This window comes from Colwellia sp. SU-HH01172 (assembly GCF_057553355.1).
Genome location: NZ_BAAJMB010000002.1, coordinates 173014 through 403699, shown reverse-complemented (window position 1 = coordinate 403699; position 230686 = coordinate 173014). Strand labels below are relative to the sequence as shown.

The window sequence follows — 230686 nt, the reverse complement described above, 5'->3', positions numbered from 1 at the left end:
GATAAAGTTAGCAAGGTTTACCTCTTGCTCGTTTTCATCTTTTAATGAGAATAGTGGTGCTTGTTCACCTACAGTTATTGTTTTCATAGTATTCCTTTAAAATAAATTTGATTGCACGCTTTTAATGCAGCCTTGTACATCAAACTGTTCACATAATTCGACAAAATCACTTTCCAGCTGCTCTATGCTGGTATTTTCCCGTAAAGCAATTAATATTGCTGCACTCATATGGTTAGTTTCTTGATTAATCTCAGACTTTAATGATGAAATATCTATATTGCGGGTAGCAAAAAATGCTGTTACTGCTTTTAAAATTCCAGGTTGATCAATACCAGCATAGTTGGCTTGATAGTGATGAACGAAATCGCGTTCGCGATAACCTGAAGTTCTTTTCATCATGGTAATTAATTCAAGTTCATGAGCAACCCCAGGAAGTTTACTTTCTAACTGGTAGATGGCTTTATTAGTGCCATTAAGCAACATAATGAGGGTAAACTCTAAACCAAATATCGCCATTCTACTGTCAATGATATTACAACCACATTCACTAGCAAGTTTGGTTAAATCGCTAACACTTCCGGTGCGATCTGGCCCCATTGCAGTTAATACTAAATACTCACTCATTTATAAACCTAGGTACCATAGAAAAGCGCTATTGTAACGTATAGATTGTTATTTAAAAACTAACTAATTTTTTTTGATAAAAACACCTTGATATCTTGTGTTTGCTTTTTCAGGCAAGTACCATGGAGCGCTGATTAATTTGCTGTTAATCTGCTGATTTTAGGATTAGATTAATTTCTTGGGAACTTAGTTCTACTTAGGCAATCAAAAACGGCATTATCGTTTTATACTCGAATTTTAGTTGATAAAAAACAGCGATAATATGGCATTAATCATAAGTATTATAAAAGCAAAATTACATTTAAAGATTCAGGTTTGTATCCTCGGGAGTGTTAATGAATCGCAAGATATTTTATTTTTCATTATTGAGTGTCGCAGTAGCAAGTTGCGGTACTATTAATAATAAGCAAGCTGTAGGCGATTTTGAGTACGCAAATCAACAAGAAGCAAAAGCATTGGTGATACCCGCTGGATTAGAGCAACCATTTCAAGCTAACACCTATGCGGTAACAAACAAAATAAATAGAGAAGGACCTGTTGGCACACATGTTGATGTTCGTGCGCCTTCTTTAGTATTGCCGATAGCGGCTTCTACGCGTGTAGAAAACAATTCGGCAGAAGCGAAAGTGTGGTTTGACCAAGTACTGGATGACAGTGATCTCAAAATTTTTATTGTTGATGCCTTAAATGCACAATTGGCAGCAGACAATGTCGCTCTAAAAAGAGTTGATGATTTGGGGCGTGTCTATGAATCGGATTGGTACCATAAAGAGGTAGAAACCGGCACTTGGCCATTTAAGTCAATATCGACATCAGAAAGCATCCGTTACCGTTATACACTTGAAGATAAATCTCATGGCCGCAGTGCTGCCTTGAAGGTTGAGTTAATTGAATATTTAAAGACCGATGCCAGTGGTGGCAGTAAACGTATTAATTTAATCGATCAACAGCGTGCAGAAATGAACATGCTAAATGAGATAATTTCGCAAGTTGATTATAAATATCGTTTGAAGCAACAAGAAAACCGCTTACTACGTGCGAACCAAAAATTTGTTACTTTAGGCGAAAACAGCAAAGCTGAAGCGGCTTATATTGTTGAGATCAGCGCTGATTTGTTGTGGTCAAATTTACCGCTATTCTTTGAAGATCATGGTTTTAATATCAATGATCTCAATGAGACAGATAAAGTTTATTTTGTTGACTATGTGCAGCCAGAATCTAGTCTGTGGGATAGCATTTGGGGTGATGACCTGCCCGTTGTCGAGTTACCAAATGGTAAATATCAATTTAAACTCGAAAGTGTTGACAAACAATCATCTGTGACCATATACAATGAGCAAGGTGTTGCCTTGCCGGCAAGTAGTTTAGAGAAAATATTTGACGTTATGGAACCTGGGTTATCTTTTAAGGATGCCTTTTAAGCTGGTTATTGTGACTTTATAGAATATAAAAAAACTCCGTTAATCGGAGTTTTTTTATGGAATTATTTTAGTGTGACTTTTTTGAAAAGGTTGTTTTGTTCGCTTCAGTTTTATTTGACCTAGGTAAGGTTTCTTTTAAATCGTTTAAGCCTTTTTTACGTAACGGTGTTTTGGCACTTTTTTGAAAAGTACTAAAATTTCCAATCAAGATCACTAGTGCAATTATAATGATAACAGGCGCGACCCAACTTGCGCTCAGGATACTACTCATAAATAAATTCTCCGACTTTGCAATGACGCAAATAATTATTCGTACTTTATTTTTTGAAGCTAAGCGATCATTAGATCGACATTAGCCTATGGTGCTATTGCGGCGACATTGCAAATGTAGCGTTGATATAATTTAGGTAACCATTGTAATAATTGTGCCTTACCTTGTATATCACTATTGTTGAGCACTCGTGCTAATAACGCTTCATTATGTAATTGTTGGTATTGGCTGGCAATGGGCTGGTACGAAAGGTGCCAAGGCTCAGCCGCAACACCACCGCGAAATTTATCATAGGGGCAATAAAAGCCGAACTTTGCCGCATTTTTTGCTAACCAAAGTGTTAATGGATAAAAAGGACCGCTTTCCTGATATTCCCATGGCTCTAGTTGCAGTTCGTGCTCATCTGGCAATAAGTTAGGCGCATAAACATCAATATCACAACCCCAATGGTGACGACTGGCGCCAGGTAATGCTGAAAACAACATAATGGCATGAATTTTTTTAATATCGTCAAGTTGTGAAAGTTCTATTGGTTTATTCTGCTGATCTTTCACTAAGGCTTTGCCATTAAATTTATTCTGCCAAATGGCCAGCTGTCGAGAAAAGCTTCTAAAGCCACTGGCAATTTTAAGCTCGATATTATCTGCTTGCGCAGCCGATTGCATGCTCTTGTAAGCATCAAGCATATCACGATGAATGCCCAGTTTTTCATTCAACCAATGGATATGCTGATCGGTTTGACCGGTTAATATCAGTTCAAGTTCCGTCATCACGTCTGTGTCACTTAGCTATCAGTTAGCGCATTAACTAATGTTTGGTAATAAACATCAGTCAGGGTGATGAGATGCTCAACAGAAACACTTTCATTAACTTGGTGTATTGTGGCATTGCACGGGCCTAACTCTACAACCTGAGCACCGGTAGGCGCAATAAAGCGGCCATCAGAAGTACCACCACTGGTTGATAATTGCGCTTGAATGCCACTGCATTGTGCAATTGCTTTCGTCACTGAATCGACTAATGTACCTGGCTCTGTAATAAAAGGCTGGCCATTAAATACCCAATTTATTTCGTAATCGAGTTGGTGTTTAATGAGCAAAGCTTCAACCTTATCAACAATCATTTCGGCGGTTAGCTCAGTACTGTAGCGTAGGTTAAACCATGCAGTTAAATGGCCTGGAACAACATTGGTGGCGCCTGTACCTGATTCTATATTCGATAGTTGAAAGCTTGTTGGCGGGAAGTAGTCATTGCCATTGTCCCAATGTAACTGACTTAACTCAGCCAATACTGGCATTGCAGCGTGAATAGGGTTAATAACATGCTCTGGGTATGCTACATGTCCTTGTTTTCCATGAATATGCAGTTCACCGGAAATTGAACCTCGGCGGCCATTCTTAACGACATCGCCAAGTTGCTTAGTGCTAGAAGGCTCGCCAACAATACAATAATCAATCTTTTCCTGCCGAGCCTCTAACGTATCTATCACTCGGGTTGTGCCATTAATGAAGGGGCCTTCTTCATCACTGGTAATTAAAAAGGCAATTGAACCGTTATGATCAGGGTGATCGGTAAGAAAGCGTTCAGTGGCAACTATCATAGCCGCTAAACTTCCTTTCATATCAGCAGCGCCACGGCCATAAAGCATGCCGTCTTTAATTGTTGCTTGAAAAGGTGGTGTTTGCCATAATTCCAAATTACCAGCAGGCACAACATCAGTATGGCCGGCAAAACAAAATACTGGCCCAGTTGTACCGCGACGTGCCCATAAATTGGTGGTATCTTCAAAAACCATAGTTTCATTATTGAAACCATGAAGTGCAAGGCGCTCAGCCATCAATTCTTGGCAACCGCAATCTTCTGGTGTTACAGAAGGGCGATTAACAAGCGCTTGGGTAAGGGCGATAGTTTGGTCAGTATGGATTGTCATTATTACTATTTTATCTTCGCTGTTTTTTCTAAGTTAAATATTTATTGTTTGAACGTTGATTGATAAATATCTTCTTTAAAACCAACAGTTAATTTACCATCTTTGATCAGTACCGGACGTTTGATCAATGTCGGCTGTTCTAACATGGTTTTAAAGACACTTTCTTTTGATAAGTTATTTTTAATATTTTCGTCTAGGTTTCTAAACGTCGTACTGCGCTTGTTAAGTAAATTATTCCAATCAGTTAACTCAAAAAACTGAGTTAATAAGGTTTCAGAAAAACCGTCTTTTCTAAAGTCATGAAATGTATATTCAACGTTATTTGTGGTTAACCATTTTTGTGTTTTTTTAACTGTATCGCAATTGTTGATACCGTAGAGAGTTGTCATAAGAGGTCCGAAATTATATTACTTGGTAATTGTGCTGTATTAGAGCTGTTTTTGCTGCTTCAAACTTGTCAGATTTTACTAAAACATAGTCGGTATCAAAAGTAGAGATGGCAAAGATACTAATTTTCTCATTCGCTAATACTGTTGATATACTCGACATGATACCAGTTAAAGAAAAGTCCAAAGGGCCGACAACTTCAAACGCTTGCCAGCCGTTTTCAACTTCTTCACTGTCAATTTCAATATGCTCTGGTAGCACAAGTGATATTTCATCATAGGTTTTGGCTAAGAAAAATATTGGTGCGTTAAATACCACATCAGGAATTGCGCTTTCAGGCCTTAGGCTATGAATGGAAAATGTTTCACTTAAACGACGCAGAGTTAAATTGCTCATAATTCAAAGTAGCTTATTTAGTATGTGATGTAGTTACTATAGCGGTTAACGCTAAGGAACTCTAGCAATTATAGTGATAGTAAAGTGCAATATTGTAATGAAGGCCTAACAATTAAAAATCTGGTTAACCAGTGTTAATGTGCTTTTCGTATCAATATATTGGTTTGCGAAGTGTATTATGAGCTTTATAGCGTTTATAACAGCCATTAAAGCGTAGTTAAGTTGGCAAAGGTTTATTAAATGATATCCACATAAGCTGTGGATATCATTGTGTGCAACTGATGTTTAACTATCTAATATGTTGTTTTATATGTATTTATATTGTTGGTTAAAAAGTACCACCTAAATATCACTGTGGTTATTAGTTAATAAGTTATGGAAATAACAACTTAACAATAAAAAAACTAAAAGATCTCTTTATTTAGAAAAGAGATCTTGATTAATGTTGGTTTTTCTCTCTTTTAACTACATATATGCTTGAATTGCAGTCAATGCTATTGTGTAGACAATATCATCAACTAATGCTCCGCGAGAAAGATCATTAACGGGTTTACGCATGCCTTGTAGCATAGGGCCAATACTAACTAAATCAGCTGAACGTTGTACCGCTTTATAGGTTGTATTCCCGGTATTAAGATCAGGGAATACAAAAACATTTGCTTGGCCTGCAACTGGGCTATTAGGCGCTTTTTTACGAGCAACATTTTCCATAATCGCCGCATCATATTGTAGCGGTCCGTCAATGATCAGATCTGGTCTTTTCTCTTGTGCAATCTTAGTTGCCGCCGCGACTTTTTCAACATCAGCACCAAAGCCAGAAGTACCGGTACTGTAACTGATCATGGCAACTTTTGGCACAATACCGAACTGAATTGCCGAGTCTGCTGATTGAATTGCAATATCAGCGAGTTGTTCAGCATTTGGCTCAGGATTTATGGCACAATCGCCATAAATAAGTACCTGATCTGGTAATAACATAAAGAAGATAGACGATACTAATGAGCTGCCTTCAGCTGTTTTAATTAACTGTAGAGCAGGGCGAATGGTATTGGCTGTTGTGTTTACCGCACCAGAAACTAAACCATCAACTTGACCTAGTTGCAGCATCATAGTGCCAAGAGCAACGTTGTCTTTTAGCTCTTGCTTGGCAACCACCTCAGTTAAACCTTTTGCTTTTCTCAGTTCAACCATAGGAGCGACATAGTTATCACGAATATTTTCCGGATCTGTAATTAACAAGCCAGCCGGTAAATGAATACCTTGTTGTTCGGCGGTACGTAAAATGGTTTCTTTGTCACCGATTAGCTGACAACGAGCAATATTACGTTCAACACAAATTGCAGCTGCCTTAATGGTACGAATATCAGTACCTTCTGGTAAAACAATTAATTTATTGGCTTGTCGTGCTAACTCTGTGAGTTTATGCCTAAAGGCCGGTGGTGACATTTTGTCACTAATGGTAGCCTTGTTACTTAATTGCGTTAGCCAATCACTTGATAAGTTATCAGCAACATACTCTTTCACTTTGTCTTGACGCTGAATATCATCTTGTGGAATTTCTGGATTAAAATTCATTAAATGGCGAGAGGTTTGCCAAGTATCCCAAGGTACTGAAAGTACCGGCAAACCTGCATCAAGCGCTTGTTGACAGAGGTTTATAATGTTTTCATTGGGTACGTAACCATTAGTTAATACAAGTGCCGATACTTTGGTACCATTAAGCGCTGATAAACAGGTGGCGATAATAATATCGGTGCGATCGCCAGGGGTTACTATTAAACGACTCGGTTGCAAATGACTCATTAAATTGCCAACACTGCGAGCACAAAAGCTAATGCTACGAATGCGTCTATGTTCCATATCACCACTGTTGATAATATCGGCATTTAAATAATTGGCGATATCTAATACCCGAGGAGCGATTAAGTCCATTTCCCACGGTACTGTACCAAGTAGATCAAAATGACGATTTTTAAAAATGGCTAGATTGACCAGCGGAGCTAAGTCTAATGCTTGGTTAAATTCGTTTTCGCGAGGCAATAAGCCATATTCATCTTTATCGGGAGAGTTAATTTTATTGACGATACAGCCAATTAATTTAGGATTTTTTATACCACCGAATGTTTCTGCACTCATTTCAATGCGATCTTCAAACTCTTCAACAGAATCATTGTCTTGGGCAGCGACTAACACAATTTCTGCGGATAGGGCTTGGGCGACGTCACGGTTTATTCGACCCGCATAAGGTTGTCTTGTGGTTGGGATCAAGCCTTCTATAATGACGACATCATGTGCTTTATCAACAAGGTTAAAGTTTTCAACAATCTGCTCTAAAACAATATCGTTGCGGCCATCACCGATTTGTTGTTCAACATAGGACAGTGCCATTGAATCAGAATTTTCTGTGTTAGCCTTTTTGCCTGCTTGAGAACGAACATTACGTGCAGGTTGTGAAATAGGCTTGAAATGACCAACATTTATGCCTTTTTGCTGGCATGCGTGGATTAAGCCTAAAGCGATACTGCTTAAGCCAACACCAAAACCGGCAGGTATTAACATAATACGATGTGCCATGATTAGGACTCCTGACTTAGTAGTTGAAAGGTTTGTTCGGCAATAACCCATTCTTCATTGGTAGCAATGACCCATGCAGGACGAGAGTCGTCAGAGGTTATGCGACCAGACTTACCAAAACGATTAGCGACATTGGCATCAACATCAGTTTTAAAGTTGAGCAGCCCCAATTGAGAGAGAATTTTTTCACGAATAATATCTGAATTTTCGCCAATACCGCCAGTAAAAATAATACCATCGAGTTCAGTTAAACTGGCGGTAAATGAGGCAATTGATTTTGCGATACGGTAACAAAACACATCCAAGGCTAATGCTGCTTGTGGGTTATTGTCTTCAAGGTAGGCCGTTTCAATGGTGCGGCAATCATTACTGAGTTGTGATACCCCTAGTAGACCACTTTGCTTATTCAGCATAGTATCAACTTCTTCAACGGTATAATTAAGTTGGTTCACTAAGTGAAAGATAATGCCTGGGTCAACGTCACCACTGCGGGTGCCCATCATCACACCTTCTAATGGTGTCATGCCCAAACTGGTATCGACACTTTTGCCATCTTTAATTGCTGCGACACTGCAGCCATTACCTAAATGAGCACTAATGAAACTGCATTGCTCTAAAGGTTTATCAAGTAATTTTGCCGCTTGTTGGGCAACAAAATAATGGCTAGTGCCATGGAATCCGTAACGTCTAATGCCGTGCTCTTTATATAACTTGTATGGTATGCCATAAATAAAGGCTTTTTCTGGCATAGTTTGATGAAATGCCGTATCAAAAATGGCGACTTGCGGTAAGCTTGGGAATGACGACTGTGCTGCCGAAATACCAGTTAAATTAGCTGGATTATGCAAAGGTGCTAAACGAGCAAGTTTTTCGATTGTTGCTTTTACATCTTCATTAATTAATGTTGGTTGATAATAGGTTTCACCACCATGAACAACGCGGTGTCCTATCGCGGATATACAAGTTACCAAATTATGTTCACTTAGGTATGCCACCAAACATTGAATGGCCATTTCATGATCGAATGGCGATGGAATAGCTTGTTGCTCTTTTTTGCCGTCATGCTTAATTTTAATGATGGCTTGCTCTGACAACAAGCGTTCAGCTAAACCTGATAATAGTGTGGCACCATTTTCTGGATTAATTAACGAGAACTTTAATGATGAACTGCCACAATTTAAAACTAAAATAAAATTATTTTCCATAATTAACAAAACGCCGTCTTTACAATATCTTAATGGCGTTCATTATAGTCCAATAAATTGTTAAAAGTGTTGATGTTGTGCAATAAAATGTAATTGAGGCAGGTCTTATTGGTAAGAAGTTAACAACTTTGTGCTATCTTTTAATTAAACCTTGTTGTAGTGTGTCGCCTATGAAGTTATCTGTATTTGAAATTATCACGCTGGGTCGAAAGTATATGTCTTTGTGGCCTGCTCGCGCTGAACTTGAACAGTATTTTGCAGACTACCAAGCGGTTAAAGTTAGCCGTTTGGTTTGTCGAGTGATGCCTGGCTTAGCACTATTTTGTTTTATAATGCAGCTATATTTGGGTTCAATGGCAATTTTGCCACAAGCACTTTTGTATAGCTTATGTATTTTAAGCTTTCCATTGCAGGCTCTGATCTTTATGGGGGTTAAGGCAGATAAATTTCTGCCTCCTGCACTGTCAAGTTGGTATAAAGAAAGTGTCGCTAAAGTTAACCAGAATGGTGGCGAGGTAAAATTATCAACCCAACGTCCACGTTATCTAGATTTAGCCCATTTATTGAATTTAACCTTTAAAAACAGTTCACATTAACACGATAGCGCTATTTTATTGGTTTTTGATAAAGCCGGATCAAAAAGTCGGCCTGACAAGTAAAGTCTTTCGTATTGGCTAAGCTTGCTTTTACTTCGTCACTGGCTTTAAAAGCAAATGGCGTCATCGACAGTAAATTTAAGCTATCTTCACCGCTTTTCAAGTTCATATCATAAGAAACACTTTCTTGATGCATTAAGGTTAAATGTTCAATCGGTAATTTTTCTTCGTCATGCTCTTTGGCGTCTTGATAAATACATTGCTTTAATTGCATTAAATGTTGCTTAGCGGGCGTCACTGTTAGCAAATAACCGCCTTGGGCTAATACGCGGGTAAACTCAGTTTCTAAAATCGGTGCATATACCGAAAATATCCATGAAAATTGTTGCTCAGCAAAGGGCAATTTTGACAAAGTTGCGACGCTGAAGTGGCAATCACGATATTTTTTCCCGGCCTTTTTTATTGCTTCTTTGGCAATATCAACACCATACACTGTATTTTCTACCGTGCTATGTTGATGGGTATAATAACCTTCACCGCAACCGGCATCTAAAATAGTTGCAGGTAAGTCACTTTCAGCCATAGTTTGCTGGTATAGCGAAACAATTTTATCGACTAATGGCTGGTAATAACCTTGCTCTAAGAATGCCCGTCTGGCATTGACCATAGCTTTATTGTCGCCAGGATTTTTAGAATGCTTAAATTGTACCGATAATAAGTTGAGGTAGTTCTCTTTGGCGAGATCGAAACTATGATTGTTTTCACAGCGATAAAGCTTTTCGTGGCTAACAAGTGGTAAATTGCAAAGGGGGCAGGTGTAATGCAAAGGAGTCATATTGTTTCTTTAAGTTTTTTAAAGCGCAAGGGACTCGCCCTTACGCTATCAGTTTGAAGGTTATTTGCTAAATGTTGACCAAATTGGCGCATGATCAGAAGGTTTTTCTATTCCTCTTAGTTCATAGTCAACATCTGATTCTATACAACGTTTGGCAAAGCTTTCAGTAGCTAACACCACATCAATACGTAAGCCGCGATTATCATCAAAGCCACGCGAGCGATAATCAAACCATGAATACCTTTCTTCACGCGTTGGGTGTAATTCCCGAAAAGTATCTTTAAAGCCCCAATTCATTAACGTGGCCAACCATTCTCTTTCTTCCGGTTGAAAGCTACATTTGCCGGTTTTTAACCAACGTTTACGGTTGGGCTCGCCAATGCCAATGTCTAAATCAGTTGGAGAAATATTGATATCGCCCATTACGACAACATTTTCTTCTGGGGTGTGATTTTCATTTAAGTACTGCATTAAATCTTTATAAAACTGGCGCTTATAAGGGTACTTAGTTTCATGGGCAATATTATCGCCTTGTGGGAAGTAACCATTGAGTACGGTAACCTTTTCACCATTCTCATCGGTAGTTTCCACCATGATCATACGCTTTTGTGCTTCCTCGTCATCAGTAGGAAAGCCTTTGGTTACAACGTTTGCTGCTTTTTTACAAAGCATAGCAACACCGTAATGAGCCTTTTGACCATGAAAATATACTTGGTAACCCATTGCTTCGACATCCGCTAATGGAAAGGCCTCGTCATGTACCTTTATTTCTTGTAAGCCAATAATGTCAGGTTCGTGCTTATCAATAATTGCTTGCAGCTGGTGTAAGCGGGCACGTAGGCCGTTAATATTAAAAGAGATGATTTTCATAAGCTAACTCAATAATTATTTTGCGCTAATGCTAACAGAAGTTATATACCCAAGCCACTTGAAGATGCATCTTCAGGTGGTGATGCAGTTTCAGAGTTAAGTTAGGAAGTCAGAACAAGACGCAGTACCAAGGTAATGGTTACTCCCTTATCAACTACTGCACAGGCTTTTTGCTCCAGACAAAACCTAAGTACATGCATGCATGTATGCAACACTGAACTGCTTTTCTCGACTTGCTGAACCCTGCACTTTCAGGTGGATTGGGTATGAATAAGCGCGAAATTGAATTTACAGTTATCATTTTACGTTACAAGATACGACATACTTTGTTACGGTTTTTTAACATTAGCTAGTAGTATGTTTTTTCACCCTTGTTATAAACTGCTGGCATAGGTTATATTGGAATGAAAATATTTTTCAGATGTTAAACCTTTTTTATTCAGTAAGTTAGTTGAGTTAATGCAATATAAGTTAGCTTAACGCTTAGTGGTTACTTATCAGATAAAAATTAAAATGAATTAAAAGATAAAATAAAAATAAATTGAGGGAAGGGAAATGCAAAGACGTGATTTTATTAAGCTTACCGGCGTAGGTGCTGGTGGGTTAATGTTGCCAATGTCTGGTTTCGCGGTGTCGGCAGATCAACTATTAGATAAGCCAATGGATGTCGCTTATAAGAAGAAACTAGCTGATATTGCTTTAAATGCCGCAAAAGCAAAAGGCGCATCCTATGCTGATGCCCGCATCGGTCGTTATTTAAATCAGTTTGTTACCACACAAGAAACACGGGTTGATAATATCGTTAATACCGAATCGGCAGGCATAGGTATTCGGGTGATTGCTAATGGCACTTGGGGTTTTGCTTCAACGTCAAATATGACGCCAGATAGTGTTGCTAAAACAGCAGAAAAGGCGGTTGCGGTAGCAATGGCAAATTCTAAGTTTCAAACGGTACCTGTGCAGTTAGCGCCAGTAAAAGGTGTTGGCGATGTGACCTGGAATACTCCGATTAAAAAGAATGCTCTAGAAATCCCAATTAAAGATAAAGTCGATTTATTGCTGTCGGTAAATGATGCTGCTATGTCTAATGGCGCTAATTATATTACCTCAGTGTTATTTTTAGTGAATGAGCAGAAATTCTTTGCTTCAACTGATGGCTCATATATTGATCAAGACGTCCACAGATTATGGGCACCATTCTTTGCTACTGCGGTAGGTAAGTCTGGCTTTAAACAACGTACTGGCCTAGGTAACCCTGTTGGTATGGGCTTTGAATATCTAGATGGTAAAGAAGAAGACAAAATTCGTATTAGCGGTGCTAATGTCGGGTATAAAAACTCTTATGACATGCTTGAAGATGCCACCGCTGCCGGTAAGCAATTACAAGCTAAATTAAAAGCGAAATCGGTTGAACCGGGCAAGTATGATCTAGTATTAGATCCAGCACATTTAATGCTAACCATTCATGAATCTGTTGGTCATCCATTAGAGTTAGACCGAGTGTTAGGCTACGAGGCTAACTTTGCTGGCACTAGCTTCGCAACTTTAGATAAATGGCGTAGTGGCAAATTTAACTATGGCTCAGATATAGTTAACTTATTTGCTGATAAAACTCAGCCTTATTCATTAGGCAATGTGGGTTATGATGATGAAGGAGTGAAAACTAAGCAGTGGGATTTAGTTAAAGACGGTACTTTGGTTAACTATCAAGCAATCCGCGATCAAGTGCACATGATAGATCAAAAAGAGTCGCACGGTTGTTGTTATTCTCAAAGCTGGCGCGATGTGCAGTTTCAACGTATGCCAAATGTTTCTCTTAAACCAAATGAAAAAGATTTATCGGCAGACGATGTTATCAAAGATGTTGAAAACGGAATTTATATTGCGGGTCGCGGTTCATTCTCAATCGATCAACAACGTTATAACTTCCAATTTGGCGGGCAATTATTTTTTGAAATTAAAGATGGAAAAATTACCGAGCAAATCGAAGATGTTGCTTATCAATCAAATACCCAGCAGTTTTGGAATAGCTGTTCGCAACTGGCGGGTAAATCTGATTATCGCATCGGCGGTTCATTTTTTGATGGCAAAGGTCAACCTTCGCAAGTTAGTGCGGTGTCTCATGGTTGTCCAACGACACGTTTTAATAATATCAACGTGATCAATACCGCTCGTAAAGTGTAATTTCACTCATATTTGACGATAAAAATAAAGCATAAAAGGAAGCAAAGCGTCATGACAATTTTAACAGAACAACATGCGAAAAAGTTATTACAAAAGGTACTTTCATTTTCCAAAGCCGATGAGTGTGAGTGCAATTTAGATGGCCAAGTAGGTGGCAATATTCGTACCGCACGTAACACGGTATCTACAGCGGGTGAGCAAAGTGATCTAACATTAGCGGTACAATCAACATTTGGTAAGCAAACCGGCGTAGCGACTATTAATGAGTTTGACGATGCCTCATTAATGAAGGTCGTAAAACGCTCTGAGGAACTTGCTCGATTGGCTCCAGAAAACCCAGAGAGCATGCCGTTATTTGGTAAGCAAAAATATGTAAAACCTAAGAGTGCCTTTGATACAACGTCAAATGTAACACCAGATGATCGTGCTCAAGCGGCAGAAGATAGTATTAAACCATCGAAAGCGAATAAATTGGTGTCATCAGGCTTTTTACAAGATGTGACAACTTTTGTGGCTATCATGAATAACAAAGGTTTATTTGCCTATAACAAAGCGACAAATGTTGATTTTACTGTCACCATTCGCACCGAAGATGGTAAAGGTTCGGGTTGGGTAAGCCGTGATTATAGCGATGTAAAACACTTAAACACCAAAAAAGCTTCACAAGTTGCCATTGAAAAATCACTGGGTTCGGTTGATGCAAAAGAAATGGAACCGGGCAAATATACGGTTATTTTAGAGCCTGCGGCAAGCGTACAGTTGTTGAGTAACATGTTTGGCAGTATGAACCAACGTACTGCTGATGAGGGAAGAAGTTTTTTAAGTAAAAAACAGCAAGAAGGCAAAGAGGGCGGCCCGACCAATCGCTTAGGTGAAAAAATGTTTGACGAACGTGTACACATTTATTCAGATCCTATGAATCCTGAAGCACCGACAGCGCCATTTGCCGGCGATGGTCACCGTGTTGAAAAAACTGATTGGATAAAAGAAGGTAAAGTCGTCAATATGCCTAACTCGCCTTATTGGGCTAATAAAACTGGCGTTGAATATAAACCTAGTGCCTACACAGGTTCGGGGTTATTTGGTGGTCCGTCACAAATTATTATGGCGGGGGGCAACGACAGTATTGAAGATATGATCAAGGACACGCGACGCGGTATCTTGGTAACGCGATTGTGGTACATTCGCCCACTTGATCCTCAAACCTTGTTATATACTGGTCTAACACGCGACGGCACATTTTATATCGAGAATGGCAAAATTAAATATCCAATTAAAAATTTCAGGTTTAATGAAAGCCCGATTGTGATGCTTAATAATATTGAGGCCTTAGGTAAGCCACAGCGTATTAATGGTAGTATGATCCCGCCAATGAAAATACGTGACTTTACCTTTAGTAGCCTGTCAGATGCTGTTTAGCTAGGGATAGGAATTAATGATAATGGGGAAGGCGTTAGCAATGCTTCCCCTTAATTTTTAACTATTTATGAATAGACGTAATTTTATTCGTGCCATCTCGTTGTTGTCTGCAGGGACTTTGACCGCACCGATATTACAATTGAACGCACGGCAACAAGTAGACTTTTATTTTACTCGCTTAAGTTATGAGTCGGGTAATTGGGAAGTCGACGAAAGAATGCCCGCCAATGTCTTGAACTCGTTAATCGAATATACAAGTTTACGTGTTGATATTAAAGAGCGCATTGTACCTTTGTCTGATCCTCAAATGCTTACAGCACCGTTTTGCTATTTAGCAGGTCATCGATTAGTGCAGTTTAATGCCGAAGAAAAACAAAACTTTCAACAATATGTTGAAAATGGTGGCTTTGTTTTTGTGGATGATTGTAATCATGATATTGATGGCATGTTCGCGCGTAGCTTTGAGCGACAAATGCGAGATATTTTCGGCGAAAAAGCACTCAATAAAATTCCAAATGATCACCCTATCTACTCGGCATTTTTTAAATTTGATGGTCCACCTAGAACCTCCATTGAGTTAAATGGTTGGGGCGATGATCTTGTGCATAACTATTTAAAAGCCATCGAAATTGATGGTCGTATTGCGGTGCTGTACAGTAACAAAGATTTAGGTTGTGAGTGGGACTATGATTTTCGCAATAAACGTTGGCTCAAAGTCGATAATACCCGATTTGCCGTTAATATCGTGATGTACGCAATGACTAGTTAATGCTAGGGGCTGTTGATCTTTCGAGATTACTTTTGCAGCATTTTGTTGGCTATTTATACAAAGCAGAGGCTTTGTCATGTGGTTATTCCACATAAAAAGGTGATAACGCGGTAAAAATGGCCAACAAACCTTGTCCGAAGGATTCGGCCAAAAGCGCTTTACTCTTTGTTGCCTGCACGATGTTGGTACTTAGCGTGAGCAGGACGCGAAAGCAGTGAGTCGTATTTGCTTACGACTGCATGGACGCAGAAGGTAGCGCGACTCAGGAGATAACGCCGAGAATGACTAGGCTACACAGGACTCGCGGCGATTAAAACGCTTTTATCTCGAACAAAATTTAGTGGCGAAAGAGCAATAGCTCACTAATAACTAGTGAGCTAATTGGTAGAAATATTTTAAAAATGGAACATACATGCAAGAGCAACAAGTAGTCGCATTACTCGATAAGTTGGCACAGGTCGGCGAAGAAGTTGGTAAAGTCATTGTTGGCCAAAAAGAAATTATTGATGAGCTGCTAATCAGTATTTTGGCCGGTGGCCATTGCTTATTGGAAGGTGTACCAGGCTTAGCTAAAACCTTAATGGTCAGTTCATTGTCTAAGGCACTTGAACTTGATTTTAATCGAGTACAATTTACGCCAGACTTGATGCCTAGCGATATTGTCGGTACCGAAATTTTAGAAACCGATCATGAATCAGGTGAACGTTTTTTTAAATTTCAAAAAGGTCCTGTTTTTACCAATATTCTCTTGGCCGATGAAATTAATCGTACCCCTCCTAAAACGCAAGCAGCATTATTAGAGGCAATGCAAGAGCGCCGAATTAGTTATGCCGGCACAAGTTACGATTTGCCGCAGCCATTTTTTGTCTTAGCGACACAAAACCCGGTCGAGCAAGCTGGGACTTATCCGTTACCTGAAGCACAACTTGACCGGTTTTTAATGTTTATTAGAGTTGGCTACCCAACTGAACAAGAAGAAATTGAAATTCTAAGGCGGACAACCGGTAATAATGATGTTGAACTTTCAACCGTGCTCAGTGCTGAGGAGATTATTGCCCTACAGGGCTTGGTTCGTAGTGTTACCGTGTCAAATGAATTGCTAACCTATGCCGCTAATTTGGCTCGTGCAACACGACCAGAGCATGATGACAACGGAGAAAATACTACCGCACGAAAAGAACCTTTATGTCCGAGTGTTGTTGAGCATGTCCGCTGGGGAGCTGGACCAAGAGCAGGGCAAGCGTTAATACTCTGTGCAAAAGCACGCGCATTAATGCTCGGTCGTTATGCGCTTAGCATTGCCGATATTCAATTTGTCGCGCCGGCAGTGCTGAGACATAGAATTTTAGTAAACTTCCAAGCTGAAGCATTAAATATTACGGCAGATAAGGTTATTGAAGACTTGTTGGCATTTGTTGCCGCTCCTGCCAGTCTATTGCGATAACATAGGTCATTGCCGGTGCAACAACCATATTTCGACGCCAAAACCCTACTACGTGTTAAAGATCTTCCCTTAGTTATTAAAACGTTAGCGCAAGGGTTTTTACTTGGTCTGCATGCGAGTCAACAACGTGGCGTTGGTATTGAGTTTAGCCAATTTAGGGCGTATGAGCCGGGTGATGAATTAAGTAAAATTGATTGGAAATTATTTGCCCGCTCAGATAAATATTTTGTTAGAGAAGCTGAGCGAGAGAGTGATGTCAATGTTTGGCTGGTTATTGATTGTAGTGAGTCAATGCTGCAACAATCTATTGCTGGCCAAAATCTACCTCAGGCGTCGAATATTGGCCGCTGGAATAAGTTGCAATACGCTCGCTATTTAGCGGCGACTATAGCTTATTTAGCGCAACGACAGGGAGATGCCGTCGGTCTTTTAGCACTATCAAGCAAACATCAGCAACAAATTACTGCGTTACCCGGTGAGCGACATTGGCAAAAGTTATTGTTAGCTTTAACGCAATTGCAAGCTAGTGGCACATTTCCAGACACTAAGTCTATTTTGCAGCAACTAAATTCGGTTCGTAAAAACGGTTTGGTTGTGGTTATTAGTGATTTTCATCAGTCTAATGATGAGTTACTGACATTAACCTCAAAGTTGAGCAATCGTCATACTGATGTGGTTGCTTTTCATTTAGATAGTCATGATGAGATCCATTTTCCTTATCAAGGAATGGTGAATTTTCAAGACTTGGAAACCGGTGAGCAGCGTAATGTTTCGGGCAAGCAAGTACGCAGCAGCTATTTGGAAAATAAACAGCGCGTGATTGAACAATTAAAAGCTCGGTTATCAGTACAAAATGTACAATATTTTAACGCCAATATTGATCAAGCTCTTGATCAAATGTTGGTTGATTTTCTCCACACAAGAACTCGGGGAAGTCGCAAATGAACACCGGTTTTTTCTCCTTTCTTGTCGTACAAAATCCAGTCGCATTATTTACCTTACTCGCGTTATTGCTGCCGTTATTACTGCATTTAATTAGTAAAGCTAAGCCGATACTGATTAAATTTGCCAATATCAAACTCATTGAGCCGTTACCGCCAAAAAGCATGCGTAATTTCCGCCTAACTGAGTTTTGGCTATTGTTGTTACGCTTACTAGTACTTTTGCTTTCTATATTACTTTTAGCACAAGTTATGATTAAGCAGCCGTTAATTGCCAGTGAAGAAGTTTATGTTGTTAGTCATGATTGGCTAGATAGCAGTGATGACGTTGAACGACAACAATTATTAAGCCTCAGTTCTAATCAAGTAATTTATTTGTTAGCTGAAAATACTGAACCGATCACAGCCAGACAAGTATTGAATTGGCCAAAAATGAGCTATGTTGATGATGAAAAAGCAAAGGTATTGTCGCGAGGAACATTACTTCTGCATTTGGAATATTTTAGCCGTTCATTAGCAGATAAAACGCGTATTAAGTTATTTGTTACTGATCGAGTCAGTGAATACTACAATGGTGATAGCTTTCAAAAGCTGACGATAAGTAATGCTATTGATTGGCAAATAAAGCCTATAACTGTTAATCATCAAGCATTATTTAACGAGGCTATGAAGATCGTTATTGTTTACGATAAAGACCGTGAGTCAAATTTAAAGTATTTCCAGCAAGCATTTAAATTAATTAAAGAGCGCATAGCACCAAAATTAGAGTTAAGACATTTTTTAAATGAAGGACTAGAAAACTCATCTCGCTATCAACAAGTATTGCAAACTCAACCTGATTGGTTATTTCATTTGAGCTCTAAGGATATCGATCCAAATACCCTTGTTGCAATGGTCGAGGGAGGCAGTATTTTTGTTGACGCAAAATTTGCTGATGCGAATTTAATGTTAGCGAAATTTATCACCATTAATAACAATGTTACTGACTTACCAACAACTGAAAGCTTGTTTTATCAACGAGCGTTACCTTTAGAGGTAATGAGCAAACTTAATGATAAAAATGTCAACCAAACTATTGGTCAAAACACGGAAGTACTTTGGCAGTACCAAGGACAAAATGGTGCTGTGCTGACTATGCTGATTAAGTCGACGGTTAGTGAGCTTAATACAACAAGTAAAAATACGACTAACGAGCAAGCACAAAAGAGAGCGCAAACCCAAGCGCGACAAGAGCACCACACACGCTATATTTACCAATTTTATTCACGGTTTTCGCCATCGTGGAGTAACTTATTAGTCACTAAGCAATTCCCGGTGCTGTTACAAAATTTGTTGTTTGAGCAATGGCGCAAAGAGCAGTTTATCGCCCAGCAAACTCTCTCTCAAGATCAAATAATTCAATTGCTTGAAAGCCGGCAAGTGGCAAATGCAACGACTTCTAATAGATTCGCTAACGATAGCATTGAGCTTTTTAATAGTGCCGCGGCGGCAATTGCGCAGTTACAACATAGCAGTGACTATTGGCGAGAAGTTTTAGTTTTTTTATTGGTTTTATTATTGGCGCTAGAGCGGATAGTAAGTGAAATGTCGCGAACAAAATCGTATCCGGAAAGTAAAGCTCGAAAAGTAGCTGATGTTCTCGCTGAAAAGTCAAACGCAGCCGAGGTTATCGATTAATGTCTAGTGCCGGTGCGCAACAAGCTTTACAACATCATGACTCAAATAATGCTGTCTTAGATAAGCAGAAAATGGCTGTTATTGAACAGCTAGAATTTGTGCTAAGTCGTTGGCGACGTAAAGCTATACAACAACAAATTTTACAATTTTTACCTAAGTTTTTTGCCCTTGTTATCAGCGTTCTATTTTTGTTGGTGGTGATAGAATTTTTAACTTTGCAAAATGCTGTTGTCGCACTTTTGCCGGCATTTATTCTTGGAGCATTAACAAAATTGCTTTGGGTATTTGGCAGTGAAGCATATCAGAACATCACGCTAACTAATCTTATTGTTGAACTTAATCAGCACTTTACTGAGTTGGAAGATAGCGCTCAATTGCTATTATTAGAACATCAACAGTTATTGCCGTTAGAAAAATTACAATATCGCAAAGTATTAGCTGCAATTGATGATGTCTTAGCGCAACAAGCGCAAGTTAATTACGCTGATTTATCACCAACTTTTAACCAAGGTCAATTTATCTTTGCTAATTGCATTCTGGCTGTTGTTATTATTATCTTCACTGTGATTGAAGTTTTTCAGTTACTTGAACAACCAAAATCTTGGTTTCAAGCTAATACCGACATAGAGGTTAGTAAAGTAGAATCCAGCCAAGTACATGAGAATCATCCCCCTGTTGATATTTTATCACAGCAAGTAATTATTGAGCCGCCGAGATATAGCCTGATGAAGGGGCAGCAAGAAAAATTAGTCTCAGAATCGCTTGATATTGATACGTTGGCAGGCAGCAATGTCAGTTGGGTATTCAATTTTTCTGAGCATAAGGTAAATTATTTTATTGTGTTTTCTAATAGTGAACGTCAACAATTAATTAAGCACAAAGATGGCAGTTATCGTTATAAGGTTAAGCTAAGCACTAGCATGGTTTATCATTTAGCCGTCGACAATCAAGCGACTAAAGTGTCTGACAAATTTACCGAAATTCATCATATAAAATTAACTGCAGATAAAGCGCCTAAAATACGCTTTATTTCACCAAAAAACACTGTTACTGAGTACGGTAAAAATAGCCAGCCGACGCTAACCGCTGAAGTGCAAATTTCTGACGACTTTGCCGTTGCAGAAGTTGAAATTCTAGGTTCAATCGCTAAAGGCTCAGGTGAAGGGGTTAAATTTAGAGATCAAAGCTTTACCTTCGATAGCAATGAATTGGTTGAAGGCAAGGCTCATTATTACAAAAATTGGTCATTAGCAGATTTAGGCATGGAGCCAGGAGATGAACTGTATTTTAGTGTTTTGGCAAATGATAATCGCGAACCTTTAAGTCAGCAAACACGTTCGGCAACAAAAATTATACGCTGGTTAGAAGAAGAACAAGTTGGTATTAATGCCGACGGAATTTTAATTGATTTTATGCCGGAATATTTTAAGAGCCAACGGCAAATTATTATTGAAACTATCGAGCTTATCGAAGATAAAGAAGATTTACAGCTTGAAAAATTTACCGAAACTTCTGAGCTCTTGGGTGTCGCACAAAGCTCGTTAAAGGAAAAGTATGGCCAGTATTTAGGTGATGAGTTTGAAGGTCAGCATAGTGTTGGAGTAACTTTTGATAATAACCATAGTGATGAAGGCCAGCAACGTCCTCAAGTGCAAGTTCATGATGAACATGGTGGTACTAATGCTGTGATCACTAGTGAGCAGCATGAAAATGTTGATAGTCATGACGCTGATCACGACGAGTTACATCAAAGCAATAGTGGTGATATTTCAGGGCGTATGGCGCTTATTAATCGCTATGGCCATAACCATGAAGACAGTGATGTTGGCGTTATGACTAGCCAAGATCCGAAAGCGCTAATGAAAAAAAGCTTAGCCAACATGTGGCAGGCGGAATTACATTTAATGCTATCAGAGCCGGAGCTTGCTCTACCTTTTGAGCAAGAAGCACTTAGGTTATTAAAACTAGCAAAAAAAGCTGAACGTATTTATGTGAAACGTTTAGGCTTTGAACCGCCGCCGGTAACAGAGCAGCGTCGTTATCAAGGTGAGCAAACTGATATTTTAAATCACACAATGCAAGTTGCTAGCTTCGACACTAGCCAGCTATCAAATCAAACCCAGCTCGCTTTTCGCAATTTTTTAAAGCGGCTAAATCAATATGGCCAAGCGATAAGGCTCGAGCAAACAAATTTGGCTACTATCACACCGTTAGCCAATAACAGCGTTGAACTATCAAATAATTATGCTGAAGGTGTGTTAACTTTGGCTGAAATAGCATTAGTTGAAAAGGTGAAAGCAGGCATTGAATTACTGCTAGATAAGCGACCTGCGTTGGTGGAAGCATTGGCGGTGATTGAACGCATATTGCTGGAACGACGGTTGACGTTATCTCGTTGTGATAATTGTTTGCAACTTTTAACGGTAAAACTGGAGCAATTGATACCACAAGCTACGTCTGCACCGTTTATTACTCCTCAAAGTTATTTCGAACAACAGCCTTTAGTTGAAAGCTACGGTGAATTTTTACAGGAGCAATTGTGATTGCTTCTTTAATTGGTGATTATCGTTTGAGCATTGTAAGCTCAACACATTGGCTGCTACTGCTAATAGCAGCTATCGGTTTAGTGACAAGCTGTGTGTTAATTTATCGCCGTTTTACTCGTGAATTGCCTCGCGAGAGTCGCCAAGTCAGTAACTTGAGCTTAAATAAAAAAGTGCATTTATTTTTTCTGATGGTTGGCAATATTGCTGCCTTTGTTAGTGTATTGCTCTTTGTTTTACCATTTGAAGCAAAAATTCAAACATCATCATATGATCTATTACTCACGCCTGGCTTGCATCTTGAAAAAGATAGTGGTGAATTTAATATTCCTAATACGGATAGTGAGCAAATACAGCAGCAATTTGAATCGGCGGAACAGATCTGGTTACTGGTTGAAGAAAATGCGGCTGACAATAGTGACGCATTGAATCAATGGTTAGTTCAGCATTATCAAGACAAAGTCATGGTTATTAGGTCAATACAGGAGTTAACGACGTTTTGGCTGCAAAAAGACCGTCAGCAGAGTAAACATTTTGTGGATAACAAAGTACCACCATTAGTGAAAGTTTTCGGAGATGGTTTAACAAGTGCGCAATGGCAACACTTAAGCGCATTTAATCACTCCAATAAAGATGATGTTGCTCTAGGTAAAAATAGCGCCGATAAAACAAATGAAATAGCATTTGAATTTACGGCTGCTAAGCGCAAGTTAGGCTTAATTGATTTAACTTGGCCAAAGCAATTATCACTTGGTCAAGCACTGACCGTAACGGGGAAATTACAGCAGCCCGCTGATGATAATCGTCAATTTCAGTTAAGTTTAGTGAATAATGCTACCGAATTAGACAGTATGATTATTCAAGGAAATGAAAGGTTCTCGTTGACAGCGGCCAGTAAATTTTCGGGAATATTTAACTATCAAATATTGCTGCGTGAGTTACCAGCAAGTGCGACCAAGCAAAGCCACATTCAAGCAATCAGTGAAGATATCGCTTTTAGTGTTGATGATGGCAGTCGCTTACGTGTACTGATCAAGCAATCCTCGCCTTCATTTGAAACTAGACGTATAAAGCAATGGCTTAGTCAAGCAAATAGTCGCGTTCAGCTGATCAGCAAGATCAGCGAAAATAATTGGGCTCAACAAAAAGTAAATAGCAATGAGAAAGATGTTACTAGTACTGAGCCATTAGCTAGCAGTTCGAAAGTTGCAGAAGCCGCTATGGTGTCACATTTGTTGAGCGAAAGTTTATTAATCGATAATGATATTTTAATAATAGACAGTAGGATGTTATACGCCTTAGCAGATATGGAAATTGATGCCATATATAAAGCGGTTTTAAATGGTTTAGGCCTGCTTATTATTGCGGATAGCAGTTTGATACAAGATAAAAATTTACTAACTGAGCAATATCAAAAATTATTGAAATATTTTGAACTGGCTGCAGGCGATAACCCCAATGAGCAAGTTGTGGTGCAATGGCCGGAAAAAGCTAACATTGAAGGTAATGAAGAAATCATTGCATTGTCGTCGTCAATTAATATCAAGCCGAAATTGGGGCAGAGCATTATTGAATCGACAACCGGTAAAGCTTTAGTTGTTAAGCAGTCATTAGGATTAGGTGCTGTTGCGATATCAACATTAAGCGAAACCTATCAATGGGCTTTGGAAATGCCCCCAGCATTTTATAGCCAATATTGGCAGTATCTTTTGTCAACAATATCTCGCGGCGATACTAGCACACGTTGGCTAGTGCCTATGTCAGCAAGGTTTAATAAGATAAATCAGCAGCAAAATATTTGTTTGGTTTCGTCAAATGCTCAGGTTTATGCTAATGAAGTGAAGCTCAGCCAATATCCTTTATCTCAACATCAAAAGTGCGGGCTGTTTTTAACGCAGCAGAAGGGCTGGTATCAGTTTACTGCGCTGTCAGAGCCACAACGGATATTAGCTGAGCAGATGCGCTATTACTATGATGAGGCAGATTTTCTTGCTTGGCAGCAGGCTGAAAAAATACGCGCCAGTAAACGCAATGTCGAAAATTTACGGCCTAAACAATATGCTAGTCATGCCAATGATTATGATCAGGTGAACAAATTCTACCTTTGGTGTTTTTTGTTTTTATCGTTAGCAATATTGTGGATTGAACGTAAATGGCAAACAGGGTAACAATAAAACCTCGGTTTAATACAACACTAGGTATTAATTCAGGTGATACACATTCAAATCACAGTTCGAGATTATCTTTGACTAAAGTGCAGGTCTATTGTGGCAATAATCAGCAATATTGCCCCAAAAATTATCGCCCAGTGCGAGCCTATTAAGGCTAATAAACTACCGATAAGCGCAATAAGAACATTGGCTAGACTAAAAGTTGTTGTTATTAACCCCATCAACTGGCCTTGCTCAATATCAGCATATTGTTCTGAAATATAAACCGGGAGCAAGCCGTTAAAAATAGCGATAGCGATCCCTGTTAAAGCATAAATTGGCCAAACCGATTGCGATGATAATATTGGATGTAAGCAAAAAAGCACTGCCATCAAAGCCATGCCAACAATTGAGCCAAACTTTAACCCTAATAGATATTTTAACTGTTTGACAAAAAATACACTGGTAATGGTCATAAATAGTGTTAAGACAACCGTAAGGTAGCCGATTAAGGCACTAGAGTAATTAAACTTCTCTACCAGCCAAAGCGGGTAAAATTCATAATAGGCATTCAAACCTAGCGTTGCTAGCAAATAGATAAAGAAGATCCGTCTGATGTTTTTATTTGCTAATAACGCGAAAGAGTTTTGTTTTGAGAACAAAGATGAAAAATTATGTACTTTCGTTGACGCTGGTAAATTATCGGCGGTTAATAATGCACTAACGCAGATGATTGCCACCAGGATAGCAATGGCAGCAGAATAAAATACCGTATCAAGGCCATAAATTGCCAATAAACCGCCAGCAAGAGGACCTAATAGCCAGCCAATATAACCGGTAGCGTTAACTAAGTTGAAGGTATAGGTTTTATCTAGGGTCGGTGATAAGTCGACAGCGACTGCCTTGGCAATGCTAATGTTGCCGGAGAAAATGCCCGTGATAAACCGTGCCAGAACAAATAGCAGAAAGTTCTCTGCCAATACCGCCATTGCTGACAGTAGGTAGCTAATAACCGTTAACACTAAGGTAATAATCAAGACTTTTTTGCGACCATAAAGTCCGGAAGCTGCGCCTATCACTGAGCTGCCCAAAATCACGCCCAACGGATAGATTGCCAAAATAATGCCTAATAGTATTTTACTAGGTAAGTTGGCAAATGTTGTTAAGGCGTTAACTTCGTTGAGAAATATTGGTGCTAACACCGGATAAGGCAGAGCAATACCCGCGCTGCTAAAAAGTACCACTAGCATCACTGCGAATAATGCCTTTTTCGCTTTTAATTCTGCCAATTTTGTTGAACTTGTAGCAATTTCTTTATTTGTGACAGGGAGGCTCATAGTAATGAATACTTATAGTCGGAATATGCAGTGAATATGTCCTCTATTCTGAGTTATCTTTACATCTATGTAAAGTTTTAAGTTTATATATTGGTTAGGCAAAATAAATTATTTTGAATTCTGTGAAAAAACATAATAAAACTCAGCTTGTTAGCTAATATGTAATTAAGTGTAATTGCTAGGTAATAAGTTGTACTATTGCAGTAACACCTTGTACATGGCGTTGTTAATTAACAATAAACATTTTAAGCTAGTCACCATTAAAGCAAATCATACTTTCGATGGGCATTGTTTCTTGATGTAAGGTCATAGCAGTTATACTGCAAACATAACCATGAAATAGCTGTAAAAAACAGCATAATAAAGTAGGAGCAAGTTTATGTCAGATAGTAAATCATCAGTTAAGAAGATTTTACTCGTAGAGGATGACCGTCAGTTGTCGGATTTAGTCTCTGAGTTTCTAGAGAGCGAAGGCTATCACGTTAAACAAGAGTTTAGAGGTGATTCGGTTGAAAAGCGCGTTGAAAAATTTGCCCCCGATCTGATTATTCTCGATATTATGCTACCCGGTAAAGATGGTTTTGCGGTATGTAAAGATTTGCGCCCAGAGTTTAAAGGTCCTATTTTAATGCTGACAGCAAAAGGTACTGATTTTGATCAGGTGCTAGGTTTGGAAATAGGTGCCGATGATTACGTGATTAAACCGGTTGAACCGCGCGTTTTACTCGCGCGCGTTAACGCACTATTACGTCGAGGCCAGTTACCTAGTGATGGTAAAGAAAATGCAGAAATAGAATGTGGTCAACTGCATATTAGCCGTGGTTCACGACAAGTAACTCTGCATGGTGAAAACGTTGATTTAACTAGTCAGGAGTTTGATTTACTTTGGTTATTAGCAAGTCGTTCAGGTGAAGTACAAAACCGAGACTATATCTATAAAGCGGTTGTTGGTCGCGAATATGATGGTATGGACCGAAGTGTTGATGTCCGTATATCTCGTCTGCGTAAAAAGCTTCATGATAGTAACGAAACACCATTTCGAATTAAAACCATTTGGGGACAAGGTTATTTATTTGTTCCCGATGCTTGGAATTAAGCATTTTCCCACTATATAAACCGGTGAATAATAGCAATTATTTTCCGGTTTTAATTTCTTTTTTCTAGGTATCTTGATGAAACTTGGTCGTTCCTTTTTTAGCTTATATTTTTTGATAATATCTATCTTCATCGTGTTTTCTTGGATGCTTGATGAAGTTTGGAGTTCATATCTTGAGCAAGATATAGAGTCATATACTGGTTATAAAAGCATGCTTTTTGCGCTTTCTAATTATTTAGAAAAGCACCCAGAAGATGAATGGCAAGAAATAATTTCTGGTGCGGCTGAGCAATGGCAAATGCCATTGAAATTGATGTCCGAGCAGGAAGTAATGCAAATTAGCCACCAAGATCATGATGTTATCAGTGAAGAGAATACTCATATTTATTATGATAACGACGCGGTAGAAATACATCATCGGCTTGAAAATAAAAATTCAGTTATTGTTTTAGGGCCTGCTAAAATGCCGACGCGGCCACGAGCTGAGGCGTTAGTTCGTGTTATTTTGTTAGCTAGCTTGGCGTGTTTGCTTTTCTTTTGGTTGCGGCCATTATCACGAGATTTAGATCAACTTCGAAAAAGTGCCGTTGAGTTTGGCCAAGATAGTTTTGATGTTGAAGTACCAAAAGCAAAATCGACTATGACAGCTCCTATGTTTATTGCTTTCAATTCAATGGCTAGTCGAATAAAACGCTTAATAGATGCCCATAAAGAATTGTCTACGGCAGTGGCTCATGAGTTAAGAACACCACTAGCGCGCTCTAAGTTTGCATTGCAAATGCTGGAGTGTACCGAAGATAAAGAAAAACAAGAAAAATATCGCAATGCTATTAGCCAAGATATTTGTGAGTTAGAGCAGTTAATCAGTGAAATGCTAATTTATGCCAGTTTCGATAATGATAAACCTGAGCTTAATTTTACCCAAGAGTCAGTAACTGAAATTGTTCAACAGCAAATCAATAATTACCAACAGTTTGAACAAAACATTACCATTAACAACGGCATTGGAAATAGTAGAGTCGATGTTGATCGCCACTTTATTAGTCGAGCATTAAACAATTATATCTCTAATGCCATTAAGTACGGCAATGGCGAGATAGACATTTCTATTGTGCAGAGTGAGAATAATTGTCAAATTCGTGTGACTGATAACGGTGAAGGGGTTTGTGACGACTTTAAATGTACCATATTTGATGCTTTTTCCCGTGGTGATATTTCAAGAAATCGTGAAACGGGTGGCTTCGGCCTAGGTTTAGCTATTGTTTGTCGGATCATGGAATGGCATGGTGGTAGTGCTTCAGTTGTTGATGGTAAAAATGGTGGTGCTTGCTTCGTTTTATCTTGGCCCATGAAGCAAACCTCAGTATAGTGATGCAAAAGTAGTCAATTCATTGTAAATATTAAATAAATTTACTTTATTTTAATATTTTATCTAAAGAAAGCTAGTTTCAAGCCGATACTTATTACACGAGTGGTAACTAAGTAGAAAATTTTGGCTGTAGACGCTTTATCAAATGACATTCTGATCCATGAACTTCAATTAGGCGAGCAGCTTAATGAAAGTGTTCATAGTGAGCGTCGTTCTGATTTTTCATTAATGTTAGCCATGCTCACTAATGACGTTCGCGCCCACAGCCAATTCAAATTACCACGTTCAGAAACGCCTGAAAAAATCACCTCAACTGAACTCTTAAGAAAAGAGTTGCAACTCCCTGACGAAGCGCCTTTAGCACTAGCTGAAATGGTAGAACTTAGCTCGTTTAACCAAGCGGAACTTATTGAAAAGCAACAATTAGACCATTTAAGGTTAGCAAATACCTTGCAGCCTAAGCCGTTAGCGTTTCGTGATGATGCAAAGCATATTGAGCAGCAAGTACTGGCAAATACTAGCTTATATTGTCAGCAAAAACATGAGCAACAAAACTTAACTCAAGCGGATAAAAGGGCTGATTTTAACGCTAAAGCTTGGCTAAATGCCGTTCAGTCAACCATAGTTAAAGCACCGTTAATGCAAGCCTATGCTTAACGGTATTGTGAGTTAGGTAAACGCACAGACCTTCTATATTAAAAAGATTTCGCGCAGCATTGCTTAAATTTTTTCTTGCTACCACAAAAACACAAGTCATTACGTTTAGGTTTGTTGATTTCAGTACTGTCTGAAACTTCGCCATCTAGATAACGCCACTGTTCATTTTCCATAACGAAATTAGAATTTTCGCGCATTTGCCAAATTTGCCCTTGATGTAGATAGAAAGCAGAGAACTCTACTTGGGGATTACTATTTTCTATTAAATTATCTTGCACATTGCTGGTGTGATGAATGACCAGTTTTAGCCATTTTGTTTCACTCGCCCAGTGTGCAATATCGTCGATAGATTGAGATTTTTGGCTGCTACAGGCATAGGTGTGAAAAATATATTCAGCTTGCTTTGTTGCATAGGCTGAATAACGGGAGCGCATGAGTTGCTCTGGTGATTCGGCGATAATGCTTCGGCTAATAAGCATTTGGCAACATTGGCTAAATGCTTGCTCTGAGCCGCATGGACATAACATGTATGCATCCTGTAAAACTTTAAAAGGGCGAGTTTATCATAGCCGATAACAGGCTTTAATCTTTAATGTATTTGCTGGCAATGTGCTGCAAGGCAACATTTGTTAAAAGAGCAGGTGTTCAACATGTAATTTCACTATTCAATGGCCATATTTATAGCGTGATTAGTGTAGCTTTGTTGTCGTTTGCTGTAAGACAATACATTGTGTTTTTCCTAAGCTAGCACAGCTGGAAAGTTCACTCATTTCCACTGGACTAAATTGTGCATTCGATAAGATTATTGCCGAACAATTTCCTTTCAATAGTGTTCTTTTTATGTGCTCAAGGTTGATATTTACTTTGTTCGCATTCACTTTTAGTATTTTCTCTGGCTTAATTTTACCCATAGTTGAAAGCTGATCTAGAGATTCATTTTCAGGGTTGATCATTAAAATCCACTTGCCATCAACCTGATGACTTTGACAAATATTTTGGTATTTTTCAGATAAATCTACAGCACTAGTTACGTGAATAATATTGCACCACCGCTTGTTACTAACAATAGAGGATGGCGTTTTTATCATTGAACTTCTAACTAAGTTGTTGTTATTTAGTTTTAAATTTAACTTATTAATATTCATCATAGCTTTCACCTCGATATACTGTATGCATGTACAGTATATCGATTGTGCTGCTAATTCAAGCATTATTTGAAATATTTTTTGTTTTTAAATTTGCATGGTCTATATTTTATAGTCAGCAAATTAAAATGGAGTTTTGGTCAATGAAATCTCAAGGAGCAATTAATATCAGTGTCGCTGAGGTGAAAAGTTCGTTAGATGATATTCAGTCGATAGTGCTAAACGAAAGCTGTTCGCATGAAACATTAATGCGATTAAGATATGCACTTGCCGATATAAATGAAGAAGTGAATATGTTGAGTAATGTCATGCAAATGGAAACAACAAATAACTAATTCAATTGTTATTCGTATATCAAAGGCAATACCAGCACTCATTAAATTCGGCGGACAATATCAAGCTCTTAAGCTATATAGCGTCCAGTAACTGAATTTTCAGAGCAAAAATACTCACTGCCACGTCTTTACGTTATTAATCAACCGAAGTAATAAAGCCACTTTCTTTTATATCATGCGCCATGCGTGCCGTTATTTCTCATCTAACACCTTTATTCTTTTTGTTTAAATTAGGGTTAGTCAAAGAACAATTATTGACAATTTACTAAAATTTTTAATGCTTAAGAAAACGTTAAGATTCCCCAGTTATCTTTCTTAACAAGTCAGCGATTAATCGTGATTTGATAAGGAATAATAATGACAAAAGCAAACAATGATGGGCAAGTGTTAAGATCGCTAGATATTAGCAATAAAGGCACAGCAAGCTTTCAGATATATCAACAGCAAAGTGAGTCTCGTAAAAAGGCAGAGCTTGCCGTTAAGAAAATTTTTCGCGCTGCCTATGGTGCAGATATTACCAGTTACCTGCCTTACTTATTAACTGTTGAAATTAAGCAACGTATCACCGCGGTTGTTGGCGTGCGAAGTGCAGCAGAGCAAGCCTTGTTTTTAGAACAATATTTGTCAACAGATATTGAAACCGCCATTAAGCAAATTAATGGGCTGGTTATTCCACGTAAAAATATTGTTGAAATTGGTAATTTGGTGTCTTGCAAAACTGGCATTAGTCGACAGCTATTTATTGTTTTGGCGTTTGCCTTAGCTAAAGCGGAAATTGAGTGGGTCAGTTTTACCGCAACAGCGCAAGTTGAGCAGCTATTAGCAAAATTGTCATTATTTCCTGTGGTAATAGCCCAAGCAAATGAACAAGCAATTGCTAATGGCGATGATAGTTGGGGCAGTTATTATGTTGATTGTCCAAATGTTTGTGTCGGTAATGTTTTTAATGCTGTTCATGAGCTGAAAAAATCAATGATTATTCGTGAAATGGTCACTCAACTTGAGCCGACAATAAATTTACTTGCACAGCAAATCATAAACCCCTTAGCTAAGTCCAGAGACGATAAATCAAGCGAGGGCAGATCATGATGCAACAATTAGATACTGTATGGCAGCAACAAACAGAAAAAAGCATGCTTATCAGTGGCAATGGTAGCCTTACTTACCCTGAGTTCTTGCAACAAGTCAGCCGTTATAAAGCTTTATTAGCTGAATTGTCTGCAAGCTCGGTTGCGCTGTGTATAGATAATGGTATTGACTGGCTGTTAATCGATATTGCCTGTCAGCAACTTTACATTGTACTACTGCCGTTACCGTCTTATTTCAGCGCCGAACAAATTCAACACAGTGTAACCACGGCAGGATGTGATTTATTGATTGTTGATGTTCAACTTTCAGAGGCATTTGTTGAACAATTCTCTGCTGCCGAGCTTATAGAACAAGGAACTGACATATCCATATATAGCTTACCCAACGCAAAGCTAGCTCAAGATAAGAAGTGTCTGCCAAAGTTGACTGCCAAAATAACGTTTACTTCCGGTACGACAGGGCAGCCAAAAGGTGCATGTTTAAGTCTTCAGCACCAATGGCAAGTCGCCAGTGCCTTAGCAAAAAGTATGACAAGTCATATCACTAAACACTTATGTGTCCTGCCATTAGCAACATTATTGGAAAATATAGCGGGTGTTTATGCACCACTGTTAAGTGGCGCGACGGTTGAAGTACCATCGCTAGCCTCGTTAGGGTTCAATGGTTGTTCATCGTTAGATTTTAAGAAATTTATTAACCAAGTTAGCCAATCTCAGCCAAGTAGCATTATTACCACGCCTGAGTTATTAAAAGGTTTAGTTCACGCCTGTGAAATGGGCTGGCAAGCACCTAAAAGTTTACAATTTATTGCTGTTGGTGGCGCACATACTCCGCAGTCTTTATTAGATGCCGCTCGAGCCAAAGGTTTACCTGCGTATCAAGGCTATGGTTTATCTGAATGCTGCTCTGTGGTGAGTTTAAATACTTTCGGCAACAATAACTCGAAAAGTGCCGGACGATTATTGCCTCACCTTGAAGCGGAAATAAAACAAGGCGAAATTTTTGTGCGAGGGTCAATATTTCTTGGTTATGCCGGTGATAGCGCATCTTGGGGAAAAACAGAATATGCAACGGGTGACTTAGGCTATCTTGATGAAGATGGTTATTTATTTATTCAGGGCCGTAAGAAAAATACCTTAATTTCTAGCTTTGGACGCAACATCAACCCTGAATGGATTGAGTCTTGTTTACTTGCCCAGCCGCATATAAAACAAGCGATTGTTTTTGGTGATGCAAAACCTTTTTGTTGTGCGGCAATTTATATCGATAAACAGCTGACATCGTTCGAACAAGTATCAAAAAGCATTAAAGCGTTAAATCAAACTTTACCGGACTATGCGCAAATTAAATCTCACTTTTATTTAACCAAAGCAATTTTACCTAATAGTGAATTGATGACCGCTAATGGCCGTATTCGAAGGCAAGCCGCCTTAGCTTATTTCGGCGAGCAATTAAATGATATTTATCAACTTGGTTTTGCTAGCTAATCACAAAGTAATACAGAGCATTAGCGGTAACACATTTCCCTGACAATATTTGGAGTTATTAAAATGAAAATTGATCAATCTACTGTGGTGATAACCGGTGCTACTGGCGGAATTGGCGCCGCCATTGCAAAACAATTGGCGCAGCAAGGGGCCAAACTACTATTAGTGGCTCGTAATATTGAGAACCTTAAAGCATTACAACATCAGCTTTATATGGATACTGGCACAGAGCACAACTACCTGAGTGCCGACATTATTACCAAACAAGGGAAAATTGACATCATTACTCAAGCGACTGCACTGCAGGCTAATGTCTTAATCAACGCCGCCGGTGTGAGTGACTTTTCATGCTTTGAAGATGTTACCGAACAGGCATTACAAGGTGCAATAAATATTAACTTGCTGGCGCCGATGATGCTAACGCAATTCTTTTTAGCACAGGGTGATGACGATAACGGTACGGGAAAGTATGTCGTTAATATTGGCTCGGCATTAGGCAGTATTGGTTTCCCTTGTTACAGCAGTTATTGTGCGTCTAAATTTGGTTTACGTGGTTTTACTGAGTCGATACAACGTGAGTTAGCCGGTAGTAAAAAGCAGGTTTTTTACTTTGCACCACGTGCGACAGCAACAACAATCAATAGTGACGCGGCCAATGAAATGAACTACGCCTTAGGTAATCAAGTAGACACCCCAGAAGATGTCGCCTCAGTATTAATTCAACAGTTAATTAAAGAGAAACCTAGAGCAACCGTGGGCTGGCCGGAAAAGTTATTTGTTCGAATCAATGGTCTTATCCCTGAATTGGTCGATTACGCGTTACGGAAAAAGCTTGAGAAAATCAAACAATTTGCCAGTTTTACTGATTCGAAAGCAAACAAACATTATGAGCAGGGAGTTGATCAGTTCATCAAGCAATATTTTGACTAAGAGTAAAAAATGCACTGAAAAAAGTAAATAAAGTAACAAAGTGAATCTAATGATAGTGGAGTTAATGATGAAAAATTTAGTGACGAATAAAAGAAAAATATTTTCGATGCAAGGCAAGCTTAAAGTGCTTACAGCAATATTGTTTTTTGTCTGTAGTGGTACAACATTAGCTACAACACTTGATGAAGACATTCAGCAATTAAGTGATAGCTGGGCACATGTGAATTTTGAGTTAAATGATGATAAACAAGAAGACGCTTTTATCAATCTTATCCAACAAGCCCAAAAAGTAACCAGCGAATATCCCAACCAAGCCAAAGCGTGGGCATGGAGTGGCATTATTAAATCGAGTTTTGCCGGCGCGAGTGGTGGTTTAGGTGCCTTGTCATTTGCCAAGGATGCAAAAAAAGACTTTGAAAAAGCAATTAAACTTGATCCTAGTGCATTAGCGGGATCGGCTTATACCAGTTTAGGTGTGCTTTATCACAAGGTACCTGGCTGGCCGATTGCTTTTGGTGACGATGACGATGCAGAAATTTTATTGAAAAAAGGCTTAGAAAATAATCCTGACGGCAAAATTTCAAACTTTTTCTACGGCGAGTTTCTCTTTGACGAACGTAAATATCATCAAGCTAAAAAGCATTTGTTAGTGGCGAAGCAAGTACCATTAAGGGTAAATAGCTTATTGGCTGACAAACATCGTCAAGCTGAAATTGAAGTATTATTGGCAAAAGTTGAAAAGAAAATAGCGAAAAAGAGCCGTCGCTAATTGTTAAACTAAGCTCAGGAAATATTAAACTATATTGTTCGGTATTGCTGTTACAATATAGTTTAAAATCAAGTTGATATATTGAAGTTGTTGTTAATAGGCCATAATACAAAAATATGAGAATTTTACTGGTTGAAGATGATTTACCACTTGCGCAAGCACTACAGCAATCTCTGCGTCATGAGGGCTTTGTGGTGAATCATGTTGAAAATGGCAAAGATGCTTTAACGGCTTTAGCGATCCCTGACCACGATATGGTTATTTTAGATCTGGGCTTGCCGGATATCGATGGCTTGTCGGTTTTGAAAAAGTTAAGAGCGAATAAGAAAAATATCCCCGTTATTATTTTGACCGCTCGAGATACCATAGAACAGCGTGTGCAAGGCTTGGACTTTGGCGCCGATGATTATTTAATTAAGCCTTTTGATATTAATGAACTTTTGGCGCGCTTACGAGTTATCGAACGTCGTTTAGGTACTGCTGATACTGCTGTTATTGCTATTAACGAAGTAAAGCTAGATAGTGCTGCTCATAAAGTATTTTTAAATGAGCAAGAACTGAGCTGTTCTAAAAAGGAGTACATGGTACTTAAGGCTTTAATGGAAAATGCCGGTAGAATTCAATCGCGCGAACAAATCGAGTCGCGGTTATATGACTGGGGTGAAGAAGTGGTTAGCAATGCCGTTGAAGTACATGTCCATAATTTGCGTAAAAAACTTCCCGATAAATTTATCCAAACCGTACGTGGCGTTGGTTACACCATAAGCAAAGGTTAGGGTAGCAAAAATGTCTATTCGTCGTTATTTAGTGTTAATGCTGTTATCAATTATTACGTTGGTGATATTTGTTTCTGCCATTCAAGGTTATAAAACCAGTATGGATAAGGCAGAAAGCTTGTTTGACGACGAATTACGCTCCCTAGCGCAAGTCATTACCTCAGTTGAATTACCTGCAGGGGTTATAGCGCAAAATGCGCCAGCGCATTTTTCTTATCAATTAGTTGTAGAAAACCAGGTGGTATCTCGCAGTGATAATGCTCCGTTGCCGTTAATAAATGCATTGAATGAAGGTTACAATGAAGCAAATTTTTTGGGTAAGCGCTGGCGAACTTATACCATGCAACTTGGCAATAAACCTATGCAAGCATCATGGTTTATTATTGCACAACCGATAAAGCAAAGGTTTGATCTGGCAGAAGACATTATATTGGCGGCCGTTACGCCGATCATACTTGTTATGCCTCTTTTGGCATTAATAATATCGCTAGCGGTTCGACAGGGCTTAAAGCCATTAACTTTTTTGACAAAGTCACTGAAGCATAAAAAGGCACATGATCTTAGCCAATTAGAGGCCAGTACCACTAAAGAGCTTGTGCCAGTTACCGAGACCTTAAATGAATTGTTTATGCGTTTATCATTAGCGTTTGAGCGCGAGAAGCACTTTGCCTCTGATGCCGCTCATGAGCTAAGAACACCGTTAAGCGTATTAAAAATAAATGTTCATAACTTACAGCAAAATTTTCAGGCAAGCCAGGCGAAAAATTTATCGAAAAACAGCTCAGCTGTTAGTACATTATCTTTTCAACAACTAGAGCAAAGTGTTGAGCGTATGGCGCATGTTGTTGACCAAATACTGACGTTAAACCGAACCAACCCAGAACAAATTTTAGCTGAAAGTGAACTGCTTAATTTGCAAAGTTTACTGCAAGAAGAGATCAGCGATCTCTATCCTGACATCGCGAGTCGAGGCCATGAAATTGCATTAGAAAGTGAGCCGATAGAATTATCAGGTAATAGGTTCGCCATCGGTATACTAGTGAAAAATCTGATAGGAAATGCGGCTAAATATACGCCAAATAATGGTCAAATTAAGGTTTCATGTTATCAAGTAAGTCAACAGGTTGTATTACGAGTTGAAGATTCAGGCCCCGGCATTGCACCGACAGAGTATAGACGAGTGTTCGACCGCTTTTATCGCGTTGGCGGCGATAGCCATCAGTCTAAAGTGTTTGGCTGTGGTTTAGGTTTGTCGATCGTAAAACATATTGTCGAATTGCACCAAGCCGAAATTAGCTTAAGTGCGTCAACAGACTTATTGGGCTTATGTGTTCAAGTGACTTTTCAAATGGAGCAAAAAGCTGGACGGAAAATTAATCTAGTAACAAGTGACAACGTGAATGAAAAAGCTGGTGATGCCCATGGTTAGGTGTTACCCAACGTTCTTTAAGTCGCTTATGGCGGCAATTTTTGCACTGCTGTCTTTCTTAACGATTGCCAAGCGTCCTGAATTTCAAATTGAGTTAAAAAACCATTTGTTTTTTCCTGCAGAAATTAAAATCCCTGAAAATACCAAAGTGAAATTGATTATCTATAATCGAGATCAAACACCTGAAGAGTTTGATAGTTTCGACCTTAACCGCGAAAAAGTTATTTTTCCTGAAAAAAAATCCGTTATATTTATTGGTCCTTTGCCCTCGGGGCGCTATGAGTTTTTTGGCGAATTTAATCCTAATAGTGCTAAAGGTGCCATTATCGTGGTACCTGAAAATGGCTTAGCTGATTCCGCGAAATTAACTCATCTAGAGCCCATATTGGAAGAGGTAAAGTCAACAATCCCTAGCCATCAAAATAATCTTGTCGATGTTGAGGTTATCTATGCTGATTAATACCGTGATCCTGTTTTTAAGAGATGCACTACCAGTGTTTGTTGCTATGGCTATCTTATTGTCGCTGTTACAAAAGCAGGGCATTAAACATCATTGGAGTTATGTAGCCGCTGTTATAGGTTTGCTCTTTAGCTTTGCGCTGTTAAGCACTATTGATAGTATTTCTCATGCGTTGGACGATACAGGCAGGGAATGGCTTTATGGCTCGCTTTACCTTGTTTGTTATTGCACAACATTATTGTTGTTATGCCAAGTGTCGATGGCAAGTAAAGTTACTTCGTCTGCTGCTACCCTTGCCACTATTCGTTATTGTGCTTTGGTATTCATTATTATTGTTATGATGCTAAATGGTGCTAATTTTCTTATTTATATTACTGGTTTTTGGCATCAAAATAATGCTTCAAATGTATTATCAATAGGTGTTGTGCTCGGCATTGGCATATGCACCAGTATTGCGGTGCTCCTCTACTTTTTAATGGACGCTGTTCAGCGTTACTATCGTTTAATTAGTGAAACACTTTTAGTGTTTTTTAGTGCCGGCTTGCTGATGCAGGCAACAAATTTATTGTTGCAAATTGACGTACTCACCAATAGTAAAGCTTTATGGGATTCAAATCACCTTGTCATAGAAAATTCTGAGATAGGGTACTTATTAACGGTGTTTTTTGGTTATGACGCCACACCGACGTTGATGCAACTATCGCTGTATGTTGCCGCGATTGTAATCGCTTTTATATTAATTTTTATTCGTTCAGGCTATCAGTTGAAGAAAAATAACAGAAGAATTCAGGAGGCGGTGTCTTGAGCTACCGTAAATCTATCGTATCGGCGCCATTGGCTCTGTTGAGTACAATGCTACTCTTTATTTTCTTACTAACCAGCCAATTTGCTTTAGCTGACGGCGTGGTTGTCGATAAAGTTTATCATCCCTACGTACTGCCAAATGAACGAGAATTTGAATGGCGTTTATTATCACACCAAAATGATGCCGGTAATAGCTTAGGACAACGTTTAGCTTATGGGCAATCATTGGCTGAAAATGTCATGGTAGAAGTCTATATCGTCGGAGAGCGAGATGGCACAGGCGACTTTGGCCTGTCAGCTTACGAAGTGGAAACTCGCTGGATGATAACTGAACAAGGTGAATATTGGGCCGATTGGGGCATGTTATTTGAAGTTGAAAAAGAGCATAAGCTTGATATTTGGGAAGTCACTACAGGTGTGTTGTTTGAAAAGGAATTTGGTAAGGCGAGCTTAGCGTTAAATGCCTTTTTAATTTATGAAAGTGGCAGCGACATCAAAAATGAGTTTGAAACCGAGTTTCGTCTGCAATATCGTTATCGCTGGTTGCCACAAGTACAGCCGGCCATAGAAATTTATACCGGTGAGGATTATACCGGAATTGGCCCTGCGTTTATGGGAATTCATCGGTTTGACGGGCAAAAACAACTTAAGTGGGAAGCGGGTTTTATTACTGGCCTAAATGGCGATAGTAAAGATCATATCCTACGTGTCGCTATCGAATATGAGTTTTAATGGCTAAGATGATAAAAATTGCTTTTCTACGTCAGCTTATATGGCTAGTGTTTTCACTGTCATTGTTAATTTTTGGCTCAGGTATCAGCTGGCAAATTAGTAAGTCTGCTAATTTCTTTTATAGTACTTGGTACCAGGTTTTAGATATTAATCATGTGGTGCGTAAAAATGTACCGAAAAATAGTCAAGGGAAAGCTGATTTCCCCGTTGATGATGCTAGCCTGCATGAAAGAAAATTTGCCGAAATAGTTTTAGCGATTCATCAATCTGGTAATGGTTTGAGTGAAATAGAGTATTTAAACCAACAAGGCATAACACAAAAACTACTGACTAAAAGTGAAGTACAACATTTACAAGATGTCGCAAATTTACTTACCAGTGTTAATCAACTTTGGTGGGGGAATGCCTTTTTTTTACTGTTTTTGATGCTTTTTTATTGTCGTAAGCACCAGTCGTTTGAGCAATTCAATGGCGGTAAATTGCCCATTAACGCCATAACGGTAATTCCCCGCTTTAAGCAAAAGCTAATCTCCTTGCTGTTTTTTGTTATCTTGATCATGACAGTTTTGGGCATTTGGGGCTTTACCGACATTTTTTACTATTTGCATACCGTGGTATTTCCAGAGAATCATCAATGGTTTTTTTATTATAAAGATTCCTTGATGGCGACAATTATGAAGGCACCTGATATCTTTGCTGCTATTGCCGTGCAACTTGTGGCGGTGGCATTACTAATAGCCGTAGGGATCGATGCCACCGTGAGTCGTTATCAGCGTCAATAGTCCTATTGAGCGCTGAATAAAGAGGTTTACTTACGGATTAACTTTACTCGTTAAGGTTGGTGAGCTCTTCGATACGGTCTTGTGTCAGGGTGATATAACATTTCTTAAACGCTGCTGCGGCACCTGTACCTGGTGAAACTGCCAAATATTGCCAGCGGCAGTTGTTTTCACGATAACTAATAAAGTTACGTTGCGAGCGCTTAAACATATTAAGTGCGGCGCGTCGGCCAGTAGTTGCTGATAACTCTTCTAAGATAAATGATTGGTTATTCACCCAAGTTTGTAATTCACGATCTTTTTTTGCTTTTACACCATCTAAACACCTTGAAAACTCAGGTGTTGTCGACATTTCTTCTTCACATATTTCAATGGTGTTTTTTGCTAATGCGGTATTGGAAAGCATTAAAAACAGTGGTAAAAAATATTTTATATGGGTCGGTTTAATCATTATAAATAACGGTTCTTTTGTCTGTTGAAATTGATGTTTATGTTTAGGCCGGAAGCACTTTCTTGTATGGTTTAACCGTTACATTTTTATAAACACCTGCCGCTATGTATGGGTCTTGATCCGCCCAACTTTGCGCATCGGTTAAGCTGCTAAATTCGGCGACAATAAGTGAACCGGTAAAGCCGGCATCACCAGGATTTTCTGAATCAATTGCTGGGCATGGACCGGCAATCAGTAAACGCCCCTGTGCTTGTAAGTCTTGCAAGCGTGCTAAATGGTGTTCACGTACACTCATACGAAGCGCTAGGCTGTTTTCTACATCTTCACTATAAATAAGATAAAACATTCAATTTCCAATAGGGTTCTTGTATTAATACGATTAACTGAGCCTTAGCCCATTATTCCTTTTTCTCTTCTTCTGGATCATCAGGCATGTATTTGTATAAAGACATAACTGAGCCGATGGCAAAAACAAAGGTTAATGCGGTTAAACCGAATACTTTAAAGTTAACCCAAGTTTCCAAGCTAAAGTTAAAGGCAATATACCAATTCAGTAGACCGCAAGTGGCGAAGAATATTGCCCAAGAAAGGTTTAATTTATTCCAAATATCTTCAGGTAAGGTTAATGCTTCACCTAAAAATTGTTTAATTATGTTTTTGTTAAATATTTTTTGACTAACGATTAGTGCGATGGCAAAAAAGGCTTGAATAATAGTGACTTTCCACTTAAGAAAGGTGTCGTCGTGTAAATAGATTGTTAGACCACCAAAAACGGCAATCAGACCAAAGAATACTAAATTGCGCTTCGGTACGGGTTGTTTTGTTATTAAGTAATATGAAATTTGAATGGCTGACGCAACAATCAATGAGCCTGTTGCCCAATAAATATCGGCAAATTTATAAAAAACAAAGAAAATTATTAACGGAATATATTCTAAAATAGCGTGCATAGGCTCAATATCAAAAATTACAGTGTTGGGATTCTATCCAAAGCTGAGTCATACGCCAATCTATTTAATGATGAAAATTGTAATAGTTTTTAAAAGTCAGAGTAAAAATGCTGTTAAACCCTGACTTTTATTATTTTAAATTTAACTTAAAGCTTTTGATAACCAAAGGGATCATCAATTGAATAAGAAGGCTCCGTAAACCATTTAGCGCCAGAGTCGGTCATGTAGAAGTGATCTTCTAAACGGACACCGAATTCATTCGGCAATACCAACATAGGCTCATTTGAAAAACACATACCTTTGGCTAGCGGTGTTCTGTCGCTGCGCACTAAGTATGGCCATTCATGAATATCTAGGCCAATGCCGTGACCTGTTCGGTGCGGGCAACCGGGTGTTTGATAATCTGGGCCCATAGCTTGGCTTGCCAAATAATCTCTTGCTGCAACATCAACATCACCACAAGCTACACCAATGTTGGCGGCATCAAAAGCCGCTTTTTGAGCGAGTTTTTCCACTAACCACATCTCGCGCTGGCGTTGATTCGCTTCACCAAAGACATAGGTACGGGTTATATCAGAGTTATAGCCTTCAACCTGACAACCAGTATCAATCAAGACAATGTCATTTTCTTCTAATACTTTCGGTGATTTAACCCCGTGTGGGTATGACGAATCTTCGCCAAAAAGTACGATACAAAAATATGAACCTGCGGTAGCGCCAACTTTTCGGTGTGCTTGATCAATAAAACTTGTCACTTCTTGTGTAGAAATTCCAACACGTAAAATACGGGCGACAGCTTTATGCACAGCCATGGTCATATTTTTTGCTTGCTGTAATAGCGCAATTTCATGATCCGATTTTTCTGCACGACAGCCAGCGGTTACACTTTTTGCATCAATGAGCTCAAATTCAGCGGCAACGCTTTTTATACCATCAGCGATAAAAAAGGCGGTTGATTCATCTATGGCGATTTTGCCAGAATCAATGCCATATTCATTTAGGGTATCTTTAAATAATTGATATGGACTTTCATGCTCTTGCCAGCCCTTTACTTCACCTTTAATACTCATATATTGATTTAAGGTATTCACTTCAAAAAATGGTGCAATATACTTAATTTTACCTTGTTGAGGAATAATAGCGCCAACCATACGTTCACTTGCATACCAACGGGTACCAGTAAAGTAGTACAGGTTAGTTCCAGCATTGATATATGTGGCCGCAATATCATTTTTAACCATGATTTTTTGTGCTTTAGCAATTCGCTGCTTAAATTCGCTTTCAGTTATCGCTTGCACATCTTGAGTCATATCAACTAATTTACTTAGTTCAATTTCTGCGGTAGAGCCGCCAACACCTATGGTCATATTTGATCCTTGAGAAGTACCTAAAAATTAATATGTATATTTTATACAAAAACAAATAAAAAGTAAGTATAAAATTTATTTACCGTATCATTTGGAAATTTATCTTATCAGCTCTCGGTCACTTAGTAGACTTGATAGTTTAGTAAGGAACATTTATGCGCGAGAAAGTTGAATTTGTCAGTGGTAACAATAAGCTCAGTGGCTTACTGGAACGGCCTGAATCAGAGGTTAAGTTTTATGCCTTGTTTGCTCACTGCTTTACCTGTGGAAAAGATATTGCTGCAGCGTCGCGCATTAGTCGAGCCTTGGTAAGTAAAGGTATTGCGGTTCTAAGATTTGATTTTACTGGTTTAGGGAATAGTGATGGTGACTTTGCCAATAGTAATTTTTCCTCCAATATCCAGGATTTGGTTGCCGCCGCCGACTTTCTTCGAACAGAATATCAAGCACCACGATTGTTAATAGGCCATAGTTTAGGCGGTGCAGCGGTACTTGGCGTTGCACAACATGTTGATGAGGCAATGGCGGTAGTCACTATAGGTGCACCAGCTGACGCCGCACATGTAGCGCATAACTTTGCGCTTCATCTTGATGAAATTGAGCAATACGGTAAAGCTGAAGTGAACTTAGCAGGGCGTGTATTTACCATTGAGAAGCAGTTTTTGGAGGATTTAAAGCGCTACGATACCAGCCACATAAGTCAATTGAGAAAAGCATTGCTTGTGATGCACTCGCCGATAGATAGCACGGTAAAAATTACTGAAGCAGAAAAAATTTATCAAGCAGCCTTACACCCGAAAAGTTTTGTGAGTTTAGATGATGCCGATCACTTGCTGACTAATAAACGTGATGCGGAATATGCTGCTGATGTTATTGCAGCATGGGCAGGGCGTTATATTAACGCTCAAGCGGATGATAATATCTTAGCAAATACTAAGGATGAACAATCTAATGTCGCAAAAGGTCATGTGCTGGTAGAAGAGAAAAACCATAAATTTACCCAACATATAAGTACCAATAGTCACTATTGGCTTGCCGATGAACCGACCAATGTTGGCGGTAACAATATGGGCCCAGATCCCTATGAACATTTATTGGCCGGGTTAGGAGCCTGTACCGCAATGACCTTGCGCATGTACGCCGTACGAAAAAGCTTACCAATTAAGCACATAAAGGTGGAGCTCAGCCATAGTCGAGACTACCAACAAGATTGCCAGCAATGCGAAAACCAAAGTCATGGCATTGAGGCCATTATCCGAAAAATTAGTTTTGTTGGTGAACTAGATCAGGCTCAGCAAGCGAGGTTTTTGGCAATAGCAGATAAATGCCCAGTGCATAAAACCCTGCACAACAATGTAACAGTGATAAGTCAGTTGGTTGGTTAAGGTGTAGATGCAGGTTTAGTGAAACGATAAGGTTTAACAGCCAAAGTATTCGAAGACTACGGCTGTCATTATTTACTTAACATTAACTATCTTGATGATTACTTAGCGATGCCGCCCATGCAAAGGTATTTAATTTCTAAGTAATCATCTAAGCCATATTTTGAGCCCTCTCTGCCGCTACCTGATTGTTTTACACCACCGAAGGGCGCGGCAACATTTGAAATAATGCTTTCATTAATCCCTACCATGCCATATTCAAGTGCTTCGGCAACTCGCCAAACACGGCCAATGTCTCGTGCATAAAAATAAGCGGCTAAGCCATATTCGGTATCGTTTGCCATTTTGATGGCCTCATCTTCATTATCAAATGAGATAATAGGTGAGACAGGGCCAAATATTTCATTGCTTGCGATTGGCATGTCCGTGGTCACGTTCGTTAATATTGTGGGTTGGAAAAAGTGACTGCCAGCGTGATGGCGTTCACCACCTGCGGCTAATACCGCGCCTTGAGCTATGGATTCATTAACCAGCTTCGCGACTCCATCAACCGCGGCGCTGGAAATCATTGGGCCTATTTGGTTGTGAGCATCAATGCCATTACCAACTTGTAAATCATTAACCGCGGCGACAAATTTTTCCGTGAAACTAGCGAGCACATCCTTTTGAACGAAAATACGATTGGTACAAACACAGGTTTGGCCAGCGTTTCTATATTTAGAAATTATTGCCCCTTTAACTGCTTCATCAATATTTGCATCATTAAAAACGATAAATGGTGCATTTCCGCCTAGCTCCATTGAAACTTTTTTAACCGTTGAGGCACACTGTTTAATAAGAATTTTTCCGACTGCGGTTGAACCGGTAAAGGTAAATTTAGCAATGTCAGGATGAGTGGTAAGAACTTGACCTATGCCTGCCGCGTCTTCACCAATAATAACGTTAAAAACACCTGCGGGGATGCCGGCTCTTTCAGCTAATTCTGCTATTGCTAGTGCCGACAGTGGTGTTTGTGTAGCAGGACGCACAACAAAAGTACAACCCGCAGCTAAAGCCGCAGCTGCTTTGCGGGTGATCATGGCATTTGGAAAATTCCAAGGCGTTATCGAGGCAACAACACCAACCGCTTGTTTTACGACGATAACTTTTTGATTTGATGACAAACTCGGTATGGTATCGCCATACACGCGTTTACCTTCTTCGGCAAACCATTCAATAAAACCTGCACCATAAGCAATTTCACCTTTTGCTTCTGCTAGTGGTTTACCTTGTTCAAGGGTGAGTATGCGGGCAAGGTCATCTTGGTGCTCCATCATGAGATTAAACCAATTTCGTAACGATGTAGCGCGTTGGTGTGCAGGCATACTCGACCAAGATTTAAGCGCTTTTTTTGCCGCTTGTACCGCTAGTGTTGTATCATCGCTATTAGCGTCGTGCAGCTGCGTAATTATCTCATTCGTTGCTGGGTTGTAGACATCAAATTTTGCCTGACTACTATGCCATTTTCCGTTGATATATGAGGCGGTTTTAATTAATGCTGGATCGTTAATATTGTGCAAAATAGGCTCCTTCATTTTGCTACTGGTAAAGTCTTAAAATTATTTATCACCAGTAGCTGACATTAATCGCTTTGACGTGATTAAAGCTGTTTTATTCGTTAACGATAAATTATCATAAATAAATCAGTTGCATCATAATTTTTATTCATATGGTATACAATATAAAATCAAAGGTTTGTCAATGTCTGAAGCGCTAAAAGGTATTAAAGTTGTTGATTTAAGCCGAATTTTGGCTGGGCCTTGGGCTTCACAAATGTTGGCAGATATGGGCGCTGAAGTGATAAAGGTCGAGCGACCGAAAAAAGGTGATGATACCCGCCATTGGGGCCCGCCATTTATTAAGCCTGCAGAAAATGAACAGCCAGCACAAGCCGCTTATTTCCACAGTGCCAATCGCAATAAGCAGTCTATTGCTATTGATATAACAAAACCTGACGGCCAACAAGTGATCAAAGATATGATCGCTAATGCTGATGTTTTACTCGAAAATTATAAAGTAGGTGGCCTTGAAAAATATGGCCTAAGTTATCAGCAGGTAAAAGCAATTAACCCTAGATTGGTGTACTGCTCAATTACAGGTTTTGGTCAAAATGGTCCTTTTGCCCATAAAGCTGGCTATGATGCGATGATCCAAGGAGAGGGCGGTTTAATGAGCTTAACCGGTCATACTGACGGCGAGCCAATGAAAGTCGGCGTAGCGGTTGTAGATGTGATGACTGGGTTATATAGTGCTAATGCAATTTTGGCTGCGCTAATGGCGAGAACACATACGGAGCAGGGGCAACATATAGATATTGCCTTGCTTGATGTGCAAGTTGCCACACTGGCAAACCAAGCGATGAACTATTTGGCGACAGATGAAAATCCAACACGTTTAGGTAATGGTCATCCGAACATAGTGCCATATCAAACCTTTGCCACCAATGACGGTAGCTTAATTCTGGCGATTGGCAATGATCAGCAATTTAATAAGTTTTGTCAGGCTGCTAATTGCCCTGAACTTGCAAGTAATATTCTTTTTCAAACTAATCAAGCGCGGGTTGAAAACCGAACCCAATTAATACCGATTTTAGCGAGTATTATTGCGAATAATAATACCCATTATTGGGTGAATACATTAGAAGCAATCGCAGTACCTTGTGGGCCAGTAAATACCTTAGAACAAGTCTTTCATCATCCTCAAATTCAGCACCGTAAAATGGTAAAGCAAGTACCGGATAAAAATGGCAAGTTGATAAAAACAGTCGCTTCGCCAATTAATCTTTCTGACACACCGCTGCAATATAAACATGCTGCACCGAATATTGGCGAACATAGTCGGCAGGTGCTGTCGCAATTTTTGCAATATGATGAAAATAAAATAAAGCACTTGCTGAACAACGTTATTGTCGAATAACCGCCAATGTATCGCCAAGACATTCAACTGCAACAAAAATACCGATAGGCTTATTTATGAATATAGAAGTCATTTTAGTTAATTCGTTTACAACTCGTGGTAAAGGTGGCAACCCTGCTGGCGTTGTTTTTAACGCTGATGAACTGACCTCGGTTCAAAAATTAAAAATAGCACAAATCATAGGCTACTCAGAAACCGCATTCGTCGCTCATGATGTTGACGCCGATTTCGCCGTATCATTTTTTACCACAACCAACGAAGTGGACTTTTGTGGTCACGCGACATTAGCAACCTTCTCTGTCATGCACCATTTAGGGATACTAGATGCTGGCAGCTATGTGCAGCGAACTAAAGCCGGACTACTGCCTGTCGTGATCTATGCCGACGGAACTGTGATCATGGAGCAGAAGCTGCCAGAAAAGTTAGGTTCTTTTTGCTATCAAGAGGTTGCAGGTATTATCGGACTTGATAGCCAAGTGCTAAAAAGTACCGGATTACCCATTGAAGCGGTGTCGACTGGATTAGTGGATTTAATGGTCGCGGTACCTAGCGGTTATTTAGATATCATCGAGCCTAATGATGATGCTATAGCTGCATTTTGTCAGCAACATAAGCTTGTTGGTTTGCATGTTTTTGAACTTTGTGACGAAAGCAGTGAATACACGGCAAGTTGTCGTAATTTTGCCCCGTTGGTCGGGATTTCTGAAGAGTCAGCTACTGGCAGTGCCTGCGGTGCTTTAGCGAGTTTTTTAACTGAGCACACGGAGTTAGGCCATGAATACGTTTTTGAGCAAGGTCGGGCGATGAATTGTCCATCAAGCATCACAGCGTCAGTGGCTGTTATTGATGAAAATATCACAAGTATAAAAGTCGGTGGGTTTGCCGACATCATACGTAAAGTGAACATCACTATTTAGGAAGAATATGCAAAATAGCTGATGTATTGGTATAAGGAGATGTTATAGAAGGCGCCTTCCTTGGCAATAAAGAGATAATTAACGAGTCGGCGCTACCGTTAGCCAAATTTTCTGATCAGTTTATGAGTATGTTTGCTTGTGGATTTTTAGCGCTAAGGGTGAATTTTTGCTCTTTACCGTCAGCTTTTTTTGTTGCCGTTATTTCTAACAACTGCTCTGGCGGTGTTGTACCAAACAAATTAATTTTGTACTGCAATGCACTTTTGAGCTCGGCTAAAGTGAATCGCCCCATAACAATAATTTGTGACGCCGGCGATTTTGGTGAATGATGTGGCGTTACCGGTGACAGCATTAAGCCGTGTAGACTTAAGTTTTCATTGTTATCAATTAACAGGACATTGGTTAATACACTCTTAGCAATAGCTGGACGATGGCGACTAAATTCGGTTTGCGAAAGTTTGCCATCGTTATCGTCGTCTATGCCTGAAAATGCTGATACGGGCAGAGATAGCACCATATATACACCATCTTCTGCAATATTTAATGTGCCATGTTGAGCGACCATAATATGAGCAATGGATTGCTGAGCAAATAGCAAGTTCAATAAGACAACTAAGGTTGTGACCGTCATTTTGTATTTACAACTCATTTCTTAACTCCAGTATTTTTCATTCGTAATTACTCGTTATCTGACTTTGCTTATAATTCACCTTTTACACAACGCTGAAAAAATGGGTAACTATCGGTAGCGTAATAATGATATATGCCGTCCGGAAATTCAGGTGTGACACCAACACGTCCGTTACATTCATCTAAATCTCCAGAGCCAGCAACGTATTCCCAATCTTGAGAAAAAGTACCTAAAGGGTATATGTCAGTAGAAGGGCGGGAGCTACTAACTGTGCTAACCAATTGATAGCTGCCGGTAATTAATTTAATTTCCGAGCTAGCATCACTGGCGATGCTATATCCGTAACGAGCATAAATCGGAAAACCGTCTGCAGCCCAACCGATAATGGTCATTGTTGTAGTACTGCCACCTTGTTTGGTGATAAATCCTTCTGGCATACCATGATAATGATAAGCGCCGCCCGGTTGCACATGGGCATTGTTATCGTCAGTGCCAAAGTTAAAGCTAGTTTGTCCCAAGGCTTCGATACTCCAATTACCACTATTACCCGCTAAGCTACAGTCATTGCCTGAATCGTCACAACTTCCAGCCGTATCGGCATCAATTTTCACGCCATTTAGCACATAACCTGTTGCGCCTCTAGGACCTCCTAGCATAGTTGCGGTAGTTGATTCTTCCGGCAGTAATGTAAAGTTGTCAGCGACGGTTTGCTCTGAAATAGTATTGGGGTTGTTTGTGTTTGGGAATGTACCCACCTCGTGATCGGGAATACCATTAGCACTTAGTGCACGTGTTTCACCTGAACAACTCCATTGCACTGTGCTGGTATAAGCAACGGAAGGGGAGTCGTTGTATGCACTATAATTGTAATCACATAAAACCCCATCTGTTGAACCCGCAGCCACTGCTGACGCGATAATTTCTACGCTGTCTGCATTGCTATTTATAATGCCGTCATCAACAATCAAGCTTACGACATAGCTACCGGCAATATCGGCGATAAAAGTTGGATTAACCTCAGACTCACTAGATAATGTTGCTGTACTGCCTGTTGGCAGTGTTGATAAGCTCCAAGAATAGTTAAGAGGATCGTTGTCAGCATCGTTACTTTGCTCGCCGTTTAAGGTTACCGTGCTGCCAACAAATATTGCTTGATCTGCTCCAGCATTAGCCGTTGGTGTACTATTGCCACTGGTGGTATTACTCACTAAGATATCGACGCTATCGCTAGCAGTGGCGCCGTCGTTATCGGTAACCGTTAGGGTAAATGTTAAGGTTTCATTCGTATTTAGAGATGGTGCGGTAAAACTTGCATTTGCTGAGGTGTCGTTATTAATCGCAACGGATGTGCCACTGCTCTGCAACCATTGATAGCTTGCTATTGTACCGTCATCATCACTGGCTACACCCGACAAGTTTACGTCGGCTTCCTCATCGACTGATTGATCCGTGCCAGCGTCAACTGTCGGAGAGGTATTTGTGGTAGCGCTACTGTCGTCACTATTATCAGTGCTTGTCTCACTGCCACCACTACCGCCACAGGCTGCAAGTGAGCCAGCAAGAACTAAGCTGAGTAAGACAGAGGCGTAATTTATTCTATGGCCTAATTTTTCATTCATGGTTAAGTTTCCTTTAGAGCTATATGACAAAGTGACATACCGTTAGCTTAAAAGGTAAATGTGCAAGCAATGTGCAAATATTGAGGAATGATTAAGGATAGAAAATTGTAGGTAAAATATGGTAATAAAAAGGACTGTCTTTGTTCAATAAAAAGTCCCTTCTATGTGTGGTATTGTTCTTAAAGTATTGAGTATTAGATGTTTTATTTACTTATGTTAAGCAGTAGTGTTGATGCTCGACTTACTTTCTTCCAGCTCATATTTTTCAAATACTTTGGTTAATATTGCTTGTTTATCTTCTTCGCTTAGGCTGCTGTTATTATTAGCGACTAACTTTTCTTCTAACAATTGCGTTAAATAATCAACAATGGAAGTTATTTCTTCTGTGCTTTGTCGTGGTGGTGGGCTTTTTTTAGGTTCAGAAGTATTGGCAAGTTCGCCGATTTGTTTGGCATCAAAGCCTAAGTTCGACATCTCCTTTCCCAATGCTGCACTTGGTTTTATGCCGGCTTGGGATAAGGTATCAACGATGCTGAGTGCATCAGCTTCAGATAAATTATCAGCGTCAAAGGTTGATAAAGTATCTGAAATAAGTGATTGCTGCTCTGGCGTTAAAATTTGTTCAGCGTAGGGCATTGGTGGCATTACTATGCCAGAGTCTATGGTCTTAATCATTTTGGCTATCCTTGCGTGATTTTCTCTGTGGTGGTTTGTGATCCTTAAATTCTTGCTGGCTGATCTCACCATTATCATCACTATCAAAGTTGGCAAATACAGTTTCGTGTTTGCCTCTGGGCAGTTGGTGAGCAGAGAATTCCTCAAAATTAATGACACCGTCAGAATTAGTATCTAATGATGAAAAACACGGACGAGGTTTTAATTTTTGGCTATATTCTTGACTTTCCTTCGCTTGAACTGGATTTAGTAGAGAGAATAATAGTGCGGTGAATATTATCTTTGATTGAGTTTTCATCAATTGTTCCTGCTAGTGACATTGAATGTATAGCAAGCTTAACAATGTTATTTGCAAAAAATGGTCAAGCATTGTGCAAGAAAAAAGGAAGATGAAAATAAAACACTGGAAAATTAATGCCAGGGTCGATATCTCTAGTTAATTTGGCTGAATATTATTCGACTTCGATACTAATATCTGTGGTTGGAATACAGCAACAAGGCAAAATTTCGTCGTCACCAACAAAGGCTAATGGCTCACCTTGTGGGTAGTTTATTTCACCACTTTTCAGTGCTACGCGACAAGCACCACAAAAACCATCACGGCAGTGGTAGTGTACTTCTACGTTTGATGATTCTAAGCATTCTAATAAGTTACGATGAGAATCTAAGTAGATAATTTCTTGGTTGGCAACTGAGATTTTAATGACGGGTTTTTCTTTCTTGGCTAAATCTGGTGTTGTTTTATTAGCGCTATCCACACTTTTCGACATAATAAATTATCCGATAAATGTAGATAGGCTAATAATCATATGTTTGATAAACGATTATAAATCGAAGTCGTCAAAGTCATCACTGGATACTGAAGAATCTACCTGACCGACAAGATAGCTAGAAATTTCAGTTTCTTGCGGTGCAACTTGCACGTTATCGCTAACAAGGTATGCATTCATCCAAGGTAATGGATTACTCTTAATATCAAACGGTGCTTCAAAACCAATAGCTGTTAAACGTTGATTACTAATGTATTCAATGTATTGATTTAAAATTTGTGCGTTAAGTCCGATCATTGAGCCGTCTTTAAATAAGTATTGTGCCCATTCTTTTTCTTGGTCAACAACGTCCATAAAGATTTGCTTACCTTCTTCACGTAACTCGGTGGCGATTTCTTGCATTTCTGGATCGTCTTTACCTGACATCCAATTATTTAAAATATGTTGGGTGCCCGTTAAGTGTAGTGCTTCATCACGAGCAATTAGCTTGATGATTTTTGCATTACCTTCTAATAATTCACGTTCAGCAAAAGCAAATGAACAGGCGAAACTGACATAGAAACGAATAGCTTCTAAAGCATTAACAGAACATATAGCTAAAAATAAACGCTCTTTTAATTTACGCTCACTCACTTCAATGGTTTCACCATCGACTTCGTAGCTACCAGGGCCTTGAGATTGTAACAGTTGCGTGGTGATAATAACGGCGTCAAAATATTTTGCGATGCTTGAAGCACGTTTTAATATCGCTGGGTTCACCATGATATCGTCAAATACTTCACTTGGGTCGGTAAATAAATTACGCAAAATATGGGTGTATGAACGCGAGTGAATGGTTTCACTAAAGGCCCAAGTTTCAACCCAAGTTTCAACTTCTGGTAATGATACTAATGGCAATAATACCGCGTTAACAGAGCGGGCTGCCATTGAGTCGAGTAGGGTTTGGTATTTCAAATTAGAAATGAAAATATGCTTTTCAGATGCAGTTAAGCTCTGCCAATCGGCACGGTCTTTTGAGACATCAATTTCTTCTGGACGCCAAAAGAAAGATAACTGCTTTTCAATCAATTTTTCAAAGGCAACAAAACGTTGTTGATCGTATCGTGCAACATTAACACTGTTTCCCAAAAACATTGGCTCTAACAAAGCGTTGTTAGGTGTTTGGTTAAACGTAGTGTACGACATTTATATCTCCTAGAAATACTGCGATTGTTGGCAATATTTCATTACTTAGTGGTTATTGAGCTAATTGTTATAATTTTTTATGTTTGTAACATGATGCAAAAAAAGAGGAAAACTAGCTGTTTTCCTCTTTGCTGACGTTATATTTTACAAGCGCCGCCTGCACAGCCATCATCTTCTACTTCAACTTGGCTATCGTCTGCACCATCACGTGTGTTGTGGTAGTACATGGTTTTAACACCTAATTTGTAGGCTGTTAAAATATCTTTTAGTACTTGTTTAATCGGTACTTTGCCACCTTCAAAACGTGCTGGGTCGTAGTTGGTATTGGCAGATATAGTTTGATCAATAAATTTCTGCATTATACCCACTAATTGCAAGTAACCTTCATTACTTGGAATGTTCCAAAGTAATTCGTAATTATCTTTTAATCGTTGATATTCAGGTACTACTTGCTTCAAAACACCATCTTTACTGGCTTTAATACTGATCAAACCACGAGGTGGCTCAATACCGTTTGTTGCATTGGAAATTTGTGATGATGTTTCTGACGGCATCAATGCTGATACTGTTGAGTTTCTAACGCCGTGTTCTTTAATGCTAGCGCGTAGTGATTCCCAATCTAAATGTAGTTGTTCACCGGTAATATTATCGATTTCTTTTTTATAGGTATCGATAGGTAAAATACCTTGAGATAAACGTGTTTCATTAAATTTAGGACAAGCACCTTGTTCAATAGCTAACTGGTTTGACGCTTTTAATAAATAATATTGAATCGCTTCAAAAGTTCTATGCGTTAAGTTGTTGGCACTGCCGTTTGAATAGAACACGCCATTTTTCGCTAAGTAGTAAGCGTAGTTAATAACCCCTATACCTAGCGTACGACGTCCCATGGTGGCAGTGTATGCTGCCGGTACTGGGTAGTCTTGATAATCTAATAAGCTGTCTAAGGCACGTACCGCTAAATCAGCTAAGCCGTCTAATTCATCTAGGCTATCGATAGCCCCTAAGTTAAAGGCTGACAGTGTACATAAGGCAATTTCACCGGTCGGATCATTGACATCTTCCATCGGCTTAGTTGGTAAGGCAATTTCCAAACACAAGTTACTTTGGCGAATGGGAGCAACCGTTGGCTCAAATGGCGAGTGAGTATTACAGTGATCAACGTTTTGTAAGTAAATACGGCCAGTACTGGCACGCTCTTGTGCAAACAAAGTAAATAGTTCAATAGCCTTAATACGTTTTTTACGAATAGAATCATCGGCTTCGTATTTAACGTAAAGTTCTTCAAACTTGTCTTGATCTTCAAAGAATGCGTCGTATAAACCCGGTACGTCGCTTGGGCTAAACAAAGTGATAGATTCACCTTTGATCAGGCGTTGGTACATTAATTTGTTAAATTGTACGCCGTAATCTAAGTGACGAACACGGTTCTCTTCAACACCACGGTTATTTTTAAGTACTAATAAGCTTTCAACTTCTAAATGCCAAAGTGGGTAGAATAGAGTAGCTGCACCACCACGAACGCCACCTTGTGAACAACTTTTAACTGCGGTTTGAAAGAGTTTATAAAATGGAATACAACCGGTATGGAATGCTTCACCGTTACGAATTGTGCTGCCTAATGCGCGAATACGACCGGCATTGATACCAATACCTGCACGTTGCGAAACATATTTAACAATTGAGCTTGATGTCGCATTAATTGAATCTAAGCTGTCACCACATTCAATGAGTACACAAGAAGAGAATTGACGTGTTGGTGTACGTACACCGGCCATAATTGGTGTTGGCAGAGAAAGCTTGAAGGTTGAAATAGCGTTATAAAAACCTTTCACATAGTCTAAACGTGTTTCTTTTGGATATTTAGCGAATAAGCACGCGGCCACCAAAATATATAAGAATTGGGCGCTTTCATAAATTTCACCGGTTACACGGTTTTGTACAAGGTATTTACCTTCTAACTGTTTTACTGCCGCGTAACTAAAGTCTAAATCACGTCGGTGATCTAGAAAGCTTTCCATGGCTTCAAATTCTTCAACCGTGTAATCGCTTAACAAATGTTGATCGTATTTACCGGCTTCAACTAAATTCACTACATGTGGATAAAGCTTAGGTGGCTCAAATTGGCCATAAGCCTTTTTGCGCAGATGGAAAATAGCTAGTCGTGCAGATAAGTATTGATAATCTGGTGTTTCTTCTGAAATTAAATCTGCAGCAGATTTAATAATGGTTTCATGAATGTCAGCGGTTTTAATGCCATCATAAAACTGAATATGAGATTTCAGTTCAACTTGAGATACCGAGACATTGTCTAGGCCTTCAGCAGCCCAAGCAATTACTTGATGGATTTTTTCTAAGTCGATGGGTTCTTTTGAGCCATTGCGCTTTGTAACAAAAAGGTTGTTATTCATGAAAGACCTGTAAATCTATTTATTGTTTTAATCACCTAAAATAGGTGTTTATATTGTTAATAACCGCAAAATGTCATCCATACGAGAAAAATCGTATGTCAGCCAATAGGCGACTGAATGAAAAATGCACTATATCTTGGGGTTTTTAAAAAACTAATCACAAGATAGTGAGGTTTTCATGACAATGCAAGCGATAAAAATTGTTGAATTTTAGTTGATTTTTTTAGAGTAAAAGTTCTGTTAGTAACAACTAACTTAGTAGCGCTTTTTAATTTTGATTTTTCTAAAACGCAACGCTTATTTTTATTTTTTTTTTCACGCTAAATTATTTTAAGTTAATTTTTAGGCTTTATATGACTAAAGGGTATATAAAAAATATAATCATTATAATTCAATTGTTTATGTTTTTAGTTTAATTCTCGACCGATCGAATTGACGAGTGATTATTTTATCGTCATTTAAAGATCAACTTAGGATCGCTGCTACAGTAGAGTTACTCTATTTAGCAAGTTTTTTACCGATAGAAGTTAAATTTACGTTAACAAAATTAGCGGCTACTTAATTGGCCGCTATTATTAGCGTTTAATGGCATCATTTTATTAACCAATAACGGCTCTATTTTTTGACGGTATTTGTACTATTTTATAAAAGCCAGTAAATCGGTTGGCGTGCTAATAATATGATCTGCTTGCCATGCCTGATAATTTTCATCAGCCAGAATATAGCCCCATTTGGCAATAAAGGTTTTCATTAAGGCACTATTACCCGCTTGAATATCACGTAGAGCGTCACCGACATAAAAACACTGTTGGTTGTTAACCTTAATTTGCTGACAAGCATGCAATATAGGCTCAGGATCAGGCTTACGTTTTGCTAGGGTATCGCCACCGACCATTACTGCACAGTTGGCAAATTCAGCATAATGAGGCAGCAATTTCTCTGTTAAACCTTCAGGTTTATTAGTAATAATGCCCCAAGGGATATTATTACTTTCTAGCTGCTGCAATAACTGTGCAACACCTGGGTAAAGGCAGGTATGCGTGGCGATATTGTTCTCGTAATAATCTAAAAATTGCTGACGTAAGTGTTCATAGTCATATTGCTTAATCCCTTCACCAAAACCTAGATTCAATAATCCTAATGCACCGTCTGAGGCGATTGGTCGGTAAGCTTCAGCGGCAATTGCTGGTTTTCCATATTTTGCCAAGACATGATTTAACGCCGCGCCTAAATCATCAGCGGTATCTAATAATGTGCCATCTAAATCGAAAAGTACCGCGGCAATGGGATTTGCTGAATTATTATAAATTGGCATTATTGAGCTCTATTGAATTAGTGTTTTTTAATGGAAAAGGCGCCGATACACTTTTAGCTTATTTCGGCGCGACAGTAGTACTTAGTTAAGGTGCTTAAATACGTTTACAGCAGAGGATATAATTAACATCCAATGAAGTGGTTAATTTATGATTTTCTGTCAATGGGTTGTAGTGAATGCCAGCGGCATCAATACATTTTAAATCAACTGACTCTGCCCATGAAATAAGGGTGGAAGGGCGAATAAAACTTTTATGATCATGGGTGCCGTCTGGCACAAGTTTAAATATTTTTTCAGCAGCCACTATCGCTAATAGGTAAGCTTTTAATGATTTATTCAACGTTGAAAAGAATACGTAGCCGCCCGGTTTAACCATCTGCGCACAAGCTTGAATAATAGAGGCAGGATCTGGCACATGCTCCAACATTTCCATACAGGTAACCACATCATATTGCTGCGGATGGTGTTGTGCTTGCTCTTCAGCGGTAATTTTTTGGTAATTAACCTCAATGCCTGCTTCTAGTGCATGTAGCTTTGCTACGTTTAATGGTTCTTGTCCCATATCGATACCAGTAACCTTGGCGCCAAGTTGTGCAAGGCTCTCGGCTAAAATGCCACCGCCACAACCGACATCGATAATCTCTTTATCGAAAATATCGCCAACGTGCTGGCAAATAAATTGTCGACGTAAAGGGTTTATTTGATGCAATGGCTTGAAGTCACCGTCAAGCTCCCACCATTGGCTGGCAACTTGTTCAAATTTAGCTATTTCGTCTTGGTTAACATTTAAAGGCTTGGACATGGCATTATCATTATTTGTCGTATTTGATGTTGGCGATTCTAAACCAATAATTACAGCAAGCCTAGCGTGAAAATTGATTCAACTTAAATAAAAGCCAAATGCAAAGAGAATTTTGGTGTTCTTTTTATTGTTACCTATATATAAGCAACGCTTTGCTATGCGTAAATAGGGTTTGAAGGAAAAATTATGTTGATAAAATAAGCGCTTTAGCCTGACATGTGTTTAAAATGCGAACAATGACTTTTTGGTAAGATATTTTTTATCCGATTTCAAGACATAAAAGTCCAGAAAAACAGTAATATAGCTACCAATAATGTTAATGCAAACAGGCACTTGAAACTTTACCTTTTTAACGGCAAAATGAAGTAATATAAAGCGGTAGGGCATGACAATGTTTTATGTTAGTATGCCGTGTTAATTAAAAATAATAATTTCGAAATTTTCTGAATTAGATTTACGTTAAGGGATACCATCAATTTATGACCGATTTGGCGAATAATATTGCTCCTGTCAATATTGAGGATGAGCTAAAAAGCTCCTATTTAGATTACGCAATGAGTGTAATCGTAGGTCGTGCATTACCAGATGTGCGTGATGGCTTAAAACCAGTACATCGTCGCGTACTTTTTGCGATGAATGTTTTAGGTAACGACTTTAACAAGCCGTATAAAAAATCAGCACGTGTTGTTGGTGATGTAATAGGTAAGTATCACCCGCATGGTGATACAGCAGTTTACGATACGATTGTTCGTATGGCGCAGCCATTTTCATTACGCTATATGCTTGTTGACGGCCAAGGTAACTTTGGTTCTGTTGATGGCGATTCAGCGGCGGCAATGCGTTATACCGAAATTAGAATGGCAAAAATTGCCCATTCAATTTTAGCCGACTTAGATAAAGAAACTGTCGATTATGTTGCCAACTATGATGGCACAGAAATGATCCCAGCGGTTATGCCTACTCGCATTCCAAACTTACTTGTTAATGGTACGTCTGGTATTGCTGTTGGTATGGCAACCAATATTCCACCACATAACCTGACTGAAGTTATTAATGGCTGTTTAGCGATTATTGATAACGAAGACATTGGTTTTGAAGAATTACTAGACTATATTCCAGGCCCTGATTTCCCAACAGCGGGTATTATTAGCGGTCGTGCCGGTATTCAAGAAGCTTATAAAACTGGCCGTGGCAAAATTAAAATTCGTGCCCGAGCAGAAATTGAAGTTGATGAAAAATCTGGTAAAGAAACCATCGTGGTTCATGAACTGCCATACCAAGTTAACAAGGCCCGTTTAATTGAAAAAATGGCTGACTTGGTAAAAGAGAAACGCCTTGAAGGTATTTCTGCTTTACGTGATGAGTCCGATAAAGACGGCATGCGCATGGTTATCGAAGTTAAGCGCGGTGAAGTTGGTGAAGTTATTCTCAATAACTTATATAAGCTAACACAAATGCAAGTGTCGTTCGGTTTGAATATGGTGGCACTAACTAATGGTCAGCCGAAATTATTCAATTTACGTGAAATGCTCGATGCCTTTATATTGCACCGTCGTGAAGTGGTTACTCGTAGAACCATTTTCGAATTACGTAAAGCCCGTGAGCGTGCACATTTACTTGAAGGTTTATCAATCGCGTTAGCGAATATTGACCCTATCATAGAGTTAATTAAAAACTCGCCGACACCAAGTGAAGCAAAAGAGCAGTTACTTGCTCGCGGTTGGGATCTTGGTCATGTTGCTGAGATGCTTAGCGCCGCTGGTGATGATGCCGCTCGACCTGAATGGGTTGAAGAAGAATTTGGCATTCGTGATGGACAATACTTCTTAACAGCACAACAAGCACAAGCAATCCTTGATTTACGCTTGCACAAGTTAACCGGTTTAGAACACGAGAAAATTCTTAACGAATACAAAGCATTATTAGATGTTATTGCTGAGTTGTTGCACATTCTGGCAAGTCCAGGGCGTTTAATGGAAGTTATTCGTGAAGAGTTAGAAGTTATTCGTGAAGACTTTGGTGATGAGCGTCGTACCGAAATTACCAATGCCTCACATGACTTGGCATTAGAAGATTTAATCAACGAAGAAGATGTTGTGGTAACGCTTTCTCATGAAGGTTACGTTAAGTACCAAGTATTATCCGATTACGAAGCGCAGCGTCGTGGCGGTAAAGGTAAAGCGGCCACTAAGATGAAAGATGAAGATTTCATTGAACGTCTGTTAGTGGCGAATACCCATGATACTATTTTGTGTTTCTCTAATCGTGGTAAATTGTATTGGTTGAAAGTTTACCAATTGCCATTAGCAAGTCGTACTGCTCGTGGTCGTCCAATTGTTAATTTACTACCATTAGAAGCTGACGAACGTATTACCGCTATTTTACCTGTACGTGAATATGAAGAAGACAAGTTCATCATCATGGCAACGGCATCTGGTACCGTGAAGAAAACAGCGCTTACGGCATATAAGAACCAACGTGCAAACGGCATTATTGCCTTGAACCTTCGCGACGACGATACCTTAATTGGTGTTGATATTACTAACGGTGAAAATGACATCATGTTGTTCTCAGACGCCGGTAAAGTAGTACGTTTTAACGAGAAGAGACGCGACAGTGAAACGGGTGAGATTAAAATTGATCCTGAAACTGGCGAACAACAATGGGCGTTGAAACCTATTGGTCGTACCGGTACTGGTGTTCGTGGTATTAAGTTAGAAGGCGAGCAAAAAGTTGTTTCACTTATTGTGCCTAAAAATGATGGTCCAATTCTAACCATTACTGAAAATGGCTTTGGTAAACGTACAGCGCTTGACGAATACCCAGCGAAGAGCCGAGCAACCAAAGGTGTTGTTTCAATTAAGGTGAGTGAACGTAACGGCCCGGTTGTTGGTGCGGTGCAAGTTGAAGATCAAGATGAGATTATGCTGATCACAGATAACGGTACATTAGTTCGTACGCGTGTGAATGAAGTTAGTGTTATTGGTCGTAATACTCAAGGTGTTCGTATTATTCGTACTGTTGAAGGCGAACATGTGGTTGCCTTACAACGTATTGATGAAATTGAAGAGCCAGAAGTATTTGAAGAAGCCGAAGATGGCGAACAAGCATCAACGCCAGTTGAAGGTGAGAAAGTTGAAACACCAGATACCGACGGTGGCGATGAAGGTTCATCACTCGAAAATGACGATACTGCAGAGTAACCGTTGTTAACATAATAAAAAGGCGGTATTTACCGCCTTTTTTTATGGCTGAATTTTACGCCAAGTGTAAAATTTCAATTTAATGAAAAAAGTTATATCAAAGTTAAATTAAGAATTGATGCTAGGCGCCAAAACGGTATGCTAGCTGTAGTTTTAAAAAGCCAAGAAAGATAATAAAAATATCTTGGTAGTGTGAATTGTTAAATAGTCAGTGTTCCGTGTTAGAGAGCTCAAAGGCTGTTGCTCGCTAATATGCAGTGAAAGCCAACTTATCAAGTCAATTGAAGAAGGGTGTAGAGTTAAATGTCTAGTGTTTATAATTTTTGCGCAGGTCCGGCCATGTTACCTGTTGATGTTATGAAGAAAGCGCAAAGTGAGTTTTTAAATTTCGCTGATACCGGTAGCTCAGTGATGGAACTCAGCCATCGTAGTAAAGAATTTATTGCTGTTGCCGAAAAAGCGGAAGCAAACTTGCGTGACCTCATGGCGATCCCTGAAAATTATAAAGTGTTGTTTTGTCATGGTGGTGGTCGTGGTCAATTCTCTGCCGTGGCATTGAACTTATTGGGCGAAGCAAAGAAAGCGGATTATATCGTCACCGGTGCTTGGTCAAAATCAGCCGCAGAAGAAGCAAGCCATTATGGCGAAATCAACATTATCAATGCTATTGAAAATATTGATGGTAAGCAAAGCGTAAAGCCAAGCAGTGACTGGCCTATTAGTGATGATGCCGCCTATGTTCACTATTGTCCAAATGAGACGGTTGATGGTGTTGAAATTTTTCAAGTACCTAATACCGGCGATATTCCTCTTATTGCTGATATGTCATCAACGATTTTGTCACGAGTATTTGATGTCAGTCAGTTTGGTCTTATTTATGCTGGTGCGCAAAAAAATATTGGCCCATCAGGTTTAACCTTAGTGATTGTTCGTGATGATTTATTAGGTAAAGCGCACATTGATACACCGTCAATTATGAATTATCAGGTGTTGGCAAAAAATGGCTCTATGTATAATACGCCTCCTACTTACGCATGGTATTTAGCTGGGCTAGTTTTTGACTGGTTATTAGCGAAAGGTGGTGTTGATGCTATTGCCAAAATTAATGCGGAAAAAGCGCAGTTATTGTATGACTATATTGATGGAAGTAATTTCTATCAAAATTCGATTGTTCCGGAAAACAGAAGCCTAATGAACGTACCATTTTGGCTAATAGATGATGCCTTGTCTGCTGACTTTCTCGCACAGGCACAAGAGCGTGGCCTAACGGCACTAAAAGGCCACCGAATGGTCGGCGGCATGCGCGCAAGTATTTATAACGCTATGCCAATAGAAGGTGTGCAAGCGTTAGTTGATTTTATGAAAGAATTCGCTCAAGGAGCTAAATAATATGGAGCAATTAACCTTAAATCCCATTAATAAAATTAATGGTGAAGTGTTCTTACCTGGCTCAAAAAGTTTATCTAATCGTGCCTTGTTAATAGCCGCATTGGCAAATGGTGAAACCAAAATCACCAATTTACTGGTCAGTGATGATATCAACCATATGCTCGATGCCTTGAAAATTCTAGGCGTGCAATATGCTTTAAGTGACTGCGGCACTGAATGTACGGTTGTGGGTAATAATGGCTTTTTTAGTAGCAATGAAACCTTAGAGCTATACCTAGGCAATGCCGGTACTGCAATGCGACCTTTATGTGCGGCACTTGCTGCCAGTGAAGGGGAGTTCGTTTTAACTGGCGAGCCAAGAATGAAAGAAAGACCCATAGGCCACTTAGTTGACGCTTTAGCACAACTTAATGCTGATATCGAATATTTGGAAAATAAAGATTATCCGCCAGTAAAAATAAACGGTAAAGCTTTAACAGGCAGCACAGTCAAAATTGATGGTTCAATTTCAAGTCAATTTCTAACCGCTATTTTAATGGTGTCACCATTGTTGAAAACTGACACGCAAATCATTATTGAAGGTGAGTTAGTTTCGAAACCTTATATTGATATTACCCTTGATATTATGGCGAGGTTTGGCGTTAACGTGCAAAACAATGACTATCAATCATTTTCGGTTACAGGCAATCAAAGTTATCAGGCCGTCGAAAAGTATATGGTAGAAGGGGATGCCTCTTCTGCGTCGTACTTTTTAGCGGCAGGCGCCATTAAGGGCGGAGAGGTTACTGTCCATGGTGTTGGAAAATTGAGTGTACAAGGTGATAAACACTTTGCCGATGTGCTTGAAAAAATGGGGGCAGACGTTATTTGGCATGATGAGTCAATCACCGTTGTTGGTAAGCCATTAAATGCAGTAGATATGGACATGAACCATATACCTGATGCTGCTATGACGATTGCCACTACGGCACTTTTTGCTAAAGGCACAACGACTATCCGCAATATCTACAACTGGCGAGTAAAAGAAACTGACCGTTTGGCTGCAATGGCAACTGAGTTAAGAAAAGTTGGTGCTGAAGTTATTGAAGGTGAAGATTACATTTCAGTAACGCCTCCAACATCGTTAAAACATGCAGATATTGATACTTATAATGATCATCGAGTTGCCATGTGCTTTTCTCTTGTGGCACTAAGTGATACTGCTGTGACGATTAATGATCCTAAGTGTACCGCGAAAACATTCCCTGATTATTTTGATAAATTAGCCCAAGTCTCAAGTTAGGGACTGTTGTCCTTTCAATTTATAGTTCTGTTGTGCTTGAAAAATGTTAACCGAGGCGCTTAAAGTAATGTTTGGTTATTCCAAATGCACTTTAAGCAAAGAGTAACGCTTTTTCAAGACAACCCATGGGCTACGGCTAATTTTCAACCTAGCATCGTTGGAAAAAATTAAAGTAGAATAACTACATAGCACTAGTTCCGCCTTGTTATTTTGAAAATTAGTCTGTAGCAGAGGCTAAAATGAGAGAACAACAACCCCTAAATATGTTACAGAATAATTTTTTACGCGATTTTGTCATACAAATCTCGTATAATGCCGCCGATTTTCGACTTTAGGAGGAAGATGTATGCAGGAAAACGTTCCAGTTATTACTATTGATGGACCAAGTGGAGCAGGTAAGGGAACCGTTGCACGCATTGTGGCAGAACAGTTAGGATGGCACTTATTAGATAGTGGTGCTATTTATCGTGTTTTAGCTGTTGCTGCAGAACATCATAATATTGCTGCCGATGACGAAGAGTCATTATTGCCGGTGGCCGCACATTTAGATGTGCAGTTTCAAATCTGCAGTGAAGGTGAAGGTAAAGTTATTTTAGAAGGTGAGGATGTTTCCAACGCAATTCGTACCGAAGAAGTTGGTGCATTAGCATCTCAAGTCGCTGCTTTTCCTCGTGTACGAGAAGCGTTACTGCGCCGCCAACGCGCATTTAAAGTTGCCCCCGGTTTAGTGGCTGATGGCCGTGATATGGGAACTGTTGTCTTTATTGATGCACCGGTAAAAGTTTTTTTAACGGCAAGTGCAGAAGAAAGAGCGCAAAGACGATTTAATCAGTTGAAAGAAAAGGGCTTTGATGTTAAAATCGGGCGCCTTTTGGATGACATACGTCAAAGAGATGAGCGAGATCAAAACCGTAAGGTGGCGCCGCTTGTTCCTGCAGAAGGTGCATTAGTTATTGATTCTACTGAGCTTTCTATTGATGAAGTGGTCAGTAAAATCCTTTCATTTAGTAATGAAAAACTAATATAAACCAAGCAATAATGCTTAAAAATAACCTAAGGTAAGGATGCGTTAGGTCTTATTAACAACCCCATGAAACATGTATGTTGATTGGATTAAAACTCTGAGCTCATAGACAAATTATGACTGAAAATTTTGCACAACTTTTTGAAGAAAGTTTAAAAACAATCGAAACACGCCCTGGTTCAATCATTAAAGGGACTGTAGTTGCCGTAAACAAAGATAATGTTTTAGTTGACGCTGGCTTAAAATCTGAATCTGTTATTTCTATTGACCAATTTAAAAGTGTTACTGGTGAAGTAGAAGTAAGTGTTGGTGATGAAATTGACGTAGCGTTAGACGCGACTGATGATGGTTTCGGTGAGACTATTCTTTCTCGTGAAAAAGCAAAACGTCATGAAGCATGGCAAGTGCTTGAAAAAGCATACGAAGAAAAAGAAACTATTATCGGTGTTATCAACGGTAAAGTTAAAGGTGGTTTCACAGTTGAAGTTAGCAACATCCGTGCTTTCTTACCTGGTTCATTAGTAGATGTACGTCCTATTCGTGACACTACTCACCTTGAAGGTAAAGATTTAGAATTCAAAGTTATTAAGCTTGACCAAAAGCGTAATAACGTAGTTGTATCTCGTCGTGCTGTTATCGAATCAGAAAGCAGTGTTGAACGTGATGAGCTATTAGCTTCTCTTGCTGAAGGCATTGAAGTTAAAGGTATCGTTAAGAACCTTACTGACTACGGTGCATTCGTAGACTTAGGTGGTATTGACGGTCTACTACACATCACTGATATGGCTTGGAAACGTGTTAAGCACCCAAGTGAAATCGTAAATGTTGGTGATGAAATCCAAGTTAAAGTATTGAAATTCGACCGTGAGCGTACTCGTGTATCTCTAGGTATGAAGCAATTAGGCGAAGATCCATGGGTAGCTATCGCTAAGCGTTACCCTGAAGGTGCTAAACTTTCTGGTCGCGTAACTAACTTAACTGACTACGGTTGTTTCGTTGAAATCCAAGAAGGCGTTGAAGGTCTTGTTCACGTTTCTGAAATGGATTGGACTAACAAAAACATCCACCCATCTAAAGTTGTTAACTTGGGTGACACTGTTGAAGTTATGGTTCTTGAAATTGACGAAGAACGTCGTCGTATTTCTCTTGGTCTTAAGCAATGTATCCCGAACCCTTGGGAAGAGTTTGCTAAGAACTTCAACAAAGGTGACAAAGTATCAGGTAAGATCAAGTCAATTACTGACTTTGGTATCTTCATTGGTCTTGACGGTGGCATTGACGGTCTTGTTCACTTATCTGACATTTCATGGGCTGGCGGCGAAGAAGCTGTTCGTGAATACAAGAAAGGTGATGAAATCTCAGCTGTTGTACTTCAAGTTGACCCAGAGCGTGAGCGTATCTCTTTAGGTGTTAAACAAACTGAAGATGATCCGTTTAATCAATACCTTGCAGATAACAAAAAAGGTGCTATTGTTACAGGTAAGGTTATTGAAGTAGACGCGAAAGGGGCTAAAATTGAATTAGCTGACGGCGTTGAAGGTTACCTTCGTGTTGCTGATATTTCACGTGAGCGTATCGAAGATGCGACGACTGAATTATCTGTTGATGACAGCGTTGAAACTAAGTTTGTTGGTGTTGATCGTAAGAACCGCACTATCAGCTTATCAATCAAAGCGAAAGATCAAGCAGATGAGCGTGAAGCTATGGATAACTTGAACCAAGCTGCAGAAGATACTTCTGGCTTGAGTGCAATGGCAGAAGCGTTTAAAAACGCTAAAAGCTAAATCCTAGCAATACCAAGTGAAGAAGAACTGCAAAGTGCAGTTCTTCTTAAATGTTTAAATCCGATGGCGCGAAGCTATAGTGAACACTGGAGGTCAAATGACCAAATCAGAACTCATTGAAAGATTAGCAGAAAAATTAAATCATTTAGCTGCGAAAGATGTAGAACAAGCTATTAAAGAAATTCTTGAAATGATGGCGCAAACCTTGTCAAAAGGTGAACGTATTGAAATTAGAGGTTTTGGCAGCTTTTCGTTGCATTATCGTGCTCCTCGCGTGGGACGGAACCCAAAAACTGGCGAGTCTGTAGAGCTTGACGGTAAATATGTTCCGCATTTTAAACCTGGTAAAGAGTTACGTGAGAGAGTAAACCTTTCACTCGCGTAATTGCAGAATTTGTGAATAAACGGCATGCTATCAGCATGCCTTTTTTTTGTGTTGTTTTGGATGAACTACCATGCGCCTTTATATAACTGTTATTCTATTTCTTATCTTTCTTGCCATTGCCTTTGTATTCGGCAGTCAAAATGATCAAGTGCTGACGCTTAATTATTTAATTGCAAAAACGAACCTTTCGGTGGCCGCTGCGGTGAGCTTATTTACCTCGATAGGCTTTGTGCTTGGTTTATTGTTTGCACTATTTTGGAAGTTCTTTGCCACGATAAAGAAAGCTAAGAATTCAGCATTAGTTACAGCGAAGAAATCATAAGATGTTAGGGTTACTCTTTTTGTTGCTACCTGTTGCGATGGGCTACGGCTGGTTTATGGGGCGTAATAGTGTCAAACAAAACGACCATAGTGCTAAGCAAGAACTCTCGATTAAATACTCTACCGGCTTAAATTATTTATTATCAAACCAACAAGATAAAGCGATAGATTATTTACTGGAAGCGTTAAAAGTAGAAGATGATACGGTAGAAGCTCATTTTGCCATGGCAAACCTCTTTAGGCGTCGTGGTGAGCTCGATAGAGCGCTGAAAGTACACGAGCATTTAGTACGCCAAAAGCACTTACCTAATAGTGCAAAACAGCAGGCGGTATTTGAATTAGCTAAAGATTTTTTCAGTGCCGGTTTATATGATCGCGCTGAAACTATGTTTCATAAGTTACTCAGATCGAAGATTTATGGTTTGAAGTCGTTAAGTGCGTTAATGCAAATTTATCAATCCACCAAAGATTGGCAGCAAGGTATTACCTTAAAGAAAGCAATTGTCAAAACTCGTGATAAAAAACTTTTGCACACTTTAGCTAATTTTTATTGTGAATTGGCATCAACAGCATTAGAAAAAGATGAATTTATTGCTGTCATTGAATTGTTAGAACATGCCTTAAGCCGCGATCCAAACTCATCACGAGCCAATTGGTTAATGGCACAAATCTATGAAAACCATCAACAATACAATGAAGCATGTCAGTGTTATAAAGCGATTTATGAGCAAGACAAAGAATTTTTCCCAGACGTTATTGAAAAAATGTTCACTTGTTATCAAGCACTTGATGCTGAAGATGAGTTTTTTCAGTTTATCAAGAAAGTGTATGACGAAACCGGTAGTACTAGCGCATTAATTAAGTATTTAAGCCATGTTGAGAGCGCAAAAGGTGTTAGTCAGGCGAAAGTCTTTATTCTATCGGCGTTAAAGCGTCGACCAACGATTCGAGGCTTTAAGCATTTTGTGAAAATGCAAATGACTGACAGTGAATCTGAGAATACTTCAGAGAATTTAGAAGTGATCCGCGAGCTAGTCTCGGCTTATTTGAATGTTAAGCATCGTTATAGTTGCAGAACTTGTGGCTTTAATTCAGGTACCCATTATTGGTCTTGCCCATCTTGTCATGACTGGGAGCAACTTAAGCCAGTACGGGGTTTAGATGGCGAGTAAAACTAGGTTATAGTGTGGAGATTTTTTGTATCTTTTGATGATACTAAATATCTGAATTTATTTTATTTCGCGCAAAAATGGCGCAAAAAATTATTGTTAAAATTTTTACCTATTGAGGAAAACAGCATGAGAGATGCAAAAGTTGTCGTGGCCTTAGATTTTGATAACAAAGATGAGGCATTATCTTTTGTAGATAAAATTCAACCAAATGAATGTCGCTTAAAAGTAGGCAAAGAAATGTTCACTCACTTTGGTCCTGAGTTTGTGAAAGAGTTGGTTCAGCGTGATTTTGATGTTTTTCTTGATTTAAAATTTCATGATATCCCTAATACGGTGGCGAAAGCGGTAACTGCAGCGGCTGAACTAGGTGTTTGGATGGTGAATGTGCACGCTTCTGGTGGCCTTAAAATGATGGAAAAAGCTAAAGAAGCGTTAGTACCTTACGGTGATAAAGCACCATTACTGATTGCCGTTACCGTTTTAACCAGTATGGGAGAAGAAGATCTTGCTGGATTAGGGATCACTAAATCACCAGCAGAACAAGTAAAACATTTAGCCTCTTTAACTAAACAAGCAGGTTTAGACGGTGTGGTTTGCTCGGCAATGGAAGCCGAATCATTAAAGCAATTATTAGGTAAAGACTTTAATCTTGTTACGCCTGGTATACGTCCAGCAGGTGCTAGTGCCGATGATCAAAAACGCATCATGACACCACAAAAAGCCGTTGATGTTGGTGTTGATTATTTAGTGATTGGTCGTCCTATTACTCAAGCAGAAAATCCACATGCGGTCTTGCAGGAAATTAACCAATCTATTGGCTAGTTGATGGCAAAAATAGTTATTTTTTTGTGCTATCTAGTTGACAATTATTATCTAGACTTCTAAACCTAATGGAGCGAATTACCTAATACAGTAATTCGCCTATATGGATATTAACTATTAGAAGGAAGGTACAATGAACAAACACATCTGTTATTTTCTCGTCATTTTATTTACTCTAGTGTCGTTAACACTTCATGCAACAGACGTTAATGAAACGCCAGGCGTTATTGTGACGGAAGAAATGCAAGTGGTTGATATTAATAAAGCTGATATTGAAACCTTATCTTTATTAAAAGGTGTAGGAGAAAAAAGAGCAAAAGCTATCGTCGCTTATCGCGAGCTACATGGTGAATTTAATTCACTCGATGATTTACTCAATGTTAAAGGCATAGGTGAGCAGATGCTACAACACAATAAAGAACGAATTAAATTGTAGGTTTATAGTTATAAGTTGTAGAAGTTTAGTGATAAAAAAGCCAGTCATTCGACTGGCTTTTTTACGATGGCAGTTTGCTAACTTATAACAAGCTATCCAATGTTAATTCCATCATACCTTTGAAAGTTGTTTCGCGCTCATCGGCGGTTGTTTGCTCGCCGGTTTTAATATGGTCACTTACTGTTAATACCGTTAAGGCTTTTTTACCATACTCTGCGGCAACGCCGTATAGGCCTGCAGCTTCCATTTCAACCGCTAAAATGCCGTATTTTTCCATTAATGCAAACATTTCAGGTTGTGGCGTGTAAAATAAGTCAGCAGTAAAAATATTACCAACATGTACTTCCTTACCTGTTTTTTCTGCTGTTTTTACCACTTTATGTAGTAAATCAAAATCAGCGGTCGCGGCAAAGTCGTAGCCATTCAAACGTGAACGGTTAACATTCGAGTCAGTACTCGCTGCCATACCAATAACGATGTCACGTATTTTTATATCGTCGCGTACTGCGCCACAAGAGCCAATACGTATAATATTTTCCACACCGTAATCTTTATATAATTCTGTCGCATAGATAGAAATGGAAGGTACGCCCATTCCTGAGCCCATCACTGAAACGGGTTTACCTTTATAAGTGCCCGTGTAACCGAACATGTTACGAACGCGTGTGACACATTTTGCGTCATCAAGAAAAGTTTCTGCGATATATTTTGCACGTAATGGATCGCCCGGCATAAGAACCGTTTTTGCGAAATCACCTGTGTTTGCTTCTATATGTGCTGTTGCCATGAGTGTTAACCTTTGTTAGTGGTGTTCAATCACAGTAAGTTTCTAGCCGTTGCCGAAATAACTTCAGCCGCTATCAAGGGTGTTTTACTGATATGTCTTTTAATTTTTTACTGTGGAATTCTAACTGAAAAAGCGTTCGATGATCCAGTTATAACCAATGCCACCTAAATAAATGCCGAAAATACCAGCAATACCCGATAAAACCGGTGGTGCGGGCATGGGCAATTTCAATAATGAAAATACCAAGCCGACAAGAATTCCCGTTATTGTCGCAATAATAACCTCGATTTCATTTACTCCTAGTTGTTAGTTAATCAACTATTTTAACCTAATATTAACAAGGAGCTCTAGCGGTTATTTACCACTGTTTGCTTTAACGCTAATTTTTCACTGTCAGATAAAAAGCAAGCTTTTAACGAGTTTTCTTGTAACTGCTGAATATCCTTATCAGTAAAGCCTAGCGTATTGCGGGCAACACTGTATTCATGTTTTAGTTCTACACCTTGTACGCCAGGATCATCGGTATTGAGACAAACTAATAAACCTCGAGCAAGGAAGTTTTTGATCGGGTGTTGTGACAAATCTTTGATGGTGCCGGTTTGATAGTTAGAAGTTAAGCAAGACTCAATGGCAATATCATGCTGTTGCATGTAGTCCATTAATTTTTCATCTTTAAAGCAGGCAACACCATGCCCGATACGTTGTGCGTGTAATTGCTCAATTGCTTGCCAAATACTTTCAGGCCCTGCAGCTTCGCCGGCATGTATTGTAACGTTTAGTTCTGCTTGTTGTACTTGCTTAAAATGTTCGATGAACAACTCACCCGGGAAGTTATACTCATCACCCGCTAAATCTATGGCAATAAGGTGTTGCTTATGTGCCAGTAGGGCATCGAGTTCTGCTTGACATTTCTCAACACCAAAAGTACGGCTTAAAATGCCGATAAGATTAATTTTTACATCATAAATTTTACAAGCGGCATTGACGCCATCAATAACGGCAGCAACCACATCAGCAACCACTAAATTATTTTTCATCGCCATATAATAGGGAGAAAAACGCAACTCAGCATAATGAATACCGGCATTAAAAGCATCTTCCACGTTTTCAAAAGCGATACGTTTACAATCGTCTAAGCTTTTAAGTACCGCAACGCCCCAATCAAGTTTGCTAAGAAAAGCGAGTAAGTCACTTTCACTTTCTTGAATTTGCACATGAGGAATAAAGGCCTCGAAGTTAGTTTCAGGTAAAGCAATGTTATGCTCATGGGCTAATGCCCAAATAGTTTTAGGGCGAATATTGCCATCTAAATGACGGTGTAAATCGATTAACGGTAAAGAAGAGTGAGTCATGCGGCACCTTATATGTCTAATGAAAATACGACCAAAGCACTATAGATTTTGTTTATTTATGTTTCTTTGATGTCGAATAATTTTATTATACCGCTTTTTTCGTATTTTATGTTGCTATTAGCGTGATAACACTGATAAATTAACTGCGGGACTAATCATCTAGGTGTCTAGACGTAAATATTAAATAGAAATTACTAGCAGTATAAAGAGAAAACATTATGGTTTACCAAACCGACGACGTTCGTATTAATAAAATCAAAGAGCTTTTACCTCCTATCGCATTACTTGAGCGATTTCCTTCATCAGAACAAGCTACAAAGTCGGTTTTTGCTGGCAGACAAGCCATCAGTAAGATTTTTAATAATCAAGATGATCGCTTACTCGTCGTGATTGGCCCATGCTCTATTCATGATCCTAAAGCCGCGTTAGAGTATGGTGAGCGCTTAGTAAAAATGCGTGAAAAATATCAAGACACGCTAGAAATTGTGATGCGAGTTTATTTTGAAAAGCCAAGAACAACCGTTGGTTGGAAAGGGCTTATCAATGACCCTTATATGGATAACAGCTTTAAGCTCAATGATGGTTTACGCATTGGACGTAAATTGTTGCTTGATTTGAACAATCTTGGCCTACCTACTGCAGGTGAGTTCTTAGATATGATCACACCACAGTACATGGCTGATTTTATGTGTTGGGGCGCTATTGGTGCGCGCACCACAGAAAGCCAAGTACATCGCGAATTAGCCTCGGGCTTGTCATGTCCTGTTGGTTTTAAAAACGGTACTGATGGCACCATTAAAGTGGCAATTGACGCTATTGGCGCCGCCAGTGCATCACACCACTTTCTATCCGTAACAAAATATGGTCATTCAGCAATAGTTGAAACCGCAGGCAATGAAGATTGTCATATTATTTTACGGGGCGGCAAAACAACAAATTTTGATGCTGATAGCGTTAAAAGCGTTACCGAACAGCTAGATAAGTCAGGGTTAAATACCAACATCATGATTGACTTTAGCCATGCTAACAGTAGTAAGAAATTTGAAAATCAAATGTTAGTTTGTCGCGATGTTTGCCAGCAAATGAGTCAAGGTAACCAAAATATTTTTGGTGTTATGGTAGAAAGTCACTTAATTGAAGGTCGACAGGATTTAGTTGATGGTCAAGCTGCAACTTATGGACAAAGTATTACTGATGCTTGTATCGGTTGGCAAGATACTGAAACTCTACTGGCAGAGCTTGAGCAAGCAGTAATTCAACGCCGAGCAAAATAAGGCATAAAGCCATGTATAGATAAAAAAGCAGGCACTAGCCTGCTTTTTTATTATTTAAAACTTTATTTGTTATCAAATATCTAGCGAAATATTCATCAATAATATTAATGTACGGTCGATTTTTCTGTTTTGTTACCTTGTTAATTTATCACCATATAACTATACTGTATGAAAATACAGTATAGTTATGGTTGTGTGACTACAATGAATAAAATGCTTAAACAATTACATCATCAAGGAAAAATTTGGCCAGCAGATCAAGTTAGCAATGTTGTTGAAAATATTGATAGTGGTTACCAAGAATTAAACCAACACCTAGATGGTGGCTTGCCTCGTCAAGGCGTGATAGAAGTACAAACTATTAATGGTATTGGTGAATTACGATTATTTCTTCCCTATTTGCTTAATTTATTACAAGCAGAATTAGCACAGCATAATCAAAGTCGGCAAATTGTTTTTATTGCACCGCCAGCGCAAGTGAATGCTCTAATGCTATTGCAAGCATCCATCCCCCTAGAGAATTTACTGATTATATCTTCACAGAAGCCTGAACAATCATTATGGGCGGCAGAGCAATGCTTGAAAAGTGGTTGTTGTTTTGCGGTGTTGTTATGGCAACAGTTACTAGCTGTACATCAAGTTAAACGTTTAAAACAGGCCGCAGTCACTGGTAATGCAGTACAGATTATTTTTCGCTCACCACATAGTGTTGATTTAGCCTTACCTGTTTCATTATCAGTGGCATTAGAACCTCGGCCAACAGGAATAAAAGTAAAAGTTAAAAAACAGCTTGGTGGCTGGCCTTGTAAGCCTTTTGTTGTCAACATGCATAAACAATGGCCAAGTTTAGTAAAAAACGGCGCTATAGATAATGCCAGTGATGCCGTGATAAGCAATGTTGTAGTACCACTATCGAGTCAGCAACGAGTCAGTCATAAGCTAAAAACTTCTATTGCTCAGCACCTTAACACCAATTAACCGTTGTTGTTGTTCACTCTTAAACTTTACTGATGCTGTGGTTATATATTAATTTTCCATCTTTACAGCTTGATTGCTTGCAGGCTAACCGGCCTATATCTGCAATAAAAGAGCAAGATAATGTCAATGATCAGGCTGTTGTTATTGTTGATAGTAGAAAAAACTCTCTTGTGCAATTGAATGAAAGCGCCAAAGCAAAAGGTATTCAGTTGGGCATGGGGTTAGGTATGGCGGCATCTTTGGCTCATGATCTTTGTGTTGTGCCATACCAAGGAGTAGAAGAAGAGGCATACTTACTGACCATTGCAGAGCAACTATATAGTGTTACAGCCAATATAGCGCTATTTCCACCACATGGCTTAGCGCTTAAAGTTGGAGATATGTTGCAGCTTTATCAGCACTTGTCAGCCTACGTCGAAGCAATCAATGTGGTGCTAAAACCTTTTAATATTAATGCAAACTTTGCTTGTGGTTATAGTGTTATGTCTGCGCAGGCATTGGCTTGTTCGGGTATTAATTTGCTTGCAACAGAAACAGATATCATTGCAAAAGCAAGTGCCAGATTGGGTATTGAGCAGCTATTTATTACTGATAAAGCGAAAAACTCGCTGGCGCGTTTAGGCATTAAAACCTTAGCTCAACTGCAGGCGTTGCCAGTAAAAGAGTTTGCTAAGCGCTTAGACAGTAAAACTATCGAGTACTTAGCACAATTGACGGGCCAAATTGATAAATCTTTGACGTTTTATCAACCTAAGTGTTTTTTTGAGCACAGTACTGAATTGTTATATGAAATAACCCATGTTGAAGTTTTATTGCAGCCGATTAAGCAATTACTGCAATTGTTGGAAGCATTTTTGCTACGTCGTGATTCTATTTGTTTACAGCTTGAGTTTCGTTTATATCAGCGAACTGACGACCTTCGCCATGTGTTACAGCAATCATTAGTGATCAGTAGTGCCACAGGTGAATACTTAGCGGCACAGTGGTTAAATTTAGTTAATTTAAAACTCACTCGTATCAAATTGCTTGCTCCCATCACTAAGGTTGCTTTACTCGTGCAGCAGTTTCAGGCCAACACGGGCGAGATAGGTGACATTTTCAGTGGCAAGCAAGGGCAATTGTCATTAGCACAATTGGCGTCGTTACTCGTCAATAAATTAGGTGATGAAAAAGTGCTACGTCTGCAGCCAGGTAACGACCATAGAGTGGAGTTAGCTTGTTGTTACACTCCCTTTATTGAGCAACTAATCAATAATGCTGATGATCAAAGCAATGGTATTAAAACTAGGCAAGGAAAATTAGCCGAAACTATGCAGAAAAATGTCTGTGCTAGTAATGCATTGCATGAAAGCAGCCCTTTAAGACCAAGTTTTATTCTCGCTGAGCCAGAGCCTTTACTGTCAAATATTAGTATTTTACATGGCCCTGAACGTATAACTACAGCATGGTGGGAGCAAGCGGCAGTTCAAGAAACAACGCAAAATATTAATACAACTTCAACGATCAATAATGCGAGAACAGAGCCTCAGTATCAACGCGACTATTTTGTGGCGATAAACCTTCAAGGGCAATGCTGTTGGGTATATAGAGAAGCCAATAGTCAGTGGTACATGCATGGCTACTTCTCGTAATGCAAGAAAGAGCGCAATTAATGAGTTATGCTGAACTATATTGCCAATCTAATTTTTCTTTTCTACAGGGGGCTTCTCATCCTGAAGAGCTTGTCTTGCAAGCTACTAAACTGGGGTATAGCGCACTTGCTATCACCGATGAATGTTCGGTAGCTGGGGTTGTTCGTGCCTATCGAGAGATAAAAGAGAAACAATTAGCTATTAAGCTTATTGTTGGCGCAAAGTTTCAGCTAGAAGATGGACTAAAGCTTATATTACTATCGCCAAATCGTCAGGGCTATGCAGAACTATGTCGTGTGATCACCAACGCTCGACGACGTTGCAATAAGGGACATTATCAATTCACTTACTGGGATTTACACTCCATTAAGCACTGCTTTGTGCTTTGGCTACCTAGTGGGGAACTGGCAAAAGATCAGCATGATATCTCCGTATTATTACGTTACCACAGAGCAAGATTGTCACTCGCATATACGCGATTTTTACATGCGAACGAAATTGTTTTCAAGCAACATTGTCAAGCGTTAGCTGAGCAACATCAGCTAACTATTATCGCTTGTGGCGGGGTATTAATGCACATTGCTCAGCGGCAGAAACTACAAGATATATTAACCACAATACGCCATGGTAAAATGCTAAAAGACATGGGGACTTTACTTGAGCAAAACGCTGAAAAGTCTCTTAGACCTATCAAAAAGTTACTTAAACTTTACCCCGATGACTATATTATTGCTGGCATTGAGTTAGCAAATCAATGTCAGTTCTGTTTATCAAGTTTACAATACGAATATCCTGCAGAGCTTATTCCTAAAGACTTTTCGGCTATTGGCTATCTAAAATTGTTAGTTGAAAAAGGTATCGCGTTACGTTTTAAAGGCAGAATAACAAGCGAGATCCAAGCCGTTATTGATAAAGAACTGATACTAATTGAAGAACAAGGCTACGAATACTTTTTTTTGACCATATACGACATAGTTCAGTACGCGAAATCGCAACATATTCTTTATCAGGGCCGAGGCTCTGCCGCCAATTCTATTGTCTGCTATTGTTTAGAAATTACTTCAGTAGACCCGAGACAAATATCGGTATTATTCGAGCGCTTTATTTCAAAAGAAAGAAATGAGCCGCCTGATATTGATGTCGACTTTGAACATCAACGCCGAGAAGAAATTTTTCAGTATATTTATCAAAAGTATGGCCGTGAACATGCGGCGTTAGCAGCGACAGTTATTACTTATCGATTAAAGAGTGCTATTCGAGAAGTCGGTAAAGCCTTTGGCTTTCATGACACTCAATTGAGTTTTTTTATTAAAAACATTAATCGTCGCCATAGTAAAGTTAGTTGGCGAGAACAGGTTATTGAGTTAGGTTTAGATAAAAATAGCCATCAAGCGCAATTGTTTATCCAATTGGTAGACGAGATTATCGGCTTTCCACGGCATTTATCGCAGCATGTTGGTGGTTTTATTATTTCATCAGGGCCGTTATATGAACTTGTGCCTGTAGAAAATGCTGCTATGGCCGAGCGTACTGTTATTCAATGGGATAAAAGTGATTTAGAAACGCTAGGGTTATTAAAAGTTGATGTTTTGGCTTTGGGCATGTTAACGGCAATTCGACGTGCTTTTAGCTATATAAAGCAACACTATAAGCAACAGCTGACCATCGCTGATATCACGCGCTTACCTGAAGATCCTCAAGTGTATAAAATGCTGCAGCAGGCAGACACCGTCGGCATTTTTCAAATCGAGTCGCGTGCGCAAATGAGCATGTTACCCAGACTTAAGCCCAAATGTTATTACGATTTAGTAGTGCAAATTGCCATTGTCCGACCTGGGCCTATCCAAGGGGATATGGTGCATCCGTACTTGCGGCGAAGAGCAGGACTTGAGCCGGTAGATTATCCATCAGAAGCGATTAAAGAGGTCTTAAGCCGGACATTGGGTGTGCCAATATTTCAAGAGCAAGTGATCAAAGTTGCTATGGTGGCCGCAGGCTTTAGTGGTGGTGAAGCCGATCAATTACGTCGCGCTATGGCGAAATGGCAACGAAATGGTGAGTTAATACAGTTTCGTGAGAAATTAATCTCGGGAATGAAAGCTCGAGGCTACCAAGAAAGCTTTGCTGAACGTATTTATCAACAAATTTGTGGTTTTGGTGAGTATGGTTTTCCTGAGTCACATTCAGCAAGTTTTGCCGTATTAGCTTATGTTTCTGCTTGGTTAAAGTATTATTATCCGGCCGCTTTTTATACCGGCCTACTTAATAGTTATCCGATGGGTTTTTATTCCCGATCACAATTAATACAAGATGCTCAGCGTCATGGCATTACCATTAGTGAAATAGACATTAACCATTCCTCCTTTGAACATCAGCTAGCATACGAGCAAACATCAAATGCTTATGGTATCCAACTCGGTTTGAATATGGTGAAAGGTTTATCAGATAAAAGTGCCAAGCAATTGCTTACGCAGAGACCAAAACAAGGTTATCAAGATTTTACTACTTTAATGAAAAAAGCCTTAAGGCGTGATGACATAAATTTGCTGGCGAGTGCAAATGCCTTAAAGTCGTTAGCTGATAACCGTTACCAAGCTCGTTGGCAATTAATGGACACTGAAAACACTTTACCTTTGTGGCAAGCCGCTAATAACAATATGCCGGAGGCGCCAGAACAAAGTGAATTTTTTTTTACACCAAGCGCCATGGATAATTTAATTGAGGATTATGCTAGTACTGGAGTGAGTGTAAATCAGCACCCGATAGCATTACTGCTTGCTGATGAACAACAACGAATGTTTATTGGTCGCTGTATTTTGGCTAGAGACTTAGCCAATATTCCAGGACAAAGTGTGGTGACTATTATTGGTTTAGTTACGGGACGGCAAAGTCCTGGCACGGCATCAGGGGTGACCTTTGTCACGCTAGAAGATCACACGGGCAATAGCAATGTCGTGGTATGGCAAGCCACAGCCAACGCACAAAAAAAAGCCTTTTTAACCGCGAAAATATTAAAAGTCACAGGAATTTTGGAACGAGAGGGTGATGTTATTCATATTATCGCAGGGCGTTTATTAGACTTAACGGATCGTATTGAAGGTTTACATTGTCAATCTAGAAACTTTCATTAGTTGCTGTTCTTGTTGGTAAAGTTACCATTAATCGCGAAAATACCGCCATTCATCGTAGCAAATAAAAACTAATGTAAAACAGTGTAAATAACATTGTTTGCCCCAAAACCGAGCCATACTATAGTTAATCTAATTATAGTTTTGTCTGTGGGGAAGGTTTTGAAAGTTCGTGCAAGTAAACATAGTGGTATCAGCGAGCTAGGTAACGTAAGGAAGCTTAAACGAATATTACCAAGCGTACCGTTAAAGGCACATAATCTTGCTGTTATTACCATGGCAGTGCTCATCAGTGCTTGTAGTACGCCTAGTGGTATGTCATCTAAAAATCCTAGTTTGGATATTGAACATAATAGCCCGAAAAATTGGCAAACAAAGCAAACTCAAAATAGTTCAAAGAGCATAGTTGTTGATGACTGGTTAAGAAGCTTTAATAATCAGACGCTTGAGCAAATGGTTGCTTATGCATTAGTAAATAATTATCAATTACGCGCCGATAGCATTAATCTTGAAATTGCCAAAGAACGTTTGCAAGTCAGTGCAGCCACAGATTTTCCAGAATTGTCATTAGCCATTAGTAACGCTAGGCGTAAGCAAGTGACTAACGACACAAGCAGCTATCAAACCGACGCCGATATTAGTGTTGATTTAAGTTATGAAATCGACCTTTGGGGTAAGCTCTCTGATGAGCAAAATCAAAACCGTTTAAGTTATGCCGCCGCCCAAGCTAATTATCAGCAAAGTAAACTGACGTTAGTGGCAAATATTTCTAAAGCGTGGTTTGATTTAACGCAAGCACAACAATTACTTAATTTGTATCAAGAGCGTGCCGATAATTTACAACGCAATTTAGTGATGATCCAATCATCATATCAATTAGGTTTGAATGATGCGCTTGATGTTTATTTAACTAAAAATGATGTTAACCAAGAGCTTGCGAGGGTAGCTCAACAAGAGCAAACCTTAAAATTACAAAGTAGAGCTTTAGAACTGCTGCTGGGTGATTACCCTTATGCGAAGAAAGTAGCTGAACAAGAACTTCCCTTTATTGCCACGGATATTGATTTGGGTTTACCAGCGCAATTGTTGACGCGCCGAGCAGACATTCAAGCCAGCTGGTTAGAACTCTTGGCGTTAGACGCGGGCCTAGCTGTCGCACATAAACAGCGCTTCCCTAGTTTTAACTTAAACGCTAGCGTTAGTGATAATGCAACAGAGTTAAATAATTTACTTGATGGTGGCGCATTAGCTTGGTCACTATTGGGTAATATAACAACTCCTTTGTTTAATGCCGGACGTTTACAATCATTAGAGCAGCAAGCAAAGTTGGCCGTTGAGCAAAAAGAGCAACAATACTTACAACAGGTTTACCAAGCATTTGCTGATGTAGAAAATAGTATTAGCGAACGAGAGTCGTTAGCACAACGTTATCGTTATTACCTTAAAGCACAAGAAAATGCCTTGGCCGCGGAAAAGTTATCATTTGATCAGTATTTGCGTGGGTTAGTAACTTATACCACTGTACTCGAGTCACAACGCCGCTCTTTTGATGCACAAACTACTGTGATCCAACTAACTAATCAGCTATTACAAAATCGTATTGAAATTTATAGCGCATTAGGTGGTGATTATCTTAGTGTTGATAACCAAATGGCGATCAACTCCGCAACCAGTTTAGCAACAAATTCAATAAAACAATCACAAAGCTTAACGCCAATGTCGTTAACTCACAGCACAAGTTTGGAAAAATAATGTCAGTCAAAATAAAAAGAATTCTTCCCATTATTGTTTTATCGTTACTGGTGTTTGTTGCCTATATAGTGAGTAGTAATCCACCATCAACAAAACGAGCTCGTCCTAGTACGGCACCGCAATTGAATGTGCAAGTGCAAAAATTAACTCGTGCCGATCTTGCTGTAACGATTAGCAGTTATGGCACTATTAAACCGCGCACTCAAAGCATACTTCTCCCACAAGTTTCTGGGCAAATTATTAGCATTAGTCCGAAATTTCGAGCCGGAGGTTTTTTCGAGCAAGGTGAAGTGCTAGTACAATTAGATCAACGAGATTTGTTAGCGGAAGTAAAAATTGCCCAAGCAAGTTTATTTACGGCTAAGCAAAATTTAAGTGAAGAGCAAGCGCGGGTCGCGCAAGCAGAGCAAGACTGGCAGCGCTTAGGAAACAGTAAACAAGCGCCGGATCTTGTTTTACGTAAACCACAATTAATGGCAGCACAAGCAACGGTTTATTCAGCAGAAGCTGGTTTAGCAAAGGCAGAGCTGGCATTAGAGCGGAGCAATATCATTGCCCCATATACCGGCCGTGTTTTAAGTAAGTCGGTTGATGTGGGTCAGGTAGTCAGTGTTGGTACTGAGCTTGCAGAAATTTATGCGGTAGATTATGTCGAAATTCGCCTACCTTTGAAAAATAAAGACTTACCTTACATGGTGTTACCAGAAAACAGTCGTTTTCAGGATGAAAATATTCATCAGCAACCGGCGGTCACTATTCATTCTGACTTAGCCACACGTCAAAGTTGGTTTGGTAAAGTGGTACGTACCGAAGGGGCCTTTGATGAAGAATCACAACAGTTGTTTGTTGTCGCACAAATTGATGATCCTTATGGTAAAAATGAAGGTAATAGTTTGCCACTAAAAATTGGCCAATATGTTAGTGCGAAAATAAACGGCAAAATTATAGAGCAAGCGTTAACAATCCCCAACAAAGCTATTTATCAAGGCAGCTACGTTTATGTTGTAGAAGACAATATGCTGAAACGTAAAAATATTAGTATTGCTTGGCAAAATGATGATGTTGCAGTGATAAAAACAGGTTTAGACGCGCAAGAATTACTGGTGTTAACGCCACTAGGACAAGTAACTTCTGGCACTATCGTCAGCATTAGCAGTATTGACGGCAAAGCGGTAATGGCAAAAACTTCGGGCAAAAAAAACTTTAAGAAAGGTAACGTCAAGGCAGGTAAAGACGCTAAACAAGGTAAGCCGCGTAAGCCAATCAATGGCGACAAAGTAAAAGATTCAAACCCCGCTAATAAAAAAGGAGTTGAGTCATGATCGCTTGGTTTGCTAAAAATCATGTCGCTGCTAATTTATTAATGATCACCATTTTATTAGCCGGCATATTTTCAATAAAAAGTAGCATCCCCCTAGAGGTTTTTCCGTCGTTCGAATCGGAAATTGTCAATGTTACTGTGGCATTACGAGGTTCAACTCCAGAAGATGCCGAGCAAGGTGTCGCTATTCGAATAGAGGAAGCGGTGCAAGACTTACAAGGTATTGAAAAAATTACCAGTATCTCGGTTGAAGGGGCTGCGACTGTTCGCATTGAAGCTGACTCAGCCACCGATGTCCGTGATCTCTTGGCCGACATCAAAAGTCGAGTCGATGCCATTAATACTTTCCCGGTTGATGCTGAAAAGCCTGTTATCGCCATTGCTCAACGTATTCGCGATGTTATTTCAGTGACTATTGCCTCTGAATATGGTGAAAAAGAAATTCGTGAATTTGCTGAACAAGTACGCGATGACTTATTGCGTTTACCGCAAGTTACGCAAGTATCGTTAGATGCGGTGCGTGATTACGAAATTAGTATTGAAGTCAATCAAAGTAAGCTTGAACAGTACCAATTAACGTTAACTGAAATTTCAACGGCGATCAGCAATAGCTCGGTGGATATTTCTGCGGGTAATGTTCGCACTGAAGGTGGTGATGTTTTAGTGCGTAATATTGGTCAAGCTTATCGTCGTGATGAATTTGAAAAGGTAGTGATCAAAACCAATACCGATGGCACTTTCCTTTACTTAGAAGATGTTGCACAAGTAAACGATGGCTTTGAGGAAACGCCATTACGCGCGCGCTTTAATGGCCAACAAGGGGCACTAATTGATGTTTTTCGTATTGGCAATCAAAGTGCAATAGATGTCGCCGATGCCGTAAAAAATTATATTGACCAACGTCAAGACACTTTACCTAAAGGCTTTGTGTTAAGTTACTGGGATGATGACTCTGAAATCGTCAAGAGCCGGTTAAATACATTAACCACCAATGCCTTACAAGGTGGCTTTCTCGTTTTACTTTTGCTGACATTGTTCTTACGACCATCCATCGCATTTTGGGTTTCTATTGGCATTCCTGTTAGTTTTATGGGCGCATTTATCGTTATGCCATTTTTTGATATTTCAATTAATATCATGAGCTTATTTGGCTTCATCTTAGTGCTCGGGATAGTGGTTGATGATGCCATTGTCACTGGCGAAAATATTTACCGCCATACCCAAACCGCCTCTAGTGGTATTGAAGCGGCCATTAAGGGTACCCAAGAAGTGGCAACTCCAGTTACTTTTGGAATTTTAACCACAGTAGCGGCCTTTTTGCCATTGGCCTTTATTGAAGGGCAGCGGGGGGCATTGTTTGCGCAAATTCCGGTTATTGTTATTCCCGTGCTGCTATTTAGCTTAATCGAGTCTAAATTTGTTTTACCTTCGCATTTAAAGAACCTGCGCTTGCGCAGCGAAAGTACCAAGCAATCAAAATTTAGCGCTTGGCAACAACGTTTTGCTGACGGTTTTGAAGCCTCCATTTTACGTTATTATAATCCACTATTGTCGTTAGCTATTCGTAATCGTTTAACGACAATTGCCTTATTTGTCGGCGTGTTTATTTTGATTTTAGCTTTTATTACCAGTGGTTGGACACGATTTGTATTTTTCCCTCGTATTGCCAGTGAAACCGCACGAGGTAACGTGACTATGCCGGTGGGAAGCAGCTTTGATGTGGTTGATGCTTATGTTGAAAAAATGTCTAATGCGGCAAAAACACTGCAAGATAAATATCGTGATGATGAAGGCAATAGTATTATTTTAAATACTTTAGCGATCACCAGTGAAGAAAAAGGTCGAGTGCGCTTTGAAATTGTCCCAGCAGATAAAAATGAAAGCGGTATCGGCACGTCGCAGTTAGTTAAAGAGTGGCGTGAGCTTATTGGCCCGTTACCGGGCGCAGAAAGCCTTACTTTTAGAGCCGAAATTGGTCGAGGTGGCGACCCCATTGATATTCAGCTGTCAGCAACAGATCTGCAAACCTTGGAACAAGCGGCCGATGAAGTTAAAGCAAGAGTACGTACTTATCCGACCGCATTTGAAATTGCCGATAGTTTATCTGATGGCAAGGAGGAGCTACAAATAGAACTGACCGAGCAAGGTTATGCTATGGGTATGAGTAATTCATGGATAACACGGCAGGTTAGAGATGCCTACTTTGGCGCGCAAATTCAACGTATTCAGCGCGGTCGCGACGACGTTCGGGTAATGTTACGTTTTCCTTTGGCTGAACGTCAGTCGGTAGCTAAGCTTAATGATATGTTGATCAACACGCCTACAGGCGGCAAAGTTCCGCTATCACACGTGGCGACATTAACGCCAGGTAAGAGTCCATCAGCAATCAAGCGCATAGATAGATATCGCACGGTGAATGTTACTGCTGATGTTGATAAAGATGCGACCAATATGACCACACTCAATGCTGATCTTAATCAGTTTTTAAAGGAGTTGATGAGTAAATATCCTGGCTTGTCATATACCTTTGAAGGAGAAGCTCGTGAACAGGCAGAATCTTTCAATAGTCTTGCTTGGGGGCTATTGTTTGTTTTCTTTATTATTTATTGTTTATTAGCAATACCGTTTAAGTCCTATCTGCAACCGGTTATTGTTATGTCGGTCATTCCGTTTGGCGCAATAGGGGCAATTATTGGCCATTGGATCATGGGTATGGACCTGACCATTATGAGTTTACTCGGCTTAATGGCGTTAATTGGTGTGGTAGTTAATGACAGCTTAGTCTTAGTTGATTTTATTAATGCTAAAGTTCGCGCCGGAGATAAGGTGTTCAATGCTGTGCTAATTGCCGCGCAATCGCGCTTTCGTCCGGTGATGCTAACGTCATTAACCACCTTTATTGGCTTAATGCCATTATTGTTTGAAAAGGCGACCCAAGCCCAGTTTTTGATCCCAATGGCGGTATCGCTTGGCTTTGGTATTATCTTTGCGACTTTTATTACCTTAATACTGGTACCGGTAAATTACTTATTAATTGAAGATGTCAAAAGGTATGCCGCAAAAGGTAAGCAAAGGTTAGTTAGCCAGTTAAGTTAGTGTATTTTAGACTCAGCCCTTTGGGCAATGACTATTTTTAACGCTAGCAGCATTAGAATCTCACTTATTTGGAACAACCAAACATCGTTCATTCTGCTTTGCTAGTGTTAAAAACAACCTATTGCTGAAAATATAAACAAAGATCAACAGCCCCTAATACTTATTAGCTAAGCGAATGATATTTTACGTTGTCATTCGCTTAGCAATCGTTAAACTATTAAGCAAATACCAATTAAAGGCTAAATCATGGCTGGTAACAACACTCCTGAAGAAACCATATTTTCGAAAATTATTCGCCAAGAAATTCCAACACCATTACTTTTTCAAGATGAGCTTGTTAGCGCTTTTCGCGATATTACCCCACAAGCGAAAAGCCATATCTTGATTGTTCCCAATAAACTCATCCCCACAGTAAATGATATTGAACAAGAAGATGAACTGACCATTGGCCGTATGTTTACTGTTGCTAAAAAACTCGCTAAAGAAGAGGGCATTGCAGAAGATGGTTATCGCTTGATCATGAACTGTAATCAACATGGTGGCCAAGAGGTTTACCATATTCATATGCACTTAGTCGGCGGTCAACCATTAGGACGTATGTTAAACCCGAGGTAATACAGCTATAGGATAATAAAATATAGCGTAAAATAAGGCATTTACACTGTACTTTTAAATAAATATTGTTAGTATGCACACCGAACCAAGGGGTGCCCTTAAATTGGTAACGATTTAAAAGGCTGAGATGCGCTGTCATTACATAATATGGCATAGCGAACCCTTAGAACCTGAACCGGATAGTACCGGCGTAGGAATGGTTACGCTAATCGCATACCATTCTGTAAAATTGTATTTTGCCGTTTAGCGTATGCTTATGCAGGCAATGACAATTCTACAGTTTGCTAGTGAACAGTTATTTAACTTCTCCATGCCGGATCCCATAACGTATTCTTAATAGAATTTATGAGATCATAATGAAATTTACAAAATCACCTATTGCTTTAGCTATTTTTACTAGCCTTGTTACTTCAACAACTTTTGCTGCTGACAATTCCACCAAAACAGACCAACAAGCAATAGAGGTTATCACCATCAATGGTGATTTTCGTTCGACATCGCTGCAAAAAACAGCAAGTTCTCTATCTGTTATCGCTAGTGACGAAATTGACGCTCGCAATGCACAGAATTTAGAAGAAATCATTGCCCGTACACCAAACGTTAACTTTTCTAGTGGCACTCAGCGTGCTCGATATTATCAAATTCGTGGTATTGGTGAGCGTAGTCAATTTAAAGAGCCTATTAACCCTTCCGTTGGCTTAGTGATTGATGGCATTGATTTTTCAGGTATTGGCAGCATAGCCTCAACTTTCGATGTTGAACAAGTTGAAGTATATCGTGGCCCACAAGGTACACGCTTTGGTGCTAACGCCATGGCAGGTATGATCAATATTACTTCAGCAGCGCCTACCGATAACTTCGAAGGTAAAGTAAGACTTTCTGCAGGTAATTACGATAGCTACAGCGCTGGTTTGGTTTTATCAGGCCCAGCAACTGAAAAGGTCAACTATCGTTTAGCCGTTGAACAATACAAAAGTGATGGCTTTATCGAAAATGACTTTCTTAATCGTGATGATACTAATAATCGTGATGAGTTAACGCTACGTGGTAAATTAACCATCGCAGCAAGTAAAGACTTAATTATTGATATTACAACGTTTGTTGCTGATTTTGATAACGGCTATGATGCCTTCTCGCTTGATAATAGCCGCCATACCTTATCAGACCAACCGGGTTTTGATCGCCAAGAGACTAAAGCACTAGCGACTAAGTTTACCTATCAAGGTTTTAATAACTTTACCATTGAAAGTATCGTCAGCTATGCCGATTCTGCGTTAGATTATGGCTATGACGAAGATTGGGCGTATGTCGGTATTCGTCCTGATTGGGAATACAGCTCTACAGATCATTACTTTCGTGATAAATCTTCAGCAACATTTGAATTAAGAGCTGTTTCAGCGCCTGGTGGTGAAATTTTCAATGGTAGCACTGCTTGGGTGACAGGGCTTTATTATAAGCAAGAAGATGAAGACTTATTACGTCAATACACCTATTTATCTAGTGATTACAACTCAACATTTGATACTGACAATATTGCGGCATTTGTTCAGTTTGATAGCCAGCTAAATGAAAAGTTAAGTTTAACCACTGGTTTACGAGTTGAACGTAGAAATTCAGATTACAGCGATTCAGAGCAAATAAACTTTGATCCGAGTGATACTATGGTTGGTGGTAAGCTTGTATTGTCGTATCAAATGGATGAAAGCAATTTATTCTATGGCTCTGTTAATCGCGGTTATAAAGCCGGTGGTGCAAATACTGATGGTAGTTTACCGAGCAATTTACGTGAATTTTCACCAGAATATCTTTGGAATTATGAATTAGGTTACAAAGTTAGTTTGTTAGACAATCAAGCTTATGTCCGTAGTGCGGTATTTTATATGGACAGGGATGATATGCAGGTACGTACCTCTTATCTAGAAGAGCGAGATGATGGCAGTACTGACTTTGTTTCTTATTTAGGCAATGCTGCAACTGGCACTAATTTTGGTCTTGAACTTGAAGCCGGCTGGCAAGCAACGACTGAACTTGAAATTTATGGCTCTGTAGGTTTGTTAGATACCGAATACGATGGTTTTATTGATGCCGATGGTAATGATAAGTCTGGTGACGAGCAAGCACATGCGCCTAGCTACCAATTTAATGTTGGTTTGAACTATCAGTTGTCTGATAATTTACTCGTCAACATTTCTGTTGATGGCAAAGATGAATTTTTCTTCTCTGATAGCCACCAAGAAAAATCAGAATCAATAGAAGTGGTGAATATGTCGGTGAGCTATTCAGAAGATGACTGGCAAGTAAAACTATGGGCGCGTAACTTATTTGATGAAGAATATGCGACTCGTGGCTTCTACTTCGGCAATGATCCAAGAGACGAATATACCGCAAAAGCCTATTATCAATTAGCGGAGCCAGCTGTTTTTGGCGCAACATTTGACTATTCTTTTTAAGATGAGTGGTAAACATTTCCAAAATTAATAACTGTAGTACATTGAGCATGTTAGGGTTTATCTCTAACATGCTATCTTTAAAGAAAATGACACATAAGTTAAAAGACATGAAAATCTCAATTGAAATTAGTTTGTATCCACTAGCAGAAGAAAAATTTAAAACGGAAATTTGGGCCTTTATTAAACGTTTACGTTTAGTTGAAGGCTTGAATGTTGTGACTAACGGTATGAGTACGCAAGTTTTTGGTGATTATGACTTAGCTACAAGCCATGTGATGGCTGAAATTAAACACGTACATCAAACCCTAAATGCCGCTGTTTTTGTTTGTAAATTTATTGGTGGTGATCGCTCAGTTGTAGAAGCTGAAAGCTAATGGCGAACTCTATCAGCGCTACCGCTGAAATCGTTACTTATTTTACTACTTTGCCGGTGTTAGAACTGATCGCCGTTGTGGCGTCCTTGCTCTATGTAGTGTTAGCGGCAAAAGGTAATATTTGGTGTTGGCCAGCGGCAATCTTAAGTACTGTGTTATACACCGTTATTTTTTATGATGTTTATCTATGGATGGACAGTGTATTACAGCTTTATTACTTGTTGATGGCAGTATATGGCTGGCTTTGCTGGCGAAAACAAAATAATGAGAATACATCTCAAACGAAAACCTTGTTATATAGCCAATGGTCATTGCAACGCCACACTGTGGTGATTATTGCACTAACATTGTTATCTTTAGCTTTAGGCTGGTTAATGGCTAGTTATACACCGACTCATTTTCCTTACCTTGATAGTGCCACAACGGTATTTGCCGTATTTGCAACCTATTTAATAACGCAGAAAGTATTGGAAAATTGGCTGTACTTTATCGTGATTGATTTTGTTTCTATATATCTTTATATCGAAAAGGCTTTGATCCCAACGGCTGCTTTATTTGCTTGTTATGTGATACTAGCTAGCTATGGTTATTGGCAGTGGCGTAAACTTTATCAACAGCAAAACCAGGGCGGAGTGAACGACAGAGATATTTCGCCCGCGCTGGGCTAAAACATATAAAGTATTTAGTGAGTAATATGTGAACATTAATGATGGGGCATTTGTTGGTGCAACAAATGGCGAAGGGACGAATTTAACTGCTGGTGTTAAAGAACCATATAAACGGCTAGTCAATGAGTTATGTTTATTACCTTGTTTTGCTCAGCAAATAATTCAGAGTGTTACGGCTCTCGAAACAGGGTTAAGTCAACCCTGTTTTCGTGTACAAACTAACAAACATGATTATTTTGCCAAATATCTAGCAAATAGCGGTGTAGAACTCGTCGCAAATAAACTGGCGACTGAATTCGGTATTGCACCTAAACTTATCTACGGTGCAGGCCAATGGTTGGTCACAGACTTTATAACGGGGGAGTTGTTGGTTGATTGTCATTTAAGTGAAGATGAAAAATTAGCTACCACGCTTGCTTTACTTGCTCAATGCCATCGTCTACCTAAATCCTCAATTAACCGCCAAATCGGGCAACAGTCTTCATCTCACAATAATGCTCTAACAATTCCTTACTTGGCGATTGAAGAAACACTCGCTCAGTTATTTCAAGCGCTTTTACCTCAACAGCCATCATCAGTAAATGAGCAATTGTTGTTATCTCAACTTAACCGTGTAATGGCCATTGCTAAATCAGTGCTGCAAGAACTTGCTCAAGCAAGAACTGAAGTAGGGCATAGCAATGAGGTATTTTGTCATGGTGATGCCAATTTCACTAATGTGATTAAGCTTGCAAATGCTACAAAAGCTGATGATGAATTACAGTATCAATTAATTGATTTTGAGTGTGCCTGCATCGCACCAATTGAGTATGACATTGCCATGTTGATGGCGGTGAATGAAATTGAAAGTAATAAAATAGCACAGGTTATAGCACTTTATTCTCAGCATAATGCTCAACAAATTCTACCGCAGCAGTTAGGGCCATTAATGTCTAGAAACCATGCTGACAAAGCAGTTAAAATTGTCGACAATCTGCCGTTTATGACCAAAAACATAGGTAACATATGTAAATGCCTCGTTACGCGTTACTATTGTTTGTCTTTAATTATTAATGGTTTATGGTATCTTTCACAATATCAGCAACGGAATGAGGAAAAGTATAAAAAACTGGCCAACAAACAGTTTTTACTACTAGCAAATCGCTACCCTGAGACATATATTGTTATAGACTAAATGAGATAAGGTGCTGAAATCTTACGATTAGTGGTAGTGCGAGAATAGCTTGCATAGCGCATAATTATACTAACCTTGTTTGTTGGCCGTCTTGTGTGAATTGGAAAGAATTTATAGAAAATAGAAACCGCTTATTTTGGCTAGTGCATACCGCTGGCTGGTGTGGTTTTGCCTTAGTACATTACTTAGGTTCATTACTTCACGATTTACGTGATATCTTTTTAGTGATCATTTTACTGAATGCTTATGCCGGTTGGTTGTTCACTATCCCTCTAAGATATATCTATCGTCGCATTTGGAACTTCACGCCGTTAAAAATTGCCATTGTGGTGATATTAACGTCGTATTGTACTGGTGTACTTTGGCAAATTGTAAAAAATATTAATTACTGGGAAATATACAAACACGGCTATCGTCCTGATTTTCTTCTTTACTACACCAAAAATAGCTTGTTATCATTTTTCATTATTTTGAGTTGGAGTGGTTTGTATTTTGGTACTAAGTATTACCAAATGCTGCAAAAGGAAAAACAAAATGTATTGCGTGCCAATACGGTGGCACATCAAGCACAATTGAAAATGTTGCGCTATCAGCTAAATCCGCACTTTTTGTTTAATACCTTAAACGCGATATCAACACTTATTCTGGTCAAAGAAAACAAAACTGCCAATGGCATGGTAACCAAGCTCAGTGAATTTCTGCGCTATTCTTTGGATAAAGATCCGATGAAGCGGGTAACACTAGAAAGTGAGTTACATGCCTTAAAATTGTACTTAGATATTGAAAGAGTGCGTTTTGAAGAGCGTTTACAAGTTAGCTTTGATATTGCCGCTGATTGTAATTTAGCGCTAGTGCCCAGCATGATACTGCAACCTTTAGCCGAAAACTCTATAAAGCACGCTATCGCAGTACAAGAGCAAGGTGGAGAGATCAATGTTTCGGTACATCGATTTGGTAATGACTTACTGGTTGAATTGTCTGATAATGGCCCTGGCGCAGAAATTAAAAATGGTAACTTGTTTCGAGAAAATGGTGTTGGCTTAGCGAATACCCGAGAACGATTACAAGCACTGTATAAGAATGATTTTTCTTTAGTTGTTGCCAACAATACACCAACTGGTGTTAAAATCAGTATACGAATTCCCTATGAAGTTGGCAGTCGAGTATGAGCAAGAAGCTCTCCACAATAATTGTTGATGATGAGCCGTTAGCCCGAAAAGGTCTTGCGGTTCGTTTAGAAGATCATAAAGACATCGAAGTGATCGCCCAATGTACCAATGGTCGAGAAGCTTTAGAGGCGGTGCGTGCTTATCAACCGGATTTGATTTTTTTAGATATTCAAATGCCCGGCTTAACCGGTTTTGAGGTGGTTGAGGCTATTATTGAACAAGGATTGCATTTACCTATGGTGGTTTTTGTCACCGCTTTTGATCAATATGCCATGCAAGCGTTTGAAGTTCATGCACAAGACTATTTACTCAAACCGGCCGATGAACAACGCCTAGCCCAAACCTTAGATAAAATTCGCCAGAGTATCAGTAGCGAGGTGAATGCTATTCATAAATCTAAGCTAGTGCGTTTAGTCAGTGACGTTACCGGTAATGATTGTGAAAAAATCCTACAAGAGTTGGATAACAACGAACCGGTCAGTATTTCTAGCTATTCAGATGTGCTGGCGATTAAAGATGCCGGCGAAGTTAGCCGAGTACCGGTAAAAGATATTTTATGGATTGACGCTGCAGGCGATTACATGTGTGTACATACCGAAAGTAATACCCATATTTTGCGTAAAACCATGAAGCAGCTTGAAGAAATTTTAGATCCAAAACAATTCTTGCGCAGTCACCGCTCAACGATAGTGAATAAAAATTACATCGATAAATTCTGTAGCCAGCTTAATGGTGAATATTATTTAGTGATGTCTAATGGCAAAGAGTTGAAGGTCAGTCGTAGTTACAAAGATAAAGTTAAAAAAGCCGTTGTTGCTTAATGCTTTATAACTATTACTAACTAAATCTATAGCGGTAAAAATAAAAAGGTAAACAATATTTTGTTTACCTTTTTTCATCGTGACGTTAAATTAATGGCTATTTTACTAATTCAAGTGGCCCAACTTCAACCACAAGCTTACCAAAGTTTTCACCTTGTAATAAGCCGATAAAAGCGTTTGCTGCTTGCTCTAGCCCGAGCACCTTATCTTCGCGGTAACTAATTTTCCCTTGTGCAAGCCATTGTCCCATGGCTTGGCTAAATTCGTTATAACGATGGCCATAATCATCAAATACGATAAAACCTTGCATTTTGATGCGCTTAACCAGTAATAACCCCATCAGTTGTGACATTCTGTCTGGTCCTGACGGTAACTCAGTGGCATTGTACTGTGAAATTAAGCCACATAACGGCACACGGGCACTGGCGTTTAGTAATGGCATTACAGCGTCAAATACTGCACCACCAACGTTTTCAAAATAAACATCAATACCATTTGGGCATTGCTCAGCTAATTGTTGAGCTAAGTTTTCATCTTTATGGTTTAGGCAAGCATCAAAGCCTAAAGTGTCAGTTACGTAGCTGCATTTTTCACTGCTGCCGGCAATACCAACAACGCGACAACCTTGCAACTTAGCTATTTGGCCAACTAAACTGCCGACAGCACCACTTGCTGCGGCGACAACAACGGTTTCACCGGCTTTAGGCTGACCAATATCCAATAAGCCCATATAGGCGGTTAAACCTGGCATCCCCAATACGCCAAGCGCGTAGGATGGCAAGGCTAATTCCTTAGGTAGTTTTAATAACTCGTCGCCGTTGGAAAGTGCATAATCTTGCCAACCGGTATAAGCAACGACTAAATCGCCAACTTGAAAGTCATCATTAAGCGATTGTTCAACACGACAAACCGCACCACCAACCATCACTTCATCAATGGCTACCGGCTCTGCATAGGATTTTGCATCACTCATTCGACCACGTATGTATGGATCTAGTGATAAATATACCGTTCGCAGTAATACTTCGCCTTCACCTGGTGTCGGTATTTCTGTCGTGATTAAATTAAAGTTCTCTACCGTTGGGGCGCCAACAGGGCGAGAGGCCAAGGTAAATTGACGGTTTTGCTGTCTATTTTGTGGTAACTTTGCGTTATCAGTATTTATGTTTAATGTCATTGCTCTTTCCAAACATCCATTTAGTCGTCTTTAAAGATAGCAGAAGCCGAGTAAATATTAGCCTCTGCTCAGTAGGTTATTTTTCGCTAATTTGCTTTGGCTAAGATAGTTGCTTGATTAAGCGACTAGCGGCTTCGCTTGAACTGGCAGGGTTTTGGCCACTGATGATATTGCCGTCTTCAACAACGAATGGTGCCCAGTCTTGAGCTTTTTGATAGTCTGCACCTTGCTTAATCAGCTCGTCTTCTAGTAAAAACGGTACTATGTTAGTGAGTTGTACGGCATCTTCTTCACTGTTAGTGAATCCGGTAATTTTCTTGCCTTTTACCACTGCATTACCATTACTATCTTTGACATTAAGTAGTACGGATGTTGCATGGCAAACTACAGCGACAGGTTTGCTTTGTTTAACAAATTCTGTGATCAGGTTAATTGAGTCTTGGTTGTCGGTTAAATCCCAAAGCGGCCCATGACCACCTGGATAAAAAACCGCGCCATATTCATTGGCATTAATTGAACTTAGCTTTTTTGTTGTTGCTAATACGCCTTGACTAACTTGATCTTGTTCAAAGCGACGAGTTGCATCGGTTTGAAAGTCGGCTTTGGCGCTTTTAGGATCTAATGGTGGTTGTCCACCTAATGGTGAAGCGAGTGTTACAGAAAATCCAGCGTCAATTAATTGATAATAGGGCGCGGCAAACTCTTCCAACCAAAATCCAGTTTTCTCACCCGTATCACCTAATTTGTCGTGCGAGGTTAATACCATTAATACGTCTTTATTCTGTGTTTTATTTGTCTCGGTAACCATTTTATCTTCCTATGCTGATTTTGATTTGTGCCACTGCTTGCTGACATCAATCTATGGTTAGCAGTATATGCTCATCTGTTTTTAATACAATGCAGATTAATTTGATAACTTTGTTCTAATTATTGATACAATAAACCATGTAATGAATTCAATTGACGATATTTTGTTTATTAAGGTGATTAAGTGGACATTTCTTTCGAACAGCTAAAAAGCATGGTGGTGTTTTCACATGTGGTTGAACAAGGAAGCTTTAGCGCTGCAGCCAAACATATTGGGCTTTCTCGTGCGGTGGTGAGTTATCATATTAAAAAGCTTGAGCAGCAATTAGGTATAACTCTATTAAATCGTTCAACGCGATCTATTATGCTGACACAAGCGGGTAGTGATTATTATCAGCGCTGTCGTATCATTGCTCAGCAGGCAAGTGCGGCAAATCAGCAAATTGAAAATGTTAAAAATGAACCCGAAGGCTTATTAAAAATTACCTGTCCGGTCAGTGTTGGTTTGCACACTATAGTGCCAGCATTAGATAAGTTTCGAAAACAGTATCCAAAAATTGAACTCGACCTGATGTTAACGGATGAAGTGGTTAATATTGTTAAAGAGGGCATAGATCTCGCTATACGTGGCGCACCATTAGCAGATTCAGCTTTACAGGCTAGAAAGCTGGCGGTGTTAGAAACATGTTTATGTGGTTCGCCTGAATATTTTGAACGTTACGGCAGGCCGACTAAACCGAGTGAGTTGTTAGATCATACTTGGGTTATCTATAAACTTACCAGCAATAAAATTAGCTTAGAAAAAGCAGGCCGTTCTCATACAATTGAAGTTAATGGCAGGATAGCAACCAATAATGCCTCGGCACGAACGGCATTTGTCGAAGGAGGACAAGGTTTAGGGCGTATTCCAACCTATGATGCTTGGCCAAAAATTAAAGCAGGGCGTTTACAGTCAATTTTAGATGATTACAAATTACCGGCTATTAATGTTTATGGTGTTTTTCCGCCTGGCGCTGCCAGTTCAAAAAAGCTACGTTTATTAATCGATTTTCTGATTCAGTTCTTTCAACACCAGCAAGTTAAATTAGCCGATAAACCTTATTAGCATTGGTGTTGAGCAGTTAACGCTAAAATATTGTCTTGTGCTGCAACTAAGCTTTCATTAACCCCTTGTTGATGTTGGATGGCTATAGTTAATGGTACATAGGCAATGGTGTTATTACATTCGGCAATCATGATCTTAGATTCTTGCGCGATTAATGCCTGTATAGCTGCTACGCCCATTTTGGTTGCCAAAATACGATCTTTGGCAACCGGTGAGCCGCCACGCTGAATATGCCCAAGAATACATGCGGTGCAGTCAATCCCCGCCACTGATTGTAGCTGTTGGGCTAAACTTGCCGCGCCACCTTGCCATAAGTTTTCTGCAATCACGATAATATAACTGGCATGTCGGTCTGCTTGTGCTTGTTTAATCTCCTGAGCAAGCACTTTAAGTTTGTTTGTCTCATTATCGATGGCGCTACCTTGCGATGGAAAATTTTCAAAGGAAATAACCTGTTCAGCAGCACAAGCAATACCAACATTAAAGGTAATATGGCCACTATGTCGGCCCATCAACTCAACAATAAAAATGCGCTCGAATGCTTCTGCGGTATCACGTATTTTGTCAATGGCTTCAATAGCGGTATTAATCGCTGTTGAAAACCCTATGGTGAAATCGGTACCGTCGACATCGTTATCAATGGTGCCCGGAATACCGATCACTTGTCCTTGCCAGTGTTTATTGAGGGCAAGTAAGCCAGTAAAGGAGCCGTCACCGCCTATAGCAATAAGTGCATCTATTTTATTCTTTAATAATGTTGTTGCGGCTTGCTCCAAACCTAGCGGCGTTTTCATTGCAGCGCAGCGGGCACTTTTTAAAATAGTGCCGCCTTTATGAATGATATTTTCTACACTTTTAACCGTAAGGGGTATCGCATCATCATCAATTAAACCATTAAAGCCTGCAATAAACCCCGTAACCTCTATATTATAGTGCTGTGCGGCAATGACTATCGCTCTAATGGCTGCGTTCATGCCAGGAGCGTCACCGCCGCTGGTTAAAATAGCAATTTTTTTGATGGCTTTTTTGTCATCCATGTGCATATATGCCTCGCGCACTAATTAAAGTATTCTGGAACTATTACCTAAATTAACAGTCATTTAACAAGAGATAAACGACTTTGCTTGATAAGCCCGATAATTTTAATATAGATCAATTATGATAAGGGTTTTCCATGATTTTTATCAAAGATCGATTTACCACCACTAATAATAAAGGTGAACAATGATTAGCACAAAAAACTCACTATTGGTGATACTGCTGGCGATAATGGTTTCTGGTTGCAGTTTTCGCTTCGTTTATAATCATCTTGATTGGTGGACTAACTGGTATCTTGATGATTATGTAGAATTAACTAAGCAACAACAGCAGATTTTTGATGAAGAATTTGAAAAGTTACATTTGTGGCATCGAGAAACTCAATTACCTTTATATAGCCAACAATTAAAGGCGTTAAAACTCGCAATTAATAATGATATTAACGAAGAAATAATTACTGAAAACTTAGCGATATTTGTTGAGCATTGGCAAAACTTTTTAATAGCCGCAGAGCCAAAATTACAGCCGTTAGCGTTTAGTCTTAGCGCGGAGCAGAAAAAACAATTACTGCAGGCACTAGCAGAAAATAATCAAGAAAGATTAGATGATTATGAACAATTGTCTGAGCAAGAATGGTTTGAAGAAAGAGCCGAAGATCAGCAAGAGCAACTAAAAGAATGGTTTGGTAAATTAACCAAAGTACAGAAAGCTCAGGTAGCAAAAATGAGCCAAAACTTTCAGCGTTCATTTGAACCTTGGATCAACTATCGTCAACGTTGGACAACGCAATTTTCAGAGCTATTAAATGGTGATTTACCAGATCATCAATTTAAGTTTGAATTTTATCGTTTGTTTGTTAATGGCCGAAGTTTACGAAGTGATGAATTTAATGAAATTACTGCTAATAACAACCAAGTTTTCGCTAATATTTTTGTTTATATGGTTACCAATGCGACCGATAAACAACGTAAGCGTATTAATAAAAATCTCAATAAAGTGATTGGTGATTTAGAGTATTTAGCTAAAGATGAATAAACGATTCTAAAAATAATCAACAGATTCTGGTGGAAATAAAAAAAGGTAGCTTATAGCTACCTTTTTAAATTGAACTGTGCTTGTTTTTACGCGCTATGCAAAGTGCTTTTTAGCTAAGGTTAATACTTTCAAAGTATTAGTTGCACCAACAGTTTCCATTAAATCACCGTGGGTAAACATAACTTTATCGCCAATACTTAATTCAGAGTCTTTTGCTACCGCAACTAAAACATCTTGTGCCATGGCTTCGGCATTGTCACATCCTGTTGAGTCAAAAGATACTGGGTAGACACCACGATAGATAGCGGTTTTGGTTAGTGTTTTAGTATGGCGAGATAACGAATAAATCGGCAAACCTGAAGAAATACGCGACATGATTTTACTGGTATGCCCAGACTCTGTTAAGGCAATAATCGCTTTAACGCCATCTAAGTGATTGGCGGCGTACATGGCCGACATAGCAATGGTTTCAGACACTTCAGCAAAGGTCATTTCAACTCGGTGCTTTGAGGTCGTAACTGAGCTTTGTTGCTCGGCGCCAATACAAACACTTGCCATCGCTTTAACCGTTTCAACCGGGTATTTACCTGCCGCAGTTTCTGCGGAAAGCATCACGGCATCAGTACCATCAAGTACCGCGTTTGCAACATCCATGACTTCTGCACGTGTTGGCATAGGCTGCTCAATCATAGTTTCCATCATTTGAGTTGCGGTAATAACCACACGATTTAATTGACGACTACGTGCAATTATATGCTTTTGCTTGCCAACTAATGCGGCATCACCAATTTCAACACCTAAATCACCACGTGCCACCATAACAACATCAGATGCGAGAATAATACCATCTAAAACTTTATCGTCATTTACCGCTTCAGCGCGCTCAATTTTTGACACTAAACGAGCATCACAGCCAGCTTCTTGCGCTAATAAACGTGCTTCGCGCATATCTGCCGCATCACGTGGGAAGGATACAGCAAGAAAATCAACATTGATTTTCGCAGCCAGTTTAATATCTTCTTTGTCTTTAGCGGTAAGTGCAGGAGCTGTTAAGCCGCCGCCTTGGCGATTAATGCCCTTGTTGTTTGATAGTGGACCACCAACAGTGACTTCAGTAAAAACGGATTGTCCTTCCGTCTTAAGCACTCGCAGTTGAACACGACCATCGTCAAGTAATAAAATATCACCAGGGCTGACATCTTGTGGCAGTTTTTTATAATCTATCCCAACTTTTTCTTGGCAACCTTCGCCTTTCGCTAAATTAGCGTCGAGCTCAAACTTATCACCAATCGCTAATTTTATCGGACCATTTTTAAAGGTAGAAACACGGATTTTAGGCCCTTGTAAATCACCTAAGATACCAACATATATGCCAAGCTCTTTCGCCAATTCTCGTACGGTAGTGGCGCGGTCAATATGATCTTGAGGATTACCATGGGAGAAATTTAATCTAACAACATTGACACCCGCTGCTAATACTTGTTTTAGTTTCGCTCTATCATCAGTTGCCGGCCCTAAGGTGGCGACAATTTTCGTTCTTCTAGGCATTGTAATCCTTAAAATTTATTCAATTTTCTATTATGTGACTATCAACTACGGGTTATTGCACCGGTAATTAATTATTAATCTTTTCGCTCAAAACGTGAGCTGCGTAAGCTGTCTTTCACCTTTTTCAGGTTATCTCTAAATTTAGTGCCTCGGCGCAGGGTAAAGCCGGTTGCCAAACAATCAATTAATGTTAGCTGAGCGATACGTGAAGCCATTGGCATATATAAGTCCGTGTCTTCGGCAACATCGACTGACAGCACAATATTGCATTCTTTAGCCAGTGGCGTGCCGGCCGTGGTAATACCGATAACAGTAGCGTCATTTTCGCGCGCTAAACTAGCAACATCGACTAATGACTTTGTTCTACCAGTATGAGAGATCAAAACAACCACATCACCTTGTTGACTATTTATAGCACTCATACGTTGCATTAATATGTCATCGAAATAAACGACTGGAACATTGAAGCGGAAAAACTTGTTTTGCGCGTCATGGGCAACAACAGCTGAAGCACCTAAACCAAAAAATGAAATTTTATTGGCTTGGGTGAGTAAATCGACTGAACGATTTATCGTTGAAGTGTCTAAACTTTTACGTGCTAGCTCGAGATTCGCCATGGTCGATTCAAAAATTTTTGCGGTATATTCATCCGCAGAATCATTTTCATCAACATGTCGGTTAACATAAGGAGTACCGTTAGCTAAGCTTTGTGCAAGATGCAGTTTAAAGTCAGGGTAGCCTTTAGTGTCTAAGCGTCGACAAAAGCGGTTGACGGTAGGTTCACTAATGTTTGCTTGCTTTGCTAATGCAGCGATACTGGCATGGATCACGGTTCCAGGTGACGATAATATAACTTCTGCCACCTTACGTTCAGATTTACTGAAAGTATCTAACTCGTTGGCGATCTTTTCTAATATGTTCATTACGTTTAAGCCCTAGGACGTTGTTTAATTGGTTTTATTAGCACCAAATTAAGCATTGTTGTAATTTATTTTCTGTAAAAATACAGGATTTATGAAAATTTATTTCATATTTTACGCTAATATAAAACAAAAGGCGTTAATTTTGCAAACCTTTAATACTTTTTTAAGTTAAAGTCGCCTTGTAGAAGCTATATCTAATTAATTTGCAGAAAATGTAGTAATATTACAGAAAGTACTTTACTGATGACGCTAGAGCAGATAAATTAGCTCTAAATGTAGTTTAGTTTCATTGTGACTAATTAAAAAATAATTGAGTAGATAAGATATGAATAACATCGATTGCCAAGCTGCTAGTGAAATTGTTATTTTTGGAGCCTTGGGTGATTTATCGCGCCGTAAACTTTTGCCGTCATTATATCAATTAGATTTAGCAGGCTTGTTAGGTGATGAAGCGCGTATAGTTTGTGTTGCTCGAAATGACATAACGTTAGAACAATTTACACAACAGATAAATGAAGGTTTAAACGAGTTTATAGCAGAAGCGCTAGATGTTAACGCCGTCAGTAAATTTTTAGCACGATTAGTTTACCAACAACTCGACTTTAAAAATATCAAGGCTTATGGTGAACTTGCTGCAACATTAGCATCAAAGCAAAGCCCACGTGTTTATTATTTTTCAACGCCTCCAGCTATTTATGGCGACATCAGTGAAGGTTTAAAATCAGCCAAGCTGATTAAAGACAACGACCGTGTTGTCATGGAAAAGCCAATTGGCCATTGTTTAGAATCATCAAAAGTGATTAATGACCAAGTATCGCGCTACTTTAACGAAAATCAAATTTATCGCATTGATCATTATTTAGGTAAAGAGACGGTACTTAACTTATTGGTATTACGTTTTGCTAATTCTTTGTTTACTAATAACTGGGATCGTAATTGTATTGACCATGTCCAAATAACCGTGGCAGAAAGTGTTGGCATTGAAGGCCGATGGGGCTTTTATGATGAAGCCGGTCAAATGCGCGATATGGTACAAAACCACCTGTTACAAATATTATCTTTATTGGCCATGGAGCCACCAGCCGACTTAAGTGCAGATAGTGTTCGTGATGAAAAGTTAAAAGTCATAAAAGCGTTAAAGCCAATCACCCGTCAAAACGTAAAAGAAAAAACCGTACGTGGCCAATATGCTGATGGCTATCTTAATGGCGTTGCCGTGCCCGGTTATTTAAATGAAGAAGGGGCCAAGGCGAACAGCGGCACTGAAACCTTTGTCGCTATTAAAGCTGAAATAGATAACTGGCGTTGGGCAGGAGTACCATTTTATTTGCGCACTGGTAAACGTATGCCGAAAAAGCACAGTGAAATCGTCGTTCATTTTAAGCAACAACCACATAATATCTTTAGCGAAAGCTATGCTGATTTACCATCAAATAAGCTAACTATTCGACTGCAGCCTGATGAAGGCGTTGAATTGGAAATGATGAACAAAATTCCAGGCATTGCTTCGCAAATGCAGATTCATGAGAACAAACTGGATTTAAGTTTTTCTGAGGCCTATGACAATCAACGTGTGGTTGATGCCTATGAGCGTTTATTGCTGGAAGTGGTTAAGGGTGATCAATCATTGTTTGTTCGTCGTGATGAAGTCGAAGCGGCGTGGCAGTGGGCTGACAGTATTATTGCCGCGTGGCAATCAACGAATGAAACGCCGAAACCTTATGCTGCAGGCTCTTGGGGACCAGTTTCTTCTATCTCTTTAATTGCACGTGATGATCGTCAGTGGGTGGAATAATGTATCAAATTAACGAATTCGAACAGCGCCAAGCACTAGATCAGGCCTTGGCTGATAATGTTGCGAGCATACTTGCTAACGCCGTGAAGCAAAAGGGTAAAGCAAGTATTGCCGTTTCAGGTGGTTCAACACCGAAAGGTTTTTTTCATGCTTTATCGAAAAAGAAATTACCATGGCAATCTATAACGATAACACTTGCCGATGAGCGCTGGGTAGATATTGACTCTAACGACAGCAACACCAAACTCGTACATGAGAATTTGCTACAAAACGAAGCAGTAAAAGCTAAGTTTTTTCATTTAAAGCAAGGTGATGCATTAAGCACTGAAACCTTAGCGGACTTAAATATAGCGGCAAACCAGCAGTTGTTGCCACTAGATGTACTTATTTTAGGTATGGGTGAAGACGGTCACACTGCGTCATTGTTTCCATGTAGTACTGAAATAGAGCAATGCTTAGCGTTAGATAGTCCGTCATTATTAAAGGTTGTGCCAAAAACAGCACCACACCAACGTATTACTTTTAGCTTTGCTGCATTAGCACAAAGCAAAAATACCATTTTGCATATTAGTAGTCGCAGTAAAAAGCTGGTATTGGAAAATGCCATTGCCGGACAGAATGTTAAGGAAATGCCTATCAGGGCGTTTTTACACGCTGCGAAAATTAACACACAAGTTTATTGGGCCGAGTAAATTATGAAAAAAGAAATATTACAGATCACTGAGCGGATCATTGAAAGAAGTAAAGGTACACGTAAAGCTTACCTAGAAAAAATCTCTGCCGCGAAATCAACAACTGTGCATCGCGCAAGTTTATCATGTGGTAATTTAGCCCATGGTTTTGCTGCTTGTGGCAAAGATGACAAAGCGGCTCTACGTGGTGTTAACCATTCTGACGTTGCGATTGTTTCTGCCTACAATGATATGCTTTCCGCTCATCAACCATACCAAACCTATCCTGATATCATTAAAGCGGCGGTTAAAGAAGCTGGCGGTGTTGCACAATTTGCTGGTGGTGTGCCTGCCATGTGTGACGGTGTTACGCAGGGGCAACCTGGCATGGACTTAAGCTTGATGAGTCGTGACGTTATTGCCATGGCCAGTGCCGTTGGCTTATCGCATAACATGTTTGACGGCGCATTAATGCTGGGTATTTGCGATAAAATCGTTCCTGGATTAATGATCGCTAGCATGACCTTTGGCCATTTACCGACAGTGTTTGTTCCAGCAGGGCCAATGCCATCAGGTATTCCAAACAAAGAAAAAGCCCGTGTTCGCCAACAATTTGCTAAAGGTGAAATTGGTGAAGATGAGCTATTAGAAGCTGAGTCTGCCTCTTACCATAGTGCCGGTACTTGTACCTTCTTTGGTACGGCCAACTCGAATCAGCTGGTTGTTGAAGTGATGGGCTTACATTTACCCGGTGCATCGTTTATTGCTCCTAATACGCCATTACGCGAAGCGTTGACTAAAGCGGCAGCTCGCCAAGTAACACGCTTAACGCAACAATCCGGTAACTATACTCCGGTTGGTAAAATGGTTGACGAACGCTCAATCGTTAATGCCATTGTTGCTCTATTGGCAACAGGCGGCTCAACAAATTTAACCATGCATATTATCGCGTTTGCTAAAGCAGCGGGGATTATTGTTAACTTCCAGGACTTTAATGATCTGTCAGACGCAGTACCGTTATTAACACGCATTTATCCAAATGGTCATGCCGATATTAACCACTTTCAAGAAGCCGGTGGTATGGCGTTATTGTTCAAAGAATTAATCAATGCTGGCTTAGTTCATGAAGATGTTGAAACTATTTGTGGCCGTGGTTTAACCCGTTACACGCAAAAACCAATACTAGAAAATGGTGAGTTGAAATGGGTTGACGGTGCAACGGTTTCAGGTGATCCAGAAGTTATTACAACTGTTGAACAACCGTTTAAAGCCGATGGCGGTTTAAAAGTATTGAAAGGTAATTTAGGTATTTCAGTATTAAAAACATCATCGTTACGTGAAGGGAGCTTTGTAATTAAAGCGCCTGCTGTAGTATTTGAAGATCAACACGAGCTCGAAACGGCTTTCCATGCTGGTGAGTTAGAGAAAGATTTTGTTGCGGTTGTTCGTTTTCAAGGTCCCAAAGCACGTGGTATGCCTGAACTGCATAAATTAACGCCACCACTAGGCGTGTTACAAGATAAAGGTTTTAAAGTGGCCTTAGTGACTGATGGCCGAATGTCTGGCGCATCCGGTAAAGTGCCTGCGGCAATTCATTTGTGTCCGGAAGCGTTAGACGGAGGTTTGATCTCGAAAATACAAACCGGTGATATGATTTTACTCGATGGTGAAAGTGGCGAGCTAACCTTATTGGTTGATGAAAGCGAACTAGCACAGCGTGAAAATTCAATTTTCAACGTAAATGGTCATCATCAAGGTATGGGACGTGAGTTATTTGGCTTTATGCGACGCAACTTAAGCTCGGCAGAAACCGGCGCTTGTTCATTATTCGCAGACCAAGATGATGACGGCATTGAAGGAGAGCTTTAACAATGACGGCTAATGAAATTAACATTATTGCTGACATTGGTGGCACCAATATGCGTGTTGCGCAAGCCGATGAAGATGGTAATATTTCTAATATCGAAATTTATGCTTGTGCTGACTACGCCGGTTTGGCTGACGTATTATCAAACTTTTTAGCGCGTCATCAATTACAAGATAAAAAAATTAATGCCTGCTTAGCGATTGCTTGTCCGGTTGATAAAGACTTAATTGTTATGACGAACTTGCCTTGGCAATTCTCTCAACAAGCACTAAAAGCAGAGTTACAATTAAATGAGCTGGTTTTGATCAATGACTTTACTGCCATTGCTCATGCTATACCACAACTAACTGATAGCCAAAAAGTACAAATTGGTAGCGGCCAAACAATTGCGGGTAAACCCATTTCAATTTGTGGACCTGGCACAGGTTTAGGGGTTGCCAATTTAGTCGCGTTAAATCAGGGCTGGCTGAGCTTAAGTGGTGAAGGTGGGCATGTAGATTTTGCGCCTGTAGACCAACAAGAAATTGCGATTTTGAATTTTTTACTAACTAAATATGCTCGTGTTTCTTACGAACAGTTATTATCGGGTTTGGGCTTAGAACAAATTTACCAAGCATTGAGTTTTATCAAAAATGGTATCGCTTCAGAATTGCCGGCCAAAGAAATCACCACTCGGGCATTAGCTAATTCATGCGATTTATGTGCAGAAACCCTAGCACAATTTTGTCGTGTCTTAGGCAGCTTTGCCGGCAATTTAGCCTTAACCCTTAGCAGTTATGGCGGTGTGTATATTGCTGGCGGCATCGTCCCGCGCTTTATTAACTATTTTGAAAACAGTGACTTTAGAGCAAGGTTTGAAGCCAAAGGACGGATGTCAGGTTTTAACCAGCCGATGGCAACTTTCGTTGTTACCGAAGAGCAACCGGGTTTAATTGGCGCATCAGCGTACTTAAGACAATTAACATCAATTGAAAATATTGCAACTAGCACGACAGAGTATTAAGAGGAATTATGACGTTATCAAATAATTGGCAAGTTCAACCTAGAGATCTTTTTGCCATGGGTCCAATTGTACCAGTGTTAGTGATTAAAGATGTTAAAGATGCTTTACCGATCGCAGAAGCGCTGTTAGCAGCAGACATAAAAGTATTAGAAGTGACGTTGCGCACACCAGCAGCGCTTGAAGTGATCAGTACCATTGCAAAACATTTACCTGAAGCCGTTGTTGGTGCGGGTACTGTGACTAACCGAGAATTATTACAACGCTCTTCAGATGCGGGGGCAAAATTCGCTATTAGCCCAGGCTTAACGCAAGATTTGTTGCAAGCAGGCAAAGAGGGAAATACCGCTTTGATCCCTGGTATTTCTTCAATTTCAGAGTTAATGGACGGTATTGATTGTGGTTACGATCATTTAAAGTTTTTTCCAGCGGAAGCGTCTGGTGGTGTCAAGGCTATCCAATCTATTGGTGGACCTTTTCCTGACATTAAGTTCTGCCCAACTGGTGGTATTAACTTAAATAACGTACGTGATTACTTAGCGTTACCAAACGTTGCTTGTTGTGGCGGCTCATGGTTAGTATCGGATGACATTGTTAAAAATAGTAATTGGCAAGAAATTACTCGTTTAGCGAAGCAAGTATTAAATCATGTAAAGTAGTCAAGAAGGATTTAACTATCGACTAAAAATCAGGCGCTTGCCTGATTTTTTGTTTCTGTTATTACCCTTTAATATTAAGCATTAAACGAATGCGGATAATTAATTAAGATTGGTTGCTAAGTAACATGTAACTCAGCTTTGCTTTTCTGTAGCTTTCTTTCATAAAAACCACAAAACAATTATTTTTATATCATTTATCTGTCATTAACATTTATCGTAGCCATAAAAAAACCAGAAATTAATCTGGCTTTTTTGATGTTTACTCGCTGTTATCGCGAATAAAATAGAATATTACTGGGCTGAAACATAACTCGCTAAATCAAGTATCTTATTAGAATAGCCAATTTCATTATCATACCAAGAAACAACTTTAACAAAAGAGTCGGTTAGGGCGATACCGGCGGTTGCATCAAACACTGAAGTACAACGTTCGCCAATAAAGTCGTTAGAAACCACAGCATCTTCTGTATAACCCAAAATGCCTTTTAGCTCGCCTTCTGAAGCGCTTTTCATTGCATCACAAATTTCTTGATAACTCGCTGGTTTTTCAAGATTAACGGTTAAGTCAACCACTGAAACATTCGGTGTTGGTACGCGAAACGCCATACCGGTAAGTTTGCCATTAAGCGCCGGAATAACTTTACCTACCGCTTTAGCAGCACCAGTAGATGATGGAATAATGTTTTGTCCAGCACCACGGCCACCACGCCAATCTTTCGCAGATGGGCTATCAACCGTTTTTTGTGTCGCTGTTGTTGCATGCACTGTGGTCATTAAACCGTCTTTAATCCCCCAGTTGTCATTTAATACTTTGGCAACCGGCGCTAAACAGTTAGTGGTACAAGAGGCATTAGATACTATATCTTGTCCTGCGTATTCCGTGTGGTTTACACCCATAACAAACATTGGCGTATCGTCTTTAGACGGGGCTGAAAGTACAACTTTCTTAGCACCAGCAACAATGTGTTTACGGGCAGAATCGTCAGTTAAGAATAAACCGGTCGATTCAACTACTACGTCAACTTCAACCTCATTCCATTTTAAGTTCAATGGATCACGCTCGGCCGTTACACGAACATTTTTACCATTAACAACTAAATGGCCTTCAACAACGTCAACTGTGCCATTAAAGCGGCCATGAGTGGAGTCATACTTAAGCATATAAGCAATGTAATCTACATCAATAAGATCGTTAATTGCGACGACTTCAACATCAGCTCTGGCAAATGCCTCTCTAAATACGAATCGGCCGATACGACCAAAACCGTTAATTCCTACTCTAATTGTCATAATCAAACCTCAAATATAATTATGTAGTAAAATTACATCATTTTTCGTAAATTACAAGTAATAAATCCACGTAAGCGAATAAATATTGATTTAACCCTTGTTTTATTACGTATTGTTACTAAAATACCGGCTATTAAATTATATCGTTTAAAAATGTTGATATACTGACATTTTAATTACGCATTTATTCGCTGTCGTTAGGCTTGAATAATGTGCACTTTACCTTTTTAAATGTGGATCCTTTATGACGAAGAACAACAGTTTATGTGACATTGGCTTTATTGGTTTAGGTGTCATGGGCAAAAACTTGGTGCTGAACTTAGCCGATAATGGCTTTAGTATTGCCGCATTTGATCTCGATAATGCCAAAGTTGAAGATGCTATTACACAAGATAAAACGGAAAGTGGTGCTTCAACTGCGCGTGTTTTTGGTTGTTCTTCATATACTGAACTGTTGTCATGCTTAAAGCCGCCGCATTTAATTGTGCTATCTGTTCCTGCCGGTGCGCCAGTAGATCAAGTTTGCGAGAACTTGATCGGCGCAGGTATTCAACCGGATGATATCGTTATCGATACCGGTAACAGTTTGTGGGTTGATACCGTTGCTCGTGAGAAAAAATATAAAAACAATTTTATTCTTTTTTCGTCGGCAGTTTCTGGTGGCGAAGTCGGGGCTCGATTTGGTCCGGCATTAATGCCAAGTGGTTCGCCTTATGCGTGGACAAGAATTAAACCTATTTGGCAAGCGATTGCTGCTAAGGTTGATGGTGAAACTGGTAAGCCGATTGAACGTACTAAACCTGGTGATGTGGTCACTACCGGTGAGCCTTGTGCTGCTTATATTGGCCCGGCAGGAGCCGGACATTACGTAAAAATGGTTCATAACGGTATTGAATATGCTGATATGCAAATTATTTGTGAAGCGTATCAAATGTTGCGTGACGGTCTTGGTTTAGCAAGTACTGAAATTGCTGATATATTCGAACAGTGGAATAATGGGCCATTAGACAGCTACTTAATGGAAATATCGGTAGAAGTTTTACGTCATCAAGTTGGTGATAATAATACACCGTTAGTGGATTTAATCTTAGATAAAGCAGGGCAAAAGGGCACTGGCTTATGGACTGCCATGAGCAGTCTTGAGTTAGGCACACCAGCACCTACTATCGCACAAGCGGTTTATGCTCGCTCTATTTCTTCATTTAAAGACTTACGTGTGCAGGCTTCTTCAGTATTGTTAGGCCCAGAAGCAATAAGTTTTAGCGAGCAAGAAAAAGCAGACTTTGTTGACCAGCTACAAGACGCAATATATTGCGCAAAAATTTGTGCGTATGCTCAAGGCTTCCAATTAATGAAGTTAGCGGAAAAAGAACATCACTGGCAGTTAGATTTTGCTAGTATTGCCAAAATTTGGCGTGCCGGTTGTATCATTCGTGCGGTATTTTTACAGTCAATTACGCAAGCATTTGAGCGCAATCCTGAACTTGATAATTTAATGCTTGATGAGTTTTTTGCTAAACAGCTCTCTAAGCATCAATTAAATTGGCGTAAAGCGGTATCAAATTCTGCCTTGATGGGTATTCCAACCGGCGCCATTTCGTCAGCGTTATCGTATTATGACTCGATGCGTTGTGCGGTTTTACCAGCAAACTTACTGCAAGGGCAACGTGACTTCTTTGGCGCTCATACCTTTGAGCGAGTTGATAAACCAGCAGGGAAGAAGTTTCATGTTGCTTGGTCAAGTGAAAATAGGGATATAATCGAAGTGGGGTAAAACAAACTGAAGAAAGTAACATCAGTTAAGAAAAAGGCAACTAAGGCTGCCTTTATGCTATTTATCGCTAAATACTATTAATGAAATAGGTTGTTCAATTTAACTATGTGGAGAAACAAATTTCCCTGAGCTAATTTTATTGAGAGTGGTATCGGCTACTTTGTTAAGAAAATCTCCATTTAGGCCATAGCCATCAATATAGTTCTGCAAAGTTTTATCACTAATTTCAGTGTCTTCTGGATCGTATGTATGTAATATTCTTGACCATATATAAGCCTGTTTATATTCTTTTTTATCAGCAAAAATACTGGCAATAGATTTAAATATTTCCGTGTCTAGCTTAGCGTCACTAGGATATAACTCGAGTGCGTGATAAAGCAACTTGAGGGTTTTATTTGGATTTCGCTTGGCGTAATAACTGGCCAAATTCACTTGTCTACTAGGTTGTTCCAATAACTCATTGCCTTCTAGGGCAACAAATTTGTTCAGTGAATTTTCATTTAAGTAGCGCGACCAATGAAAAAACAAGAGATCCGGATGTTCAGAGTGTTCAGTAGCAAGTGAAATTGCTTTAATTTTATCACGTGCTTTTAAGACATTGTTTGTGCGTATAGTCTTCTTTACTTTAAGTTTGATATGCTCAATTTTTGACGCGTGTGCCATGCACTTCTCATAATCTTCATAGGCAATGAGTTGGTGGTACTTATTACTGTCGCTAGCTTCAAGCTTATGTTCTAAATTGGCAAAACCAACAGCTATACGTTCTCGTTTGCACCAAGTGTCTTCTTGGAATTCTTCACAGATTTCTGCATGTTGATTGCAAAGCTCAGCAAAATTTGGTCCTTGTTCACATGCCATTAACGCAACTATCGGCAAAAGGGCCGCTAATTTGTAGTAATTCATCTTTTTCTCAATTTTATCCTTGAAAACCTTTTGTAACTGGTGGCGAAATAATTCATGTTCGATTACAATATGCGCCGCATTTAGTTATTAGTAATTATACCCTTTAATTAATAATAGCTCATCGTTCAATTGACTGAAATAAAAGGTTTACGCAATGACTTCTCATCTTGAGGAACAATATCAAACTAGCTGGCAAGAACGTCAAACATTAGCTGAAAACATGCAGCCGATCATCGGACAGTTATTTAGAAATAACGGCATAGAAATTTCTATCTATGGTCGTCCATTAGTAAATGCGTCTGCTATCGACATTATTAAAGCACATAAATCAGTAGCTTTACACGAAGAAAATAAATTACGTTTACGTGAGAGTTATCCATTCGTTAAAGCGCTAGCTAATATGTCACTTGCGCCAGCGCGTATTGATGTAGGTAAGTTAGCATACCGTTATTTATTTAAAGGCGAAGCAAACGGCCTTTCAATTGAACAATTTTTAGAGAAAGAATTAAACACCATTGCTAAAGATAGCGATGTGCAAGCAGCAAAAGACGTTGTACTTTACGGTTTTGGTCGTATTGGTCGTTTATTAGCGCGTTTATTGATTGAACGTGCGGGTCCTAGCTCAAAATTAAACTTGCGTGCTATTGTTATTCGCCCAGGTAAAGACGGTGACTTAGCAAAACGTGCTAGCTTACTTCGTCGTGATTCAGTACACGGTGCTTTCAACGGTAGTATTACTATCGATGAAGAAAATAATGTAATTAAAGCTAACGGTGCTTTCATTCAAGTTATTTATGCAAAATCTCCATCAGAAATTGATTACACGTCTTACGGCATTAACAACGCGTTAGTTGTTGATAATACCGGTATCTGGAGCGATGAAGATGGTTTAGGTCAACATCTTCAATCTAAAGGTGTTGCGAAAGTATTACTTACGGCACCTGCTAAAGGCGACATCAAAAATATCGTTTACGGCGTAAACGAAGATATGATTTTGGCCGAAGATAAAATTGTTTCTGCCGCTAGCTGTACAACGAATGCGATTACACCAGTATTAAAAGCATTGAACGATGAATTTGGTATTCGCAACGGTCACGTAGAAACTGTTCATTCATATACTAACGATCAAAACTTAATTGATAACTACCATCCTGCGCCTCGTCGTGGTCGTAGTGCGCCATTAAACATGGTTATTAGTACAACGGGTGCTGCAAAAGCAGTAGCGAAAGCATTGCCAGAATTAAAAGGTTTGTTAACGGGTAATGCTATTCGTGTTCCAACGCCAAACGTTTCAATGGCGATCATGAACTTGAACTTGAAAAAAGAGACAGACAAAGCAGCATTAAATGATTACCTTCGTAACATTTCTTTGAACTCTAAACTACAAAACCAAGTTGATTACACGGCGTCAACTGAAATCGTGTCGACCGATTTAGTTGGGTCACGTTACGCAGGTGTTGTTGATTCACAAGCAACTATTGTTGACGGTGATCGCGCAGTACTTTACGTATGGTATGACAACGAATTTGGTTATAGCTGTCAGGTAGTACGTGTTATGTTAGAAATGGCAGGTATTCAAGTACCAACATTGCCACTGACCTAGCTAACCGCGCGATATGCTGCGCAGTTAAACTTTAGATTCTAAAAACGCTTACCATATAGGTAAGCGTTTTTTTATGCTTTATTTCGTGAAATACTCAAGTTAACTGAATGTTGGCCGATAAATGGGGATGAATAAAGTAGTCGCTGTAATTGAATTTACATCGTTTATTTACAGTGTTTAACGTAGGAAATATCTCTAATGTCAATCGAACTCAACACAAATAACGCCGTGTCAACAAACACTGAAACGGCGCATGCAATAAAAACAGCAAATTTAACTAAGTCACAAACTGAACTAGAAGGTGAAATGGCGTTAAACTTAATCGCCTCTGCCGCGGTTGATAACATGAGTTTACCTGTTGTAGGAAATAGCGGGCAAAATATCAATATTAAAGTTTAGCGGCTATTCGTTCTAGGAAAGCCTAACGTTAAAATATCACTCGAAAAATTAAATACATCTAGCCGGCTTAGGCAAGCCGGCATATTTAGTTGCTTGTTTAGCCGGACCTTCTTTAAAAAGGCGATATAAATAGCGACTGCTGGCTTTTTCTTCGCCAAATTCCGCTTTCATCGCTTTGGTTAACGCGCGAATAGCGGGGGACGTATTGTACGTTAAATAAAAAGTCCTAACAAAACGAATCACTTCCCAGTGAGCCTCAGAAAGTTCGATATCATCGGCATTGGCAAGCAAAACCGCAACATCTTCATTCCAGTCGTTAAAATCAAGTAAGTAGCCTTGCTTGTCAGTGGCTAAAATTTTATTTTTATAGTTAATTGTCATGACCAAGTAATTGAGTTGCTGTGGTTAAAAAGTAATTCGAGTACCTCATTTAAGGTACTTGAAATAAAGGAATTGTTACCACTGCTTTGAGCACGAGCACTGGCATGTAGGCCTATAAAATGCACTTTTAGCGTTGGCTGCTTTGTTAACGCTGTAAGTAGTAAAGGGTGATTCAAATTATAACAGCCGTCATCCATTAGTAATATACTGTCTTGCGGTAAACTCATGCTCAAACATTGCGTTAACGCATTGCTACTAAAGCCTGAACTTCTAATAATGTGTAACATTGCCATAGTAAAACTAAAACCTGTAAATCATGTTGTGTTGATGTAAACGCTGGCTAAACTCTTCCCTTGCTAACACTTGAACATTATCGACATGAAAAGTTTCAGCTAAACCGCGTTCGATTAAGGATTGTTGGCAAACATAAATATTCTCAATGTCATAAAATTCCAAGGCAGAAAATGTTTTCAAATAGTCTTTAATTTCAATAGCTGAGGCATTTTGGTCCCCGATCACCTGAAATACACCGTCACCTAGAAAAAATAATGAAGTGGCTTGTTCATACGAGCCAAATATCAGTGCTGCGTCTAATGCTTCTTTACCAATAGCTGTAGAAAAGGGCGCTTGGGTATTCACAATGGCGATGGATTTATCATCTTGTTTTGTTTTTGACATTATAGTTGTACCACGCGCTCGGCTTTACTGGTTAGTTCAACGAGTTCACCTAAACCGGAAACAGTAAAGGCTTTGTCTATATTTGAGTTTTCATTATTACCAAGTTCATCAGTTAACCCGCGCTTTTCTGCGGCAGTAATACATAAATATAATGGCACATTATGTTCGCTGTTAAGTTGCTGCCAATGACTCAATGTTTGATATTCGTCACTGGGTATCGATAAGTGCTTCGTGGCATTTAGTACTCCGTCTTGATAAAAGAAAACACCGACTACCGTGATATTGCGATTAATAGCTGCTTGAACAATATTAATCGCCGTCGCTGTTAAATTACTGTTGGGCGGAGTAGTAACCACCAGAGCCAGAGTGTTTTGCATTATGCCATGATGCCTTACATTATTTAAAAACAGGTAATAAAAAAGCCTCAATATTGAGGCTTTATATTTTATACGTAGAGTATAAACAATTACTAATCACATTTTAATGATTATTCATTGCTAATTAGTCATCGCCACCAAAAACACCTAAAAGATGTAATAAGTGCACGAAGATATTATAAATATTCAAGTATAGTGAAACTGTTGCGCGAATATAGTTTGTTTCACCACCGTGAATGATGCGGCTAGTATCAAATAAGATCAAGCCTGACATGATCATAATAATTGCGGCACTAATAGCTAATGAAAGCGCAGGAATTTGAAAGAAGAAGTTTGCGATCATTGCAATCACGGCAACAATTAAACCTACCATTAAAAAGCCACCCATAAATGAGAAGTCTTTTTTAGTTGTTAAGGCGTAGCCAGAAAGTGCAAAGAAAATTAATGCTGTGCCACCTAGTGCTTGTATAATTAATGACGCGCCATTAGGCATCGCCGCATAATAGTTAAGCATAGGGCCTAAAGATGCACCCATTAATCCAGTGAAGGCAAAAATCCAAAAAATACCACTCGCTTTATCGGCATTTTTATTAACAACAAATAATAAACCGAAAGAAACTAAGGTCATTACTAAGGCTGCCATATGAGACAAGCCCATCGCCATAGAAATACCAGCCGTTACGGCACTAAACGCCAAAGTCATCGAAAGTAACATATAAGTATTTTTCAATACCTTGTTAATTTCAATCGCTGAACTTCTACTAGCATTTAAACTAATATTTGATTGCATAAAATTTCCTCTAAGTATGCTAATTATATTTTTTAGATGTGGGCAAATGCTAAAAGTTCAAGGTTAAACCTAACATTCAACATTTGTTTTCCATTAATAGTGATAATTAATCATAAACCACAACGACATATTATGGCACGCTATTTTTTTAATTGCTATCATTAACCTTGTTGAAATTCATCAATAATTTGTGTGCGTTTGTAACAATCATGACTGTGATCGTTCACCATACCGCAGGCTTGCATATGAGCGTAACATATTGTTGAACCAACAAATTTAAAGCCACGCTTTTTCAAATCTTTGCTCCATGCGTCAGATTCTTTAGATGTAGCAGGGTACTCATCAAGCTTATGCCAATTATTAACAATAGTTTTATGGTTTACAAAGCCCCACATATAATCACTAAAACTGCCGAACTCTTTTTGAATAGCAATAAACAGTTTAGCATTATTAATTGCCGCGTTAATTTTACCTCTGTTGCGAATAATGCCGGTGTTTAGCATGAGCTCCTCAACTTTTTCCTCGGTAAACAAAGCTACTTTTTCAACTTCAAAATTCGCAAACGCTTTTCGGTAACCGTCACGACGCTTTAAAATGGTATACCAACTTAATCCTGCTTGGGCAGATTCAAGCGTTAAATACTCAAATAATTTTTGATCGTCATAAACAGGCACACCCCATTCTTCATCATGATAAGCAACGTAATCAGGTTTGGTTGTATCTAACCAGGGGCAACGACATGGGTTTTCTTCACTCACAAGCATTCCTTAAATATGAAAAACAACTTAATTTGCTCAAATAAATGACAAATTGTTGTTTTTTTTAGCAAACAAACTTTTTTATAGAATAAATCCTTTACAAGAGAATTTCGAGCCTTTAATATTCGCCTCGTTCTGAAGCAGCAATGCTTTTTAACTTCAGGTGAGATGGCTGAGTGGTCGAAAGCACCGGTCTTGAAAACCGGCAAGGGTTTGTAGCCCTTCTAGAGTTCAAATCTCTATCTCACCGCCATATTAAGAAAAGCCCGTTATATCGAAAGATATAACGGGCTTTTTGCTATTTGCAGTATAGAAAATTCTGGGTTTTTAGCACAAAACCTATTTGTAGAGTTCAAATATCTATTTCATCGCCATATTCTAAGAAACCGCAATTTTAACGAGTTGCGTTTTTTTCGTCTGTAGTTTGATAAAAAAAGGGGGGGGTAGCGTAATACCTTTTGTCGAGTTTCAATTTCGATTCTTCGACCACATTCATCAATGGTGTTTAACTCGCTAGCTCACCAAACACTAAATAACCCAATAACCGATAGGTTTGTGTATTTCCTTTGTAATTATTCAGTATTTAATTAAAAGGGAGAAGTGCAGCATTGCATTCGACTACTAAATTCACCTAACTATTACGTTCTGATAATTACAACGCCAATGAACTCTTTGTTATTTGCAATAGTTGATTAAGTTCAGCTTTAGTATTTACTTGTTCTGGGTAATTTTTATAAAAATAAAAATAAAAATTTTGGTACTGTTTATATATACATAAAGGTGCGAGTTTTCGCTTTTCTGTGGAAAGTGGGGATTATGCCCACTTTCTCCAAAGAAAGGGCGCATTAAAAAAGTGTAAACTATTGAGGTTAAAAAGAAAGAACTGTATATTTAAATGAATAATTATACATTTTTAGGAAGAGGCGCTTGGAGAAAGCGAGATTTTTTCCTTCTAATAAGCTGTTATATTTATCTCGAGGTTAGTGCTTAATAATGGATGATGAGTCTAATAATAAAATGAGTTATAAGCAGTCCACATCTCTATGGTGGTCTGTATTTTGGAGAAGCATTTTAATTGGAGTCTTTCCAATAATTTTCATAAATCTGTTACTTGTTAAAGGATTCGGCATTACAGATACATATGCAACTTTGTTAATTAATTTGCTCTGGATTCCAGTCACAATTGGTATTCAATGTAGGGTTATTAACAGCAATAAATTTAATACATTTAGCATTCACGTTTCTAATAAAACTGATAGCTAAAAATAAATATAACAAGCTGTTCAAGCGGGACAAATAACAGTTGGCTGGTTCCGCTTCGCTTCACATTTTAGCCAACTACAATTTGCCCCTTAACAGGGCGTTATGTTGCAAGGAAAGTATGGATATTGGTTCGCGAGATGAGTTAGCATTCTCAATTGGTGAAAAACAGTCTTCGACATTGCAAGTGGTCGATATTTGGCTGAACTCTGTATTAATCACTTACTTTGATAATTCAGCCTACTTACCAACTTTTGTACACTCTCTTGAGCGTGAACTAGAAGATATTGAAAGTGGTTTAATCCATCGTGATTATGTGTTTTTTGATCATGGGCCAACTACGGATGACGTAATAGCTCGTGCTAAATTAATTGGCAATCAAATTTACTTTAATTGCCAATTAGATAACGGTTCAAAAGTGGAAGCGTATTTGCCTATTGCTACCGTTGTCACCACTTACAAAGAGTGCATTAGTTTGTTGAGTGAAAATGCAACATAACAAGCTAATTAATAAGGACAAAAAACAGTTGGCTGTTTTCGTTCCTCAACATTTTAGCCAACAATTTTTTGCCCATTATTAGGGCGTTATTTGGCACCACGAAATCAAGATAAATTTTATTTGTAAAAGCGGTGTTTTAATATAGGTTTGGTGTGTGGTTCATGAGTTTTCGCCATTATCTTTTTGGTGTTAACTAGCGAAGTTCATCCTCATTTGTCCATTGAGGTTGGCAGCGTTCGCTTCAATGGTTTTTGTAGGGTGGCTCAAAATTTACTGTTTAGTGTGTCGTGGTGCTGGGCACTTTGGGTTTCTACGGTCGGGCTGCCAGTTTTGTAAAAGTTCTTGTTATCGTTGGTAGGTTTCCACTACCATCAAATAACAAGGGCATTCAATCGGACAAAAAACAGTTGGCTTTGTTCGTGCCTCACAAATTATAGCCAACTATTTTATGCCGTTTAATAGCGGCGTTATGTTTTTATTGAACTTTTGAGTTTATATCAAATTGTGGAAATTAATTTGTGGGGAATGTACTGGCGATATTTACTTTCAATTTCCATGTCATTGCTTTTTGTTACCGTTTTGAGTGAGCAACTGAATTTATTAAATCTAGTCAATAATTCTGGTTTATTACCTTCAGTTTTTTGGGGAATCATAGCGGTATTTTTTATTACAATTACGTTATTTCAAAATAAAGGTTTGCCTTATGTATTTTTAGGTAGAAGACTAGGTCTACCCAATAAGGTTTGGTGTTGGTTTAACATTATGAATATATCCCTTTTTGTAGCGTTAGTAATAATTGGCTACATAGTTAATCAAATAGCTGACAATGAAATATGGACGTTTTATAAACTATTCGGGCAACCGATCTGTTTAGTGTTTATCCCACTGTTTAACGCCTGGTTTATTACTAAGAGCGTAAAAACATAACAAGCTGTTCAAGCGGGACTGTTAAAGTTTGGCTCGGTTCCGCTTCGCTTCACATATTATCAGCCCCTTAAATGGGCGTTAGGTACTACAACGGATAGGTGAATGAATCCAGACTATACGAAATATACTCTTGTAGAGTTATATGATGTCCAAAATAACATTGATAGTGAGCTTTATCCTGAACGATATGATTTGCTGTTAAATGAAATACAAAAGCGAGAAATAATCCCAGAGAAGGAACCTGAACCTCAGAAACTTGTTAATGAAAAAGATAAAACTTACTTTAAACGTTTTTTAGCATTTCTTTGTATTCCTTTTTTTTCATGGCAATTAATTAATGCATATAAATATGGTGTAATTTACTCCAAAAATGATCATGTTCTGCATCTGAATTCAGAACCTATAGGTTTTTATGTGGTTGTGTTAATTCATGCTAGTTGCCTTGTGATAGCTTTGTGTACTGTATTTAAAGGTTTTGGGGGCAAGAATAGTACCTAACAAGCAAATTAATCAGGACAAATTACAGTTGGCTTTTGCTCCTGCGTCGCTGATTTTAACCAACTATTTTTTTGCCTCTTAATGAGGCGTTACATTTATAGGTGTATACGGATATGTCATTTATTAAACTATTTCTTTTATTGTTAATTATTGGGTTAAGTGGCTGTAGTTCTAAACCTGACAACAGGTTACCTGGTTGCAGTCCAAATAGCCCATTGGCTATCGTATGCCTAGCTTCAGTAGTAGCGACAGCAGTTGATACTGATTCATCTGAAAAATGTTCTGATATGACAGGAGATCAAAGAAAATCTTGTGAAGCGCAAGTAGAATCTTTAAAAAAGCATATCAGTGATGCAAGAAAAAAATAAATATAATAAGCTGCTCAAGCGGGACAAATAACAGTTGGCTGGTTCCGCTTCGCTTCACATTTTCGCCAACTACAATTCGCCTCTTATTGGGGCGTTAGCTGTATCTCAATTATGGAGTTTTTATGACGGATTATGAAATTGTAAATGTTGCACTGACAATCAGTGAGCAAATTGATTTTCTTTGGAATTTTTATGTGACTGCATGTGCTGTATTTTTGGGCTGGTTATTCTCTTCAAAAATTGAGTGGGATGCAGATAAACAGCGTTCAGTTACAATTTTATTTTTTATGTTTGCTGCAGTTAATTTATCAGCCATTTATAATGAGTACTTTTTATTCGAAGTTGCGTTAGAAAGTATCAATAGTAGTTTGACTCATAACGGTGACAGCTTTATAAAAGTGTTCTCAAGCTCACGAGGCATTGGTTCTATAGGAGCTGTGATTGTACACTTGGCAGGTGACTTTTTTATTTATAGCTTAATTAGAAAGTCGTTTATCAGAAAATACAGCTAACAAGCCAACAAGCCAATTAAGTAGGGACTGCTAACAGTTTGCTCGGTTCCGTTTCGCTACACACTTTAGCAAACTATTTTCAGCCCCTTAACAGGGTGTTATATGGCTATCGAGTTTATGAAATTAATATTACCTACAGTTGAATATCAAGATAGTTATATCTCCTATATTAAAGAATTAGGTGATGAGGAACGTTATCCTTTTCCTCTAGATTTTGAATACAAAGATTTTGCTGGTCTTTTAAAAAAATTAGATGGATTCGCTAATGGTTCAAGTGTTCCTGAAAATATGGTTTCAAGTTCAACATTTTGGCTTATTAAAAATAATGAAATTGTAGGGGTGACCAACCTTCGGCATTATTTAAATAAAGAAATAGAGTTTTGTGGTGGGCATATTGGGTTGGGTATTCGCCCATCATTTCGAGGTAAAGGTATTGGTAGTTTTTTAATGGCGGAATCCATTAAAAAACTGAACTCGATAGGTGTAAATATTGTTCATATTCATTGCTATAAAGACAATTTAGCATCTTCTGCAATGATCATTGCTAATGGTGGTAAGTTGATGTCTGAATTTTCAGAGCAAAATAACATTATTCAAAGGTATGTGGTAAGTACCATATAGCAAGCTGTTCAAGTGGGATATAAGCCGTTTCTTAGGGGGGAGCATATGAATCAGATTATAAATATTAGATCGGAAAGTAGTGATGACATTAATGAAATTGAAAATATCATAATTGAAGCTTTCAGAAACCATCCACATAGTAATCAAACTGAGCATAATATTGTCACTAAACTACGTGATAATGATGCTCTTGCGGTATCACTAGTTGCAATAATTAATCATACTATTGTTGGTCATATCGCTTTTTCTAAAGTTAAAATAAATAATGAATTTATTCAATGGTATGGATTAGCGCCTGTTTCAGTGAAGCCCGAATATCAGCATCAAGGTATAGGCTCTAAACTGATACGTTCGGGTTTGGAAGCTATTAAGGCATTAAACGCTAAGGGTTGTGTACTTCTTGGCGAACCTGAGTACTATAATAAATTCGGTTTTAAAGCATTTGACGGTTTAGTTTTCAAAGGTGTACCGCCAGAATATTTTCAAGCATTACGCTTGAGTGGTGAAATGCCACTCGGCAATATTGAGTATCATAGTGCTTTTGCATAAAACGGCAAACAAGGCACTCAAAAGGGCAAATAAAAATTGTTTTTGCTTCTTGGTCGCTTATTTTAACCAACTATATTTGCCTCTTAGAGAGGCCTTATATCACAATAAGGTTTTGTAGCATGAATAAAATTTTATCTCTCATTTTAGTCCTTTTGTTATCTTTTTCAGTAAATGCCAATGAAAGTTTATTTTCTGGAACGTGGGAGCTCATTTCAGGCGAATATATTGACAAAGAAGGTAGTTTAAAGGATTACGGAGCACTTAATCTACGTTCATTAAAAGTAATAACCCAAACACATTTTAGCTTTGTTACTATGTCTGGAGATAAATTTTGGAGCTCTGGAGCGGGAACCTTCACGTATACAAGTAGCGAATATATTGAAGCTCCTTTATTTACATCTTTCAATTCCCCAAAGGGAACAAAATACGTATTTAAATATAAATTCGATGGTGACAAATGGTTTAGTTCTAGATGGGAAGATGGCAAACGAATAGAGTATGAAGTCTGGAAGAAAGTTGCTGATTAGTGATATAACAAGCCATTCAAGCAAAATTTTTAACCGTTAGCTGGTTCCGCTTTCCACACACATTTCAACCAACTAAAATTGCCACTTAACAGAGCGTTTGGTTAGGAAAATAGAAGTAAAGCCTTTGTTAAAATACGAAGAAAAGATTAGGGTACCGATTTGTTGATGGCTTCTGATTTTAGGCTTATTTTTGTTTGTAACCTTTGCAATTAATGCTCGACCCAGAGGGAGTTATAAATTACAACGGAGTTGATAGCAGTGATTTTGACATTAAATTAAATTCCCTTCTTTTACCCTTATATTTATAGTTATTGGCTTAGTGTTGGTTATTATTTCCAAACATCGAATCAATAAATTACTCGTTTTGCAAACACGTATGAAGCCCTTTTTGACAAAGAGAAGAGTACACACATACCTATCAGAACAAAATCATCTAAAAATCATAAGGGCGTCAGGACTTTTACATCAGCTTTGTTAAGGTGACCACTTGTTCCATCACAATTTGATGTTTTAACTCGTTAATTTCAAATTAAGGATAAGTTATGAACCGTATTTCTATTTCAATTGTACTAATATTTTTTACGATAACTTTGAGTGGTAAAAGTTATAGTAAAGATAAACCTTCAACCGAAGTAAATCGCTATTTTGGCGAAAAGCCACCGGGCCTAATACCTAAACTTTTTGATCCTAAAATAGTTTCTCCAGATGGACGTTTTGAAGGCGGTACGTTTTCGCCTGATATGAAGGAGTTTTATTTCACTAGGAAAAATGGCAAATATAAAAAGCGGACATTTTTTGTTATTCGCTATGAAAATATTCGTTGGAGTCAGGAATCTGAGACTGATATAAGGTGGCCGCAATTCTCTATCGACGGCAATATAATGTATTTGGAAAAGGAATATAGGCAACGAATCGGCACAAGTTGGTCAAAACCCAAAGTACTAGGAGAGTTCCTAAAAGAACAGGCACATGGTTTGTCGGTTTCAGCAAATGGAACCTATTATTTTCCATTTTTTAAAAAAGAAGATAACGGACATGGCAATCTTGGCTATTCACGTTTGATAGACGGTAAATATGAAAAGCCAGTAAAATTGGGTACTGAGATTAATCAAGGAAAATACATTGCTCACCCCTATATCGCACCAGATGAATCTTATTTAATTTGGGATGTAGTACGAGAAGACGGTTACGGACAAACAGATATCTATATCAGTTTTAGGCGCAAAGATGGCTCTTGGTTACCCGCAATGAATATGGGCTCAAAAATAAACACTGAACTTCAGGAAAGCTCTCCACATGTGACACATGACGGCAAATACTTATTTTTTACTAGGGGAGAATGGAAGGTCAAAGAAGATGGAAGTCGCAATTACGTAGGAAAAAGATATTGGGTGGACGCTCAGGTGATTGAAAATCTCAGATCTAAACAATAAATTGTACTTAAAAAGCGGTTTCTTGTTGGACATTACCTTTATTTACGCAAACTTAACCTAAATATATCCATAAAGGTTAGACAGCAAAAAGCCCAGCTAATACTGGGCTTTTTGCAATATATGGTCGGAGTAGCAAGATTCGAATTACCCCTTGTGAGCCACTATAATTAAGGAGTCCCTTATGAAACCACTTAATATTGTTACCTCTATTGTTACCATGTGTTCAGGCTCTCTCTGGTCTTGAGTGGACCATCAAAAAAAATAAAAATATATTTTTAATATATATCAGGAAAACGCATTAATTTACCCCTTGTTTTTCTTGATGTCGTATGGAGAGTGAAACTTTGCATCCCGAATGCATAGTTCTGTGAGCTCAATGTCAGCGTATAATTCTCTAATTACAATATCTTTAGTTGGCCCTAAGCCGCTAAAACCATCACTGTTATATCGAGAATAATACATCTCAAATAATTCTTTTGGTTTGCTGTCAAATAGCTTTTCAATTTCCTCTCTAGCACTACTGTCGTTTTCCTTCATTGCATCCCAAATTAACAGTCCAACAGCTCTGCGTATATTACCTTTTACGTTGCTCCAGCTTTTGTTTATCTGTTTTCCTGAAATTTTCACTTCTTCATTCAGGCTTGTGATGCTCTTCTTTTGTGCCTTTGAAGCCTCTTTAATATCTCTTGAGTATTCGCCTTCTGGGTAAGGCAGGAGTGATACAGGTAATTTATTTTCATATTGCTTAAATGCCGCCATTTGTATTTTGATGATATTTGCAGCATATGAAATAGTACATTTTTTTCTTTCAATAAAAAATGCAACCTTATGATTCTTCATATTACCTAGTATTATTTGGGAGGGGGCATCCCATGCCTCTTTAAGTTTTTGCTTAACATGACTTATTTTATCATCTTCATTTACGTAAAAAGCAACATCCCAATCGATTTTTATATTTGAATCCAAGCCTTTAGCGGAAACCTCAATACCTTGTATTGCATCCTCTTTTTTGGGTAATAGAAATAAAGGTTCATCAAACTTAAATTCACTATTTAACAGCTCATCCAGTAACTCACTCATTATGCTTGGTGTGCGACATAGCTCTAGAATAAACACCCCGTGCTCATATGACATTTCATGAAGCTTTCTTATGGTGCGCTCCTCGCTAGGTGTGAGTAACTTTAAAATTCTCTGATAATTGCAGAGGTCTTCTTCAAAGCGAATATCAATAAAACCATCGTTTACAAAAGAGCGGTGCCAAGCATAAATTAGCAGATACATATTAACTTTAAACTCTTCTGAGCTTTCTGCTAGGACGCTTTCTCTCGCAAAGAACTTAGCATATATTCGGTCAACAGAGTCTAGCAACGAGTTTACATCAGCAATTCGAAACTTATGAACATACCTACTCGCATACTCACATTCCCAAAACAATCTGCTGTTAAGTTTACTCTTAGCCCTCATGAGCTCATCGACTTCTTTAGTATTTAGCTTTGATTTGATTGGTGTTTCTTGTTTTTTCAACTTATTTCCCATTTGCTTTTTAAGGCTTTGCTTTCGGGTTAGTGATTAACTAATAACGTCCTCAGCAAGACAGCGAAGACCGAAATAGAGTTTTAGATAAATAAGGAATAAATCATGAAAATTATAAGATTACCAGAAGTTTTACGTATGACTGGAAAGTCCAAGTCATCACAATACGCAATGCTAAATCCAGAATCTCCGACATATGACCCGACATTCCCAAAGTCAATAAGTATCGGCCTCAGGGCAAAAGGCTGGCTTGAGCAAGAAGTTATAGACTGGGTACAACTTAAAATGGATGCAAGAACATGATGTACTTTAGAGAGTTTTGTATACCTAGTTTCGGAGAGCCGCTAAGTCCTCCAGAGAATTGCCCTTTAACAAGAAAGCTTGCTCAAACAGTGAGCGAAAAGACGAAAGCACCAATTGAGCTTGGTTTAACGTCGATTTTATCAACATACTCAACATTATTACAAAGCATTATAGATGTAGAGAGGCCCGAGGTGGGAGTTGGGCCTGTATCCCTTTACATACTCGGAATTGCTCATTCAGGAGAGCGAAAGACAGCCATCAGTAATTATCTGATGCATACCATCCTAAAGTACCAAGAGGAGGAGGTACTGCGCTATGAATTAAATCTTGAAATATTTGAGCTTGAAATCACTGAGCATGAGCTAGAGGTAGTTTCGATAAAAAAAGAAATCTTAAAATCAACAAAAGCAAAAAAACCTACAGATGAACTTAAGGCTGAATTTAAAAGGTTATTAGAGTCAAAGCCTAAGCCGCCTAAAACACCTCAGTTTATATTAGAGGATACCTCTCCAGAAGCCTTTATTAAACATTTACATAAAGGCGAGGGGTACGCTTCGTTGTTATCCAGTGAGGGCGGAACAATTGTGAACGGTAGAGGTTTTCAAAATTTAGTGATGCTCAACAAGGCGTGGGACGGAGACATACTCACCGTTAACAGGGTAAAAGGGGAAAGTTTTACTATAAATCAACCTAGAGTTGCCATCTCTCTTATGGTGCAACCAAAGGCAATAAGCAAGTTCATACAAAAAAGAGGGGATGAATCAAAAGGGGTAGGCCTTTTGGCGCGATTCATAACTTGCTGCCCTGAATCTACACAAGGGAGTAGATTTATCCTTAAAGGAACAAAAATAGATGAGTCTGGCTATCAAGAATACTTGAGCAGAATTAATGAAATTTTAATGAAGTTAAAAGAGCGCAAAGAAGGCGACATAAAGAAAAGGACGGTTATGAGGTTTGATGGCGAAGCATCTGACTTGTGGATTTGGATATTCAACAATATCGAAGAGCAGTTATTGCAGGGAGGACGCTTTCATTTTGCACAGGACCATGGCTCTAAGCTAGCTGAAAACATAGCCAGAATAGCTGCATTGCTGACCTATATTGAACTAGGTGAAGGTAGCCTTATTACTGCAGGTATTTTGCGAGATGCAGCAAGGTTTGCCTTTTATTTTTCAGACGCATCCTTGAGGGTGTTTAACTTCTTGCCTGATGAGCAGTTAGCCTATAACGCTCTTTATGAATGGCTTCATACCGCAAGCGAGGGTGGTATGCGTTATGTTCGCAAAAATAAAATCCTTCAAAGTGGCCCTGTGCTCCTTAGGGATAAATCTCTTCTAAATAATTCCCTTAACAGGATGATACACGAAGGGCTGGTTAGTGTTCTAGTGTCAGACAAGGGAATGCATATCGTTGATTTAAGGCCGAAACTTGCTCCTGATGAGGAACGCTTGAATGAAGATATGATAATAAGGTCGAGTACCTATTAACCAAGTAATGGCTAAACGCAGATTTAAAGTTGGGCTATTTTAGATATTTGTATCTGAAATAGCTTACTTTCGTTGGTAGTGGTGGTTTAATTGCAAATTTTCGCCAGCACCCTAAATTCGTTTTTTATTGGATAATATATCTTTGAAATGAAATTCAACTCTTTTCGAAAAAGGAATGGTTTATATACGCAACATCGCTACTCTTTTTTCTTTATAACACCGTTTTGACTGCCTCAAGAAAAAAATAATTGAACATCCTTGTTATATAAGGTTTTGCAAGGTCCCATAATATTAAATTGAGACTCATACCTTGCTTTTGTGATTTCTGTCTTGTTGATTGTGTTGGTTAGGTGTTAATGAAAAAATAAAATAAAATAAAATAATGATAGTGGTAGATAGGTTATTTACTCAGTCTCATTAATGTAGACTTTAAGAGTCTACAGGATGATTTAATCTTTATAGGTTTTAGGGAAGGGCAATGCTGCTTCATTGCATGAAGCGCTATTAAAGGCTTTTTGCCCCCAAACCCCCATTTAAGAAATCATTGGGTAGTTCATATATATAAGTATAAATATGTAAAAAAACTTAAGGAGGCCTCTCCCTCCTTAAGTAGTGGTGATTAAATTTCAAGCTCAACAAAATCCTTGTCAATAACATCTTGGGTTATTCCGATGTATCTCAAAGTGACGCCTTCTGATGAGTGCCTGAGCATCTTCATTACGCGAGCTATATCGTTGGTTTTCTTGTATAGGTGAAATCCACGAGACTTGCGCATAGAGTGAGTGCCTAGCCTTATCCCTAACTCCTCACCGACAAGCATAAAGGCCTTAGTGACAGACCTCCTATTTAGTGGTTTTGGTTCTTGGTTGATGGATTGCTGATTCCTGTGTGATTGAAAGAGGTATACGTGGTTTTGATGCCTTAATTGTATGTCGTTAATTAGCATTTGAGCTTTGCTGTTTAGCTTTATCTCGGCTCTTTTGCCTGTCTTTCCTTCGAATATAATTAGCCGCCCCTCTTTGATGTCGGTAAATTTAATAGAGAGCAGGTCAGATATTCGCAATGCTAGGTTTAGCCCTATATTCCAAATGTCTGACATTTGCTTTGAGCACCTCACCTCTAAGAGGTGACTTATTAATCTCACTTTGTCTAGGTCTTTTATTGCCTCTACTTCGGCCATAATGAGCCTCCTTAGGTATGTTTTTGGGTTGCGTTCAGAGTAAGCCAAGCTCTGCCATCGAAGTTGTACCATCACCAACGATGATATGGTCTAGCACCTGAACATCAATTAACGCTAAAGCATCCTTTAATCTATTGGTGATTGCTATATCAGCTTGCGATGGCTTTGTTTCGCCCGAAGGGTGGTTATGAGTAAAAATAACTGCTGCGGCATTATCAGCAAGCACCGCTTTAACAACCTCTCTAGGGTAAACGCTGGCTGAATTTATCGTTCCAAAGAATAATTCTCGGTAATCAATAAGCTTATGCTGGCTATCAAGTAGCATGACTGCAAATACCTCGCGCTCATACTTACCTAATTTGAAACCAAGGAAGTCCTTTGTTGCTTGGCTGCTAGTGTACGGGTTACCTCTAACGTATTTGCATTCAAGTATTTCTGCTGCCTTATCTAATATCTGCTCTGTCGTCATTGGTTTGTGGGTTGCGTATTTTATTGTTTGAGGGGCGCTCATGGCGTGACTCCTGATAATGATTTAAGTATCTATTCCTTTAAGTAATATGGGTTTGATTTTATTTTGAATTTAAATTTTAAGGGCTTGCTCATGCAGGCTAGATGTCACAGGACCTCTGTGGACGCTTATTTACCCTTATCTTATTGAGTGAATCCAGCAAATATAAAACAGGAGAAGGTTATGCAAGAAAGGTTAATTAGGCTAAATGAAGTCATACGAATTACAGGGCTGAGTCGCAGTCGTATCTATCAATACATTTCTGAAGATAGGTTTCCTGATAATGTATCTCTTGGTGGTAGGTCTGTAGCGTGGGTGGAGAGCGAAGTCTTACGGTGGGTTGAAAATGTAATAGGGCGAAGATATGAAAGTGATTGATATAACCAAGGGCAAGGAAGGGGCTTTTGTTGAAGGTGGCTTAATTGCTAGGCTATAGGTGATTGAATACACAGTATTAAGTATGCAGTTAACTGTTTTTTAATACATACTGTATACAACACTGTTCAACTGTTCTTTTTTTGAGCGTGAAGTGGTATAATTACATTCGTGTTAGGAGGTGATATTGCAGGTTGCACTGTAATGCCAAGCACGACAAATTAACTATTTTAAAAGGTGAATATATGGCTACATCAAAAAGTATCAATGGAAATGCGGACGGTTCAAATGGTGAAAATCAATCTTACACTATCAATGGTAGGGGTGATGTATCACGAGCAAAATTAGTTCGTGAAGTTGACGCAGGGCTACATGATGGCGTTCATACGGTTAATGTTAACGGTACTAAATATGTCAGAGCTAACCCAAATCAAACTGCAGGGGATAACGTAGACAAGTAAACATACGGTTGAACATGGATGTTCTGTTTAATGCGAGGGTTGATATAGAGGGCTTCTTAATTGTGCTTTACTCTTGTGCCTATAAGTGTGGCAACCAAAATTTAAAGGTGGTCTTTAATTGTTATTTAATAAGCCTATAAGTTGCGGTATAGTATTAAAGTTAATAAAAATAAATACATAGGAAGTAAAATGCAATCATCAGAACGTCGCTGGGCTTATTTTTACGATTTTAACCTTAAGCCTTATCCGGAGGATGCTCCCTCGTTTGAGTTTGAAGAGGTTTTAACCAAAATAGAGCAGACATGGAAAAACGGAAAAGCGGTCCATAAGTATAGAAATAAAGAAGTTACCGTCAGGGTAAAGGACTTTAAGCTTATAAAAGATTATGCTGTTGTGCTTATTCATGTTTCAGATATAAAGGCGACTGACCCTGCATTTTCAAATACAGAGACAGGAAAGGTTCGGGTTGAGCAAAAGCAAGAGAATGAAGGGATTGGGGCTGCATGCCATATTATTTTTAGTCGAAATAATATAAAGCAGCGAAAGGGCTTTTACCTCTCTATAATAGAAGAGGTCGTAGGTATTCCTAAGTCGATTCTTGAGCAGTTTTTAACGTATTTATTTCGCGAGAGCTGCTCGACAAGCTATAAAAAGCAAGGTTCCAAGAATAAAAAAGGTAATATCTGTAGGCCTAAAGCGGTATTTAACGGTCATGCTAGCTCCACTCTAAAGCAGTCATTGGCTAATAGTGCATTGCAAGGGATTACATTGCTTAATCACAATGATGGTAAGTATATTGATGACGATAAAGAGTTGTTGATGACAGAGCAGGTGATGAGGTTAAAAGTTACGGGCAACCCATCAGGGAATCGTGCTATTGAAGTTATTAAAAAGGCTAAAAATATTGGTGTAAAACAGAATTTTGATGAGGTTCGGGTCCAGTATGCGGAGGTTGTGGCAGAAGAAACAACTAAAAATGATAAAGGTGAAAGCACAACAAGGCAAATTAAAAAGCAACGAACAATACCGTTTAGCACTAAAGAGGCTGATATCGCTAACCTCCTGTTTACTAAGTCGGAATTGATTGAGCTGACAAATGAGATAGGTCAATGTGAAAATAATGTTCATGTTGAATTGGCAAATAAAATGAAATCTTTACTCGATAATGCTATGAAATAATATGGATATATTAAGTAAGCTCGTCTCACCATTGAAATACTTACTTATTGACCATAAGCAAAAAAGGGTGGTTGATATATTTTTGCCGTTAGTGTTTTCTTTGTTTATTTGTATAGCTTATGTCTCGTTGCCTGTGCCTTTTGCGATATTGGGTGAGGCGGGTCTAATAAGTTCACTTAATGGTTTTGTTCAAATTATTTCTGGTTTTTTTATAGCTGCTTTGGGTGCTATTGCTACATTTCCAAATAAAAGCATGGACGAAGTGACCGATGGTATTCCCTTGCTACTTAAGGGGAGTAGCTTAACTCGCAGGCAGTTTTTATCTTATATGTTTGGTTATTTGGCTTTCGTCGGCTTTTTTTTGGTTTTGCTTGGTATTTTTGTTTTAGCTTTAACTCCTAGTATTGAGTTTTGGTCAGGAAGTATTTCACCTCAATATGTCTACCTTTTAAAGATTGCTTTTCTATTGATTTATTTCTTTATGTTTAATGTATTACTTCTAACTACGTTATATGGGCTTTATTATTTAACAGAAAAAATACACGAAAATAAATCTGAATTTACCAGTGGGATTGGAGATGCCTCCACTGAAGATGAGCCGGAAAACTTTTAGCGACAGCTTATTCCCCTTATAACCCATCTCAATCAGCTACTTTGGCAATTAATTGAGCTTGCAATAAAGGTGATTGAATCACACTATGGCACCTTAGTTTTTCGGGTCTGGCTATCAAGCTACATTTGAGTTTTTATGCTTGTGATGGATAGACTTCCTATTGATGCCTTGTCTATTTGCTCAGACCACCAGCACATTAAATCTCTTCTGCGTTCAAGGTAGTTAGAGCGGTTGTAAGCTCGTCTGGTTTCATTTTTATCTAAATGCGCAAGCGCTGTTTCGATGATTTCTGAGTCATGCCCTTGTTCGTGACAGGTTGTTGAGAAGAGAGCTCTTAGCCCGTGGCTAACTATCTGCCCTTTGAGGCCGTTTCTCTTCATTGCTGTGTTGACTGTTTCTCTGTTCGCGTGGCTGAGTGGGTTTTTAACGCTGGGGAATAGGAATTCCCTATGCGAGCTAATGGGCTGCATGATTTCAAGTATATCAATAACTTGTTTTGACAGTGGTATTATGTGCTCTCTATTTTTTTTCATCTTTTCAGCTGGGATGACCCATTGCCTCTCTTCTAGGTTGAACTCTTCCCAGCGAGCTGTTGCCGCCTCAACAGGTCTTACTGCGGTATGTAGCTGTAACTCAAACATGCAGCGTGTTATGCGTGAGATGTTAGCGTTAGCCATTACTTTTAATAGGTAAGGTAGCTGTTCTGGTTTTAGCGTCTTGAAGTGCTCTCTTTCAACTGTGGGGAATAATTTACTTAAATCGGAAAGGGGGTTGTATTCAATGGAACCATCAGCAACAGCTAGTCTCATTATTTGGTTGATGAAGGCGCAAAGTCTTTTAACTGTTTCGTGTTTTCCCTCTGCAATGATGGGATTCATTATTTCTAAAGCTTGTTTGGGCCTCACTTGGCTAATGGGAAGGTCTTTCAGGGTGGGTAATGCGTGCTTGGTTAAGGTTTGATAAGCTCGTCTGATTGTGGGCTCTTTAAGTTCAGCGGTTTTAATATCGCGCCATTTTTCAGCGTACTTACCAAAAGTATTTTCAAGATTGCTTTTTGCTTCTTGAGCTCTTTCTTCTCTTCTGGTTTTAGGGTCTATGTCTCGAGCTAATAATTCGCGAGCATTAAAACGTAATTTCCTAGCCTCAACTATTGAAAGGGCTGGGTATTGCCCAAAGCCAATGTTTGCTCTTTTTTTAGTGAAGGGGCGATAATAGTTAAAAATCCAGAGTTTAGAGCCGTTTGGCTTAATCCTTAAAGATAAGCCTTCACCGTCAGATAAGCTGTATTCTTTATCTTTGGGTTTTGCTTGCTTTACTTCGGTATTGGTAAGAGGTTTTGTCATTTTAGCCATGTAGCACTTCCTTTTAGCCTAATCACACCTTTATAGTAACACTGAAAATACTAGTGCGCTGTGGTGTTACTTGCAGTGTTACATTAGATGTTGGATTTTACAATACTCTACAGGACGTAGATAACCGTGGATTGTTGCTTTATGTGTTGTATTTACTGGCATTTAGGCATAAAAAAAGACGCCCTAGGACGTCTTGATTCTATAATATGGTCGGAGTAGCAAGATTCGAACTTGCGACCTCACGTCCCCCAGACGCACGCGCTACCAAGCTGCGCTATACCCCGAAACGTAAGCTTAATGGGGATAAAAGCTTACGTTGGCTATATTAATGATTTATTAACTGAATGCAATTAAATGCTTTTAAAAAGCCAACAAATCATTGCTAAGTGACTAATTATTGTGCGTTATTCGCTTGGTTACTAAATTGCTTAATAAAATGTACGCCATCTATCATCAATGGAAAGTCTGATTTTGCGGTAATAGGCGCTGCTAATTGAATTGAATAGCTTTGAAAGTTGCCATTTTGATCAACAAACATCGATTTATCTTTATTAAACACGACAATACCATCATCCATGGTATTGGCGATGATGCGATCTTTTTTCAAACGCTTCATATCATCACCGTTACTATAAGTTTTTGCATCAATACCACAATCTAACCAACGTTTAATCAGGGTTGGCTGTACGTCCATATGGCTGGTCAACTTGTCTATGGTTCTATTCTTACCTTCAGACAAAATTAGTAGTGCAGGTTTGATTGACAGAGAAGTGTCTTTTGTTGGGTTACCAATCGAGCTTATCCATAAAACATCTTTTTGCTGCTTTTTGTTTTGCGCAGACATTAAGGCATCTAAGAACAATTCAAACTGATAACTGTCTTTGCCACTAAAATAAAATACATGCAAGCCAGGAGCATAACTATTAAGTTTATCGGCAAATATTAAACTCGAAATATCAGCTAATTTCGTTGGTTTTGGAAACAATTTACTCGCCAAGTTTAGCGGCTCATTTGACATTAGCTCGCTATGACTTTCGCCAATAATGGTTAACGATTTAGCCAAATTTTTCTTATCAAGGATCTGAAATAATAGCGGAGTGGTTTCTTGTTTTAAAACAGCATCCTTATAAATGCTTGGTAAGCTATAAAATAGGTTGAACCAAGCATCTTTTGGTAACGCGTTATCAATGTGGTTGTTAAGGGAAACCTTGCCTTGCTTGGCTCGTTGCTTAATTTTATCTAATTGTTGGCTATTAAGAGTTTGATCCGTTAACACCATAAAAACAGACTGTTTTAATGCTTGGTCATTTGGACATTGTCCTTGATAACTTGGGTACGTTGGTACGACATCGGTAAAGGCCAATGGGCTCGTTCTACGCGCAATATAATCAACTTCATCAAACATACCATATTTTGTTAATAAGGTTTTTGCAGTAGAAGGGTATGACAATGGCAGCACGGTATCTTGGCGTAAAACATCATACTCCAAATTCGCATCTGCCCATATATGGACGATATGACTAAAGAAGAAAAAGGCAACTAAAGGAATAACGATAAAACGCGCAAAGATGGTTTTTTGTAATTCTTTTAGGTGTTTCCATGCATAATTAGAGGCGAGTAATTCAAATGATAAAATTACCAAACACAAAACTAAGCTGACAAACCAAAAAATTCGACTGTTTTGCTGAATTTCGTTACTGATCAATTCTAAAATAGGCGCACTAGAGGAAATATTTAAGTGATAGCCCAAACGTGAATAAATAAAAGCGTCGAGTAACAGCAGCAATAATTCCACCGTGAAAACAATGGAAGCGACAACCCGAATAAAGCGCGTTCGGGGAAATAATATGGTGATCGGGAATAAAATCAGTACAAAGCTCATAAAGGTTAAAAAGGCCATATGGCTTAGCCATGTGGTAACCAAATAAGTTTGTCCGAGCAAGGTTTCCGGCATTGCTTCATTAAATACATAAATCGACGATAATAAAATTGCCGCGATAATGTTGAAGAAGGTGAACCAGTGGCTCCAGCTAATTAGCTGCAATAGGCGCTTACTATAGGGTTTTGATTCAAATGAAACCATTGCGTCGTAATATTCTCTTATTATTGTTTATAATTGTCGCTTGTTAACTATAAGTGATACTTATACGTTTTATTTAGATTTTTGTATAGATTGTTTTAATGCGCTGGTAAAATTGTTTACTATTACTTCTCGTTGTTGCTCTGGCACATTATTATTAATAATTTCTGTCAGTGTATTTCCTAGGCACATCAGCGCTAGATCAGGGGTTGCAGACTCATTTACAAGAACATCATGCAAATCTTGAATAATTTTTTCTACACGTTCGTTGGAATACTTGGATACAATAGGCATCTTAAACACTTAATTGGTAATTGAATAAACTAGCGATAAGTTTATCAAATGCCTGAACAATATAATACTGACCTTTATCTATGAGCTTAATTATTTCGAACATTGCACTGCATTTTTTAACAAAAAAAGAAGAAACTGGTGAAGTTGTACTCAGGTTAGGGCCTGAAAGCATTGCCGCTAGCAGCAAAATAGAAAACTTTGTTGATGCCCTACATAAGATTTATAACAGTAAAGGTAGCAAAGCATACGGCCATTTTTCCTCAATGCCTGCTGAAGGCGACAGTGCTCGTTTTGTTGACATTATGGAAAGCTATTTAGGTGACGTACAAAGTTTTTACCAATTCAGTACTCAAGCAGCAAACTTATTAAAAAATGAAATTGAAAAATATGACCTTGCAGAAACCGGTTACTTAATTATTTGTCACTACGAGTATATGGGCGGCCGCTATTTATTAGCAGCAATAATTCCAATTTCTGAACATTACTCGGTAGATGGCGAACTAAACATTTCAGCTGATCAGCATTTAGATACCAATAAGTTGCAGTTAGCGGCTCGTATTGATTTATTTGATTATCAAGACAACGCCGAAGGTAATCGCTATATTTCCTTTATAAAGGGTAGAGCAGGACGCAAAGTATCAGATTTTTTCTTAGACTTTTTAAGTTGTGAAGAAGGCTTAAACTCGAAAGAGCAAACCCAAACCTTAGTGCAAGCCGTTGAAGACTATGTTGCGGTTAATCAATTTGACGCCAATGAAAAACAACAAACGCGTAAAGAGTTATTGAGCTATTGTAAAGAGCAGAAAGAATCAGCTCAAGACGTTTCCTTACAAGAGCTCGGTGATGTTATTAAGTCAGAAGAAAGTGGCTCTGACTTTTATAAATTCTGCCAAGAACAGTCTTACCCAATTGAAGAATCGTTTCCGCACGACCAAGCTGTGGTTAACAAAGTCACTAAGTATTCTGGGTATGGCAACGGCATAAGTTTGAGTTTTGAACGTAGCCACTTTGGCCAAGACGTGGTTTATAACCCAGCAAACGAAAGCATTACCATATTTAAAGTGCCGCCAAATTTAAAAGACCAATTATTAGCATTATTGGAAACTAACAAAGCCAATGAAAATGCGGCAATGCAAGCAAACGCCGAAAATAGTGAAAGTGAGTTTTAACCCCGCTGTTTGCGCAACAAATTATACGATATAAGTGCTATGCCGAGAGGCGTAACAAAAAGACAAAAGAATTTATTAGGAAAGAAAAATGACAACATTAACCATCACCCGCCCAGACGACTGGCATGTACATTTACGCGACGGCGCTTCATTAACCACCACAGTACCTGATATCAGCCGTTACTTTGGCCGCGCTATCGTTATGCCTAACTTAGTGCCACCGGTAACGAATGCTGCACTGGCAAGTGATTACCATCAACGCATTATGGCGGCGAACCCAAGTAAGCAATTTCAACCGTTAATGGTGTTATATTTAACCGATCAAACCACAGCAGAAGATATTAAAACAGCAAAAGCTTCAGGTATCGTTTACGCCGCTAAGCTTTACCCAGCCGGTGCGACAACCAATTCATCTTCAGGAGTCACTAGCGTTGACAACATTGCGCCAGTGTTGGCAGCAATGGAAGAAGAAAATATGCCCTTGTTGATCCATGGTGAAGTTACCGATCATGATATCGATATTTTTGACCGAGAAGCTGTGTTTATCGATACCATTTTGCGTCCGTTAGCCGCAAAGTATTCAACATTAAAAATTGTTTTAGAACATATCACCACTAAAAATGCTGTCGATTTCGTCAAAGAAGCGGGTACTAATGTTGCAGCCACTATTACTGTTCATCATTTATTATTTAATCGAAATGACATGCTAGTTGGTGGTATTCGCCCACATTACTTCTGCTTACCAATTTTAAAACGTAATATTCACCAGCAGGCATTAATTGAAGCAGCTACCAGCGGCAGTGAGAAATTCTTTTTAGGTACAGATTCTGCGCCACATCCTCAACATGCGAAAGAATCAGCTTGTGGCTGCGCAGGTTCATACACAGCACATGCCGCTATTGAACTTTATGCTGAAGCCTTTGAACAAGCCGGAGCGCTTGATAAGCTTGAAGCTTTTGCCAGCTTAAATGGTCCTAAGTTTTATAATTTACCGGTAAACAACGACAAAATTACCTTAGTAAAAGAAGAATGGTCAGTGCCAGCCACCATAGCATTTGGTGATGATGTTGTTGTGCCAATACGTGCCAACGACACCATTGCTTGGCAAGTTAAGTAGTAGGGGCGTTCAATGCAGTTATTTGTAAATGATTTAACCGTTATCGACTTTTCATACTGTTGCCCTGATCGCGGTATAGTCGGCGAGAGCTGGATAGTTGATGTGTTGCTTGATGGTAGTCTTAACGAAATGAGCATGGTGCTTGATTTCGCTGTCGTTAAAAAGCAAATTAAAGCGATTATTGATGAAGCCGTTGATCATAAATTATTGCTACCCATGCAAGACGACTCTATTGTGGTTAGTGACGCAGCACAACGACCTGGCCATGAATTTGTCGACTTTAATTCTAAGCAAGGTGGCTACTTTTTACAGTCACCAGCCTGCGCATTTGCAAAACTTGCCGCTAAAACTATTGATATAGAGTCAGTAACCCAGCATTTAACCGCGATAATTCTTGCTGAATTACCGAAAAACGTTCAAGGCTTAACGTTAAATTTACGTGCTGAAGTTATCGATGGTGCTTATTACCATTATACTCATGGCTTAAAATTACATGATGGTAATTGTCAGCGTATTGCCCATGGCCACCGTTCAAAAATTCAAATATTTAAAAACGGCCAACGTTCATCAGCATTAGAAGAAGTTTGGAGTTTACGCTGGCAAGACATTTACTTAGCCAGTGAAGCTGATCGCATCAGTTTAACTGATATAGAATTATCAGGTGACGCGAAAGCTAATTTGACACCCGATCACCAATTATTCTCTTACTTCGCGCCACAAGGGCGATTTGATATTGCTGTACCAGGTAAAATATTGGACGTGGTTGATTGTGACTCTACCGTTGAATTGTTAGCAGACTTTATTGTTCGGCAACTTAAAAAACAGTCCCCTAATGATGACTTCAAAGTGATTGCCTTTGAAGGGGTCGCAAAAGGAGCTATTGCTAATGGTTAAAAAGTTGCCGTTTTTCTTTAGAAGTGCTGTTTTTGTTGGTGTTGCAATACTTTCGCAAACTGTCTCAGCTCAGGAGCAACTAACCAAGCAGTTTTTTCAAGGTGCCCTGATTGTTGGTAAAACTGCGCCAGAAAACCAAGTCATGTTAAATGGCAAAGCGATTAAAGTTTCTAAAGCAGGTGATTATGCGCTAGGTTTTAGCCGCGACGAAAAAAATAATAGTGAATTAGTTATTATTAAACCCGATGGCTCTCAAGAAAAGCAGTTGTTAAAGCCGCTGAAACGTGAATACAACATTCAGAAAGTGACCGGTATCTCGAAAAAAATCATGAACCCAAACAAGAAAGCAATTTCTCGGGTTGGTGAAGATAATAAGAAAATCAGAGCAGCAAGAAAAATAGACAGTGATTTAACTGCGTTTGCTGAAGGTTTTATTGCGCCAATTGAAGGCACAATTACCGGAGTTTACGGTAGTCAACGCTATTACAACGGCGTGCCTAAAACACCACATTATGGTTTAGACTATGCCGGAAAAACCGGCGATCCGGTTAAAGCGCCGGCAGACGGAACCGTACTGATGTATGTGCCTGATATGTTTTATTCTGGTGGCACTATGATCATCGATCATGGTCACGGCGTTAGCTCAACATTTTTGCATTTGAGTGATTCTTATGTCAAAGTTGGTGATAATGTAAGCAAAGGACAGCTTGTTGCCGCCGTAGGAGCAAGCGGAAGAGCAACCGGACCACACTTAGATTGGCGCATAAATTGGTTTAATATGAGATTAGATCCCGCGCTAGTGTTAAAACTCAAGCCTTTGAAATAATATTTGAATAACTAAATTAGCAAAGGCGATAAAAGGCAATCAATGAAACGCATCCTTATCGTCTTATGCTTAATTGCAAACCTGCCAAGTTACGCAAAAGATTTACATATCGGCTGGGAATTGTGGTACCCCTATCAATATCGTAATAGTCAGCAAGAACTGCTCGGCTTAGACTTCGAAATTCTTAACACCATTCTTACCAAAGTTGGCTACTCATCTGAATATACAGAATTGCCGTGGAAACGGCATTTGCATTACATCAAAACTGGTGAAATGGACCTTGCTATGGGGGCATCTAAAAGTGAAGAGAGAGAACGTTACGCTTATTTTACCCAACCATACCGTCAGGAAGTTGTTAAGCTGTTTGTTAGAAAAGGTCAGGCAAAAAAAATAAAACTGCAAACCTTAGCTGACCTGAACGAAAGCAAATATATGATCGGAATAGAAAGTGGTTACTATTATGGTGATGAATATAAAGAATTGATGAAAACCACTGAATTTCGAGAGCATATTATCGAAGTGGTTGATATTGAAGAAAATGTTACTTTACTTTTAAAAGACCATATTGACGGCTTTTTGGTTGATCCCGCTACAATTAAATCTTTTGCTAATAAATATCAAATGATTGGTGAATTTGAACAACATCCACTTGAGGTTTATCAAGCAGATATTCACTTAATGTTTAGCAGAGAATCGGTTAAACCCGAGATGATAAAAACCGTGGATAATGCTATTAGCGAATTAAAAAAATCAGGTCAGCTCGATAGCATTATCGCTAAGTGGAGCGAGTTAAAGCGCAGGTAATTGTATAAAATGGTCGATTACTGCTGATAGATAATTTCACCATTAAAAACGGTCATAAACACTTTTGTTTGCTCAATTGAATTTTCACTTATCTCGAATAAGTTCCTATCCAAAACAACAAAGTCTGCAAATTTACCTACTTCAATACTGCCGACTTTGTCCTCCTGTCTCATTACATAAGCACCGTTGAGGGTATAAGCTTTAATTGCTTTTTCTAAAGTTAACTCTTGCGGCGCTCTGGTCACTGCATTTTGTAAACCAATAAAAGGATTAAATGAGCTAACGTTCCAATCACTACTTAAGGTAATACGTGCACCAGCCGCCTCTAATGACTTGATAGGAATGGCGTTATCTGATCTTACCGCGCCAATTAGTTCATCATTTTCGTGCCAATGTTCAGGCTTTGAAAAATCACCAGCAACCTGTGCGTCAGCAGTAACATTAAGTTGTGCAAAACGAGGAATATCAGCCGGTGCGACTATTTCTACATGCGTGATACGATGACGACCTTGCTCACTAGCAGAACTTTCAACCGCATTTAATGCTTCTTGAATGCCTCTATCGCCAATGGCATGCATATGAAAATCAAAGCCGATGGGTTCTAGTTCAGCGATGTATTTTTCAATTCTGGCTTGGCTAAAATAATTTAGACCTTTGTTGTTTTCAATACCGATCAAATCAATGTTATAAGCATCTAACATTGCAGATGTTGCATTAACAATGATGCCGTCAGAGTACAATTTAATTTGATTGAATTTCAATAAACTATCGGCATTATTTGTATAAAGTGTCTTTAATTCTTTTAGTTGTTTAATATCATTTGCCGCCGGATATGCCCAAAGTCCAACGGCAACTCTTGCTGTTAATTTATTGTTTGCTTCTGCTTTTAGCCAAGTTTTATGATCGTCCCGTTGCCAGAAGCTTCTGGCATCACTAATTGATGTAATACCGTGTTTTGCTAGCTCCGGCAGAGTGTAGTCGATTAAGCCAGCATAATCGTTTTGTAGACTCTTTGTCGTCGGTGCCATAGCCATATCCATAACTATGTTGCCAGCATTATCAATTAAAATGCCATTTAATTCATTGGTCACTTTATCACGCAATATTCTGCCACCTTCTGGATGCGGCGTATCTTTGCTAAAGCCAGCTAAAGCAAGCGCTGCTGAGTTAACCCACATCGAATGAGAGGTTTGTTCCATGATAATGACGGGACGGTTAGGCTCTGCTTCATCCAGTATATCTCTTGGTGAACGTACCGTGTTGAGTAAGGTAAAGATTGAATGGCCATAACCAATTAACCAACCAGATCCTGGAACACTCTTGGCAGCGGCCTGAATTTCAGTTATATAATTTTCAGCATCTGTTTCATCGACATCAATCGAAAAATGGGTGTTTTCTGAAGCTGACTCGATAGGATGCATATGAACATCATGAAATCCTGGCATTAGCATTTTACCCTCGAGATCAATAACTTTCGTAGCTGCACCGATATATTTTTCTATTGCTGAATTACTGCCAACAAAAATTATTTTATTACCACTTAACGCGACAGCATCTGCCCATGCTTGTTGTTCATTTACGGTATAAATTTTTGCATTTTTAAATACCTGAGTAGCAATTTGGGTAGTTGGATTTGTTGATACAGGTTCGATGACTTCTTTGCTGGTCTTACTGCCAGAGCTACCACAACCAGCCAGCAAAAGGCTAACTATCATTATTGACGAAATTAAGCTATTTAAACTTTTTATCATTGAGTTATTCTCCACGGTATTTATTCGACTATTCATAGGTACTAATGTTAAATGAAGTAAGGTAACCAAAAGGTAACCGAATAAATTTACTGCTGTGTTAACCTTAATGTATGCGGCCCTCATTGCAATTTTTGCACGATAAGTGCTGACACCGATTTTATGTAGAGAAGGTTATGTTGTGATAATACTACTGGTAGAAGATGAAACAGATCTTGCAGAGCTAACGATTGATTTTTTAGCCACATCAAATATTGAATGTGATTATGCGTTTGACGGTATTAATGCGATGAATTTATTGGTAAAAAATACATATGATGTCATTGTACTAGATGTAAACATGCCAAGACTAAATGGTTTTTCAGTTTGTGAAGAAATCAGAGCGTTAGGCATTGCCACACCAATAATTTTCCTATCTGCGCGTGACACTTTAGCAGACAAACTCAATGGTTTTGAATTAGGGGCAGACGACTATTTAACTAAACCGTTTGAATTGGAAGAATTAGCAGCAAGAATTCAAGTACTGGCAACGCGCGAAAATAAACGAGCTATCAATAACCGTTTCAATTTAGATACCTTAACAATTGATTATGTGCAGCGCAGTGTTAGTCGCTCTGGACAATTGCTTGCGCTTTCGCCAACACAATGGCAGCTTCTGAGTTTACTCGCGCAACATAGCCCACACATAGTTGATCGCATAACAATTGAAAACGAGGTATGGCCTGATCAAACGCCAAGCAAAGACATGTTAAAAACCTTGGTATTCAGGCTTCGCAGTTTAATTGATAGTAATGGCGAAACTCAATTACTGCATACTATTCGAGGCGCTGGTATTGCCTTGAAAGAAAGTAAAACAATAGCGAAGTGTGAATAAGGAATGTCGGGTGGCTTTAACTAATCAACGGGATCAATCACTCAATCGTTTTTTGAAACTAAGATATTTAGCGGTTTTAGTGCTGTTAATTATTACATTTATCATCACCATTGTCTTTATGCGCCATGGGGCGATGGACGACACGACTGACTACTATATGCATTATGATGCACAAGTTTTAAGTGAACACTATCAGTTAACTGATGATATTGCAGAATTTGATCTCGGTATTAAAGAATATTATTGGAGTACTGCTCGACTACCACAGTATTATAAAATTCTGTTGGGTATAACAGATAATACCCCGCAAAAAATGATGAATAAAACCCATGTTTATCAGCTTGATAACCAGTATATTTACATTTTACCTTATTACTCAACTGAAAAAGGTGAAGTGTTTTATGTTATTCATTTATTTGATGTTGAGCATGAAGCTGCTTTTTATCAATCTTGGCAAAATGTCTTCATTTTATTTGTTACGGTTTTACTAGCGCTTGTTATTTTTTATAGTGTGCACACTAATAGAGAAATTACCAAGCAAGTTGCTGGGTTTGATGCTTGGATTCATTCATTGAGCCAATTGAATTATCATCAGCTAAAAAGGCATCAACGACCCGATAGCATTACGTTTAATGAGTTAGTGAACAGTGCAAATACTTTACAATCAAGCTTATTAAAGCAATTTGAACTACAAGCAACAGAACAGGCATTATTAAGTAGAGAAAAATATTTTTTAAGCAGCTTAAGTCATGAACTAAGAACACCCATTTCAATAATTTCTGCGGCAAGCGCTTTACTAAATAAAAGTGAGCATATAACTGCTAAAGACAGTAAAACATTGTTAAAGCTATATACGGCCAATCTTACAATGAAGCAACTAACCAATACCTTGCTACGACTTTGGCAAGGACAACATCACTCTGATATTGGTCAAAAACATAGCTTATTGGTTAATAAGGTATTCCTTTTCGATGAATTAGTAGAGAGCATCGTTGCTAGCGCACAACAGCAATTTGAAAGAAAAAATATCAATTTCATTGTGAACATGACAGAAAATATAAAACTATTAGGTCAATTTGAGCTAACAGAAATACTGGTTAGCAATCTTATTCGAAATGCTTGCCAATACAGTAGCGACGCTAAGGTGAAAGTTGACTTGCATTCACATTATTTACTGATTGAAAATATGATCGATGCGTCAAACAATAACGAGAATAATGTTGCTAGCAATGAGGTATTAAACTCATCTATGAAGAAACCTGACTACGGCTATGGTTTAGGATTGTTTCTAGCAGATAAAATTTGTCAACAATTGCAGTGGCAACTACAAATTTCTTCAAACGAAAATATATTTAAAGTGAAGGTAAGTTTTAATGAGAACTGAGTATGTTCAGCGCAACTTGCGAAAACATTCGATTTCAATAAACCAGCTGACTTACTGCAAACTTGGCTAGTCGGTTTGGAAGGCCCAGGAATATATAATTGGCCATCTTGGTTTGAGCATTGAGGCGTTACAGCTTACAAAACTCATCAACGCTGGACAAGAGTTCACAGTACTGACATGGCGCTCAATGCCGTCAGCAATGGCCATGGCTTCACATTAGCGGCACGTTATTTATGCATTGAACAGCTTAATACTGGCAGACTTGTTATGCCGGTAAACATTACACACCCAGAAGTAGTGAAGCGCTATTTAGTCTTTTACGAAAACTCTGCAAAAATGGCACGACTGAAACTTTTTATAAAATGATTGAAAACAGAAATGAGTGCTGAGCATTAATTTTAAAAGCTTTGTTATGCGTTTCCTGCTAGAACTAGTCTTGCTTTGTTTTTGGTAGGTATTTATAACCGCTAACCATAGCCGATATTAAGGCGGATTTTTCTCTTCTTTCTGCAACAATTACACCTAATATATGTAAAGGAATAAGAAAGATTAAGGCATAGAAACCATAAACATGGGCGGTAATAAAAGGCTTACGCAGTGCTCGCATTTCCTGATACGCCGTTTCATCAACATTTACTTTTGAATAAGGCTTAATAACGTCAACATTGTCTTTATCTATCGCGATACTCTGAGCAAAATATTGACCAAAAGGGGGGTAATAAATATCCGTACCTGCGATCACTAAGCCAGAAACCAATTGCACTAACATTAACAACAATAACGCCATTATCATTAGTTTACCTGCCGGGTTATGTCCTTTATAGGCTGAAACCTTGTGCTGTTTAAACGCTTTTAGGTCTTTTACAACACCGTTTTCAAATGCTAGGGCCTTACTCCATCGTTCATGTGCTTTACCGATAAAGCCAACCAAAATTCTAAAAAGGAAATTCGTGGCAAAAACATAGCCTATGCTAACATGCACCGTTTTAAGCAGTATTTTACCGTCGTTGTTAACACCGAGTAATTTGCTGTTTAAAATGATTAAACCAATCATAACGAGTAAGGTTATCGTAATAACATTTATCCAATGAAATAACCGAATGTTACGACTCCAGACAAAAACTCGCTCTCGTTTGATATTCATGCAAACCTCACTTATCAGCCATTGAATATATCGCTGTCAATTTTCGAAACCGCAATCTCAGAAAAAGTCAGCTATTGGCTTAATTGTTACCGGTTTATCAGGTAAAATCATCGCGCATAGGTTGAGTCAATTAACATTTTAAGGTTATGAGACATATGTCTGTTTACATTGTATCATTGCTGAAAAATGAAGGTTTTATGAGAGATAAATTAATAGCGACAATATTATTCGTCATTATGGTTTTAAATGTTTTTGACGTCTTCACAGATATTTCATTGGGTGTGCCGGTTTGGCATATTCTATTCGAAAGCCTTATTGCTATTTTTTCAGGTATTGGCGCCTTGTTCTTAGTTAAAGATATACGCGCGAGAACGTTAAATATCGCAAGGCTCAAGCAAGAATTAGTTATTTCTGATGATAAATTTAAAAACATATCTGATGAAATGAAAAACGCTCGTCATGAATATAGTGAAGTTATTAATAATCAATTCAAACAGTGGTTATTAACGCCAAGCGAACAAGAAGTTGCGATGCTTTTACTTAAAGGCCTAAGCTTTAAAGAAATTGGCAGCGTACGAAATACCAAAGAAAAAACCGTTCGTCAGCAAGCATCAGTAATATATAGCAAAGCGAGTGTTGAAGGCCGACACGAATTTGCGGCCTGGTTCTTAGAAGATTTTATGCAACTCGAGTAAAACGTTAATTCTTCTGAGCTTTCCATTTAAAATAGCTTTCGAATAATTGGCAATTTTCCACGTATTTTTCAGCATTGGGAAAATAAACTTGTTGATAGGCCGATTGAGAGTAAATTAGATATTTTGAACATTGTGCACTCTGTCCAGGACCTAAAACGATAACGGCGCCTTTTTTTAAGTCACAGGAGTTCATCATATCTAATATCGAATATGAAGCACAGATGGCATAATTTTCGCGATAAGCGCCAGTTTTGCCATTTATCTCGCCAAATGTCCACCAATTAGAGAATTGGCCGCCAGGATTAGTCGAATCCCATGCTCGATTGATGTTCACGGGTGCATCGTCAATTTTTCGGTAAACCTGACCATTACATAAACCACCTTTACCTACCGGCAGTATTGCCTGTTCTTCATACTTTTGTGCTTCTTTACCTTGCACTAATTCGAAATGAGCTGCAATGTGTGATGGTAGTACGGTATTCCCTTGACAAGGGAAATTTATCGGTTGTGGATCAGCCTTAACGGCTTGTTTTGCAGGTGGTAGTTCCTTTGAAACAGCGGCGCATCCGCCTAGAATAATGCACAGTGGCAGCGCAACTGCCTGTAATCGTATTTTGTCTCTTGAAATCATGATAAATCCTTATCAATTTTAAAAATCTATTTGAGTTTTTAAATGTCCATAACGTATGTCTTAAATTATTAGCACAAATTAAATTTTTTGCCTGAATGTAAATAATATAAAGGCGGTTTTTTAAATTAAATCGTCGATAGAAAAAAACTTACTGTTGGTAATTAGTATCAGTCATTGAAGCGCTTTGTTTGAGGTGTTTTGAATTAATGTTTTAATTTTTAAGATGTTTAGCTGCCTTAGTCGTTATGGTGCAATCGCACTTTAATGTGATACTAACCAAATACGGCATTTTACCTGATCGTTAACAAGCTTGACTTTTCTGTCATTACTCCCATTTTAGTTGCTTCAGACTATACTTATTCTTTACCCCCGTATGTTGCTATAACCATCAACGAATATGGAAGAAAGCACGAAAGGAATAATGATGAAAGTAATGATGCAATTATCAATAGCCGTTTCTGTTCTTATTATCACCGCCTGTTCAGAGCCTCAAACGGATGATAAAGAGGTAACTCAACCTATCATTCTCAATGCGTTAAATGACGTAGATAATTATTTATTAGCACTGAAACCATGGCAAGAATTATCCCCCACAAAAGCTGATGATGATGGTACGGCAGTAGGGCAGCCAAGTGAAAGTACACATGGGAAATACCAGTGTTCAAATCAGCAATATAGCCTAACTAAAACACCTGATAAGGTGGTGATATTTGATGATAATTCAGCGGCATTATGGCCAGGCTCGGTTATTCAAGGCAAACCTTTTCTCAATGGCCGTTTCGAACAATTACCCATTGCTGACATTGCACCTTTAGCGCTAACGATAGATAAATCGATTCCTCAACCATCGGTTATGGTGGAAAAACCAAGTAAGCAAAGCATGCAAACTGCCATTGCTGAACTTGTAAACCGAGCAAAAGGCGTTGAATTACCTGCGGTGGCTTCTTACCTTTCAAAAGAAATTTACTCAGTAGAGCAATTATTATTAGATTTTAATTTATCGGCAAAATACATTACCCAAAGCGCAAAGGCATCATTACAACTTGATAGCAAAGTAGAAACAAAAACATTTTCTTATTACTTAGTACAAAATATGTTTACGGTTTCTGTTCCCACGCCACGAAAACCAAGCAGTTATTTTAGTAATATTTCAAAGGATGACATTGAAGATCAGCAAGCCATTGGCCGAATAGATCAAGATAACCCACCACTTTATGTTGAAAGTGTCACTTATGGTCGAATATTACTTTTCACCCTAACATCTACGTCATCGCAAACTGAAATCAACGCCGCGCTTGAATACGCATATAAAGGCGGCTCTGAGATAGATGCAGCTTTAAAAGCACGTTACAAAGCCATACTTACCAGTGCGGAAGTGAAAATAGTGCCGTATGGTGGGCCTTGGAAGGAGGCGGCAGAATTAATTAAAACGGCAAATATTCAAAGTTACTTTTCTAGCACTGAGCCACCATTAACAACGGCGGTGCCCATTAGCTATAAGTTAAATGTATTGGCAAATGGAAGTACCGCAAAAGTGACTGAAACGACGAGTTATACCAAAAAATCTTGTCAGATTAAAAAAGCGCCAGCCATTAAAAATAATGCTCACTTTACCTTGCAATATGCCGGTGATAGCCGTTACTTATCAATTGTTAATTGGCGGGCTGTCGGTTTAACCGGTAAATGGCCTTATCCTACACTGCAATTAAAGGCTGTTAAATTGAAATTTAAAGGCAGTGGCGAGCCATTAAAGCATGGCATGAATATTCGCTTTAAAACGACTGAAACTAAGTCACAAAAAAAAGATATCGGCAAATACAATGAGCTTGGTGCCTGGACAGCGAAGCAGAAAGTGTTTTATGCGGCGCCAGAATCAAGTAAAAAGCAGAATTGGATTTTTACCAAAGCTTGTAAAGATAAAGGCAAAAACAAATGTGATAGCCTAATTCGATATGGCGACACTGTGCATATTCGTAGCGAATATAAACCTAAGCAATACTTATGCAACGACAGTTCAGGAAAAAGTATTTATATCGTGACAAAAAAGGCTAAGTGCACATGGAAAATACAGCCTTAACCGCTTCTATTTAATAAATATAGCGAACTAGAGCATAAGCATGATTCTGCAATAAGTTAAGCAAGCTTAGGTTTGTAGCAAGCAACAAGGATGAAAAAATGGCGAGAACTATTAGTTTTGCTTCGTTTAACTTATATAACCTTCAAGCGGTTGGAAAATCGGTTTATGGCACTAAAGTTAGCCAAGCGGCTTATGATGACAAGATAATTTGGACTCGTCATATGCTTGAGAAAATAGACACCGACGTGATCGCATTTCAAGAGCTATGGTCAACATCATGTTTAAAGGATGTTTTTCGCTCAGAAACATTAAGCGATTATTCGCTTCATTATATAAAAGGCAGTTGGCGTGGAATTGCCGTTGCTCTTGCGGTTAGAAAGCCTTGGCGAGTCAAAGCTGAAGGTTTAACGGTTATCAAAAACCTGCCATTTTCACAATTGATTAAAGTTGATGAAAATGATGACGAAGACGATGAGGTGACTGTCGCAATAAATAGATTTTCTAGAAGCATAATAAAAGCCACCATCGAACATTCTCAACATACGAATATTAAAGATATTACGGTATTTGCTTGCCATTTAAAGGCCAAATTACCCAGCAAAGTTAGCAACATTTCTAATCAGTATCAAAATGCAATTGGCGCTGCCATTTCTACCATTCGAAGAACAGCGGAAGCAGCCGCTTTGCGAATGTTGCTGACCGATCATCTGAGCAATGGTGTTAAACCGACTGTAGTGTTGGGTGACTTGAATGATGATCCTAGCAGCAATACATTAGCAATTATCACTGAACAACCCAATATGTCGCTATCTGCTAGGGGAGGTAATACTAGTTTGTACAGTGCTCTGCAATTACAACAACTTAAATCTTTCAAAGATATTTTTTATACGCACGATTACAAAAATCATAAAGATGTTATCGACCACATTCTAGTATCTGAAGAATTTTTTGCAAACTCGTCAAGAGCGAAATGGAAACATAAAGAAACCAAAATATGGAATGATTTTATTGACGATGATGGCGCTTATAGCTCAGATCATGGCATTATCAAGGCAGAATTCAAACATACTTGATGTCATTCGAGATCCAGATTCCTCTTTGTTCAATGCCAACTATAATAATGCAAAAAAAACGGTAGAATGGGCAATGTAAATGCGCTAAGTGTTATTTGCTGTTTTAGTCGCAAGCTAAGTAATTTTTTTATAATTCCTTTCATTAAGGTTTTTTAATTTGATAATTATAATAAACATTCAGGTATAATTATGCGTATTGCTCGTGCGCATAAACCCTTTAACCAAAGAGAACAAAAGAAATTACTCATACATCACCTTCAGTTACTGTCGAAAATACTCAACTTAAAATAGCCACCTTCAATTTATTTAACTACCTTGAGCCACCTAATGCTTTCTATGAGTTCGAACGTATTTACAGTGCAGAACAATGGCAAAAGAAACAAAACTGGATTGTTGATTATTTACAACAGCATCAGCCCGACATTATCGGCTTTCAAGAAGTTTTTAGTGCCAAATCACTACAGTTACTGGTTGCAGAGCAAGGTTATCATTATTTTGCGGTAGTCGATCAACCTCAAGTCATTGACGACTTTATTTATAGAAAACCTGTAGTTGCTATTGCATCGCGCTATCCTATTGTTGAGGTTGCTGCCGTAAAACCCAACATTGAGCTTGCACAAACGTTAGGGTTAACAAGCGAATTTGCTTTTAGCAGAAAAGTAATACGGGCAACTATTGATGTTCCTCATATCGGCAACTGTGATTGTTATGTGGTGCACTTTAAATCTAAGCGTTCAATGATAGAACATGAAGAACAAAAAAATCAGTCTGCAGAAAAAAGCATTATTGAAAGCTTAAAAGCGCAAGTTGCTGGAGGTTGGGGTTCATCCATACAACGGGGCAGTGAAGCAGCATTACTGATGATTGAGATGATAGAGCGGCGCGAAACTAGCGGTAACCCTATGGTATTAATGGGAGACTTTAACAACACCTTAGCAGACGGCGTGTTAAGTCATTTACTGACGAATACCTTACGTTTTGTTTCATCGATTGATCGTGACGCCTATCTAGCGAAGTATTGTTTACATGATGCCTGGGATCTATTTGAAATGGCAAAAATAAATGAAGCTGAAACTGACCAGTTTGAAAAGCTTGAACGTACACCAACACATTACTTTGGCGCCGGTAGTTCAATACTCGACTACATTTTATTGTCATGTGAATTTGATGCCAGCTATCACGACAGTCTTTATCAGGTTAGCGACCATAACACTTACGATAGACACTTAATTAACCCTGTTTTTGAGCGCGATGGTGAAAGTACCGATCACGGTATTGTTTCAGTCACATTAACCTTACGATGCTGATATAAATTTTGACTCAATTCGGTAAAAGCTTTGCTATTAGATCGATTTCACTAACTAAAAATTGCATAAGTAGGCTAAAATAGTCGGCTATTAGTTTCTGCTTTGAGCCCTTTATATCAATGACCTCTGCCACCATGCCAACCAACTTCGAACAGCTTTGCCTTATTTCACCTTTACTAGCTCGATTAACTGAGCTGGAATATAACAAGCCAACACCGATTCAAGCGCAAGCTATTCCAAGTATATTAGTGGGACGAGATTTAATCGCCGGAGCAAATACCGGCTCAGGTAAAACCGCAACATTTGCACTGCCACTATTACAACAACATGCAAAGCATTCGTTAGCTACCGACAACTCAGGTAAAAACAGTAAAGGTAACTATGTCACTGGGTTAATTTTAGTGCCGACACGAGAATTAGCCAGACAAGTTGCTGACAGCATAAAATCTTATGCTGTGCACTTTAATGGCCAAATAAAAATATCAGCTGTTTATGGTGGTGTGTCTGCCAATACCCAAATGCTAGCATTACGTGGTGGCACAGATATTTTAGTCGCAACTCCGGGTCGATTACTTGATTTAATCGCCAGTAATGCAATTAAGCTCGACAAGGTAAAAACCTTAGTGCTTGATGAAGCTGATCGGATGTTAAGCCTTGGTTTTACTGAAGAATTATCTGCACTTTTGGCTTTATTGCCCAAGCAAAAACAAACCTTATTATTTTCAGCAACATTCCCTGAGCAAGTACAAACATTAACGCAAGAGTTACTTAATAACCCCATTGAAATACAAGTACAAAGTGCTGACACCAGTACCTTAGTACAGCGGGTTTTTACCGTAAATAAAGGCGAAAAAACCGCATTACTTGCTCATATGATCAAGCAACATCAATGGCGACAAGTGCTTATTTTTGTGAACGCAAAAAACAATTGTAACCATTTGGCTGAAAAGCTTTCTAAACGTGGCATTATCGCAGAAGTATTTCATGGCGATAAAGGACAAGGGGCTCGTCATCGCGTACTCGATGGCTTTAAAACCGGTGAGATAGATGTACTAATTGCCACCGACATTGCTGCCCGTGGTCTCGACATAGAAAAACTGCCGGTGGTAATAAATTTCGATTTACCAAGAAGTCCTTCAGATTACATGCATCGTATTGGGCGCAGTGGCCGTGCTGGTGAGGTCGGTTTAGCAATATCATTAATTGATCACGAAGATTATCATCATTTTAAAATCATCGAAAAGAAGAATAAAATCAGGCTAGAACGCGAGCAAGTTGCAGGATTTGAAGTTGACGAAGCCATTAATGAAGCGTTAATAGCAGTGAACAAACCTATGGCAAAACCTGAAGGCACGGGTAAGAAAAAACGTAAAAATAAACCAACAGTGAATGCCGATATTTGGTTAAGGAATTCTTAGCCCTTTGTTCACTTGGTTCTATTAAGGTGATGGACTGGCTTAAAAGTCAGAACTTAATGCGTTAAGTGAAAACTTAGATCCGAATAGCCAATGTTGTTGATTTGGGTCAAGTAGCACCAATAACTTAGTAGTAAGATAATGCCCCCAATTCAAAACCTAAGTAGTTATCATGATAGATCTAAATAGCCGTTACGGCTTAAACCCTGCGCATAGTGAAATAGTTGAAGCGTGTAAAGTTATTGAACCGTGCGATACCTTAGATATGGGCTGCTCAAATGGGCGTAATGCTGTTTACCTTGGCCAGCATGGATTTAACGTTACAGCCATAGACGCCAATCCTGGTGCAATTAATATGCTGCAAAGTATTATTAATGAACAAGGTTTTGATAATGTTAAGACAAAAATTTACGATATTAACAATGCCAACCTTGGCCAGAACTACGGTTTTATTTCTTGTACCGTCACCCTAATGTTTATTGACCCAACTCGCGTTGATGCGGTTATTGCTGATATGCAAAACTCTACTTTAGCAGGCGGTTATAACCTCATTGTTTGCGCCATGAACACTGAACAACATCCATGCCCAGCACCATTCCCATTTACCTTAAAAGTAGGGCAGTTGCGCGAAGCTTATCAAGGCTGGGAAATGGTCAAATATAATGAAGATGTTGGTACTATGCACAATGGCGCAAAACTACAGTTTGCAACTATGTTGGCGAAAAAGCCTAGTTAAACAATTTAAGTGGTTCAATACGTTTTACTTAGCGATATATCGAAATCTACATTGGATATTAGTGAGACTTCTCAGTAATTACATTCATTGAACGATAAACTTATAATAGCAATATTTAAGAGATTGAATTTCATATGATATCTGGTAACTTATTGAATATCGAAGTGGCCGTAATTAGTCAGACGTCTACATAATAAGCTGTTATGTTTCTTTGTAAGGGTGGAGTTTGAAAAAATATAATGAGTATTTAGGAGTAATACTAGCCTTGCTACTTTTAAATCTTTGGTACTTATCTTCAATTGCAATTGAGAATAAAGTTCTTCCGGCAAATTTAGAATATTTGTATAAAGCGGTAACCGTTCTAATTGGCGCATTTGTTGGTGCCTTTGCGGCTTTCAAATTGAAGTCAAAAAATGACGAAGAGATAAAGCATACAAAAGAAAAAATGGCGTTGAACAAAGCCATTTTTGTATGTGTAAGGCAGATCAATGCAATTAAAAATATACATAAGGCATTATCTAAATATAACTCTGAATTAGATAGAGGATTTGTGTTACCAGCAATGAAGCCTCCATGTTATGACTATTTGAAATATGATTTCGATGGGCTAGGTTTTTTGCTTGAGGAGCACCCTCAATTAGTCATGGATTTAGTTATAGAGCAAGAGCGGTTTGAACAAGCGTTTAAGTCTATTGAAATACGTAATGAATTTTATATTAATGAGGTAAAACCAGCTTTAAGTGCACTCAATCTAAATGGTAAGCCATTTAGGGTAACTGATTTCTCAAATGCTCTTGGAGAAAGGTTATATGAGGGGGCAATTAACGGAGCTAAAACCATATATTTTCATATAGAGGAAGCAGACAAAAGCATAGTTGAAATTTATGAAAAATTAGAAGCTGTTTCTCGAGAAATTTTCCCTGGAGAGAAGTTTGTTAGGTGGAAAGCAGAAACATAACAGTTGGCTACGTGTCGTTCCGCTACACATTTTAGCCAACAATTATTAGCCCCTTATGCGAGCGTTAGGCATATTGAAAAGTAGGGAAGCATGTTAAAAGCATCGGTGTACTGCGCATGTACAATTACAGTTTTATTCTTTGTTTTTGGTTTTCTCAGAAATCCATCGACTGTTAGCTTTTCATTTGATCTTATTGCGGGTATTTCGATCGGTTCTGTGTTCATTTGGGTTTTGAGCTTTGTATTTTGTTTTGTTTTATTAATGCCACTTTTACCAGTTTTTGAACGTACTTCTTTAATGTTTTCGTTTTTATTATTCGCAATTATTGGTTTTTACATTCCGGCTTGGATAGGTTATTGGTCTAGCACCATTGGTGCGCATGGCGAAACACCTGAACTATACAAAGAAAATAATATTAATGCTTTAGTAACCATTGTCACTTCTGGTTTACTGGGTGCGTTGGGCTCTTTAAGTGCTTGGTATAGTTTAAAGCAAGGTAAAGGAGCTTAATATGCCTAACAAGTCATTAAAGCAGGACAAAAAACAGTTGGTTTTTGGTTTTTGGTTTTAGAGGAGGCTAACAATTTTAATTCGTAAAACACTTATTTTCTTTGTCGTTCTGATTACTAGTTTTGCTAGTAAATTGTATGCTGAAACAATCTCTGTATCACACTGTAAATATATTACGGGAAAAGAAGATATACTCTCCTTGAATATCCCTATTAAAGAAGAGATAGATGCAATATTTTACTGTCCTAGCTCTGAACAGAAAAAATTAACTCTTCACGATGTGGCATTAGCCGTATCTGCTCCGAGCAAAACCCCACGTGGGAACTGTCAGATTACAAAGTATGCCTTAGGAAAAGGTGATTCAACTGATAAATATCTATGGTCATCTGCAATTGGTAATGCTTGCCCCCGAATAAATGAAAATGAATACGTATCATTGTATTACCTTCCTAGTGAATACAATAAGGATCTGTTCTTTGATAATTTAACGAACTTCATATCAAAACTAAACGCCAATGAATTTGAATTAATTAACCGAATTCCTTTTTACTCTTTATGGTTTTGTTCGGACTGTAAGGAGTTTATAAATGCTGTCCCTAATTCAAAGTTTGTTGTTATTAGCGTAGGTTCAAGTATCAATGATCCATTTAGTATTTTTGTATCATCTAAAGAAACCCCACATATCCGTTGGATATTACATCTTTCTGTTGAAAATACGGGTTTATTTATAAACAATGTTGTAAAGTATGTTGGGTATTAAATATGCCTAACAAGTTAATTATTAAGGACAAAAAAACAGTTTGCTGTTTTTGTTCCTCAACATTTTAGCAAACAATTTTTGCCTGTTAATGTGGCGTTATAATTTTAGGATCTATATGCATTTTATCAGACTAATTATTATTTTTATCATTACGGCCGCTCTTGTGGGGTGTAACCTAACTCCGCAAAAGCACGGAGGCTATATTCCTGAAGAAATAAATATTTTAGATATCAATATTAACGTCATTGATTACACGCCAAATGATTTAAGTCTTTTAGTAGGGGACCGTCCTATAGCTAATAGCTCATTTGTTATATCAAATTTTGCAAATGTACCAGACTTCGAACCTGGTATGGCTGGTGCTCTAGGTGTATTAGCTTTGGACTCAAATTATGAAATTCACTTACCTGAAAAATTAGAAGAACATCTAGCTACAAAATTTAATTTGTCGGAAGTATTGTTCACTGAACTGGTGTCACCTTCAGAATATTCATCAATAAAATTCAATGGGCCTAAAAGTGAGATTAATGAATTAATTCTAGAGTCATATGCATTAATTAACATAACTGAAAATGGAGTGGTTTTTAACCCGCAAATTATTGCTTCTTTATATGATAATCATGGGAAGTTTATTTGGCAAAATCACTATGGATTTCCTAGTAAAGTCAAAACTTGGAAAGAATGGTCAGATCGAGCCCTCAATGATTTCTTTATAGCTGCATATAAACAATTAGCTATTCAGCTAAGAACCAATTTGAATGGCGAGATTTATCATCATAAGATTATCCCAGTTCCAGTTATAAAACTGAATTTACCGGAAGTGCTATAAAATTATAACAAGCTGTTCAAACGGGACAAATAACAGTTGTTTTTTCGTCCCTCAATGTTATAGCCAACAAATTTAGACCCTTAACAGGGCGTTAGGCATATCATTACAAGGAGGTGAAAGTGGGAATAGTTAGTTATTATATTAAGAATATTGTTAGAACAAACCTATTTTGGTTTTCTCTCTTTTTATACCTGCTATCGCTGCTAAATATTTCTATTATTTCACCTCAGTCGGGTGAGGAATTTCGAGGGTATGAGCTTTTATTTCTTGGTTTAATACAAACTTACTTCGGGCTTGTCACTTTTAATATATTGTCAGCTTTACCTTGGTTGGCAAATATATCTATGCTTTTAACTTATATCTTTATGTATTCAAAGCAAAGTAATAATTTTTGTTTAGCTTTAGCTGTTTTTGGCACGTTTTGTACTCTATCTTTTTTATTCAGTCCTTATGCTATGCTGGGGCAAGATATGAGGCTGATAAAGGTCAAGGCTAGTAGTGGCGCATATTTGTGGGTTATTGCATCTCTTTTATTGTTGTTCTCAGCATTGTTCGCCCAAGAAATGCCTAACAAGTCACTCAAGCAGGACAAGTAACAGTTGGCTGTTTGCTCCATCGCCGCTTATTTTAGCCAACTATATTTTGCCCATTAACAGTGCGTTATATCGAATGTCCATGTATGGAGTACTTAAAAAGATGATTGGGATTAATTTGGATTTAATAACAGTCTGGAAATATTTCGTCTGTTTTGTATTATTAATAACCCAAGCGTATGTTGCAGCTGAAGAGTCGAATGTTCGATACCAAACAATTGAAAATAACCAACTGGTTGGGCGGTTATGGTTACCCGATACTGACAAGCTAAGTCCCTCTGTTTTACTTCTCGGTGGCTCAGGCGGGGGATACGAAAACCAAGATGCTGAGTGGCTTTCATTATCCGGTTTTGTTGTTCTTAATGTTCGCTATTTTGGTTCTAAAGATTTACCAGAAAATTTAGTGAATGTACCAATTGAATATTTTAATACCGCAGTAAGTTGGTTGGATAATCATAAACGAGTAAAGAAAGGTGCTATCGGAATATTTGGTCACTCTAAAGGAACCGAAGCAGCTATTTTAACCTCCTATTATAATCCATTAGTAAAAGCGGTAGTTGTAAGATCACCAAGCTCTGTTGTCTGGGCGGGCCCTGGCTGGGCAGGCTTTAATGAATCTTCATGGTCATGGGGTGGTGAAGCTCTTGATTATCATAGCGTTGGATTAATTGATGGAGCAGTTTGGTTATCACGTATAATACGTGATAAAAAGCTTATCAAAACTCGTCAGATGTTTGAAAATGCTTTGGACGATAAAAATTCAGTTAACTCAGCTATGCTTCCAGTAGAAAATATTAATGCTAATTTATTGTTACTTTCAGGAAAAGATGATCAACAATGGCCTAGTACAACCATGGCTGATACGTTAGTTTCAATTTTGGATGATTCAAATGTTGACTTTAACTATAAACATATTGCATTCGACAACGCAGGTCATCGTCCCGGGCGTTTATCTGAAAAAAATGATACTTTCGCAAATGGTGGCACAGTTCAGGGAAATATTGAGGCTCACAAACGAACCAAAACTGTAGTCAAAGAGTTCTTTGATAAAAATCTAAAATGACATTGGTAACTACAGTAATATTTCGGTATAACAAGACATTAAAGCGCGACTAAAAACAACGGGCTTTTCTATAATTCAGGTGAATATGGATATTATGACGAATAAAAGTACTAAGTTAGAAAAACTAGGTTTTGTATTAATCGCACTCATAGTTCTGTTACAGGGTTTCTATGGTACTTTTGCCCTCATAGACCCGACGATGTTTTCTGTTGTTAGAGGCACTGAACTTTTTGCCGATATGGATGCTGATTGGGTGAAGATATATGGTTCGCGTACAATCTTCATTACCTTTATTTTTGGATATCTTTTATATACTCGAAATTATGTTGTTTTGATGTGGGGCGCATTGTTTGCGGTTGTTATGCCAATTACAGATGGGTTACTTGCATATGAAGCCCAAGCACCATTTAAGGTTGTTGCTAAGCATATTGCCACTATTTTATACTTATTAATCATATTCTTTGTCTTAAAGAAGGTTGTTGCCAACAAAGGCTAACAAGCCGTTCTAGAAAGACTTTTAACGGTTGGTTCGGTTCCGTTTCGTATACCTTTAGCCAACCACGATTTTCCCTTAACAGGGCGTTAGGTAACAGGGAGTATTATTTAACTATGGCAATTAGCCTGAGAGAAGTTACTAAAGATAATTGGGAAGATATTATCTTACTAGAAATAACCAAAGAACAAGAAGAGTTTGTTGCTTTAAATGCGGAATCAATCGCCGGTTCTAAATTTAACGAACACTATGTTAATCGAGCAATCTATTTTAATGAAGAACCTGTTGGCTTTATCCAATACTTTCCTAATTATGAAGAGGATAAGCCAAATGAAATTTATATTGATCAATTCATGATCGATGTGCCGCATCAAGGGAAAGGCTATGGCACGCAAGCAATTAAGTTAGCTCTCGATGAAATCAAGCTACGTGAAGATTGTAAAGCTATTTCAATATGCTACGTTGAAGGACATGATGTAATGAAAGGCTTTTTTGAGCGCTTTGATTTTAGTGTTGTTGAGCAAGATGAGTTTGATGAAACTATTATGGTGCTCAATGTTGCCTAATAAGGGTTTTTAAGTCGGATAAATAACAGCGCTTGTTCTGTTTCGCTTCGCTAGACAATTTAGCAAACTATTTTCAGTCCCTTAATGGACGTTACAAATATAAAGGATGGTTCAATGAAATTATTAAGTGTATTAGTTCTATTTGTTACTTTTCAAGTATCTGCATTTAGCAATGATGGCGTTGCTGTACATATTCTACCCGATAAGTTAGTTCTATCAAGCAGCTGTGTAGCTAGGGCTGATATTCAGTCTCAAGAATTTTCACTTTTATACGCTTGTAAAGATTCACGAAATACAATGTATTTTTATAATTTTCGTTTAAATGATGTTGATTTGGTCGCTGAGTTTAAGAAAGATTCAACTGATGTTGTAGTCAATAAAAGCCAATTTAAGTCTTATACTCTTTATGAATTATCGGCTAAAAACGCAGATAATAAGCCAATAAAATTTGTTTCCTATTGTACAAAAGAGTTATGCCTTGATTTAGTGAGTGATGATGAGTATGAAAAATCAATTCAAGATTCGATAACGTCTCAATTACGAGGCTAATATTCTTAGCATTAACTTTGAAACGGGACTGCTAACAGTTGGTTAGGTTCTGCTTCGTTCACAGTTAACCAACTACATTTAACGCTCTTAACAGGGCGTTAAATGTCTTTTGGATCACGATAATATCTTAAAATATGCCCCTTGAAATTTTCCTTCAAATAATCGGTATGTTCAGGTTTTTTATGATCACTTTTAAAGCCTTGTTCCGTCATTTTTGAGCTAAGTTTATTTTTTCTACCTCTTCCTGGGTCAACAATTATAATTTCACTTTTTGGTAGGGTGTGTTTTTGTATGAATTGGGCTAATAAAGAAACATGCAAATCTTCGTACAACAAATCACTGCCAACGATCAAATCAAACAAACCTAGTTCACTTGTGTCATCAGCCCAATCAACACGATCAAACGCAATGTTTCTTCCACTGTTGAGTTGTATGTTTCGGTCTAGAAATAATTTTACTTCTGGGTGGTAATCGGTAGCTGTAATATCAGCTTTCCGTTCATTTAATAATAGGCTTGTAAGAGCCATTCCACACCCAATTTCTAAAATTCGTTTACCTTTTATATCAAAGTCCATCATGTGGTGGGCTAGGACAAGACTAGACGGCCAAATGATACCAAAAATTGGCCAAGTAGCTGACGAAATACCTAGATTAAGTGCTGTACTTTTAGGGTCTGAAAATTGTTGTTTATCACGTAGAGTGCATAAGTGTATATCGTTGTTACCAATTTCGATGGTACGATAGCGTATGCGTAATGGCACTGTCATGTATATCCTAGGTAAATTAGCAAAGCTAAGTCACCTTTATGGCTATAAATGACGAAACAAATGAGCCATTTAAACTACACTAATTCCAGAGTTATACAAGTGATTTAGTAAGTCATTTCAACGGCACTTAACAATAATTTAAAGCGGGCGGCTGCAGTTTGCTCTGTTTCGCTTTGATACACAGTGGGCTGTTAATTGGGCGTTATACGGCTGAAGCTTTATTCAATAATGCTATAGGAGAAGCTATGACTAATTACATTGATGGATTCGCCTTTCCTATTTCTCGCGATCACCTAAACGAATACCGGCTTCTTTCTGAAGCGGTTGCGAAGATTTGGAAGCAGCATGGTGCACTTGAATACCATGAATACTTCGGTGATGATATGAAACTTGAAGGCACACGCTCGTTCACTGACGCTGTAAAGGCACAGAAGAATGAAGTCGTAGTGTTTGGTTGGGTAGTTTTTGATTCTCGTGAGGCACGCGATCTGGCAAATGAGAAGGTCGCGGCTGATCCAAGAATGGTGGATTTGGTTAATGCATCGAATTCAGGGTTTAATGCTGAGCGAATGGTGTACGGTGGCTTTCAGGCGCTCTCTTCTAACGGAAACTCCGCATAACAAGAAATTCAAAAACTGATTAACTTATTTATATCAATAAGGTAAAAACACCTGTTAAGGTTAAGGGCAAGTCCGATCCGTTATTAAACTGACAACTACAGATGATGGCAAAGCAATAGGCAACAATGCTTTCGACAAAGCAGATATTATAGTTAGCAACCTCCTTAACTGTTTGTAGCAAAAAGTAAAATAAAATGATTATAAACCGACCAAGGATTATTCACATCCCATATAGAAACTCTTATAATACCGCGCGGATTGTATTTAGAGGTTTATATGTTTAAAGCTGCTTCAAAAGTGTTAGTTATAGCGGTAATGCTTGTTGCTTTTGTTGGACAAGCATTAGCCTTTAATACCGCTATGCCTTGCGAAACTTCAGTAGACGCTATTTCCCTCGATGTTAAAGAACTAGAAAAACATTTAGATTCAAACCAAATAGATACAGACAGCTTAGAAGATTGCTGTGGTATTGAATGTTGTGACCTTGGTTGCACTTGTATTGCCAATGCGTGTTCATCATTTGTCTATTTTAATACTGAAGTTTATGCCACTAAAATAGGCACTTTAAGTGAAGTTATTAATAACCACCCGGCTGCGCAACCTAAAGCTATTGCTGCATTACTCTATCGTCCTCCCATCTTTACCTCATAAGAACTTAGTACGCCTGAAATTCAATACCAATAATAATACCAAGTAATACCTGAGGTAAAAATGTTTAAAAAGTCTTTAAAAATGGCCGTAGCAATACTGCTAATACCCGCGTTTGCATACGCTAATGAAAATAACGATGAACATAAGAACGAACATGATCACCATGAAGAGAAAGAACATCATGAACATAGCGATAACAATATTGAAAAAATTCAAGTAAGGGCTTCTCGTTTAGGTCGTATTGTTACTCAATCGGCAACACGTACAGAAATAATTAACGGTGAAGAAATACAAGAAAAAGCACTGATGCGCCCTGGTAATATTTCTATGTTAGTGGCTGAAACGGGTGGTGTTAGAGTGCAAACTACATCGCCAGCTTTAGGAAGTGCTAACATCAGATTGCAAGGGCTTTATGGTCGCTATACACAGTTATTAAGTGATGGTTTACCTTTATACGGCGGGCAAACCGCTTCAATTGGTTTATTGCAAATTCCGCCGACAGATCTTGCCAATGTTGAAATAATTAAAGGCTCCGCTTCCTCTCTTTATGGTGGCTCTGCACTGGGTGGGGTAATAAACCTAATTTCACGCACGCCCTCTGATGAATATGAAGGAGAAGTGTTGGTGAATGCGACCTCTAAAAACGGTCAAGATATTACCTCCTATTTTGCATCTCCGCTAACGAGCGACTTAAGTGCGTCAATGACAGCTGGCATTCATCACCAAGCAGAGCAAGATTTAGATGACGATGGCTGGGCCGATATGGCAGGCTACGAAAGGGCTAGTGTGCGACCTCGCTTTTATTGGCAAGACGACGATGGTGCAAACCTTTACGTTACCTTGGGGGCAATGAAAGAACAAAGAAACGGCGGCACTTTAGGCGATGCGACATTACCAGATGGTAATCAGTTTCCGCAAACACAGGACACCCTTAGAAGTGATTTGGGCTTTATATACGACCAACCATTAGGCGAGGTTATGAATATAAATGTCCGTGGCTCGGCAATGAAGCAAGATCACGAACATGAATTTGGTGCTGTTAAAGAGGACGATAACCACGAAAGTTACCTGATTGAGTCGAGCTTATCAGGGTATTCTGATCAAACGGCATGGGTAATTGGCTTAGCGCATCAATCTGAAAAGTTTGAGTCTGATACTTTCCCAGCATTTAATTATTCCTATCAAACGCCGGGGCTATTTTCCCAACTTGAGTATGAAGTAAGTGATGATATTTCCACGTCGCTTAGTGCACGCACAGATTGGCATAGTGAGTACGGTACGCAGTTCAGCCCGCGTATTTCATTATTGTACAGTCCAGAAAACTGGACTGTTAGGGCAGCATATGGACAAGGTTTTTTCGCGCCAAGTCCCTTTATTGAAGGCATTGATGAGGCGGGTTTATCTCGCCTTGCTCCGCTAGAAAATCTTGTTGAAGAACAAGCATCTACGGCTTCTATAGACATCAGTTATGTGTTGGGTAGCGTAGAAACTAGCCTAACATTATTTGCGTCAGATATTGATAACGTTACTGAGTTAGAAAGCATTGACGGTGTTGATGAAGCTTCAAGTAAACAAGTGCGCATTGTTAATGCTACTGGCGAAAGTAAAATTAGCGGTGCTGAATTATTGTTACGCTATCGCTGGCAAGAGATTAAATTTACAGGTAGCTATTTATATACAGACGCCACTAAAGAGGGTGATTCAGGTTTTGGCCGAGTCCCTTTAGCACTAACGCCGCAACATTCTGCTGGCCTTGTGGTAATGTGGGAAGAGCATGGTAGTCATTTATTAGGGTTTGAAGCTTATTATACTGGGACGCAACGCCTTGAGAATAATCCGTATCGCGAACGAAGCGATCCTTATTGGCACTTAGGGTTGTTAGGTCAAATTACTATAGGAAAAATCAGTTATTTTGTTAATGCCGAAAACTTGTTAAATGTGCGACAAACTAAAGAAGATTCTTTAGTGTTGCCTGAACAAGCAGCTAGCGGTAGATGGACAACAGATATTTGGTCAAGAAATGATGGCTTTACCGTTAACGCGGGCATTCGTTTTCAATTTGGTGGCTAAAACCTATGTTAAGTTAAAACATTATTAGTTGGGCTATATTTATTAATTTTTAAGTACTAGTTTAGTTATTTTTAGCTATATCCCAACTCAAAATAAGAAGCCTGCTATTGATCTACAATAATAAGCTCAGGGTGTTCTGTTCATCAACACTCTAGGCTAAAAGTTAGCATCAATTGATACAGGTCAACAGCAGCAATGAGCGTACAAAGATATAATAAATAAAGTCACAGAAATTAAGGAACAGCTTTAAAAGTTGATAACAAGGAACCCTATGAAACTTAAATTAGCCTTAGAAAATTGCTACGGTATAAATCAGTTAAATAAAGAGTTTAATTTCACAAAGTCATCAAGTAACGATGGTGTAAATTCACTATATGCGCCAAATGGCACGCTGAAGACATCACTTGCTAAAACCTTTATCGATGTCGTCAATGAAGAGGAAACCAAAGATTTAATCTTTCCTGACCGTAAGACTAAAAGAGATATCACCATTAATAATGTTGCAGTCACTCCTGAACAAATAATGGTGATTGAATCATACAATGAAAGTTATAGTTCTAAGCAACTTTCAACACTGCTTGTAAACGATACGTTGAAGAAACAATACGATACTACGTTAAAAGAAGTTGATGAAAAACGCACAGCGCTGGTTAAAGCAATAGCAAAGCCAGCAGGTAAAAAAGGCGTTGCTATCAATGCTTTTCCTAAATTAATTTGTGAAGTTTTTGGTAAACCTGAAAAAGCCTTCTTAGAGTTACTAGCAGAGCTACATCAAGAAACAATACCAGACTACAGTAGCTATATAGCTTATAAGTTTGGTGACTTATTTAACGATAAAGTATTAGCGGTAATTGCTAAAGGTGACTTTGCAAAAGAGTTATCCGATTACGTTGATACTTACGATAAACTAATTGAGCAATCAACCGTTTTAACAAAGAGCTTCAATCATCAAAAAGCCGGTACCGTTTCTAAAAGTCTTGGCGATGCTGATTTTTTTAAAGCGAAGCACAGTGTTAATATATCAGTAGATGGTGAGCCTAAGTTAGCTAAAGATATAGACGAGCTAAATGCAATATTGCAAGCTGAACAAGAGAAAGTACTTAATAGCGATGACCTAAAGCAGCAATTTGCAAAAATTGACGATAAGTTAAAAACAAAAGATACCGCAGCATTCCGAGATTTTATTACCGAAAACCAAGCGTTACTCACAGACTATCAAGATATTTCACAATTCAAAAAGACCGTTATAAAAAGCTACTTACAAGCACAACAAAGTTTATGGGATGACTTAATAACGACATACCAACAAAGCCAAACAGTAGTTGAAGGTATTATTCAGCAAGCTAAAACAGAACGAACCACTTGGGAAACAGTAGTTACTACATTTAATGAACGCTTTGCTGTACCGTTCAAATTAAGTGTAAATAATCAAGATGAAGTAATTTTAAATAACCAAGCACCAACCATTCAATTTGAGTTTAATGATAGGCGTAGTGCTCCAAAAACAGTAAACCAAGCAAGCTTAATTGAAGCGCTTAGCCAAGGTGAAAAGCGTGCGCTTTATATATTGAACGTTCTGTTTGCGGTTGAAATAAAAAAGAAGCAAGCAGTGGCAACTATTATTGTTATTGATGATATTGCCGATTCGTTTGACTACAAAAACAAGTATGCCATTGTTGAATATTTACAAGAAATTTCAGGAATAGATAAATTCCATCTGTTTTCACTTACTCATAATTTTGATTTTCACCGAATTATAAGCAGTAGAGTGGGTGTGAGGCGTAATAACAGATTAATGGCGACTCGTTGTGTTGATACAACAGATATATCCCAAGAAAGATATCAAAATGATGTTTTTTCTGCATGGAAACAAGAACTAGCAACCAATACCGGTTACTTATTAGCAAGTATTCCATTTGCACGTAATATAGCTGATTACTGTGGCTATGAAGCACACTACACAACATTAACTTCTTTACTGCACATAAAACCTGATACCAGTGATATAAAGGTATCCCATCTTGAAAGCATCTATAAAGACATTTTTGCAGACCAACAAGACTTAGTTTTACCGAATCAAGAAAATATATTAAAAGATATGATTTATGCTAAAAGCGAAGATTTACTGCGAGGCAATAAAGATGCTATAGAGTTGGAAAATAAAGTGATATTAGCAATAGCTATTAGGCTAAAAGCTGAAGAGTATATGATAAGTCGAATTAACGATAGTACATTCGTTGTGGCTATAACCAAAGATCAAACCAGAAAACTATTTAATAAATATTCTGAGTTATTTCCAAACGAGTTAACAACTAAGGCTTTACTTGACCAGGTAAACCTGATGACGCCAGAAAACATTCATCTTAACTCATTTATGTACGAACCCATTTTAGATATGTCTGCTCACAGGCTATACGAACTGTATGCATACATAAAACAATTATAAAATGATGAATAACGTAACGTGAAATTTACGAGGAAATATAAGCAAAAATAAATTTCATGCACGTAGCGTTACGTAAAATAGGATCTAGTTGTTAACTTGCAAACAGTAAAATGTCAGTAAGTTAAAACATTAATTACTTTAACTAATTCAATAAGATGAATTACCAGTGAAAGCTGGATCCGATCCAGTTCTTAATTTGGATTAACAACATGATGACAAGGTAAGTACGCTCCCTACGAATACACCTCACTATGTCCGATACTCTTCAGTATTGGACATAGTATACGTAATGCATTAAACTAACTTCATTCCAATATTGATACTCAGAATTCAAAATAATATGTTGTTAAATAAGCCTGTTCCTTTATTCCCACCATACCTTGATTTGTGCGAATTCGATCTTGAAGATTATCCTGAGCTAAATGAAATATTCTCTGCAAATGAGGCTTGGTGGCTTGAGCAATTTAACTGGGGAAAAGTTTTCCTTACCTATATAGGTCGTAATAAATCTGAACATACTTATGACCGTTTTAGAAATGACGTTGAACGTTTTCTTTTATGGGCGTTTATCGAAAAACAAAAACCGATCGATCAATTACGTAAATCTGACTTTCTTGAATATGCTGACTTTTGTTGGCAGCCACCAGTTCATTGGATTGGCACGTCAAACCAAGAACGTTTTAAAATTGCCAATGGATATTCATCAGCTAATGAACATTGGTTTCCATTTAAAATTCAAGCGCCTAAAAGTCTAAAATCTCAATATGTTGTTGATAAGAAAAAATATCGACCATCACAGCAAACGCTTACGTCAATGTTTACCGCTATTATCGCTTTTTACAATTACTTAATGTCTGAGGATTATTGCGTTGGTAACCCCGCACAAATTGCTAAAAAAGATTGTCGTCACTTTATCATTGACTCACAAGTTAAAGAAATCAAACGCTTAACCGCTAGCCAATGGCAATATGTTTTAGATACCGCTGTGGAAATGGCTGATGAGAACCCTATTTTTGAACGTAATTTATTCGTTATTGCCGCCTTAAAAACCCTATTTTTGAGGATTTCTGAGCTATCTGAACGACCAAATTGGTCGCCAGTTATGAGCAATTTTTGGCAAGATGAGGATGAAAACTGGTGGCTTAAAGTGTTTGGTAAAAGTAGAAAACTGCGTGATATTACTGTGCCTATTGATTTTCTGCCGTTTTTAGAGCGTTATCGTACTTCTCGTGGTTTATTGGGTTTACCAGCAAGTAATGAAAACTCGATTCTTGTTGAAAAAGTTCGTGGCCAAGGCGGCATGACTTCACGCCATTTAAGGCGTTTAGTACAAGCCGTTTTTGATCAAGCCTATGAAAATATGAGAGTTTCTGCTGTTGCTAATAAAGCACTAAAACTCAAAGAAGCCTCCTCACATTGGCTACGCCATACTGGTGCTAGTATGGAAATTGAACGTGGCCGCCCTCTTAAAGATATTTCTGAAGACCTTGGCCATGCCAGTATGGCAACAACCGATACGGTTTATGTACAAAGTGAAAACAAAAAACGTGCAGAAAGTGGTAAACGTCGAAAAGTAGATTAATTTCAGTACTATACTAAGTACCTAAACTAGCTATTAAGTTTATTAATAACAACAAAACTTGGATTATTTATGTTAGAAAATGCCTTAATTTATTTGGCGGCAGCAATTGTCGCCGTGCCTATCGCAAAACGGTTAGGTCTTGGTTCAGTACTAGGTTATTTATTGGCAGGCATTTTAATTGGTCCGTTTTTATTGGGCTTAGTGGGTGATCAAACCGATGTAATGCACTTTGCTGAATTTGGCGTGGTGATGATGTTATTTTTAGTGGGCTTAGAGCTGCATCCTTCGCGTTTGTGGAAGCTTAGACACTCTATTATCGGTTTAGGTGGACTACAAGTCACCCTTTCCACATTGATTTTATTTGCCGCTTGTATTTATCTACTTGATTTACGTTGGCAAACAGCGATGGCAATCGGGTTAATGCTCGCACTTTCTTCTACCGCCATTGTTTTACAAACCTTGACTGAAAAAGGTTGGATCAAGCAAGAGGCCGGACAAAATGCCTTTTCAGTATTACTTTTTCAAGATATTGCGGTTATTCCTATCTTAGCCTTATTACCTTTACTTGCTTTTGCTGATTTATCTGCGATGGCCACAGAGCAAAACCACGGTAATTTAATAGAACATCTGCCTGTTTACTGGCAAGTATTAATTTCTATCACGGTTATTGCCGCTATTATTTTTGCCGGTAAGTATGTGTCTGCACCTGTATTTAGGTACATAGCTAATACGCGATTGCGAGAGTTATTTACTGTGTTTGCCTTATTTCTCGTGATAACGATTGCTGTATTGATGCAAAAAATAGGTTTATCCCCTGCTTTGGGAACGTTTTTAGCTGGAGTTGTTCTAGCAGAAAGTGATTTTAGGCATGAGTTAGAAGCCGATATTGAACCATTTAAAGGTTTATTACTGGGCTTATTTTTTATTACCGTTGGCGCTTCAATTGACTTTAAATTGTTCGCTGAGCAATTCAGCAATATTATTGGCTTGGTATTAGGCCTAATTGTGATTAAAGCATTCGTGCTTTATTTATTAGCAACATTATTTAAATTACCTGGCAAACAAAAATACTTGTTTGCTTTAGCATTAGCACAAGGTGGAGAATTCGCCTTTGTTTTACTGTCACTAACATCATCATTGCAAATACTTGATGACACGCAAACTAAATTTACCACCTTGGTGGTGGCAATGTCGATGTTACTCGCGCCACTATTATTAATTTTTTACGACAAAGTGATTGATAGAGACAGCAATGCTGACAGCAGCTATGATTCAGGTGAAGAAATAGAGTCAACCACGCAAGTGATTATTGCTGGTTATGGACGATTTGGCCAAATTGTCGGACGGTTATTAACCGCGCAAGGTTATCATTTGTCAATTCTAGACCATAGCCCAAGCCAAATAGAATTATTGAAACGCTTTGGAAACAAAATTTACTATGGCGATGCGTCACGACAAGATTTACTTGAAGCCGCTGGAGCACATGAAGCGCGACTTTTAGTTATTGCTATTGATGATGCAGATAAGATACTTGAATTAGCTCAGTTGGCGCAGAAACACTTTCCCAATTTAAAAATTGCTGCGCGAGCAAGAGATAGACGTCATGCGTATGAACTTATGCACATTGGTGTTGAGGTATTCAGACGAGAGTCGTTCGATTCAGCCCTAAACTTAGGCATTGATGCGTTAAAATTGTTGGGTAATGATGAAAAAGTAGCAAGCCGAGCCGGAAAAATATTTTCAGAGCATGACCATGAGTCGATGAAATTGCTTGCCGATCTTTGGGGTGACGATGACAGTTATGGTGTCGCAGTAAAACAACGTAAAGAAGACTTACAACAGGTATTGGCCAAAGATAGAGCGGAATTGGCGAAACTTAATACGTGTCATGGTGAGAATTGCCAAGAAAATAATTAAGGTTACGACTTGCTAGGTTTTTAAATTAAAAAGGTAGTCGTTATGACTACCTTTTCAATTTCATAAAAAAATGCTCATGTTCAACTTTTAAAGGCTATCCATAAATTGCTTTGAGTTGTTGGTCGAAAAATTCTAACCAGCTATCGAGTAATGCTTGAACATCTTCTTGAGTGACTTCTTTATTGTCAGACTGTTCACTAATACCCTTTCTTAACACTTCACCTTTGAGGTTATTCGTTTTACCGTCGAAGAGTTGCGCTTCTAAATAAATTGCTGCTATGGCGTCACGTCTGTCGGTAGCTGATTTAATCATGGTACGAGCAATAGCGATTGGTAAAACATATTGATGTGCTTTTAATTCTTCTGTTTCTGAGGTGATGGCGGTAATAGCGGGTTTAATGGTGAGTATATTATCACCAGGTGCAGTAGCAAGCCGCCCTATTTTTGATAACCGATCACGAAATCCTTGGTTTAAATAATCAGCAATTTTTTCTGCTTCTTTTGTACTGACCTGATCGTTAACATTAAAACCGGGTAATAAATTTACCGGTTCAATGTACATTTTTTCGTATTGTTTTAAGTCATTGTCGAGCCAACGCATGGCGGTTTCATCAGCCAGTGGTTTTAGTTTTTCATAGTGAGTTAAATAACCACTAAACTTCATTCCTTCGACATTTATTTTATTCTGACTTGTACATGCACCTAATAATATACTCGCTGCCATTGCTAACAATGCTATTTTCATATCAATACCTACATATTTATTAATGAAATCAATCTGTCTAGTGCCAGAGATATTATAAATAAGGTTGGCACATAAGGTGGCGGTGTCAAATTTAATTTAAGCTATAGACAGATTAATTTATTGAAAGTTATTGATTTTATATTAGCCAAAGTCGCACCTTGATAGGTTATGTAAACAGTAATTAAATTCACTGAGCTATTTCAGGACACGGGGATTTTTGTGATCGGGTATCGCAAACATAAATTTCATTAAAACGCTTTATCCAGGCATCCTCTGTCGTTGACTCGAAACTGCCCTGCCAAATTTTTTGAATATGATACAAACTATCGTTGCCTCGAATTAGTAAATGTAAAATTTTCGCTTTGCTTGTATCTTTACGCAAACAATCGGTTTGCCAAAACTCGCTAGGATATTCTGCCGCCAAATTTGAGGCCATCGTTGTACTGGTGAATTTTAGACAAGAATCAATACCTGGTTTATCAATGACTTTTCTAAAGTGCAAAAGATTTTTTTGCTCGCGAGGGGTGACGCTAACAACATAAGAGTCTTTAAACCCTAATTCAGGATGTTGCCACATTCTAGAGTGATAATGTGCTTTGTTTTCAACAAATACTTCCCAACCCGCAAGGAAGCCCGAATAAGGTGTAATTAGGTTTTCCCCCTGAAACAACTGAGGTTGATGTTTTACGTTGGCACAACCAAACATAATAATGCTGATTAACCCAATTAAAGGGATTTTAATAAAGCTTTTATTTTTCACTACTTCTACCGAGTAACAGGTTTAACAATGGGCTCTAATATATGCTTTATTAATTATCTTTCATATATTTATCTTCTAACTGATAGCTAGCTACTATTAAAACCACGTTATAAATACTGGCGTTTTATTTTAATTGAGCATACGGTAGAAGGGATTAATGATATTAAAAATTGGAGATGGCATGAGTGAAAATATTTCGTATATTCCACCTAAGGTATGGCAGTGGAATACAGAAAACGGCGGCAATTGGGCTAATATTAATCGCCCCATTTCTGGGCCTACTCACGACAAAACCTTAAAGAAAGGTAAACACCCTTTTCAACTTCATTCGCTTGCGACGCCTAATGGTGTCAAGGTGACGATTATGTTTGAAGAGCTACTAGCGCTTGGTATCGAAGAAGCTGAATATGATGCCTTTCTCATTGACATTAGTGAAGGCGATCAATTTAGTAGTGGCTTTGTGGAGATAAACCCGAATTCAAAAATCCCTGCGTTATTAGATCAAAGTAATGAGCAGCCAACACGGTTGTTTGAGTCTGGCTCTATTTTACTTTACCTTGCTGAAAAATTTAATGTGCTGATACCACAAGATGCAAAACGTACAGAATGTATGTCATGGTTATTTTGGCAAATGGGCAGTGCACCTTATTTAGGTGGTGGCTTTGGTCATTTTTACGCCTATGCACCTGAAAAAATTGAGTATTGTATCGATCGATTCGCCATGGAAGTTAAGCGTCAATTAGACGTATTAGACAAACAGTTAGAAAATAATGACTATATTTGTGGCGATGAGTACAGTATTGCTGATATCGCAATTTGGCCTTGGTATGGTGCACTCGTTTTAAATCGACTGTACGACGCCGGTGAGTTTTTAGACGTCGCTTCCTATAAAAACTTAATGCGTTGGGCAGAAAGAATTGATCAACGCCCTGCGGTTAAGCGTGGTGTTATGGTAAATAAAACTTGGGGAGAATTATCCACTCAATTACATGAACGACATGACGCAAGTGACTTTGATGAACGCACACAAGATAAACTCGAGAAAGAAGTTTAAACTTGTGCAAATAAAAAAGAGCATTGACTTCTTAAATAAAGAATAAATGCTCTTTCATTTACCTACTTATCAATAATTGATCGCGTTAAATACCCAGTGACTTACACCAGTTACTGGCATTAACAAATTCTTTGTGGATGAAGTTAGCATCGAGCCCATAAAATTCTGTCAATTGTTGAATATTTTCACCATCACCCGTAATGTAGTTGGTGGTAAGTTCTAAAAGTTGTCCAAGTAAACCTTCATGATTCACTAACGCATCTTCGATTGGTTTAGCTAGTGGCATAGTTTTAATGATTTCGCTCATTGGCATACTTAAAATAACTTCGATAGCGCTTAATAAGCCGGTAATAAAAGCAAAGTCACTAATTTCAACAAAGGCACTTTCTTTCGCCAGTTTAGACATCAGCTTAGCAGTAATAAGTGACTGCTTTGAAACTTCACTATTTTTATCGGACGTTAGTTTTGATAGCGCTAAAATAGTCACAAATTGTTTGAGTTTGTCTTCACCTAGGTAAGCCGCAGCCTGTTTAAGAGAGGTAATTTCAACCCGTACCCCCGTAGAGACATTGTTTACCAGTTTTAGCAAACCTACGGTTAAATTTACATCATGGCTAATGATTTCCGCAATATGATCAAAGTCTAGCGGCTTATTAAAGGTTTCGCTGATCAGGTGTAACATTTGCGATTTTATTGGCGCTAAAGTTTGCCCTTCAATAATTTCTGGCTCATGATAAAAATAACCTTGGTAATAATTAAAGCCCACTTCTGCTAACGACTGTAACTGATAATTGGTTTCAACTTTTTCAGCCACCAACTTAATATCAAAAGGTTTGAGACGCTCTAGTACTGGACGCAAGCGTTTAGCATTAGTGACTTCAATATCAACTTTTATCATAGAAATATATGGAAATAACACATCCCATTTTTCGTCTAAGTCATATTCCGTAAGTGCTATTTTGTAACCTTTGTCGTGATAATATTTAACTATTTTTAGTAAGCGCTCTGTCGCAGATTGATGACCAACTAGCTCGATAACAATGGCTGATTTATCAAACATCAATGGATATTTATTGATCAAACACTTTTCAGTAAAGTTTATAAAGGCTAGTTTCCCTAAACTAATTGACTGAATATCACCTTGAAAATGGTTTTGAATAACTAGTTTAGAGCTGGCAATATCTTGATCTATTTCAGGAAATTTATTTGCCGGACTATCTCTAAACAACAATTCATACCCAATAGTTTGATTATTGCGGTCTAATATGGCTTGACGAGCGATGTAACTTAATTCCATAGAGCAAATTTTAATTAATTATTTGACTTAAAACATACCTTATTATGCATGTTAATGGAACGTTATTTAAGTGATATTTCTAGTAACAGCTTTTTATTTGTTGAGCGACACAAACCTCGCCGAGCTATCTTGTTGTTTAGTGCTGTAAGACTATTTTATTCGTAGTTAGGTAGAGTTCATTGCCATATTTAAGATCATCGATATACGGCGCTAGTATTTCTAATTGATTATCAGCTTGGAAGTGTTCTATTTTTGTTGCGGCTTGAGGTTGGTAAATAAGTGCTTTGTAATCAGAATTATTGACGATAAGCTGGCAATAACTAAATTTGAAATCTTCTGCCGGCAGAGTATTATGCCACTTCACATTTCTAAAGTAATAATCGGCATCATTAATATAAACGGCTTTGCAAGCAAATTTTAGATTCAATGTTCCAGCGTAGAAGCCGGCTAAGTTCAATCCAAGGGCTTTAAAAAATGGCCGTTGCGCATTAATTGTGCCGTGTGGAAATCTAGCGTCCTTTGCTTGGCCCGATGCGACTTGATAACCCCGTACTAAGTGACATTTATATTTCATCGGCCGGCTCTCTATTACGGATTAACGATTTTTTCCGCTATTTCATATTTTCCGTCAATGTTTTTAACATCCTTTAAACCGAGTGCGCGTGTTAATATTGGCAGTACATGGATATTCTCGAAGGCATCAATTTGCACATTTTTTTTAAATGACGGGCCAACGGCTATAAATATGGCGTTAAGATCAGACTGGTTTTTCGGATCATAACCATGGGTTTCAGGATCGATATCTTTATCGCCCTTATCAAAAATATATGATGGTTGAGCGTCTATAATAGCATCTGGAATGGCAGCCCCAGCTTTTGAGAGTTGCCAATGTTTCGGATAATTCGGATATTGATAAATGTTGTAACTTTTTTTATTAGATTGTGGTTGGTTCTTTTCAAAGGCATGAATACTATCTTTAAGCTTTTTAGTATTTTTACTATATAGATAGAGCTGTGTGGAGCCGTTAACCACGTGAACCTCATCAGTGTGCATTGTTTGCCACTTAATAACATGCTCTGGAGCTATTTTTGTCATACCATGGTCAGAAACAATCACTAAATTAACCTTACCATTAAATTCGCGATTAATTTGTTGAACAAAATTTGCAATCAATTTATCGAGATTTGATATCGCCTGCTTAAGCTCTGGTGAGTTTTCACCAAAGTCATGACCGGCATCATCAACGCTAGCAAAATAGCCGGCAATAAAATTTGGCCGCTGACTTTCTGGCAGTCTTAACCAAGCCAATATTTTTTCTAGTCGTGTTTCATTCGGAGTAAAATGTTGATAAGGGAAATAATAACTTGGCGCTTTATTAGTTGCTTCAGATTCTGGCCAAAAATAAACCGCTGATTTATTACCTTGTTGTTCATTAATGTGCCAAAGTGGCTCGGCCGTTAACCAGCGGCTTTCATTTTTACCCGCGCCGAGTTGATACTCTTGTGCAACATCACGATGAAAAAAATCGTTATGAACTATGCCATGGTTTGCAGGGTATTGGCCGGTAATAATGCTTAAATGATTCGGAAAGGTTTTACTGGGAAAAACAGGTAAAAGCGCTTTTGCACTTGTGCCCTGCTTTACTAATGCATTAAGTGTGCTTGGTTTATATTGTGCTAAGTAGCGTTGAGCAAAGCCATCAATTGACAGCAAAACTAACGGTGTCTTAGCAAGACATGCCGTTGAAAAGAAGCCTAAAAATATAAAGCCTAAGTTTAATTTCATGCGTTACAACCATTTAGTACGCGTTAAAAAACTAACATAATGTATTAAATAAAATTATTCAAGCAATGCGCTTTAACGGGCCGTTGATCTTAGGCGTATGCCAGCCAAAAAAAACGCAGGTAAAAACCTGCGTTATTAGCGTTGAAAGTTTCAGCCTTACTCAAATAAATCTAAGATATTGACTAAATCTTTTTTGCCATTAGCTATTTCATCGGCTGTCAAACCTGATAATTCATGCGGGAATACCAACCATTCTGCAGATTCGTGTACGTAATAATCTGGCACTATATCTACTTTTGAGTTTTGTGGTTTGTACCAAGGACAAGCAATTCTTACGTCTTTGGGCATGTTATTACGGGTCAATTTTTTCAACTGAGTAATTAACGCTTCGATACTGCGACCAGAATCAAAAACATCATCGACTATCAGTAAACCGTCATCAGCGTTAGCATTCTCAATAATGTAATGTAAGCCATGAACCTTAATTTCTTTACTCTGCTGGTTAATGCCATAGTAAGAAGAAGTACGAACAGCAATATGATCGGTTTCTACCTTTTTAAAATCAAAATATTCTTGTACTGCGATACCTATTGGTGCACCGCCACGCCATATTCCAACAATAAATTGTGGTCTGAAACCGTCTTCATATACTTTCGCTGCCACACGAAATGAGTCTTCAAGCAATTCTTGCGCTGTTATAAATCGCTTTTCCATTGATGAGTTAACCTTAGTTATTAATATTTTATCGTAAACGCTATTATAACGTGTTTTTCGTCATCCTGAGTAGCGATGTGATGATTTTTATAGATTTCGATCAAGAAAGGTAATTTGTTGATAAATAGTGTCGACGGCTTTGATAAAAAATTGGTGATTAGCATTTTCATAGGTATCGGATGTTTGATGATAATTACTATGGGTACCAACGCCGAAATATATAAATGGAATATCGTGGCGATAAAATGCGCCATGATCACTCGCCACTTGCCACTTAATTTTGTTGTCTGAGTGTTGTCCCAATTGGCGAAAGCCCCTTTTTAATTTAACCGGTGCTCGCTGTTGTTGTTCTACGTAGGCTGCTAATTGTTCATGATCTAAAAGCGTACCTAAACCATAATTTATATAGCGCAAGCGCCTAGTTCCTTTATTCCCCGCTATCATATCAATATTGATATTTAGTAGAATGTTATTCAATAAATGATTATTTTGCTGAATAAAAGCGTTAGCCCCTTTTAAATTCGCTTCTTCACCGTCGGTAAATAGTAGAATAACGCTATAGCGCAAAGGTGATTGCTTAAGAAGTTTAGCATAATGTAATAGTGCTGCTGTGCCTGAAGCGTTGTCGTCAGCGCCGTTATATACCCTTTTCCCTTTGCCGCCGATATGGTCAAAATGAGCCGATAATACTATAAACTTATCTGAGTATTCCGTACCTGGAACTAAACCGACAACATTATTACCTTGGGTTGAACTAAACATTCCTTCAATTAAAAAAGGGGTTAAGTAATGTTTCCCTAGTGGCTGAATATTAGCTCGGGAAAGCTGTTCAACAAGGTATTCTTGCGCAAGTATGCCACCACGGCTGCCAACTTTACGCCCCTCTAACTTATCGGAAGATAAATATTGGAGGTGTACAAGTAAGTTAGATTCCGGCTTTATCTGAATTTGTTCTCCTACAGGGCTTTGAGAAGAACAAGAAGCAATTGCCAACAAGGCTAAAACAGAAAATAGCTTTTTGTATAACACTGATTATCTTATCCTTTCGATTGCTTTAACATGTCTAATTTTGCGATATATTGTTCATCAAATCGTTTAATACGACTTTTTGCAATGGCCTTTTTCATATAACTTTGCGCTTTTTCTACGTCGTCCAACATATAGTAAACTTTCGCTAAACCAAAATAGAACTCATGAATATTTTTATTAAGTTTTATCGCTTTGCGATAATGATGAATCGCTTGACGATAGTCGCCTATATAAAATTTTTCATCCCCTAACAGCGCGTAATAGTATGGGTTATTAGCCCTTTTTCGCATAATAAAAGTATCTAACTGCTTCGCTTGTTCATATTCTCCGTTAATATGCAAAAGCATACTCAAATTAGACATAGCGGTTAAGTTATTACGATTCATGCTAATAGCATATTGATAGGTATCGATAGCTTGTTGTTCAAAACCTTTTAAACGATATAAAATGCCTAAATTGCCCCAAGCCGCTGAAAAACTCGAATCGGTCTCTGTTGCTGCTTTTAAATAGGCATAGGCAGTTCGGTAGTCGCCATCAATCATGGCATTTGCGCCTTTGTTATTGTAAAACATCGCCACGACGGTATTTTTACTGATAATTTTTTTAGCAAATGATTTTTTTACAACATAAGGGTCGAAGTCTATTTCAGCTACACTTCGCTCCAAAAAAACTATTTTATTCGGTGATTTCTGATCCAATACCTTCAAGTTAACATGCCCTGTCAGCATATTAACACGGCCATTGCGCACCCAATATTCAGGAACTTTAACACTTTGAAAAGCAACATTTAAGTTCGCTGCCTTTGCCAACGCATATGCCATTATAGTTAACGATAAGCAGTTAGCTTCTCTATTTTTGTATGCTTGAGAAGCAATAACATTTGCCCCGGCTTTATAAGCCAAGCTCATTTGTTCGGAGTCAAAAAAGTGTTTTAGTAATTTAACTGCTTTTTGTCTGTTGTTACGTTCACCGGTTAGCTTTTCCCTAACCAAAATTTTCATTTCATTATCTAAGGCAAATATTTCTTCTTCACTTTCTATGTTAATATTCTTGTAATTTTTAAATTGCTCATCAAGATATAACGAAGAGTTTAATTTATGACCTGCCTGTTGATAACTTGAAGTAGATTGACATCCAGTTAGTATCAATAACATTGCACTAACAGTTACAATAATAACGGTAATTTTCATATAAACTCCAAGAAAGCTTAAACTTGATATAATTTAAGCATAACTAAAGTTTAAATATTGAACGGAATTTAAAGCGAATATTAATAAAAAATTACAATTTAACCAATCAAGGATATTGCGACTCGCAGTATACAAAGTACAAATTTAAACGATTAAAACAGCTTAAATATTATAGGCTAGTGTAATTGTGCTCACTAAATAAGAGATTAAGATGACTGATACACTTGGTATAAAAATGGTTCATAAATGAAGAAAAGTATCGCAGGGTTCCTGATTGGCTGTGCTATTGCGACTAGTATCATTATTGCGTTAGCTAGCTATAACTTATACAAAAACAAGTTTGTCACTATTGATGAAAGTTTAACTGAAATATCGGGTATAGAATTCGATAAGCGCATGAAGTTGTGGGCAATTAATGATGGAGGTGATGGAGCAAAACTTTATCAAGTCAATAAAAGCGGTTCCATAGAAAAAACAATTACCGTCACTAATGCTAAAAACATTGATTGGGAGGACATGACTCAAGATGATTTTGGTCACTTCTTTTTAGGTGATTTTGGCAACAATGAGAACTTACGTAAATGGTTAACAATATATAAAATAGAAAACCCAATCGATATTAAAGGTGATACAACAGAAGCCGAAATTATTAAATTTAACTATCCGGAACATAAAACATTTCCACCTAAAGCCGAAGAGAAAGAATTCGATGTCGAAGCCTTTATCTACTATAAAAAGCACCTCTATTTATTTACCAAAAATCGAACGACACCATTTAACGGCATCACCAGTTTATATAAAATTGGCGATCATGCCGCCAATTTTGATGCTGAAAAAATCAGTACTTTTAAAACATGCACCATTGCAGAAAAATTATGTTGGATAACTTCTGCCGCTTTAAGTCCAAGCCGTAAAAAACTTGTTTTACTTGATTCACAACGAATTTGGTTATTTGAAAATTGGCAAGGCGATAACTTTTTCTCCGGCGATGCCTATCGCATCGATTTAGGGATAGTGACACAAAAAGAAGCCATTACTTTTTATAATGAAGATTATATAGTTTTTACGGATGAAGAATTTCATGGTATTGGTAGAAATGCCTATGTTATCAACCTGAATGAAGCTGAAAAGCATAAGCTTTAGAAAATCACGGTAACACATAACCATTATAACATTGATTTAAATAACTAAAATGACAGAAGCCTTTTTTGGTTTTAGTCATAAAGGGTTTTTGATAATGAAAATTAGTAATTGACAAAATAGCAATTTATTTGAAAATTCGCTAAATTATTATCAAACCATGTTAATATAATGTTAAAGAGGATTGTCTTTTAAATACTACGCAATTGGTATTATCGTTAGCAATGATGGTTCTTACCTTAAGTTGCGGTGGTTCTTCTTCAGAAAGCAACAAAGCATCGGAAAACTTAGCACCTCCGGCCCAAGAATTAAGCTATGATTTTTCAAATAATACCAATCTTGCTATACCAAATAACACAGCTAGTGAAACATATAAAATTTTGCTTTTTGGCAATAGCCATATAGCCGGTATTTCTCAAATACTAAATAAGCTGGTAACTGCCGGCACTCCTGAAAAATCAATTGAATTAACGAGTGCATCGAGCCAACTTTACTTAACCGAACGACTTTACGACGGTAAATCTGCGAATATTTTAGCAAGCGATAGTTGGACGCATGTTATTTTCCAAGCACAGAAATATTCTCAAAGTGGCCAAGTGGACTACCCAATTGATGGAGCGAAAAAGTGGCTTCAGTTGACAAAAGAACAAAATGCTACGCCTATTTTATTCCCCGAGCATCCACAAAGAGGAAATTTAACTGAAGGCAGCATGGTTCACAATATACATGTACGTATAGCTCGAGAAGAATCTAGTTGTTTGGCCCCTATTGGTTTGACCTGGGACGAAGTGCTTTCGATACAATCTGAATTAAATTTGTATCAAACAGACGGTAATCACGCCTCTTATACTGGTCGAGTGCTAACTGCGTTGGTTTTTTATGAAGTGATAACCGGAAATTCTGCCGATTTATTGCCTTACATCGATAACATTGATTTAAGTATACAAACACAAGATTTTCTCGGTCAAATGGCTTCGAAAATGCTAGCAGAATATCCAGTATGTAATTATTAACTATTCATTGCCATAAAGTTAGGAATAGATGACATCCGCTTCAGCCATAAATTAATATTTGGAAAGTTTGATAAGTCAAACCCTCCTTCATTGGCAACATGCGTATAGGCATACAACGAAATATCAGCAGTGGTTAACGTCTCGCCCGTAAGAAAATGACTTTGTTGCAATTGCTGTTCCATGACAGACAATGCCTTATACCCTCCTTCTTGCTTAGATTGATACTCAGCAAACCTTTCTGCAGGCAAACCAAGATATTTAGCAATAAAACGCGCTACAGCAATATAAGGCTCATGACTATATTGTTCGAAGAATTGCCATTGCTGCACTTTGGCCAGTTCATATGGCTCTGTTGGCAACAGTGCAGAGTTATAGGCAAGGTAATTTACAATAGCATTAGATTCAACGATGAACTTACCATCATCGAGTTTTAGTAATGGAATTTTTCCATTTGGATTTTTACTTAAAAATTCAGCACTTTTAGTCTCACCATTTAGAATATTTACATTTATCCATTCATGCTTTATATCTAGCAACGCACATACTAATTGTATTTTATAACAATTCCCTGAACGCCTATCACCGTATATTTTCATTAACATACTTTCCCTAAACGTAAGGTAAATGAATTTATCATTACAGATACAAAAAAGCCAACCTAGTTCAGATTGGCTCAATACACAAAAGGTTCTGAAAATTAGAACCTATAAGAAACCGTTAATGCACTGCTAACCGCCGTTACATCGGTACCTGAGTCATCTATAAGATCTTCATAATCACCGGTAGATCGAATACCTACAGATAACTCTAAAGATATTTGTTCCCAGTTATAGCCAATACCGCCATTAATCTGCGCACCAGAAAAGTCTTCATCAAAACTACCCATTTCCAAAGTCTCGCTGTAGAACCCACCACCGATATAGGCTTTAAAACCTTGAGATAGCAAGCCTGTACCATAGAATGCGACGACGTCGATACCTGCTAGCTCTAGATCAGATTCATCGTCATGTTCTGTTGAATAATATTGTGCTCTAACCGCAACATTATCTGTAAACGCGTAGGTAGAAGATAAGTTAAAACCGGTAAAGTCATCATCTTCATAGTCATCTGCTTCTATCACTACCGCGTATGTGCCTAAACCGATTTGCCAATGTTTGTTGTCTTGCTGATCATCAGCTAACGCTACGTTTGATGTTAATACCGAAGTAGAAAGTAAAGCAGCGATAATTAGAGAGTTTTTCATGTTAATCCTTTATTCGTTTTAATTGGCTTTTAGCCTTTAATTTTTTATTGCAAAAATAGAGGGTTACTACTATTTAAGAGCACGAATAGTACTTTACTCATAGACATAACTCTGTAGGAATAAAACCTAAAGCTTGTGCGACATCAACCATTTACTTTAGTTTAGATGGTTGTTTTTTAAGCTTTTTATATACAACTCAAATAGGCTTACAATCTGCCTGCTAATTGTTAAATAAAAACACAGTAATAGGATATTAATACAAATTAACCACTATAATTAAACTATGAATTTTAGCGACTTAACTGAGGCGTAAGGTATGAGCGATGATCTTAAAGGTTTTGTGCATGGCTTTGTTTGTGCATTTACACAATGGACCGAAAATGAATTCTCAATTCGAGTTAAAGCCGACATACAACCTTATGTTGCCGGCCAATTCACTAAACTTGCATTAAAAAATACCAATGGCGAATGGGTTCGGCGAGCCTACTCATTTGTTAATTCGCCAAACCATAGTGCCGGTCATAATGAAATGGAGTTTTTAATTATTGATGTTGAAAGTGGTAATTTGAGCCCTGAACTTGCGACTTTGAATGTAGGCGACAGTATATATGTTGGTGAAAAAGCCAGCGGCTTTATGACCTTGAATGAAATACCTTCAACGACCAAGAATTTATGGTTATTGTCAACAGGCACAGCCGTAGGGCCTTTTCTTTCTATACTATCGGAGGAAGAATCTCAGAAACGCTTTGAGCATATTGTTCTGGTTCATGCTGTTCGAACCAAACAAGAGTTAGTCTATCAAGATCACATTAGTAAACTGCAAGAAAAATATGCGGGTCGGCTAATTTACATCCCGATCGTTTCCCGTGAAAAAATTGATAATATCCTGACTGGACGAATACCTGCCCTATTACAAAATAACCAATTAATAACAGCAGTAAAACTCACTCCACAACCAGAAAGTAGTTTTTTTTATCTTTGTGGTAATCCTGCCATGGTGCATGACACTCGAGATGCATTATTATCACTTGGCTTTAAAAAGCACTTAAGACGTGAGCCTGGTCATTTCAGTTCGGAAAATTACTGGTAGTTGAAATTCCAATTTAAAACTAAGTAAATTGACACTGCATTTAGCACTCAACAAAGTGGCAATTCTTAAGCGAAATATTTCAGTGAATTTTGTTTTATATATTAAAAAATTTCATTCTTTGAACTTAGCTAAAAACATTAACACACTAGAAAATTTAACTTTCGCATAACTAAAAGCTGATATTAAAGCCGTTAAAACTAAATGTTTTAGCGGCAACATTCAGCTTGAAAATCATATCAAACAACTCCAGAAACCCCATAAAATCAAAAATCTTAAAATAACTAAATGCCTTTAATAAAGTGTTCGAAAGCTAACTAAGTTAAAAACCATCATTTTTACACTTAAATAAAATTAGTGACCATTCTGATAGTAAACGATTACAAACTTAAATACGAAGAGTTACCAGGGTTAACTCAGGCGAAAATAAAGGGTTATCAGGGTTACACTTGCCGAGAGGCAAATAACCCTAAGGGTTGTTATCGATTGACAACAGAGGGTTGTCGGAGTTACTATGCTTAAAGTGATAATTTGACGAGATAAATAATGAAATATCCAGTATTGGTGACTAAAAATAATGATGAAAATAATTACACATTCTCTGTTGTCGACTTACCTGGTTGTCAGATAAAAGCATCAACGATGGACGAAGGATTATCGAAACTCGATGAAGCGATGGCATCGCATTTAAGTATCTTAGTGGAGTATGGAGAGCAAATTCCGCAAGCAAAATTAATTGAAGAGCATATGCAAACATCAAATCCAGCCAATGCAATTTGGGCGGTATTAGAGTTTGATATCATCCCTTACATGGGAAAAAGTCATAAAATTAATGTTACCTTACCTGAGCTACTGATTAAAAAAATTGATGATCGGGTAGCTAAATCTTCCCAATACAGTACTCGATCGGGTTTCATCGCTAGCGCATGTATTGCTGAGCTTGCGAAATAATTTCGCAACGTTTATTTAATTTCAGGTAAAATAACTGCTTATAGCGAAATTTACATAAGGTAAGAATGTGACCATTAAAAATGCAAACCTGCTACTACTTAGCAGCTCTCGGGTTGGTGATACAAAATATTTAGAGCATGCTTTAAATATGATAAAAGCTAAGCTTAACGGTATTACTGAATTATTATTTGTCCCTTATGCTGGTGTGACCGTTAATTATGATGAATATACTCAAATGGTACAAAATGCCTTGGATGCAATCGGTGTAAAAGTTACAGGTATACATCAGCATGCAGATCCTGTCGCTGCAGTAAATGATGCAAAAGCCATTGCTGTCGGTGGAGGCAACACTTTTCATTTATTACATCAGTTATATAAGCATAATTTAATATCGGCAATACAAAGTAAAGTGGCGACGGCTATGCCATATATAGGTTGGAGTGCAGGTTCTAACATTGCAGGATTGTCCATTAGAACAACCAATGATATGCCTATTATCGAGCCAGAAAGCTTTAACGCGTTAAATTTGGTTGATTTTCAACTGAATCCACATTACACCGATTACAATCCGCCGGGCCACAATGGTGAAACACGTGCTCAGCGTCTAGCTGAATTTATGGTGCTTAACCCAGAAATGCCAATTGTTGCGATTGTAGAAGGAACCGCATTAGATCTTAAAAACAATCAGCTACGTTTAGTTTGCGATAACGGCACAAATTCAGGCTATATTTTCAAAGCTGGAGCGAAAACAACCATGAGCACTGAAGATAACCTAAGCGATTTATTATAGTGCGATGAAAGGTATCGACTAAAAAGTTATTAAAGTGGTGTTGTAAATGGTGAAAGATCTATTTTCAGTGCTGCTTTTTTGATATCCGGTTCAAAATCCAATTGCGCTAATTTAGGCATAGGTAATAATGTCGTTAATTCAGCTATATTTTCTGCTAGATATGGCATATCTTCTTGACAATTGGCTACCCAGCCTGCGCACTGTAAACCATCTGATATAATAGACTGATACGTTAAAACCGCATGATTTAAGCAGCCTAGTTTCATATTAACCACCAAAATAACCTGTTGCTGTGTCGCTTGGACAAATTTGGAGAGAAACTTACCTTTACCTAACGGTAATCGCCAACCACCCGCTCCTTCACAGACAATAATATCAGGCTCGATCTTAGATATTTGATTATAGCCTTGTTCAATATCCGCTAAAGTTATTTCTCGCTGTTCCTTTTCTGCCGCAATGTGCGGTGCAATTGCCGGAGCAAAAGCGATGGGGTTAACTTGTTCAATCAGTTGCTGGCAATTCGATTGTTGTAATAACAACTTGGCATCTTCATTAATTAATGTGCCATTTACCATTTCACAGCCAGCAGATATAGGCTTATAAACCGCGACTTTATTTTTTTCTGCAACAAGCGCATTAACTAGTGCTTGTGCGACATAGGTTTTGCCCGCATCAGTATCTGTTGCGGTAATAAATAACTTTAACATGCTCGAAAATTCACTTTACCTAATGCTAATCACTTAACTTTACGACTAAACCAGAAAATACCTTGTAAGTGGCTGGATAGATGCCACTTGGCTCTTGAAAGTCTTGATAACTTACCGTCATTTTCTGCCATTTATCTTTGCCTGCTAAACCTTTACCTTGCTTTTTAGGAACATGACTAGCACCTAAACCTTTTAGCTCATGGGCTAAATGTAAAACATTTTCATATTCCAGAATAATATCTTGCTCTTTAGCGTTTAATAACTTGCGATCGCTGCCATTAAGTAAGGTACGTATTTCATTCTCTGGCTTAAAGTCTATTACGTGTTTATCTTCGTCAACTTGCGCCCAAGATGATTTAAGTTCGAATAATGTGCCATCAACTAAGGTACTAAAAACAAATAAACCACCAGGCTTTAATACTCGCATGACTTCATCAAGGACAATATCAAGCGGATCACACCATTGGATCATTAAGTTGGAATAAATGAAATCCACACTATTGTCATTTAGCGGTATTTTATAAGCATCAGCTTCAAGCCAATAAATGCTGGGATTACGATTTTCTTTCGCAAAGTGCAGCATTTTTGTCGAGATATCTAAGCCAATAACTTGCTGATATCGGCTTGCTAAAAGGTCGGTGAAAAATCCAGTGCCCGAGCCTAAATCTAAAACAGTTAAATCATTCCTATTGGGTAACCATGGCATTAAATGTTTACCACAATAGCGTTGTAAACGTGCCGATATATCATAAGAGCTGCTAGCCGAGCCAAAAGACCTCGCTATTTTGTACCGATTATTTAATTCGGACATTAACCTATAACCTCATTAATACAATTAGCTAGGTAATTGATATCTTTATCTTTATGGCTAGATGTTATGGTAACACGTAACCTTGAACTATTGTTAGGAACTGTTGGCGGGCGTATTGCAGTTAACCAAATTCCTTTTACCCGTAGCTTTTGACAAACATCTAGGGTTGAAGTTTCATCACCAACAACAATGGCATGTATTGATGACGCATTATCAATTAATGCTACTTTGCTGCTGAGTTTTGAAGACAACAACCAACTTAACTCTTGAATTTTTTCACGACGCCAAGCATCTTGTTGAACCAACTCAATACTCTTTTTTGTTGCCCAAGCAAGTGCTGGCGAAATTGCCGTTGAATAAATATAGTGACGAGAGAAGTTAACTAAATAGTCCGCCAGTGTTTCATTGCAAGAAACAAAAGCGCCGCTAGTTGCTAATGCTTTACCAAAAGTGCCCATAACAATATCAATATCTGCATGTGCACTACTGCCTTGGCCGGCATCACCGACAACGCCGAGACTATGTGCGTCGTCTAAATAGAGTAATGCTTGATGTTGGCGGGCAAGTGTTGCAAGTTCAGCAACCTTAGCTTGATCGCCATCCATACTAAAAACACCTTCAGAAACAATGATATTGTTGTTCTCATTTATTTGCTCTTGCGATGCCCTATTTACACGACTATTTAACAAACGTGCAAGCTGGTCAGTATCATTATGTAAAAAACGTTTAACTTTCGCGTCACTAGTCAATGCGCCATCAATTAATGAAGCATGGCTCAGTTTATCTAAATATAAGTGACTGCTTTTATCGCCTAACGCTTGCATCATCGCGGTATTGGCTGAAAAGCCACTGGCAAATAATAAACATTTAGGCTTATTAAGCCACGCACAGATATCATTCTCTAGAGCTTGATGCGCATATGAATAGCCGGTAATTAAACTTGAACCACTGGCACAGGTGCCAAATCGTTCAGCACCTTCTTGCAGTGCCTTATTTATTTCGCTGTGGTGATTTAAGCCAAGATAATCATTGGATGAAAAATTTAAATATGTTTTATCATCTATCGTGACGTTACGACCATTTTGCTCCGCTACACATTGACGTGCTCGATAGCGAGCACGTTCTTTTTGTTGCTGCACATTGGCGGTTATAAACTCAAACGCCATTGCAGTCTAATTTACCGCGTTGTAAAAAAGATCACTATTTTGCTGATCAACAACCGCAGTTTGTAGACGTTGTTCATCATCATCTGAACTAGCAATAGTTTCTGTATTAATACCAAGGCGATCAAATAACATCATGTCTTTATTGGCTTCTGGGTTGCCGGTTGTTAATAACTTACAGCCGTAGAAAATTGAGTTTGCACCTGCCAAGAAGCACATAGCTTGCATTTGTTCGTTCATGGCATCTCGTCCAGCAGATAAACGCACGTGGCTTTTTGGCATCATTATTCGTGCAACGGCAATACAACGAATAAACTCAAAATGATCTAAATCAGCAACATCAGATAGTGGTGTACCTTCTATTTTTACCAACATGTTAATTGGTACACTTTCCGGTTGCGGTGAAAGATTAGCAAGTTGCGCTAACAAAGACGCACGGTCTTTGCTTTCTTCACCTAAGCCAACGATACCGCCACTACACACTTTCATGCCAGAGCTTCTAACATTCGTTAAGGTATCTAATCGGTCTTGATAAGTTCGTGTGGTAATAATTTGGTTATAATGCTCAGGCGACGTGTCTAGGTTATGGTTATAGTAATCTAAACCTGCTTCTTGTAATTCATCGGCTTGCTCAGATGACAACATGCCCAATGTCATACAGGTTTCTAAGCCCATGGCTTTAACGCCTTTTACCATTTCAACAACATGTGGCATATCACGGGCTTTTGGGTTACGCCAGCCAGCGCCCATACAAAAGCGCGTTGAACCTTGATCTTTCGCTATTTTCGCTGCTTCAAGAACTTTTTCAACTTCCATTAAACGTTCTTTATCAATATCGGTTTTATAACGTGAGCTTTGTGAACAGTACTTACAATCTTCTGGGCAGGCACCGGTTTTAATAGAAAGTAACGTGCTGACTTGAACTTCATTGGGATTAAAATTTTCACGGTGAACAACTTGCGCTTTAAACATTAGGTCATTAAAAGGCATATCAAATAAGGCTTTAACCTCATGCGCCTGCCAATTGTGACGAATTTCGCTGTGGTTTAATGTCGTTTGTGTCATGGTATTTTGCTCGTTATGAAAATTGCATCTAATAATATTAACGGGTAGTCTATGCATCACCTCTTAGATGTCAACTAATTTACCTCACCAACCTTTACATATGAACAATATTTACACTAATTTACTTGAGTTCGATAAAAATCACGTTTGGCACCCTTACACTTCTATGTCAAATCCACTGCCATCTTATTTAGTTGAGTCTGCTGACGGTGTACACATTCAACTTGCTAGCGGCGAAAAAATTGTCGATGGCATGTCTTCTTGGTGGTCGGTTTTACATGGCTATAACCACCCTGAACTTAATGCTGCATTAGTTAAACAGGCGGAGAAGTTCTCCCATGTAATGTTTGGTGGTTTAACCCACCAGCCAGCAGTTGAATTATCCAAAACGTTAATTGATATTACGCCTGACGGACTAAATAAAGTATTTTTAAGTGACAGTGGCTCAGTTGCCGTTGAAGTTGCATTAAAAATGTCAATTCAATATTGGCACAGCAAAAACAAGCCAGAAAAACACAAGATTTTAACGGTTAAAAATGGTTACCATGGTGATACCTTTGCCGCCATGTCTGTTTGTGACCCCGTTACTGGTATGCATCAGTTATTTAAGTCAGTATTGATGAAAAATATTTTCGCGCCAGCACCACAAACAACCATTGATGAAAAGTGGGATGCATCCGAGTTAAAGGCATTAACCACTTTATTTGAACAGCATCATCAACAAATAGCAGCCTTCATTATTGAACCTATTGTTCAAGGAACTGGCGGTATGCGTTTTTATCACCCCGCTTATCTTAAAGCTTGTCGAGCATTATGCGATCAATACAATGTGTTAATGATCGCAGATGAAATTGCGACCGGTTTAGGGCGAACTGGTAAGTTATTTGCCTGTGAATGGGCTGACATTAGTCCTGATATTATTTGTTTAGGTAAAACGCTAACCGGTGGTTATTTGACACTAGCCGCGACTTTATGTACGGACGAAATCGCAAATACAATAAGTGACGGTGAAGCTGGTTGCTTTATGCATGGTCCAACCTTTATGGGCAATCCTTTAGCTTGCGCTGTTGCTAATGCCAGCCTCGCTATTTTAAAACGGGATCAATGGCAGCAACAAATTGAAGGTATTGAGCAATTATTTACACGGTATTTATTACCATTAAAACAACATCAACGCGTTGCTAGCACCAGAGTATTAGGGGGGGTTGGCGTTGTAGAAACCAAACAAAACGTTAATGTAGCAAAAATCCAAAAGCGCTTTGTTGAAATGGGCGTATGGATCCGCCCTTTTGGCAAGCTAATATACATTATGCCGCCATTTATCAGCCAAACCGAAGACTTAATGCAATTAGTCAATGCAATCGCGGTAGTGTTAGATGAAGATGATTGTTTTACCACTATTTAGCTAACATTTGCTTCCGATATTTGCACTAAGATAAAACTCACCCAAGCGATGGTAATAACCAGCAATAATATAATATTAAAGTGCGTGCCATCGCTTTTACGTCGACTGCGGTATTTGTCTAGAATCAAACAAAAATAACTACTTAATGCACTTAACCATAAAACGATATAAAGGTAACCCGTTAGTGGCGTTAACCAAAATTTTCTAATTTCGATATTGTGATAACGTAAAATGCCATAATCGCCTTCTGGCGCAGCATAATACGAAACGATAAGTGCAAAAACAAATAAGCCCCAGCCAATAATTGCCAGCGTTCTCACAACATAAGTCCATATATCAGCCGCGTTCCTTCGCTCTTTTTTCAGTATCTTCATACTTAACACAGCCTTTTTTCACTAATTTTCAATTTTTCTTTTTATATAGACCGGATTTATCAACTTTTACTTGTTAAACCTAACAAGCAAGGTAACATATCAATCCTTAAAATTTGAGCACATTTTGACAGAAAAGAGGTTTTTTAAATGTCAGTCATAGCAATTACTGATATCTTGGCAGGAAAATATCCTGTTAATGAATCAATTACTATCCATGGTTGGATCCGCACACGTCGTGATTCTAAAGCCGGTATTTCATTTTTAGCAATACATGACGGTTCATGTTTTGACGCTATTCAAGCAATTGCTCCGAATAATTTAGATAATTATCAGACTGATGTCTTAAAGCTGACTACTGGCGCTGCCGTAAAAGTAACCGGTATTTTGGTTGAATCTCCAGGTAAAGGTCAATCATTTGAACTACAAGCAGAGCACGTTGAAGTGCTAGGCTTAGTCGAAGATCCTGATACTTACCCTATGGCTGCTAAGCGTCATAGCATTGAGTTTTTACGTGAGCAGGCACATTTACGCCCGCGTACCAATATTGGCGGCGCAGTAACTCGCGTTCGTAATACCTTGGCACAAGCAGTACATCGTTTCCTTCATAGCAAAGGTTACTTTTGGATCAGCACACCATTAATTACTGGTAGTGACTGTGAAGGTGCCGGTGAAATGTTCCGGGTTAGTACCCTTGATATGGAAAATTTACCGTTAAATGATCATGGCAAAGTTGATTACGACCAAGACTTTTTCGGCAAAGAAACATTTTTAACGGTTTCAGGCCAGTTGAATGTAGAAACCTATTGTTGTGCCCTTTCAAAAGTTTATACTTTTGGCCCAACCTTCCGCGCTGAAAATTCAAATACCACTCGCCACTTAGCTGAATTTTGGATGATTGAACCGGAAATTGCTTTTGCTGACCTTGCAGATGCGGCAGACTTAGCAGAAGAAATGCTGAAATATGTTTTCAAAGCGGTACTTGAAGAACGTGCTGATGATATGGCTTTTTTCCAACAACGTGTTGATAAAACCGTTGTCGATCGTTTGAACTCAGTGATCAACAACGACTTTGTGCGTTTAGATTACACTGACGCGATCACTATATTAGAAAACTGCGATAAGAAGTTTGAAAATAAAGTAGCTTGGGGCGTAGATTTAAACTCAGAGCACGAACGTTACTTAGCTGAAGAACACTTCAACGGCCCAGTCGTTTTACAAAACTACCCGAAAGATATTAAGTCTTTCTACATGCGCTTAAATGATGATGGTAAAACTGTTGCAGCAATGGACATTTTAGCACCGGGCATCGGCGAGATCATTGGTGGTAGTCAACGTGAAGAACGGTTAGATGTATTAGACAAACGTTTAGCTGAAATGAATTTAGATCCTGCAGATTACAGCTGGTATCGTGATTTACGTCGTTACGGCACCGTACCTCATTCAGGTTTTGGTTTAGGTTTCGAACGTTTAGTCGCTTACGCTACGGGTATGCAAAACGTACGTGACGTGATCCCATTCCCAAGAACACCAAACAACGCGGCATTTTAGTGTTGTGGTGAACTAGAGTTTGAAAAAAACCCTCAATTGAGGGTTTTTATTTATCTGCTATACGGTATGTTGTGCGCACATGGCTGTGATTAAACGGCAATGCACAGCAATTAAAAATAGCTAACAAAATCTTCTAACGGCTTGCTTGGCTTGATCGGTAGCTCTTTGGCTTTATTACCGATATATAAGAAACCGACAATATCTTGATGAAGTTCAATATTCAAACGCTCTTTTACTAACGGATGATAACTCATCTCCCCAGTGCGCCACATAGCGCCAAGTCCTAAACTTGTTGCTGCCATTTGCATTGCATGTACGGCGCAACCTGCAGTGATCAGCTGTTCTTGCTTAGGAACTTTAGGGTGCTGTTGATATTTAGTACTGATAACAATAATTAACGGCGCGCGAAATGGCATTTTTGCCGCTTTTTCTATTTTTGTTTGCTCAGCACCATCACTTATTACTGCTGATTTAAATGTTTTACTTAATTTAGTTAACCCGTCATCTTTTACCACAGTAAAGTGCCAAGGTACTAGTCCACCATGATCTGGAACCCGCATACCCGCCTGGAGAATATCATTTATTGTTTTTTCATTTGGCGCTGTTCCTTGCAAGTGAGGATTCGACTGACGGGCATGTAAAAACTCTAGAACATTCATAAAAAATTTTATTCCTTTAATTAACACTGGTTGTGAGCGGTCTATTTAACATCGCTACATTAACATTTTTTAGTGATTAAAATCACATATGGCAAGATGTTTTTTGTGAATTATTTAAAACAACTGGCTAAATAAATTCATCACTATTACATTCTATAGAACGTAAACTAAACTGTTTTATTTCATCATGCGTATCTAGGGGCTGTTGATCTTTGTTTATTAATTCAGCTGAGAATTAAAATTGCCTTAATTAAGGCGAAAATGATGCAATTTAGTCATCTAAATCAGTCATTTTCAACGCAAAGTAAGGCGATTTTAAACTCAGCCCTTTGGGCAATGACTATTTTTAACGCTAGCAGCATTAGAATCTCACTTATTTGGAACAACCAAACATCGTTCATTCTGCTTTGCTAACATTAAAAATAACCTATTGCTGAAAATATAAACAAAGATCAACAGTCCCTAGTGAATGCTATAAATAGTTAAAATCAGTATCCATTTTATAAAACGACAAAAATATTTACATTTACGACTACTTAAGCAAGGGAATTTTAAGTAGCATATAGCTATCTAACTATAAAACAACTTATCGATGAATCTGTATGAAAGAAAATAGAGGTACTTTCACCCGCATAATATTTGGTTTATTCAGTTTACTGAATACATCGCGGAAAATTATTGTCAATTTAGTCTTTTTCACTGTGTTATTAGTATTTTTTATTGTGATTTCTAGCGATGAAGAAAATATAAACGTGAAGCAAGGCTCTGCATTAGTGTTGAATTTACGCGGTGATATTGTTGAACAAAAATTTGAAATAGATCCGATGGATGCTTTTGTTAATCAAGCATTAGATCAACCAGAGAAAGCACCTGAAGTTCTACTATCAGATGTTCTACGTGTTATTGAGCATGCAACAACCGATGAACGCATCGCAATGTTAGTACTAGATTTAAAAAATATGCGCGGCTCAGGTATCACTAAGCTTGGCGATATTGCTCAGGCGTTAGTAGAATTTAAAAATAGCGGTAAACAAGTTATTGCTGTTGGCGAGCAATATAGCCAAAACCAATATTACTTAGCAAGTTATGCCGATGAAGTTTGGTTAAACCCAAAAGGTTGGATGTTATTGGACGGCTATGGTCGTTATCAGTTGTACTTTAAATCTGCATTAGAAAAACTGTCTATTAGCCAACATGTCTTTCGCGTAGGCACTTATAAATCAGCGGTTGAGCCTTATATGCGTGATGACATGTCAGATGCCGCAAAAGAAGCTAATCAATTATGGCTAAATGATCTTTGGCGACAATACAAAAGTGATGTCGCCCAACAACGTCATTTCGAGATCAGCAATTTTGATGAAGATGTTGATGTTTTAGTTAGTAAATTAAAAGCAGCTAATGGCAATATTGCAGAGTACGCATTACAAAATAAATGGGTTGATGAACTAAAAACTCGTAACCAAATAAATAGTGATTTAATTGAAATTGTTGGTAGCGATAGTGATGATAGCTATAAAAGAGTTACTTTTGACGACTACTTAAACGCGATCACACCAACAATGACAGCTGATCATTTTAGCAATGAAAAAGTAGCCGTTATTGTCGCCAAAGGCACTATTTTAGATGGTAATCAAAAGCCAGGGTTAATTGGTGGAAGAAGCACAGCTGCCCTTTTACGAGAAGCTAGAGAAGATAAAAACGTTAAAGCAGTGGTATTACGAGTTGATAGCCCCGGTGGCAGCGCTTATGCTTCAGAAGTTATCCGTCAAGAAGTTGAACTGTTGAAAAAATCGGGTAAACCCGTTGTTGCCTCAATGGGTACTTATGCCGCATCAGGTGGCTATTGGATCTCAGCCCCTGCCGATAAAATCTATGCCGCTCCCACCACTATCACCGGCTCTATCGGTATCTTTGGCTTTTTCATGACCTTTGAGAATACCTTAAGCAAACTCGGTATACACACCGATGGTGTTGGCACCACTGATATTGCCGGCTTTGGTTTAACTCGTGAATTAACACCAGGTATGGCAAATATTGTGCAACTTAATATTGAGCGCGGCTACCAAGACTTCATTGAATTAGTCGCAGAACATAGAAATATGAATACTGCACAGGTTGATGCTATTGCTCAGGGTCGAGTTTGGTCTGGCAAAAAAGCACAACAACTTGGTTTAGTTGATGAGTTAGGCAATTTACAAGACGCAATCAATGCCGCAGCAGCGTTAGCGAATTTAACCGATTTTGAAACACAGTTAATAGAAAAAGAAAAAAGCAACCGAGCACAGTTCCTCCAAAACTTGATAGGTCAAGCGTCAGCATTATTGGCAAGTAATGAAACTGACGTCTACCAAGAAAACAGCCTAAGCAAAATTATCACTAAGTTGACAGCTGAATTACAACAATTTGCAGAGTTGAATGATCCTCAAGGCATTTATTCATTTTGTTTAGCTTGTGAAATTGAGTAAGAGCTAATTAGTTAGTTTATTAAGCCTCGATAATTCGGGGCTTTTTATTGCCTATAATTTTGACTCGTTTACAGATAACTTGTTTAGTTTGACCACTATTTTCGTTAGCAAGTTCTTCACAGGTTTGTGTTACAATTCAATTTTCCTCATCTAAACCTTAACTTAGCTATGGTTTAGCTATGAGTTCAAACAATTTACCATAAGATTTTAGCGATGAGAAAACGCATTTATATCGCCTATACAGGCGGCACCATTGGTATGAAACCCAGTGCAAACGGCTATATTCCACAAAAGCAACATTTGACTGATGCGATAATGAACATGCCTGACTTTCATCGTCAGGAAATGCCTGAATTTACCATTAATGAATATCATCCATTAATTGACTCGTCGAATATGTCACCGGATGATTGGCAAAGGATCGCTGATGACATCAAAAGAAATTACGATGACTACGATGGTTTTGTGGTATTACATGGTACCGATACCATGGCGTATACCAGTTCAGCGCTGTCGTTTATGTTGGAAAATTTAACTAAGCCGGTAATAGTAACAGGTTCACAAATTCCATTTAGCCAACTAAGATCAGATGGCCAAGAGAACTTATTAAATTCGCTTTATATCGCGGCGAACTACCCGATTGCAGAAGTTGGTTTATATTTTAACAACAAGCTGTTTCGAGGGAATCGCAGCATCAAGGCCTATGCTGATGGCTTTAATGCCTTTGACTCACCAAACATGGCACCACTTTTGGAAGCTGGCATTAATATAAAGTTAGTTCAAGGTAAAATATCGCAAGCTAACGCTGAGCCTTTATTACTCGCCAACATTACCCCACAACCAATTGGAGTTGTGCACTTGTACCCTGGTATTTCAGTTGAGTTAATTAACAACATCATCAAACAACCGGTGAAGGCGTTAATTATTCGCAGTTACGGCGTTGGCAATGCGCCACAAGATAAAGCCTTACTGGATTGCTTAAAACAAGCGAATGAACAAGGCATTGTTATTGTCAATTGTAGCCAATGTATTAAAGGCACGGTCAATATGGAAGGCTACGCTACCGGTAACGCATTAAGTAAAATTGGCGTGATCAGTGGTAATGACATGACATTGGAAGCGACACTAACTAAATTACATTACTTATTGAGTAAAAATTATTCTCAAGAAAAAATTTGTCAGCTATTACAGGAAAACCTGCGCGGCGAACTGACGCTAAATTAGTTAACCAGCTTTAATTATTTAATCACAGAAAGTAAAAAGCCAGCAGTAAATTATGTTTACTGCTGGCTTTTTGTTTATCCAAATAAAAATTAATCGACAAATATAGTTTTTATTCGTTGCAGTAAACTGACATCTTCTTGATTCAGTTTTCCTAGCATTAGCCACTGACTAAATTTTGCCGGTAAATCAATCCCATTACCTGAAGACATTTGGTCCTGCATCAAATTCACTTGCACCTTCATTCGTTGTTGTTGCAATTCTTCTGGCGAAGGCACGCCGGACAATATTTCTAACTCCATGGTTAACACGTCACGGCTAACTTGATTATCTTTATTGTCGAGCTCTTGTAATTTTTTCTGCCATGATTGGCTTAACTGTGAAAAACTCTCATGCGAGGCAAAGTTAACACCCTTCACTAAACTCTCTTCAATAATAGTAAATAGATCAGTCCACTGCTGTTTTTCGATAGCCAGTTTCAACTTAGCTATTTTTTCACTTGTTAGTTTTTCTTTTTGGACAATTTGCTTTTCTAAACCGGCCATCTTAGGCTTTTGTTGTTGAACATTTTGTTTTAATGACTGCAACGCTTTTTCTAACTGTTGCAAGGCCGCAACATCATCGGCATTGTTAAAATCATTTTCAAGTGCTTTAAATTCTGCTTCGAACTCAGCCAATTTTGCACTACTCGCATCTTTTTCTAGGGCATTTTGTTGTTCACGTTTTGAAAAAATTTCATCGTTAATTTTTCTAAAACTTTGCCACAACTTGTTTTCGACTTTATTGCCGGCATAACCGGTGTCACGCCATTGAGCCTGTAATAATTTAACTTGTGATACCGCCGCGTAAATATCTTCTTCAAGTAACAAACTTTCAGCTTTTTTAATCAGCGTAAGTTTTAGTTGTTTATTTTCGTGATGGAAATCTTTAATCGCAGACTTAACTGGCTGTAGAGCATTGTTAAATTGATTATTAACATCTTGATAGATATTACGATCAACCTGCCCTGAATGTTGCCATTGTTTAATAAGTTTATTCAGTTGATTGTCAAAGTTTTTAAAATCAATGACGGTATTTTCAGTTACTTGCTTTGACGTTTCTAAGCTCTCCGCAAGTGCTTTTGCTTGCGCCAATAAACCTTGACGAGCAAGTAAATGTTGTTCGCGTAGTTTTTCTTGTTCAGCAAAATATAAACGACATGGCGCAAACGCCGTTTCGCATAACTGGTTAAACTGATAGTTTAATTCTTGCTCTGCTTCATCATCCGCATGGCCTAAACTATTCCAAGTTTTGCGATATTGCTTAACTTTTTCGGCTTGCTCATTCGGATTATCCAATGGCGTTTCGACAATCGCTTTTATATCAGTTAACAACTGCTGTTTTCTCGGTGTCGCGATATAGTGTTCCCAGTCAGCCAATTCAGCAATTTTTTCATTGACGGAATCAAACTCTCTTTGCAGTCGTTGCATTTGCTGCTCTGACAATTTAGCAAACAAAGTCTTAGCTTTTTTGAAAACGCCAAAGGCAGCATTATACTTACCTGCCGCAATAAGGCGCTTAACATCATTAATTTTCTTTTGTGTTGTTGAAAACTCTTGCTTCTGTGCTTGTTGCAAAGGTTTTAATGCTTTTCGCCAACTAGCTTGAATTTCTTTCGACGCGTTTTTAATAGAGTCAGGCAAGGTTCCTGCTGATTGCTGCTCAGCATTTTTCCAGCTTGTTAACCATTCTTGATAAATTGGCAATCTTTCATTCATTTCTTCAATATTACTTGGTAGTGCCAATTGAGAAATTTTTGATATCAAATGAGTTGCATCGCTAACCGATTGTGCAATTTCAGGTAACTGTTGTAACTTCTGTTGCTGCTGACAAATTTTGGCAATGAATTCATTCTGCTCTTCATTACTTAGCGATGAGGCGATAATTTCGCTGGTTAATTTATCAAAAACGGTTTGGTATTGTTGTTCATCAATTTCTTCATTTTCAAAAATACTGGTGGTCAAGGTTTGATCGACAATGCTCAGGGTTTTATCAAAATGAAGCCTTGATTGTTGCTTTTCGGCTTCTAACTGACGAACAAGCTCGGCTTGGGCAAATTGTTCGGCTTTTTCAGCAAAAAGTTTAGTAAGATTAGCCAGGATAACTTGTTGTTTATCAATGAAACCGTCACTTATGGCCGTTTCTAAACAAGAAAAATCTTCAGAAAGCGTTAGCCATTCCGCACTAAGGTTTGCTCGCTTCTCAACATAAACGCCATAATCGCTTTGATCTTTCAATGCTTGTAATTTAGCTAACACTAAGTTGACTTTTTTAGCCAATATAATTGGTTGTTCAATAGCAAACTCAAGTGCTGAAATTTTATCGTCAATTTGCTTGCTAATATCACTATTAACCGCTTTTTTCTTAAGTTTCTCTAAGGTCTCAAGATCTTGAACCTTATCAAGAATATATTGCTGCACATCCGCATTTTGTTTTTGATTAAATAGATTAATTAATAATTGCGGTTTTAAACTTGTATTGCCTTTTTGCTCATTTGCTTGCGGTTTATTGGCAAGTTTCTCAAATAACGCAATGATCAAATTGGTTTGTTCTACTATTTTTAGCCAACTCTCAAATAAACTGTATTGCGTATGCTGAGCTATAAAAGCTAACTTATCTTGCTCGGTAATTTTTATAGTGTCTTGATCGGTTAAAATCGCTTCAACTTTTTTCTGAGCATATTGTTTTACTTTTGCCATCGAGTTTTCTTGGCTGTGCTGTAACCAAGTTTGGAAATTATCAAGCTTGATCAAGGCCGCGCGTCTAACATTTTCGTTGTCGTCACTCATTGCGAGTTGAGCGATAATGTCACGTTGCTCTGGTTCGTTAACTGATAAGCTACTATTTATCGCTTCTACTCGAACAACACTGTCTTTATGTTGCCATTTCTTTTTTAAAAACTTGGAAAAAATCATAAATCGGAGAACCTAGCAATATCATTGCTATCTTTAGCTACTGGAAAGTCTGAACGTAGTTCGCGTTTGGTTTTAATTATCATCTCGCCTTTCGGGCCGATTGATAGTGTTTGATCTGAATTTAGATGTTTAGATTGGTAGGCCATAGTGATTTGTACGGCAGATAATTGCTGTTCTTTATCTACGGGCGTACCTTCAGGCCACTTGCCGGTTTCAGCGGCACATTTTAAACGCAAATACATTTCTTCTGACATAGTGTCAACTAACTGAATGATATCCATGGGAATCTCTTTAACTACAAATTAAATATTCGAAAAATGATTAACGACTTCGCTTAACTAATATCAACCGAACACGTGTGACTATGTATAAAATAAAACCAAGTACGGCGCTGGTGATTGAAACAATATATTGCCAAGTGCCTGGCTGAGCATTTTGCCAATAAAGGAAAAGAAAACCACCACAAAATAATAACATGGCAATAAATGAATGGGTCATCAATTGTTGCGATTTCTCTACCGCGCTAACTTTTTTTAGATGGGCAATTTTTTCGGCATCAAGTGCCGTTAAGTCCAACTGACAGTGTGTGCAGTTTTTTGCTTTATCGGAAATTTTTTTCTTACAACCCGGACAATTAATTACAGCCATATATTCACCTTTATTTCGATACTTTATTTTACCTAAAAAAAACGCCCTTGCGGGCGTTTTTTTAACGTAAATAACATTTATTTTTTATTTTGTTGCGCTATTCTGTCTTCCCAGAAATTAGCGTTTTTAATTTCAAGCTTTTTTGGGTCGAAAGTGTAATGTTCTACGCCGTCTTTTTGTTGGCGTTCATAGTCTCTTAATGCCTTAACCGCAGGTTTTGCCATAAAGAAAATAATGATAATACCAATGATATTCAACCAAGCCATCATACCAACACCAACATCGCCCATACCCCAAGCAACATCTGCAGCTTTAACGGTTCCGTAGAAAGTTGCGGTCATAATAAGCACTTTCAATAAAAACGTTAACGCTGGAAAATTAAACGTTCGCTTAATATATGAAACATTATTTTCAGCGATAAAGTAATAAGCCAAAATAGTGGTAAAAGCAAAGAAGAACAATGCCACTGCGATAAATGGTTTACCAAATCCCGTTAGCATACTTTCTACTGCTATTTGCGTATAAGCTGGGCTGTTAGCGGCAATGTCACCGGCAATATTTTGCACGATAAAACTTGCATCACCTTGTAATTGCACATTATATGACTGAGTAATTAAGATCATAAATGCAGTAGCGGTACAAACAAATAAGGTATCAATGTACACTGAAAAAGCTTGCACTAAACCTTGCTGTGCCGGGTGAGCAACTTCCGCTGCGGCGGCGGCGTGTGGTCCTGTACCTTGGCCTGCTTCGTTAGAGTAAACTCCACGTTTAACCCCCCAACCAATCGCAGCACCAACACCTGCCATAGGCGAAAATGCATCAGTAACTATCAACATAAATACGTCGGGTAAACGGTCGATATGTAAGAAGATCATCACACAGGCAATAATAATATAGGCAAGTGCCATAAATGGCACAACAACTTGAGTAAAGTTAGCAATACGCTTAACACCACCAAAAATGATAAAACCTAAAATCAAAACAATAAACACCGCGGTGTATAGCTTAGTCATTGCAATTGGACCGAGTGCAGTTTCAATCATGTCACCGGTACCAAAAACCATAGTTACTGCTTCACCAATACTATTTGACTGCACTGTAGGCAATAACGCACCACACGCTAAAATAGTGGCAATAGCAAATATCCATGCATACCATTTTTGGCCCATAGCTTTTTCAATATAGTAAGCTGGACCACCACGGTATAAACCGTCTTGCTCTTCTTTATATATTTGCGCGTTGGTTGATTCGATATAGGCGGTTGCGGCACCAAAAAATGCCACAACCCACATCCAAAAAACAGCACCTGGACCACCAAAACCAATAGCGGCAGCCACACCGGCAATATTCCCGGTACCAACACGGCCTGATAATGAAACGGCTAATGCTTGAAACGACGAAATACCTTGAGCAGAACTTTTACCTGACAACAACAGTCGCCACATTTCACGAAAATGTCGAACTTGCACAAAACGTGTGATCACAGAGAAAAACAAACCTGTGCCCAAGCAAAGATAAATCAATGCTGGACTCCAAATTATGCCATTTAATGTATTTACAATTTCTTGCACTCTAGACTCCTAATAATTATTATTTTTTTAAAGTAAAATTTGCGTTGTAAAATATTGCGACGTCAAACGACAAACTAGCGTAAATCGTCAACGACATGATAAATAGCAGTTAGGAAGTCACGACCAAACAAACTACTGCGTTCATCAGACCAACCAACACTGTAATCAGGTAATAAATCATTATCTTTAAATGGCATTTCAACGGTATAGGCTAAACATTTAAATTGCTCACCAACCCAGTTTGAACAAACCGTCAAGTTTGCTTGGCCTGGCTCATCTTTATCGTAACCTTTGTCATCTTGAAATTCAGGCGTAATAGCAAGCAGAACATTTTTAAACTTCTCTTCTAGATCTTTATGACGCTCATCGTATGAAGGAATACCTTCACAACCGGCAACAAAGTTAAATGGTAACGCTTCATCACCATGAATATCTAGGTGCATATCAACACCAGTTGCCAACATTTTTTCTCTGACAAGATAAACTTCTGGGCTATTTTCCATTGAAGGGTTTTGCCACTCGCGATTCAAGTTCACACCATTAGCATTGGTGCGAAGATGTCCGCGCGCTGAACCATCTGGGTTCATATTCGGTACGAGATAAAAGACCGCGTTGTTAAGCAATGAACGAGCGACGCCATCGTCTTCATCTAATAAACGATCAATAAAACCTTCCATAAACCATTCAGCCATGGTTTCACCTGGATGTTGACGGGCGGTTAACCAAATAACTTTTTTACCTTCGCCCTCTTCTCCCACTTTTAATACCGACATATCACGACCATCAAGTGTTTGACCCAAAACTTGTAATTGGCAATCAATATCTAATTGCGCGCCGTGAATAAGGTCTTGGTGGCGTTCGTAACTGTACGGAGTAAAATATGCGAAATAGGTTGAGTCGTACTCTGGCGTGAAAGTAATGGTTAAGTTTTCACCATCAAATTCTGTTGGTACGCGGAACCAATGTTGGCGATCATAAGAAGCAACCGCTTGATAATTTTTCCAACCTTCAACATACGCTGACTTGCCTGCATTGTTTAACTGCATAACATGTTCGGTATGTTCAGTATTGTGAAGTTTAAAATGGAACCACTGGTAAAATTCTGATTGACGATCTTTTTTTATTGCTAGTTGAATATCTGTAGGGCTTTGCGCTGAAATGACTTCAATATTACCTGAGTCAAAATTTGCTGAAATTTGCATAAGGTCTTCTGCTCACTATTATTTTGATAGCCTTAGTGTACACAAACGCGCATTAGATCAGAAGTCTAAAAACTCCTTAAATACAAGCCAATCTCCGAAGAATAGCCAAGAGAACGCGCAATGATCGTATTTTCTTCATCTAAAACATAATAACTTGGGTAACCCATGACTTTATAATCACTTTTTACCGCTTCATTTCCTAATGCCACAGGAAAAGTTAATTGATGATTCATGGTAAATTTTTTCACTTGTTCCACATCAACGAAATCTAACGCAACGGCGATAACTTCTAAGTTTGGTGTTTTTTGATAAACATTTTGTAAATTATCAATACTTAAATTACACACTTGGCACCAAGGCGCAAAAAAATAAACAATGGTTTTTTTGCCATTAGCGTGCAGCTCAATATCTTTATCCATAATGGTTTTCAATTGGTGCGATACAGGAACAATATCGTCACTTGACGACAACATGCTAGTTTCGCGCAACATGGCAACGGCATTAAAAATAAATAAAAAAACAATGAGTTGTATTAAAATACTGCGCAACAAAATGAAATACTTCCTAAAAACGAAACTGATAGTTACTAAGACCTGATTAATTATTTTTTCGTTCGTTAAAATGCGGAAAATATTTGTGAAAGTGCATATTGATTTAAGTAACTAGCGACCAAATGAGATTAGCAAGCTAACGAGCAACTATACTTCGGGCCCCGCTTTATCTTGTAGTGACTCAACAAGCATCCAAAATAAGAGAGGCACGAGCAAATAGAGCCTACTGTTATTTGTCCCACTTCAACAGATTGTTGTATTTATTTTTTACTGGCTTCACTAATGTGCTTTTTTAAAGACTCTACTTGTGCATCACAAGATTGCTTTTGTTCTTCAGGTTTAGCTGAACATTTTTGAGATGAATCACTATCAACAGCTTTAGCTATAACCGAACCTAAACATAGAATAGCTAATGGGCTACTTGGATTACAACCAGGAAGTCTACTATCTGATCTAGAGCTACAGCCACCTAAACAAATAATTAACAAAAGAAATAATATTTTCAAAAATGAGATATCCATATACACCTATAAATATAACGCCTCATTAAGAGGCTAAATATAGTGGGCTAAACTGAGCGGAGCGACAGCCCGCTGTATTTAGTCCTTTTGAATGACTTGTTAGAGGTATTTACTATGTACGACATTATTATCAATTTTCGGGGTTCGATTTTATTGGTTCTTGGACTTGCGATTGGCTACTTTCTGCATTGGCTTTTCCGCGCAATAGTCCGTACTCATGAACAAGAACGCCAATAATTAACCCTGTAAGTATTGTGCCAACAATAACCTTTAAGCCTTTGTTATTGTTGGCTCGTGGCTTTTTTATAGCGGCAACCAAGGGTTTAATTTTTACTGCTGATCTTGATACAACAGAGCCGATAGATACGTCTTTGCTTTTTGTTACTTTGAGCGGTTTAACAGTTTCAGGAACTGAAATACTTCCGATAAATACATTTTCGGATTGGTCTATTTCAACACCTGCTCTATCTGTTTTATCTGAACTCATGAATACCTCTAACGCCACATTAAGAGGCTAAAAATTGTGGGCTAAACTTGAGCGAAGCGAAAAAGCCCGCTGTTTTTAGTCCTTTTGAATGGCTTGTTATATGCCAATTATTCATTGGTTTCAAATTCAAAGCCACCAACTTTTTTAGCAACCAGGTTATATGCCCAGCAGAACACCCTTTGCATGAAGTAAAACATAACACCATAAAATAAAGGAGCTAAAGCAAAAAATAGAAATGGAAAGTTAGTCACCGTTTCACCACTTTCTGTTTTTAAATCTGGAGCCATAAAAAAGAAAAACACCGAAATGAAACTGAACGGAATCATTAATATCGCAAATGTTAACGCGAAAACCTTACTTGTTTGATGACCAGATATATTTTTGATTTGGACTTTCATGCTCGAACCATACTCCTTGGCATATAACGCCCCATTAAGAGGCAAATGATAGTTGGCTAAAATAAGCGACGAAGGAGCAAATAGCCAACTGTTATTTGTCCTGTTTGAATGGCTTGTTAGCTGTCGTTTACCCATCAACTAATTGTAAAATAAAAAGGTCTTCTATTTTACTGCCACAAGCGTAGCTTTTTTTCTCTTTTGTTGAGAAGGAAAGTCCCGCTAACTCACCCATCCGAAGCCCAAGCTCCCCATCAAATTGGCAATCATAAATGATGTGGATAATATCGTCTTCAACAATTGCCATACTTATGGATAGAGTGAAAACAGTATTTTCTCTATTAATACTGAATTTCCCACCATCAACCAAATCAATTTCAGCCACTTTATTAGCAGAAGTAATTTGAAGCTTTTGTTCAGCACCTAAAGATGATCCTGAAATAAAAATCATTAATAAGAGTGACATCCATTTCATAATACTCAACCTCTTTTGAGACAGCTAACAGCTTATTAGAAGGAAAAAATCTCTCTTTCTCCAAGCGTCTCTTCCTAAAAATGTATAATTATTCATTCAAATATACAGTTCTTTCTTTTTAACCTCAATAGTTTACATTTTATTTGTGCGCCCTTTCTTTGTAAAAAGTGGGCATAATTCCCGCTTTCCACAGAAAAGCGAAAAATCACACCTTTATGTATATATAAACAGTATCGAAATTTTTATTTTTATTTTTATTTTTATAAAAAATAAAAATTTCCCATAACAAGTAAATACTAAAGCTGAACTTAATCCACCATTGCAAATAACGGAGATCATTTGCGTTGCAATTATCAGAACCACTATTAGTTAACTATTGTAGTCCAATACAATGCTGCACTTATCCCTTTTAATTGAATCTGAATAATTACATGGGAAAGACCCCCCTTTTTTTATCAAACAACAAACGAAAAAACCGCAACTCGTTAAAATTGCGGTTTCTTAGAATATGGCGATGAGATAGATATTTAAACTCTACAAATAGGCTTTGTGCTAAAAAAAAATTTTTTCTATACTGCAAATAGCAAAAAGCCCGTTATATCTTTCGATATAACGGGCTTTTCTTAATGTGGCGGTGAGATAGAGATTTGAACTCTAGAAGGGCTACAAACCCTTGCCGGTTTTCAAGACCGGTGCTTTCGACCACTCAGCCATCTCACCTGAAGTTAAAAAGCATTGCTGCTTCAGAACGAGGCGAATATTAAATACTGTGCGTTACTTTGTAAAGTGCTAATTTCGCAATTTAGGCAATTTATTTCATTTTCCTGACTAACTGCCGATTAATACATCAATCTCGCACTTATTTAGTTCTTTTTAGCTCAGCAGCTTGCACTATTAATTAGCAATATTTTGCAACAAACGTATGTAACACCAAAATAATATTGACCTGTTATACTAACGTTCAATCATTTTCTTAGGAATTTTTGTGACAAAAACCAAACCTAGCGTCGCCGACCGAAGTCTTTTCAGTTTAACGTGGCCAATTTTTATCGATCTATTTTTTATTTTTATGATCAATGTAACTGATGCTTGGTTTCTAAGTCGCATATCTGACTCTGCAGCAGCCTCTGTTGGCGCCATTTTACCAATTTTAGGGATTGCCTTTGCTCTCTACTCTACTCTTCATCAAGGCGGTAGTAGCGTTGCCTCTCAACGTATTGGTGCTGGAGACTATAGCAAGCTTGCAACAACTTATGGTGTGCTATTTGCGATTCTATTATTTACAGGTATTGCTTTAACGGCAATGATGATGCTTTTTGCGCCTATGTTTTCTCAATGGTTGGGTTTGACCGATGATATGGCTGCTATGGCACAAATATATTTAAGCACCATTGGCATGGGCACTTGGATACTTGCTATTCGCTTCGCTGCCGCTGCCGTTTTAACATCGCAAGGTAAAACTCATTGGAATATGTGGTCTACCGCAGTAATGACCATAATTAACATCGTATTCAACTATTTGCTAATTGATGGCAAATTTGGTTTCCCAGCTTTAGGGTTACAAGGCGTTGCTTATGCCTCTGTCACCGCCTGGTTAGTAAGCTTATGTTTTACATTGGTTATTATCGTCAAACATTTAAAAATTAAAATCGCATTGCCGACCAATTGGACACGATTTAAAAAAGATAGCTCACCGATATTAAAAATTGCAATGCCTTCAGTTTTAGAACCCATGTCATGGCAGTTCACGCAAATACTAATGACCGCCATGATAGTTACCATGGGAGAATTAGCGTTAGCAACCCGTATCTACAGTTTTAACTTACTGTTCACTGCCATTTTATACGGTTTTGCCATTAGCTCCGGCGTACAAATTAAAGTAGCACATTATATTGGTGCCAAGCGATTTGACGACGCACATAAACAATTGATGTCAGGCATCAAGCTTGGGGTTATCGGTGCAATGTTTTTTGTTTTCACTATGCTAGCCATTTCCGATCAACTCTTCGCCATTTTTACCGAAAACACCGATATTTGGGCGTTAGGAAGAATGATCCTATTTATTGCTATTCTTGGCGAATTTGGCCGCAGTTTTAATCTTATTGTTGGCGCCTCATTACGAGCTTCAGGTGATGCAAAATATGTCTCTACGGTCGGCTTTATTATTATGTGGTTTATTGCCCTACCATTAGCCTGGCTTTTAGGGCTTCATTTTGCCTACGGATTAGTTGGAATATGGCTAGCAACAAGTTTAGATGAATGTATTCGTGGCTTTATCGCTTTGAAGCGCTGGAAAACGGGAAAATGGCGCAGTAAAGGTGTTTATGCCGATGAGGTTCCAGTACATGATCCGAGTATAAACGAACGTATAGATTGCCAAGAAGCCAATGATTGCCAAGAATTGTTTAGCCAAAATGATGAGCAAAACGCAAAATAGAAGCTTGCGCTAGTTAATCACAAAGTCAGAAAAAATTTGCTATACCCAAATGAAAAAATAAGAAATAATCACTAAATAGTGGCCACACTCGCCCTAGTAAACAAATGCAAACTAGCTACCCAAAGAGAATATCAATGACGTCTAGCCTAAAAATTATTAGCCTGTTTGATCTTGCCATCGCCTTTATTCCAGTAGCTATTGCCCTATTCTTCATTTATGTATGGTCATTAAACGTCAAACAAGCAAGCTACGCTCTGGCTCGAATGTTAGTACAACTTTTATTGATAGGTTATGTGCTGAGCTATATTTTCTATTCTGACAATGCTTGGCTTATTAGCGCAATATTGCTTGCTATGGTAAGTATTTCAAGTTGGATTGCATTACGCACATTAGGAAATAATCGCGCCATATTATTAAAACATGGCTTTAGTGCTATTTTACTTGGTGGAGGCTTTACCTTATTTGTGATTAGCCAGGGTGCGCTAGGCGTAACTCCTTGGTATCAGGCACAAATTATTATTCCGTTAGCGGGGATGATTTTTGCCAATGCGATGAATAGCGTCAGTTTATCTGCCGAACGTATATTCGCAGAATTATCAAATGCCGTACCGTATCGTCAAGCACGCAACCATGCACTAAACGCAGCGACTATTCCGGTCATTAACTCGTTATTTGCCGTTGGCTTAGTGTCTTTACCTGGGATGATGACAGGGCAAATACTGTCAGGCGTTTCACCATTAATTGCCGCTCGTTATCAAATAATTGTTATGTGTATGATATTCGCGTCCGCAATACTTTCTACGGTGGTTTTTTTACTATTATCAGAGAAAGACATAGGCAATATCGTTAGCCCAAAAAGCACGTCATAAAATCACTTTATACCAATTAAAGCGCCTATCAAACAAAGAGTCTACAAGCCTCGCTGCCACTCTTGCCTCAGCGGTATTTGCAGAGGTTGGGTAATAGCCATATTCACTTTATCGAGTAGCTGCTGTTTGTCTTTACCTAACACCCCTTTAAGTACCAAATAATTGGAGGCATGATCCGAACGGAAGATGGTTTTATCTAATTCTAGCGCCTGCAATAGCGTCGACATTTCTTTAAATAGTTCTTGTTGATTTAATTGACGAAAACGTCCATCAAAGTTTTTGGCAAAACGCTCTTCTCCTAATGGAAACGAAACCACCAATGTAGAAAGGAAATCAGGCTGCGCCGCATTCATTAATTTCGCAGAATTTACCGCATGCTGCTTTGATAACTCAGGGCCTCCTAAGCCATTTAAAATCATGACAGATGACTTCATGCCTGCTTGCTTTATTTTACTTAGCGCTGTCAATGAACTTTGAAAATTTTCACCTTTTTCAATCAAAGCCAGTACTTCATCGTCGCCACTTTCGCAACCCACATACAACAGCGATAAACCTAAAGCACGCAGTTCGCTTAATTGTTCAACAGTTTTATTAGTCAAATTTCTTGGTAAACAATAGCTTGATACACGGGTGACTTGCGGCAAATATTGCTTTATTAATAGTAATATTTCTTTTAATCGCTTGAAGGGTAGCATCATGGCATCACCATCCGCTAGAAATACTCGCCCTACCGGTAAATTAGAATGTACGATAGCAATTAACTCTTGCTCGATTTGTTCAGGTTTTTTAGGTTTGAATTTTTTACTTTCACTGGTGTACATATCGCAAAAAGTACATTTATTCCACGAACAGCCGTTGGTTACCTGCAAGATAAGACTTTTCCACTCACTCGGTGGTCTAAAGACAGGTTCAGTATAACTTAACGGGTACATAATAAATTCCAACCATAAACAACAAATACAAAGCGTTATTATACTTAAACAATTTTGAAATGCTTGTTAACAACGCTAATACCTGTTTGCTTATTGATTAAAGTATTTAAAAGCTGTCAAAGCGATGTTCTACTTCCAACACAGCATTGCTAATTGAGTCAAAATTGCGATAAAAACCAATATACCTAGTTGAGGTTATCGGTTTACAGAGACTTTATTGAAAATATTGCTGGCAATAGTTTGTTAGACTACAACATCCTAAATATTAAAAAATACAATGTTTGGTGAAGTCTTTTGCTTCGGTTGCTGTCCAGTCACCTTTTGGCTTTTCTTTTAACTGAGTGCACCATTCTTCGCTACCAATTTCTGGAGCGCATGCACTTAGCAATACAATAGACATTACTACTAGCGATAATTTTTTCATTACTTATCCTTATTCAATAATTATTTTTATTAATTTATTTAACTAAAAAATGGGGCTTAAAATGTTACCGTTAGCATCTTCGAAACGCCCAGCCAGTATTGTAATTAAGTCAGCTAACCACCAAATACCAACACCACCTAATGTGAATAACATAAAGAAGCCACTGCGTTTGCGGCCATAAACAAATCGGTGTACGCCAAACACCCCTAACAGCAAACAATAAATAAAGGCAAAAACACCTTGTGCGTTCTTACTAGCAACACCACCAAAGGCACTCGGTAAATGCTGCTCTGATCCACAATGCTCACATTCACTTGCACTATCGCTGATATGATCGCCGCAATAACGACAAAAAACCGTTGAATTCATAGATATTCCTTGTTTAAAACATTTCTATAGCGTTTCAATACTTGCATAAAAAGTTAATACCAACAATAAAAGCGTTAAGCTAACTAGCAGCCATTTAGACACGTTACTCACTTGTGCTTTTAAGTTGGCGAAACGTACGCTAAAAATAGCATATAACAGCGCCTCCCCCAACAATTTAATAAAGACTATCTTATTAGCATGTGTAACAGCGTATTGATAATGAAAGATATACAGAAAGGTTATATGCCAAATAATTTGATAGCTAACAGCCCAGAGTAAGAAAATACCCAAGGCATGTTTAGCGCTTTTTGTTTTAAACGTCATATGATGTGGCAATGTAAAATACTAACCAAAGAGCTTACTCTTTCGTTTTTTGATGGAACCAAAACTCTATTTCATCAGTTTCTTGTTCAAAGCGAGCACTGTGCTCAACATTCGCGGGAACATGGTACCACTGTCCCATTTTAATTCTTTGAGTGCAACCTTGCATGGTTAAAATTAATTCGCCCCGGGTGATTACGCCATGATTATCAGTGTCGTGACTATGTTTTGGTATTTCAGTACCGGCCGGATAAGAAGCGAATAATACATCGCTACCATTTGCCGATAGCTTATAGGCATCGAATCGACCATCAAAGACTGGTAATTCTTTAATCTTACTTGGATATTGACCCGACATTTCCCTTCCTTTTATGTTGAGATGCAGTGACTACTAAAAAGAACGGAGCTTAACAAATCAATCTAATAGTAGAAAGCATTGAAAAAGATGAAAATATTGAAGACCAAAAAAATCCAATACCTAGGTATTGGATTTTTATATCGAATTAACGCTAAACAGATTAGTTGATGTTAGTACAACCTTTCATGTATGGTTGTAACACTGTAGGTACATTAATGCTGCCGTCGGCTTGTTGGTAGTTTTCTAATACCGCAACAAGTGTGCGCCCTACTGCTAAACCTGAGCCGTTTAAGGTATGAACAAGTTCTGGTTTGTTGGTTTCACTATTGCGAAATCTTGCTTGCATTCTACGCGCTTGGAAGTCACCCATGTTAGAACATGATGAGATTTCACGGTAAGTATTTTGTGCTGGCAACCATACTTCAATATCGAAAGTTTTTGTGGCACTAAAGCCAATATCACCAGTACAAAGTACAACGGTACGATACGGTAATTCTAATTTCTCAAGAATTTTTTCAGCATGACCGGTTAATTCTTCTAAGGCATTGAAAGAGTCTTCTGGCTTAACGATTTGCACCATTTCAACTTTATCAAATTGATGTTGGCGAATTAATCCGCGAATATCACGACCGTATGAGCCGGCTTCACTACGAAAACATGGCGTGTGTGCGCACATCTTAATCGGCAGTTCTTGCTCTTCAACAATTTCGTCACGCACTAAATTGGTTAATGGTACTTCTGCTGTTGGGATCAATGAGAATTTTTTACTGTTTAGGTCCGTATGGAATAAATCTTCACCAAACTTCGGTAGTTGGCCTGTGCCGTATAATGAATCTTGATTCACTAAGTAAGGCACGTACATTTCTTGGTAGCCGTGCTCTTCACTGTGTACGTCAAGCATAAATTGCGCAAGTGCACGATGAAGTTTAGCGATTTGGCCACGCATTACCGCAAAACGCGTACCAGCAAGCTTAGCGCCACTTTCAAAATCAAGACCTTTATCAAGTGCACCAGCAACATCAACGTGATCTTTTACTTCAAAATCAAATTCACGTGGCGTACCCCAACGTTTAATTTCAACGTTGTCGTCTTCGCTAGCACCCACTGGCACTGATTCATGAACCAAATTCGGGATAGCTGAAGCGATATTATCAATTTTTGCAAGAATTTCACTTTGCACTTCTTTCGCTGCTTCTAATTCATCACCTAATTGGCTTACTTCGGCAAGTAAAGGTTGAATGTCTTCACCACGCGCTTTAGCTTGTCCTATCGACTTAGAGCGAGTATTACGCTGATTTTGTAAATCTTGCGTTTTCATTTGAATAGCTTTACGTTGTTCTTCCAACTCAACTAATTGAGCGGTATCTAACGTGTAGCCTATTTTGGCAAGTTCAGCTGCTGTGTTTTCTATGTCTGTTCTAAGTAGTTTTGGATCAAGCATGATATGTCACGTGTTTTCTTTGTTATTTACTTATTAAAAATAGATACAATAAACATTCCTAATGCCGCTGCGAATATACATAAGCTGACATTTAGTAAAATATTTACTGACGCTTTTATTACATCGCCTTGCTGAATTAACAACAAGGTGTCTAATGAGAAAGTTGAAAAAGTGGTAAATGCGCCTAAAAAGCCAATACCAATTAGTGTACGGTAAACACCAACTTCAATAATACCTTGTTCAATTAACCCATAAAGTGCCCCCATGATCAGGGAGCCGGAAATATTAACCGCCAACGTCGCAAAAGGGAAACCTTTTCCGAGCCAATTTAAAATTAATTGTGAAAAATAAAAGCGCAAGCTAGCACCACTGGCCCCGCCTATAGCAATTAATAGATACAAGGTAAAGTTACTGATGGGATTAGTCATATCGACGTTGGCTACTTTGTTGGTCTAACTGATTCAAATAATTTAACTTCTCGCGTAATTGTTTTTCTAAACCACGGTCTGTTGGCTGATATAGCACGGTATTAGCAATATCTTCAGGAAAATAGTTTTCACCTGCGGCAAAAGCCCCTACTTCGTCATGTGCGTAGCGATACTCGCTACCATGACCAAGCTCTTTGGTAATTGCACTGGTAGAATTTTTCAAATGTATTGGTACATCTAAATCACTGGTGGCTTTAGCTAGAGCCTTTGCTTGGCTAAATGCGCTATATACGGCATTACTTTTTGGCGCAAGCGCCATATAAACTGTAGCTTGAGCTATAGCTCGCTCCCCTTCAGCAGGGCCAACGCGTTGAAAAGTATCCCAAGCATTAATGGCTAATTGCATCGCTCTTGGATCAGCATTGCCGATATCTTCACTGGCAATAGCTAATAACCGACGTGCAACGTACAAGGCATCGCCACCACCGGTTAATATTCTTGCATACCAATATAAAGCCGCATCAGCATTTGAGCCTCGTACCGATTTATGAAAAGCGCTAATTAGATCGTAAAAGGCATCACCACCTTTATCATATAACGCTATTTTGTTACCCGCGACTTGAATTAACTGCTCTTTGGTTAACGTTTGCTTGTTGTCGTTGACAGGTGAAATTTCTAAACAATTTTCCAGTAAGTTTAGTAAACGCCTAGCGTCACCATTAGCGAGTGCGATTAATTGCTTTTTAGTTTCAGCTGAAATATCAATATCAACTTGACTACTTTCTTTTTGATAATTGAGCGCCCTTGCTAAGACATTACTTAGGTTGTCTTCACTGAGTTTTTTTAAAGTGTAAACCCGCGCTCGCGACAAAATCGCTTGGTTAAGTTCAAAGGCGGGGTTTTCGGTTGTCGCGCCAATGAAAATAATGGTGCCGTCTTCAATATGCGGAAGAAAAGCATCTTGTTGGCTCTTGTTAAAACGATGTACTTCATCAACAAACAATACCGTGCGGCGTTGCTGGTGAATAGCTCTACTCTTAGCATTTTCAATGGCTTGACGAATTTCTTTAATGCCTGAGGTTACCGCTGACACGCGTTCGATATCGGCATTGGCATGATTAGCAATGATTTCAGCAATAGTTGTTTTACCGGTGCCTGGTGGGCCCCAGAAAATGATGGAATGTACTTTACCTTGCTTAATTGACGTTGGTAGTGGCATACCTTCGCTAAGAATATGCTCCTGTCCCTCGTATTCCTCTAATGATTTTGGCCGCATTTTCGCGGCCAAAGGTTTAAAGGTGTCGTTTTCGGCAAATGCTAAATCTAGCGAGCCATTAACGTTGGTCATCTAAATAAACACCTTCAGGAACGGAAAAGCTAAATAAAGCGCTGTTAGGCTTATTATTATGCGCCGACAATGAAATAACACTTAACTGCCCCGTGGCATCGAGAATATTAAAGGCAATAAGTTTCTCTGAGTTATTGTCAGTTTCGAACGCTAATTCTAAAGACTTAACACGAGAATTTTCATTACTTGCTTGTATCAAATAGCGATTATCAGCCAATTGGCTAACATTATAATCTTGCCAAAGTTTTGGGTCGTTATTGGTGATCAACAAAATAGGGGTATTGGCAATTGCGTTTTCTAGGGTATAAACGCTAACTTGTTCAACAAATGGGTCATAGAACCATAAGTTGCTGCCGTCAGAAACAATTAAAGACTCATCAGGTAACTTAGTTTCCCAGTTCACCAAATTAGGTTTACTGACTGACAATTGGCCACTACCTTGTTGTAATTCGGTGCCATTTTCATCAAATATTTTTTGGCTAAACTCCGCCGAAAAGAAGTCTATTTTTGCTAGCTTGGCCATTAAATCAACTTTACTTTGCTGCTCTACCGCTGCAATAGCATTGGTTGTAACGCTTTCAACAGGGTTGTTTGTTGCCAAGCTTGAGGTTGATAATACCGCATTAAATAGTATTGCCACGGCAACACCACTTTTTATCAAATGCATTTTAATGTTCCTTAATTGGTGGTGGTGCTAATACTTCGCGAGCACCATTATTACCCGGTCTACTTACGACACCTTGTAATTCCATTTGTTCAACAATACGCGCAGAGCGGTTGTAACCAATTCTAAACTTACGTTGAATACTAGAAATGGACACTCGGCGTGTTTCGGTAATAAAGCCTAAAGCTTCGTCATATAATGTGTCTAGCTCTTCTTCACTGCTGCCCTCAGCTTGTTCACCTGGTAATAAAATTTCTTGTTCGGTGTCACCTGATAATATTTCTTCAATATAATTAGGCTCAGCGCGAGACTTCCAATCACTGACAACCGCATGTACTTCGTGATCATCGACAAACGCGCCGTGCACACGAATAGGTACGGCTTCACCTGGCGGTAAATAGAACATGTCACCCATACCAAGTAATTGCTCTGCGCCTTGTTGGTCAAGAATAATGCGTGATTCAATACGTGATTGCACCCGCAACGCCATACGTGTTGGAATGTTTGCTTTAATTAAGCCTGTGATAACATCTGCTGAAGGTCGCTGTGTCGCTAATATTAAGTGAATACCAGCGGCACGAGCTTTTTGGGCGATTCGAGCTATAAGTTCTTCAACCTTTTTACCAACAATCATCATCATGTCGGCAAACTCATCAACAATAATGACTATCGCTGGAAGTTTCTCTAAGGTTGGAGGTGTTTGCGTAAAGGCGTCACTTGGCTGCCATAACGGGTCGATCATCGGCTCACCATCGGCAATGGCTTTTAGCACCTTTTCGTTATAACCCTTTAAATTACGCACGCCTAATTTCGACATTAATTGATAGCGACGTTCCATTTCACCGACACACCAGCGTAAGGCATTAGCCGCTTCTTTCATGTCAGTTACGACCTCAGAAAGCAAATGCGGAATACCATCATATACCGACAATTCAACTTGTTTCGGGTCAATCATGATCATGCGAACATCTTCTGGTGAAGACTTATACAAGATACTGACGATCATAGTATTAACGGCGACTGATTTACCTGAGCCTGTAGTACCAGCTACCAACAAATGTGGCATTTTGGCTAAATCGGCAATCACAGGTTCGCCTGAAATATCGCTACCAATTGCCATGGCTAAATTTGATTTTGATTGCGCAAATTTTTCATTGCAAATAACTTCTGAGAAGAAAACCGTTTCACGATGTTTGTTTGGCAACTCAATACCAATAACTGATTTACCTTCGATAACTTCAACAACACGAACACTTTTTGCTGACAATGAGCGAGCCAAATCTTTTGATAAGTTAGTAATTTTACTGACTTTAACACCAGGGGCTAAATTTAACTCAAAACGCGTGATAACCGGCCCGGGAAAAACATCAACAACTTCAGCTTTAATACCAAATTCTATTAATTTTGCTTCCACCAAACGAGACACTTTATCAAGTTGCTCTTGGTCGATTGGGTTTTTAACTTTGTCGGCACGATCAAGCAGCTCTAATGATGGCATATCAGCATAATTTGGCTCTGCAGGTTTATCATTTTCAAGTTGTTGATAAATTTTTTCGTGCAAGGTTGTAGGTTCATCAACAACAATTTTTTCAACCGGTTCAAATGCTGCGGCAATTTCGTCATCGCTAACATGCTCTTGCACATTAATAGCCAATGGCTCCCCCATCAATTCGTCGATATCAACAAAAGGCTCTTGCTCGCGGTTATTGTAGGCGCTATCGTCTTCACTTTTTGCAAATAAACTTTCGTGTTCTTCTTCGCTAAGTGCTTCTAATGCTTGCCTAACTTCTTCTGGCTCTTCGTCAAATGGAATATAATGATCAGTTGCTGTTTTATCAGAAGTCTTTTTATTAACTTTATTATCTATGGCAGCAAGGCTATTAGGTAAGTCAAGTTCACTGTCACCTTTCGCCTGCGCTTTCTCATCTGTCGATGTCTCTGCGCTCGTGCCCAAGTGATATTTAATTAGCGCAGGTAGTGCTATCAAATACTCTAAGGCAACAATCGTATATTCACCTATCCTATCGATCATTTTAAGCAGTGACACACCAGTGAGCAGCACAAAGCCTGAGCCACAAAAGGTGACAAATAATAGCGTGCTACCAACAAACGACAAATAAGGTAACAGTGAGTTACTCAGCACATCACCTAAAATACCGCCAGCAGAAAAGTAAAAAACGTCATCAAAATTCATACTAGCAATTGACGTAATACCAATATAAAACAAGATGAAGCCGATGAATTTAAGGCCCAGTGTTAAATAATCAAGTTGGATCAAGCGATGATACTTTTGAAAAAGTAACCAGCCAGTGATAGCAATCACAAATGGTAAGCTATAAGCGACTAGGCCAAATAAATTAAGTAATAAATCAGACAGGTACGCACCTATTGCCCCGCCCATGTTTCTTACTGGTGTTTGATAACCTGTTTGTGACCAACCTGGATCTGCGGGATCAAAACTAAATAACGCCAACATAATGAACATAGCAAAAACACAAGACACTAATAGTCCTGCTTCGAGAAGGCGCTGAACGCCGTTTAACTTGGGAGATGGAGAAGGCAAATGTACACTCTTATAAAAATTACCATTATAATGAAGCTAAAGTATCAAACATTAGCGATGAATTAAATGTTATTAACGTTTAATTGGTAACAGATTGGTGGATTTGACCTCTTCCATTACCACATAGGTTCTACTTTCACTTACCGCCGGTAACCTAAGTAAAGTATCACCCAGTAATTCACGATACGCCGCCATATCAGCAACACGAGTTTTTAACAGAAAGTCAAAATCACCAGATACTAAGTGACATTCTTGAATAACATCCAAGTCGTGAACGGCTTTAGAAAAGTCATCAAAAACGTCTGGGCTAGTTTTAGTTAAGGTTATTTCAACAATAACCAATAACGCAGCCTCTAGTTTGTGCGGGTTTAATCTTGCTTGATAGCCTAAAATATATTCATCATTCTCTAATCTTTTTACCCTTTCTAAACAAGGGGTTGCACTTAAGCCAACGCGTTTTGAAAGTTCTATGTTTGATAATCGACCATTTTTTTGTAATTCAACTAAAATGTTTTTATCAATTCGATCAAGTTTTTTAGTCGCTGATGACGTCATTTATATAAGTCACTATAATAATACCAATTGACAGGATTATATCCTAATTTAAAAAAAATAACGACAGGTTAATCCGTAAAAAACTCACTATACTAGTTTCATATTTTTGAGGAGAGATGAATTATGATTATTGGTGTACCTAAAGAAATAAAAAACCACGAATACCGCATTGGCTTAACCCCTGCTGGCGCAAAAGAGTTAGTGGTAAATGGCCATAGCGTTATCGTTGAAAATAATGGTGGTGCAGCAATCGGTTTTGATAATGAGCAATACATTACTGCCGGTGCGAAGATTATCGACTCTGCAGCAGAGATATTCGCAACTTCTGACATGATTATTAAAGTTAAAGAGCCACAACCAATTGAATGTAAAATGCTTCGCCCTGGCCAAGTATTATTTACTTACTTACATTTGGCACCAGATCCACAACAAACTGAATTATTAATTGCATCAGGCGCTACCTGTATCGCTTACGAAACAGTGACGCAAAATGGCGGTGGTTTACCATTGCTAGCACCTATGTCTGAAGTGGCTGGTCGTATGTCTATCCAAGCTGGTGCACATGCTTTAGAAAAAGCCCAAGGCGGCTTAGGCGCATTATTAGGCGGTGTACCGGGCGTTGCTCCTGCGAAAGTACTAATCGTTGGCGGTGGTGTTGTTGGTACGCAAGCGGCTCGCATGGCCGTTGGTATGGGCGCAGATGTCACGATACTAGACCGTTCTTTACCTCGTCTTCGTCAACTAGACACTGAATTCGATGGTCGTTTAAAAACGGTATATTCTACCGCAGATGCCATGGACCAACTTATCGTTGAAGCTGATTTAGTTGTTGGTGCGGTATTAATTCCGGGTGCAGCAGCACCTAAACTAGTTACAGCTCAACATATTAAAATGATGAAAAAAGGCGCGGTAATTGTTGATGTAGCCATTGACCAAGGTGGTTGTTTCGAAACATCAAAAGCCACAACACACCAAGAGCCTACGTATGTTGTAGATGACGTTGTACACTACTGTGTTGCTAATATGCCAGGTGGTGTGGCAAGAACATCAACAATGGCGTTAACTAATGCAACCATGCCGTTTACTGTTACTTTAGCGAATAAAGGTGCGAAACAAGCGATGCTTGATGATGCTCATTTAATGGCTGGCTTGAACGTTTTAGGTGGTAAAATCACTTACAAACCTGTTGCTGATGTCCTTGGTTACGATTATGTGCCGGCAGAAGACGCTATTGCGACCCTGTAATGCGATAAGTAGTTAAAGCACAAAAAGTCGTTATCTTTGATAACGACTTTTTTATTTCTACTGGAGAATATTTCAATAGTCTGATGAAAAACAATGTAAAACTAAATTCTGCATTTTTGGCTAGCGTTATAAATCGCCAATGTTATTAGTGCTATTTCGTAACATTAAGCTTGCAGTTTTACTAAATAAGTAATTATTTATAATTATTTCTTTGTTGCTCTCTTGAGATAATCCCTTAGAATCCCAACCATTAAAAACATCAATATATTTTCTTTTTGGAGTAGTTCATGAGCGAAGCAAGACATTGCCCGTTACTCATCTTGGGTTCTGGCCCTGCCGGTTACACGGCGGCTGTTTATGCAGCACGTGCAAATTTAAAACCTGTAATGATCACAGGTATGCAACAAGGTGGTCAACTAACCACCACCACTGAAGTAGAAAACTGGCCAGGTGATGCTGACGACTTAACTGGCCCAGCGCTTATGGACCGTATGCAAAAACACGCGGAGAAATTTGATACCGAAATTATTTTCGATCATATCAATGAAGTAGATTTTAGTGAAAAACCCTACAAGCTGAAAGGCGATTCAGGCTCATACACATGTGATGCTTTGATTATTTGTACGGGCGCATCAGCACAATACCTTGGCTTACCTTCGGAAGAAGCCTTTATGGGTAAAGGTGTTTCTGCTTGTGCAACCTGTGACGGATTCTTCTATCGTAACCAAAAAGTAGCCGTTGTTGGTGGTGGTAATACCGCTGTTGAAGAAGCACTTTATTTATCAAATATCGCATCAGAAGTGCATTTAGTTCACCGCCGTGAGACTTTCCGTTCCGAGAAAATTTTGACTAAGCGTTTAATGGACAAAGTTGCTAATGGTAATATTGTATTGCATCTTAACAGCACGTTAGATGAAGTATTAGGCGACAATATGGGTGTTACCGGTGTGAGATTAAAAAGCACTCAATCGGATGCGACTGAAGAGTTTGACGTTATGGGGGTATTTATCGCCATTGGTCATAAACCAAATACCGATATTTTTAAAGATCAACTTGATATGAAAGATGGTTATTTAACTATTCAAAGCGGTACTAACGGTAATGCTACACAAACTAGCGTTGAAGGTATTTATGCTGCTGGCGATGTTGCCGATCATATCTACCGTCAAGCAATTACTTCTGCCGGTGCTGGTTGTATGGCGGCATTAGATGCAGAGCGTTACCTTGACGCACAAGGCAGTCACTAGTAAATGAGCAGAGCTATTCCTTGGTTATCAGTGGATGGCTCTTCTTTTCCTGCCCTTTCAACAGCGCTGACTGAGCCAAATGGTTTACTGGCCTTTGGCGATGATTTAACGCCGAAAAGAATATTTCAAGCCTACCAACAAGGTATATTTCCTTGGTTTAGTGACGGTGAGCCTGTCATGTGGTGGAGCCCAGATCCTCGGGCAATAATTAATATTGATCAACTCAAAATCAATAAAACCCTAAGTAAGTTCATTAAAAAGCAACCCTATCACGTCACCCTAAACACAGATTTTCAACAAGTCATTGAAAACTGCGCTGACGCCCCTTTTCGAAAAGAGGAAACTTGGATTGTACAGCCTATGTTAACGGCATACCAAGAGTTGCATCGCCAAGGGAAAGCTCATTCAATTGAAATATGGTGTGAAAATGAACTTGTCGGTGGATTATACGGTGTGGCAGTCAACGGTTATTTCTCTGGTGAATCTATGTTTTATCGCCAAAGTAATGCCTCAAAAATCGCCCTGGTTTATTTGACAAAGTTGTTAAAATCAATAGGTGTGAATTTTATCGATTGCCAAATGCAAAACCCTTTTCTTGAAGCTATGGGCTGCATTGAAATCTCCAGAGAGCAGTTTATTCAACGACAACAACAAGCAAAAGAACTGCTAGTACCAACCCAGTTTTGGCAACCGCGAACATTAACTTAATCACCGGCTGATTCAACAAGCGTTGCTTGGGTTTCATTTGCTAAAATAACGCTACTATTTCGACCTTGCGATTTTGCTTGGTAAAGCGCCTTGTCCGCTCGGGCATAAATGGTCTTCTCATCATCGCCAGTTTTATAAATAGCCCCGCCAATACTGACTGTTAAGGTAGAGGCAATAGGCGATTCAGGGTGAATAATTGCCGCGTTTGCGATGACTCGATGAACACGCTGGCAAATACTGTCAGCGCTGCGCCAGTCAACATCGGGCACCAAAATAGCAAACTCTTCACCGCCCAAGCGTGTCACTGTATCGGTTTCTCTTTGAAATGTGTCTGTGAGCAATTGAGCAATCTTAACCAGACACCTATCCCCTTCAGGGTGACCTAAATTATCATTATATTGTTTAAAAAAATCGATATCTAAAATAAGTAATGAGAAGCCTAGCTTAAAGCGATGGGCGCTGGCTAAAGCGGAAGTCAACGCTAATCGAAAACCTTTACGGTTTTGTATTTGAGTTAAATCATCAATAATATTTAAACGTTGTAGTTGACGTTTAAGCATTTCATTTTTCACCACATAGTACTGCCCTTTTAGCAACAATTGTCGAATTGTACGCATGAAAAGAATTAACAGCACCGGAAATTTAATCACAGTAATAAACAAATCCAATGACGACATTGCCACTATTTGCATTTGCAGCGTTAAATAGACCGCGGTCAGTACAATAGATGATATAACTAATAACCGTAAATGAGAGTAATAACCCAGTATTGAACAAATAAAGCCAATAACAAGTAAGTCAGATGCCGACTCCACTTCCCCCCATTGGTAATAGATAATAAAGGCTAAGCTTACCCAAGAAATCAATAACAATATCGACGATAAAGTGAACTTACTCGCGTTGATTGATTTTTCCCAAAAGTATTGTCCGGAAAAAATAATACATACAATAGTAAGCGTATAGGCAATGGCCGATGCTTGTTTTAAAGGAGTAATATCAATAATAAGATATAAAGTGACTATTGCCAGAAAGAATGCCACTAAGATGAACATCCAAAGAATGCTAGAGCGATTTACAGTATGTTGAACTTCATTGGCATATCCCTTCCATTCAGCCGAGTTTTTCAATGAATCATTACCTTATTTAAATTGACTTTATTTCATCGATTTATAAATTAGTACAATATTTAAACTTTAGTACAGAAAATAAATCCTGACAAAGTTATATATTAAGAACAATGTCTTGAGAATTAATTTACGCAAGAATTACCAATCAATATTGCTATAATGATAACAAAATAAGACAATTTACTTGTTATAAAGTGTTAAATTTATGGTTGATAATGAAATGGAAACATAAAAAGGTAATGAATGAGTTTTAATTTTAAACTGGGCATAACCAAGTCATTTAAATGTAATTATTTACCCAACAAGCAAGAACGATTGTTGGTGGCCGTTGATTCTAGTTTACATGACAGTGAACATTATAGTTGGCTAATGCATCAAGGCTTTCGACGTAGTGGTAACGACATCTATCGCCCTCATTGTGAGTCATGTCAAGCCTGCCATTCTATACGAGTACTAGTGAATGAATTTCAAGCGTCAAAAAGCCAAAAAAGAAATATCAAACGTAACCAAGTTTTTGAAATTAAGCTGAGTCACGAAATTAAGGAAAATTATTATCCTTTGTATGAAAAGTATATCAACACGCTTCATTGTGACGGCAGTATGTTTCCAGCAACACCAGAGCAGTTTAAAAGTTTTACCTCAAATGACATTACTAAGCAGTTGTTTATCGAAACTTGGCATCAGCAGAATTTGATCAGTGTTGCAGTAACCGACGACTTACCCAATGCCCTATCTGCTGTGTATACCTTTTACCATCCAGATTATCGTTCACACGGTCTAGGGGTGTATTCAATTTTAAAGCAAATAGAGGTAAGCAAGCAGCTGCAACGTGAATTTCTTTACTTGGGTTACCAAATCGATGACTGTAAAAAAATGAATTATAAAAATCGTTATAAGCCACACCAAATTTTATTAGCAAATCAGTGGAAAACAGTAAATAAATAACACTATAGCTTTACATTAGCGTTGCAATTCGGCATTATCTGCGCAGCTTTTTATTTACGCACTAATTTAGAGGTTTGGCGCCCAATGGCGAAAGAAGAAAATATTGAAATGCAAGGTACAGTTTTAGATACTTTGCCAAATACTATGTTCCGTGTTGAATTAGAAAATGGTCATGTTGTTACCGCTCATATTTCTGGGAAAATGCGCAAAAACTACATCCGTATTTTAACTGGCGATAAAGTTACTGTTGAGTTAACTCCGTACGATTTATCAAAAGGCCGTATTATCTTCCGTGCTAGATAGAAAATAATTCATTCTTTTAAAAAACGCTTTAGTATTTCACTCAAGCGTTTTTTTATGCTCAAAATTTGTGAAAAAACTCGCAAGCAATGCAACTAAAATCGAGAATTAAAAAAACCGAGTCATACTCGGTTTTTTTTTGCGCATATTAAGTTAAAAAACTAATGCTCGACTAGCTCTTTTTTTGACTCATAGTTAATAGCAAGTTTATCTTTTTTAACAACAACTTTAGCTACGCCACCTTGGGTCAGTTCTCCAAACAAGAGTTCGTTGGCCAATGGTTTTTTCAACTCTTCTTGAATTAACCGTGCCATAGGTCTTGCCCCCATCGCTTTATCATAACCATGGCTTGCCATCCACTTCTTAGCATCTTTGGTTATTTCTAACGAAACACCTTTTTCATCTAATTGCACTTGTAGTTCAACAATGAATTTGTCAACAACTTGCTGAATAACATCATCATGCAAATGGTTAAACCAAACTATATTGTCTAAACGATTACGAAACTCAGGAGAAAACACTTTGTTAATTTCATCCATAGCATCAAGGCTATTATCCTGTTGTTTAAAACCAATAGATTGCTTAGTGGTATGAGCAACACCGGCATTAGTCGTTAGAACCAAGACGATATTTCTAAAGTCAGCCTTACGACCATTATTGTCGGTTAATGTGCCATGATCCATAACCTGCAATAAAATGTTGTAAACATCTTCATGAGCTTTTTCGATTTCATCTAATAACACCACAGCATGGGGATTTTTAATCACGGCATCAGTTAGTAAGCCACCTTGTTCATAGCCAACATAACCAGGAGGAGCCCCAATTAAACGGCTAACTGCGTGTTTTTCCATGTACTCTGACATATCATAACGCAGTAACTCTACGCCTAGCACTTTAGCAAGTTGTTGAGTAACTTCCGTTTTACCGACACCGGTAGGACCGGCAAAAATAAATGAACCAATAGGTTTTTGCTCATTACCTAATCCGGCACGCGATAAACGAATAACCGAAGAAAGCTCATCAATGGCGTGGTCTTGGCCAAAAACAACCAATTTCAAGTTTCTATCTAAGGTTTTCAGGCTATCTACTTCTGAAGAAGAAACTGATTTTTCAGGAATACGGGCCATTTTCGCAACAATATTTTCAATATCGGTATTGCTGATCACTTTCTTTCTTTTTGAGGCAGTCACCAATTGTTGCCGGGCACCAGCTTCATCAATAACATCAATAGCCTTATCCGGTAAAAAACGTTCATTAATGTATTTAGCTGATAATTGGGCCGCTGCACGCAAGGCTTTATTTGAATAGCGAATGCCGTGATGCGCTTCATACTTGTCTTTTAAGCCGTGCAATATTTTTGTGGTATCGTCTACGCTTGGCTCAATAACATCGATTTTTTGAAATCTACGGGCTAAGGCGCGATCTTTCTCAAAAATACTTTGGTATTCTTGATAAGTTGTTGAACCCAAGCAACGTAGTTTACCCGAAGAAAGTAATGGCTTAAGCAGGTTAGATGCATCCATCATGCCGCCTGACGCTGCTCCTGCGCCTATAATGGTATGAATTTCATCAATGAATAATATTGCATTACCATCCTCTTCAAGTTCTTTTAACAGCGCTTTAAAACGTTTTTCAAAGTCACCACGATATTTAGTGCCAGCAAGTAAAGCCCCCATATCTAGCGAATAAATAGTCGCATCTGCTAGAAACTCAGGTGCTTTATCAGATATCACTAAATTAGCTAAGCCTTCAGCGATAGCCGTTTTACCAACGCCCGCCTCACCAACATACAAAGGATTATTTTTTCTACGACGACTTAATACTTGTAATGTCCGCTCAAGTTCATTATCTCGGCCAATAAGAGGATCAATATTACCTTTTAGTGCTTCTTCATTCAGATTAGTGGAAAAATTTTCAATGGTACGTGGCTCTTCTTCGCCAACTTGAACTTGCTCTTCAGAATTTGCATTGTTTTGCTCAATTTTGGCAATACCATGAGAAATATAATTGACGATATCTAAACGGCTAATATCTGATTTTTTCAAAAAATATGCTGCTTGTGATTCTTGCTCACTAAAAATAGCCACTAAAACATTTGAGCCATTAACTTCACTTTTACCTGAAGATTGCACATGAAAAACCGCACGCTGCAACACCCGTTGAAAACCTAAAGTAGGCTGAGTTTCTCGTTCTTCTTCCCCCATAGGAATAACAGGCGTGGTATCAGCAATAAAAGCCAAAAGCTCTTTTCTCAGCTTAGTCATATCTGCACCACAGGCATGCAAAGCATCAATTGATGATGGGTTATCTAAAAGCGCCAACAATAAATGTTCAACCGTCATAAATTCATGGCGAGACTCTTTAGCCTGACGAAAAGCCATATTTAACGATACTTCTAAATCTTTATTTAGCATAGGTTACTCCAATTAAAATCTCGCGTAATTACGCTTTTTCCATAGTACATTTCAGCGGATGCTCATTGCTTAATGCGTAATTTAACACTTGATCAACTTTAGTTTCTGCTACCTCAGCAGTATAGGTACCACATCGCCCTTTTCCTTTGTAATGTACAGCTAACATTACGTCGGTTGCTTGCTCTGAGTTCATATTAAAAAATTTACACAGTACGTCGATAACAAAATCCATTGGCGTATAATCATCATTCAACAATACAACATTATACATTGGGGGTTTTTGATGCTTTTCAACTATCTCATCATCAAGAACCGCTTGGTCATCTATTAACTCTTTCCATTTACTCATAATTCTATATTAGTCTGTCAGTCATAATTTTGCTTTAAGATTTTAAAAAAATAATAAGGAAAAATTGCCAGCATATGGAAGTTATCACTTGACTATTTTAATTTATTATCTACGATTTACTTTGGTGGGCGTTTTTTATCCACCTCTGATATAAATTTAATGCTTTGAGGAAAGCATACCTAATTACCGATGATTTTAGAAGGATGTTGAAGTATGGCTCACGGTACAGTTAAGTGGTTTAATAATGCAAAAGGGTTTGGTTTTATTCGTCCAGAGGATGGTGGTGAAGATATATTTGCTCATTACTCTACAATTCAAATGGAAGGATACCGTACGTTGAAAGCGGGTCAAGACGTAAACTACGAGTTAAACGCAGGACCAAAAGGTCACCACGCAGCAAGCATTACCCCATCAGAAATAGAAGCAGAAGAGTAATTTTAATATTTTTTGGTGGTGTAAAATAAAAAAACACAGCATTAACGCTGTGTTTTTTTATGGCTAGCTGATAGTTAACATGCTCATTTTACACTTTTACATGTGTTCAATAATACAATCACCAAACTCAGAACAAGTCACTAAAGTTGCATCGTCCATTAAACGTTCAAAGTCATAAGTAACCGTTTTAGCATTTATTGCACCCGACATACCTTTCAATAACAAATTAGCTGCTTCAGTCCAGCCCATATGACGTAACATCATCTCTGCTGATAAAATCACCGAGCCTGGATTAACTTTATTTTGACCGGCATATTTTGGCGCGGTACCGTGAGTTGCTTCAAAAATAGCCACTTCGTCGTTTAAGTTAGCACCTGGCGCGATCCCTATGCCACCAACTTGCGCTGCTAAGGCATCAGATAAATAATCACCATTTAAGTTTAATGTTGCGATAACACTATATTCGGCCGGGCGTAACAGTATTTGTTGCAACATGGCATCGGCAATTACGTCCTTAATAATAATTTCTTTGCCAGTTTTCGGGTTTTTCATCGTGCACCAAGGGCCGCCATTTAAAAGATCGGCGCCAAATTCTTCGCGAGCTAGCTCATAACCCCAATCTTTAAAAGCACCTTCGGTAAATTTCATAATATTACCTTTGTGTACTAAAGTTATCGACTCCCGATCGTTATCAATGGCGTATTGAATGGCTTGTCGAACTAAACGTTGTGTGCCCTCTTTTGAAACGGGTTTGATACCAATACCACAATTATCTTGAAAGCGTATTTTCGTTACACCCATTTCTTGTGTTAAGAAGTTAATCATTTTTGTTGCTTGCTCAGTACCCGCTTGATATTCAATTCCTGCATAAATATCTTCTGAATTTTCGCGGAAAATAACCATATCAACTTCACTGGGTTTTTTAACCGGACTAGGTACACCCGTAAACCACTGCACTGGCCGTTGGCAGACGTACAAATCAAGAATTTGTCTCAAGGCAACATTCAGTGAACGCATACCGCCGCCAACAGGCGTGGTTAATGGCCCTTTTATACCTACTTTGTATTCTTTGAACATCTCAAGTGTTTCATCAGGTAACCAAGTTTCAGAGTCATACATTTGCGTGGCTTTTTCACCGGCATAAACTTCCATCCAATGAATTTTTTTCTCGCCACCATAAGCCTTAGTTACTGCAGCATCAACCACTTTAATCATAGGTGGCGTAACATCGACACCTATGCCATCCCCTTCAATAAAAGGAATGATCGGGTTGTTGGGTACATTTAAAATACCATCAACAGCGGTGATTTTATCGCCTGCACTAGGAATATTTACATGGTTCGGCATATGAACTCTCCTAAATTTACTAATGAAAATAGCCGTTTGCTAGTTTCTTTATCATTAAACTAAATGAAAAAGAGCAAAGACACTAATACTGAAATGGTGATAATGAACATCACTACTATGAATAATTAAAACGGTTGTTTTAATTATTTGCAAATTTTTTTGACATTATTTTTTAATAACTTGCAATTTATTACCTTAGCTTTGAATATCGAGCCAAAATTCAGACAAAAAAAAGCTAGGCAAAAGCCTAGCTTATAAAATACTTCTATTTTTGCTTATAGTAAGCTAGATAAAATGGTGTTTAAGGTTTCACTCGGACGCATAGCATTAGCTGCTAACTCGGCGTCAGCAAAATAGTAACCGTTAATATCCATGCTAGGACCTTGCGCAGCATTTAGTTCATCAACAATTTTTGCTTCTTGTTTGGTTAATGCTTGAGCAACGGCGACAAAACTTGATTTTAAGCTTTCATCCGTTGTTTGCTCGGCTAAAGCCTGTGCCCAGTACAAACCAAGGTAAAAGTGAGAGCCACGGTTGTCTAACTCACCAACACGACGTGATGGCGATTTATTCTCTTGTAAGAACTTAGCTGTAGCTTGGTCAAGTGTATCTGCTAATACTTGTGCTTTAGCATTACCGGTATTAACACTTAAATGTTCAAGTGAAGCGGCTAATGCTAAGAACTCACCTAAAGAATCCCAACGTAAGTGGTTTTCTTTTTCGAATTGCTGAACATGCTTAGGCGCAGAGCCACCAGCGCCGGTTTCAAATAAACCACCACCATTCATCAAAGGTACGATTGATAGCATTTTAGCACTGGTACCTAATTCTAGAATTGGGAATAGATCCGTTAGGTAATCGCGTAATACGTTTCCTGTGACAGAGATTGTATCTTCACCTTTAGCAACACGCGCTAAAGTATATTCACATGCTTTAACAGGAGCCATGATTTGAATATCTAAATCAGTAGTATCGTGATCTGCAAGATAAGTGTTCACCTTTTTGATCATTTCAGCATCGTGGCCACGGTTTTCGTCTAACCAAAATATTGCTGGCGTATTGCTGGCTTTAGCACGTGTAACGGCTAGTTTAACCCAGTCTTGAATTGGTGCGTCTTTAGCTTGACACATTCTCCAAATGTCACCTTCAGCTACCGCATGCTCAATAAGAGTTTCACCATTGTCGTTAACAACACGCACTTTACCTTCACCAACCATAGTGAATGTTTTGTCATGTGAACCGTACTCTTCCGCTTTTTGCGCCATTAAACCAACGTTTGGTACTGTCCCCATAGTCGTTGGGTTAAAAGCACCGTTTTCACGACAAAAATCAACAACAGCAGAAAATACCCCTGCATAGTTACGATCAGGGATCATAAACTTGGTTTCTTTTTGCTTTCCGTCTGGTCCCCACATCATACCTGAAGCACGCAATGCCGCAGGCATTGAGGCATCAATAATCACATCACTTGGCACGTGTAGGTTAGTAATACCTTTGTCAGAATCAACCATAGCTAATTCTGGACGAGTTGCGTATACCGCTTGAATATCAGCTTCAATTTCAGCTTTCTTCTCAGCGGACAAACGGCCGATTTTCGCGTAAACATCACCAATACCGTTATTAGCATCAACACCAAGTTGCTCGAATGTAGCACCGTGCTTAGCAAAAACGTCTTTGTAAAATACTTTTACTGCGTGACCGAACATAATTGGATCAGAAACTTTCATCATTGTCGCTTTAAGGTGCAATGATAACAGTACATCTTCTGATTTTGCTTTCTCAGTTTCTGTAGCAAAAAAGTCAACTAACGCACTTTTGCTCATTACTGAGGCATCAATCACTTCTTGATCTAATAATGCTAAGTGCTCTTTTAATAAAGTCACCTCACCATTTTCGGCAACAAATTCAATTTTTACATTTGTTGCGCCGTTAATAGTGACTGATTTTTCACTACCGTAAAAATCGCCTGATTGCATATGTGCAACGTGTGATTTAGTTGTTGGTGACCATGCTCCCATTGAATGTGGGTTGTTACGCGCATATTGTTTAACTGAACCTGGTGCACGACGGTCTGAGTTACCTTCACGCAAAACTGGGTTAACAGCTGAGCCTAATACTTTTGCATAAGTAAGCTTAATAGACTCTTCTGCTTCATTTTGCGGCTCTTCAGGAAAGTCTGGTAAGTTATAGCCTTTCGCTTGCAGTTCTTTAATCGCTGCTTGTAACTGTGGAATAGAAGCAGAAATATTAGGTAGCTTAATGATGTTTGCTTCTGGGGTTTTAGCTAACTCGCCTAATTCAGCTAACGCATCGTCAATTCTTTGTTCAGCGGTTAAGTATTTAGGGAAATTTGCAATAATACGACCAGCCAATGAAATATCGCGAGTTTCAACATCAATTGCAGAAGATGCAGTAAACGCTTTAACGATTGGTAAAAAAGAATGCGTCGCTAAAGCTGGCGCTTCATCGGTAATAGTATAAATAATTTTTGATGTATCTGTGGTCATTTAAAATCCTTTGCTGATTTGCCATTAATCGATAAAATGAATAACTACGCAACTCGAATAACTATTCATTTTATCGATAAAAAAATATTTTTGCGCGCGCATAGTATCGGAATTCAAAGCGCATTAAAATAGATGAATTATCGGCAGTTCATATTCAACAAGGTAAGATTTAGTGACAATTAAGCAAAATCAATCATTTGCGCGTAAAAAAAGACGAAAACCACAAAAGGTACGACCAGTTGACTTTCAACCAGAAATTGTACTTTTCAATAAACCTTTCGATGTTTTGAGCCAATTTACTGATGACCAAAATCGGAAAACCTTAAAAGATTTCATCAAGGTAAAAGATGTTTATGCCGCAGGCCGTCTTGATCGAGACAGTGAAGGACTCTTATTGCTGACTAATGATGGTAAATTGCAGCACAAATTAGCAAACCCGAGTCAAAAAACAGATAAAACCTATTGGGCGCAGGTTGAAGGCATACCGTCCGAAGTTGATATTAATGCACTTTGCCAAGGTGTTGAATTAAAAGATGGTATGACTAAGCCCGCAAAGGTACGCATAATTGCAGAGCCCAAGGTTTGGCCTCGCACCCCACCTATTCGCGAACGAGCAGCTATTCCTACTACTTGGTTAGAAATTACCATTCGTGAAGGCAGAAATAGACAAGTCAGACGTATGACCGCACATATCGGCTTTCCAACATTAAGACTCATTCGTTTTTCCATCGGTAAATGGACCATTGACGGTATTAACAACGGCGAATATAAAAGGTTAAACCATGTCTAAATCAGTGTTGTCTTCTCACTCAACAACCGATCATAGCGGCAGATATGCTTGAAAATACGTCACATGGCAGCGAGCAATTTAAACCAAATACTACCGTAGCAGCTGTTGTTACCTATCAGAACAAGTTTTTAATCGTTGAAGAATTAGAGCACGGCAATACCGTTTATAATCAACCGGCCGGCCATTTAGAAAGTAACGAGAGCTTAGTTAGCGCAATTGAACGAGAGCTAAAAGAAGAAACCGGGCTTGTGCTGGCGCCACAATACTTGTCAGGCATCTACTATTATTACCGCGCGTCACTAAATTTGTATTACCTAAGGTTTTGTTTTGTCATTGAGTTAGACGTTCAATTACCAACCACGCCAGAAGATGAAGAAATCATTGCTTGTCATTGGTTAACCTTAGCGGAAATTAAAGACAAATCAGCGCAATTACGCAGCCCTCTAGTACTGGAATGCATTGAAGATTACCTTAGTGGCAAAAAAATTCCATTAAGTCACTTAAAATCTAATCTTTAATCTATCATCGTGATAATTGACCGTGCTATAATTTCGCGCCATTTTCCATTGTAATGTAGTTGTAATGACCTCGAACAAACATTTAGATATTAACGCAACAGCACCGAACGAAAAATTGCCACAAGAGACGAAAGTTATTGTTGGCATGTCGGGCGGTGTTGACTCATCCGTTTCTGCGTATTTATTACAAGAGCAAGGCTATCAGGTTGAAGGCTTGTTCATGAAAAACTGGGAAGAAGATGATAATGATGAATATTGTGCGGCAGCAGAAGATTTAGCCGATGCACAAAATGTTTGTGAAAAGTTAGGCATAAAATTACATACCATTAACTTTGCTACTGAATATTGGGATAACGTTTTTGAATATTTTCTTGCCGAATACAAAGCCGGCAGAACACCTAATCCCGACATTATGTGTAACAAAGAAATTAAGTTTAAAGCTTTCTTAGAATTTGCCTGTGAAGACTTAGGCGCTGATTACATTGCCACCGGTCATTATGTACAACGTCGTTTTACTGACGATAAATGGCAAATGATCCGGGGTTTAGATAGCAATAAAGATCAAAGTTACTTTCTTTATACCTTAAGTCACGAACAAGTGGGCAGAACGCTATTTCCTGTTGGTCACATTGAAAAGCCAGAAGTTCGAGCAATAGCAGAGAAAGCTGATCTTATTACCCACAATAAAAAAGACAGCACAGGTATTTGTTTTATTGGCGAACGCAAATTTAAAGACTTTCTCGGTAAATATTTACCAGCGCAACCGGGCGTTATCGAAACACCTGAAGGTGAAGCCATTGGCGAACACGATGGTTTGATGTACCACACGTTAGGACAACGCAAAGGTTTGCGCATTGGCGGCTTAGCCAATGCAGGTGAAGAGCCTTGGTACGTGGTTGAAAAAGATCTAATTCGTAACGTATTAATTGTTGGTCAAGGCCATAACCACCCTCGCCTATTTTCCAAAGGTTTAATCGCCAATCAATTACATTTAGTTGATCGCGTAGAATTAACAACACCAATTACCTGTACGGTTAAAACTCGTTATCGGCAAGAAGATGTTGCCTGTAATTTGTCGCCGATGGCAAATGGCGAATATTTGGTGATGTTTACTGAGCCACAAAGCTCTGTAACGCCAGGTCAATCTGTGGTGTTTTATCAAGATGATATTTGCTTAGGTGGCGGTATTATCAATTCCCTTATTCGGTAGTCATAATATTCATGAATAGTATAGAAGAACAAACCATTACCATGGCAGCAGTCTGCCAAGTTGCCGCATTAGTACAAAAAATCGCTCGCAGCGGTGAAAATATTGATGATGATTTAAAAACCATGCTAGATAGCATAGTGGTAACATCACCAGAGAACACCTTAGAAGTTTATGGCAATGATAGCGCAAACCTAAAAACTGGTTTACATGCACTCATCGAGCAGCTAGGCAACCAAACAAAACAAAAAGACCCTGAATTAACACGTTATGTAGTCAGTTTATTGGGCTTAGAGCGACGCTTAGCAAATAAGCGTGGCCAACTCTCACTATTAGGTGAACGTATCGAACAATGTCAGCGACAGCTGGCTCATTACGAGATCACTAGCGATACCCTTATTGCCAGTTTAGCAAGCATTTATAGCGACTTACTTAGCCCGATAGGCACACCAATACAAGTTGCCGGTGAACCAGAGCGCCTAAAACAAACGAGTAACCAACACAAAATAAGAGCCTTGCTACTTGCAGGTATTCGCTCGAGTGTGTTGTGGCGTCAAGTAGGCGGTAAACGCAGAAATATTTTATTTGGTCGCGGCAAAATGGTTGCTTGCGCCCAACAATTACTTAATCAAATTTAATAATAACTTCAGGAATATACTATGGAACTTTCAGCATTAAGTGCAATATCACCGGTTGACGGTCGTTATGGCAGTAAAGTTAAAGCATTACGCCCTATTTTCAGTGAGTTTGGCTTAATTAAATATCGTGTAACCGTTGAGGTTCGTTGGTTACAAAAATTAGCCGCTACTGCAGAAATCAATGAAGTTCCAGCATTCTCAGCACAAGCAAATGCCTTATTAGATGCCATAGTTGCTGACTTTTCTGAAGTTGATGCGCAACAAATTAAAGATATTGAAGCAACAACAAACCACGACGTAAAAGCGGTTGAGTACTTTCTTAAAGAAAAAATTGCTGACAATGCTGAATTAAATGCCATTACTGAATTTATTCACTTTGCCTGTACTTCTGAAGATATTAATAACCTTTCGCACGGCTTAATGCTTGCGGATTGTCGTGATGAAGTTTTATTACCTATGATTGACGATATTCTTGCTGACATTAAAGCGATAGCCGTTGAATAT

Annotated in this window: 220 protein-coding genes, 3 tRNA genes, 3 pseudogenes and 1 riboswitch (2 of these 227 running past the window's edge); of the genes and pseudogenes, 128 read left to right on the top strand and 98 right to left on the bottom strand. The window is 38.5% G+C overall.

Annotation, left to right across the window (positions count from 1 at the left end; translation table 11 throughout):
* Both bcp and AC27JP_RS08915 read right to left on the bottom strand, forming a co-directional pair.
* A protein-coding gene (gene bcp, locus AC27JP_RS08920) for a thioredoxin-dependent thiol peroxidase (protein WP_487114149.1) crosses the window boundary here: on the bottom strand, nucleotides 1–87 show its start. It extends 387 nt beyond the left edge of the window; 87 of the gene's 474 nt are visible here — the first part of the coding sequence; it begins with the start codon at nucleotides 85–87; the stop codon falls past the left edge of the window.
* A gap of 9 nt (nucleotides 88–96) precedes the next feature.
* Nucleotides 97–624, bottom strand: coding sequence for a glycine cleavage system transcriptional repressor (locus tag AC27JP_RS08915; protein ID WP_487081157.1), 528 nt, complete (start codon nucleotides 622–624; stop codon nucleotides 97–99).
* A 335-nt stretch (nucleotides 625–959) separates the two neighbouring features.
* On the opposite strand from AC27JP_RS08915, the gene bamC reads away from it, so the two are divergent.
* Entirely contained in the window at nucleotides 960–2045 is a 1086-nt protein-coding gene (bamC, locus tag AC27JP_RS08910) for an NlpB/DapX family lipoprotein (RefSeq protein WP_487114147.1), read from the top strand.
* Between the two features lie 67 nt (nucleotides 2046–2112).
* Here bamC and AC27JP_RS08905 read toward each other — a convergent pair whose 3' ends face one another.
* From AC27JP_RS08905 to AC27JP_RS08875, 7 genes are all read right to left on the bottom strand, one after another.
* On the bottom strand, nucleotides 2113–2316 hold the full coding sequence (locus tag AC27JP_RS08905; protein ID WP_487114146.1) for a hypothetical protein: 204 nt from the start codon (nucleotides 2314–2316) through the stop codon (nucleotides 2113–2115).
* An 86-nt stretch (nucleotides 2317–2402) separates the two neighbouring features.
* The gene (locus tag AC27JP_RS08900; protein WP_487114381.1) at nucleotides 2403–3086 is read right to left on the bottom strand and encodes a M15 family metallopeptidase; all 684 of its coding nucleotides are present in this window, start codon (nucleotides 3084–3086) and stop codon (nucleotides 2403–2405) included.
* A 14-nt stretch (nucleotides 3087–3100) separates the two neighbouring features.
* Nucleotides 3101–4246 (bottom strand): succinyl-diaminopimelate desuccinylase, encoded by a 1146-nt coding sequence (gene dapE / locus AC27JP_RS08895; protein ID WP_487114144.1) that lies wholly within the window; start codon nucleotides 4244–4246, stop codon nucleotides 3101–3103.
* A 41-nt stretch (nucleotides 4247–4287) separates the two neighbouring features.
* The gene (locus AC27JP_RS08890) at nucleotides 4288–4635 is read right to left on the bottom strand and encodes an ArsC family reductase (RefSeq protein WP_487114142.1); all 348 of its coding nucleotides are present in this window, start codon (nucleotides 4633–4635) and stop codon (nucleotides 4288–4290) included.
* A gap of 13 nt (nucleotides 4636–4648) precedes the next feature.
* Nucleotides 4649–5029: an ACT domain-containing protein gene (locus tag AC27JP_RS08885; RefSeq protein WP_487114140.1), complete on the bottom strand. Its 381-nt coding sequence runs from the start codon at nucleotides 5027–5029 to the stop codon at nucleotides 4649–4651.
* Between the two features lie 465 nt (nucleotides 5030–5494).
* On the bottom strand, nucleotides 5495–7603 hold the full coding sequence (gene pta, locus AC27JP_RS08880) for a phosphate acetyltransferase (protein ID WP_487114138.1): 2109 nt from the start codon (nucleotides 7601–7603) through the stop codon (nucleotides 5495–5497).
* A 2-nt stretch (nucleotides 7604–7605) separates the two neighbouring features.
* Nucleotides 7606–8808, bottom strand: coding sequence for an acetate/propionate family kinase (locus AC27JP_RS08875; protein WP_487114136.1), 1203 nt, complete (start codon nucleotides 8806–8808; stop codon nucleotides 7606–7608).
* 170 nt (nucleotides 8809–8978) lie between these two features.
* Here AC27JP_RS08875 and yfbV point away from each other — a divergent pair, with 170 nt between their 5' ends.
* Complete coding sequence (yfbV, locus tag AC27JP_RS08870) at nucleotides 8979–9404, top strand: terminus macrodomain insulation protein YfbV (protein ID WP_487114134.1); 426 nt, start codon at nucleotides 8979–8981, stop codon at nucleotides 9402–9404.
* A 10-nt stretch (nucleotides 9405–9414) separates the two neighbouring features.
* Here yfbV and rlmA read toward each other — a convergent pair whose 3' ends face one another.
* The gene (gene rlmA / locus AC27JP_RS08865) at nucleotides 9415–10239 is read right to left on the bottom strand and encodes a 23S rRNA (guanine(745)-N(1))-methyltransferase (protein ID WP_487114132.1); all 825 of its coding nucleotides are present in this window, start codon (nucleotides 10237–10239) and stop codon (nucleotides 9415–9417) included.
* A 60-nt stretch (nucleotides 10240–10299) separates the two neighbouring features.
* Entirely contained in the window at nucleotides 10300–11109 is an 810-nt protein-coding gene (xthA, locus tag AC27JP_RS08860) for an exodeoxyribonuclease III (RefSeq protein WP_487114131.1), read from the bottom strand.
* A gap of 555 nt (nucleotides 11110–11664) precedes the next feature.
* On the opposite strand from xthA, the gene AC27JP_RS08855 reads away from it, so the two are divergent.
* The 8 genes from AC27JP_RS08855 (at nucleotide 11665) to AC27JP_RS08820 (ending at nucleotide 24254) form a co-directional block, all read left to right on the top strand.
* A complete protein-coding gene (locus AC27JP_RS08855; RefSeq protein WP_487114129.1) occupies nucleotides 11665–13293 on the top strand; it encodes a TldD/PmbA family protein in 1629 nt (542 codons plus the stop codon).
* Nucleotides 13294–13344: 51 nt separating this feature from the next.
* On the top strand, nucleotides 13345–14712 hold the full coding sequence (locus AC27JP_RS08850; protein ID WP_487114127.1) for a TldD/PmbA family protein: 1368 nt from the start codon (nucleotides 13345–13347) through the stop codon (nucleotides 14710–14712).
* A 67-nt stretch (nucleotides 14713–14779) separates the two neighbouring features.
* Nucleotides 14780–15481, top strand: a complete 702-nt coding sequence (locus tag AC27JP_RS08845; RefSeq protein WP_487114125.1) for a DUF4159 domain-containing protein — start codon at nucleotides 14780–14782, stop codon at nucleotides 15479–15481.
* Between the two features lie 412 nt (nucleotides 15482–15893).
* Nucleotides 15894–16925 (top strand): AAA family ATPase, encoded by a 1032-nt coding sequence (locus tag AC27JP_RS08840; RefSeq protein WP_487114123.1) that lies wholly within the window; start codon nucleotides 15894–15896, stop codon nucleotides 16923–16925.
* A gap of 15 nt (nucleotides 16926–16940) precedes the next feature.
* Nucleotides 16941–17870, top strand: a complete 930-nt coding sequence (locus AC27JP_RS08835; RefSeq protein WP_487114121.1) for a DUF58 domain-containing protein — start codon at nucleotides 16941–16943, stop codon at nucleotides 17868–17870.
* Nucleotides 17867–19543 (top strand): BatA domain-containing protein, encoded by a 1677-nt coding sequence (locus tag AC27JP_RS08830; RefSeq protein ID WP_487114119.1) that lies wholly within the window; start codon nucleotides 17867–17869, stop codon nucleotides 19541–19543. Before AC27JP_RS08835 ends, AC27JP_RS08830 begins: the two co-directional genes overlap by 4 nt.
* Nucleotides 19543–22086, top strand: coding sequence for a hypothetical protein (locus AC27JP_RS08825; RefSeq protein WP_487114117.1), 2544 nt, complete (start codon nucleotides 19543–19545; stop codon nucleotides 22084–22086). The genes AC27JP_RS08830 and AC27JP_RS08825 overlap by 1 nt, the downstream gene beginning before the upstream one ends.
* Complete coding sequence (locus AC27JP_RS08820; RefSeq protein WP_487114115.1) at nucleotides 22083–24254, top strand: hypothetical protein; 2172 nt, start codon at nucleotides 22083–22085, stop codon at nucleotides 24252–24254. Before AC27JP_RS08825 ends, AC27JP_RS08820 begins: the two co-directional genes overlap by 4 nt.
* A 71-nt stretch (nucleotides 24255–24325) precedes the next feature.
* Here AC27JP_RS08820 and AC27JP_RS08815 read toward each other — a convergent pair whose 3' ends face one another.
* The gene (locus AC27JP_RS08815; RefSeq protein ID WP_487114113.1) at nucleotides 24326–25573 is read right to left on the bottom strand and encodes an MFS transporter; all 1248 of its coding nucleotides are present in this window, start codon (nucleotides 25571–25573) and stop codon (nucleotides 24326–24328) included.
* A 379-nt stretch (nucleotides 25574–25952) separates the two neighbouring features.
* Here AC27JP_RS08815 and AC27JP_RS08810 point away from each other — a divergent pair, with 379 nt between their 5' ends.
* From AC27JP_RS08810 to AC27JP_RS08800, 3 genes are all read left to right on the top strand, one after another.
* A complete protein-coding gene (locus AC27JP_RS08810; protein ID WP_487114111.1) occupies nucleotides 25953–26669 on the top strand; it encodes a response regulator in 717 nt (238 codons plus the stop codon).
* 76 nt (nucleotides 26670–26745) lie between these two features.
* Complete coding sequence (locus tag AC27JP_RS08805; RefSeq protein WP_487114109.1) at nucleotides 26746–28038, top strand: ATP-binding protein; 1293 nt, start codon at nucleotides 26746–26748, stop codon at nucleotides 28036–28038.
* A gap of 123 nt (nucleotides 28039–28161) precedes the next feature.
* Complete coding sequence (locus AC27JP_RS08800; RefSeq protein ID WP_487114107.1) at nucleotides 28162–28695, top strand: VC2046/SO_2500 family protein; 534 nt, start codon at nucleotides 28162–28164, stop codon at nucleotides 28693–28695.
* 38 nt (nucleotides 28696–28733) lie between these two features.
* Here AC27JP_RS08800 and AC27JP_RS08795 read toward each other — a convergent pair whose 3' ends face one another.
* Together AC27JP_RS08795 and AC27JP_RS08790 are read right to left on the bottom strand one after the other, a co-directional pair.
* Nucleotides 28734–29222 carry a YchJ family protein gene (locus tag AC27JP_RS08795; protein ID WP_487114105.1) on the bottom strand — a complete coding sequence of 163 codons (489 nt, stop codon included), beginning with the start codon at nucleotides 29220–29222 and terminating at the stop codon, nucleotides 28734–28736.
* Between the two features lie 162 nt (nucleotides 29223–29384).
* On the bottom strand, nucleotides 29385–29843 hold the full coding sequence (locus tag AC27JP_RS08790) for a hypothetical protein (RefSeq protein WP_487114103.1): 459 nt from the start codon (nucleotides 29841–29843) through the stop codon (nucleotides 29385–29387).
* Nucleotides 29844–29983: 140 nt separating this feature from the next.
* Between AC27JP_RS08790 and AC27JP_RS08785 the strand changes: the two genes are divergently transcribed.
* From AC27JP_RS08785 to AC27JP_RS08735, 11 genes and pseudogenes are all read left to right on the top strand, one after another.
* The gene (locus AC27JP_RS08785; protein ID WP_487114101.1) at nucleotides 29984–30175 is read left to right on the top strand and encodes a hypothetical protein; all 192 of its coding nucleotides are present in this window, start codon (nucleotides 29984–29986) and stop codon (nucleotides 30173–30175) included.
* A 357-nt stretch (nucleotides 30176–30532) separates the two neighbouring features.
* The gene (locus tag AC27JP_RS08780; RefSeq protein ID WP_487114099.1) at nucleotides 30533–31264 is read left to right on the top strand and encodes a thermostable hemolysin; all 732 of its coding nucleotides are present in this window, start codon (nucleotides 30533–30535) and stop codon (nucleotides 31262–31264) included.
* A complete protein-coding gene (locus tag AC27JP_RS08775) occupies nucleotides 31261–32751 on the top strand; it encodes an AMP-binding protein (RefSeq protein WP_487114097.1) in 1491 nt (496 codons plus the stop codon). The genes AC27JP_RS08780 and AC27JP_RS08775 overlap by 4 nt, the downstream gene beginning before the upstream one ends.
* A 63-nt stretch (nucleotides 32752–32814) precedes the next feature.
* A complete protein-coding gene (locus AC27JP_RS08770; RefSeq protein WP_487114095.1) occupies nucleotides 32815–33681 on the top strand; it encodes an SDR family oxidoreductase in 867 nt (288 codons plus the stop codon).
* Between the two features lie 49 nt (nucleotides 33682–33730).
* Nucleotides 33731–34450 carry a tetratricopeptide repeat protein gene (locus AC27JP_RS08765; protein ID WP_487114093.1) on the top strand — a complete coding sequence of 240 codons (720 nt, stop codon included), beginning with the start codon at nucleotides 33731–33733 and terminating at the stop codon, nucleotides 34448–34450.
* A gap of 116 nt (nucleotides 34451–34566) precedes the next feature.
* The gene (locus AC27JP_RS08760; protein WP_487114091.1) at nucleotides 34567–35226 is read left to right on the top strand and encodes a response regulator; all 660 of its coding nucleotides are present in this window, start codon (nucleotides 34567–34569) and stop codon (nucleotides 35224–35226) included.
* A gap of 10 nt (nucleotides 35227–35236) precedes the next feature.
* Nucleotides 35237–36655, top strand: a complete 1419-nt coding sequence (locus AC27JP_RS08755) for a sensor histidine kinase (protein WP_487114089.1) — start codon at nucleotides 35237–35239, stop codon at nucleotides 36653–36655.
* A 28-nt stretch (nucleotides 36656–36683) separates the two neighbouring features.
* Nucleotides 36684–36995 (top strand): annotated as a pseudogene (locus AC27JP_RS08750) (cupredoxin domain-containing protein); the annotation flags it as partial.
* Nucleotides 36996–37104: 109 nt separating this feature from the next.
* Nucleotides 37105–37920, top strand: a complete 816-nt coding sequence (locus AC27JP_RS08745) for an FTR1 family protein (RefSeq protein WP_487114087.1) — start codon at nucleotides 37105–37107, stop codon at nucleotides 37918–37920.
* Nucleotides 37921–37967: 47 nt separating this feature from the next.
* The gene (locus tag AC27JP_RS08740; protein WP_487114379.1) at nucleotides 37968–38651 is read left to right on the top strand and encodes a hypothetical protein; all 684 of its coding nucleotides are present in this window, start codon (nucleotides 37968–37970) and stop codon (nucleotides 38649–38651) included.
* The gene (locus tag AC27JP_RS08735; protein ID WP_487114085.1) at nucleotides 38651–39433 is read left to right on the top strand and encodes a lipoprotein intramolecular transacylase Lit; all 783 of its coding nucleotides are present in this window, start codon (nucleotides 38651–38653) and stop codon (nucleotides 39431–39433) included. Before AC27JP_RS08740 ends, AC27JP_RS08735 begins: the two co-directional genes overlap by 1 nt.
* A gap of 43 nt (nucleotides 39434–39476) precedes the next feature.
* On the opposite strand, the gene AC27JP_RS08730 is transcribed toward AC27JP_RS08735, so the two are convergent.
* From AC27JP_RS08730 to AC27JP_RS08715, 4 genes are all read right to left on the bottom strand, one after another.
* Nucleotides 39477–39881, bottom strand: a complete 405-nt coding sequence (locus tag AC27JP_RS08730) for a lysozyme inhibitor LprI family protein (RefSeq protein ID WP_487114083.1) — start codon at nucleotides 39879–39881, stop codon at nucleotides 39477–39479.
* Nucleotides 39882–39924: 43 nt separating this feature from the next.
* Nucleotides 39925–40227 (bottom strand): YciI family protein, encoded by a 303-nt coding sequence (locus AC27JP_RS08725; protein ID WP_487114081.1) that lies wholly within the window; start codon nucleotides 40225–40227, stop codon nucleotides 39925–39927.
* Nucleotides 40228–40279: 52 nt separating this feature from the next.
* A complete protein-coding gene (locus AC27JP_RS08720) occupies nucleotides 40280–40831 on the bottom strand; it encodes a septation protein A (protein ID WP_487114079.1) in 552 nt (183 codons plus the stop codon).
* A 146-nt stretch (nucleotides 40832–40977) separates the two neighbouring features.
* On the bottom strand, nucleotides 40978–42198 hold the full coding sequence (locus AC27JP_RS08715; protein ID WP_487114077.1) for a M24 family metallopeptidase: 1221 nt from the start codon (nucleotides 42196–42198) through the stop codon (nucleotides 40978–40980).
* A 155-nt stretch (nucleotides 42199–42353) separates the two neighbouring features.
* Here AC27JP_RS08715 and AC27JP_RS08710 point away from each other — a divergent pair, with 155 nt between their 5' ends.
* Nucleotides 42354–43583 (top strand): bifunctional alpha/beta hydrolase/OsmC family protein, encoded by a 1230-nt coding sequence (locus tag AC27JP_RS08710; RefSeq protein ID WP_487114075.1) that lies wholly within the window; start codon nucleotides 42354–42356, stop codon nucleotides 43581–43583.
* Between the two features lie 98 nt (nucleotides 43584–43681).
* Here AC27JP_RS08710 and AC27JP_RS08705 read toward each other — a convergent pair whose 3' ends face one another.
* Entirely contained in the window at nucleotides 43682–45139 is a 1458-nt protein-coding gene (locus AC27JP_RS08705; RefSeq protein ID WP_487114073.1) for an NAD-dependent succinate-semialdehyde dehydrogenase, read from the bottom strand.
* Nucleotides 45140–45320: 181 nt separating this feature from the next.
* Here AC27JP_RS08705 and AC27JP_RS08700 point away from each other — a divergent pair, with 181 nt between their 5' ends.
* Both AC27JP_RS08700 and AC27JP_RS08695 read left to right on the top strand, forming a co-directional pair.
* Entirely contained in the window at nucleotides 45321–46535 is a 1215-nt protein-coding gene (locus tag AC27JP_RS08700) for a CaiB/BaiF CoA transferase family protein (RefSeq protein ID WP_487114071.1), read from the top strand.
* Nucleotides 46536–46591: 56 nt separating this feature from the next.
* A complete protein-coding gene (locus AC27JP_RS08695; protein ID WP_487114069.1) occupies nucleotides 46592–47452 on the top strand; it encodes a PhzF family phenazine biosynthesis protein in 861 nt (286 codons plus the stop codon).
* Between the two features lie 115 nt (nucleotides 47453–47567).
* Here AC27JP_RS08695 and AC27JP_RS08690 read toward each other — a convergent pair whose 3' ends face one another.
* The 10 genes and pseudogenes from AC27JP_RS08690 to ubiG all read right to left on the bottom strand — a co-directional run bounded on the left by AC27JP_RS08690 (nucleotide 47568) and on the right by ubiG (nucleotide 56860).
* Nucleotides 47568–48101, bottom strand: coding sequence for a hypothetical protein (locus AC27JP_RS08690; RefSeq protein WP_487114067.1), 534 nt, complete (start codon nucleotides 48099–48101; stop codon nucleotides 47568–47570).
* Nucleotides 48102–48151: 50 nt separating this feature from the next.
* Nucleotides 48152–49291, bottom strand: coding sequence for a YHYH protein (locus AC27JP_RS08685; RefSeq protein ID WP_487114377.1), 1140 nt, complete (start codon nucleotides 49289–49291; stop codon nucleotides 48152–48154).
* 9 nt (nucleotides 49292–49300) lie between these two features.
* Nucleotides 49301–49702, bottom strand: a pseudogene (locus AC27JP_RS08680) (PKD domain-containing protein); the annotation flags it as partial.
* Nucleotides 49703–49918: 216 nt separating this feature from the next.
* Complete coding sequence (locus AC27JP_RS08675; protein ID WP_487114065.1) at nucleotides 49919–50377, bottom strand: hypothetical protein; 459 nt, start codon at nucleotides 50375–50377, stop codon at nucleotides 49919–49921.
* On the bottom strand, nucleotides 50370–50675 hold the full coding sequence (locus tag AC27JP_RS08670) for an EF-hand domain-containing protein (RefSeq protein WP_487114063.1): 306 nt from the start codon (nucleotides 50673–50675) through the stop codon (nucleotides 50370–50372). Before AC27JP_RS08670 ends, AC27JP_RS08675 begins: the two co-directional genes overlap by 8 nt.
* A gap of 154 nt (nucleotides 50676–50829) precedes the next feature.
* Nucleotides 50830–51147, bottom strand: a complete 318-nt coding sequence (yfaE, locus tag AC27JP_RS08665) for a class I ribonucleotide reductase maintenance protein YfaE (protein WP_487114061.1) — start codon at nucleotides 51145–51147, stop codon at nucleotides 50830–50832.
* Nucleotides 51148–51201: 54 nt separating this feature from the next.
* On the bottom strand, nucleotides 51202–52332 hold the full coding sequence (gene nrdB, locus AC27JP_RS08660; protein WP_487114059.1) for a class Ia ribonucleoside-diphosphate reductase subunit beta: 1131 nt from the start codon (nucleotides 52330–52332) through the stop codon (nucleotides 51202–51204).
* Nucleotides 52333–52469: 137 nt separating this feature from the next.
* A complete protein-coding gene (nrdA, locus tag AC27JP_RS08655) occupies nucleotides 52470–54743 on the bottom strand; it encodes a class 1a ribonucleoside-diphosphate reductase subunit alpha (RefSeq protein WP_487114058.1) in 2274 nt (757 codons plus the stop codon).
* Nucleotides 54744–55380: 637 nt separating this feature from the next.
* The gene (locus AC27JP_RS08650) at nucleotides 55381–56058 is read right to left on the bottom strand and encodes an HAD family hydrolase (RefSeq protein WP_487114056.1); all 678 of its coding nucleotides are present in this window, start codon (nucleotides 56056–56058) and stop codon (nucleotides 55381–55383) included.
* Nucleotides 56059–56152: 94 nt separating this feature from the next.
* Entirely contained in the window at nucleotides 56153–56860 is a 708-nt protein-coding gene (gene ubiG / locus AC27JP_RS08645; RefSeq protein ID WP_487114054.1) for a bifunctional 2-polyprenyl-6-hydroxyphenol methylase/3-demethylubiquinol 3-O-methyltransferase UbiG, read from the bottom strand.
* 479 nt (nucleotides 56861–57339) lie between these two features.
* Here ubiG and gyrA point away from each other — a divergent pair, with 479 nt between their 5' ends.
* From gyrA to AC27JP_RS08595, 10 genes are all read left to right on the top strand, one after another.
* Entirely contained in the window at nucleotides 57340–60063 is a 2724-nt protein-coding gene (gyrA, locus tag AC27JP_RS08640; protein ID WP_487114053.1) for a DNA topoisomerase (ATP-hydrolyzing) subunit A, read from the top strand.
* 303 nt (nucleotides 60064–60366) lie between these two features.
* Nucleotides 60367–61452: a 3-phosphoserine/phosphohydroxythreonine transaminase gene (serC, locus tag AC27JP_RS08635; protein WP_487114051.1), complete on the top strand. Its 1086-nt coding sequence runs from the start codon at nucleotides 60367–60369 to the stop codon at nucleotides 61450–61452.
* A 1-nt stretch (nucleotide 61453) separates the two neighbouring features.
* Nucleotides 61454–62734 carry a 3-phosphoshikimate 1-carboxyvinyltransferase gene (gene aroA, locus AC27JP_RS08630; protein WP_487114049.1) on the top strand — a complete coding sequence of 427 codons (1281 nt, stop codon included), beginning with the start codon at nucleotides 61454–61456 and terminating at the stop codon, nucleotides 62732–62734.
* A 346-nt stretch (nucleotides 62735–63080) separates the two neighbouring features.
* Nucleotides 63081–63761 (top strand): (d)CMP kinase, encoded by a 681-nt coding sequence (gene cmk, locus AC27JP_RS08625; RefSeq protein WP_487114047.1) that lies wholly within the window; start codon nucleotides 63081–63083, stop codon nucleotides 63759–63761.
* 113 nt (nucleotides 63762–63874) lie between these two features.
* The gene (gene rpsA, locus AC27JP_RS08620; protein WP_487114045.1) at nucleotides 63875–65542 is read left to right on the top strand and encodes a 30S ribosomal protein S1; all 1668 of its coding nucleotides are present in this window, start codon (nucleotides 63875–63877) and stop codon (nucleotides 65540–65542) included.
* A 79-nt stretch (nucleotides 65543–65621) separates the two neighbouring features.
* Nucleotides 65622–65927 (top strand): integration host factor subunit beta, encoded by a 306-nt coding sequence (gene ihfB / locus AC27JP_RS08615; RefSeq protein WP_487082476.1) that lies wholly within the window; start codon nucleotides 65622–65624, stop codon nucleotides 65925–65927.
* Between the two features lie 70 nt (nucleotides 65928–65997).
* On the top strand, nucleotides 65998–66249 hold the full coding sequence (locus AC27JP_RS08610; protein ID WP_487114043.1) for a lipopolysaccharide assembly protein LapA domain-containing protein: 252 nt from the start codon (nucleotides 65998–66000) through the stop codon (nucleotides 66247–66249).
* A 1-nt stretch (nucleotide 66250) separates the two neighbouring features.
* Nucleotides 66251–67420 (top strand): lipopolysaccharide assembly protein LapB, encoded by a 1170-nt coding sequence (lapB, locus tag AC27JP_RS08605; RefSeq protein WP_487114041.1) that lies wholly within the window; start codon nucleotides 66251–66253, stop codon nucleotides 67418–67420.
* A 126-nt stretch (nucleotides 67421–67546) separates the two neighbouring features.
* Complete coding sequence (gene pyrF / locus AC27JP_RS08600; RefSeq protein ID WP_487114039.1) at nucleotides 67547–68242, top strand: orotidine-5'-phosphate decarboxylase; 696 nt, start codon at nucleotides 67547–67549, stop codon at nucleotides 68240–68242.
* A gap of 133 nt (nucleotides 68243–68375) precedes the next feature.
* Nucleotides 68376–68678 (top strand): ComEA family DNA-binding protein, encoded by a 303-nt coding sequence (locus tag AC27JP_RS08595; RefSeq protein WP_487114037.1) that lies wholly within the window; start codon nucleotides 68376–68378, stop codon nucleotides 68676–68678.
* 82 nt (nucleotides 68679–68760) lie between these two features.
* On the opposite strand, the gene deoD is transcribed toward AC27JP_RS08595, so the two are convergent.
* The 3 genes from deoD to add all read right to left on the bottom strand — a co-directional run bounded on the left by deoD (nucleotide 68761) and on the right by add (nucleotide 70817).
* The gene (gene deoD / locus AC27JP_RS08590) at nucleotides 68761–69465 is read right to left on the bottom strand and encodes a purine-nucleoside phosphorylase (protein ID WP_487114035.1); all 705 of its coding nucleotides are present in this window, start codon (nucleotides 69463–69465) and stop codon (nucleotides 68761–68763) included.
* A gap of 120 nt (nucleotides 69466–69585) precedes the next feature.
* Nucleotides 69586–69690, bottom strand: a complete 105-nt coding sequence (locus AC27JP_RS08585; protein ID WP_487114375.1) for a XapX domain-containing protein — start codon at nucleotides 69688–69690, stop codon at nucleotides 69586–69588.
* A 122-nt stretch (nucleotides 69691–69812) separates the two neighbouring features.
* Nucleotides 69813–70817: an adenosine deaminase gene (add, locus tag AC27JP_RS08580; protein WP_487114033.1), complete on the bottom strand. Its 1005-nt coding sequence runs from the start codon at nucleotides 70815–70817 to the stop codon at nucleotides 69813–69815.
* A 218-nt stretch (nucleotides 70818–71035) separates the two neighbouring features.
* Here add and aroG point away from each other — a divergent pair, with 218 nt between their 5' ends.
* The 14 genes from aroG to AC27JP_RS08510 all read left to right on the top strand — a co-directional run bounded on the left by aroG (nucleotide 71036) and on the right by AC27JP_RS08510 (nucleotide 91268).
* Complete coding sequence (gene aroG / locus AC27JP_RS08575) at nucleotides 71036–72091, top strand: 3-deoxy-7-phosphoheptulonate synthase AroG (RefSeq protein ID WP_487114031.1); 1056 nt, start codon at nucleotides 71036–71038, stop codon at nucleotides 72089–72091.
* Nucleotides 72092–72295: 204 nt separating this feature from the next.
* Nucleotides 72296–73069, top strand: coding sequence for a translesion DNA synthesis-associated protein ImuA (imuA, locus tag AC27JP_RS08570; protein ID WP_487114029.1), 774 nt, complete (start codon nucleotides 72296–72298; stop codon nucleotides 73067–73069).
* Nucleotides 73070–73101: 32 nt separating this feature from the next.
* Complete coding sequence (locus AC27JP_RS08565; protein WP_487114027.1) at nucleotides 73102–74700, top strand: Y-family DNA polymerase; 1599 nt, start codon at nucleotides 73102–73104, stop codon at nucleotides 74698–74700.
* A gap of 20 nt (nucleotides 74701–74720) precedes the next feature.
* Nucleotides 74721–77831: an error-prone DNA polymerase gene (locus tag AC27JP_RS08560; RefSeq protein ID WP_487114025.1), complete on the top strand. Its 3111-nt coding sequence runs from the start codon at nucleotides 74721–74723 to the stop codon at nucleotides 77829–77831.
* Nucleotides 77832–77990: 159 nt separating this feature from the next.
* Nucleotides 77991–79580, top strand: coding sequence for an efflux transporter outer membrane subunit (locus AC27JP_RS08555; protein ID WP_487114023.1), 1590 nt, complete (start codon nucleotides 77991–77993; stop codon nucleotides 79578–79580).
* Complete coding sequence (locus tag AC27JP_RS08550; protein WP_487114021.1) at nucleotides 79580–80902, top strand: efflux RND transporter periplasmic adaptor subunit; 1323 nt, start codon at nucleotides 79580–79582, stop codon at nucleotides 80900–80902. Before AC27JP_RS08555 ends, AC27JP_RS08550 begins: the two co-directional genes overlap by 1 nt.
* Nucleotides 80899–83997, top strand: a complete 3099-nt coding sequence (locus tag AC27JP_RS08545) for an efflux RND transporter permease subunit (RefSeq protein WP_487114019.1) — start codon at nucleotides 80899–80901, stop codon at nucleotides 83995–83997. Before AC27JP_RS08550 ends, AC27JP_RS08545 begins: the two co-directional genes overlap by 4 nt.
* 246 nt (nucleotides 83998–84243) lie before the next feature.
* Nucleotides 84244–84612 carry an HIT domain-containing protein gene (locus AC27JP_RS08540; protein WP_487114017.1) on the top strand — a complete coding sequence of 123 codons (369 nt, stop codon included), beginning with the start codon at nucleotides 84244–84246 and terminating at the stop codon, nucleotides 84610–84612.
* A 78-nt stretch (nucleotides 84613–84690) separates the two neighbouring features.
* A riboswitch (TPP riboswitch) is annotated at nucleotides 84691–84826 on the top strand.
* 142 nt (nucleotides 84827–84968) lie between these two features.
* The gene (locus tag AC27JP_RS08535) at nucleotides 84969–87062 is read left to right on the top strand and encodes a TonB-dependent receptor (protein WP_487114015.1); all 2094 of its coding nucleotides are present in this window, start codon (nucleotides 84969–84971) and stop codon (nucleotides 87060–87062) included.
* Nucleotides 87063–87169: 107 nt separating this feature from the next.
* Complete coding sequence (locus AC27JP_RS08530; protein WP_085297433.1) at nucleotides 87170–87436, top strand: hypothetical protein; 267 nt, start codon at nucleotides 87170–87172, stop codon at nucleotides 87434–87436.
* The gene (pnuC, locus tag AC27JP_RS08525; RefSeq protein ID WP_487114013.1) at nucleotides 87436–88104 is read left to right on the top strand and encodes a nicotinamide riboside transporter PnuC; all 669 of its coding nucleotides are present in this window, start codon (nucleotides 87436–87438) and stop codon (nucleotides 88102–88104) included. The genes AC27JP_RS08530 and pnuC overlap by 1 nt, the downstream gene beginning before the upstream one ends.
* Before the next feature lie 28 nt (nucleotides 88105–88132).
* Nucleotides 88133–89278: a phosphotransferase gene (locus AC27JP_RS08520; RefSeq protein WP_487114011.1), complete on the top strand. Its 1146-nt coding sequence runs from the start codon at nucleotides 88133–88135 to the stop codon at nucleotides 89276–89278.
* Between the two features lie 95 nt (nucleotides 89279–89373).
* Nucleotides 89374–90447: a sensor histidine kinase gene (locus AC27JP_RS08515; protein WP_487114009.1), complete on the top strand. Its 1074-nt coding sequence runs from the start codon at nucleotides 89374–89376 to the stop codon at nucleotides 90445–90447.
* Complete coding sequence (locus AC27JP_RS08510; RefSeq protein WP_487114007.1) at nucleotides 90444–91268, top strand: LytR/AlgR family response regulator transcription factor; 825 nt, start codon at nucleotides 90444–90446, stop codon at nucleotides 91266–91268. Before AC27JP_RS08515 ends, AC27JP_RS08510 begins: the two co-directional genes overlap by 4 nt.
* A gap of 97 nt (nucleotides 91269–91365) precedes the next feature.
* On the opposite strand, the gene AC27JP_RS08505 is transcribed toward AC27JP_RS08510, so the two are convergent.
* Nucleotides 91366–92445 carry an NADP-dependent oxidoreductase gene (locus AC27JP_RS08505; protein WP_487114005.1) on the bottom strand — a complete coding sequence of 360 codons (1080 nt, stop codon included), beginning with the start codon at nucleotides 92443–92445 and terminating at the stop codon, nucleotides 91366–91368.
* 100 nt (nucleotides 92446–92545) lie between these two features.
* A complete protein-coding gene (locus AC27JP_RS08500; protein WP_487114004.1) occupies nucleotides 92546–93253 on the bottom strand; it encodes a type 1 glutamine amidotransferase domain-containing protein in 708 nt (235 codons plus the stop codon).
* Between the two features lie 183 nt (nucleotides 93254–93436).
* On the opposite strand from AC27JP_RS08500, the gene AC27JP_RS08495 reads away from it, so the two are divergent.
* Nucleotides 93437–94357 carry a LysR family transcriptional regulator gene (locus AC27JP_RS08495; RefSeq protein ID WP_487114002.1) on the top strand — a complete coding sequence of 307 codons (921 nt, stop codon included), beginning with the start codon at nucleotides 93437–93439 and terminating at the stop codon, nucleotides 94355–94357.
* On the opposite strand, the gene AC27JP_RS08490 is transcribed toward AC27JP_RS08495, so the two are convergent.
* Nucleotides 94354–95394: an ATP-dependent 6-phosphofructokinase gene (locus tag AC27JP_RS08490; RefSeq protein ID WP_487114000.1), complete on the bottom strand. Its 1041-nt coding sequence runs from the start codon at nucleotides 95392–95394 to the stop codon at nucleotides 94354–94356. The genes AC27JP_RS08495 and AC27JP_RS08490 overlap by 4 nt on opposite strands.
* 187 nt (nucleotides 95395–95581) lie before the next feature.
* Here AC27JP_RS08490 and AC27JP_RS08485 point away from each other — a divergent pair, with 187 nt between their 5' ends.
* Nucleotides 95582–96430: a DUF6279 family lipoprotein gene (locus AC27JP_RS08485; RefSeq protein WP_487113999.1), complete on the top strand. Its 849-nt coding sequence runs from the start codon at nucleotides 95582–95584 to the stop codon at nucleotides 96428–96430.
* Between the two features lie 93 nt (nucleotides 96431–96523).
* Here AC27JP_RS08485 and pyk read toward each other — a convergent pair whose 3' ends face one another.
* Nucleotides 96524–97978 (bottom strand): pyruvate kinase, encoded by a 1455-nt coding sequence (gene pyk, locus AC27JP_RS08480; RefSeq protein WP_487113997.1) that lies wholly within the window; start codon nucleotides 97976–97978, stop codon nucleotides 96524–96526.
* Between the two features lie 74 nt (nucleotides 97979–98052).
* On the bottom strand, nucleotides 98053–98901 hold the full coding sequence (locus tag AC27JP_RS08475) for a MurR/RpiR family transcriptional regulator (protein ID WP_487113996.1): 849 nt from the start codon (nucleotides 98899–98901) through the stop codon (nucleotides 98053–98055).
* A 325-nt stretch (nucleotides 98902–99226) separates the two neighbouring features.
* Here AC27JP_RS08475 and zwf point away from each other — a divergent pair, with 325 nt between their 5' ends.
* From zwf to AC27JP_RS08450, 5 genes are read left to right on the top strand one after another with little or no spacing between them, the layout of a single operon-like run.
* Entirely contained in the window at nucleotides 99227–100696 is a 1470-nt protein-coding gene (gene zwf / locus AC27JP_RS08470; protein ID WP_487113994.1) for a glucose-6-phosphate dehydrogenase, read from the top strand.
* Nucleotides 100696–101388, top strand: coding sequence for a 6-phosphogluconolactonase (pgl, locus tag AC27JP_RS08465; protein ID WP_487113992.1), 693 nt, complete (start codon nucleotides 100696–100698; stop codon nucleotides 101386–101388). Before zwf ends, pgl begins: the two co-directional genes overlap by 1 nt.
* Nucleotides 101389–101391: 3 nt before the next feature.
* Nucleotides 101392–103236 (top strand): phosphogluconate dehydratase, encoded by a 1845-nt coding sequence (edd, locus tag AC27JP_RS08460; RefSeq protein ID WP_487113990.1) that lies wholly within the window; start codon nucleotides 101392–101394, stop codon nucleotides 103234–103236.
* Between the two features lie 2 nt (nucleotides 103237–103238).
* Complete coding sequence (locus tag AC27JP_RS08455) at nucleotides 103239–104237, top strand: glucokinase (protein WP_487113988.1); 999 nt, start codon at nucleotides 103239–103241, stop codon at nucleotides 104235–104237.
* Between the two features lie 8 nt (nucleotides 104238–104245).
* Nucleotides 104246–104893, top strand: a complete 648-nt coding sequence (locus AC27JP_RS08450) for a bifunctional 4-hydroxy-2-oxoglutarate aldolase/2-dehydro-3-deoxy-phosphogluconate aldolase (protein WP_487113986.1) — start codon at nucleotides 104246–104248, stop codon at nucleotides 104891–104893.
* Nucleotides 104894–105184: 291 nt separating this feature from the next.
* On the opposite strand, the gene gap is transcribed toward AC27JP_RS08450, so the two are convergent.
* The gene (gap, locus tag AC27JP_RS08445) at nucleotides 105185–106183 is read right to left on the bottom strand and encodes a type I glyceraldehyde-3-phosphate dehydrogenase (RefSeq protein ID WP_487113985.1); all 999 of its coding nucleotides are present in this window, start codon (nucleotides 106181–106183) and stop codon (nucleotides 105185–105187) included.
* Between the two features lie 244 nt (nucleotides 106184–106427).
* Between gap and gndA the strand changes: the two genes are divergently transcribed.
* On the top strand, nucleotides 106428–107957 hold the full coding sequence (gene gndA / locus AC27JP_RS08440) for an NADP-dependent phosphogluconate dehydrogenase (RefSeq protein WP_487113983.1): 1530 nt from the start codon (nucleotides 106428–106430) through the stop codon (nucleotides 107955–107957).
* Between the two features lie 99 nt (nucleotides 107958–108056).
* Here the strand turns inward: gndA and AC27JP_RS08435 are convergent, their stop codons facing one another.
* Nucleotides 108057–108860: a DUF2989 domain-containing protein gene (locus AC27JP_RS08435; protein ID WP_487113981.1), complete on the bottom strand. Its 804-nt coding sequence runs from the start codon at nucleotides 108858–108860 to the stop codon at nucleotides 108057–108059.
* Between the two features lie 154 nt (nucleotides 108861–109014).
* On the opposite strand from AC27JP_RS08435, the gene AC27JP_RS08430 reads away from it, so the two are divergent.
* Both AC27JP_RS08430 and AC27JP_RS08425 read left to right on the top strand, forming a co-directional pair.
* Nucleotides 109015–110463: a glyceraldehyde-3-phosphate dehydrogenase gene (locus AC27JP_RS08430; protein WP_487113979.1), complete on the top strand. Its 1449-nt coding sequence runs from the start codon at nucleotides 109015–109017 to the stop codon at nucleotides 110461–110463.
* 198 nt (nucleotides 110464–110661) lie between these two features.
* Entirely contained in the window at nucleotides 110662–110862 is a 201-nt protein-coding gene (locus AC27JP_RS08425) for a cytoplasmic protein (RefSeq protein ID WP_487113977.1), read from the top strand.
* A 48-nt stretch (nucleotides 110863–110910) separates the two neighbouring features.
* Here AC27JP_RS08425 and AC27JP_RS08420 read toward each other — a convergent pair whose 3' ends face one another.
* The 6 genes from AC27JP_RS08420 to AC27JP_RS08395 form a co-directional block, all read right to left on the bottom strand.
* The gene (locus AC27JP_RS08420) at nucleotides 110911–111243 is read right to left on the bottom strand and encodes a TusE/DsrC/DsvC family sulfur relay protein (RefSeq protein ID WP_487113975.1); all 333 of its coding nucleotides are present in this window, start codon (nucleotides 111241–111243) and stop codon (nucleotides 110911–110913) included.
* Complete coding sequence (locus AC27JP_RS08415) at nucleotides 111240–111536, bottom strand: DsrH/TusB family sulfur relay protein (protein WP_487113973.1); 297 nt, start codon at nucleotides 111534–111536, stop codon at nucleotides 111240–111242. Before AC27JP_RS08415 ends, AC27JP_RS08420 begins: the two co-directional genes overlap by 4 nt.
* A 7-nt stretch (nucleotides 111537–111543) precedes the next feature.
* Nucleotides 111544–111921, bottom strand: coding sequence for a sulfurtransferase complex subunit TusC (gene tusC, locus AC27JP_RS08410; RefSeq protein ID WP_487113971.1), 378 nt, complete (start codon nucleotides 111919–111921; stop codon nucleotides 111544–111546).
* Entirely contained in the window at nucleotides 111921–112298 is a 378-nt protein-coding gene (gene tusD, locus AC27JP_RS08405) for a sulfurtransferase complex subunit TusD (RefSeq protein ID WP_487113969.1), read from the bottom strand. Before tusD ends, tusC begins: the two co-directional genes overlap by 1 nt.
* A gap of 124 nt (nucleotides 112299–112422) precedes the next feature.
* Nucleotides 112423–113088, bottom strand: a complete 666-nt coding sequence (locus AC27JP_RS08400) for a Bax inhibitor-1/YccA family protein (protein WP_487113967.1) — start codon at nucleotides 113086–113088, stop codon at nucleotides 112423–112425.
* A gap of 161 nt (nucleotides 113089–113249) precedes the next feature.
* The gene (locus AC27JP_RS08395; RefSeq protein WP_487113965.1) at nucleotides 113250–113846 is read right to left on the bottom strand and encodes a DNA-3-methyladenine glycosylase I; all 597 of its coding nucleotides are present in this window, start codon (nucleotides 113844–113846) and stop codon (nucleotides 113250–113252) included.
* Nucleotides 113847–114008: 162 nt separating this feature from the next.
* On the opposite strand from AC27JP_RS08395, the gene AC27JP_RS08390 reads away from it, so the two are divergent.
* The 9 genes from AC27JP_RS08390 (at nucleotide 114009) to AC27JP_RS08350 (ending at nucleotide 121040) form a co-directional block, all read left to right on the top strand.
* A tRNA-Ser gene (locus AC27JP_RS08390) sits at nucleotides 114009–114099 on the top strand.
* 1128 nt (nucleotides 114100–115227) lie between these two features.
* Nucleotides 115228–115605, top strand: a complete 378-nt coding sequence (locus AC27JP_RS08385; RefSeq protein WP_487113963.1) for a hypothetical protein — start codon at nucleotides 115228–115230, stop codon at nucleotides 115603–115605.
* Between the two features lie 1029 nt (nucleotides 115606–116634).
* A complete protein-coding gene (locus tag AC27JP_RS08380; RefSeq protein ID WP_487113961.1) occupies nucleotides 116635–117030 on the top strand; it encodes a hypothetical protein in 396 nt (131 codons plus the stop codon).
* Nucleotides 117031–117143: 113 nt separating this feature from the next.
* Nucleotides 117144–117398 (top strand): hypothetical protein, encoded by a 255-nt coding sequence (locus tag AC27JP_RS08375; RefSeq protein WP_487113959.1) that lies wholly within the window; start codon nucleotides 117144–117146, stop codon nucleotides 117396–117398.
* 122 nt (nucleotides 117399–117520) lie between these two features.
* Nucleotides 117521–117910: a hypothetical protein gene (locus tag AC27JP_RS08370; RefSeq protein WP_487113957.1), complete on the top strand. Its 390-nt coding sequence runs from the start codon at nucleotides 117521–117523 to the stop codon at nucleotides 117908–117910.
* A 102-nt stretch (nucleotides 117911–118012) separates the two neighbouring features.
* The gene (locus AC27JP_RS08365) at nucleotides 118013–118531 is read left to right on the top strand and encodes a GNAT family N-acetyltransferase (RefSeq protein WP_487113955.1); all 519 of its coding nucleotides are present in this window, start codon (nucleotides 118013–118015) and stop codon (nucleotides 118529–118531) included.
* A 45-nt stretch (nucleotides 118532–118576) separates the two neighbouring features.
* The gene (locus tag AC27JP_RS08360) at nucleotides 118577–119080 is read left to right on the top strand and encodes a GNAT family N-acetyltransferase (RefSeq protein ID WP_487113953.1); all 504 of its coding nucleotides are present in this window, start codon (nucleotides 118577–118579) and stop codon (nucleotides 119078–119080) included.
* A 119-nt stretch (nucleotides 119081–119199) separates the two neighbouring features.
* On the top strand, nucleotides 119200–119607 hold the full coding sequence (locus AC27JP_RS08355) for a hypothetical protein (RefSeq protein WP_487113952.1): 408 nt from the start codon (nucleotides 119200–119202) through the stop codon (nucleotides 119605–119607).
* A 542-nt stretch (nucleotides 119608–120149) separates the two neighbouring features.
* Entirely contained in the window at nucleotides 120150–121040 is an 891-nt protein-coding gene (locus AC27JP_RS08350; protein ID WP_487113950.1) for a hypothetical protein, read from the top strand.
* Between the two features lie 303 nt (nucleotides 121041–121343).
* Here the strand turns inward: AC27JP_RS08350 and AC27JP_RS08345 are convergent, their stop codons facing one another.
* Entirely contained in the window at nucleotides 121344–122564 is a 1221-nt protein-coding gene (locus AC27JP_RS08345; RefSeq protein WP_487113948.1) for a hypothetical protein, read from the bottom strand.
* 114 nt (nucleotides 122565–122678) lie between these two features.
* Between AC27JP_RS08345 and AC27JP_RS08340 the strand changes: the two genes are divergently transcribed.
* Together AC27JP_RS08340 and AC27JP_RS08335 are read left to right on the top strand one after the other, a co-directional pair.
* Nucleotides 122679–122876 carry a helix-turn-helix transcriptional regulator gene (locus tag AC27JP_RS08340; protein WP_487113946.1) on the top strand — a complete coding sequence of 66 codons (198 nt, stop codon included), beginning with the start codon at nucleotides 122679–122681 and terminating at the stop codon, nucleotides 122874–122876.
* Nucleotides 122873–124363, top strand: a complete 1491-nt coding sequence (locus tag AC27JP_RS08335; protein ID WP_487113944.1) for a YfjI family protein — start codon at nucleotides 122873–122875, stop codon at nucleotides 124361–124363. Before AC27JP_RS08340 ends, AC27JP_RS08335 begins: the two co-directional genes overlap by 4 nt.
* Nucleotides 124364–124982: 619 nt before the next feature.
* Here AC27JP_RS08335 and AC27JP_RS08330 read toward each other — a convergent pair.
* Both AC27JP_RS08330 and radC read right to left on the bottom strand, forming a co-directional pair.
* Nucleotides 124983–125543 (bottom strand): tyrosine-type recombinase/integrase, encoded by a 561-nt coding sequence (locus AC27JP_RS08330; RefSeq protein ID WP_487113942.1) that lies wholly within the window; start codon nucleotides 125541–125543, stop codon nucleotides 124983–124985.
* A gap of 34 nt (nucleotides 125544–125577) precedes the next feature.
* A complete protein-coding gene (gene radC / locus AC27JP_RS08325; RefSeq protein ID WP_487113940.1) occupies nucleotides 125578–126054 on the bottom strand; it encodes a RadC family protein in 477 nt (158 codons plus the stop codon).
* 180 nt (nucleotides 126055–126234) lie between these two features.
* Between radC and AC27JP_RS08320 the strand changes: the two genes are divergently transcribed.
* The 4 genes from AC27JP_RS08320 (at nucleotide 126235) to AC27JP_RS08305 (ending at nucleotide 128679) form a co-directional block, all read left to right on the top strand.
* On the top strand, nucleotides 126235–126429 hold the full coding sequence (locus AC27JP_RS08320; protein ID WP_487113939.1) for a helix-turn-helix transcriptional regulator: 195 nt from the start codon (nucleotides 126235–126237) through the stop codon (nucleotides 126427–126429).
* A 242-nt stretch (nucleotides 126430–126671) separates the two neighbouring features.
* Nucleotides 126672–126887 (top strand): DUF3892 domain-containing protein, encoded by a 216-nt coding sequence (locus AC27JP_RS08315; protein WP_487113937.1) that lies wholly within the window; start codon nucleotides 126672–126674, stop codon nucleotides 126885–126887.
* A 189-nt stretch (nucleotides 126888–127076) separates the two neighbouring features.
* Nucleotides 127077–128066, top strand: coding sequence for a hypothetical protein (locus AC27JP_RS08310; protein WP_487113935.1), 990 nt, complete (start codon nucleotides 127077–127079; stop codon nucleotides 128064–128066).
* A gap of 1 nt (nucleotide 128067) precedes the next feature.
* Entirely contained in the window at nucleotides 128068–128679 is a 612-nt protein-coding gene (locus AC27JP_RS08305; RefSeq protein ID WP_487113933.1) for a hypothetical protein, read from the top strand.
* A gap of 119 nt (nucleotides 128680–128798) precedes the next feature.
* On the opposite strand, the gene AC27JP_RS08300 is transcribed toward AC27JP_RS08305, so the two are convergent.
* The 4 genes from AC27JP_RS08300 to AC27JP_RS08285 all read right to left on the bottom strand — a co-directional run bounded on the left by AC27JP_RS08300 (nucleotide 128799) and on the right by AC27JP_RS08285 (nucleotide 132405).
* Nucleotides 128799–130031, bottom strand: coding sequence for an integrase domain-containing protein (locus tag AC27JP_RS08300; protein ID WP_487113931.1), 1233 nt, complete (start codon nucleotides 130029–130031; stop codon nucleotides 128799–128801).
* A 207-nt stretch (nucleotides 130032–130238) separates the two neighbouring features.
* A tRNA-Pro gene (locus tag AC27JP_RS08295) sits at nucleotides 130239–130315 on the bottom strand.
* 110 nt (nucleotides 130316–130425) lie between these two features.
* Complete coding sequence (locus AC27JP_RS08290) at nucleotides 130426–132114, bottom strand: DUF3413 domain-containing protein (RefSeq protein WP_487113929.1); 1689 nt, start codon at nucleotides 132112–132114, stop codon at nucleotides 130426–130428.
* A gap of 69 nt (nucleotides 132115–132183) precedes the next feature.
* Entirely contained in the window at nucleotides 132184–132405 is a 222-nt protein-coding gene (locus AC27JP_RS08285; protein ID WP_487113927.1) for a YejL family protein, read from the bottom strand.
* A gap of 80 nt (nucleotides 132406–132485) precedes the next feature.
* Here AC27JP_RS08285 and yejK point away from each other — a divergent pair, with 80 nt between their 5' ends.
* The 5 genes from yejK to AC27JP_RS08260 all read left to right on the top strand — a co-directional run bounded on the left by yejK (nucleotide 132486) and on the right by AC27JP_RS08260 (nucleotide 137215).
* Nucleotides 132486–133574: a nucleoid-associated protein YejK gene (gene yejK / locus AC27JP_RS08280; protein WP_487113926.1), complete on the top strand. Its 1089-nt coding sequence runs from the start codon at nucleotides 132486–132488 to the stop codon at nucleotides 133572–133574.
* A gap of 88 nt (nucleotides 133575–133662) precedes the next feature.
* Nucleotides 133663–134691: a dihydroorotase gene (gene pyrC, locus AC27JP_RS08275; RefSeq protein ID WP_487113924.1), complete on the top strand. Its 1029-nt coding sequence runs from the start codon at nucleotides 133663–133665 to the stop codon at nucleotides 134689–134691.
* A gap of 12 nt (nucleotides 134692–134703) precedes the next feature.
* Nucleotides 134704–135585, top strand: a complete 882-nt coding sequence (locus tag AC27JP_RS08270) for a 6-carboxytetrahydropterin synthase (RefSeq protein WP_487113922.1) — start codon at nucleotides 134704–134706, stop codon at nucleotides 135583–135585.
* On the top strand, nucleotides 135578–136411 hold the full coding sequence (locus AC27JP_RS08265; protein WP_487113920.1) for a M23 family metallopeptidase: 834 nt from the start codon (nucleotides 135578–135580) through the stop codon (nucleotides 136409–136411). Before AC27JP_RS08270 ends, AC27JP_RS08265 begins: the two co-directional genes overlap by 8 nt.
* Before the next feature lie 42 nt (nucleotides 136412–136453).
* Nucleotides 136454–137215: a substrate-binding periplasmic protein gene (locus tag AC27JP_RS08260; RefSeq protein ID WP_487113918.1), complete on the top strand. Its 762-nt coding sequence runs from the start codon at nucleotides 136454–136456 to the stop codon at nucleotides 137213–137215.
* A gap of 17 nt (nucleotides 137216–137232) precedes the next feature.
* Here the strand turns inward: AC27JP_RS08260 and AC27JP_RS08255 are convergent, their stop codons facing one another.
* Complete coding sequence (locus tag AC27JP_RS08255) at nucleotides 137233–138966, bottom strand: amidohydrolase (RefSeq protein WP_487113916.1); 1734 nt, start codon at nucleotides 138964–138966, stop codon at nucleotides 137233–137235.
* Between the two features lie 178 nt (nucleotides 138967–139144).
* Here AC27JP_RS08255 and AC27JP_RS08250 point away from each other — a divergent pair, with 178 nt between their 5' ends.
* From AC27JP_RS08250 to AC27JP_RS08240, 3 genes and pseudogenes are all read left to right on the top strand, one after another.
* A complete protein-coding gene (locus AC27JP_RS08250) occupies nucleotides 139145–139837 on the top strand; it encodes a response regulator transcription factor (RefSeq protein ID WP_487113914.1) in 693 nt (230 codons plus the stop codon).
* Nucleotides 139838–139847: 10 nt separating this feature from the next.
* On the top strand, nucleotides 139848–141221 hold the full coding sequence (locus tag AC27JP_RS08245) for a sensor histidine kinase (RefSeq protein WP_487113912.1): 1374 nt from the start codon (nucleotides 139848–139850) through the stop codon (nucleotides 141219–141221).
* A gap of 159 nt (nucleotides 141222–141380) precedes the next feature.
* Nucleotides 141381–141587: pseudogene (locus AC27JP_RS08240) on the top strand (LysR substrate-binding domain-containing protein); the annotation flags it as partial.
* A 64-nt stretch (nucleotides 141588–141651) separates the two neighbouring features.
* On the opposite strand, the gene AC27JP_RS08235 reads toward AC27JP_RS08240, so the two are convergent.
* Nucleotides 141652–142365 (bottom strand): cytochrome b/b6 domain-containing protein, encoded by a 714-nt coding sequence (locus AC27JP_RS08235; protein WP_487113910.1) that lies wholly within the window; start codon nucleotides 142363–142365, stop codon nucleotides 141652–141654.
* 197 nt (nucleotides 142366–142562) lie between these two features.
* On the opposite strand from AC27JP_RS08235, the gene AC27JP_RS08230 reads away from it, so the two are divergent.
* Nucleotides 142563–143060: a helix-turn-helix transcriptional regulator gene (locus AC27JP_RS08230; RefSeq protein ID WP_487114373.1), complete on the top strand. Its 498-nt coding sequence runs from the start codon at nucleotides 142563–142565 to the stop codon at nucleotides 143058–143060.
* Nucleotides 143061–143064: 4 nt separating this feature from the next.
* Here the strand turns inward: AC27JP_RS08230 and AC27JP_RS08225 are convergent, their stop codons facing one another.
* Nucleotides 143065–143691: a hypothetical protein gene (locus AC27JP_RS08225; protein ID WP_487113908.1), complete on the bottom strand. Its 627-nt coding sequence runs from the start codon at nucleotides 143689–143691 to the stop codon at nucleotides 143065–143067.
* Between the two features lie 421 nt (nucleotides 143692–144112).
* Here AC27JP_RS08225 and AC27JP_RS08220 point away from each other — a divergent pair, with 421 nt between their 5' ends.
* The 14 genes from AC27JP_RS08220 (at nucleotide 144113) to AC27JP_RS08155 (ending at nucleotide 156620) form a co-directional block, all read left to right on the top strand.
* The gene (locus tag AC27JP_RS08220) at nucleotides 144113–145768 is read left to right on the top strand and encodes a thiol-activated cytolysin family protein (protein WP_487113907.1); all 1656 of its coding nucleotides are present in this window, start codon (nucleotides 144113–144115) and stop codon (nucleotides 145766–145768) included.
* Between the two features lie 98 nt (nucleotides 145769–145866).
* On the top strand, nucleotides 145867–146841 hold the full coding sequence (locus AC27JP_RS08215) for an endonuclease/exonuclease/phosphatase family protein (protein WP_487113905.1): 975 nt from the start codon (nucleotides 145867–145869) through the stop codon (nucleotides 146839–146841).
* Between the two features lie 239 nt (nucleotides 146842–147080).
* Nucleotides 147081–148148: an endonuclease/exonuclease/phosphatase family protein gene (locus AC27JP_RS08210; RefSeq protein WP_487114371.1), complete on the top strand. Its 1068-nt coding sequence runs from the start codon at nucleotides 147081–147083 to the stop codon at nucleotides 148146–148148.
* Between the two features lie 119 nt (nucleotides 148149–148267).
* Nucleotides 148268–149566, top strand: coding sequence for a DEAD/DEAH box helicase (locus tag AC27JP_RS08205; RefSeq protein ID WP_487113903.1), 1299 nt, complete (start codon nucleotides 148268–148270; stop codon nucleotides 149564–149566).
* 169 nt (nucleotides 149567–149735) lie between these two features.
* A complete protein-coding gene (gene tehB / locus AC27JP_RS08200; RefSeq protein ID WP_487113901.1) occupies nucleotides 149736–150299 on the top strand; it encodes a tellurite resistance methyltransferase TehB in 564 nt (187 codons plus the stop codon).
* Between the two features lie 226 nt (nucleotides 150300–150525).
* Nucleotides 150526–151257: a hypothetical protein gene (locus tag AC27JP_RS08195; protein WP_487113899.1), complete on the top strand. Its 732-nt coding sequence runs from the start codon at nucleotides 150526–150528 to the stop codon at nucleotides 151255–151257.
* A 90-nt stretch (nucleotides 151258–151347) separates the two neighbouring features.
* Nucleotides 151348–151767, top strand: coding sequence for a hypothetical protein (locus tag AC27JP_RS08190; RefSeq protein WP_487113897.1), 420 nt, complete (start codon nucleotides 151348–151350; stop codon nucleotides 151765–151767).
* A gap of 199 nt (nucleotides 151768–151966) precedes the next feature.
* A complete protein-coding gene (locus AC27JP_RS08185) occupies nucleotides 151967–152527 on the top strand; it encodes a hypothetical protein (protein WP_487113895.1) in 561 nt (186 codons plus the stop codon).
* Nucleotides 152528–152642: 115 nt separating this feature from the next.
* Complete coding sequence (locus tag AC27JP_RS08180; RefSeq protein ID WP_487113893.1) at nucleotides 152643–153356, top strand: hypothetical protein; 714 nt, start codon at nucleotides 152643–152645, stop codon at nucleotides 153354–153356.
* 119 nt (nucleotides 153357–153475) lie between these two features.
* Nucleotides 153476–153952, top strand: coding sequence for a hypothetical protein (locus AC27JP_RS08175; protein WP_487113891.1), 477 nt, complete (start codon nucleotides 153476–153478; stop codon nucleotides 153950–153952).
* 79 nt (nucleotides 153953–154031) lie between these two features.
* Nucleotides 154032–155012 carry an acyl-CoA thioester hydrolase/BAAT C-terminal domain-containing protein gene (locus AC27JP_RS08170; protein WP_487113889.1) on the top strand — a complete coding sequence of 327 codons (981 nt, stop codon included), beginning with the start codon at nucleotides 154032–154034 and terminating at the stop codon, nucleotides 155010–155012.
* A gap of 85 nt (nucleotides 155013–155097) precedes the next feature.
* Nucleotides 155098–155508, top strand: coding sequence for a DUF4267 domain-containing protein (locus AC27JP_RS08165; protein ID WP_487113887.1), 411 nt, complete (start codon nucleotides 155098–155100; stop codon nucleotides 155506–155508).
* A gap of 113 nt (nucleotides 155509–155621) precedes the next feature.
* Nucleotides 155622–156071, top strand: coding sequence for a GNAT family N-acetyltransferase (locus AC27JP_RS08160; RefSeq protein ID WP_487113885.1), 450 nt, complete (start codon nucleotides 155622–155624; stop codon nucleotides 156069–156071).
* A 114-nt stretch (nucleotides 156072–156185) separates the two neighbouring features.
* Nucleotides 156186–156620, top strand: a complete 435-nt coding sequence (locus AC27JP_RS08155) for a hypothetical protein (RefSeq protein ID WP_487113883.1) — start codon at nucleotides 156186–156188, stop codon at nucleotides 156618–156620.
* A 98-nt stretch (nucleotides 156621–156718) separates the two neighbouring features.
* Here AC27JP_RS08155 and AC27JP_RS08150 read toward each other — a convergent pair whose 3' ends face one another.
* Nucleotides 156719–157387, bottom strand: a complete 669-nt coding sequence (locus AC27JP_RS08150) for a class I SAM-dependent methyltransferase (protein WP_487113881.1) — start codon at nucleotides 157385–157387, stop codon at nucleotides 156719–156721.
* Nucleotides 157388–157632: 245 nt separating this feature from the next.
* Between AC27JP_RS08150 and AC27JP_RS08145 the strand changes: the two genes are divergently transcribed.
* The 6 genes from AC27JP_RS08145 to AC27JP_RS08120 all read left to right on the top strand — a co-directional run bounded on the left by AC27JP_RS08145 (nucleotide 157633) and on the right by AC27JP_RS08120 (nucleotide 166673).
* The gene (locus AC27JP_RS08145) at nucleotides 157633–158007 is read left to right on the top strand and encodes a DUF1428 domain-containing protein (RefSeq protein ID WP_487113879.1); all 375 of its coding nucleotides are present in this window, start codon (nucleotides 157633–157635) and stop codon (nucleotides 158005–158007) included.
* Between the two features lie 276 nt (nucleotides 158008–158283).
* Nucleotides 158284–158658 carry a hypothetical protein gene (locus tag AC27JP_RS08140; protein WP_487113877.1) on the top strand — a complete coding sequence of 125 codons (375 nt, stop codon included), beginning with the start codon at nucleotides 158284–158286 and terminating at the stop codon, nucleotides 158656–158658.
* Nucleotides 158659–158718: 60 nt separating this feature from the next.
* Nucleotides 158719–160728, top strand: a complete 2010-nt coding sequence (locus AC27JP_RS08135; protein WP_487113875.1) for a TonB-dependent receptor plug domain-containing protein — start codon at nucleotides 158719–158721, stop codon at nucleotides 160726–160728.
* A gap of 271 nt (nucleotides 160729–160999) precedes the next feature.
* On the top strand, nucleotides 161000–163174 hold the full coding sequence (locus AC27JP_RS08130) for a hypothetical protein (protein WP_487113873.1): 2175 nt from the start codon (nucleotides 161000–161002) through the stop codon (nucleotides 163172–163174).
* A gap of 340 nt (nucleotides 163175–163514) precedes the next feature.
* Nucleotides 163515–164756, top strand: a complete 1242-nt coding sequence (locus AC27JP_RS08125) for a tyrosine-type recombinase/integrase (RefSeq protein ID WP_487113871.1) — start codon at nucleotides 163515–163517, stop codon at nucleotides 164754–164756.
* A 69-nt stretch (nucleotides 164757–164825) separates the two neighbouring features.
* Nucleotides 164826–166673 carry a monovalent cation:proton antiporter-2 (CPA2) family protein gene (locus AC27JP_RS08120; protein ID WP_487113869.1) on the top strand — a complete coding sequence of 616 codons (1848 nt, stop codon included), beginning with the start codon at nucleotides 164826–164828 and terminating at the stop codon, nucleotides 166671–166673.
* 94 nt (nucleotides 166674–166767) lie between these two features.
* Here AC27JP_RS08120 and AC27JP_RS08115 read toward each other — a convergent pair whose 3' ends face one another.
* Both AC27JP_RS08115 and AC27JP_RS08110 read right to left on the bottom strand, forming a co-directional pair.
* Entirely contained in the window at nucleotides 166768–167418 is a 651-nt protein-coding gene (locus AC27JP_RS08115) for a DUF3313 domain-containing protein (RefSeq protein WP_487113867.1), read from the bottom strand.
* Nucleotides 167419–167605: 187 nt separating this feature from the next.
* Nucleotides 167606–168178 (bottom strand): hypothetical protein, encoded by a 573-nt coding sequence (locus AC27JP_RS08110; RefSeq protein WP_487113865.1) that lies wholly within the window; start codon nucleotides 168176–168178, stop codon nucleotides 167606–167608.
* A gap of 181 nt (nucleotides 168179–168359) precedes the next feature.
* Between AC27JP_RS08110 and yghU the strand changes: the two genes are divergently transcribed.
* A complete protein-coding gene (yghU, locus tag AC27JP_RS08105) occupies nucleotides 168360–169232 on the top strand; it encodes a glutathione-dependent disulfide-bond oxidoreductase (RefSeq protein ID WP_487113863.1) in 873 nt (290 codons plus the stop codon).
* Between the two features lie 85 nt (nucleotides 169233–169317).
* On the opposite strand, the gene AC27JP_RS08100 is transcribed toward yghU, so the two are convergent.
* The 6 genes from AC27JP_RS08100 to AC27JP_RS08075 all read right to left on the bottom strand — a co-directional run bounded on the left by AC27JP_RS08100 (nucleotide 169318) and on the right by AC27JP_RS08075 (nucleotide 175247).
* A complete protein-coding gene (locus AC27JP_RS08100; protein ID WP_487113861.1) occupies nucleotides 169318–170529 on the bottom strand; it encodes an EAL and HDOD domain-containing protein in 1212 nt (403 codons plus the stop codon).
* A gap of 136 nt (nucleotides 170530–170665) precedes the next feature.
* The gene (locus tag AC27JP_RS08095; RefSeq protein ID WP_487113859.1) at nucleotides 170666–171103 is read right to left on the bottom strand and encodes a hypothetical protein; all 438 of its coding nucleotides are present in this window, start codon (nucleotides 171101–171103) and stop codon (nucleotides 170666–170668) included.
* A gap of 14 nt (nucleotides 171104–171117) precedes the next feature.
* Entirely contained in the window at nucleotides 171118–172314 is a 1197-nt protein-coding gene (locus AC27JP_RS08090) for an alkaline phosphatase family protein (protein ID WP_487113857.1), read from the bottom strand.
* A 156-nt stretch (nucleotides 172315–172470) separates the two neighbouring features.
* Complete coding sequence (locus tag AC27JP_RS08085) at nucleotides 172471–173028, bottom strand: phosphoribosyltransferase (protein WP_487113855.1); 558 nt, start codon at nucleotides 173026–173028, stop codon at nucleotides 172471–172473.
* A gap of 87 nt (nucleotides 173029–173115) precedes the next feature.
* Complete coding sequence (locus AC27JP_RS08080; protein WP_487113853.1) at nucleotides 173116–174057, bottom strand: M20/M25/M40 family metallo-hydrolase; 942 nt, start codon at nucleotides 174055–174057, stop codon at nucleotides 173116–173118.
* 8 nt (nucleotides 174058–174065) lie between these two features.
* Nucleotides 174066–175247, bottom strand: coding sequence for a tetratricopeptide repeat protein (locus AC27JP_RS08075; protein WP_487113851.1), 1182 nt, complete (start codon nucleotides 175245–175247; stop codon nucleotides 174066–174068).
* 246 nt (nucleotides 175248–175493) lie between these two features.
* Here AC27JP_RS08075 and AC27JP_RS08070 point away from each other — a divergent pair, with 246 nt between their 5' ends.
* Both AC27JP_RS08070 and AC27JP_RS08065 read left to right on the top strand, forming a co-directional pair.
* Nucleotides 175494–176390: a hypothetical protein gene (locus AC27JP_RS08070; protein WP_487113849.1), complete on the top strand. Its 897-nt coding sequence runs from the start codon at nucleotides 175494–175496 to the stop codon at nucleotides 176388–176390.
* 221 nt (nucleotides 176391–176611) lie between these two features.
* Nucleotides 176612–177400, top strand: a complete 789-nt coding sequence (locus AC27JP_RS08065) for a hypothetical protein (RefSeq protein ID WP_487113847.1) — start codon at nucleotides 176612–176614, stop codon at nucleotides 177398–177400.
* Here the strand turns inward: AC27JP_RS08065 and AC27JP_RS08060 are convergent.
* Complete coding sequence (locus tag AC27JP_RS08060; protein WP_487114369.1) at nucleotides 177397–177996, bottom strand: glutathione S-transferase family protein; 600 nt, start codon at nucleotides 177994–177996, stop codon at nucleotides 177397–177399. The genes AC27JP_RS08065 and AC27JP_RS08060 overlap by 4 nt on opposite strands.
* Nucleotides 177997–178097: 101 nt before the next feature.
* Nucleotides 178098–178643 (bottom strand): outer membrane beta-barrel protein, encoded by a 546-nt coding sequence (locus tag AC27JP_RS08055; protein WP_487113845.1) that lies wholly within the window; start codon nucleotides 178641–178643, stop codon nucleotides 178098–178100.
* A 316-nt stretch (nucleotides 178644–178959) separates the two neighbouring features.
* Between AC27JP_RS08055 and AC27JP_RS08050 the strand changes: the two genes are divergently transcribed.
* The 3 genes from AC27JP_RS08050 (at nucleotide 178960) to pepE (ending at nucleotide 181471) form a co-directional block, all read left to right on the top strand.
* A complete protein-coding gene (locus AC27JP_RS08050) occupies nucleotides 178960–179733 on the top strand; it encodes a ferredoxin--NADP reductase (protein ID WP_487113843.1) in 774 nt (257 codons plus the stop codon).
* Between the two features lie 543 nt (nucleotides 179734–180276).
* Nucleotides 180277–180681, top strand: coding sequence for a type II toxin-antitoxin system HicB family antitoxin (locus tag AC27JP_RS08045; RefSeq protein WP_487113841.1), 405 nt, complete (start codon nucleotides 180277–180279; stop codon nucleotides 180679–180681).
* A gap of 67 nt (nucleotides 180682–180748) precedes the next feature.
* Entirely contained in the window at nucleotides 180749–181471 is a 723-nt protein-coding gene (gene pepE / locus AC27JP_RS08040) for a dipeptidase PepE (protein ID WP_487113840.1), read from the top strand.
* Between the two features lie 29 nt (nucleotides 181472–181500).
* Here pepE and bioD read toward each other — a convergent pair whose 3' ends face one another.
* The 4 genes from bioD to bioB are packed head-to-tail and all read right to left on the bottom strand — an operon-like array spanning nucleotide 181501 to nucleotide 185217.
* Nucleotides 181501–182178: a dethiobiotin synthase gene (bioD, locus tag AC27JP_RS08035; protein WP_487113838.1), complete on the bottom strand. Its 678-nt coding sequence runs from the start codon at nucleotides 182176–182178 to the stop codon at nucleotides 181501–181503.
* 25 nt (nucleotides 182179–182203) lie between these two features.
* Complete coding sequence (gene bioC / locus AC27JP_RS08030) at nucleotides 182204–182989, bottom strand: malonyl-ACP O-methyltransferase BioC (protein ID WP_487113836.1); 786 nt, start codon at nucleotides 182987–182989, stop codon at nucleotides 182204–182206.
* The gene (locus tag AC27JP_RS08025; protein WP_487113834.1) at nucleotides 182989–184155 is read right to left on the bottom strand and encodes an aminotransferase class I/II-fold pyridoxal phosphate-dependent enzyme; all 1167 of its coding nucleotides are present in this window, start codon (nucleotides 184153–184155) and stop codon (nucleotides 182989–182991) included. Before AC27JP_RS08025 ends, bioC begins: the two co-directional genes overlap by 1 nt.
* 6 nt (nucleotides 184156–184161) lie before the next feature.
* Nucleotides 184162–185217, bottom strand: a complete 1056-nt coding sequence (bioB, locus tag AC27JP_RS08020) for a biotin synthase BioB (protein ID WP_487113832.1) — start codon at nucleotides 185215–185217, stop codon at nucleotides 184162–184164.
* Between the two features lie 67 nt (nucleotides 185218–185284).
* Here bioB and bioA point away from each other — a divergent pair, with 67 nt between their 5' ends.
* The gene (gene bioA / locus AC27JP_RS08015; protein WP_487113831.1) at nucleotides 185285–186622 is read left to right on the top strand and encodes an adenosylmethionine--8-amino-7-oxononanoate transaminase; all 1338 of its coding nucleotides are present in this window, start codon (nucleotides 185285–185287) and stop codon (nucleotides 186620–186622) included.
* Here bioA and AC27JP_RS08010 read toward each other — a convergent pair.
* A complete protein-coding gene (locus AC27JP_RS08010) occupies nucleotides 186619–186996 on the bottom strand; it encodes a hypothetical protein (RefSeq protein ID WP_487113829.1) in 378 nt (125 codons plus the stop codon). The two genes, bioA and AC27JP_RS08010, sit on opposite strands and share 4 nt — an antisense overlap.
* Nucleotides 186997–187143: 147 nt before the next feature.
* On the opposite strand from AC27JP_RS08010, the gene asnS reads away from it, so the two are divergent.
* Nucleotides 187144–188544, top strand: coding sequence for an asparagine--tRNA ligase (asnS, locus tag AC27JP_RS08005; protein WP_487113828.1), 1401 nt, complete (start codon nucleotides 187144–187146; stop codon nucleotides 188542–188544).
* Between the two features lie 110 nt (nucleotides 188545–188654).
* Here the strand turns inward: asnS and AC27JP_RS08000 are convergent, their stop codons facing one another.
* Nucleotides 188655–189203 (bottom strand): NAD(P)H nitroreductase, encoded by a 549-nt coding sequence (locus AC27JP_RS08000; protein ID WP_487113826.1) that lies wholly within the window; start codon nucleotides 189201–189203, stop codon nucleotides 188655–188657.
* A 602-nt stretch (nucleotides 189204–189805) separates the two neighbouring features.
* Between AC27JP_RS08000 and sppA the strand changes: the two genes are divergently transcribed.
* Together sppA and ansA are read left to right on the top strand one after the other, a co-directional pair.
* Nucleotides 189806–191668, top strand: a complete 1863-nt coding sequence (gene sppA / locus AC27JP_RS07995) for a signal peptide peptidase SppA (RefSeq protein WP_487113824.1) — start codon at nucleotides 189806–189808, stop codon at nucleotides 191666–191668.
* Between the two features lie 213 nt (nucleotides 191669–191881).
* On the top strand, nucleotides 191882–192892 hold the full coding sequence (gene ansA, locus AC27JP_RS07990) for an asparaginase (RefSeq protein WP_487113822.1): 1011 nt from the start codon (nucleotides 191882–191884) through the stop codon (nucleotides 192890–192892).
* A gap of 89 nt (nucleotides 192893–192981) precedes the next feature.
* Here the strand turns inward: ansA and AC27JP_RS07985 are convergent, their stop codons facing one another.
* The 11 genes from AC27JP_RS07985 to AC27JP_RS07935 form a co-directional block, all read right to left on the bottom strand.
* Nucleotides 192982–195843 carry a DUF349 domain-containing protein gene (locus AC27JP_RS07985; protein ID WP_487113820.1) on the bottom strand — a complete coding sequence of 954 codons (2862 nt, stop codon included), beginning with the start codon at nucleotides 195841–195843 and terminating at the stop codon, nucleotides 192982–192984.
* The gene (locus AC27JP_RS07980) at nucleotides 195840–196124 is read right to left on the bottom strand and encodes a YeaC family protein (protein ID WP_487113818.1); all 285 of its coding nucleotides are present in this window, start codon (nucleotides 196122–196124) and stop codon (nucleotides 195840–195842) included. The genes AC27JP_RS07985 and AC27JP_RS07980 overlap by 4 nt, the downstream gene beginning before the upstream one ends.
* Before the next feature lie 40 nt (nucleotides 196125–196164).
* Entirely contained in the window at nucleotides 196165–196491 is a 327-nt protein-coding gene (locus AC27JP_RS07975) for a zinc ribbon domain-containing protein (RefSeq protein ID WP_487113816.1), read from the bottom strand.
* 77 nt (nucleotides 196492–196568) lie between these two features.
* Nucleotides 196569–198065, bottom strand: a complete 1497-nt coding sequence (locus tag AC27JP_RS07970; protein WP_487113814.1) for an alanine/glycine:cation symporter family protein — start codon at nucleotides 198063–198065, stop codon at nucleotides 196569–196571.
* 74 nt (nucleotides 198066–198139) lie between these two features.
* A complete protein-coding gene (locus AC27JP_RS07965) occupies nucleotides 198140–199267 on the bottom strand; it encodes a M14 family metallopeptidase (RefSeq protein WP_487113812.1) in 1128 nt (375 codons plus the stop codon).
* Between the two features lie 65 nt (nucleotides 199268–199332).
* Nucleotides 199333–199815, bottom strand: coding sequence for a TlpA family protein disulfide reductase (locus tag AC27JP_RS07960; protein ID WP_487113810.1), 483 nt, complete (start codon nucleotides 199813–199815; stop codon nucleotides 199333–199335).
* A 263-nt stretch (nucleotides 199816–200078) separates the two neighbouring features.
* Nucleotides 200079–200339: a hypothetical protein gene (locus AC27JP_RS07955; RefSeq protein ID WP_487113808.1), complete on the bottom strand. Its 261-nt coding sequence runs from the start codon at nucleotides 200337–200339 to the stop codon at nucleotides 200079–200081.
* 130 nt (nucleotides 200340–200469) lie between these two features.
* Entirely contained in the window at nucleotides 200470–200826 is a 357-nt protein-coding gene (locus AC27JP_RS07950) for a hypothetical protein (RefSeq protein ID WP_487113806.1), read from the bottom strand.
* A gap of 107 nt (nucleotides 200827–200933) precedes the next feature.
* Nucleotides 200934–201224, bottom strand: a complete 291-nt coding sequence (locus tag AC27JP_RS07945) for a hypothetical protein (protein ID WP_487113804.1) — start codon at nucleotides 201222–201224, stop codon at nucleotides 200934–200936.
* Nucleotides 201225–201351: 127 nt separating this feature from the next.
* Nucleotides 201352–201696 (bottom strand): hypothetical protein, encoded by a 345-nt coding sequence (locus tag AC27JP_RS07940; RefSeq protein ID WP_487113802.1) that lies wholly within the window; start codon nucleotides 201694–201696, stop codon nucleotides 201352–201354.
* Between the two features lie 629 nt (nucleotides 201697–202325).
* Nucleotides 202326–202416: transfer RNA gene (locus AC27JP_RS07935), tRNA-Ser, on the bottom strand.
* Between the two features lie 265 nt (nucleotides 202417–202681).
* On the opposite strand from AC27JP_RS07935, the gene AC27JP_RS07930 reads away from it, so the two are divergent.
* Complete coding sequence (locus AC27JP_RS07930; protein WP_487113800.1) at nucleotides 202682–204133, top strand: MATE family efflux transporter; 1452 nt, start codon at nucleotides 202682–202684, stop codon at nucleotides 204131–204133.
* Nucleotides 204134–204267: 134 nt separating this feature from the next.
* Complete coding sequence (locus AC27JP_RS07925; RefSeq protein WP_487113798.1) at nucleotides 204268–205002, top strand: ABC transporter permease; 735 nt, start codon at nucleotides 204268–204270, stop codon at nucleotides 205000–205002.
* Between the two features lie 41 nt (nucleotides 205003–205043).
* Here the strand turns inward: AC27JP_RS07925 and AC27JP_RS07920 are convergent, their stop codons facing one another.
* The 10 genes from AC27JP_RS07920 to lrp form a co-directional block, all read right to left on the bottom strand.
* Nucleotides 205044–205934, bottom strand: a complete 891-nt coding sequence (locus AC27JP_RS07920) for a radical SAM protein (protein ID WP_487113796.1) — start codon at nucleotides 205932–205934, stop codon at nucleotides 205044–205046.
* Nucleotides 205935–206199: 265 nt separating this feature from the next.
* Nucleotides 206200–206358 carry a DUF3012 domain-containing protein gene (locus AC27JP_RS07915; protein ID WP_487113794.1) on the bottom strand — a complete coding sequence of 53 codons (159 nt, stop codon included), beginning with the start codon at nucleotides 206356–206358 and terminating at the stop codon, nucleotides 206200–206202.
* Nucleotides 206359–206400: 42 nt separating this feature from the next.
* Complete coding sequence (locus tag AC27JP_RS07910; protein ID WP_487113792.1) at nucleotides 206401–206727, bottom strand: TM2 domain-containing protein; 327 nt, start codon at nucleotides 206725–206727, stop codon at nucleotides 206401–206403.
* 358 nt (nucleotides 206728–207085) lie between these two features.
* Entirely contained in the window at nucleotides 207086–207406 is a 321-nt protein-coding gene (locus tag AC27JP_RS07905; protein WP_487113790.1) for a cupin domain-containing protein, read from the bottom strand.
* A 160-nt stretch (nucleotides 207407–207566) separates the two neighbouring features.
* Entirely contained in the window at nucleotides 207567–208847 is a 1281-nt protein-coding gene (gene serS / locus AC27JP_RS07900) for a serine--tRNA ligase (RefSeq protein ID WP_487113788.1), read from the bottom strand.
* 26 nt (nucleotides 208848–208873) lie between these two features.
* Nucleotides 208874–209275: a fluoride efflux transporter CrcB gene (gene crcB / locus AC27JP_RS07895; protein WP_487113786.1), complete on the bottom strand. Its 402-nt coding sequence runs from the start codon at nucleotides 209273–209275 to the stop codon at nucleotides 208874–208876.
* Nucleotides 209268–210623, bottom strand: coding sequence for a replication-associated recombination protein A (locus tag AC27JP_RS07890; protein WP_487113784.1), 1356 nt, complete (start codon nucleotides 210621–210623; stop codon nucleotides 209268–209270). Before AC27JP_RS07890 ends, crcB begins: the two co-directional genes overlap by 8 nt.
* On the bottom strand, nucleotides 210610–211290 hold the full coding sequence (gene lolA / locus AC27JP_RS07885) for an outer membrane lipoprotein periplasmic chaperone LolA (RefSeq protein WP_487113782.1): 681 nt from the start codon (nucleotides 211288–211290) through the stop codon (nucleotides 210610–210612). Before lolA ends, AC27JP_RS07890 begins: the two co-directional genes overlap by 14 nt.
* Before the next feature lies 1 nt (nucleotide 211291).
* Nucleotides 211292–213772 carry a DNA translocase FtsK gene (locus AC27JP_RS07880; RefSeq protein ID WP_487114367.1) on the bottom strand — a complete coding sequence of 827 codons (2481 nt, stop codon included), beginning with the start codon at nucleotides 213770–213772 and terminating at the stop codon, nucleotides 211292–211294.
* Nucleotides 213773–213922: 150 nt separating this feature from the next.
* The gene (gene lrp / locus AC27JP_RS07875; RefSeq protein ID WP_487113780.1) at nucleotides 213923–214405 is read right to left on the bottom strand and encodes a leucine-responsive transcriptional regulator Lrp; all 483 of its coding nucleotides are present in this window, start codon (nucleotides 214403–214405) and stop codon (nucleotides 213923–213925) included.
* Nucleotides 214406–214528: 123 nt separating this feature from the next.
* On the opposite strand from lrp, the gene ald reads away from it, so the two are divergent.
* The 3 genes from ald (at nucleotide 214529) to aat (ending at nucleotide 217605) form a co-directional block, all read left to right on the top strand.
* Nucleotides 214529–215650, top strand: a complete 1122-nt coding sequence (gene ald, locus AC27JP_RS07870; RefSeq protein WP_487113778.1) for an alanine dehydrogenase — start codon at nucleotides 214529–214531, stop codon at nucleotides 215648–215650.
* A gap of 287 nt (nucleotides 215651–215937) precedes the next feature.
* Nucleotides 215938–216897 carry a thioredoxin-disulfide reductase gene (gene trxB / locus AC27JP_RS07865; protein WP_487113776.1) on the top strand — a complete coding sequence of 320 codons (960 nt, stop codon included), beginning with the start codon at nucleotides 215938–215940 and terminating at the stop codon, nucleotides 216895–216897.
* Nucleotides 216898–216900: 3 nt separating this feature from the next.
* Entirely contained in the window at nucleotides 216901–217605 is a 705-nt protein-coding gene (gene aat, locus AC27JP_RS07860) for a leucyl/phenylalanyl-tRNA--protein transferase (protein WP_487113774.1), read from the top strand.
* Here aat and AC27JP_RS07855 read toward each other — a convergent pair.
* Nucleotides 217602–218732, bottom strand: a complete 1131-nt coding sequence (locus AC27JP_RS07855) for a GGDEF domain-containing protein (protein ID WP_487113773.1) — start codon at nucleotides 218730–218732, stop codon at nucleotides 217602–217604. The genes aat and AC27JP_RS07855 overlap by 4 nt on opposite strands.
* 243 nt (nucleotides 218733–218975) lie before the next feature.
* On the opposite strand from AC27JP_RS07855, the gene AC27JP_RS07850 reads away from it, so the two are divergent.
* Entirely contained in the window at nucleotides 218976–219677 is a 702-nt protein-coding gene (locus AC27JP_RS07850) for an arginyltransferase (protein WP_487113771.1), read from the top strand.
* A gap of 84 nt (nucleotides 219678–219761) precedes the next feature.
* On the top strand, nucleotides 219762–219980 hold the full coding sequence (gene infA, locus AC27JP_RS07845; protein WP_011043571.1) for a translation initiation factor IF-1: 219 nt from the start codon (nucleotides 219762–219764) through the stop codon (nucleotides 219978–219980).
* 158 nt (nucleotides 219981–220138) lie between these two features.
* Here infA and clpA read toward each other — a convergent pair whose 3' ends face one another.
* Both clpA and clpS read right to left on the bottom strand, forming a co-directional pair.
* A complete protein-coding gene (gene clpA / locus AC27JP_RS07840; protein WP_487113769.1) occupies nucleotides 220139–222391 on the bottom strand; it encodes an ATP-dependent Clp protease ATP-binding subunit ClpA in 2253 nt (750 codons plus the stop codon).
* 28 nt (nucleotides 222392–222419) lie between these two features.
* Nucleotides 222420–222740, bottom strand: coding sequence for an ATP-dependent Clp protease adapter ClpS (gene clpS, locus AC27JP_RS07835; RefSeq protein WP_487113767.1), 321 nt, complete (start codon nucleotides 222738–222740; stop codon nucleotides 222420–222422).
* A 213-nt stretch (nucleotides 222741–222953) separates the two neighbouring features.
* Here clpS and cspD point away from each other — a divergent pair, with 213 nt between their 5' ends.
* Nucleotides 222954–223175 carry a cold shock domain-containing protein CspD gene (gene cspD / locus AC27JP_RS07830; protein WP_487113765.1) on the top strand — a complete coding sequence of 74 codons (222 nt, stop codon included), beginning with the start codon at nucleotides 222954–222956 and terminating at the stop codon, nucleotides 223173–223175.
* A gap of 96 nt (nucleotides 223176–223271) precedes the next feature.
* Here cspD and icd read toward each other — a convergent pair whose 3' ends face one another.
* Nucleotides 223272–224522, bottom strand: coding sequence for an NADP-dependent isocitrate dehydrogenase (gene icd, locus AC27JP_RS07825; protein WP_487113763.1), 1251 nt, complete (start codon nucleotides 224520–224522; stop codon nucleotides 223272–223274).
* Between the two features lie 275 nt (nucleotides 224523–224797).
* On the bottom strand, nucleotides 224798–227029 hold the full coding sequence (locus tag AC27JP_RS07820; RefSeq protein ID WP_487113761.1) for an NADP-dependent isocitrate dehydrogenase: 2232 nt from the start codon (nucleotides 227027–227029) through the stop codon (nucleotides 224798–224800).
* Between the two features lie 178 nt (nucleotides 227030–227207).
* Here AC27JP_RS07820 and AC27JP_RS07815 point away from each other — a divergent pair, with 178 nt between their 5' ends.
* The 5 genes from AC27JP_RS07815 to purB all read left to right on the top strand — a co-directional run.
* Nucleotides 227208–227819, top strand: a complete 612-nt coding sequence (locus tag AC27JP_RS07815; RefSeq protein WP_487114365.1) for a pseudouridine synthase — start codon at nucleotides 227208–227210, stop codon at nucleotides 227817–227819.
* Nucleotides 227820–227863: 44 nt separating this feature from the next.
* Entirely contained in the window at nucleotides 227864–228337 is a 474-nt protein-coding gene (locus AC27JP_RS07810) for an NUDIX hydrolase (protein WP_487113760.1), read from the top strand.
* Between the two features lie 64 nt (nucleotides 228338–228401).
* Complete coding sequence (gene mnmA / locus AC27JP_RS07805) at nucleotides 228402–229547, top strand: tRNA 2-thiouridine(34) synthase MnmA (RefSeq protein WP_487113758.1); 1146 nt, start codon at nucleotides 228402–228404, stop codon at nucleotides 229545–229547.
* An 11-nt stretch (nucleotides 229548–229558) separates the two neighbouring features.
* Complete coding sequence (gene hflD / locus AC27JP_RS07800; protein ID WP_487113756.1) at nucleotides 229559–230182, top strand: high frequency lysogenization protein HflD; 624 nt, start codon at nucleotides 229559–229561, stop codon at nucleotides 230180–230182.
* Between the two features lie 21 nt (nucleotides 230183–230203).
* Nucleotides 230204–230686: the 5' end (the start) of an adenylosuccinate lyase gene (gene purB, locus AC27JP_RS07795; RefSeq protein ID WP_487113754.1), read on the top strand. Its footprint extends 888 nt past the window's final position; the window shows 483 of its 1371 coding nt (coding positions 1–483); the start codon lies at nucleotides 230204–230206; the stop codon falls past the right edge of the window.

Excerpts from the sequence above, each read along its gene's own strand:
- AC27JP_RS08130 (WP_487113873.1), top strand. The coding sequence starts at position 161,000 with ATGAAACTTAAATTAGCCTTAGAAAATTGCTACGGTATAAATCAGTTA.
- AC27JP_RS08270 (WP_487113922.1), top strand. The coding sequence starts at position 134,704 with ATGCAGTTATTTGTAAATGATTTAACCGTTATCGACTTTTCATACTGT.
- AC27JP_RS08365 (WP_487113955.1), top strand. The coding sequence starts at position 118,013 with ATGGCTATCGAGTTTATGAAATTAATATTACCTACAGTTGAATATCAA.
- AC27JP_RS08735 (WP_487114085.1), top strand. The coding sequence starts at position 38,651 with ATGGCTAAGATGATAAAAATTGCTTTTCTACGTCAGCTTATATGGCTA.
- AC27JP_RS08225 (WP_487113908.1), bottom strand. The coding sequence starts at position 143,691 with ATGATTTCAAGAGACAAAATACGATTACAGGCAGTTGCGCTGCCACTG.
- AC27JP_RS08160 (WP_487113885.1), top strand. The coding sequence starts at position 155,622 with ATGGCAATTAGCCTGAGAGAAGTTACTAAAGATAATTGGGAAGATATT.
- serC (WP_487114051.1), top strand. The coding sequence starts at position 60,367 with ATGTCTAGTGTTTATAATTTTTGCGCAGGTCCGGCCATGTTACCTGTT.
- AC27JP_RS08760 (WP_487114091.1), top strand. The coding sequence starts at position 34,567 with ATGAGAATTTTACTGGTTGAAGATGATTTACCACTTGCGCAAGCACTA.
- AC27JP_RS07910 (WP_487113792.1), bottom strand. The coding sequence starts at position 206,727 with ATGAATTCAACGGTTTTTTGTCGTTATTGCGGCGATCATATCAGCGAT.
- AC27JP_RS08510 (WP_487114007.1), top strand. The coding sequence starts at position 90,444 with ATGAGCAAGAAGCTCTCCACAATAATTGTTGATGATGAGCCGTTAGCC.
- AC27JP_RS08065 (WP_487113847.1), top strand. The coding sequence starts at position 176,612 with ATGATGGTTCTTACCTTAAGTTGCGGTGGTTCTTCTTCAGAAAGCAAC.
- yghU (WP_487113863.1), top strand. The coding sequence starts at position 168,360 with ATGAGTGAAAATATTTCGTATATTCCACCTAAGGTATGGCAGTGGAAT.
- AC27JP_RS08885 (WP_487114140.1), bottom strand. The coding sequence starts at position 5,029 with ATGAGCAATTTAACTCTGCGTCGTTTAAGTGAAACATTTTCCATTCAT.
- AC27JP_RS08900 (WP_487114381.1), bottom strand. The coding sequence starts at position 3,086 with ATGACGGAACTTGAACTGATATTAACCGGTCAAACCGATCAGCATATC.
- AC27JP_RS08730 (WP_487114083.1), bottom strand. The coding sequence starts at position 39,881 with ATGATTAAACCGACCCATATAAAATATTTTTTACCACTGTTTTTAATG.
- AC27JP_RS08425 (WP_487113977.1), top strand. The coding sequence starts at position 110,662 with ATGTCAATCGAACTCAACACAAATAACGCCGTGTCAACAAACACTGAA.
- zwf (WP_487113994.1), top strand. The coding sequence starts at position 99,227 with ATGAATAACATCGATTGCCAAGCTGCTAGTGAAATTGTTATTTTTGGA.
- infA (WP_011043571.1), top strand. The coding sequence starts at position 219,762 with ATGGCGAAAGAAGAAAATATTGAAATGCAAGGTACAGTTTTAGATACT.
- AC27JP_RS08340 (WP_487113946.1), top strand. The coding sequence starts at position 122,679 with ATGAAAATTATAAGATTACCAGAAGTTTTACGTATGACTGGAAAGTCC.
- deoD (WP_487114035.1), bottom strand. The coding sequence starts at position 69,465 with ATGGCAACAGCACATATAGAAGCAAACACAGGTGATTTCGCAAAAACG.
- AC27JP_RS07880 (WP_487114367.1), bottom strand. The coding sequence starts at position 213,772 with ATGTTCATTATGTTGGCGTTATTTAGTTTTGATCCCGCAGATCCAGGT.
- AC27JP_RS08805 (WP_487114109.1), top strand. The coding sequence starts at position 26,746 with ATGAAACTTGGTCGTTCCTTTTTTAGCTTATATTTTTTGATAATATCT.
- pyk (WP_487113997.1), bottom strand. The coding sequence starts at position 97,978 with ATGCCTAGAAGAACGAAAATTGTCGCCACCTTAGGGCCGGCAACTGAT.
- aat (WP_487113774.1), top strand. The coding sequence starts at position 216,901 with ATGAGCAGAGCTATTCCTTGGTTATCAGTGGATGGCTCTTCTTTTCCT.
- AC27JP_RS08435 (WP_487113981.1), bottom strand. The coding sequence starts at position 108,860 with ATGAATTACTACAAATTAGCGGCCCTTTTGCCGATAGTTGCGTTAATG.
- aroG (WP_487114031.1), top strand. The coding sequence starts at position 71,036 with ATGGTTTACCAAACCGACGACGTTCGTATTAATAAAATCAAAGAGCTT.
- AC27JP_RS08100 (WP_487113861.1), bottom strand. The coding sequence starts at position 170,529 with ATGGAATTAAGTTACATCGCTCGTCAAGCCATATTAGACCGCAATAAT.
- AC27JP_RS08530 (WP_085297433.1), top strand. The coding sequence starts at position 87,170 with ATGAAAATCTCAATTGAAATTAGTTTGTATCCACTAGCAGAAGAAAAA.
- tehB (WP_487113901.1), top strand. The coding sequence starts at position 149,736 with ATGATAGATCTAAATAGCCGTTACGGCTTAAACCCTGCGCATAGTGAA.
- AC27JP_RS08490 (WP_487114000.1), bottom strand. The coding sequence starts at position 95,394 with ATGGATGACAAAAAAGCCATCAAAAAAATTGCTATTTTAACCAGCGGC.
- aroA (WP_487114049.1), top strand. The coding sequence starts at position 61,454 with ATGGAGCAATTAACCTTAAATCCCATTAATAAAATTAATGGTGAAGTG.
- xthA (WP_487114131.1), bottom strand. The coding sequence starts at position 11,109 with ATGAAAATCATCTCTTTTAATATTAACGGCCTACGTGCCCGCTTACAC.
- AC27JP_RS08755 (WP_487114089.1), top strand. The coding sequence starts at position 35,237 with ATGTCTATTCGTCGTTATTTAGTGTTAATGCTGTTATCAATTATTACG.
- AC27JP_RS08355 (WP_487113952.1), top strand. The coding sequence starts at position 119,200 with ATGAATAAAATTTTATCTCTCATTTTAGTCCTTTTGTTATCTTTTTCA.
- AC27JP_RS08505 (WP_487114005.1), bottom strand. The coding sequence starts at position 92,445 with ATGACATTAAACATAAATACTGATAACGCAAAGTTACCACAAAATAGA.
- AC27JP_RS08260 (WP_487113918.1), top strand. The coding sequence starts at position 136,454 with ATGAAACGCATCCTTATCGTCTTATGCTTAATTGCAAACCTGCCAAGT.
- AC27JP_RS07925 (WP_487113798.1), top strand. The coding sequence starts at position 204,268 with ATGACGTCTAGCCTAAAAATTATTAGCCTGTTTGATCTTGCCATCGCC.
- AC27JP_RS08305 (WP_487113933.1), top strand. The coding sequence starts at position 128,068 with ATGGATATATTAAGTAAGCTCGTCTCACCATTGAAATACTTACTTATT.
- lrp (WP_487113780.1), bottom strand. The coding sequence starts at position 214,405 with ATGACGTCATCAGCGACTAAAAAACTTGATCGAATTGATAAAAACATT.
- rpsA (WP_487114045.1), top strand. The coding sequence starts at position 63,875 with ATGACTGAAAATTTTGCACAACTTTTTGAAGAAAGTTTAAAAACAATC.
- AC27JP_RS07920 (WP_487113796.1), bottom strand. The coding sequence starts at position 205,934 with ATGTACCCGTTAAGTTATACTGAACCTGTCTTTAGACCACCGAGTGAG.
- AC27JP_RS08430 (WP_487113979.1), top strand. The coding sequence starts at position 109,015 with ATGACTTCTCATCTTGAGGAACAATATCAAACTAGCTGGCAAGAACGT.
- AC27JP_RS08370 (WP_487113957.1), top strand. The coding sequence starts at position 117,521 with ATGACGGATTATGAAATTGTAAATGTTGCACTGACAATCAGTGAGCAA.
- AC27JP_RS08155 (WP_487113883.1), top strand. The coding sequence starts at position 156,186 with ATGAAATTATTAAGTGTATTAGTTCTATTTGTTACTTTTCAAGTATCT.
- AC27JP_RS08905 (WP_487114146.1), bottom strand. The coding sequence starts at position 2,316 with ATGAGTAGTATCCTGAGCGCAAGTTGGGTCGCGCCTGTTATCATTATA.
- AC27JP_RS08725 (WP_487114081.1), bottom strand. The coding sequence starts at position 40,227 with ATGTTTTATCTTATTTATAGTGAAGATGTAGAAAACAGCCTAGCGCTT.
- tusD (WP_487113969.1), bottom strand. The coding sequence starts at position 112,298 with ATGCAAAACACTCTGGCTCTGGTGGTTACTACTCCGCCCAACAGTAAT.
- AC27JP_RS08120 (WP_487113869.1), top strand. The coding sequence starts at position 164,826 with ATGTTAGAAAATGCCTTAATTTATTTGGCGGCAGCAATTGTCGCCGTG.
- AC27JP_RS08125 (WP_487113871.1), top strand. The coding sequence starts at position 163,515 with ATGTTGTTAAATAAGCCTGTTCCTTTATTCCCACCATACCTTGATTTG.
- AC27JP_RS08060 (WP_487114369.1), bottom strand. The coding sequence starts at position 177,996 with ATGAAAATATACGGTGATAGGCGTTCAGGGAATTGTTATAAAATACAA.
- AC27JP_RS08190 (WP_487113897.1), top strand. The coding sequence starts at position 151,348 with ATGTTAAAAGCATCGGTGTACTGCGCATGTACAATTACAGTTTTATTC.
- icd (WP_487113763.1), bottom strand. The coding sequence starts at position 224,522 with ATGCCGAACCATGTAAATATTCCTAGTGCAGGCGATAAAATCACCGCT.
- AC27JP_RS07975 (WP_487113816.1), bottom strand. The coding sequence starts at position 196,491 with ATGGCTGTAATTAATTGTCCGGGTTGTAAGAAAAAAATTTCCGATAAA.
- AC27JP_RS07965 (WP_487113812.1), bottom strand. The coding sequence starts at position 199,267 with ATGCAAATTTCAGCAAATTTTGACTCAGGTAATATTGAAGTCATTTCA.
- edd (WP_487113990.1), top strand. The coding sequence starts at position 101,392 with ATGAAAAAAGAAATATTACAGATCACTGAGCGGATCATTGAAAGAAGT.
- cmk (WP_487114047.1), top strand. The coding sequence starts at position 63,081 with ATGCAGGAAAACGTTCCAGTTATTACTATTGATGGACCAAGTGGAGCA.
- nrdB (WP_487114059.1), bottom strand. The coding sequence starts at position 52,332 with ATGTCGTACACTACGTTTAACCAAACACCTAACAACGCTTTGTTAGAG.
- yejK (WP_487113926.1), top strand. The coding sequence starts at position 132,486 with ATGAGCTTAATTATTTCGAACATTGCACTGCATTTTTTAACAAAAAAA.
- AC27JP_RS08070 (WP_487113849.1), top strand. The coding sequence starts at position 175,494 with ATGAAGAAAAGTATCGCAGGGTTCCTGATTGGCTGTGCTATTGCGACT.
- AC27JP_RS08850 (WP_487114127.1), top strand. The coding sequence starts at position 13,345 with ATGACAATTTTAACAGAACAACATGCGAAAAAGTTATTACAAAAGGTA.
- AC27JP_RS08450 (WP_487113986.1), top strand. The coding sequence starts at position 104,246 with ATGACGTTATCAAATAATTGGCAAGTTCAACCTAGAGATCTTTTTGCC.
- AC27JP_RS08330 (WP_487113942.1), bottom strand. The coding sequence starts at position 125,543 with ATGGCCGAAGTAGAGGCAATAAAAGACCTAGACAAAGTGAGATTAATA.
- trxB (WP_487113776.1), top strand. The coding sequence starts at position 215,938 with ATGAGCGAAGCAAGACATTGCCCGTTACTCATCTTGGGTTCTGGCCCT.
- AC27JP_RS08135 (WP_487113875.1), top strand. The coding sequence starts at position 158,719 with ATGTTTAAAAAGTCTTTAAAAATGGCCGTAGCAATACTGCTAATACCC.
- lapB (WP_487114041.1), top strand. The coding sequence starts at position 66,251 with ATGTTAGGGTTACTCTTTTTGTTGCTACCTGTTGCGATGGGCTACGGC.
- AC27JP_RS07980 (WP_487113818.1), bottom strand. The coding sequence starts at position 196,124 with ATGGATATCATTCAGTTAGTTGACACTATGTCAGAAGAAATGTATTTG.
- yfbV (WP_487114134.1), top strand. The coding sequence starts at position 8,979 with ATGAAGTTATCTGTATTTGAAATTATCACGCTGGGTCGAAAGTATATG.
- AC27JP_RS08300 (WP_487113931.1), bottom strand. The coding sequence starts at position 130,031 with ATGGCTAAAATGACAAAACCTCTTACCAATACCGAAGTAAAGCAAGCA.
- AC27JP_RS08010 (WP_487113829.1), bottom strand. The coding sequence starts at position 186,996 with ATGAAGATACTGAAAAAAGAGCGAAGGAACGCGGCTGATATATGGACT.
- AC27JP_RS08675 (WP_487114065.1), bottom strand. The coding sequence starts at position 50,377 with ATGATTAAGACCATAGACTCTGGCATAGTAATGCCACCAATGCCCTAC.
- AC27JP_RS08290 (WP_487113929.1), bottom strand. The coding sequence starts at position 132,114 with ATGGTTTCATTTGAATCAAAACCCTATAGTAAGCGCCTATTGCAGCTA.
- AC27JP_RS08095 (WP_487113859.1), bottom strand. The coding sequence starts at position 171,103 with ATGAAATATAAATGTCACTTAGTACGGGGTTATCAAGTCGCATCGGGC.
- AC27JP_RS08540 (WP_487114017.1), top strand. The coding sequence starts at position 84,244 with ATGGCTGGTAACAACACTCCTGAAGAAACCATATTTTCGAAAATTATT.
- AC27JP_RS07955 (WP_487113808.1), bottom strand. The coding sequence starts at position 200,339 with ATGGATATCTCATTTTTGAAAATATTATTTCTTTTGTTAATTATTTGT.
- AC27JP_RS08165 (WP_487113887.1), top strand. The coding sequence starts at position 155,098 with ATGGATATTATGACGAATAAAAGTACTAAGTTAGAAAAACTAGGTTTT.
- cspD (WP_487113765.1), top strand. The coding sequence starts at position 222,954 with ATGGCTCACGGTACAGTTAAGTGGTTTAATAATGCAAAAGGGTTTGGT.
- AC27JP_RS08415 (WP_487113973.1), bottom strand. The coding sequence starts at position 111,536 with ATGGCAATGTTACACATTATTAGAAGTTCAGGCTTTAGTAGCAATGCG.
- AC27JP_RS08485 (WP_487113999.1), top strand. The coding sequence starts at position 95,582 with ATGATTAGCACAAAAAACTCACTATTGGTGATACTGCTGGCGATAATG.
- AC27JP_RS08815 (WP_487114113.1), bottom strand. The coding sequence starts at position 25,573 with ATGAGCCTCCCTGTCACAAATAAAGAAATTGCTACAAGTTCAACAAAA.
- AC27JP_RS08255 (WP_487113916.1), bottom strand. The coding sequence starts at position 138,966 with ATGATAAAAAGTTTAAATAGCTTAATTTCGTCAATAATGATAGTTAGC.
- AC27JP_RS08840 (WP_487114123.1), top strand. The coding sequence starts at position 15,894 with ATGCAAGAGCAACAAGTAGTCGCATTACTCGATAAGTTGGCACAGGTC.
- AC27JP_RS08795 (WP_487114105.1), bottom strand. The coding sequence starts at position 29,222 with ATGTTATGTCCATGCGGCTCAGAGCAAGCATTTAGCCAATGTTGCCAA.
- AC27JP_RS08140 (WP_487113877.1), top strand. The coding sequence starts at position 158,284 with ATGTTTAAAGCTGCTTCAAAAGTGTTAGTTATAGCGGTAATGCTTGTT.
- AC27JP_RS08550 (WP_487114021.1), top strand. The coding sequence starts at position 79,580 with ATGTCAGTCAAAATAAAAAGAATTCTTCCCATTATTGTTTTATCGTTA.
- gap (WP_487113985.1), bottom strand. The coding sequence starts at position 106,183 with ATGACAATTAGAGTAGGAATTAACGGTTTTGGTCGTATCGGCCGATTC.
- AC27JP_RS08055 (WP_487113845.1), bottom strand. The coding sequence starts at position 178,643 with ATGAAAAACTCTCTAATTATCGCTGCTTTACTTTCTACTTCGGTATTA.
- AC27JP_RS08475 (WP_487113996.1), bottom strand. The coding sequence starts at position 98,901 with ATGAACATATTAGAAAAGATCGCCAACGAGTTAGATACTTTCAGTAAA.
- AC27JP_RS08825 (WP_487114117.1), top strand. The coding sequence starts at position 19,543 with ATGTCTAGTGCCGGTGCGCAACAAGCTTTACAACATCATGACTCAAAT.
- AC27JP_RS08235 (WP_487113910.1), bottom strand. The coding sequence starts at position 142,365 with ATGAATATCAAACGAGAGCGAGTTTTTGTCTGGAGTCGTAACATTCGG.
- pnuC (WP_487114013.1), top strand. The coding sequence starts at position 87,436 with ATGGCGAACTCTATCAGCGCTACCGCTGAAATCGTTACTTATTTTACT.
- AC27JP_RS08715 (WP_487114077.1), bottom strand. The coding sequence starts at position 42,198 with ATGACCATAGGTGTTGGCGGCTCTACCGCAGAAATTGAACTAAGTAAA.
- gyrA (WP_487114053.1), top strand. The coding sequence starts at position 57,340 with ATGACCGATTTGGCGAATAATATTGCTCCTGTCAATATTGAGGATGAG.
- bioB (WP_487113832.1), bottom strand. The coding sequence starts at position 185,217 with ATGACACAAACGACATTAAACCACAGCGAAATTCGTCACAATTGGCAG.
- AC27JP_RS07950 (WP_487113806.1), bottom strand. The coding sequence starts at position 200,826 with ATGAGTTCAGATAAAACAGATAGAGCAGGTGTTGAAATAGACCAATCC.
- AC27JP_RS08855 (WP_487114129.1), top strand. The coding sequence starts at position 11,665 with ATGCAAAGACGTGATTTTATTAAGCTTACCGGCGTAGGTGCTGGTGGG.
- AC27JP_RS08335 (WP_487113944.1), top strand. The coding sequence starts at position 122,873 with ATGATGTACTTTAGAGAGTTTTGTATACCTAGTTTCGGAGAGCCGCTA.
- AC27JP_RS08285 (WP_487113927.1), bottom strand. The coding sequence starts at position 132,405 with ATGCCTATTGTATCCAAGTATTCCAACGAACGTGTAGAAAAAATTATT.
- AC27JP_RS08385 (WP_487113963.1), top strand. The coding sequence starts at position 115,228 with ATGGATATTGGTTCGCGAGATGAGTTAGCATTCTCAATTGGTGAAAAA.
- AC27JP_RS08565 (WP_487114027.1), top strand. The coding sequence starts at position 73,102 with ATGCTGTGGTTATATATTAATTTTCCATCTTTACAGCTTGATTGCTTG.
- AC27JP_RS08770 (WP_487114095.1), top strand. The coding sequence starts at position 32,815 with ATGAAAATTGATCAATCTACTGTGGTGATAACCGGTGCTACTGGCGGA.
- AC27JP_RS08535 (WP_487114015.1), top strand. The coding sequence starts at position 84,969 with ATGAAATTTACAAAATCACCTATTGCTTTAGCTATTTTTACTAGCCTT.
- AC27JP_RS08775 (WP_487114097.1), top strand. The coding sequence starts at position 31,261 with ATGATGCAACAATTAGATACTGTATGGCAGCAACAAACAGAAAAAAGC.
- AC27JP_RS07940 (WP_487113802.1), bottom strand. The coding sequence starts at position 201,696 with ATGAAATGGATGTCACTCTTATTAATGATTTTTATTTCAGGATCATCT.
- AC27JP_RS08075 (WP_487113851.1), bottom strand. The coding sequence starts at position 175,247 with ATGAAAATTACCGTTATTATTGTAACTGTTAGTGCAATGTTATTGATA.
- AC27JP_RS08265 (WP_487113920.1), top strand. The coding sequence starts at position 135,578 with ATGGTTAAAAAGTTGCCGTTTTTCTTTAGAAGTGCTGTTTTTGTTGGT.
- AC27JP_RS08790 (WP_487114103.1), bottom strand. The coding sequence starts at position 29,843 with ATGATGAATATTAATAAGTTAAATTTAAAACTAAATAACAACAACTTA.
- AC27JP_RS08845 (WP_487114125.1), top strand. The coding sequence starts at position 14,780 with ATGAATAGACGTAATTTTATTCGTGCCATCTCGTTGTTGTCTGCAGGG.
- gndA (WP_487113983.1), top strand. The coding sequence starts at position 106,428 with ATGACGAAGAACAACAGTTTATGTGACATTGGCTTTATTGGTTTAGGT.
- rlmA (WP_487114132.1), bottom strand. The coding sequence starts at position 10,239 with ATGACTCCTTTGCATTACACCTGCCCCCTTTGCAATTTACCACTTGTT.
- AC27JP_RS08740 (WP_487114379.1), top strand. The coding sequence starts at position 37,968 with ATGCTACTCTTTATTTTCTTACTAACCAGCCAATTTGCTTTAGCTGAC.
- AC27JP_RS07985 (WP_487113820.1), bottom strand. The coding sequence starts at position 195,843 with ATGATTTTTTCCAAGTTTTTAAAAAAGAAATGGCAACATAAAGACAGT.
- AC27JP_RS08720 (WP_487114079.1), bottom strand. The coding sequence starts at position 40,831 with ATGCACGCTATTTTAGAATATATTCCGTTAATAATTTTCTTTGTTTTT.
- clpA (WP_487113769.1), bottom strand. The coding sequence starts at position 222,391 with ATGCTAAATAAAGATTTAGAAGTATCGTTAAATATGGCTTTTCGTCAG.
- AC27JP_RS08180 (WP_487113893.1), top strand. The coding sequence starts at position 152,643 with ATGCATTTTATCAGACTAATTATTATTTTTATCATTACGGCCGCTCTT.
- AC27JP_RS08890 (WP_487114142.1), bottom strand. The coding sequence starts at position 4,635 with ATGACAACTCTCTACGGTATCAACAATTGCGATACAGTTAAAAAAACA.
- AC27JP_RS08310 (WP_487113935.1), top strand. The coding sequence starts at position 127,077 with ATGCAATCATCAGAACGTCGCTGGGCTTATTTTTACGATTTTAACCTT.
- AC27JP_RS08320 (WP_487113939.1), top strand. The coding sequence starts at position 126,235 with ATGCAAGAAAGGTTAATTAGGCTAAATGAAGTCATACGAATTACAGGG.
- nrdA (WP_487114058.1), bottom strand. The coding sequence starts at position 54,743 with ATGAATAACAACCTTTTTGTTACAAAGCGCAATGGCTCAAAAGAACCC.
- pyrF (WP_487114039.1), top strand. The coding sequence starts at position 67,547 with ATGAGAGATGCAAAAGTTGTCGTGGCCTTAGATTTTGATAACAAAGAT.
- AC27JP_RS08455 (WP_487113988.1), top strand. The coding sequence starts at position 103,239 with ATGACGGCTAATGAAATTAACATTATTGCTGACATTGGTGGCACCAAT.
- AC27JP_RS07890 (WP_487113784.1), bottom strand. The coding sequence starts at position 210,623 with ATGACCAACGTTAATGGCTCGCTAGATTTAGCATTTGCCGAAAACGAC.
- AC27JP_RS08810 (WP_487114111.1), top strand. The coding sequence starts at position 25,953 with ATGTCAGATAGTAAATCATCAGTTAAGAAGATTTTACTCGTAGAGGAT.
- asnS (WP_487113828.1), top strand. The coding sequence starts at position 187,144 with ATGTCAGTCATAGCAATTACTGATATCTTGGCAGGAAAATATCCTGTT.
- AC27JP_RS07850 (WP_487113771.1), top strand. The coding sequence starts at position 218,976 with ATGAGTTTTAATTTTAAACTGGGCATAACCAAGTCATTTAAATGTAAT.
- AC27JP_RS08090 (WP_487113857.1), bottom strand. The coding sequence starts at position 172,314 with ATGAAATTAAACTTAGGCTTTATATTTTTAGGCTTCTTTTCAACGGCA.
- pta (WP_487114138.1), bottom strand. The coding sequence starts at position 7,603 with ATGGCACATCGTATTATGTTAATACCTGCCGGTTTTGGTGTTGGCTTA.
- crcB (WP_487113786.1), bottom strand. The coding sequence starts at position 209,275 with ATGACTAATCCCATCAGTAACTTTACCTTGTATCTATTAATTGCTATA.
- yfaE (WP_487114061.1), bottom strand. The coding sequence starts at position 51,147 with ATGTCGAAAAGTGTGGATAGCGCTAATAAAACAACACCAGATTTAGCC.
- AC27JP_RS08360 (WP_487113953.1), top strand. The coding sequence starts at position 118,577 with ATGAATCAGATTATAAATATTAGATCGGAAAGTAGTGATGACATTAAT.
- AC27JP_RS08500 (WP_487114004.1), bottom strand. The coding sequence starts at position 93,253 with ATGGTTACCGAGACAAATAAAACACAGAATAAAGACGTATTAATGGTA.
- clpS (WP_487113767.1), bottom strand. The coding sequence starts at position 222,740 with ATGAGTAAATGGAAAGAGTTAATAGATGACCAAGCGGTTCTTGATGAT.
- add (WP_487114033.1), bottom strand. The coding sequence starts at position 70,817 with ATGACTCACTCTTCTTTACCGTTAATCGATTTACACCGTCATTTAGAT.
- hflD (WP_487113756.1), top strand. The coding sequence starts at position 229,559 with ATGAATAGTATAGAAGAACAAACCATTACCATGGCAGCAGTCTGCCAA.
- AC27JP_RS08780 (WP_487114099.1), top strand. The coding sequence starts at position 30,533 with ATGACAAAAGCAAACAATGATGGGCAAGTGTTAAGATCGCTAGATATT.
- AC27JP_RS08380 (WP_487113961.1), top strand. The coding sequence starts at position 116,635 with ATGAATCCAGACTATACGAAATATACTCTTGTAGAGTTATATGATGTC.
- AC27JP_RS08610 (WP_487114043.1), top strand. The coding sequence starts at position 65,998 with ATGCGCCTTTATATAACTGTTATTCTATTTCTTATCTTTCTTGCCATT.
- AC27JP_RS08085 (WP_487113855.1), bottom strand. The coding sequence starts at position 173,028 with ATGGAAAAGCGATTTATAACAGCGCAAGAATTGCTTGAAGACTCATTT.
- ubiG (WP_487114054.1), bottom strand. The coding sequence starts at position 56,860 with ATGTCCAAGCCTTTAAATGTTAACCAAGACGAAATAGCTAAATTTGAA.
- AC27JP_RS08220 (WP_487113907.1), top strand. The coding sequence starts at position 144,113 with ATGATGAAAGTAATGATGCAATTATCAATAGCCGTTTCTGTTCTTATT.
- AC27JP_RS08875 (WP_487114136.1), bottom strand. The coding sequence starts at position 8,808 with ATGGAAAATAATTTTATTTTAGTTTTAAATTGTGGCAGTTCATCATTA.
- AC27JP_RS08830 (WP_487114119.1), top strand. The coding sequence starts at position 17,867 with ATGAACACCGGTTTTTTCTCCTTTCTTGTCGTACAAAATCCAGTCGCA.
- AC27JP_RS08545 (WP_487114019.1), top strand. The coding sequence starts at position 80,899 with ATGATCGCTTGGTTTGCTAAAAATCATGTCGCTGCTAATTTATTAATG.
- bamC (WP_487114147.1), top strand. The coding sequence starts at position 960 with ATGAATCGCAAGATATTTTATTTTTCATTATTGAGTGTCGCAGTAGCA.
- AC27JP_RS08695 (WP_487114069.1), top strand. The coding sequence starts at position 46,592 with ATGAATATAGAAGTCATTTTAGTTAATTCGTTTACAACTCGTGGTAAA.
- AC27JP_RS08230 (WP_487114373.1), top strand. The coding sequence starts at position 142,563 with ATGAGAGATAAATTAATAGCGACAATATTATTCGTCATTATGGTTTTA.
- AC27JP_RS08785 (WP_487114101.1), top strand. The coding sequence starts at position 29,984 with ATGAAATCTCAAGGAGCAATTAATATCAGTGTCGCTGAGGTGAAAAGT.
- AC27JP_RS07820 (WP_487113761.1), bottom strand. The coding sequence starts at position 227,029 with ATGACCACAGATACATCAAAAATTATTTATACTATTACCGATGAAGCG.
- ald (WP_487113778.1), top strand. The coding sequence starts at position 214,529 with ATGATTATTGGTGTACCTAAAGAAATAAAAAACCACGAATACCGCATT.
- AC27JP_RS08595 (WP_487114037.1), top strand. The coding sequence starts at position 68,376 with ATGAACAAACACATCTGTTATTTTCTCGTCATTTTATTTACTCTAGTG.
- AC27JP_RS07945 (WP_487113804.1), bottom strand. The coding sequence starts at position 201,224 with ATGAAAGTCCAAATCAAAAATATATCTGGTCATCAAACAAGTAAGGTT.
- AC27JP_RS08115 (WP_487113867.1), bottom strand. The coding sequence starts at position 167,418 with ATGAAAATAGCATTGTTAGCAATGGCAGCGAGTATATTATTAGGTGCA.
- AC27JP_RS08765 (WP_487114093.1), top strand. The coding sequence starts at position 33,731 with ATGATAGTGGAGTTAATGATGAAAAATTTAGTGACGAATAAAAGAAAA.
- lolA (WP_487113782.1), bottom strand. The coding sequence starts at position 211,290 with ATGCATTTGATAAAAAGTGGTGTTGCCGTGGCAATACTATTTAATGCG.
- dapE (WP_487114144.1), bottom strand. The coding sequence starts at position 4,246 with ATGACAATCCATACTGACCAAACTATCGCCCTTACCCAAGCGCTTGTT.
- AC27JP_RS08690 (WP_487114067.1), bottom strand. The coding sequence starts at position 48,101 with ATGAGTTGTAAATACAAAATGACGGTCACAACCTTAGTTGTCTTATTG.
- AC27JP_RS08205 (WP_487113903.1), top strand. The coding sequence starts at position 148,268 with ATGACCTCTGCCACCATGCCAACCAACTTCGAACAGCTTTGCCTTATT.
- bioD (WP_487113838.1), bottom strand. The coding sequence starts at position 182,178 with ATGTTAAAGTTATTTATTACCGCAACAGATACTGATGCGGGCAAAACC.
- AC27JP_RS08215 (WP_487113905.1), top strand. The coding sequence starts at position 145,867 with ATGGCGAGAACTATTAGTTTTGCTTCGTTTAACTTATATAACCTTCAA.
- pgl (WP_487113992.1), top strand. The coding sequence starts at position 100,696 with ATGTATCAAATTAACGAATTCGAACAGCGCCAAGCACTAGATCAGGCC.
- AC27JP_RS08915 (WP_487081157.1), bottom strand. The coding sequence starts at position 624 with ATGAGTGAGTATTTAGTATTAACTGCAATGGGGCCAGATCGCACCGGA.
- AC27JP_RS08050 (WP_487113843.1), top strand. The coding sequence starts at position 178,960 with ATGAGCGATGATCTTAAAGGTTTTGTGCATGGCTTTGTTTGTGCATTT.
- bioA (WP_487113831.1), top strand. The coding sequence starts at position 185,285 with ATGTCAACTAATTTACCTCACCAACCTTTACATATGAACAATATTTAC.
- AC27JP_RS08315 (WP_487113937.1), top strand. The coding sequence starts at position 126,672 with ATGGCTACATCAAAAAGTATCAATGGAAATGCGGACGGTTCAAATGGT.
- ansA (WP_487113822.1), top strand. The coding sequence starts at position 191,882 with ATGAGAAAACGCATTTATATCGCCTATACAGGCGGCACCATTGGTATG.
- AC27JP_RS08045 (WP_487113841.1), top strand. The coding sequence starts at position 180,277 with ATGAAATATCCAGTATTGGTGACTAAAAATAATGATGAAAATAATTAC.
- radC (WP_487113940.1), bottom strand. The coding sequence starts at position 126,054 with ATGAGCGCCCCTCAAACAATAAAATACGCAACCCACAAACCAATGACG.
- AC27JP_RS08170 (WP_487113889.1), top strand. The coding sequence starts at position 154,032 with ATGTATGGAGTACTTAAAAAGATGATTGGGATTAATTTGGATTTAATA.
- tusC (WP_487113971.1), bottom strand. The coding sequence starts at position 111,921 with ATGTCAAAAACAAAACAAGATGATAAATCCATCGCCATTGTGAATACC.
- AC27JP_RS08145 (WP_487113879.1), top strand. The coding sequence starts at position 157,633 with ATGACTAATTACATTGATGGATTCGCCTTTCCTATTTCTCGCGATCAC.
- AC27JP_RS08375 (WP_487113959.1), top strand. The coding sequence starts at position 117,144 with ATGTCATTTATTAAACTATTTCTTTTATTGTTAATTATTGGGTTAAGT.
- AC27JP_RS08670 (WP_487114063.1), bottom strand. The coding sequence starts at position 50,675 with ATGAAAACTCAATCAAAGATAATATTCACCGCACTATTATTCTCTCTA.
- AC27JP_RS08560 (WP_487114025.1), top strand. The coding sequence starts at position 74,721 with ATGAGTTATGCTGAACTATATTGCCAATCTAATTTTTCTTTTCTACAG.
- AC27JP_RS08400 (WP_487113967.1), bottom strand. The coding sequence starts at position 113,088 with ATGCAATCAAATATTAGTTTAAATGCTAGTAGAAGTTCAGCGATTGAA.
- sppA (WP_487113824.1), top strand. The coding sequence starts at position 189,806 with ATGAAAGAAAATAGAGGTACTTTCACCCGCATAATATTTGGTTTATTC.
- AC27JP_RS08700 (WP_487114071.1), top strand. The coding sequence starts at position 45,321 with ATGTCTGAAGCGCTAAAAGGTATTAAAGTTGTTGATTTAAGCCGAATT.
- serS (WP_487113788.1), bottom strand. The coding sequence starts at position 208,847 with ATGCTTGATCCAAAACTACTTAGAACAGACATAGAAAACACAGCAGCT.
- AC27JP_RS08745 (WP_487114087.1), top strand. The coding sequence starts at position 37,105 with ATGCTGATTAATACCGTGATCCTGTTTTTAAGAGATGCACTACCAGTG.
- AC27JP_RS08350 (WP_487113950.1), top strand. The coding sequence starts at position 120,150 with ATGAACCGTATTTCTATTTCAATTGTACTAATATTTTTTACGATAACT.
- AC27JP_RS08650 (WP_487114056.1), bottom strand. The coding sequence starts at position 56,058 with ATGCCAATTTATAATAATTCAGCAAATCCCATTGCCGCGGTACTTTTC.
- AC27JP_RS07905 (WP_487113790.1), bottom strand. The coding sequence starts at position 207,406 with ATGTCGGGTCAATATCCAAGTAAGATTAAAGAATTACCAGTCTTTGAT.
- AC27JP_RS08710 (WP_487114075.1), top strand. The coding sequence starts at position 42,354 with ATGCGCGAGAAAGTTGAATTTGTCAGTGGTAACAATAAGCTCAGTGGC.
- AC27JP_RS08150 (WP_487113881.1), bottom strand. The coding sequence starts at position 157,387 with ATGACAGTGCCATTACGCATACGCTATCGTACCATCGAAATTGGTAAC.
- mnmA (WP_487113758.1), top strand. The coding sequence starts at position 228,402 with ATGACCTCGAACAAACATTTAGATATTAACGCAACAGCACCGAACGAA.
- AC27JP_RS07915 (WP_487113794.1), bottom strand. The coding sequence starts at position 206,358 with ATGAAAAAATTATCGCTAGTAGTAATGTCTATTGTATTGCTAAGTGCA.
- bioC (WP_487113836.1), bottom strand. The coding sequence starts at position 182,989 with ATGTCCGAATTAAATAATCGGTACAAAATAGCGAGGTCTTTTGGCTCG.
- AC27JP_RS08420 (WP_487113975.1), bottom strand. The coding sequence starts at position 111,243 with ATGACAATTAACTATAAAAATAAAATTTTAGCCACTGACAAGCAAGGC.
- pyrC (WP_487113924.1), top strand. The coding sequence starts at position 133,663 with ATGACAACATTAACCATCACCCGCCCAGACGACTGGCATGTACATTTA.
- AC27JP_RS08000 (WP_487113826.1), bottom strand. The coding sequence starts at position 189,203 with ATGAATGTTCTAGAGTTTTTACATGCCCGTCAGTCGAATCCTCACTTG.
- imuA (WP_487114029.1), top strand. The coding sequence starts at position 72,296 with ATGAATAAAATGCTTAAACAATTACATCATCAAGGAAAAATTTGGCCA.
- AC27JP_RS08025 (WP_487113834.1), bottom strand. The coding sequence starts at position 184,155 with ATGGCGTTTGAGTTTATAACCGCCAATGTGCAGCAACAAAAAGAACGT.
- AC27JP_RS07810 (WP_487113760.1), top strand. The coding sequence starts at position 227,864 with ATGCTTGAAAATACGTCACATGGCAGCGAGCAATTTAAACCAAATACT.